General features: G+C 40.8%; 201 protein-coding genes, 2 tRNA genes and 2 pseudogenes (2 of these 205 only partly in view). 128 read left to right on the forward strand and 77 right to left on the reverse strand.

Annotated features, from left to right (window positions below):
- Nucleotides 1–1,523: the 5' portion of a serine protease gene (locus tag AC3KVK_RS07440; RefSeq protein WP_490312339.1), read on the reverse strand. 439 nt of this gene lie to the left of the window's left edge; only the first 1,523 of its 1,962 coding nucleotides appear in the window; the start codon lies at nt 1,521–1,523; its stop codon lies beyond the left edge, outside the window.
- 208 nt (nt 1,524–1,731) lie between these two features.
- On the opposite strand from AC3KVK_RS07440, the gene AC3KVK_RS07445 reads away from it, so the two are divergent.
- A complete protein-coding gene (locus AC3KVK_RS07445) occupies nt 1,732–1,869 on the forward strand; it encodes a hypothetical protein (protein WP_490312340.1) in 138 nt (45 codons plus the stop codon).
- Nucleotides 1,870–1,967: 98 nt separating this feature from the next.
- On the opposite strand, the gene AC3KVK_RS07450 is transcribed toward AC3KVK_RS07445, so the two are convergent.
- Nucleotides 1,968–5,390 carry a S8 family serine peptidase gene (locus tag AC3KVK_RS07450; RefSeq protein WP_490312341.1) on the reverse strand — a complete coding sequence of 1,141 codons (3,423 nt, stop codon included), beginning with the start codon at nt 5,388–5,390 and terminating at the stop codon, nt 1,968–1,970.
- 290 nt (nt 5,391–5,680) lie between these two features.
- Entirely contained in the window at nt 5,681–7,906 is a 2,226-nt protein-coding gene (locus AC3KVK_RS07455; RefSeq protein ID WP_490312342.1) for a TonB-dependent siderophore receptor, read from the reverse strand.
- Nucleotides 7,907–8,207: 301 nt separating this feature from the next.
- Between AC3KVK_RS07455 and AC3KVK_RS07460 the strand changes: the two genes are divergently transcribed.
- Nucleotides 8,208–8,744: a prepilin-type N-terminal cleavage/methylation domain-containing protein gene (locus tag AC3KVK_RS07460; protein WP_490312343.1), complete on the forward strand. Its 537-nt coding sequence runs from the start codon at nt 8,208–8,210 to the stop codon at nt 8,742–8,744.
- Between the two features lie 43 nt (nt 8,745–8,787).
- Here the strand turns inward: AC3KVK_RS07460 and AC3KVK_RS07465 are convergent, their stop codons facing one another.
- Nucleotides 8,788–9,867 carry an efflux RND transporter periplasmic adaptor subunit gene (locus AC3KVK_RS07465; protein WP_490312344.1) on the reverse strand — a complete coding sequence of 360 codons (1,080 nt, stop codon included), beginning with the start codon at nt 9,865–9,867 and terminating at the stop codon, nt 8,788–8,790.
- Nucleotides 9,868–9,876: 9 nt separating this feature from the next.
- Nucleotides 9,877–12,975, reverse strand: a complete 3,099-nt coding sequence (locus AC3KVK_RS07470) for an efflux RND transporter permease subunit (RefSeq protein ID WP_490312345.1) — start codon at nt 12,973–12,975, stop codon at nt 9,877–9,879.
- Between the two features lie 738 nt (nt 12,976–13,713).
- Here AC3KVK_RS07470 and AC3KVK_RS07475 point away from each other — a divergent pair.
- From AC3KVK_RS07475 to AC3KVK_RS07490, 4 genes are all read left to right on the forward strand, one after another.
- The gene (locus tag AC3KVK_RS07475) at nt 13,714–14,079 is read left to right on the forward strand and encodes a GntR family transcriptional regulator (RefSeq protein ID WP_490312346.1); all 366 of its coding nucleotides are present in this window, start codon (nt 13,714–13,716) and stop codon (nt 14,077–14,079) included.
- On the forward strand, nt 14,076–14,948 hold the full coding sequence (locus AC3KVK_RS07480) for an ABC transporter ATP-binding protein (RefSeq protein WP_490312347.1): 873 nt from the start codon (nt 14,076–14,078) through the stop codon (nt 14,946–14,948). The genes AC3KVK_RS07475 and AC3KVK_RS07480 overlap by 4 nt, the downstream gene beginning before the upstream one ends.
- Complete coding sequence (locus tag AC3KVK_RS07485) at nt 14,948–15,853, forward strand: ABC transporter permease (RefSeq protein ID WP_490312348.1); 906 nt, start codon at nt 14,948–14,950, stop codon at nt 15,851–15,853. Before AC3KVK_RS07480 ends, AC3KVK_RS07485 begins: the two co-directional genes overlap by 1 nt.
- 386 nt (nt 15,854–16,239) lie before the next feature.
- The gene (locus AC3KVK_RS07490; RefSeq protein ID WP_490312349.1) at nt 16,240–16,797 is read left to right on the forward strand and encodes a GNAT family N-acetyltransferase; all 558 of its coding nucleotides are present in this window, start codon (nt 16,240–16,242) and stop codon (nt 16,795–16,797) included.
- A 252-nt stretch (nt 16,798–17,049) separates the two neighbouring features.
- On the opposite strand, the pseudogene AC3KVK_RS07495 reads toward AC3KVK_RS07490, so the two are convergent.
- Nucleotides 17,050–17,208, reverse strand: a pseudogene (locus tag AC3KVK_RS07495) (IS110 family transposase); the annotation flags it as partial.
- 125 nt (nt 17,209–17,333) lie between these two features.
- Here AC3KVK_RS07495 and AC3KVK_RS07500 point away from each other — a divergent pair.
- The 3 genes from AC3KVK_RS07500 (at nt 17,334) to AC3KVK_RS07510 (ending at nt 21,025) form a co-directional block, all read left to right on the forward strand.
- Nucleotides 17,334–17,768: a hypothetical protein gene (locus AC3KVK_RS07500; RefSeq protein WP_490312350.1), complete on the forward strand. Its 435-nt coding sequence runs from the start codon at nt 17,334–17,336 to the stop codon at nt 17,766–17,768.
- A gap of 486 nt (nt 17,769–18,254) precedes the next feature.
- On the forward strand, nt 18,255–20,408 hold the full coding sequence (locus tag AC3KVK_RS07505; protein WP_490312351.1) for an exonuclease domain-containing protein: 2,154 nt from the start codon (nt 18,255–18,257) through the stop codon (nt 20,406–20,408).
- A gap of 197 nt (nt 20,409–20,605) precedes the next feature.
- Complete coding sequence (locus tag AC3KVK_RS07510; RefSeq protein ID WP_490312352.1) at nt 20,606–21,025, forward strand: MerC domain-containing protein; 420 nt, start codon at nt 20,606–20,608, stop codon at nt 21,023–21,025.
- Between the two features lie 261 nt (nt 21,026–21,286).
- On the opposite strand, the gene azu is transcribed toward AC3KVK_RS07510, so the two are convergent.
- Nucleotides 21,287–21,739: an azurin gene (gene azu / locus AC3KVK_RS07515; protein ID WP_490312353.1), complete on the reverse strand. Its 453-nt coding sequence runs from the start codon at nt 21,737–21,739 to the stop codon at nt 21,287–21,289.
- A 370-nt stretch (nt 21,740–22,109) separates the two neighbouring features.
- Nucleotides 22,110–22,919 (reverse strand): sulfite exporter TauE/SafE family protein, encoded by an 810-nt coding sequence (locus AC3KVK_RS07520; RefSeq protein ID WP_490312354.1) that lies wholly within the window; start codon nt 22,917–22,919, stop codon nt 22,110–22,112.
- 589 nt (nt 22,920–23,508) lie between these two features.
- Between AC3KVK_RS07520 and AC3KVK_RS07525 the strand changes: the two genes are divergently transcribed.
- Both AC3KVK_RS07525 and AC3KVK_RS07530 read left to right on the forward strand, forming a co-directional pair.
- Nucleotides 23,509–24,483 (forward strand): DUF1852 domain-containing protein, encoded by a 975-nt coding sequence (locus AC3KVK_RS07525; protein WP_490312446.1) that lies wholly within the window; start codon nt 23,509–23,511, stop codon nt 24,481–24,483.
- A gap of 42 nt (nt 24,484–24,525) precedes the next feature.
- A complete protein-coding gene (locus AC3KVK_RS07530; RefSeq protein ID WP_490312355.1) occupies nt 24,526–25,584 on the forward strand; it encodes a methionine synthase in 1,059 nt (352 codons plus the stop codon).
- Nucleotides 25,585–25,695: 111 nt separating this feature from the next.
- On the opposite strand, the gene AC3KVK_RS07535 is transcribed toward AC3KVK_RS07530, so the two are convergent.
- Entirely contained in the window at nt 25,696–26,265 is a 570-nt protein-coding gene (locus tag AC3KVK_RS07535) for a DUF7010 family protein (protein WP_490312356.1), read from the reverse strand.
- A 1,108-nt stretch (nt 26,266–27,373) separates the two neighbouring features.
- Here AC3KVK_RS07535 and AC3KVK_RS07540 point away from each other — a divergent pair.
- The 12 genes from AC3KVK_RS07540 to AC3KVK_RS07595 all read left to right on the forward strand — a co-directional run bounded on the left by AC3KVK_RS07540 (nt 27,374) and on the right by AC3KVK_RS07595 (nt 40,262).
- On the forward strand, nt 27,374–28,621 hold the full coding sequence (locus AC3KVK_RS07540) for an amino acid deaminase (RefSeq protein WP_490312357.1): 1,248 nt from the start codon (nt 27,374–27,376) through the stop codon (nt 28,619–28,621).
- A gap of 12 nt (nt 28,622–28,633) precedes the next feature.
- Nucleotides 28,634–29,485, forward strand: coding sequence for a MurR/RpiR family transcriptional regulator (locus AC3KVK_RS07545; RefSeq protein ID WP_490312358.1), 852 nt, complete (start codon nt 28,634–28,636; stop codon nt 29,483–29,485).
- A gap of 2 nt (nt 29,486–29,487) precedes the next feature.
- Nucleotides 29,488–30,954 carry an N-acyl-D-amino-acid deacylase family protein gene (locus tag AC3KVK_RS07550; protein WP_490312359.1) on the forward strand — a complete coding sequence of 489 codons (1,467 nt, stop codon included), beginning with the start codon at nt 29,488–29,490 and terminating at the stop codon, nt 30,952–30,954.
- A complete protein-coding gene (locus tag AC3KVK_RS07555; protein WP_490312360.1) occupies nt 30,947–31,330 on the forward strand; it encodes a RidA family protein in 384 nt (127 codons plus the stop codon). The genes AC3KVK_RS07550 and AC3KVK_RS07555 overlap by 8 nt, the downstream gene beginning before the upstream one ends.
- Nucleotides 31,331–31,429: 99 nt before the next feature.
- Complete coding sequence (locus AC3KVK_RS07560) at nt 31,430–32,878, forward strand: sodium:solute symporter family protein (protein ID WP_490312361.1); 1,449 nt, start codon at nt 31,430–31,432, stop codon at nt 32,876–32,878.
- Nucleotides 32,871–33,824 carry a sugar kinase gene (locus AC3KVK_RS07565; protein ID WP_490312362.1) on the forward strand — a complete coding sequence of 318 codons (954 nt, stop codon included), beginning with the start codon at nt 32,871–32,873 and terminating at the stop codon, nt 33,822–33,824. The genes AC3KVK_RS07560 and AC3KVK_RS07565 overlap by 8 nt, the downstream gene beginning before the upstream one ends.
- Nucleotides 33,817–36,132, forward strand: coding sequence for a family 20 glycosylhydrolase (locus tag AC3KVK_RS07570; RefSeq protein WP_490312363.1), 2,316 nt, complete (start codon nt 33,817–33,819; stop codon nt 36,130–36,132). The genes AC3KVK_RS07565 and AC3KVK_RS07570 overlap by 8 nt, the downstream gene beginning before the upstream one ends.
- 520 nt (nt 36,133–36,652) lie before the next feature.
- A complete protein-coding gene (locus AC3KVK_RS07575; RefSeq protein WP_490312364.1) occupies nt 36,653–37,054 on the forward strand; it encodes a L,D-transpeptidase family protein in 402 nt (133 codons plus the stop codon).
- Nucleotides 37,055–37,145: 91 nt separating this feature from the next.
- Nucleotides 37,146–37,634 (forward strand): hypothetical protein, encoded by a 489-nt coding sequence (locus tag AC3KVK_RS07580; RefSeq protein ID WP_490312365.1) that lies wholly within the window; start codon nt 37,146–37,148, stop codon nt 37,632–37,634.
- Between the two features lie 256 nt (nt 37,635–37,890).
- A complete protein-coding gene (locus AC3KVK_RS07585) occupies nt 37,891–38,298 on the forward strand; it encodes a transposase (RefSeq protein ID WP_490312366.1) in 408 nt (135 codons plus the stop codon).
- 24 nt (nt 38,299–38,322) lie between these two features.
- Complete coding sequence (locus tag AC3KVK_RS07590) at nt 38,323–39,297, forward strand: transposase (protein WP_490312367.1); 975 nt, start codon at nt 38,323–38,325, stop codon at nt 39,295–39,297.
- A gap of 473 nt (nt 39,298–39,770) precedes the next feature.
- Nucleotides 39,771–40,262: a hypothetical protein gene (locus tag AC3KVK_RS07595; RefSeq protein ID WP_490312447.1), complete on the forward strand. Its 492-nt coding sequence runs from the start codon at nt 39,771–39,773 to the stop codon at nt 40,260–40,262.
- 252 nt (nt 40,263–40,514) lie between these two features.
- On the opposite strand, the pseudogene AC3KVK_RS07600 reads toward AC3KVK_RS07595, so the two are convergent.
- A pseudogene (locus tag AC3KVK_RS07600) lies at nt 40,515–40,658 on the reverse strand (IS110 family transposase); the annotation flags it as partial.
- A gap of 244 nt (nt 40,659–40,902) precedes the next feature.
- Here AC3KVK_RS07600 and AC3KVK_RS07605 point away from each other — a divergent pair.
- The 3 genes from AC3KVK_RS07605 (at nt 40,903) to AC3KVK_RS07615 (ending at nt 43,858) form a co-directional block, all read left to right on the forward strand.
- Nucleotides 40,903–41,373 (forward strand): DUF6795 domain-containing protein, encoded by a 471-nt coding sequence (locus tag AC3KVK_RS07605; RefSeq protein ID WP_490312368.1) that lies wholly within the window; start codon nt 40,903–40,905, stop codon nt 41,371–41,373.
- Nucleotides 41,374–41,393: 20 nt separating this feature from the next.
- Nucleotides 41,394–42,545 (forward strand): lipase family protein, encoded by a 1,152-nt coding sequence (locus tag AC3KVK_RS07610; RefSeq protein ID WP_490312369.1) that lies wholly within the window; start codon nt 41,394–41,396, stop codon nt 42,543–42,545.
- 428 nt (nt 42,546–42,973) lie between these two features.
- The gene (locus AC3KVK_RS07615; protein ID WP_490312370.1) at nt 42,974–43,858 is read left to right on the forward strand and encodes a patatin-like phospholipase family protein; all 885 of its coding nucleotides are present in this window, start codon (nt 42,974–42,976) and stop codon (nt 43,856–43,858) included.
- Nucleotides 43,859–44,013: 155 nt separating this feature from the next.
- Here AC3KVK_RS07615 and AC3KVK_RS07620 read toward each other — a convergent pair whose 3' ends face one another.
- Nucleotides 44,014–46,047, reverse strand: coding sequence for a TonB-dependent receptor plug domain-containing protein (locus tag AC3KVK_RS07620; protein WP_490312371.1), 2,034 nt, complete (start codon nt 46,045–46,047; stop codon nt 44,014–44,016).
- A gap of 73 nt (nt 46,048–46,120) precedes the next feature.
- Between AC3KVK_RS07620 and AC3KVK_RS07625 the strand changes: the two genes are divergently transcribed.
- From AC3KVK_RS07625 to AC3KVK_RS07645, 5 genes are all read left to right on the forward strand, one after another.
- Nucleotides 46,121–46,510 (forward strand): MerR family transcriptional regulator, encoded by a 390-nt coding sequence (locus AC3KVK_RS07625; protein WP_490312372.1) that lies wholly within the window; start codon nt 46,121–46,123, stop codon nt 46,508–46,510.
- A 199-nt stretch (nt 46,511–46,709) separates the two neighbouring features.
- Nucleotides 46,710–47,726 (forward strand): efflux RND transporter periplasmic adaptor subunit, encoded by a 1,017-nt coding sequence (locus AC3KVK_RS07630; RefSeq protein ID WP_490312373.1) that lies wholly within the window; start codon nt 46,710–46,712, stop codon nt 47,724–47,726.
- Between the two features lie 3 nt (nt 47,727–47,729).
- Nucleotides 47,730–50,813, forward strand: coding sequence for an efflux RND transporter permease subunit (locus tag AC3KVK_RS07635; protein WP_490312374.1), 3,084 nt, complete (start codon nt 47,730–47,732; stop codon nt 50,811–50,813).
- 296 nt (nt 50,814–51,109) lie between these two features.
- The gene (locus tag AC3KVK_RS07640; protein ID WP_490312375.1) at nt 51,110–52,123 is read left to right on the forward strand and encodes a metal-dependent hydrolase; all 1,014 of its coding nucleotides are present in this window, start codon (nt 51,110–51,112) and stop codon (nt 52,121–52,123) included.
- Nucleotides 52,124–52,172: 49 nt separating this feature from the next.
- A complete protein-coding gene (locus tag AC3KVK_RS07645) occupies nt 52,173–52,958 on the forward strand; it encodes a substrate-binding periplasmic protein (protein ID WP_490312376.1) in 786 nt (261 codons plus the stop codon).
- Between the two features lie 49 nt (nt 52,959–53,007).
- Here the strand turns inward: AC3KVK_RS07645 and AC3KVK_RS07650 are convergent, their stop codons facing one another.
- Nucleotides 53,008–53,427, reverse strand: a complete 420-nt coding sequence (locus tag AC3KVK_RS07650; protein WP_490312377.1) for a VF530 family protein — start codon at nt 53,425–53,427, stop codon at nt 53,008–53,010.
- Nucleotides 53,428–53,576: 149 nt separating this feature from the next.
- Between AC3KVK_RS07650 and AC3KVK_RS07655 the strand changes: the two genes are divergently transcribed.
- Nucleotides 53,577–53,879, forward strand: a complete 303-nt coding sequence (locus tag AC3KVK_RS07655; protein WP_490312378.1) for an antibiotic biosynthesis monooxygenase family protein — start codon at nt 53,577–53,579, stop codon at nt 53,877–53,879.
- Nucleotides 53,880–53,989: 110 nt separating this feature from the next.
- Here the strand turns inward: AC3KVK_RS07655 and AC3KVK_RS07660 are convergent, their stop codons facing one another.
- Both AC3KVK_RS07660 and AC3KVK_RS07665 read right to left on the reverse strand, forming a co-directional pair.
- A complete protein-coding gene (locus AC3KVK_RS07660; protein WP_490312379.1) occupies nt 53,990–54,685 on the reverse strand; it encodes a hypothetical protein in 696 nt (231 codons plus the stop codon).
- A gap of 164 nt (nt 54,686–54,849) precedes the next feature.
- Complete coding sequence (locus AC3KVK_RS07665) at nt 54,850–55,653, reverse strand: hypothetical protein (RefSeq protein WP_490312380.1); 804 nt, start codon at nt 55,651–55,653, stop codon at nt 54,850–54,852.
- Between the two features lie 325 nt (nt 55,654–55,978).
- On the opposite strand from AC3KVK_RS07665, the gene AC3KVK_RS07670 reads away from it, so the two are divergent.
- The 5 genes from AC3KVK_RS07670 (at nt 55,979) to prpF (ending at nt 62,744) form a co-directional block, all read left to right on the forward strand.
- Nucleotides 55,979–56,656, forward strand: coding sequence for a GntR family transcriptional regulator (locus tag AC3KVK_RS07670; RefSeq protein WP_490312381.1), 678 nt, complete (start codon nt 55,979–55,981; stop codon nt 56,654–56,656).
- A gap of 48 nt (nt 56,657–56,704) precedes the next feature.
- Complete coding sequence (gene prpB / locus AC3KVK_RS07675; protein WP_490312382.1) at nt 56,705–57,583, forward strand: methylisocitrate lyase; 879 nt, start codon at nt 56,705–56,707, stop codon at nt 57,581–57,583.
- A gap of 80 nt (nt 57,584–57,663) precedes the next feature.
- A complete protein-coding gene (gene prpC / locus AC3KVK_RS07680) occupies nt 57,664–58,788 on the forward strand; it encodes a bifunctional 2-methylcitrate synthase/citrate synthase (protein ID WP_490312383.1) in 1,125 nt (374 codons plus the stop codon).
- A 139-nt stretch (nt 58,789–58,927) separates the two neighbouring features.
- Nucleotides 58,928–61,519, forward strand: a complete 2,592-nt coding sequence (gene acnD / locus AC3KVK_RS07685) for a Fe/S-dependent 2-methylisocitrate dehydratase AcnD (RefSeq protein WP_490312384.1) — start codon at nt 58,928–58,930, stop codon at nt 61,517–61,519.
- 52 nt (nt 61,520–61,571) lie between these two features.
- The gene (gene prpF / locus AC3KVK_RS07690; protein WP_490312385.1) at nt 61,572–62,744 is read left to right on the forward strand and encodes a 2-methylaconitate cis-trans isomerase PrpF; all 1,173 of its coding nucleotides are present in this window, start codon (nt 61,572–61,574) and stop codon (nt 62,742–62,744) included.
- 77 nt (nt 62,745–62,821) lie between these two features.
- Here the strand turns inward: prpF and nudB are convergent, their stop codons facing one another.
- The 6 genes from nudB to AC3KVK_RS07720 form a co-directional block, all read right to left on the reverse strand.
- On the reverse strand, nt 62,822–63,265 hold the full coding sequence (gene nudB, locus AC3KVK_RS07695; protein ID WP_490312386.1) for a dihydroneopterin triphosphate diphosphatase: 444 nt from the start codon (nt 63,263–63,265) through the stop codon (nt 62,822–62,824).
- A 99-nt stretch (nt 63,266–63,364) separates the two neighbouring features.
- Nucleotides 63,365–63,694 carry a TusE/DsrC/DsvC family sulfur relay protein gene (locus AC3KVK_RS07700; RefSeq protein WP_490312387.1) on the reverse strand — a complete coding sequence of 110 codons (330 nt, stop codon included), beginning with the start codon at nt 63,692–63,694 and terminating at the stop codon, nt 63,365–63,367.
- Nucleotides 63,695–63,696: 2 nt separating this feature from the next.
- Nucleotides 63,697–63,966 carry a DsrH/TusB family sulfur metabolism protein gene (locus AC3KVK_RS07705; RefSeq protein ID WP_490312388.1) on the reverse strand — a complete coding sequence of 90 codons (270 nt, stop codon included), beginning with the start codon at nt 63,964–63,966 and terminating at the stop codon, nt 63,697–63,699.
- Nucleotides 63,963–64,319 carry a sulfurtransferase complex subunit TusC gene (gene tusC / locus AC3KVK_RS07710; RefSeq protein ID WP_490312389.1) on the reverse strand — a complete coding sequence of 119 codons (357 nt, stop codon included), beginning with the start codon at nt 64,317–64,319 and terminating at the stop codon, nt 63,963–63,965. The genes AC3KVK_RS07705 and tusC overlap by 4 nt, the downstream gene beginning before the upstream one ends.
- Complete coding sequence (gene tusD / locus AC3KVK_RS07715; protein WP_490312390.1) at nt 64,316–64,669, reverse strand: sulfurtransferase complex subunit TusD; 354 nt, start codon at nt 64,667–64,669, stop codon at nt 64,316–64,318. Before tusD ends, tusC begins: the two co-directional genes overlap by 4 nt.
- Nucleotides 64,670–64,725: 56 nt before the next feature.
- Nucleotides 64,726–65,397 (reverse strand): Bax inhibitor-1/YccA family protein, encoded by a 672-nt coding sequence (locus tag AC3KVK_RS07720; RefSeq protein ID WP_490312391.1) that lies wholly within the window; start codon nt 65,395–65,397, stop codon nt 64,726–64,728.
- 286 nt (nt 65,398–65,683) lie between these two features.
- On the opposite strand from AC3KVK_RS07720, the gene AC3KVK_RS07725 reads away from it, so the two are divergent.
- The 21 genes from AC3KVK_RS07725 to AC3KVK_RS07825 all read left to right on the forward strand — a co-directional run bounded on the left by AC3KVK_RS07725 (nt 65,684) and on the right by AC3KVK_RS07825 (nt 94,401).
- A tRNA-Ser gene (locus AC3KVK_RS07725) sits at nt 65,684–65,774 on the forward strand.
- Nucleotides 65,775–65,837: 63 nt separating this feature from the next.
- Nucleotides 65,838–65,928 (forward strand) — tRNA-Ser (locus AC3KVK_RS07730).
- Nucleotides 65,929–66,053: 125 nt separating this feature from the next.
- Nucleotides 66,054–66,455 carry a hypothetical protein gene (locus AC3KVK_RS07735; protein ID WP_490312392.1) on the forward strand — a complete coding sequence of 134 codons (402 nt, stop codon included), beginning with the start codon at nt 66,054–66,056 and terminating at the stop codon, nt 66,453–66,455.
- A 148-nt stretch (nt 66,456–66,603) separates the two neighbouring features.
- Entirely contained in the window at nt 66,604–67,062 is a 459-nt protein-coding gene (msrC, locus tag AC3KVK_RS07740) for a free L-methionine (R)-S-oxide reductase MsrC (RefSeq protein ID WP_490312394.1), read from the forward strand.
- Complete coding sequence (locus AC3KVK_RS07745) at nt 67,062–67,340, forward strand: hypothetical protein (protein ID WP_490312395.1); 279 nt, start codon at nt 67,062–67,064, stop codon at nt 67,338–67,340. The genes msrC and AC3KVK_RS07745 overlap by 1 nt, the downstream gene beginning before the upstream one ends.
- 15 nt (nt 67,341–67,355) lie before the next feature.
- The gene (gene proQ, locus AC3KVK_RS07750; protein ID WP_490312396.1) at nt 67,356–68,009 is read left to right on the forward strand and encodes an RNA chaperone ProQ; all 654 of its coding nucleotides are present in this window, start codon (nt 67,356–67,358) and stop codon (nt 68,007–68,009) included.
- Nucleotides 68,010–68,020: 11 nt separating this feature from the next.
- Nucleotides 68,021–70,045 (forward strand): carboxy terminal-processing peptidase, encoded by a 2,025-nt coding sequence (gene prc, locus AC3KVK_RS07755; RefSeq protein WP_490312397.1) that lies wholly within the window; start codon nt 68,021–68,023, stop codon nt 70,043–70,045.
- Between the two features lie 226 nt (nt 70,046–70,271).
- On the forward strand, nt 70,272–71,693 hold the full coding sequence (gene nhaC, locus AC3KVK_RS07760) for a Na+/H+ antiporter NhaC (RefSeq protein ID WP_490312448.1): 1,422 nt from the start codon (nt 70,272–70,274) through the stop codon (nt 71,691–71,693).
- 27 nt (nt 71,694–71,720) lie between these two features.
- Nucleotides 71,721–74,321: an aminopeptidase N gene (gene pepN / locus AC3KVK_RS07765; RefSeq protein ID WP_518526935.1), complete on the forward strand. Its 2,601-nt coding sequence runs from the start codon at nt 71,721–71,723 to the stop codon at nt 74,319–74,321.
- A gap of 10 nt (nt 74,322–74,331) precedes the next feature.
- Nucleotides 74,332–74,553 carry a DUF2835 domain-containing protein gene (locus tag AC3KVK_RS07770; RefSeq protein WP_490312399.1) on the forward strand — a complete coding sequence of 74 codons (222 nt, stop codon included), beginning with the start codon at nt 74,332–74,334 and terminating at the stop codon, nt 74,551–74,553.
- A gap of 249 nt (nt 74,554–74,802) precedes the next feature.
- The gene (locus AC3KVK_RS07775) at nt 74,803–76,881 is read left to right on the forward strand and encodes a DUF1302 domain-containing protein (protein WP_490312400.1); all 2,079 of its coding nucleotides are present in this window, start codon (nt 74,803–74,805) and stop codon (nt 76,879–76,881) included.
- Nucleotides 76,882–76,891: 10 nt separating this feature from the next.
- Nucleotides 76,892–78,259 (forward strand): DUF1329 domain-containing protein, encoded by a 1,368-nt coding sequence (locus AC3KVK_RS07780; RefSeq protein WP_490312401.1) that lies wholly within the window; start codon nt 76,892–76,894, stop codon nt 78,257–78,259.
- 45 nt (nt 78,260–78,304) lie between these two features.
- The gene (locus tag AC3KVK_RS07785; protein WP_490312402.1) at nt 78,305–79,300 is read left to right on the forward strand and encodes a WD40/YVTN/BNR-like repeat-containing protein; all 996 of its coding nucleotides are present in this window, start codon (nt 78,305–78,307) and stop codon (nt 79,298–79,300) included.
- The gene (locus AC3KVK_RS07790) at nt 79,301–81,610 is read left to right on the forward strand and encodes an efflux RND transporter permease subunit (RefSeq protein ID WP_490312403.1); all 2,310 of its coding nucleotides are present in this window, start codon (nt 79,301–79,303) and stop codon (nt 81,608–81,610) included.
- A gap of 211 nt (nt 81,611–81,821) precedes the next feature.
- A complete protein-coding gene (locus AC3KVK_RS07795) occupies nt 81,822–86,657 on the forward strand; it encodes an NAD-glutamate dehydrogenase (protein WP_490312404.1) in 4,836 nt (1,611 codons plus the stop codon).
- 65 nt (nt 86,658–86,722) lie between these two features.
- Nucleotides 86,723–87,733, forward strand: a complete 1,011-nt coding sequence (gene pyrD, locus AC3KVK_RS07800) for a quinone-dependent dihydroorotate dehydrogenase (protein ID WP_490312405.1) — start codon at nt 86,723–86,725, stop codon at nt 87,731–87,733.
- A 111-nt stretch (nt 87,734–87,844) separates the two neighbouring features.
- Entirely contained in the window at nt 87,845–88,375 is a 531-nt protein-coding gene (locus tag AC3KVK_RS07805) for a cell division protein ZapC domain-containing protein (protein WP_490312406.1), read from the forward strand.
- 66 nt (nt 88,376–88,441) lie between these two features.
- Complete coding sequence (gene rlmKL, locus AC3KVK_RS07810) at nt 88,442–90,553, forward strand: bifunctional 23S rRNA (guanine(2069)-N(7))-methyltransferase RlmK/23S rRNA (guanine(2445)-N(2))-methyltransferase RlmL (protein WP_490312449.1); 2,112 nt, start codon at nt 88,442–88,444, stop codon at nt 90,551–90,553.
- Complete coding sequence (locus tag AC3KVK_RS07815; protein ID WP_490312407.1) at nt 90,546–90,776, forward strand: glutaredoxin family protein; 231 nt, start codon at nt 90,546–90,548, stop codon at nt 90,774–90,776. The genes rlmKL and AC3KVK_RS07815 overlap by 8 nt, the downstream gene beginning before the upstream one ends.
- A 1-nt stretch (nt 90,777) precedes the next feature.
- Nucleotides 90,778–92,676, forward strand: a complete 1,899-nt coding sequence (uup, locus tag AC3KVK_RS07820; RefSeq protein WP_490312408.1) for an ATP-binding cassette ATPase Uup — start codon at nt 90,778–90,780, stop codon at nt 92,674–92,676.
- Nucleotides 92,677–92,688: 12 nt separating this feature from the next.
- Complete coding sequence (locus AC3KVK_RS07825; protein WP_490312409.1) at nt 92,689–94,401, forward strand: DUF3466 family protein; 1,713 nt, start codon at nt 92,689–92,691, stop codon at nt 94,399–94,401.
- A gap of 62 nt (nt 94,402–94,463) precedes the next feature.
- On the opposite strand, the gene AC3KVK_RS07830 is transcribed toward AC3KVK_RS07825, so the two are convergent.
- Nucleotides 94,464–94,976, reverse strand: coding sequence for a DUF2062 domain-containing protein (locus AC3KVK_RS07830; protein WP_490312410.1), 513 nt, complete (start codon nt 94,974–94,976; stop codon nt 94,464–94,466).
- Between the two features lie 183 nt (nt 94,977–95,159).
- Between AC3KVK_RS07830 and AC3KVK_RS07835 the strand changes: the two genes are divergently transcribed.
- The 7 genes from AC3KVK_RS07835 to tcdA are packed head-to-tail and all read left to right on the forward strand — an operon-like array spanning nt 95,160 to nt 102,406.
- The gene (locus tag AC3KVK_RS07835) at nt 95,160–97,217 is read left to right on the forward strand and encodes a DNA internalization-related competence protein ComEC/Rec2 (RefSeq protein WP_490312411.1); all 2,058 of its coding nucleotides are present in this window, start codon (nt 95,160–95,162) and stop codon (nt 97,215–97,217) included.
- A gap of 59 nt (nt 97,218–97,276) precedes the next feature.
- Nucleotides 97,277–99,022 (forward strand): lipid A export permease/ATP-binding protein MsbA, encoded by a 1,746-nt coding sequence (msbA, locus tag AC3KVK_RS07840; protein WP_490312412.1) that lies wholly within the window; start codon nt 97,277–97,279, stop codon nt 99,020–99,022.
- Nucleotides 99,019–99,996 (forward strand): tetraacyldisaccharide 4'-kinase, encoded by a 978-nt coding sequence (gene lpxK, locus AC3KVK_RS07845; protein WP_490312413.1) that lies wholly within the window; start codon nt 99,019–99,021, stop codon nt 99,994–99,996. The genes msbA and lpxK overlap by 4 nt, the downstream gene beginning before the upstream one ends.
- Complete coding sequence (locus AC3KVK_RS07850) at nt 99,986–100,183, forward strand: Trm112 family protein (protein ID WP_490312414.1); 198 nt, start codon at nt 99,986–99,988, stop codon at nt 100,181–100,183. Before lpxK ends, AC3KVK_RS07850 begins: the two co-directional genes overlap by 11 nt.
- On the forward strand, nt 100,171–100,929 hold the full coding sequence (kdsB, locus tag AC3KVK_RS07855; RefSeq protein ID WP_490312415.1) for a 3-deoxy-manno-octulosonate cytidylyltransferase: 759 nt from the start codon (nt 100,171–100,173) through the stop codon (nt 100,927–100,929). The genes AC3KVK_RS07850 and kdsB overlap by 13 nt, the downstream gene beginning before the upstream one ends.
- Nucleotides 100,922–101,581, forward strand: a complete 660-nt coding sequence (locus AC3KVK_RS07860; protein ID WP_490312416.1) for a TIGR01621 family pseudouridine synthase — start codon at nt 100,922–100,924, stop codon at nt 101,579–101,581. The genes kdsB and AC3KVK_RS07860 overlap by 8 nt, the downstream gene beginning before the upstream one ends.
- Nucleotides 101,582–101,599: 18 nt before the next feature.
- Nucleotides 101,600–102,406: a tRNA cyclic N6-threonylcarbamoyladenosine(37) synthase TcdA gene (tcdA, locus tag AC3KVK_RS07865; RefSeq protein WP_490312417.1), complete on the forward strand. Its 807-nt coding sequence runs from the start codon at nt 101,600–101,602 to the stop codon at nt 102,404–102,406.
- Nucleotides 102,407–102,411: 5 nt separating this feature from the next.
- On the opposite strand, the gene AC3KVK_RS07870 is transcribed toward tcdA, so the two are convergent.
- The 3 genes from AC3KVK_RS07870 to AC3KVK_RS07880 all read right to left on the reverse strand — a co-directional run bounded on the left by AC3KVK_RS07870 (nt 102,412) and on the right by AC3KVK_RS07880 (nt 105,441).
- Nucleotides 102,412–102,825, reverse strand: a complete 414-nt coding sequence (locus AC3KVK_RS07870; protein WP_490312418.1) for a SufE family protein — start codon at nt 102,823–102,825, stop codon at nt 102,412–102,414.
- A gap of 4 nt (nt 102,826–102,829) precedes the next feature.
- Nucleotides 102,830–104,044 (reverse strand): SufS family cysteine desulfurase, encoded by a 1,215-nt coding sequence (locus AC3KVK_RS07875; protein WP_490312419.1) that lies wholly within the window; start codon nt 104,042–104,044, stop codon nt 102,830–102,832.
- Between the two features lie 110 nt (nt 104,045–104,154).
- Nucleotides 104,155–105,441 (reverse strand): citrate synthase, encoded by a 1,287-nt coding sequence (locus tag AC3KVK_RS07880; protein ID WP_086744963.1) that lies wholly within the window; start codon nt 105,439–105,441, stop codon nt 104,155–104,157.
- A 374-nt stretch (nt 105,442–105,815) separates the two neighbouring features.
- On the opposite strand from AC3KVK_RS07880, the gene sdhC reads away from it, so the two are divergent.
- From sdhC to glnS, 9 genes are all read left to right on the forward strand, one after another.
- Nucleotides 105,816–106,193: a succinate dehydrogenase, cytochrome b556 subunit gene (gene sdhC / locus AC3KVK_RS07885; RefSeq protein WP_490312420.1), complete on the forward strand. Its 378-nt coding sequence runs from the start codon at nt 105,816–105,818 to the stop codon at nt 106,191–106,193.
- Nucleotides 106,184–106,531, forward strand: a complete 348-nt coding sequence (gene sdhD / locus AC3KVK_RS07890; RefSeq protein WP_490312421.1) for a succinate dehydrogenase, hydrophobic membrane anchor protein — start codon at nt 106,184–106,186, stop codon at nt 106,529–106,531. Before sdhC ends, sdhD begins: the two co-directional genes overlap by 10 nt.
- Nucleotides 106,532–108,304: a succinate dehydrogenase flavoprotein subunit gene (gene sdhA, locus AC3KVK_RS07895; protein ID WP_490312422.1), complete on the forward strand. Its 1,773-nt coding sequence runs from the start codon at nt 106,532–106,534 to the stop codon at nt 108,302–108,304. It begins immediately after the preceding gene.
- A gap of 11 nt (nt 108,305–108,315) precedes the next feature.
- Complete coding sequence (locus AC3KVK_RS07900; protein WP_490312423.1) at nt 108,316–109,032, forward strand: succinate dehydrogenase iron-sulfur subunit; 717 nt, start codon at nt 108,316–108,318, stop codon at nt 109,030–109,032.
- Between the two features lie 98 nt (nt 109,033–109,130).
- Nucleotides 109,131–111,941 (forward strand): 2-oxoglutarate dehydrogenase E1 component, encoded by a 2,811-nt coding sequence (sucA, locus tag AC3KVK_RS07905; RefSeq protein WP_490312424.1) that lies wholly within the window; start codon nt 109,131–109,133, stop codon nt 111,939–111,941.
- Between the two features lie 9 nt (nt 111,942–111,950).
- Nucleotides 111,951–113,438: a 2-oxoglutarate dehydrogenase complex dihydrolipoyllysine-residue succinyltransferase gene (gene odhB / locus AC3KVK_RS07910; protein ID WP_490312425.1), complete on the forward strand. Its 1,488-nt coding sequence runs from the start codon at nt 111,951–111,953 to the stop codon at nt 113,436–113,438.
- Nucleotides 113,439–113,615: 177 nt separating this feature from the next.
- Nucleotides 113,616–114,782 (forward strand): ADP-forming succinate--CoA ligase subunit beta, encoded by a 1,167-nt coding sequence (sucC, locus tag AC3KVK_RS07915; RefSeq protein ID WP_490312426.1) that lies wholly within the window; start codon nt 113,616–113,618, stop codon nt 114,780–114,782.
- A complete protein-coding gene (sucD, locus tag AC3KVK_RS07920; protein WP_490312427.1) occupies nt 114,782–115,654 on the forward strand; it encodes a succinate--CoA ligase subunit alpha in 873 nt (290 codons plus the stop codon). The genes sucC and sucD overlap by 1 nt, the downstream gene beginning before the upstream one ends.
- 164 nt (nt 115,655–115,818) lie before the next feature.
- A complete protein-coding gene (glnS, locus tag AC3KVK_RS07925; RefSeq protein WP_490312428.1) occupies nt 115,819–117,474 on the forward strand; it encodes a glutamine--tRNA ligase in 1,656 nt (551 codons plus the stop codon).
- A gap of 34 nt (nt 117,475–117,508) precedes the next feature.
- On the opposite strand, the gene fur is transcribed toward glnS, so the two are convergent.
- From fur to AC3KVK_RS07950, 5 genes are all read right to left on the reverse strand, one after another.
- Nucleotides 117,509–117,952 (reverse strand): ferric iron uptake transcriptional regulator, encoded by a 444-nt coding sequence (gene fur, locus AC3KVK_RS07930; RefSeq protein ID WP_086744972.1) that lies wholly within the window; start codon nt 117,950–117,952, stop codon nt 117,509–117,511.
- Between the two features lie 134 nt (nt 117,953–118,086).
- The gene (gene fldA, locus AC3KVK_RS07935) at nt 118,087–118,614 is read right to left on the reverse strand and encodes a flavodoxin FldA (RefSeq protein ID WP_490312429.1); all 528 of its coding nucleotides are present in this window, start codon (nt 118,612–118,614) and stop codon (nt 118,087–118,089) included.
- 13 nt (nt 118,615–118,627) lie between these two features.
- Entirely contained in the window at nt 118,628–118,906 is a 279-nt protein-coding gene (ybfE, locus tag AC3KVK_RS07940; RefSeq protein ID WP_086744974.1) for a LexA regulated protein, read from the reverse strand.
- A 2-nt stretch (nt 118,907–118,908) separates the two neighbouring features.
- Nucleotides 118,909–119,130, reverse strand: coding sequence for a DUF2788 domain-containing protein (locus AC3KVK_RS07945; protein WP_086744975.1), 222 nt, complete (start codon nt 119,128–119,130; stop codon nt 118,909–118,911).
- A 64-nt stretch (nt 119,131–119,194) separates the two neighbouring features.
- On the reverse strand, nt 119,195–119,956 hold the full coding sequence (locus AC3KVK_RS07950) for an alpha/beta fold hydrolase (RefSeq protein WP_490312430.1): 762 nt from the start codon (nt 119,954–119,956) through the stop codon (nt 119,195–119,197).
- 139 nt (nt 119,957–120,095) lie between these two features.
- Between AC3KVK_RS07950 and seqA the strand changes: the two genes are divergently transcribed.
- From seqA to AC3KVK_RS07980, 6 genes are all read left to right on the forward strand, one after another.
- Entirely contained in the window at nt 120,096–120,668 is a 573-nt protein-coding gene (gene seqA, locus AC3KVK_RS07955) for a replication initiation negative regulator SeqA (protein WP_490312431.1), read from the forward strand.
- Between the two features lie 9 nt (nt 120,669–120,677).
- Nucleotides 120,678–122,318 (forward strand): phosphoglucomutase (alpha-D-glucose-1,6-bisphosphate-dependent), encoded by a 1,641-nt coding sequence (gene pgm, locus AC3KVK_RS07960; RefSeq protein WP_490312432.1) that lies wholly within the window; start codon nt 120,678–120,680, stop codon nt 122,316–122,318.
- Nucleotides 122,319–122,388: 70 nt separating this feature from the next.
- On the forward strand, nt 122,389–123,420 hold the full coding sequence (gene astE, locus AC3KVK_RS07965; RefSeq protein WP_490312433.1) for a succinylglutamate desuccinylase: 1,032 nt from the start codon (nt 122,389–122,391) through the stop codon (nt 123,418–123,420).
- Between the two features lie 244 nt (nt 123,421–123,664).
- Nucleotides 123,665–124,882, forward strand: coding sequence for a thiamine pyrophosphate-dependent dehydrogenase E1 component subunit alpha (locus AC3KVK_RS07970; RefSeq protein ID WP_490312434.1), 1,218 nt, complete (start codon nt 123,665–123,667; stop codon nt 124,880–124,882).
- Complete coding sequence (locus tag AC3KVK_RS07975) at nt 124,882–125,859, forward strand: alpha-ketoacid dehydrogenase subunit beta (protein ID WP_490312435.1); 978 nt, start codon at nt 124,882–124,884, stop codon at nt 125,857–125,859. The genes AC3KVK_RS07970 and AC3KVK_RS07975 overlap by 1 nt, the downstream gene beginning before the upstream one ends.
- Nucleotides 125,860–125,868: 9 nt before the next feature.
- Entirely contained in the window at nt 125,869–127,416 is a 1,548-nt protein-coding gene (locus AC3KVK_RS07980) for a dihydrolipoyllysine-residue acetyltransferase (protein ID WP_490312436.1), read from the forward strand.
- A 73-nt stretch (nt 127,417–127,489) separates the two neighbouring features.
- Here the strand turns inward: AC3KVK_RS07980 and AC3KVK_RS07985 are convergent, their stop codons facing one another.
- The 3 genes from AC3KVK_RS07985 to AC3KVK_RS07995 all read right to left on the reverse strand — a co-directional run bounded on the left by AC3KVK_RS07985 (nt 127,490) and on the right by AC3KVK_RS07995 (nt 130,691).
- Entirely contained in the window at nt 127,490–127,684 is a 195-nt protein-coding gene (locus AC3KVK_RS07985; protein ID WP_490312437.1) for a hypothetical protein, read from the reverse strand.
- Between the two features lie 142 nt (nt 127,685–127,826).
- Entirely contained in the window at nt 127,827–128,993 is a 1,167-nt protein-coding gene (locus tag AC3KVK_RS07990; RefSeq protein ID WP_490312438.1) for a putative manganese transporter, read from the reverse strand.
- Between the two features lie 69 nt (nt 128,994–129,062).
- Nucleotides 129,063–130,691: a M28 family metallopeptidase gene (locus AC3KVK_RS07995; RefSeq protein WP_490312439.1), complete on the reverse strand. Its 1,629-nt coding sequence runs from the start codon at nt 130,689–130,691 to the stop codon at nt 129,063–129,065.
- 121 nt (nt 130,692–130,812) lie between these two features.
- Here AC3KVK_RS07995 and AC3KVK_RS08000 point away from each other — a divergent pair, with 121 nt between their 5' ends.
- From AC3KVK_RS08000 to AC3KVK_RS08020, 5 genes are all read left to right on the forward strand, one after another.
- Nucleotides 130,813–131,673, forward strand: coding sequence for a DUF3025 domain-containing protein (locus tag AC3KVK_RS08000; RefSeq protein WP_490312440.1), 861 nt, complete (start codon nt 130,813–130,815; stop codon nt 131,671–131,673).
- Nucleotides 131,670–132,458, forward strand: coding sequence for an ABC transporter ATP-binding protein (locus AC3KVK_RS08005; protein WP_490312441.1), 789 nt, complete (start codon nt 131,670–131,672; stop codon nt 132,456–132,458). Before AC3KVK_RS08000 ends, AC3KVK_RS08005 begins: the two co-directional genes overlap by 4 nt.
- Complete coding sequence (locus AC3KVK_RS08010; RefSeq protein WP_490312442.1) at nt 132,451–133,653, forward strand: ABC transporter permease; 1,203 nt, start codon at nt 132,451–132,453, stop codon at nt 133,651–133,653. The genes AC3KVK_RS08005 and AC3KVK_RS08010 overlap by 8 nt, the downstream gene beginning before the upstream one ends.
- A 205-nt stretch (nt 133,654–133,858) precedes the next feature.
- Entirely contained in the window at nt 133,859–134,149 is a 291-nt protein-coding gene (locus AC3KVK_RS08015) for a hypothetical protein (RefSeq protein WP_490312443.1), read from the forward strand.
- Between the two features lie 9 nt (nt 134,150–134,158).
- Nucleotides 134,159–134,578: a hypothetical protein gene (locus AC3KVK_RS08020; protein ID WP_490312444.1), complete on the forward strand. Its 420-nt coding sequence runs from the start codon at nt 134,159–134,161 to the stop codon at nt 134,576–134,578.
- 254 nt (nt 134,579–134,832) lie between these two features.
- On the opposite strand, the gene AC3KVK_RS08025 is transcribed toward AC3KVK_RS08020, so the two are convergent.
- Nucleotides 134,833–135,183 (reverse strand): phage integrase N-terminal SAM-like domain-containing protein, encoded by a 351-nt coding sequence (locus tag AC3KVK_RS08025; protein ID WP_518526936.1) that lies wholly within the window; start codon nt 135,181–135,183, stop codon nt 134,833–134,835.
- A gap of 240 nt (nt 135,184–135,423) precedes the next feature.
- On the opposite strand from AC3KVK_RS08025, the gene AC3KVK_RS08030 reads away from it, so the two are divergent.
- Nucleotides 135,424–135,807 (forward strand): hypothetical protein, encoded by a 384-nt coding sequence (locus AC3KVK_RS08030; RefSeq protein ID WP_490313778.1) that lies wholly within the window; start codon nt 135,424–135,426, stop codon nt 135,805–135,807.
- Nucleotides 135,808–136,261: 454 nt separating this feature from the next.
- Here the strand turns inward: AC3KVK_RS08030 and AC3KVK_RS08035 are convergent, their stop codons facing one another.
- Nucleotides 136,262–137,305: an IS110 family RNA-guided transposase gene (locus AC3KVK_RS08035; protein ID WP_518526905.1), complete on the reverse strand. Its 1,044-nt coding sequence runs from the start codon at nt 137,303–137,305 to the stop codon at nt 136,262–136,264.
- A 185-nt stretch (nt 137,306–137,490) separates the two neighbouring features.
- Between AC3KVK_RS08035 and AC3KVK_RS08040 the strand changes: the two genes are divergently transcribed.
- Entirely contained in the window at nt 137,491–137,901 is a 411-nt protein-coding gene (locus AC3KVK_RS08040) for a WapI family immunity protein (RefSeq protein ID WP_490313773.1), read from the forward strand.
- A 36-nt stretch (nt 137,902–137,937) separates the two neighbouring features.
- Here the strand turns inward: AC3KVK_RS08040 and AC3KVK_RS08045 are convergent, their stop codons facing one another.
- Nucleotides 137,938–138,888: an IS110-like element ISPtu2 family transposase gene (locus tag AC3KVK_RS08045; RefSeq protein ID WP_518526937.1), complete on the reverse strand. Its 951-nt coding sequence runs from the start codon at nt 138,886–138,888 to the stop codon at nt 137,938–137,940.
- A gap of 357 nt (nt 138,889–139,245) precedes the next feature.
- Between AC3KVK_RS08045 and AC3KVK_RS08050 the strand changes: the two genes are divergently transcribed.
- Nucleotides 139,246–140,022, forward strand: coding sequence for an alpha/beta fold hydrolase (locus tag AC3KVK_RS08050; RefSeq protein WP_490313767.1), 777 nt, complete (start codon nt 139,246–139,248; stop codon nt 140,020–140,022).
- A gap of 40 nt (nt 140,023–140,062) precedes the next feature.
- On the opposite strand, the gene AC3KVK_RS08055 is transcribed toward AC3KVK_RS08050, so the two are convergent.
- The 5 genes from AC3KVK_RS08055 to AC3KVK_RS08075 all read right to left on the reverse strand — a co-directional run bounded on the left by AC3KVK_RS08055 (nt 140,063) and on the right by AC3KVK_RS08075 (nt 146,991).
- Nucleotides 140,063–141,013 carry an IS110-like element ISPtu2 family transposase gene (locus AC3KVK_RS08055; RefSeq protein ID WP_518526938.1) on the reverse strand — a complete coding sequence of 317 codons (951 nt, stop codon included), beginning with the start codon at nt 141,011–141,013 and terminating at the stop codon, nt 140,063–140,065.
- A gap of 1,086 nt (nt 141,014–142,099) precedes the next feature.
- The gene (locus tag AC3KVK_RS08060) at nt 142,100–143,824 is read right to left on the reverse strand and encodes a proline--tRNA ligase (RefSeq protein WP_490312043.1); all 1,725 of its coding nucleotides are present in this window, start codon (nt 143,822–143,824) and stop codon (nt 142,100–142,102) included.
- Between the two features lie 79 nt (nt 143,825–143,903).
- Nucleotides 143,904–144,617, reverse strand: coding sequence for a tRNA (N6-threonylcarbamoyladenosine(37)-N6)-methyltransferase TrmO (gene tsaA / locus AC3KVK_RS08065; protein ID WP_490312042.1), 714 nt, complete (start codon nt 144,615–144,617; stop codon nt 143,904–143,906).
- A gap of 84 nt (nt 144,618–144,701) precedes the next feature.
- Entirely contained in the window at nt 144,702–145,169 is a 468-nt protein-coding gene (locus tag AC3KVK_RS08070; protein ID WP_490312041.1) for an acyl-CoA thioesterase, read from the reverse strand.
- A 175-nt stretch (nt 145,170–145,344) separates the two neighbouring features.
- A complete protein-coding gene (locus AC3KVK_RS08075; protein ID WP_490312040.1) occupies nt 145,345–146,991 on the reverse strand; it encodes an electron transfer flavoprotein-ubiquinone oxidoreductase in 1,647 nt (548 codons plus the stop codon).
- A 192-nt stretch (nt 146,992–147,183) separates the two neighbouring features.
- Here AC3KVK_RS08075 and AC3KVK_RS08080 point away from each other — a divergent pair, with 192 nt between their 5' ends.
- The 4 genes from AC3KVK_RS08080 (at nt 147,184) to AC3KVK_RS08095 (ending at nt 150,666) form a co-directional block, all read left to right on the forward strand.
- Nucleotides 147,184–147,936 (forward strand): electron transfer flavoprotein subunit beta/FixA family protein, encoded by a 753-nt coding sequence (locus AC3KVK_RS08080; protein ID WP_490312039.1) that lies wholly within the window; start codon nt 147,184–147,186, stop codon nt 147,934–147,936.
- Complete coding sequence (locus AC3KVK_RS08085) at nt 147,933–148,859, forward strand: electron transfer flavoprotein subunit alpha/FixB family protein (protein WP_490312038.1); 927 nt, start codon at nt 147,933–147,935, stop codon at nt 148,857–148,859. Before AC3KVK_RS08080 ends, AC3KVK_RS08085 begins: the two co-directional genes overlap by 4 nt.
- Nucleotides 148,860–149,160: 301 nt before the next feature.
- On the forward strand, nt 149,161–150,069 hold the full coding sequence (locus AC3KVK_RS08090) for a histone deacetylase family protein (protein WP_490312037.1): 909 nt from the start codon (nt 149,161–149,163) through the stop codon (nt 150,067–150,069).
- A gap of 153 nt (nt 150,070–150,222) precedes the next feature.
- Nucleotides 150,223–150,666: a SirB2 family protein gene (locus tag AC3KVK_RS08095; RefSeq protein ID WP_490312036.1), complete on the forward strand. Its 444-nt coding sequence runs from the start codon at nt 150,223–150,225 to the stop codon at nt 150,664–150,666.
- A gap of 118 nt (nt 150,667–150,784) precedes the next feature.
- On the opposite strand, the gene AC3KVK_RS08100 is transcribed toward AC3KVK_RS08095, so the two are convergent.
- The 5 genes from AC3KVK_RS08100 to AC3KVK_RS08120 all read right to left on the reverse strand — a co-directional run bounded on the left by AC3KVK_RS08100 (nt 150,785) and on the right by AC3KVK_RS08120 (nt 154,673).
- Nucleotides 150,785–151,957, reverse strand: coding sequence for a lipase family protein (locus AC3KVK_RS08100; protein WP_490312035.1), 1,173 nt, complete (start codon nt 151,955–151,957; stop codon nt 150,785–150,787).
- Between the two features lie 29 nt (nt 151,958–151,986).
- Nucleotides 151,987–152,415, reverse strand: a complete 429-nt coding sequence (locus tag AC3KVK_RS08105; protein WP_490312034.1) for a DUF6795 domain-containing protein — start codon at nt 152,413–152,415, stop codon at nt 151,987–151,989.
- A 77-nt stretch (nt 152,416–152,492) separates the two neighbouring features.
- Complete coding sequence (locus AC3KVK_RS08110; protein ID WP_490312033.1) at nt 152,493–152,927, reverse strand: DUF6795 domain-containing protein; 435 nt, start codon at nt 152,925–152,927, stop codon at nt 152,493–152,495.
- A gap of 363 nt (nt 152,928–153,290) precedes the next feature.
- Entirely contained in the window at nt 153,291–153,944 is a 654-nt protein-coding gene (locus AC3KVK_RS08115; protein ID WP_490312032.1) for a sugar transferase, read from the reverse strand.
- A gap of 9 nt (nt 153,945–153,953) precedes the next feature.
- The gene (locus tag AC3KVK_RS08120) at nt 153,954–154,673 is read right to left on the reverse strand and encodes a PilZ domain-containing protein (RefSeq protein ID WP_490312031.1); all 720 of its coding nucleotides are present in this window, start codon (nt 154,671–154,673) and stop codon (nt 153,954–153,956) included.
- 442 nt (nt 154,674–155,115) lie between these two features.
- On the opposite strand from AC3KVK_RS08120, the gene AC3KVK_RS08125 reads away from it, so the two are divergent.
- Nucleotides 155,116–157,017, forward strand: coding sequence for a S9 family peptidase (locus AC3KVK_RS08125; RefSeq protein ID WP_490312029.1), 1,902 nt, complete (start codon nt 155,116–155,118; stop codon nt 157,015–157,017).
- 184 nt (nt 157,018–157,201) lie between these two features.
- Here AC3KVK_RS08125 and AC3KVK_RS08130 read toward each other — a convergent pair whose 3' ends face one another.
- A complete protein-coding gene (locus AC3KVK_RS08130; RefSeq protein WP_490312028.1) occupies nt 157,202–157,582 on the reverse strand; it encodes a SpoIIAA family protein in 381 nt (126 codons plus the stop codon).
- Between the two features lie 140 nt (nt 157,583–157,722).
- The gene (gene asnS, locus AC3KVK_RS08135; RefSeq protein WP_490312027.1) at nt 157,723–159,120 is read right to left on the reverse strand and encodes an asparagine--tRNA ligase; all 1,398 of its coding nucleotides are present in this window, start codon (nt 159,118–159,120) and stop codon (nt 157,723–157,725) included.
- A gap of 217 nt (nt 159,121–159,337) precedes the next feature.
- On the opposite strand from asnS, the gene AC3KVK_RS08140 reads away from it, so the two are divergent.
- Both AC3KVK_RS08140 and AC3KVK_RS08145 read left to right on the forward strand, forming a co-directional pair.
- Entirely contained in the window at nt 159,338–159,682 is a 345-nt protein-coding gene (locus tag AC3KVK_RS08140; RefSeq protein ID WP_490312026.1) for a hypothetical protein, read from the forward strand.
- Nucleotide 159,683: 1 nt separating this feature from the next.
- Entirely contained in the window at nt 159,684–160,115 is a 432-nt protein-coding gene (locus AC3KVK_RS08145; protein ID WP_490312025.1) for an AAA family ATPase, read from the forward strand.
- 42 nt (nt 160,116–160,157) lie between these two features.
- Here the strand turns inward: AC3KVK_RS08145 and bioA are convergent, their stop codons facing one another.
- Nucleotides 160,158–161,447 (reverse strand): adenosylmethionine--8-amino-7-oxononanoate transaminase, encoded by a 1,290-nt coding sequence (gene bioA / locus AC3KVK_RS08150; protein WP_490312024.1) that lies wholly within the window; start codon nt 161,445–161,447, stop codon nt 160,158–160,160.
- A 96-nt stretch (nt 161,448–161,543) separates the two neighbouring features.
- Between bioA and bioB the strand changes: the two genes are divergently transcribed.
- From bioB to htpX, 5 genes are all read left to right on the forward strand, one after another.
- On the forward strand, nt 161,544–162,587 hold the full coding sequence (gene bioB, locus AC3KVK_RS08155; protein ID WP_490312023.1) for a biotin synthase BioB: 1,044 nt from the start codon (nt 161,544–161,546) through the stop codon (nt 162,585–162,587).
- Nucleotides 162,588–163,712, forward strand: coding sequence for an aminotransferase class I/II-fold pyridoxal phosphate-dependent enzyme (locus AC3KVK_RS08160; protein ID WP_490312022.1), 1,125 nt, complete (start codon nt 162,588–162,590; stop codon nt 163,710–163,712). It abuts the gene before it with no gap.
- Nucleotides 163,709–164,485: a methyltransferase domain-containing protein gene (locus AC3KVK_RS08165; protein ID WP_490312021.1), complete on the forward strand. Its 777-nt coding sequence runs from the start codon at nt 163,709–163,711 to the stop codon at nt 164,483–164,485. Before AC3KVK_RS08160 ends, AC3KVK_RS08165 begins: the two co-directional genes overlap by 4 nt.
- Nucleotides 164,482–165,162: a dethiobiotin synthase gene (bioD, locus tag AC3KVK_RS08170; RefSeq protein ID WP_490312020.1), complete on the forward strand. Its 681-nt coding sequence runs from the start codon at nt 164,482–164,484 to the stop codon at nt 165,160–165,162. Before AC3KVK_RS08165 ends, bioD begins: the two co-directional genes overlap by 4 nt.
- A gap of 267 nt (nt 165,163–165,429) precedes the next feature.
- Nucleotides 165,430–166,293, forward strand: a complete 864-nt coding sequence (htpX, locus tag AC3KVK_RS08175; RefSeq protein WP_490312019.1) for a protease HtpX — start codon at nt 165,430–165,432, stop codon at nt 166,291–166,293.
- Nucleotides 166,294–166,439: 146 nt separating this feature from the next.
- Here the strand turns inward: htpX and AC3KVK_RS08180 are convergent, their stop codons facing one another.
- On the reverse strand, nt 166,440–166,646 hold the full coding sequence (locus tag AC3KVK_RS08180; protein WP_490312018.1) for a hypothetical protein: 207 nt from the start codon (nt 166,644–166,646) through the stop codon (nt 166,440–166,442).
- A 143-nt stretch (nt 166,647–166,789) separates the two neighbouring features.
- Here AC3KVK_RS08180 and AC3KVK_RS08185 point away from each other — a divergent pair, with 143 nt between their 5' ends.
- On the forward strand, nt 166,790–167,284 hold the full coding sequence (locus AC3KVK_RS08185; protein ID WP_490312017.1) for a GNAT family N-acetyltransferase: 495 nt from the start codon (nt 166,790–166,792) through the stop codon (nt 167,282–167,284).
- Nucleotides 167,285–167,561: 277 nt separating this feature from the next.
- Here AC3KVK_RS08185 and AC3KVK_RS08190 read toward each other — a convergent pair whose 3' ends face one another.
- Together AC3KVK_RS08190 and AC3KVK_RS08195 are read right to left on the reverse strand one after the other, a co-directional pair.
- Nucleotides 167,562–168,653: a branched-chain amino acid aminotransferase gene (locus AC3KVK_RS08190; RefSeq protein ID WP_490312052.1), complete on the reverse strand. Its 1,092-nt coding sequence runs from the start codon at nt 168,651–168,653 to the stop codon at nt 167,562–167,564.
- A 199-nt stretch (nt 168,654–168,852) separates the two neighbouring features.
- The gene (locus AC3KVK_RS08195; protein WP_490312016.1) at nt 168,853–169,944 is read right to left on the reverse strand and encodes a branched-chain amino acid aminotransferase; all 1,092 of its coding nucleotides are present in this window, start codon (nt 169,942–169,944) and stop codon (nt 168,853–168,855) included.
- A gap of 309 nt (nt 169,945–170,253) precedes the next feature.
- Here AC3KVK_RS08195 and AC3KVK_RS08200 point away from each other — a divergent pair, with 309 nt between their 5' ends.
- The 6 genes from AC3KVK_RS08200 to AC3KVK_RS08225 all read left to right on the forward strand — a co-directional run bounded on the left by AC3KVK_RS08200 (nt 170,254) and on the right by AC3KVK_RS08225 (nt 177,806).
- Nucleotides 170,254–171,840 carry an ABC-F family ATPase gene (locus AC3KVK_RS08200; RefSeq protein WP_490312051.1) on the forward strand — a complete coding sequence of 529 codons (1,587 nt, stop codon included), beginning with the start codon at nt 170,254–170,256 and terminating at the stop codon, nt 171,838–171,840.
- Nucleotides 171,841–171,979: 139 nt separating this feature from the next.
- Entirely contained in the window at nt 171,980–172,462 is a 483-nt protein-coding gene (gene purE, locus AC3KVK_RS08205) for a 5-(carboxyamino)imidazole ribonucleotide mutase (protein ID WP_490312015.1), read from the forward strand.
- Between the two features lies 1 nt (nt 172,463).
- A complete protein-coding gene (locus tag AC3KVK_RS08210; RefSeq protein ID WP_490312014.1) occupies nt 172,464–173,612 on the forward strand; it encodes a 5-(carboxyamino)imidazole ribonucleotide synthase in 1,149 nt (382 codons plus the stop codon).
- Nucleotides 173,613–173,644: 32 nt separating this feature from the next.
- Nucleotides 173,645–174,592, forward strand: a complete 948-nt coding sequence (locus tag AC3KVK_RS08215; protein WP_490312013.1) for a YeiH family protein — start codon at nt 173,645–173,647, stop codon at nt 174,590–174,592.
- Nucleotides 174,593–174,597: 5 nt separating this feature from the next.
- The gene (locus AC3KVK_RS08220; protein ID WP_490312012.1) at nt 174,598–175,104 is read left to right on the forward strand and encodes a hypothetical protein; all 507 of its coding nucleotides are present in this window, start codon (nt 174,598–174,600) and stop codon (nt 175,102–175,104) included.
- A gap of 224 nt (nt 175,105–175,328) precedes the next feature.
- On the forward strand, nt 175,329–177,806 hold the full coding sequence (locus tag AC3KVK_RS08225; RefSeq protein WP_490312011.1) for a S9 family peptidase: 2,478 nt from the start codon (nt 175,329–175,331) through the stop codon (nt 177,804–177,806).
- Nucleotides 177,807–177,825: 19 nt separating this feature from the next.
- On the opposite strand, the gene rrtA is transcribed toward AC3KVK_RS08225, so the two are convergent.
- The gene (gene rrtA / locus AC3KVK_RS08230; protein WP_490312010.1) at nt 177,826–178,410 is read right to left on the reverse strand and encodes a rhombosortase; all 585 of its coding nucleotides are present in this window, start codon (nt 178,408–178,410) and stop codon (nt 177,826–177,828) included.
- Between the two features lie 85 nt (nt 178,411–178,495).
- On the opposite strand from rrtA, the gene ggt reads away from it, so the two are divergent.
- The gene (gene ggt, locus AC3KVK_RS08235; protein ID WP_490312009.1) at nt 178,496–180,250 is read left to right on the forward strand and encodes a gamma-glutamyltransferase; all 1,755 of its coding nucleotides are present in this window, start codon (nt 178,496–178,498) and stop codon (nt 180,248–180,250) included.
- A 182-nt stretch (nt 180,251–180,432) separates the two neighbouring features.
- On the forward strand, nt 180,433–182,127 hold the full coding sequence (locus tag AC3KVK_RS08240; RefSeq protein WP_490312008.1) for an NAD-dependent malic enzyme: 1,695 nt from the start codon (nt 180,433–180,435) through the stop codon (nt 182,125–182,127).
- 54 nt (nt 182,128–182,181) lie between these two features.
- Here the strand turns inward: AC3KVK_RS08240 and AC3KVK_RS08245 are convergent, their stop codons facing one another.
- Nucleotides 182,182–182,415: a hypothetical protein gene (locus AC3KVK_RS08245; protein WP_490312007.1), complete on the reverse strand. Its 234-nt coding sequence runs from the start codon at nt 182,413–182,415 to the stop codon at nt 182,182–182,184.
- A gap of 212 nt (nt 182,416–182,627) precedes the next feature.
- On the opposite strand from AC3KVK_RS08245, the gene AC3KVK_RS08250 reads away from it, so the two are divergent.
- The 5 genes from AC3KVK_RS08250 to AC3KVK_RS08270 all read left to right on the forward strand — a co-directional run bounded on the left by AC3KVK_RS08250 (nt 182,628) and on the right by AC3KVK_RS08270 (nt 189,339).
- On the forward strand, nt 182,628–183,407 hold the full coding sequence (locus AC3KVK_RS08250) for a DUF2189 domain-containing protein (protein ID WP_490312006.1): 780 nt from the start codon (nt 182,628–182,630) through the stop codon (nt 183,405–183,407).
- Nucleotides 183,408–184,186: 779 nt separating this feature from the next.
- Nucleotides 184,187–185,092 (forward strand): AAA family ATPase, encoded by a 906-nt coding sequence (locus tag AC3KVK_RS08255; RefSeq protein ID WP_490312005.1) that lies wholly within the window; start codon nt 184,187–184,189, stop codon nt 185,090–185,092.
- Between the two features lie 197 nt (nt 185,093–185,289).
- Nucleotides 185,290–186,042 carry a DUF58 domain-containing protein gene (locus AC3KVK_RS08260; protein ID WP_490312004.1) on the forward strand — a complete coding sequence of 251 codons (753 nt, stop codon included), beginning with the start codon at nt 185,290–185,292 and terminating at the stop codon, nt 186,040–186,042.
- A gap of 1 nt (nt 186,043) precedes the next feature.
- A complete protein-coding gene (locus tag AC3KVK_RS08265; protein WP_490312003.1) occupies nt 186,044–188,020 on the forward strand; it encodes a transglutaminase TgpA family protein in 1,977 nt (658 codons plus the stop codon).
- Nucleotides 188,017–189,339 (forward strand): Na+/H+ antiporter family protein, encoded by a 1,323-nt coding sequence (locus tag AC3KVK_RS08270; protein WP_490312002.1) that lies wholly within the window; start codon nt 188,017–188,019, stop codon nt 189,337–189,339. The genes AC3KVK_RS08265 and AC3KVK_RS08270 overlap by 4 nt, the downstream gene beginning before the upstream one ends.
- A gap of 47 nt (nt 189,340–189,386) precedes the next feature.
- Here AC3KVK_RS08270 and AC3KVK_RS08275 read toward each other — a convergent pair whose 3' ends face one another.
- The 3 genes from AC3KVK_RS08275 to AC3KVK_RS08285 are packed head-to-tail and all read right to left on the reverse strand — an operon-like array spanning nt 189,387 to nt 191,496.
- A complete protein-coding gene (locus AC3KVK_RS08275) occupies nt 189,387–189,827 on the reverse strand; it encodes an acyl-CoA thioesterase (protein WP_490312001.1) in 441 nt (146 codons plus the stop codon).
- Complete coding sequence (locus tag AC3KVK_RS08280; RefSeq protein WP_490312000.1) at nt 189,828–190,646, reverse strand: M23 family metallopeptidase; 819 nt, start codon at nt 190,644–190,646, stop codon at nt 189,828–189,830.
- Nucleotides 190,639–191,496, reverse strand: coding sequence for a 6-carboxytetrahydropterin synthase (locus AC3KVK_RS08285; protein WP_490311999.1), 858 nt, complete (start codon nt 191,494–191,496; stop codon nt 190,639–190,641). The genes AC3KVK_RS08280 and AC3KVK_RS08285 overlap by 8 nt, the downstream gene beginning before the upstream one ends.
- A 182-nt stretch (nt 191,497–191,678) precedes the next feature.
- Here AC3KVK_RS08285 and fabA point away from each other — a divergent pair, with 182 nt between their 5' ends.
- Nucleotides 191,679–192,194 carry a bifunctional 3-hydroxydecanoyl-ACP dehydratase/trans-2-decenoyl-ACP isomerase gene (gene fabA, locus AC3KVK_RS08290; RefSeq protein WP_086745037.1) on the forward strand — a complete coding sequence of 172 codons (516 nt, stop codon included), beginning with the start codon at nt 191,679–191,681 and terminating at the stop codon, nt 192,192–192,194.
- A 49-nt stretch (nt 192,195–192,243) separates the two neighbouring features.
- Here the strand turns inward: fabA and rmf are convergent, their stop codons facing one another.
- The 9 genes from rmf to AC3KVK_RS08335 all read right to left on the reverse strand — a co-directional run bounded on the left by rmf (nt 192,244) and on the right by AC3KVK_RS08335 (nt 202,206).
- A complete protein-coding gene (rmf, locus tag AC3KVK_RS08295; RefSeq protein WP_086745038.1) occupies nt 192,244–192,414 on the reverse strand; it encodes a ribosome modulation factor in 171 nt (56 codons plus the stop codon).
- Between the two features lie 365 nt (nt 192,415–192,779).
- A complete protein-coding gene (locus AC3KVK_RS08300) occupies nt 192,780–194,609 on the reverse strand; it encodes a protein kinase domain-containing protein (RefSeq protein WP_490311998.1) in 1,830 nt (609 codons plus the stop codon).
- Between the two features lie 76 nt (nt 194,610–194,685).
- Nucleotides 194,686–195,447: an SDR family oxidoreductase gene (locus tag AC3KVK_RS08305; RefSeq protein ID WP_490311997.1), complete on the reverse strand. Its 762-nt coding sequence runs from the start codon at nt 195,445–195,447 to the stop codon at nt 194,686–194,688.
- Nucleotides 195,448–195,453: 6 nt separating this feature from the next.
- Complete coding sequence (gene mmsB, locus AC3KVK_RS08310) at nt 195,454–196,350, reverse strand: 3-hydroxyisobutyrate dehydrogenase (protein ID WP_490311996.1); 897 nt, start codon at nt 196,348–196,350, stop codon at nt 195,454–195,456.
- The gene (locus tag AC3KVK_RS08315; protein ID WP_518526939.1) at nt 196,350–197,465 is read right to left on the reverse strand and encodes a 3-hydroxyisobutyryl-CoA hydrolase; all 1,116 of its coding nucleotides are present in this window, start codon (nt 197,463–197,465) and stop codon (nt 196,350–196,352) included. Before AC3KVK_RS08315 ends, mmsB begins: the two co-directional genes overlap by 1 nt.
- The gene (locus AC3KVK_RS08320) at nt 197,465–198,241 is read right to left on the reverse strand and encodes an enoyl-CoA hydratase (protein WP_490312050.1); all 777 of its coding nucleotides are present in this window, start codon (nt 198,239–198,241) and stop codon (nt 197,465–197,467) included. Before AC3KVK_RS08320 ends, AC3KVK_RS08315 begins: the two co-directional genes overlap by 1 nt.
- Nucleotides 198,242–198,250: 9 nt before the next feature.
- A complete protein-coding gene (locus AC3KVK_RS08325) occupies nt 198,251–199,408 on the reverse strand; it encodes an acyl-CoA dehydrogenase family protein (protein WP_490311994.1) in 1,158 nt (385 codons plus the stop codon).
- A gap of 60 nt (nt 199,409–199,468) precedes the next feature.
- Nucleotides 199,469–200,959, reverse strand: a complete 1,491-nt coding sequence (locus tag AC3KVK_RS08330; RefSeq protein WP_490311993.1) for a CoA-acylating methylmalonate-semialdehyde dehydrogenase — start codon at nt 200,957–200,959, stop codon at nt 199,469–199,471.
- Nucleotides 200,960–201,021: 62 nt separating this feature from the next.
- Complete coding sequence (locus tag AC3KVK_RS08335) at nt 201,022–202,206, reverse strand: thiolase family protein (protein WP_490311992.1); 1,185 nt, start codon at nt 202,204–202,206, stop codon at nt 201,022–201,024.
- A gap of 272 nt (nt 202,207–202,478) precedes the next feature.
- Here AC3KVK_RS08335 and AC3KVK_RS08340 point away from each other — a divergent pair, with 272 nt between their 5' ends.
- The 8 genes from AC3KVK_RS08340 to AC3KVK_RS08375 are packed head-to-tail and all read left to right on the forward strand — an operon-like array spanning nt 202,479 to nt 210,764.
- A complete protein-coding gene (locus AC3KVK_RS08340; RefSeq protein ID WP_490311991.1) occupies nt 202,479–202,874 on the forward strand; it encodes a MerR family transcriptional regulator in 396 nt (131 codons plus the stop codon).
- 18 nt (nt 202,875–202,892) lie between these two features.
- On the forward strand, nt 202,893–204,068 hold the full coding sequence (locus AC3KVK_RS08345) for an isovaleryl-CoA dehydrogenase (RefSeq protein ID WP_490311990.1): 1,176 nt from the start codon (nt 202,893–202,895) through the stop codon (nt 204,066–204,068).
- A 9-nt stretch (nt 204,069–204,077) separates the two neighbouring features.
- Nucleotides 204,078–205,685 (forward strand): carboxyl transferase domain-containing protein, encoded by a 1,608-nt coding sequence (locus tag AC3KVK_RS08350; RefSeq protein ID WP_490311989.1) that lies wholly within the window; start codon nt 204,078–204,080, stop codon nt 205,683–205,685.
- 10 nt (nt 205,686–205,695) lie between these two features.
- Nucleotides 205,696–206,466 (forward strand): enoyl-CoA hydratase-related protein, encoded by a 771-nt coding sequence (locus tag AC3KVK_RS08355; protein ID WP_490311987.1) that lies wholly within the window; start codon nt 205,696–205,698, stop codon nt 206,464–206,466.
- Nucleotides 206,467–206,490: 24 nt separating this feature from the next.
- Entirely contained in the window at nt 206,491–208,461 is a 1,971-nt protein-coding gene (locus tag AC3KVK_RS08360; protein ID WP_490311986.1) for an acetyl/propionyl/methylcrotonyl-CoA carboxylase subunit alpha, read from the forward strand.
- Complete coding sequence (locus AC3KVK_RS08365; RefSeq protein ID WP_490311985.1) at nt 208,462–209,361, forward strand: hydroxymethylglutaryl-CoA lyase; 900 nt, start codon at nt 208,462–208,464, stop codon at nt 209,359–209,361.
- A 27-nt stretch (nt 209,362–209,388) separates the two neighbouring features.
- A complete protein-coding gene (locus AC3KVK_RS08370; protein ID WP_490311984.1) occupies nt 209,389–210,087 on the forward strand; it encodes a CoA transferase subunit A in 699 nt (232 codons plus the stop codon).
- A gap of 14 nt (nt 210,088–210,101) precedes the next feature.
- On the forward strand, nt 210,102–210,764 hold the full coding sequence (locus tag AC3KVK_RS08375; RefSeq protein ID WP_490311983.1) for a 3-oxoacid CoA-transferase subunit B: 663 nt from the start codon (nt 210,102–210,104) through the stop codon (nt 210,762–210,764).
- Nucleotides 210,765–210,850: 86 nt separating this feature from the next.
- On the opposite strand, the gene AC3KVK_RS08380 is transcribed toward AC3KVK_RS08375, so the two are convergent.
- Nucleotides 210,851–211,588 carry a dienelactone hydrolase family protein gene (locus AC3KVK_RS08380; protein WP_490311982.1) on the reverse strand — a complete coding sequence of 246 codons (738 nt, stop codon included), beginning with the start codon at nt 211,586–211,588 and terminating at the stop codon, nt 210,851–210,853.
- Nucleotides 211,589–211,762: 174 nt separating this feature from the next.
- On the opposite strand from AC3KVK_RS08380, the gene AC3KVK_RS08385 reads away from it, so the two are divergent.
- The 3 genes from AC3KVK_RS08385 (at nt 211,763) to asnB (ending at nt 217,454) form a co-directional block, all read left to right on the forward strand.
- Nucleotides 211,763–212,992, forward strand: coding sequence for an ABC transporter substrate-binding protein (locus AC3KVK_RS08385; RefSeq protein ID WP_490312049.1), 1,230 nt, complete (start codon nt 211,763–211,765; stop codon nt 212,990–212,992).
- An 8-nt stretch (nt 212,993–213,000) separates the two neighbouring features.
- Nucleotides 213,001–215,643: an ATP-binding protein gene (locus tag AC3KVK_RS08390; RefSeq protein WP_490311981.1), complete on the forward strand. Its 2,643-nt coding sequence runs from the start codon at nt 213,001–213,003 to the stop codon at nt 215,641–215,643.
- Between the two features lie 137 nt (nt 215,644–215,780).
- The gene (asnB, locus tag AC3KVK_RS08395; protein ID WP_490311980.1) at nt 215,781–217,454 is read left to right on the forward strand and encodes an asparagine synthase B; all 1,674 of its coding nucleotides are present in this window, start codon (nt 215,781–215,783) and stop codon (nt 217,452–217,454) included.
- 41 nt (nt 217,455–217,495) lie between these two features.
- On the opposite strand, the gene trhO is transcribed toward asnB, so the two are convergent.
- Nucleotides 217,496–218,509 carry an oxygen-dependent tRNA uridine(34) hydroxylase TrhO gene (trhO, locus tag AC3KVK_RS08400; RefSeq protein ID WP_490311979.1) on the reverse strand — a complete coding sequence of 338 codons (1,014 nt, stop codon included), beginning with the start codon at nt 218,507–218,509 and terminating at the stop codon, nt 217,496–217,498.
- A gap of 176 nt (nt 218,510–218,685) precedes the next feature.
- On the opposite strand from trhO, the gene AC3KVK_RS08405 reads away from it, so the two are divergent.
- Nucleotides 218,686–219,999 carry a DEAD/DEAH box helicase gene (locus AC3KVK_RS08405; protein ID WP_490311978.1) on the forward strand — a complete coding sequence of 438 codons (1,314 nt, stop codon included), beginning with the start codon at nt 218,686–218,688 and terminating at the stop codon, nt 219,997–219,999.
- A 3-nt stretch (nt 220,000–220,002) separates the two neighbouring features.
- Complete coding sequence (locus AC3KVK_RS08410; RefSeq protein WP_490311977.1) at nt 220,003–220,842, forward strand: CvfB family protein; 840 nt, start codon at nt 220,003–220,005, stop codon at nt 220,840–220,842.
- A 5-nt stretch (nt 220,843–220,847) separates the two neighbouring features.
- Here AC3KVK_RS08410 and AC3KVK_RS08415 read toward each other — a convergent pair whose 3' ends face one another.
- The 10 genes from AC3KVK_RS08415 to gyrA all read right to left on the reverse strand — a co-directional run.
- On the reverse strand, nt 220,848–221,237 hold the full coding sequence (locus AC3KVK_RS08415; protein ID WP_490311976.1) for a hypothetical protein: 390 nt from the start codon (nt 221,235–221,237) through the stop codon (nt 220,848–220,850).
- 82 nt (nt 221,238–221,319) lie between these two features.
- On the reverse strand, nt 221,320–222,024 hold the full coding sequence (gene pyrF, locus AC3KVK_RS08420) for an orotidine-5'-phosphate decarboxylase (protein WP_490311975.1): 705 nt from the start codon (nt 222,022–222,024) through the stop codon (nt 221,320–221,322).
- A 10-nt stretch (nt 222,025–222,034) separates the two neighbouring features.
- Complete coding sequence (gene lapB / locus AC3KVK_RS08425; protein ID WP_490311974.1) at nt 222,035–223,171, reverse strand: lipopolysaccharide assembly protein LapB; 1,137 nt, start codon at nt 223,169–223,171, stop codon at nt 222,035–222,037.
- A gap of 3 nt (nt 223,172–223,174) precedes the next feature.
- The gene (locus AC3KVK_RS08430; protein ID WP_518526904.1) at nt 223,175–223,435 is read right to left on the reverse strand and encodes a lipopolysaccharide assembly protein LapA domain-containing protein; all 261 of its coding nucleotides are present in this window, start codon (nt 223,433–223,435) and stop codon (nt 223,175–223,177) included.
- A gap of 22 nt (nt 223,436–223,457) precedes the next feature.
- Nucleotides 223,458–223,748: an integration host factor subunit beta gene (ihfB, locus tag AC3KVK_RS08435; protein ID WP_490311973.1), complete on the reverse strand. Its 291-nt coding sequence runs from the start codon at nt 223,746–223,748 to the stop codon at nt 223,458–223,460.
- 60 nt (nt 223,749–223,808) lie between these two features.
- Nucleotides 223,809–225,476, reverse strand: a complete 1,668-nt coding sequence (gene rpsA, locus AC3KVK_RS08440) for a 30S ribosomal protein S1 (protein WP_086745066.1) — start codon at nt 225,474–225,476, stop codon at nt 223,809–223,811.
- 93 nt (nt 225,477–225,569) lie between these two features.
- A complete protein-coding gene (cmk, locus tag AC3KVK_RS08445; protein WP_490311972.1) occupies nt 225,570–226,250 on the reverse strand; it encodes a (d)CMP kinase in 681 nt (226 codons plus the stop codon).
- 95 nt (nt 226,251–226,345) lie between these two features.
- Entirely contained in the window at nt 226,346–227,623 is a 1,278-nt protein-coding gene (gene aroA / locus AC3KVK_RS08450; protein ID WP_490311971.1) for a 3-phosphoshikimate 1-carboxyvinyltransferase, read from the reverse strand.
- Entirely contained in the window at nt 227,623–228,705 is a 1,083-nt protein-coding gene (serC, locus tag AC3KVK_RS08455; RefSeq protein WP_490311969.1) for a 3-phosphoserine/phosphohydroxythreonine transaminase, read from the reverse strand. Before serC ends, aroA begins: the two co-directional genes overlap by 1 nt.
- Before the next feature lie 171 nt (nt 228,706–228,876).
- Nucleotides 228,877–230,686 carry the 3' portion of a DNA topoisomerase (ATP-hydrolyzing) subunit A gene (gyrA, locus tag AC3KVK_RS08460; protein ID WP_490311968.1) on the reverse strand. 872 nt of this gene lie beyond the right edge of the window, so only the last 1,810 of its 2,682 coding nucleotides appear in the window; the start codon falls outside the window, past its right edge; its stop codon occupies nt 228,877–228,879.

Below are 230,686 nucleotides of genomic sequence, written 5' to 3' on the forward strand. Positions count from 1 at the left end.
CTGTAAATGAAAGCAATACGGTCAATGCCTTCTTTGAGCGTGATTTCTTGGCTGGCGAAGTCAGTTGTTTCAACCCCAGAAGCACGCAATACCAGCTCATTATTATGGCGGATCGTTAAGAAATCCCAATCGGTTTCTGATGACACTAAGTGTTTAAAGTTGAATTTTTCAATGCGGTCATTTTCAATTGTTGCCAGTAACACACTGTTTTGGAAATGAGTAATGTCGCCGCTTGCTATCGCAGAATCTCCTTGCGATGTTTTGCTTGTTTGTACGTGCCAAGCAACATCACCGCCACTCCACCAGTGCACAAAATCATTATTGCTGCCTACAATGTTATTCATGTTTTCTGATGATTGCTCGAGAGCATTGGCTGAAAAAAGCATGACAGCTTCTTTATTGATGGCATCGTTGGTCTTCACTTTTAATAGAAATTCGCCTTCAGTTTCCGTGCTTGTTTTAATCCGTACGATAATGTCGCATGTTTGATTAAAGGCCAGTGTTTGTCCTTCACATTGGTTTTGTACCACTTGTGCTAACTCTAAACCTTGGCTTTCTTCGATCATGGCACTGGTGACCATAAAGGTGTCTGCACCAACATTCTTGATTGTAAAATGCTTTTGCTGGTCGAATGTGTGTTCTACGTAACCTTGATGATTAATTTGCAGATAAGACACCCCAGATTTTTTTGCTTCAACCCAATCGTTAAATTTTGACACTCGTGCATACACGCCCGGTGCGTTGGGGGCTGCACACCCATCACCAAAACTGACAACCCCAGCCTGATACCATTCTTGTTGATGTTTAAAAATAAGCGGGCCACCACTGTCACCTTGGCACGAGTCTTTTCCACCTGCAACTAAGCCTGCACAGATCATATTATCAGTAATGCCGGTTTCGCCATCTTGGGTGTAATCGGCGATACATTGCTCGCGGTTGTAAAGCGGTACCGTCACCTCTTGTAAAATCTCAGGGTATTCAGGCGCCGCTTGGCTGTCTGGATTCATATTTCCCCAGCCCATAACAATCAATTCTGAACCGTCTGTTAAGCCCGCTTCAATTTCTGGCGTGATCAGTTTAATGGGGGTAATACCTGTTACTTCTTCGGTGAGTTCAACAATGGCGATATCATTGTTAAGACCGATATCAGCATAATTTTCATGCAGATAGATTTGCGCAACGCTAAAACGTTTACCTGACTCAGGTTTTGTTGTGTCGTGACCGCCAATCCAGACATGCATATTTTGAGCTGTCGCACCTTCAATACAATGGGAAGCTGTCAATACATAGCGCCCGCCAATATATGATGCACCACAAAATGGTGATATTTCATCTTCTTGAGCTGAAATTAGCGACGTCATAAAGGGATAATCACCTGCAACAGCAGGCTTGCCGTCAATAATGCGTGGGGTGAATTGATTTAACGACTTTGCATTGAAGCCCGCTGTTTTAGCAGCCACAGCAATGGAGGAATTAAGCATAGCAACACTTGCAAGCGTTAACGATACAACAAATTTGTTCATAACATTTCCTATATTTTTTATGGTGTCTTGACTGTATTAGAAACGTTTTTACAACATGACAATATTTAAGAATTGTAGTTTTATGTAGTAAAAAGTTGGCTTATGTAGTGCCGTTGCATCTGTAGTGGCCGATTTAACTTTATGAAATGATAAAACTGTCAGGTCAGTGTGCTGGATAGCCAGCGTTTAGTGCCTGTTATAGCCTTTGGTGATTCAACTCATTAATCGCACAATTTACTATTCGCCAAAAAATCTAGTTGCGCAGCGCTTTTTTGCTCGCCTTGGTTTTATTGAAACGGGCATGGATGAACAAGACGAAGATATGCTGGCCGTTATCAGTATTTAAGAGCGCGGTTTGTCGGTTTTTGGTTAGATAGATGAGTGCTTAATAGATGAGAGTCAACATTGCACACAGTTTGTACAATGTTGACGATTATCGTTTATTTAATGGTTGAGTAACACAGAAGGGGAGTTCATCTCGAGGTCGTCACCATCTCCACCTTTTGCCTGGGTGACATCAATGACCACTTTAGCAGGCTCAGATTCATTCCCTTTTACGTCAATAGCAATGACTTCAAGGTAAATGGTCTTCAAATTGATCTGAGAGTTAAGGTAGACACTGTTCGACAATATGACCTCTCCATGTTGATTGATTGTTATCCCCATTAACGTTTGCGAACTGAGGTAATATTCAGCGACAGCATGGTCGAAGTTCGACTCTGTGATTTTTAGCTGACCAATGAGCGTACCGCTTGGCGCATTGCTGGCAACATTAAAGTACGCATTTTCTAGCTTTGGTGCGTGAATGTCTGGAAATGTTGCGAGCCTCTCAATTGGCACAACTTGTAAAACATTGTGTGCAGCGCTTAATACAAAGCTCTGCGATGCTTCAACAACGGCTTGTTGTCCTGGCTCTAAAACAGAGATGGGTTGTTTATTTTGAGGATCAGTCAAGGAGACGCCAGTCATCGTCGCAAATTTTGCACTCCCTAATACGCTGTCGGTTGTTTCATAAATACCAAGTTGGTAACTAGGATACCCCACCGAGGCTTCGATTGTTAATTCACTTCCTAACTCAGCATCATAGAGACCAATTAAGTCACTACAGGCAGAAAGCGTAATTGTGTCAGAACCATACGAATGATACATAGGTGATAGATATGCCCAATTTGGGCTGCCATCTTTCATAGCACCAGAAACCGTTCTGACTCGGCCTTTAACCTGAGCGTATTGACCCACATCATTATAATTTGACAATGCATAGTCATAGTGATTGTCGTTATCAATATCAACATTTAACATGACGCCAATTTGACGAAGATGATTGATTTGATCTCTTAGTTTTATCGAGGCCGTAATGAGCAAGCCAGAATTACAGTTACTGGCTTCAATCGTATTAAACGTTGTGGCGAGTATATTAAATGGTTTTTCATCCTTAGATGCTTTCTTTCCTTGAGCAACAAGTTGTTCAGTAATAAGCCTGTGTGTTGTTGAGCTTGTATTGGTCACAGCCCAGTGTGTCACTTCTTCAACACTGGTGGTATCAAGAGCTAACGAAGGCTTTGCTTTAGGTAAAATGTGATACACCAAATGCAGATCGTTGTCTTGTTCTGTCGATAAGTCATTAAAAATTAGTGCGCCATCAAACTCGACATTTGTGAGTGCAGAAAAGAGTGCTTCGCCTTGTTCAGTTGAGTATGGGTTTTCTAACGTCCAGCTTGGTAATTTACTCGGGTCAATTCTAAGGCCGACATCAAAGTTAGTCATTTGCCCTGGTGAAACAGTGACGCTTTGCGGTAGGTCCCAAGTTAACGCATTACGCGCTTGGTCGTTGTCATACCGAGAAGTAACACTTAAATAATAAATCTTTTCTTCAGTCGAAAAGTTTTTAATTGTCACTGTTTTTTTAAAGGTTGAGACTTCGTCTAACACTTGTAAGCCATAAGATAACGCGGCTTGTTTTGTGTCGTATTGTTCATCATGAACCCAGGCTGCTACGGGGAGGTTTATCGCTTTTTCTACATCGACTAACCCAGCGCCGATTAAACTAATTGGGGCCAGTTCCGAGGCTGGAAGTGAATCTGAAGGTGCATTTGTGACCATAAGATTGGCTGAGTTCATTAACGTTGCTTTAATTTCAAACGCATTTCGCTCTGGTAGGGCTTCGCGTACTAAGGCAACAGCCCCAGCGACTAGTGGGGCAGAAAACGAAGTTCCCGTATTTGGTGCGAGTTGGTTTAGGCTACCTGTTTCAGCTAATAGGATATCCGTGCCCGGTGCCGTGATCTCTGGCTTTAATAAGCCATCCATAGAAGGGCCGCGAGAGGAAATAGACCCAACGGCACCATTTGTTTCTTTCATAGTGGTAACAAAGCTAAATGAGGGGCGCCTATTTTGAGATAATTGTGTTTTTAAATACTGGCTATCTTGCAAGGTGACTGAAATGACTCTGATAGTGATGTCATTTGTATGAGCCCTTGCACTCATCGTGGGGGGAGTTCCATCCCGATCATTGGCAATAATAACGAACGCAGCACCGCGTTGTTGTGCTCGAAGCACTTTATCAACAAAACTACAGGAGCCTCGATCTATTAATACTGCTTTGCCTGTAAAGTCGGTCGATTCAGCAAAATCGACACAGGCTTGTTTATTCAAGTTAGGATGAACAAGGTCGATATCGTCACTATTGAGCTCAAATTCCCCTTGCAAACCAAAGGAAGCTAAACCAATTGTTGTTTCTTCGCCGCCAATGATAGCGCTTGGGACAGCAACCATTGCTGTCGGGTGGGTCATTGCCCCAACAGAAAGCACATTGGGAGTTGAACTTGGTTCAGATACAACAAATGGATAATTACCATTATTCCCAGCCGAAGCAACGACGTTAACACCTAATTTCATCGCTCTTTGCAATAGATATTGTACACCAGAGAGCTTGAGTGATTGACCGAATTCACTACCATAGGAGAGATTGATCACATCAACGCGATCAGCAATATTTCCATCGCCATTGGGATCCATAGCGGCTTCTAAGGCCAACGCTTGAGCAGAACCTGAACACCCTGCTGCGCACACAGAATAGGCGATAAGAGAAACATCAGGCGCGACGCCACTTATTGCATGAGAGACGGCGGTGCCATGAGATGTTTTTTCGCTGTTTGGATCTGAAAGAGGCGCAGTGGGGTCATTTTCTATTGGATCATCATCATATCTAATAAAGTCAGCTCCTCCGATAACTTGACCTTGAGGCCATGCAACACTAGTCGGATCTGATTGTGCTTCATCATAAGCTGCTTGGGTACCAGCACCTCCAAAAACAGAGTGAGTGTAATCGAGCCCAGTATCGAGAACCGCTACAGTTTGTGTTGCGCCAGTCGCAATATGATTGGCCACAATCGGTGCGGCTTTAATGTATTTGACTGAAGCATCAATGTGCAACTGGTTGTCATATAAAGGCAAGATGCGCTCAACACGTGGGTTTTTTCTAAGTTCTGTCAAAGTTTGCGGCTTTGCATGGATGATTATGCTGGGCGCAAGTAATGTAGTACGACCAAAAATCGAGGCTGTAGTATCTAGCCTAATTAACTCGTTTGTTAATGATTCTTGGCTTTGTTTAATAGCCGCGAGGCGCGCAGATTTTTGCTGAGTATTCTGCCCGTCTTGCATCATTAAATCATTGGGTGACTCTGTCCTTAAAATGACCATAAAGGCAGAGGGAGAAATTTCAATTTCGTTGTGACTAAAAGGCGTCACTGGGTAATCACTAAATTTGTTGGCAGGTTCGTGTGCTAAAAGAGTATGACAGCTAACAAACAGTGCCCCTGACACGACTAAAGAGAGTCGTGATTTATTGAATATTCTTTGGTACATCCAAGCTCCAATTTTTATTTTTAGTTTGTAGTGAGTGCGGGGAAGTTTTTAGTATAAAAATAGGGGGACAAGGTACAGGATATATAAGGTGAACACAAATTATTAACATTAAATTTATGGATTATTTCGTTCTTTTTCAGTGATGTGGGTCAGTTTGCTGAAATTAATCTCTGTTTAATCAATTTTTAATTTCATGTAGTGCGCTTGTGTGGGCGTAAATTTGAAGGTAATGAAGTACAGCCAATGCATAACAGTGATATACGTTGGCTGCACTCGTTGGGTGTTAGCGATTAAAAGCGATAACGGACATTAGCGCTGACAGTGCGGCGCTGGCCATAAAAACAATCGCCACGGTACAAACAGCTGGTGATGACTGTTTTGTCAGCAAGGTTATCAATGTTAAGGCTTAAATCAAATTGATCGAATTCATAACCTAACATCAAATCAAACAAGGTGTAATCGTCGGTTGTTTTTGTACTGTTTAACGATTGGCCCATAAAGTTAATATCGCGGCTGCCATCGTAAGTTTCACCGACATACCTAAAACCAGCGCCTACTTTTAAACCAGGTAACCATTGCTCTGGGCGGTAAGTAACCCAAGTGTTGAGCATGTGCTTAGGAGTGGCAGAAAGCGGGGCGGTATTAGTCAATGCTTGGCTTAAATACTGAGTCTGACCTGTTAAGTACAAGGCGATTAATTCATTCAGCGATTTGTCCGAAGTATGCTGTTCAGAGGTGGTGTATGCATATGCCGAATACACATCGACGTGCTCAAATTCAAGTTGCGCTTCAATTTCTACCCCTGAGATATCAACACTGCCATCTTGTACTGTTACTTCAGGTGAGACGCTACGAGTACGATTTTTGTCTGTGATATCAAAATATGAGGCTGTAATTAAATGCTCAGTACCCTGTGGCTGATATTTAACACCGAACTCAATTTGTTCTCCTTGCTGGGGTTTAAAGCTACCACCTTGAGGGCGCTCGCCATAGATAGGTAGGAAAGACTCTGAATAACTGGCATAAGGGGCGATCCCATTTTCGAAGCTGTACAAGATCCCCAAGCGACCCGTTGTAGCACTTTGAGTTAATTCTTCCGCATTAGGTCGATTATTTTGGCTGGTGACTTCATCATAACGAAGCGCGGCACTTACCGTCCAATGGTTAAATTGAAGATTATCTTGTATGTAAATACCTATTTGTTGATCGTTGTTTGAAGGGGTATCAACAATGAGATCGGCGGTCGGTAAAAAGCCGGTTTGGCCATAGGTTGGGGTGTATAAGTCGAGCGCTGTATTTACTTCAATTCCAGTATGCGCTTTGATTGCACCTGGAGTGAGGTAAACACGATCTGTGTCGGTATCGACATTCTGATAATCAACCCCGACGACTAATGAGTGTTCGACGCTGCCAGTGTCAAAATGACTATAAAGGCGTAAATCAGACGTGAAGGCATCGGCTGTCGACTCTTGTAAGCTGAAATTACGTACTAGGGTGCGTTTATCGGCTTGGAATTTCGGTGGCCATGCATACATCGTGAAGTAAGATGCGTCGCTGGAGACTTTTCTTGCAGACCAACTGACTGAAAATACATCATTAATGGTGTGGTCGATCATTAGGGTGAGTGCACGTTGTTCCGTATCGTATTTATCCCAGCCGGGCTCGCTTACAAAACGTGATGAGTCGATTTGGCCATATTGAGCAGGTAAAATAGTCCCTTCATGAGGAAAGAATTGGGTACTTGAACCCGATTCATTTTTTTGAAAATTAGTCAGCACAGTCAGGCGTGTATCATCATTAATTTTCCAGACTAAACTTGGCGCAAATAATAGCGAATTATCATCGACATAGTCAGTTTGTGTCTTACTGTCGCGCGCCAAAGCCACAAAACGGGCTAACACTGTGTCGTCTTCGTTTAAGGAGGTGTTAAAGTCAGCGGCTAGTTGTTTACGGTTGAAGTTACCCAATTGGGCCCAAATCTCACCGGAGGTTTGTTCGTGCGGGCGCTTACTGACTGAGTTTATGATCCCACCTGTTGAGCCTTGACCATAGAGCATCGAAGAGGGGCCTTTGAGAATTTCAATGCGCTCCATGTTATAGGGATTGGCACGCACGTTGTTGTAGTGGCCAAACATCAATTGTAAGCCATCTAAATATTGATTGGGCGCAACGCCACGAATAGTCGACCAATCACCACGCGTATCAACACCATACGGGCCGTTATATACGCCAGCAACATAGCCAATCGCATCTTGTAACGTTTCAGCCCCTAAATCGGCGATTCGCTTTGAGGTTAATACTGAGACAGAAATCGGCGTTTCAATAATGGGCGTATCTGATTTACTTGCAGAAGCGCTGGTGTAAGAAATCAATCCTTTAGGGCTTACGGTAATGGTCTCGATTTCTTCTTGGCTTGCTTTTTTTATGGCGTCTTGAGCAAACGATTGACCCGACATCGCCAATAAAGAAGCGAGCAGGAGGTGTGGATATTTTAATTTTAATTTTAAATTATTCATGAGTCATTTTCTGGTTAGAGTAAATATTCGATGCGCATTGTAATGGTAATGATACTGATTCGCAATTGTGATTATTGCTTTTATGTGTTTGATATTATTGAGTGGTTAGTTGCATGCGACGATTTAAGGCAAAAATAGAAAAGTAAGGATTACGTGGGTGCTGATGTTGATTACGCTATTGGCTTGTTGTCAGAATGTGTTAGTGTGATTGATGTTTTGTCACAGAGACTTAATAACACGAACCGAGCATTAAAAACACATTTGTGCCCGAAACAGCTTTTTATCAATGAGTAATGACAGTATGGCTAAAATCTTATCATCCCATTCACACCCGTCAGGTTTTACCTTAATTGAGCTCATCATTGTTATTGTGATTCTGGGGGTGCTAGCTGTGACGGCCACCCCTAGATTTTTGAATCTGCAAGATGATGCAAAAACGGCCGTGATCCAAGGTGCCCAAGATGCAATGAAAACGGCTGTTGCCATTTTCAAGGCAAAAAGCCTGACAGCAGGGGATGGTTTTACCACAGTAGTGGAGTTTTCAGGAGTGAAGGGAAGTCATCATCAGCCGTATGCCGCAACAGGTACAGCTGGTGGATTTGCTATTGATTACTCTTCTGCACCTGAGATATTTGAAGCGGCAGGCCTGAATGTGGAAGATTGGCGTTATCGGATTTATCTCGACAATGGCAGCTACGCGGTGGTGGCAACGCCTAAAGGTACTTTGCCCCAAGCACAGCCTTCTGAAGCACAAGTCAAAGCGACTCAATGCTACTTTAATTATCATTGGAAAATATCCGGTCAACCGGACATCAGTGTTATAACTTCGGGCTGCTAAATCTGCAGTACTATCGACCACATCATTAGCAGCGCACCAATAATTATCGTGATACGGTCACATTATTTAATTTTGAGAGTGGGGTTTTTAAACGGACCTTTTCACCGTCGCGAAGGTTTTCAGCCCCTCGAATGACGACGTGTTGACCGACTTGTAAATCGCCAGTCACCTCAATGTAATCATAAAAACCGCTACCAGGGATCACGGTGATGTGTTTATTGTTCAGCTCAGCATCAATTACGTTCACATACATTTTATCTTGGCGCAAAATGAGGGCATCGCGATGCACGGTGATGGCTTGATGGCTATCACTGCTGGCGATGGCGACTCTGACTGCGCTGCCGATAGGGATCGCATTGTCTGTAAGTGCGACGCGAAGTTCCATGGTGCGGCTGCGTTCATCTCCGACAGGGATCAAAGCGCGAATGGTCGAGTGAATTTGCGTCGTTTTTTGTCGGATAACGACTTTATCTCCAATGGCATTAAATTGATTGTGTGCCAAAGGAGCATTGGCTTTGACTTCTAGATCTTGCAGGCTGACCAAACGAAGGGCAGTCGTGCTGGTTTGGCTAAATTCACCGACTTGTTTAAAGCGCTCGACGACCGTGCCGTTAAATGGCGCTCTTAGGGCAGTTTTAGCCAGTTGTAATTCAATCCGCTGTAAGCTGATCTTTGCTTGCAATAAGTCTTGCTTAGCCATGGCAAGATCGGCTTCTTTGGCATCGAGAGAATCTTGCGCTGCATTTTTTCCAAGTTTTTCGAGACGTTGTTGTTGGCGTTTGAGTAATGCAACGCGGGTGTCCAGCTGGCTAACCGTGGCCTCTGCTTGCTGTTGTTCAAGTTGTAAAAACGCGTCGTCTAACTTTAAAATGACATCGCCTTTGCCAACTCTATCACCTACTTCAGCCACCCATTTGATCACCCCAGAAACCTCGGTGGTTAGGCGTGAGTCAAAACGGCTCACTACCGTGCCAGGGATCCACATTTGTTCGGCAATTTGGGCTTGTTCAACATCACTGATTTCGACCAAAGTGGCGGGTGGCTCAGGGTTGTCGGTTGCATAGGCGATTGTGCTCGATAAACACAGCCCTAATATAATTGATTTAATTAATAACAGTTTCATTGTTCGCTCCTAAACATGTGATGCGTGTTGAGTTGGCTGCGTGTCACTGTTGTGTTTTTGCGCGACCGGTTGACGGTTAAATTGTGTTAATAATGCAGGTAAAAGTACTAAGGTAAAGAGTGTAGAGAACACCATGCCACCCACAATCACCGCAGCCAGTCCGCGGTAAATGACGCTGCCTTCACCCGGCATGATTAATAGTGGCAACATGCCAAAAATACTGGTAAGCGTGCTCATAAAAATTGGACGTAAACGGAGCAATAACGCTTGTTCTACCGCATTTTCACGGCTCAGACCTTCACGCTCGCCTTGGCGGGTTTGATCCACTAATAAAATGGCATTATTGACCACTAAACCAAGCAAAATGATAAAGCCAATCATGGTTAATAGATCGAGGGGTTGGAAGTTTATCAAATTCATTAATTGCAGCGCTAACACCCCTCCGACAGTCGCCAATGGAATAGATAATGTCACCATTAAGCTGTCTTTAAGTGATTTAAATAAACCCGCCATCAGAATAAACAGTAAACCCAGTGCAAGCACAAAATTTTGCCCCATGGTGCTGATTGATTGCTTGAGGCTATCGGCACTGCCGCCATAATTGATAGAGCCATCTGCGGGCATCATCGCTTTGATTTGTGGTTCGATTTCTGTTTCGATAATCGTCATGGCTTGTTGAAGTGACATATTCTCAGGCGGATTCACAAACACGGTAATCGTGCGGCGTCGGTCAATCCGTTGGATCCGAGATGGGCCGACAGTACGGGTAACATCGACTAACTCACCTAATTGCACCACATCACCGCTAGGTGTGCTGATAGGTGTTGCGGCTAATTCTTCGGGGTTTTGCCAGCCTTCGGCTTTAAAAATCATATCGAGACGTTTATTGCCATCGAAGTATTCACCAACAAACAATCCTGTGCCCATGGCGCGTGTAATTTGCGCCAAATCATTACGGGTAAAGCCCACTTCCATCATACGGCGATCGTTGGGGATTAAGCGTAGTTCTGGCTCGGCGTCTTGTGTGCCTGGATTAACATTGATGTTACTGCCAACAAAACGTTTTTCTAAAATATCGCGGGTTTTTTCGGCGACATCGGCCATGGCTCGGGTATCTTTACTTTGTAAATGAATAGCCACGCTGCGCCCTGAGCCTAGGCCACCAAACAGGTTTCCTTGTTGAGAAAATACGCGCGTATCAGGCAGGTCGATAAGTATTTCTTCTCGCATTACGCGCTCTAACTCTTTGACTTGAGATTGATCTTTGGCGCGCACACCTAAGTTAGCATTACCCGGGAAGCTTAAAATATAATAATTTTTGAGTGCCGGCTCTTTGGTGCCATCCATATATGGTTGCAAACGCTCGACGAGCGGTTTGATGTATTCTTGCTCAACAAACTGCTGGTTTGAACCTGTAGGTAAGCGTACAAAAGCATCAACGGCATCGCGTTTTACAGGGGGTAAATAATCAAGTGGTGGCAGTAACCAGATTGTCACCGCTATTGGTGCAGCCATCAGCGTAGTGATAATAATCACGCGTTTTTTAGTTGTATTTGTGCATGCCATAATTTTACGGGCAATGCTTTGCCAAAGATGAGCAAAGCGGTCAGTTTGCTCTGTGTGCTGTAACCAGCGTTTTGCAGCCACAGGCAGCACAGCAAGTGCAACTAACATAGAAATAAAAACTGCAATCGCAATAGTTAATGCTAAGTCGGCAAAAAATTGACCAGCGACATCTTTCAAAAAAATGACTGGAATAAAAATGGCGATGGTGGTGACGGTTGAGGCCATTAATGCGCCAGCAACTAGTTGCGTGCCTTGTTTGGCTGCTTTTTCTGTGCTGAGTCCTTTGCTTTTTAAACGGACAATGTTTTCAAGCACCACAATGGCGGCATCGAGCACCATTCCGGTCGCAAAGGCAAGCCCAGCGAGTGATATCACATTGAGCGAACGGCCAGTGATACTGAGCACAATAAATGTGCTCATTATCGAAATAGGGATCGCCATTGCGACAATTAATGTGGCACGGCGCTGACGTAAAAACCACCAAAGTACCCCGACGGCCAGTAAAATCCCTAAAATCAAGTTGTTAGTCACTAGGCTAATTGCACGGTAAATAAATACTGACGCATCGAATGATTGCTCCATGGTCAGTTGTTCAGGGGCTAATACTTGGCGGCGAATATCGGCGACTTCGGCCTTGACGAGCTCGAGTGTCGCCAGCACGTTGGCGCCACTTTCGCGGTCAATACGCACAGACATAGCAGGATTACCATTTTGGACGGCACTGCCATTGGCTTGATCTCGTGCAATCGAAATCGTTGCAATATCGTTGAGTTTAATAGGCTTACCATCGCGCCATTCGAGTACTAAATCACCGAGCTGAACGGGATCAAAACGCCCCGCAAACCTTAAGGTGTAACGCCTACGACCAATGTCTGCATAACCACCAGAAGCATCATTTGCAGCGCCAATTAATCGGCTGACGCCGGTTAAGCTTATACCTAGCTCAGCTGCGCGGTAGGCATCAAACTCAATTTGTAGTTGCTCAGTTGTGTTGCCTGTTTGCAGTTGAACTCGTGCTACACCCGGAATGCTTTCGATACGAGGGCGGATATTGTCATCAAAAAAACTGGCGTATTCTGAAATTGGTTTGTCATTGCCGGGCAGGGCTTGTAAGAAAAAATAAGTCAGTGCCGGCGCGCCGCCATTAAAGCCACCTAAACTGATCACGGGGGGGTTAACGTCGCGAGGTAAAGGTGGTAAGCGATTCATCCGACTGATAACTTCTATTAGGGTTTTATCCATGTCTGCTTCGAGAGAGAATTCAAGATTAATGAATGAACTACCCGCATTTGCGAATGTAATTAGGTTGGTCAAGCCGGGTAAACCTTGTAAGACTTCTTCTTGTGGCTCAAGGATTTCAGATTCCATTTCACTTGGGGATGCTTGACGCCAGTTAGTGAAAATGGTGATTTGCGGGCGTTCTATGTCAGGAAAAAGTTGAATGGGTAGTTTATTAAAACTGATCCACCCTAACACCAAACACAGCGTAACAATAATTGCGACTGTGGCGGGGTTTTTAAGTGCTGCCGTTGTTATGTTCATTTGGTTTCCTTGTTTGGTGAAGTCATATCAACACACTGACTATAGAAGTAAGTTAGTCGCAATTTGTTGGGAAATAGTTTAACCCGCAGATAAACACGATAGGCTACAAACAAGCTGTTTTGCGTAACAAAGTGTGTATTTTCACCACTTTTCGACATACCAAGTTAACATCTTGTAACTAACTGGTTGCAAAGATGTGCTTAATTACACGAGTGAGATTTTAAGCCGAGGATTTAGGATAGTTTGACAATTTTGTTTGCCTGACACGATCGTTAACATCTTTTTTAATTTACATGAAATAGCGTGAAACAAGCCTAAATTTCAAATCTAAAAGTGACTCTGCCATGATTTTTGTGAAGGATATAAGCCCTGAACAATCGTTTATCTGACTAGAACAGACCATTCAGGCGTGACAGTGCAGCAAGAAAGTAGTCAAGGCAGGCTTTATGAGCCGGGATGGGCCACTGACGATAAAATTAAGTTTATCCATTGTTGTGATCGGACATTAATTTTAAACCCACACACTTTTATTGTTTTTAAACTAGATAAAGCACTGAATATAAATAAGTTTATTGTCTTGGCCTGTTTTATAAAACGCCATTTTATTCAGCGACAACGTGAAAATTGAGCAAAAAAGTATGCACTGAAACATTTTTTAACCACTTTTTATTTGTGTTATGGTGTGCTGGTGATGTATAACACATGTATTGTTTTTAATATTCAACAAGGAAAGCGGGTATGACTCCTCAGTGGGATTCAGAAAAACCTATCTATTTACAACTTTATCAGCAAGTGATAACGCGTATTTTAGATGGCCATATCAAAGAAGGTGAAGCCTTGCCTTCGGTTCGAACCGTAGCTGCTCAGTATCAAGTTAATCCGATTACTATTTCCAAGGCATATCAAATGTTGCAAGACGAAGGCTTCGTTGAAAAGCAGCGGGGAAAAGGACTCTTTGTGATGGCAGGTGCGCAAGATCACATGTTAACGCGTGAGCGAGAAAGCTTTTTAACCCAACAATGGCCAGAGGTGGTCAAGCAAATAACCCGACTCAAGCTGTCAGTAGAACAGTTGTTACAACAAAGCAAGGAATCATCACTATGAATCCATTAATAACGATTCGTGATTTGAATAAATCATACGGTAGAAAACAGGTGTTGTCAGACATCAATTTAACTTGTCAAGCAGGGCAAATAATCGGGTTAGTTGGACCAAATGGTGCAGGTAAAACTACGTGTTTACAGGCCTTACTCGGTTTGACTGACTTTAGCGGTGAGATAGATGTACTGGGTCATCATCCGCAAAAAGATCGGGTCGCGATGCTGGAAGACGTTGCTTACATCGCCGATGTAGCGATTTTGCCCCGCTGGTTAAAAGTGTCGCAAGCGCTCAGTTACATGAATGATATCCATAAAAATTTCAACTTAGAAAAAGCGCAGGCGTTTTTAGCCAAAACTAACATCAAAACCAGCGATAAAGTCAAAGCCTTATCGAAGGGCATGATCACGCAACTGCACTTAGCACTGATTTTAGCCATCGATGCCAAAGTGTTGATATTAGATGAGCCAACCTTAGGGCTGGATATTCTCACGCGCCGACAATTTTATACCCATTTACTCGAAGATTTTTATACCGAAGAGAAGTGCATCATTATTACCACCCACCAGATTGAAGAAATCGATCATATTTTAACGGATGTGGCGTTTATTCAAGATGGCCAAATTGTGCTGTCGCAAAACACGGATGTTATTCGCGAGCGGTTTAGCCTTCTTGCGGTGAGTCAGGATCAACTCGAGCAGGCGACACAACTGAAGCCTTTATATAAAAACAGTGTACTAGGGTTGACCAGCTTATTAATTGATAAATCAAATTTAAACGATGATCAACGACGTAATTTACCTACGTTGGGTGACATTGGGGTACCGAGTTTGGCTGATATTTTTGTGGGTGTCATGAATAAGGAGGCATGCTAATGAAACATTCAATATTCAAAGCATCGATAAAAAAAGAGTTGTGGGAATTTAAAAGTATGCTCACATGGGTGCCAGTCTCGTTAATGGCATTATTATTGGCGATCCCTTTACTGGCCATCGGATTAAATGGTGGATTTGATGGTGACAAATTCTTGGTGGGTATGACGCAGCTTAACGAATTTGCCCAAGCTCCTGAGCTTCAGGGATTTTTCTTTACCTCAATTGTTTCGTTATTTGCGCCTTTTTTATTAGTTGGCTTGATTGTGCAGTGTTACTACTTTATTAATTGCTTGTTTGACGAACGCCGTGATCGTTCAGTGATTTTTTGGCGCTCTTTACCCGTGTCAGACACAATTACTGTAGGCAGTAAACTATTTACGGGTGCGGTTGTCATTCCTACTATTTTTGCCACTGCGGCCACCGTATTATTGATTGTAGGCGCGCTTTTGAGTGTCCTGTTAGCTGTGATATTAACTGTGTTTTATGATATTTCGCTGTGGTCATTTATGGCTCAGTTAAATGTGTTTTCGACACTCAGCGCAATTTGGCTCAGTATTATTGCCATTGCGGTGTGGCTGTTGCCTTTATTTAGCTGGCTACTGTTGACGTCGATTTATGCTAAAAAAGCCCCATTTTTATGGGCGGTGCTGCCGATTGTGGTGATATTGGTTGTCGAAGCGATAGTGGTACATTACTTTGGTTTATCACAATTATGGTTTGCCGAATCATTAAAAGGGTACCTCTCAATTAAGCCCGTGATTGGAACAAATAATACAGATTTTCTCCTCCCATTTGAGGCGTTAACGCTAGTGGTTAATCAAATCAGTGTCAGCACGTTTGTGGTATCGGCCGGGTTGATTTATGCCACCTATTGGTTACGGGTTAATAAAAAGGATGTTGATTAACTGACTTTCGTGAGTATTCCTTCGGTGTCGCATCAAGGATACACGCATTATTTCCAAGAGCCGCGCTAAGCGTTAGAGCGGCTTTTTTGGTTAAAACCTGAGGTGCGAAAGTGATAACCAGTGGCAACTGAATTTTTTTGTTCATAATATAGGAAAACTGAAAACAGAATATATTAAGCCGCGGAAACCATTTTACGTTAAAAACGCCGCTAAAACCCCCACAGAAACCGCAAGAGAATCCATCAAAAACCCCGATTTAAAATCTCACCTCAAAACAGCCTAAATGATTGAATCAAAATAGGAACTCAGTTATGGTTTGCTGATTAATAAAACAAATTAAAAACGAGTAAATCTACAGGCTCGTTATATTTCACGGAGGATTTAGGTTGTCATTTCCAATATTAGAGACAAATCGCTTAAGGTTAGATAAATTAACTAAAAAAGATTCAAATAGTTTATTTAATTTATTTTCTGACAACTCAGTTGTCGAATATTATGATCTTGAAGCTTTTACGGAACTGTCTCAAGCATGTAACTTAATTGATTTTTTTAATTCCCGTTTTAAAGAAAACTCTGGGATTCGTTGGGCTATTCGGTTAAAAAACACAGATCAATTAATAGGGACTTGTGGGTTTAATACTTGGAGTCCAAAAATGAAAAATGCTGTCATAGGTTACGATTTACTTCCAAAGTTTTGGGGGAAAGGTTATACAACTGAAGCTGTTAATAGAATTGTGAAATCAGCATTTTTAGACGAATTACCATGTGGCGCTCTGAATCGAATTCAAGGAGATACAGTTCCCGGAAATATAGCTTCAGAATCACTACTATTAAAAGTTGGTTTTAAAGAAGAAGGTATACGACGTCAAAGTGGTTACTGGAAAAATAAATTTCACGACCTTAAGTGTTTTGGTTTACTTAAATCTGAGTATAGTGAAATATAACACATATGAGCCGAGCTCTCGTCAATAGGCATTATTTATCTTTTTGACCGCGCAAGCGGTCAAATCCAAATCAATCAACAAATTCATCTTCTTCGTCTGTCATTTAGCTGTTCAATCGTCGTGCCGTTAAAAAAGTATGCAAACACATATAGAGGCTCTCTTAGTGCTATCTTATCGCTGTATAACGTTTTACGAATTACAACCAAATGGCCCAGCTTCATAAACGAAATGCTGGGTTGCTTCAGGGGATTAAGATGCGAGCTGACCAACAAGCTTTTTAATCGCGACTTTAACAGAAGAAAACTGCCCAAGGTGAACAGGTTGCGCGCCTCTATGTTCTTTAATATACGCCACTTCAATCAACTCATTATGAGTATCAAAGCCAATGAAAAGTATGTTATGTTGGTCCATGCTAGCGTCTGCGGTTTAGCTATTTGACAAATTAATTATGGCTGTGGCTTGAAGCTAACTCACTAAAATGCGGTAGTTAGCACCGTATGGGAGTCATTATGTTTATAAATACAAAGGATGGTTCAATGAAATTTTTAAGTGTATTAGTTCTATTTGCTACTTTTCAAGTCTCAGCATTTAGCAAAGGTGGGGTTGTTGTACATATTCTTCCTGATGAATTAGTTTTATCAAGTACTTGTGTGGCAAGGGCTGATCTACAGTCTAAAGAGTTTTCAATTATATATGCTTGTAAAGACTCGAAAAATACAAGGTATTTTTATAATTTTCGTTTAAATAATGTTGATTTGGTCGCTGACTTTAAGAAGAGTTCGACTGATGTTGTGGTCAACGAAAGCCAGTTTAAGTCTTATACTCTTTATGAGTTAACGGCTAAAAATTCAAATAATAAAACAATAAAATTTGTTTCTTATTGTACAAAAGAATTATGCCTTGATTTGGTGAGTGATGATGAATATGAAAAATCAATTCAAGACTCAATAACGTCTCAATTACGAGGCTAGTTTTTATAATAAGTGAATGATGTCGTTGGTAAACTCAATGTGACAACGACTCGCTGACCTTTGGCCGCAGCACTCATATTTGCCGCATCTTCAAAGTATTAGCGGCTTTGAGGTCAACGATTATTAAAGTGTCGTGAGTGAATATGTTGGTAACAGGCTCTACGGGTAGGGTTGGGCGTGCTATCTAGCGACTTGACGTCAATTCAAGAGCGCATTCAGCTTTATAAACTTCACTCACCTTCATAAAACATTGAACAAGTTACCTAGCAACCAAAGCAACTGATGACCTTTGGCAGTAACATAAACATTCAAACACGCACGGAGGCGCTCTTTGTGCAAACGAATCCATCCTTTTTGCTTTTTAATCCATTGAGATAGCGAAGGCAGTGCTTAGACATTTATGACTGCCATGACCTCGCTTGCACCTCAAGGTAAAGCTCGGCACAATGCGGTATTGTTTTTTGCTATTAAAGTCGTCCACACTCCATGAAAGTGTTGCCAGAAAAATATTACCTCACGCATTTTTTTGAGTTTATTGACTTTATTCACACCACGTCATCACATTTATTAAGCGCACGGGAATGGGCGTTTTTAAATGATTTTTCGCAGTTAGATGAACAAGCGCAGTGTATGTTGGTGCGAATTGTGAACCGAAAACCAGCTTTTGTGCACAAAGATACCTTGCATTACAGCGAAATCAACCAGTGTGAAGTCGCGATACAGACCTTATTTAAAGCGGGTTTTTTAGCGCCTGTTGATGAGACGAATTATCAGCAGTTGCTCCCACAACTGAATAAACAAGCGCTTATCGCGTTGGCGAAATATTGCCAAGCAGAACCCCCCATTAAAAGTGCGAATAAGCAAACATGGCTGGTGTTTATTCGGGATCATTTTACGGCTAAATGTGTGGCAAATGATCATCATGCAGTGATGGAGAATTATGTGTATTTTGCCCGCAATGAAGCATTTCAATACTTATTGTTTGTGTATTTTGCTCGGGTAGGTGGGCGGCTTAATCAATTCTCGTTACGTGATTTGGGTGTGATGCCAACACAGTCAGTGCGTGAGCAGCAGGCCAACTTTCATGATTTAGCTGAAGCGCAATCGGCCTTTTTACATGCCAATGTTTTTGAGGCGATTAAAGAGGCCGATAAAACCGACCGTACGTTAATCGACGCATTGGCCGCCAAACAGCTTAATTTGGATCAGCCCATAGGGTTTCTAGCCGCGAAAAAATACCATCATGGTTTGTATCAACTTGGCTTAGCTGTGATTGGGTATAATGCTACGCTGGGTGAGCAATTTCTGAGTCTGTCTTTGCACAGTGCAGCTAAAGAAAAATACATTCGCTTATTGTTTAAAGCGGGTAAAAAAGCGCAATGCCAAGCATTGCTGCACGCCATTATTGACGATCCTGATAGTGAAAGTTTACTGCTCTTTGCTGAAGATTTTTATGCGCAAAAGTTTGAGCGTAAGCAAACCAGCCTGTTAACGGACATTTTAAGGCGCGCTTCAGATCCTATCGCATTGGATGAAGCCTATATGGGGCAAGTCGAGTCAGGGGTAAAAAATCATTATATTCAAAGTGGTTACGACTGTTTTTTTACTGAAAACAAACTATGGCGTGCTTTGTTTGCCCTGACTTTTTGGCAAGAGTTATATTTACATCCGGATGCTGAGCGTGCGAATGAGTTTTCGTATTATCCCAAACTATTAAAAAACCAGACTTTTTACGACAAGTTTGGCCCGATCATCGTTGAAAAGCTGGCGAAGTTAACTGAACGGGCTGTATTGTCTGAGCATATCAGGCAAACAGTTAATACCCATCAAGGTGAACCCAATGGGCTGTTTTTTTGGCAGTCTCCGTTACTTGATGTATTGCTATTATTTATCGAACATGCGCCGATTGAGGGCATTACCGTACATTTACTTAATATGGCGCAGCACTTTGAGAGCTTGTCGGATGGCTACCCCGATTTAATGCTGATTAAAGATAATCAACTGTATTTTGAAGAAATCAAAGCACCGGGTGATAGTTTAAGGCGAAACCAACTGGTCACCATTCAATCGTTGAGCAAGGCGGGTTTTAATGTCTCGATTCAGCGCACTCAGTGGCAGTTTGATGCTTCGCAGCGTTACGTGGTGGTCGATATCGAAACAACTGGAGGAAAAAAAGATCACCATCGTATTACAGAAATCGGTTTAGTGTGTATTGAGCATGGGCAAGTGGTTGATACTTGGCAAACGCTGGTTAACCCAGAACGATCCATTCCCGCAATGATCACTAAACTAACTGGGATTGATAATGCGATGGTCAAAGATGCGCCAACTTTTGCCGAGATTGCCGACATCCTCGATGCTTTAACGCAGCATGCTATTTTTGTTGCTCATAATGTTAATTTTGATTATGGCTTTATCAAACAAGAGTTTGCGCGTTTAGATAAACGTTTTATGCGCGCCAAAATGTGTACAGTGCAACAAGCCCGAAAATATTTACCCGGTCATTCGTCTTACTCGCTTGGCAAGCTCTGCCGCACGCTTGATATTCCATTACACAATCATCACCGAGCCCTTGATGATGCCAAGGGTGCTGCAGCTATTTTACTAAAAATCAATGCCGTGCGAGCTGAGGAAGAATAAGTCGAAAACCTTCAAGTGCTAATAAAGTAGATTTTTTGCCTGCGTTATTAAACCTATTAACTGAAAGCGATATAATTTTAGCTTTATGGTTTTATGTTTAATTAAATAAAAAATAGAAATCAATAAGATAGTTTGTTTTTTTATGTTATAAATGCATTCAAATGAAATGATATATTATAACAATCAAAAGCAGGTTAATGACGATGTTAAATTTACCTAACTTCACTCCAACTCTAGATAAGTATGCGATCTCAATCTCTGCTATCTGCGCCATACACTGCATGTCTTTACCGCTGTTGCTCGGCGTATTTCCTGGTCTGAGCTCATTGATATTTGGTCAAGAAGTGTTTCACGTATTTTTACTCTGGTTTGTTATCCCTTTAAGCGTCATCTCACTTTCATTGGGTTACAAACAACATAACAACCGTTTAGTTGCGCTTTTTGGCATTACAGGCCTGAGCTTTATGATTATCGCAGCTGCGTTCGGTCATGATGTACTTGGGGAAGTCGGAGAACAAATTGCGACGCTTATAGGTGCATTATCAGTCGCAACTGGCCACTTTATAAACTATAAGTGCTGCACCAATCTAGATTGCGATCATGAAGTGGCTCCATGATTTTGATGGATTAAAAACCGCTCAGGTGATAGGTATATTTAAAGTCACAATGGAAAAACGGCTGCCTAATGTAAATGTAGACAGAAACAATGTATTTCAGGATCAGTTTTAGGCCAGCCAAGTGCAGAGCTGTGATTGAAACACCAACGTTGCTGACTATTAGACCAATTTCAAATGCTAAGATTGTAGTAGAAGTGCTTACATTATATGGTTTAACATGTGTTTACTGGGGGGTTAAAACGCCCAGTAAACACGTCTAACTTAGTTAAACTCGACTTTGCCTTTCATGATTGCCCAGTGGCCAGGGAACGAACAGAAAAACGAATAATCCCCCCCAGCTGTGAGTTTGTCGGTTGCAAAAGTGAGTGTTGTTGTTTCACCGCCGCCAATTAGTTTGGAAAAAGCATAGACTCGCTCATCAGCCGGCTTGACGTATTGATTATCGATACCTGCTGACATGCCATCAGTTGCAACCGCTTGTATGTTAACAGTATCAACTACCACTACGTTGTGCCCCATAGTTTGGGCGGGTAATTTACCGATGTGCTTTAACTCAATACTGACTTCTTTACACTCTTTTGAAAAGCTCAGTGTTTTTTGATTAAACTGCATCATATCGTTGGCTTCGAGTGTAGCAGAGCATGACGCTGATGCATTGGTTGAAAAGAGTGACACTGCTAAGGTAATGAGTCCGAACTTAATTACATGTTTCATGTGATTCCTTTAAATGGTATTGATAATCATTTTCATCTTATGTATTAAATGACGACTTGCAAGCGTTTATTTCAGTAAATGAATGATAAAATGCATCGGCTTGATACCTGTCAAAATATTCATTTGCTTTTACGCTTATGTAATACCAAACGATCAATCAAACACTATTGAAATGATGTAAATGAAATAATGGTTGCAAGATGAGTTCACTGTGGATGGATTGATCAGTTATGTTTTATGAAGACAAGATATAGGTGTTTTATGAGCCAGTTTTTTTTCATTTCAAGGTCAGAGAAAATGCGAGCTAACACCAGCTGAGTCAATTTATCTAAAATAACACTGCCGAGTATTAGCCCTTGTGGTGTTATTTTTATCTGAACAGCATGCTGGTTGCCATGGCCAGCAGTAATCCTGCGAATATTTTTTTGATGAGTGGAACCGGTAACATATGTGCGGCTTTGGCACCGAGCGGAGCGGTAAACCATGATGTACAGACGATACCTAATAATGCAGGTAAATAGACAAAGCCGGCAAAGCCATCGGTTAAAGCAAAATGCGCGCTACCCGAACTGATATAACCGAGTGAGCCAAATAAGGCAATCACAATGCCACAGGCCGAAGCGCAGCCGATGGCTTTTTTCATATCCAAAGAAAAATACGTTAGTAACGGTACTAACAATGCGCCACCACCAATGCCTATCATCGCCGAAATCCCACCCGTTAGCGCAGTAAAAAGCGTCATGACACCTTTATGGGGCATAGTGCGGTGAGTGGTGTCGGTGTTGTTACTGCTTAAAAACATTTTTAACGCTATCAGCGCTACGCTTACTACGAATACAATGCGCACGATTTTTTCGGGTAAAAGCGCCGCCATAAAGCCGCTGATCAGCGCTCCTAGCGCGACACCTGTCATAATCCAAGGTGCAAGTTGCCAAGGTACATTACCATTTTTATGGTGGGCCAAAGCAGAAGAAGTCGAAGTAAATAAAATGGAGGCCAGTGAAGTGGCAATGGCAACAATCACCACTTGATCAGCAGGAAAATCAGCTAAATGAACTAAGATGCTGCTCAAAATGGGCACGATAACTAAGCCACCGCCTATGCCTAGCAGGCCGGCTAAAAATCCCACTCCAGCGCCCAAAATAGCGCAGTAAATAATCAACATGATCAGTTCATTCATCTGGTTTATCTCTTTTTATTATCCGGTTTATGATTGCACCTTGAACGATTTTGAAGGTGCGATACTTCAAGTGTCGAATTGAACAAAGCGCTGATACAAGTGGCTGTAGACGGTTTACTTAACCACTTTCATTGCGACGGCTTGGTTCGTTTACGTTATCGACTGTGTCAGTCGTCTTGAGCTTGAATGTGGCAATGGTGGTTGTTTTAGCTGGTAGCACGTTAGTATCACAGCCATGTTCGTGGCCAGTATAGCAACAACTATCGTGACAAAAATGGCTTTTATTACAGATAACTGGTGAATATTCTTCATGTTTTAAATGAAATTAACGCATGTTGCAGTTTTTTATTTTAGATGGCTATCCATCCAAATGCGGTTTGGTGGCTTTTTAGGGGTTAAACCTGTTTTTTAAAACAGTTGAAGGTGAGTTTATCGAATAAAGCATGAAAGAGGTTCAAGTTGGAGGTGAAATTATACCGTTTTTAAATGTGTACCGATCCACGTATAAATCTCATAACGCTTTGAATACGACTTAAGTAATCCGTGCTCACGAGCATTATTGAATACACACAGTGGATACCAAACGATCATGACTACAGACTTTACTTTTACACTTAAACGCATGGCGCTGGATGAACATTACCAACCATCATGCAATACCCGTATTACTACCAATTTTGCGAATTTGGCCAGAGGCAGTAGCCGCCAAGAGAACTTACGAAACGCGCTTAAGATGATCAACAACCGCTTTAATGCTTTGGCTGATTGGGATAACCAACAAGCTGATCGCTATTCGGTTGAGTTGGAAATTGTCTCTGTTGATATCGATGTTGTCGGCAGTGGGGAAACGTTTCCATCTATCGAGGTATTAAAAACTAATATTGTAGATCATCTTACTAACAAGCGAATTGAAGGCATTGTGGGCAATAACTTTTCCTCTTATGTGCGTGATTACGACTTTAGTGTGTTACTGCAAAACTATAATAAAAACCAGCCGACATTCAGTGTACCCGACAATTTCGGTGAGCTGCACGGTAAGCTGTTTCAGAGTTTTGTAAACTCGAATGTCTATAAAGAGAATTTTGCCAAAGCTCCAGTCATTTGTTTAAGTGTTTCAGACAATAAAACCTATCATCGTACCGACAATCAGCACCCGGTATTGGGGGTTGAATATCAGCCAAATGACTCATCATTAACTGAGCAATACTTCAAAAAGATGGGTTTGCAGGTGCGTTATTTTATGCCGCCAAACAGTGTTGCGCCATTGGCCTTTTATTTTATTGGCGATTTACTCAATGATTACAGTAGTCTAGAGCTAATTAGTACGATCAGTACCATGGAAACGTTTCAAAAGATTTATCGCCCAGAAATTTACAATGCGAACGCAGTGGCTGGGCGTGCTTATCAACCTAACTTGAAAAACAGTGACCATTCATTGACGCAAATTGTCTACGACCGTCACGAGCGCAGTCAGCTTGCCAGCGCACAAGGAAAATTTGCCGAAGAGCACTTTATCAAGCCGTATCAAACGGTGCTTGAGCAGTGGTCGGCCAATTACCTATAAGCGAGATGCAGTTATTAACTTAAAATTATGGCAGTTTATTCTATGAAAACTTTATTACCGACTTCAACCGCGGGCAGTTTACCCAAGCCCGTTTGGTTGGCTGAGCCCGAAACGCTTTGGTCACCGTGGAAATTACACAATGAAGAGCTCGTTGCAGGCAAGCACGATGCATTACGCCTGTCCTTACAGCATCAGCAACAAGCGGGCATTGATATTGTCAGTGATGGGGAACAAACCCGCCAACACTTTGTAACGACCTTTATTGAACACCTCAATGGGGTGGATTTTGAACAGCGTAAAACGGTGAGAATTCGCGACCGTTATGAAGCCAGTGTCCCGACAGTTGTCGGCCCGGTGAGTCGTCAAAAACCGGTGTTTGTCGACGATGCGAAATTTTTACGTCAGCAAACAACACAGCCAATAAAATGGGCCTTACCCGGCCCGATGACCATGATTGATACACTGTACGATGCGCATTATAAAAGCCGTGAAAAGCTTGCTTGGGAATTTGCCAAAATTCTTAATCAAGAAGCCAAAGAGTTAGAAGCGGCAGGGGTGGACATTATTCAATTTGATGAGCCTGCGTTTAATGTTTTTTTTGATGATGTGAATGAGTGGGGCATCGCCTGTTTAGAACGCGCCATTGAAGGGTTAAAATGCGAAACTGCCGTGCATATTTGTTATGGTTATGGCATTAAAGCCAACACAGATTGGAAAAAGACCCTTGGTACTGAGTGGCGTCAATACGAACAAGCTTTTCCTAAATTACAGCAGTCAAACATCGATATTATTTCTTTAGAGTGTCACAACTCTCATGTACCCATCGAGTTACTTGCTTTGATCCGTGGTAAAAAAGTGATGGTGGGGGCAATTGATGTTGCTACACACGCCATTGAAACCCCCGAAGAGGTAGCAAATACACTGAGAACGGCACTGAAATATGTGGATGCAGACAAGCTCTACCCTTGCACCAATTGTGGCATGGCCCCCTTGCCAGGGCATATTGCACAAGCAAAACTCAATGCTTTAAGTGCAGGAGCAAAATTAGTGCGCGAAGAGTTACTGGCTGAACAAACAACACCTCAGTCACCTGTACTGTAATACCTTAATTTTAATAAATATATGCTAACACCCCTAAATAAATTAGGGGTGTATTCAAGATTACTTATATGAGCGACTGAATAACGATATCAGGTAATACTGCGTATATTCTTAACTATGTGCCAAAGATTGTTGGTGTATGTGCCAGCGTTGTTCCATCACAGGGATCGTGAAGGCGTAACAGCACACGACAATCAAAGGTTGAATATGAAAGCTGTATTGTGGCCAAAGAAAGAAAGCGGCTGTGCAACAAACTGTTCTGACAACTGCATGAAAAATTGCAATTTTATGCCCAGTGATTGCACCGTATACCAGCCACATTAACCCACTTTGAACTGCTAAGGCAAAAGGCTGCGCGAGGTGATTTTCCATTATAAATGGAATGCTAATACTAAAGACTAAAAAACTCATTGCTACAGAAGCTAAAAATAGGCTTTCAAAAAAATTACGGTTAGCTTGTTTTTTAAACGTCATGTTTTCGCCTGTCAGTCTAGAAACCCCCATAGCGACGTAAACGATAGAGCCTGTACCAATAAACAGGGTTAACACCATGTCTTTTACAGGTAGTAAAAAACTTAATATAAACAACACACTCCAAATAATCATACCTGTTAATGGCATTGCAAGCGCTCGTTGTTGGCGATAATCATTTAATTGTTGTTCTAATGATGTGTGTTGCATGATTTTTCCTCCTTGTTTAGATAAAGCAAGTATTGGCAAAAAAAGTGGTTTTTTTTAGTGTTAGTTGTCAGTAATTGAACATGACAAACGTCATGTTTAGTCGTAATTATTTGGGTGGTTACTTGATTTGATTTAGCCATGATTTTAGAGCTGAAAGATCTGCATGGTTAGAAATTAAACGGTATTGTAATAGGTTGTAATAGGATAAAAATCATCAACTTGGTAAATTATCCGCCATTGCATGAGTGCCCCCGATAATTTTATTGCAACGATAACCAAGGAAGGAATGTTATCAACGCTGCGTCGTTTGATAGCAAAGGACCCATCAACGGAGTTTTGATGTTACGGACATGCTCAAGATGAGCAAACAGGATCCTGATTCGTACTAGCCAGTTGAGTGTATTTAATTTTGGAAGCGTTAAACCATGCTTAAAAACACATAACCCGAGCTATGAAGCATCAGGAACACACAGGATGTGTGATCGTTCAGGATGAATGTAGGAGCTATGAGCCAAGGATGGCTTTTTATTCCCCCCATGGCATTGCCTCATTTCAAATTAGACAGCCTATTTTTAAATAATCCTTAGCTAGCTCACTTGCTGTGTGAGTTCTTTTAAAGTTGCTCAATTACGATGGCTCTGTTGCGGCGGTTAAGAGCGAAAGTGGTTATCCGTTTATTGTGTTTTTTGGCATGAATTAATCTCAATACACCTCTCAGCCTTGTTATAAATTAATCTTAAACAGAGAAAACCGGTGTAGCTCAATGGGCGCCACCGGTTGGGTATTTGACTATGTCGCACTCAGTGCGAGAGATTAAAACTCAACACCTTGGAGCATAAAAGTTTTACCTTCTGGGCAGAAGCGTGCCAAATTCAGCTTTAACGTAACGGGTTGTCGCCTAACAGTGGCCCCTATTTATAGAATGTTTCTTATCTGACATCTGAGTTCGAAATCAGCCAATCAGCTTTTCTACTGCGCTGAGTGTATAGCTAACACATATTTTTGTTATTTTATAACTTTTGTTGATTGTTTGTTTGTTATTAATTAACATTGACTTCATTAAAATCGAGAGCCATTCAAAAGCAAATACCAAATTGAGTTTTTTATTATGACAAACAAGGTTGCAACACAAGCAAGCCAGTGCAAAGCGGTCAATAAAGGTCTTGGTTATGTTAATTCTGAATCACCAATGCGTTTAAATGTGGCACGACAACAAGTTAGTTTGCCATGTGCATGTATATATCAAAGCCGTTTAGACAATAACATTGCTTGGATGGCTCATTTTGCAGCACAAAGCCAAGTAAAATTTTCTCCCCATGGTAAAACCACTATGGCGCCAGATATTTTTAAAAAGCAACTCGCTGCTGGTGCATATGCCATCACTGTAGCCACTGTCCATCAAGCTTGGGTGGCAGCTGAGGCTGGCGCTAATCGAATTATCATGGCCAATCAGCTGGTGGGGCGGGCTAACTGTCAGTTTTTAGCTGAGCTCTTAACCCAATATCAGGTTGAGTTTTACTGTTTAGTCGACAATGTAGACAATGCTGTTTGGTTAGATGAATTTTTTAGTGCCCAGCAATTATCAATTAATGTACTCATTGAATTAGGTGTTGCTGGCGGGCGCTGCGGCGTGGTTGAACCATCGCAGCTTATGCAGGTTGTGACGACTTTGAGCCACTGTGATTTTTTGCAATTAGCTGGAGTCGAAGTTTATGAAGGTGTATTGGTCAATGAGCAAGGGGTGCGCGAATTTTTGAATCATGCCGTCTCTGAGTGTAAGCGGCTAATGCTTTGTGGTGCATTTGATACGGAACAAATCATGATAACCGCAGGTGGGTCGGCTTGGTATGATGTGGTTTGTGAAGCATTTGCGCCGAAAAACTTGCTCGCCAATATGGTACCGGTGATCCGCCCTGGCTGTTATGTTGCTCACGATCAGGGAATATATGAAGACGCGCAACAACAAGTGCTCGCGCGAAACCCATTGGCTTGTAACATTGGGAGTGACTTGCAATCGTGCCTTGAAATTTGGGCCTATGTGCAATCAATCCCTGAACCAGGCCGAGCGATTATTGGCATGGGCAAACGAGATGTCGCGTTTGATGCTGGGTTACCGACCCCCAATTTGCACATTAATCAATATGGTGACGTGACGGCTGTCACTGCTGGCTGGCATATAGAAAAAATTATGGATCAACATGCCATGCTGCACTGCGATCCTCAAGCAAAATTAGCCGTTGGCGATATTATCGCCTTTGGTACCTCTCACCCATGCCTGACTTTTGATAAATGGCGTTACATCAATGTAATCGATGATGACTTTACAGTGATTGATGTGATTGAAACCTTTTTCTAGGAGAAAATAGAATTGGATATTGTTTCGCGTATAAAAGAGCGCTTAGGGCATTTACGACAATCAGAACAACGAGTTGCGCAGTTTATTTTAGAAAATTTACAGTATGCGGCTTCGGCAAGCATTAGTGATTTAGCGCTGAAAGCCGAAGTGAGTCATGCCTCAATCACACGCTTAGCTAAAGCCCTTGATTGTGACAACGTACGAGATATGAAACTACAGTTGGCACAATCGCTGGCCGTAGGTGAGCGATTTATTAGTGAGAAAAACACACAACGGGAAGATATTCCCGCGATTTACCAAGCGATCCACGATATTTTAGATATCAACGCCGGACTGATAGAACAAGTCAATATCGAAGCTGCAGCGCGTTGCATTGCCGAGGGTCGTCACACCTTAATTTTTGGTGTTGGTGGGGGAAGCTCTGTGGTGGCGCAAGAGTGCCATAACCGATTGTTTCGACTTGATGTGCTCAGTAATGCATACAGTGATCCGGTAATGATGCGCATGACTGCAGCCAGTGTTGATGTCAGTGATGTGGTGGTAGTGTTATCGCTGACTGGTTTACCCCAAGATTTGATTGATGCGGCCAGCATTGCCAAAGATTATGGCGCTAAAGTCATCGCAATTTGCCCCGACAGCACATTGGCAAATGTGGCCAGTATTCATTTACCGATAAAAACCAACGAATCAGATTATATTTTTACTCCAAGTACTGCACGATATGCGATGTTAGCTGCGGTGGATGTGCTTGCCAGTGAAGTGGCTATTTTGACTCAGAAAAAATCACGAGAAAAACTCCGTCGTATCAAACATGAACTCGATGAATATCGTCAAGGACCAGACAGAGCACCGTTAGGAGATTGAAGATGGAGAATGGATGCTCACCCCCTGTTGATACCCTGATCCTGCAAGCCACAGTGTTTGATGGCTCAGGGACAGAGCCTGTGCACATGGATGTGGCTTTGTTAGGTGAACGAATTGTAGCAATCGGCGAGTTAGCGCATATTCAAGCGAACGAAACCATTAACGCGAATGGCTTATGCTTAGCCCCCGGTTTTATTGATGTTCACACCCATGATGATTTAGAACTGCTGCGAAATCCAGAGATGGCCGCAAAAATTAGCCAAGGAGTGACAACGGTTATCACAGGTAATTGTGGGATCAGCGCAGCGCCTGCAAACTTAACCACACCGGCTCCCGATCCGATGAATTTATTGGGTGAACAAGCAGAATTTACATTTCCACAAATGCGCGATTATATTGCGGCGTTTAATGTGCAAAAAGCAAACGTCAATGTGGCTGCGTTAGTGGGGCACACTACGTTACGAAATAATGTAATGGATAATTTGCACCGTGCAGCTAACAGCGACGAAATAGCCGCGATGCAGGCCCAACTAGAACAAGCTTTACAAGAAGGGGCGCTAGGGCTCAGTACGGGGTTGGCTTACCATAATGCACAATGTGCACCTACAAAAGAAATCCATGCTTTTGGCGAAATTTTAAAGCAGCACGGGGCGCTCTATACCACACATTTACGAACCGAATTTGATGGCGTATTGGAGGCTATGGATGAAGCGTTTGCCATGGAAACCCATTTTGGTATCAAAGTGATTATTTCGCATTTGAAGTGTGCCGGTAAAAATAATTGGGGACGAGCACCTGAACTGTTGGCGAAATTTTCGCAGCAAGGCGCTCACTCAACCTGCAGTTGTGATGCGTATCCGTATGCCGCGAGTTCGAGCACCTTAGATCTTAACCAAGTGACTAACGACTTTGATATTTTTATCACTTGGTCTGAGCCGCATCCAGAAATGGCCGAACAATTGTTGGCTGATATTGCCGCGCAATGGCATATGAGCATCATTGATGCGGCCAAACAATTACACCCTGCAGGCGCGGTTTACCACGGTTTAAACGAAACGGATGTGCAAACAATTTTAGCCTTTGAGAAAACCATGATTGGATCCGATGGTTTGCCCTGTGATCCGCATCCTCACCCCCGATTATGGGGCTCATTTCCTCGTGTACTGGGCCATTATAGTCGCGACGAGGGGCTGTTTTCACTGGCAACCGCGATACATAAAATGACTGGGTTGAGCGCAGAAAATTATCGCTTAAAAGACCGCGGGATAATTAAAGTCGGGGCCTTTGCTGATTTGGTGCTATTTGATGCCAATACCATTATCGACAATGCCACTTTTTTGGAACCTGCGGTGGCTGCAGCAGGGATTTTGCGGGTTTGGACTAATGGTCAAGCCACTTTAATTGATAAACAGATCTTACCTGCTTACTCGGGTAAATTTTTAACGTCACAAGGAGTTACACATGATTAGACGAATAGGCATTGAAGGTGGCACAGGCACCGGTGGGCAACATTTACCTTTTGCTCGCGCAGTAGAGGCAGGTGGGTGGTTAATGGTCTCGGGGCAAACCCCAATGACAGACGGTGAAGTGGTTGAAGGTGGCATTATTGAGCAATCGCGCTTAGCCATTCAAAACTGTGTCGATATTATGACTGAATCGGGTTATGACCTAGAAGATGTAGTGCATGTCACGGTGATTTTAACAGATTCACGTTACTTTCAGTCGTTTAACAAAGTGTTTAAAGAGTTTTTTGGAGCGCACCCGCCGGCGCGAATTTGTGCTGTGGCGGATTTAGTGGTCGACTGCAAAGTTGAGGTCGATGTCACTTGTTATAAAGCACCATAACAAATCATTCCCGTTGAGCCTCCCGAACTCAGCGGGATTAATAAGTGAATACGTTGTAATTCATCAATAAGTACCACCAATAATAAGAAAGAGTACGCAATGAAATGGGATGTGTTGGTCGCCTTTATCGGCTATTTAGGTTTTATGATTTGGTTTGGCTGGTGGGTCAGCCGCCAAAATAAGAGTGGTGATGATTTTTTACTCGGTGGGCGAAACCTGCCATTTTTTCTGACATTAGGGACGACAGTCGCCACTATGGTTGGCACAGGTTCATCGATGGGGGCGGTGGGGTTTGCATATCTAAATGGTTGGGCTGGGATGATTTATGGCTTAGGTGGGGCGTGCGGCATTTTGGTACTTGCAAAGGTTTTCGCGCCAGTACGTGACTATCAATTTATGACCATGAGTGAAGAAGTGTCGTTTTATGTCGGGGCGCATCCCATAGTTAAAAATACCATCGCGGTGTTTATTTTTATCGCCAGTATTGGCTGGCTTGGCGCGCATATTTTAGGTGGTGGAATGTACTTGGCATGGCTCACTGGCTTATCACCATTTTATGCTAAGTTATTAATTGCCATTGGTTTTAGTGTATATGTCGTCATTGGTGGCTATGTGGCGGTTGTTTGGACAGACTCAATTCAGGCCGTAATTCTCTTTATTGGGTTTTTCTTAATGGCCGGAGTAGCCTTGTACGAAGTGGGCGGATTAGATGCGATGGTCAGTGCGCAACCAGTGCTTAACCAGAGCTTTTTATCCCTCGATAATCTAGGTCTATTAAAAGGGCTGTCTTTATTTTTAGCGGTGTTTGTGGGAGTGTTAGTCGCTCCTTCGTTTCGCCAGCGTATTTACTCAGGCCAACACGTTAGAAGTATTCGCCAGTCTTTTTATACCTCTGGTGGTTTATATCTCCTCTTTGCTGCAGTGCCCGCAATTATTGGTATGGCGGCGTATGCACTCAATTCTTCGCTCGACAATGCCGCGTTTGCGTTTCCCTTTATGGCATTTGAATTATTACCCTTTGGTTTGGCTGCATTAGTCATTATTGCTGGCTTGTCTGCCACTATTTCGAGTGCCAGCTCTGATGCCATTGCTGCTGTGAGTGTACTGGTGCGCGATTTACACAGCTTAGTGTTTAAACGGATGCCTCACGCCCGTGAGGTCGTCTTGTTATCGCGACTTGGCTTAGTCGGCACGATTGCCATTGCGTTGTTACTGGCTTTATTAACCGATGACGTCATTGGTTACATCACTAATATGATTTCGACCTTGATGTCGGGTTTATGTGTGTGTGTATTGTTTGGTCATTTTTGGCCTCGGTTCAATTGGCAAGGGGCGATGGCGGCACTGGGCGTCTCGGTGTTGGTCTCGCTGGCGATTATTTTAACGCCAAATTGGCTGGCCTATTGGAGTAACCCAATTATTCCAGCGACCACACTATCAGCGGCACTCGCCGCCCTCGTGACATTATTAACACCCACTCAAACGCAGAGTCCTGAGCAAGCATTAGCGGTACTAAACGCACAGCGCGAGGCAATGAACCATGATTAAAATTGCATTCTTTGGTGAGGCCATGCATGAATTATCACCTGATAACACAGTCCGTTTTGGCGGCGATACTTACAACAGTGCAGTGTATTTAAAGCGCTTATTAATGCCGTTAGCGCAAGTGTATTTTGTGTCAGCGATTGGCAGTGATGAGCTCAGCATCAACGCGCTTTCTACCTGGCAGCGTCAGCAATTAGATTTACAATATTTACTTAATTCGACGACGAGAACCTTGGGTGTGTACGGGATCAAGACCAATGAACAAGGCGAGCGTGTATTTCATTACGATCGAAAAGACAGCGCTGCCACTGCGTATTTTAGCCTCGAAGGACATCAGGCTTTTTTATCTGCGCTCACAGAAAAACAGTTTGATTACGTATATTATTCGGCCATTAGTTTGGCGATTTTATCTGAGCCTGATCGGCAGGTTTTTTTAACTTATATTGCGGCGTATAAAGCGGCGGGCGGGTGTGTGATTTTTGATAGCAATTACCGAGCTGTGCTATGGCAAAGTCAAGCACTTGCCCAGCAATGTTATCAACAAGCAATGATGTCAGCTGATTTAATTTTTGTCACCAACGATGATCATTTCGGGGTGTTTGGCCACTGTAGCGAGCAGCAATTGGTTGCGTTTTATCAAGCGTATTGCCCAGAGCTCTTAATTGTTAAACAAGGGACTGACGATACCTTAGTGTTGCACCAACAACGGTTAAATCGTTATCCCGTTTTCCCTGTTAAACAGGCCGTCGATACGACCGCAGCCGGCGATGCTTTTTCAGCCGGGTTTTTAGCCGAGTGTTTATTTAAGCAGCACATTGATCAAGCCATTAGCACTGCACATCAGCTAGCCAGCCAAGTGATTTTGGGAGCCGGAGCAATAGTTGAAACCACAGTGCAACCGCGTTCGATAATCGAGCCTATATCAGTCAAAGGATGTCAGTATGAATAAGTGTAGTAATCTAATTTTTATTGTTTTGATCGGCTGTTTTTTATCTGACGCTTTGGCAGAAAATATCCCGCCTTTGATGCCAATGCCACGCCAGATTAATGTGCAATCGGATCACATTCAGCTCAATGAAAGTTTGCAGATCTATGTGGCACAATCGCAACAAGCCGCTCTGCAGCCACTGCTGAAACAGTCATTGTTTGCTCGCCATTTTAAAACCATTAGTTGGGCAGCCAAACCACGCGCACAATTACAGTTAGTGGTGAGCGAACTGGATTCACCTTTGCCCTATTTAGGCATGGACGAAAGTTATCGTTTGGATATCAATCAACAGACCATCACTTTAAGCAGTGCTAATCAATACGGCTTGCTTCAAGGGTTATCGACTTTGTCGCAGTTGTTATTTTTTGCTGAGCAGCCTCGTCAGTTGAGCTTGCTCAGTATCAGAGATACGCCGACGTACCCGTGGCGTGGGTTATTATTTGATGGGGTGCGCCACTTTTTACCGCTTGAGGATGTAAAACGCACTTTACGTGGGTTAGCGTCGGCAAAATTTAATGTATTTCATTGGCATTTAACCGATGACCAAGGCTGGCGAATCGAATTAAATAGTTACCCTAAATTACATCAGATGGCATCGGATGGCTTGTATTACTCGCAAGCACAAATTAAAGACGTAGTGGCCTATGCTGCGCAGCTTGGAATTCGCGTTGTGCCTGAGTTTGATGTGCCCGGCCATGCGAGTGCGATTGTATTGGCATATCCATCGCTTGGTAGTGGTACTACATTAACGCAAATAGAGCGTCATTGGGGAGTGTTTAAACCGTTATTAGACCCAAGTAACCCCGCAGTTTATCAATTTATCGATGACGTGGTGGCTGAATTAGCAGGGCTGTTTCCTGATGTGTATTTACACATAGGTGGCGATGAAGTCGATGATGGAGATTGGCAGGAAAACCATAAAATTCAACAGTATATTGCTGAAAAAAATCTCAATGATTCTGCTGCGTTACATGCTTATTTTAATCAGCAAGTGGCGATCATTTTAGCTAAATACAATAAAAAAATGATAGGTTGGGATGAAGTGCTTCATCCGAGTTTACCAAAAAATACCTTAGTGCAGTCGTGGCGCGGACACCATTCATTAGCGGCCATTCGAGAGGCAGGCTTTGATGGATTGATCTCGAGCGGCTTTTATATCGATCAGCCGCAGTGGACAAGTTACCATTATCGTAATCATCCCACTCCAGTCGCTCAGCCGGAGATAAAAGCCCATCAAATAGCGGGAAGCGTCAGTTTTAATCTAACTCGTTTAAAAGGTAGCGCGGTGACGGGTCATATTGATGTGTTTTTAAATCAGCATAAGGCACTCAATGCCCGAGTCGAAATAAAGGGTAAAGGCCAATTTATTAGCGATCAAGTGAGCCAAACGGGCGATCGTTATCGCGTCATGCTCGATACGTGGATGGGCCCGACAGCGCTGCACTTCGACACTCGTAAAGACAGCCAATTTGATGCCTTTATTGGTAATACGCCGTATGCGTTTTCGGCCAAGGTGAACCATTCGAGCCCATCACTTGCCCAGCTTAATACTCAACTTAGTGCCCAGCAGCAGCGGGCGCAATCTGGTCAGGTACTTGGTGCAGAAGCAACTATTTGGTCAGAAATGGTCACCACAGATAACCTCGATACCCGAATTTGGCCGAGGCTCTATGCCATTGCCGAGCGTTTCTGGTCATCTCCAGAGTTAACTGATGAGCGGGATATGTACCAAAGATTGAGTGAAATAACTCGTTATGGCGCTGATCATGTTGGCTTGTTACACCAACAGCAATTAGCACAACGTTTGATGAAAGTGTTAGGCACCAGTTCGGCTGATCTCGATGCATTAATTAGTTTTAGCCAACTGATAGAACCTGCGCATTATTATACTTTGCATCACTTAGCCTACTTGCGAGACGAATACCACCAATTAGCGCCATTGGATAAGTTAGTTGATGTGTTGCCAGTAGAAAGTTTGCAGTTACGAGAGTTCGACTACCAAGTGGCAGAGTATCAAGCCCAATGCCAAGAAGTCTTACTCTTGGGATTACAAGCTCAACTGCAGTCATGGCAAAATATGCTTGAAAAAAATCAGCAAGTTATTATTGCAATTAATGAGTGGCAGGCGAGTTATCAAGCCATTCTACAGGCATTGAAACAACGCACTGATTTGACCATTCAGCAGTCTGTTGAGAATCACAACGGTACGGTGACGCAGCTGATTACCTCTATCAACCAATTAAAATCGGCCCAAAAGCAGTGTTTATAACATGTGCTTATGAATTGGTTGGGAATTAGCCCAGTAATTAGTTAACGCCGATATTGGGGTGATTGGTGTTTTCGTCACCCCAGCGCAACCGACATTACGCTGTACCCTGCAAATAATCAATTGATGTGAACTCAACATTAAAAACAGACATAAATTGTCTATTTTTAGGGTGTGATCACGGGGGAAGTGGCATCGGTGTGAGTTATGAGATTTTAGTTTTGAGATTTTCATTGGTGCAGTTTGCTTGCGAAGGCGAGCGACGCTCTGCAGTTTTTATCTAAAATAATACTGCGAGTGAGTACAGTGTTTAATGAAGTGTCCAATAACATTATTAGTCGCCGTTTTGTCGAATAGTAGCAAGCGTAGTCACGATTAACATTATAATTGCTTGTTTACTATAGATAAAAAAGGTGTGAATATTGTGGGTATGTTTTATCCGCCGGTTTGGGGGGTTATCACCCCATTATGGGATCTAAGTAAGCTGTTAGCTACTTTGCAATTGTTTAAAAGGAAACAAAAAATGAAACGTATTAATATTAAGTTTAATCACCTATGTGAAGGGTGGATGGAGTGTGTTGGACTGGGGAAATTTCGTTGCTTAGGTAAGAAAGGAGTGAAATACCCTAAAGACCTGACTGTTAACCCAGCCTTCCCTAATGTAAAAAAACACCCGTATTTTAGCCAAGAGTATGTATGCAATTACCCAGAAATTGGACAAATAAGTGTACCGTGTCAAATGAATTACTCTATTTTGATTTGGGGGCAAAGAGGTATTTACATACATGAATGGCCCGGACTAGCTACATATGCAGGGAATGGGGGAGCGACGGCGGGGTGTATTCATGTTGAAAAAGGAGATGCTAAAAAAATATATGACTGGCTTGATGAAAAAACTAGAATTATTATTAGCTACCCTTGGTAATTGGTAATTGGTAATTGGTAATTGGTAATTGGTAATTGGTAATTGGTAATTGGTAATTGGTAATTGGTAATTGGTTAATGTTGGAGGTGTAATGAAATTTTTTTTATATATTGTTGTCTTTTCTTCGATGGTTGCGTGTACAAATATGAAGAAAGGTGATATAGAAAGCAATATAGGGCTTTATGAAATTGTAAGTGCTGAATGTGATGTAGGAGATACTTCTTTTGATCCATGTGCCACTACTTACTTTTTTGAACTCTTAAAAGGTCAGTTTAAAGGGGTTAAGTCAGATGATTTAGCTTATGTTTTTTGGAGTGGATATCCAGAAATTGATTCTGAACTTCAATATACCTCTCACATTATGGAAAACTATAAAACAAAGAGAATAACAGATGGGAAAATTTGGCTAAATAATAATAAGGAGGTTTATGAGTACTTAGTATTTCGAAGTGGTGTATTAAGTGAATATTATGTTGAATATAACGAAAATGGCACGCTTAGAAAAATAAGGTACACTCTAAACCCGGTCAGAAGGGGGAGTAAGCCTAAGTTTCGTATGAATTATCCTGATAACAAGTAAAATCCGTAGCTAACAAGATAATTGGACTCCCAACTTCTACACTGAAGTAGAAATTATTTCCGGAGTTCGATAGTGAATAAGTTAAGAATTGGTGTCGATTTAGCTCATAAATTAATACAAGTTTGTAGTTCTACAAATAATAAAGTGCACTCAAATAATGAGATAAAAAAAATACAAGACACCCACAAAAACCTCGTTGAAAAATCACAATAGTGAGCCTAATTTTAATTAATCACTTTCTGTTTTGGTGGCTCACATGGCACAAGCAAGACGTTCGTTAATTGATTTAGATTCCACACCTTACTATCACTGCATCAGTCGCTGTGTTCGCAGGGCATTTCTAGCGGGTTTTGATAAATACTCAGGTCAAAATTTTGAACATCGACGTGTGTGGTTAGTTGAGCGATTTAAACGGCTATCGCAAGTGTTTGCCATTGATATTGCGGCCTATGCGGTGATGTCGAATCATTACCATTTGGTGCTTAGGGTCGATAGAAGTAGGGCATTAAACTGGTCAAAGGAGGAAGTGATAGAACGCTGGTATCAGTTGTATCACGGCACAATCTTGGTCGACCGCTACCGAAAAAAATACAAGAGAAAAAAATACAAGACACCCACAAAAACCTCGTTGAAAAATCACAATAGTGAGCCTAATTTTAATTAATCACTTTCTGTTTTGGTGGCTCACATGGCACAAGCAAGACGTTCGTTAATTGATTTAGATTCCACACCTTACTATCACTGCATCAGTCGCTGTGTTCGCAGGGCATTTCTAGCGGGTTTTGATAAATACTCAGGTCAAAATTTTGAACATCGACGTGTGTGGTTAGTTGAGCGATTTAAACGGCTATCGCAAGTGTTTGCCATTGATATTGCGGCCTATGCGGTGATGTCGAATCATTACCATTTGGTGCTTAGGGTCGATAGAAGTAGGGCATTAAACTGGTCAAAGGAGGAAGTGATAGAACGCTGGTATCAGTTGTATCACGGCACAATCTTGGTCGACCGCTACCGTAAAGGTGAAAAACTCGATGAAGCCTATATGTACAGCGTTGATAAAACGGTCGAAGTTTGGCGAAATCGTTTATACGACATCAGTTGGTATATGCGTAACCTTAACGAGTTTATTGCCAGAGAAGCCAATAAAGAAGATAACTGCACAGGCCGATTTTGGGAGGGGCGCTTTAAGTCGCAAGCGCTACTGGACGAGCAAGCCGTACTCAGTTGTATGATGTACGTCGATTTAAACCCAATCAGAGCCAAAATGGCGAAAAACCTGCAAGATAGCGATTTTACATCAATCCAAGAGCGCATCGTACACTACAAAAAACAGTCCACGTCAGAAAACACCAAACACACTACCCAGCAACCAAAGCAACTGATGGCCTTTGGCAGTAACCAAAACAATCAAACCACTCCTTTTAAGTTGCTGGATTACCTAGAACTTGCTGATTGGAGTGGGCGACATATTGACCCAAAAAAGCGCGGGGCTATAAGTAAAACTCAACCTAAAATTCTGGTCGAATTGGGAATAGAAACCGCTGTTTGGCTCGAAGCAGTACAAAACTTTAGACGACAATATAGTAACTTCGCAGGTCAACCCAGTGCCCTTAGGCAATGTGCCCATCAACATCAACAAAGTTGGTATCGCGGAGTCGGCTAGTCACAATCATTAATCTGTATTTAAGTAAACGAGGCATAGGCCTAGTTTTACCATGCCGGAAAATCTGATATTTCATATCAATTTATATTCACTCAATACTCATCAGCGGTTTTGCTGGTATAAAACCGCAATATATATGTCATTCAAGCAGTCGTTATTCAATCCATTACTCCCTTTGAAATAGATTTTGTATTGTTTCTTAATACAAATTATTTATAATCAATGAGATATTGATGAGTGTTAAACATTTTTTGAACATTTTACGATGCCTGAAAACCGGATATTTCATATCAATTTATATTCACTCAATACTCATCAGCGGTTTTGCTGGTATAAAACCGCAATATATATGTCATTCAAGCAGTCGTTATTCAATCCATTACTCCCTTTGAAATAGATTTTGTATTGTTTCTTAATACAAATTATTTATAATCAATGAGATATTGATGAGTGTTAAACATTTTACGCTGAGTATGCCCAACCCCTTTATTCCTGAATCTTTTGAAGCGCCTACGCTTTTTGATAGTGATTTCTTTCATTTTAGAGTGTTAGAAGAGGCAGTTGCAGAATTAGATTTTGAAGCTGTGAGGTCTAGCCAAAAAAGATTGCAAGGTATTTTTGGCCCAGAGTTTGACTGGCCTAAAATTGATATGACTCTCGAAGACAATATAAAAAGTTTGAAGGTTCATAAACAAGAGTTTGAATCACGAGAAGCATTTGCTTATTCAGTATTTACCAATTCAAAAGATAAATGCCTAGGTTCTGTTTACATAGATCCAAGCCAATCACACAATTATGATTGTGAAGTATATTTGTGGGTTAGGGATGATAGTCTCACTTTGGATGAGGCTCTTTACCAAACAGTTTTGAATTGGCTTCAGCATGATTGGCCGTTTTCTAAAGTTGCATTCCCTGGTAGGCGTGTTTTATGGAAAGATTGGGCAAACGAGTTAAAAGTTGTATAACACATATGAGCCGAGCTCTCGTCAATAGGTATTACTAATCTTTTTGACCGCGCAAGCGGTCAAATCCAAATCAATCAAAAAATTCATCTACTTCGTCAGTCAGTTAGCTGTTCAATCGTCGTGCCGTTATAAAAGTATGCAAACACATATAGAGGCTCTGTTAGAGCGATCTTATCGATGTATAACGTTTTACGAATTACAACCAAATGGCCCAGCTTCATAAACGAAATGCAGGGTTGCTTCAGGGGATTAAGATGCGAACTGACCAATAAGCTTTTTAATCGCGACTTTAGCAGAAGAAAACCACTCAAGGTGAACAGGTTGCGCGCCTCTATGGTCTTCAATATACGCCACTTCAATCAACTCTTTATGGGTATCAAAGCCAATGAAAAGTATGTTATGTTGGTTCTTGCTAGCGTCTGCGGTTTAGGTATTTGACGAACTAATTATTGCTCTGGCTTGAAGCTAACCCACGAAAATTCGGAGGTTAGTACCGTGTAGGAGTCATTATGTCTAGTTGCCTACGAATGTACTATCTACGTTCACAAATTTGATTTTTGAACATTTTCCATTCTATATGTATTTTTTTTATTAATAATTACCTATTATACGCACGCACTTTTTTTATAGGGATATATACATGTTTGGTTTTTTTAAAAAGTATGATGCGCATTTATGCTCCGCCGTATCTGGCCAAATACTTATCAACGGAAAGCCTTTAGCTGGTGTTAAGATTAAGCGTGAACTTTACTATATTGATGATAAAAGAAGGGTCGATAATGCAATAACCGATGAAAATGGTTGCTTTATGATGCCTGAAATTAATGTACGTTCAAAAGCCCCTGGATGGTTATTTGCCGAACAAAGAACCCAGCAACATATTTCTGCACACTTTTCAGGTAAAAACTATGTCCTTTGGTCAACCTCATTAAAAAAGATTGAACCAATACCAGCGTACAATAAAAAACTATCCCAATTAAATGCGGACTTATTAAGTAGTGAGATAGCATTTACTTTTAAAAATGAAGACTGCCCCAACGTACCATATAGCGCTTATAGCATTTGTCGTTGGGAGTCAGATTGTGAAATACAACATATAGTGGAAAATTAGCAATTATAAGGATATTCACCATGCGTGATTTAACACCAAAGTTAGCAGTGACACTTGCTGATGCAGCATACGAAATTAAGAAGAAAATTGATGGAAGCTATAGATCAGCAGCATTGATCACTTTATCTAACGACTTCGACTTCAACTTATCAAATAACGTGGTCCAAGGAGTCAGTGGTTCTTTTATGGAGCACCTTTTAGGGCACAAAACAGGTTTTGCTGTTATTGGCACGGGTAAGCCAAGAGGTAATTATAAAGGCCATACAGTTATTGCTCTTCGCGGTACAGATAGTAGACGTGATGCAATAACTGATGCGCATTGTGGTTTAAGTACTAGTGCGAATAACTTGCCTGTTCATGCTGGATTCAATAAAACCTTTAATTCTATTAAGCCCGCGCTAGAAACATACTTTAATAAAAACACAACAGGACCCGTACATTGTGTTGGTCATAGTTTAGGCGGTGCCTTAGCGAACTTAACCGCTAACTGGTTACACAACAAACAAAGTGGTCGACCCATTAGTTTATATACTTTTGGTGCGCCGCGTGTTGGTTATGCCAGCTTTGCTGACAAAACCAGTAACAGTTTACATAGAGTATTTCGTTGTGTACATGCGGCAGATCCTGTTCCATTATTACCTTTTTGGCCGTTTGTACACACTCAAGGTGAATACTTATTAAATGCAGGTCAGTACATTTCGGCAAGCGCTCATTCTCTGGCGGGTAATTCTCCTGGCTATATTATGACTGCAAGTGGTTTTAAAAGCTTTGCCTCCATTAATAAAAAAAGCGATTACCGACATCGAGAGCAAGTTAGGCTTGATTATGAAAAGCGCCACCAAGCCAGCTTTACTTCACAATGGGCTTATCGTCTAGGTGCGGCTTTGTTTACCTTGTTGCGAGATACTGGTTATTTGTACGAAATTCAACATATGGTGACTGGCAGCTTAACTTTTTACGATAAAGTAGCGATATTATTAACCAATATAGCAAAAATGCCAGGCCGCTTCGCAGAGCAACAAAAAGGTATGTTAGGTCATATGTTGGTATTTGCGGGTAAACACGGAACCGCTATTACAGACATGTCGTATAAATTTATACGCTGGGTTTTATCCGTTACGCTTGATAAAGTTATCCAAGTTGCAGGCATTGCAGTCAGTATGGTCAAATAAAGTTCAGAAATCGATAGGCAACTAACACATATGAGCCGATCTCTCGTCAATAGGCATTACTTATCTTTTTGACCGCGCAAGCGGTCAAATCCAAATCAATCAACAAATTCATCTACTTCGTCTGTCATTTAGCTGTCAAATCGTCGTGCCGTTAATAAAAGTATGCAAACACATACAGAGGCTCTGTTATTCCGATCTTATCGCTGCCTGACGTTTTTCATTTCTTTGAAATATCAGAGTACTAGAGATTCATCGGTTTGCTTAACAACTCTGATGTAGGTGAACCTTATAAATGATGAATGTGCTGTTAAGATTAAATATTTGAACCTAATGATAAACTCAGTTATCGTTTTTGAGTGAGTCTGCTATCGCGGTTTCTCACGGTGCTCGTAAATGCTCAGGTTTATTAAAGAAGGAGTTTAACCGTTATGCACACGCAGAAAACAGTTTCGCTTGTTTTAGGAAGTGGGGGTGCCCGAGGGTTGGCTCATATAGGTGTGATCCATTGGCTTGAAGAAAATAATTATAAAATTAAGTCTATCACGGGCTGCTCTATGGGAGCTCTTATTGGAGGGATTTATGCCGCAGGTAAATTGGATGAATTCGAAAATTGGGTACGAGCTATTACCAAAGTTGATATTGTCACGCTTTTGGATCTTTCTTGGAAGAAAAGTGGTTTTGTAAAAGGCGATAAAATTATCAATACCTTGACGGAACTTGTGGGTGATATGATGATTGAAGATCTGCCTTTAAACTACACCGCTGTTGCTGCCGATATTTTAAATGAAAAAGAAGTTTGGCTGAACTCAGGACGGCTTTTTGATGCAATTAGAGCATCCATTTCTCTGCCGCTATTTTTTACTCCATTTAATTATAAAGGGATTGAACTCATTGATGGCGGAGTGCTGAATCCAGTGCCAATCGCACCCACTTTTAGCGACTCAACAGATCTCACAATTGCTGTAAACCTTGGTGGTAAAATAATATATATCAAAACTCCTGTAATTGACACTGATCCAATCGCTGATTTCAATTCGCCATTTTCTGAAAAAGTCACTGAATTTGTTAATAGTTTTAAAGAGGTATCTTCGGTTCGAATTGAAAGGGAGTGGGGCGCGTTAGATATTGCAAACCAAGCATTCGATGCCATGCAAAGCACTATTTCTAGACAAAAATTAGCGGCATATCCTGCAGATTATTTTGTTGAGATAGCAAGAAACGCGTGTGGAACATTAGAGTTTGATCGCGCATCAGAAATGATAGCGCTTGGCTACCAAAAAGCCGAAGAAAGTCTCAAACACGCCTCTGATTGATAATAGATATAGCTGGGTTGCAATCACTACACTTAAAACAGTTTCATGATAAAGAAACTTGAAAGAGAAACAGCAAAAAAGACGGGGCTGTTAGTTAGTTAGTTACTTGACTCAGCATTGAAGAGTCGTGTTCAATGCTGAGTGTTTATACGGGCTTAGTGACCGAATTTTATTCTCACCCCAGCATTGGCAATGAAACCATCGTTTCTCGACCAAATGTCCGTAGTCCATTGACCACTGGGTGCTCTGGTTGGTAACAGCAGCGGATGCTCGTCTGTTTGCTTTACATCGAGTAGGTTTTCTAGATTAATAAACCAACTCACGCGGCCTGTTGTGATCTCTCCCATCAGACCTAAATGCCAATAAGGCTGAGATTTATATAGATAAGGGTTATTATCTAAATGTTGTGTGCCGGTGTAATAGGCTTCAAATCCTGCTCTGAATTGACCATGTTGTTCCCACATAGCTACAAAACCAGCGGAGTGTTGTGGTGTCAGAGAAACTTTTTTCTTACCTTTATTATTAATGCTTGCTTCGGTTGCATCCAAATATAAATAGCTCGCAGTGAGTTTGATATCGCGCCAATAATAACGCAGCAGCATTTCAGTCCCTCTAATCTGGGTGGTTGCTTCAGCATTGGTGAGCCTCACTCGGTCTAATACCTCATTACCGTTTGAGGAAAACGCGTCAAGTTGAGTCACATTGTCAATGTCCGATCCAAACAGTGTTAAGCTGGTTTCAACATTGTCGAAAGTGTAAGTAAAATCTAGCGATGCTGTTTCAGCGTTTTCTGAGACTAATTGATTAAGCGGCTCAAGACGAGAAAGTCCTGCAGCTTCAATTTCTTCTACAAACGGTGTTGGGGCAAAATAGCCTTGGCCGTAAGAGCCTCTAATGGTTAAATCGTTTGGTCTGTAAAGGATTGATAATCTTGGGCTAATTTGCGGATCAAACTCACTGTGTTCATCTATTCGTATACTGTAAGAGGTTGTTAATGCTGGGGTCATGGCATAATCGAGTTGTGCGAAAAGCCCGGGAACTTCAAATGTGTAATCAAATTCAGCAAACGCATCGGATTGAAAAAGATCTGACTGATACGCCAGTCCGATAACCCAATCACTTTTTTCATTATAACCCGATACGCTGCTTTCAAAGAGGTAGCTTTCGTGTTGATCATCTTCCAAAGAAAGACCAAACACGTGGTTATGTGTTTGTAACATGGCAGAAGCTCGCGTTGTAAAGGTGTAGTCGTCAGCGAATGGCATGGTAAAAATCATTCCGGCATCGCTTCGCGCTGAGTTTTGCGACTGCAAAAAGGCCTCGCCATCAGCGACAACACCGCCATGAGTCGTGCCTCCTTGGCGATTTTCAGTCATATACCCTGCAGTGACATATAAATTGCGGCCCTCTTCGTCTTGCCAAAAAAGTCTGGGTCGGACGGTATACCTTTCATACCCAGCTAGGTCAATCCAGCCATCGCTGTCTAAATCAACACTTTTTTGATGGTGAGCTCCTGCAGTCACTGATCCCTTGAGTGAATGTGATAGAGGGGATTCTAAATAGGTCGTAAAATCTTGCCCGTCACGGGTGGTTAAGTTGAGTAACGCTTCGCCGTTGGATGAATCGCTAGGTCGACGCGAGACTAAATTGATGACTCCGCCCAATGCTGAGCCCCCATACAAAGAAGAAGCAGAACCTTTAATGATTTCGACACGTCCCAAATCGGTGGGCGGAATTTGTAACAAGCCAATCGATGCAGCCTGATTACCATACAAAGGTAGGCCATCAGCAAGTAATTGGGTGTAACGACCAAACATGCCTTGAAGCCGAATATTTGCGCTGCCAAGCGCCGGTGAAGTAGTCTGTACCCGAACGCCTCCTGTCTCAGCAACTAGCATTGAAATATTGCCCGGGCGCATGGTGGCTTTTTCGGTAATTTCTTCGCGATTTATGAGTTCAACCCGCATCGGTAAATCATCAGCAATTCGACCCGAACGCGAGGCTTGAACCACGATTTTTTCGATTTCGTCTGCGTGATCATGTGATTCATGGGCGTGATGCTCATTTTCGGTGTGCGGATGTGCCGTTTTTTCAGCGCGAGCTTGAACATTGTCGGTTTGGTTGGCATAGCTAACGCTTGTACTGCCTAAAGTTAAAATGAGTAACGTGAATTGCGATAAAGGAAACATAAGTTAATTTTGTCAAATAAATAACAAGAAATGATATATTCACTATAAAGGTTACTGTTACTGGAAGGTCAAGATGAAAATAAGTGAATTGGCGACAGCCGCTAATGTTCCAAGTAAAACAATTCGCTATTACGAACAAGTGGGGCTCATTAAACCGCCTCATCGCAATGAAAATGGCTATCGTCAGTACTGCGATGATGATGTTAAAGCCTTGGTTTTTATTCGCCGCTGTCGAGAGTTGAACATTGCTATTGATGACATCAAAAAACTCGTTGATGTACAGCAAAACCCAAATGGCTCGTGCGCATTTGTTGATGATCTGATAGAAAAGCAGCTGATCCGTATTCAGCAAACACAACAAGAATTAGCTTTATTAGAAAAAACCTTATCAACCCTGGCGACCTCTTGCGCTAATCATAAAATTGGGGATTGCTCAATCTTACATCAGCTAAAGGCCACTTAATTGGCTTTGCGAAACATCGTGCTGTCTTCGCTATCTTGTTTTAGAGCAACCTTTGATTAAACCGTACAGCAACACGGTTATTTAAACACTTACGCATTTAACGCATTTAATGGCACGTTAATCGATTTGTTAATTTATCTGTTCACAGTCTTGCTACACTGTGCATCCAATGAGAATAATAATTAATTTAGGTAGTCTTTTGAAAGTGCGAACTCTATTCTATCCGGCGTCTGTGTTGTTAATGTTTTTTGTCACTCATTTGAATGCAGCGAACGTTATTGTCGAACCCGTTACGCTCGAACAAACGGAACACAGTGTCCAAGCAGTGGGTAATGCTGAAGCGGCCAAGTCGGTCGAGATTTATCCCGCTGTAGGCGACAAAGTTACCGAGATATTGTTTAAACCAGGGGATGAGGTTCAAGTCGGCCAGCGTTTGCTCGTTTTGGACTCTCGTCGGCAAGAAGCATCATTGCAAGAAGCTAAAATTCGTTTGGCGGATGCACAGCGTACGCTCACGCGACTCAAAGATAGTCATACTAAAGGTGCGGTGCCACAAAGTGATGTGGACGATGCAATGACAGCCCATGAGTTGGCAAAAGTGGCAGTGATGCAAGCAAAAACAGAACTTGAAGACCGCCAAGTTCTGGCTCCTTTTTCGGGCGTGATGGGGCTGACAGGTGTTGAAGTGGGCGATCGGATCACCACACAGACGATGATTGCCACCATTGATGATGTTGAACATCTGTTTATTAATTTTAACGCACCCGAAAATACCATCGCCATGCTCAAAGACGCGCCAACAATAGCAGTTAGCCCATGGCAAAGTGATCAACGCTTAAGCGCGAAAATTGCTCAGTTAGACTCGCGGATCGACCCACAAACACGAACTTTGCGGACGCGGATCAGGATTGATAACAGCCACGGTCACTATATGCCCGGTATGAGTTTTCGCGTTCATATTTCAGTGAAAGGTGAGCAGTTCGCAGCAGTCCCTGAAGCTGCCTTATTATGGGGGGCAACAGGCCCTTATGTTTGGAAAAGTGTTGATGATAAAGCTACGCGAGTCGATGTTAAAATCGAACAACGTTTAGCGGGTCGCTTATTGGTCGATGGTGATTTAAAACAGGGCGACATGCTTGTTGTAGAGGGGGTACAACGTTTAAGAGCCAATCAAACGCTGACGGTTACTCAACCCACAATCAGCCTGCAGGATTAAGCAATGAACCAGTTACCCATGTTGCAAGATTTACCGTCGATGGCGATTCGGCGTCCCATTTTAATTGTTGTACTTAATTTATTGATTATTATCGCGGGTATCGCTGCCATAGCGGCGATAGAAGTGCGGGAATTACCGGATGTCGATCGCCCATTTCTCACCGTCAGTGCTTCTTTTCCGGGAGGCTCACCAGAAACCGTTGACACCGAAGTCACCAGTAAACTGGAAGGTGCGGTGGCGCGAGTCAGTGGTGTTAAATCTATCCGAGCGCAAAGTGAAGAAGGCAGTGCTCGAATCGTGGTTGAGTTTCGACCAGGGGTGAATTTAGAAGATGCCGCCAATGAAACGCGGGAATCTGTTGCACGTGTGCAACGAGAGTTACCCAAAGAGGTTGAGCGTGTGTCGATTATTAAAGCCGACAATAATGCAGAGTCGGTCGTATCGCTCACGGTCTCGAGTGCGACTTTAGCGCTTGAGGCATTAACCGAGCGAGTTGAAATAGATTTAGCGCCTCAATTTTTGACTATTCCGGGTGTCGCTGATGTGCGTCTCAATGGTGATCGTCGTCGGGTACTTCGTGTCAGAATGGACCCATTAAAACTGGCCAGTTTTAATTTAACCGTACCAGATGTGGCTACGGTTTTGGCACAAGCTCCTTTTGATGTACCCGCTGGGAGCTTGAAATCGGCTGATCAGCAAGTCATTGTTCGTGCCGATGCTACTTCTATAACAGCAGAAGAAGTGGGCGATATTATTGTACGAGATGATACACGCATTAAAGATATTGCTGCAGTGTATTTTGGTCCAGCCGATCCCCGCTCGATGGTACGCTTAGATGGTCAGCCTGTGCTGGGCATGGAAGTGATCCGACAGGCTCAGTCAAATACTATAGAGATCTCGAATGAAGTGCTCGCTCTGCTTGAACAAATGCGCGTGCGATTCCCTGAACTTGAATTTACCCTCACTTCTGATGATGCGCAGTTTATTCGTAGCTCTGTCGATGAAGTCGTTTATTCTTTGATTTTAACTGTGTTATTGGTTGTGATTACTCTTTGGGTGTTTATCGGTTCTTGGCGGGCGACTTTAGTGCCTGCTTTTGCGATTCCAGTTGCGTTGATTGGTTCTTTAGCGTTGATTTGGGCTTTGGGGTTTTCGATTAATATTTTGACCTTACTGGCATTAGTTTTAGCAACAGGCTTGATTGTCGATGATGCGATTGTGGTCAGTGAAAATATACAACGCCAGCGTTCACTTGGTTTAGGGCGCCGTGCTGCAGCAGTAATTGGTACACGAGAAGTATTTTTTGCGGTGGTGGCGACGACCGCTGTTTTAGCTGCGGTATTTGTGCCGATAGCATTTTTACCTTCTACTGCCGGACGTTTATTTAGAGAATTTGGTGGGGTATTAGCCGGGGCTGTGGTGATTTCAAGCTTTGTCGCTTTATCAATAGTCCCCGCGCTAACCTCAAAATTAAAGCTCAAACAAACTAAAAAAAATCATCCATTTGCAAAAGTAGGCCATGATTTAGCAGAGTTTTATCGCCGCTCGATTACCTGGGTGCTCAATCATGCATGGCTAACGCTTTGCGCCTGTTTGTTGGTTGCTGCGGGTTCTGGTGGGTTATATTTAACCTTAGAAAACGAGCTGTTACCCAAAGAAGACCGAGGTAAAATCCGTATTTTTGCCCGCGGCCCTGATGGGGTGGGTCTTAATTTTATGGATCGCCAAGCCATTGCGATGGAAGATATTTTATTACCGTATGTACAAAGTGGCGAAATCGAATCTATTTATACTGTGGTTGGCCAATGGGATCCGAATATTGTGTTTATTACGGTGCCTTTAAAACACTGGGATGAACGTCATTTTAGCCAACAAGAAATCATCAACAAAATTCGTGAACCATTGAGTCAAATACCTGGTGCACCAGGCTATCCTTCAGGTTCAAATAGTTTAAATTTGCGTGGGCAGGGCGGCGGAATTGAACTGGCCTTGCTTGGGCAAGATTACAGTGAGATTTTTGTGGCAGCCCAAGCTTTTTCAGAGCAAATAGAGCAAGCCATAGAAGGCGTTGGAAATGTTCGTGTGTCTTATCAACCGTCGCAACCACAGCTCAGAGTGAATATTGATCGGCGTCGCGCTGATGAGTTGGGTGTGTCGCTCAACGATATTGCCGTGACTTTACGTGCAGCAATTAATGGTGACGATATTGCAGATTTAAACATTGGTGACCAATCAGTGCCGATTATGCTGCAAGCTCAAAATCAAACAATCAACGATCCTCGGGACTTAGCGAATTTATTTTTAAAAACACGTTCAGGGCAGTTAGTGCCGCTGAGCAGTGTTGCAACAATCAGCGAAGAAGGGGTGGCTGCCGAGCTTGAGCGACACGCTCAGCGCCGTGCTATTGAGCTCGATATGGAGTTGCCACCTAATATGAGCATCGCACAATTAGTGACACAAATACGTGACCTTTCTCAACAAACCTTGCCCGATGGCATTACTATGGTTTTTAAAGGGGAAGCACTGACGTTTGAAGAAACAGCGAATGAAGTGGTGTTGACTTATGTGTTAGCTTTTTTAATTGTTTTGTTGGTGCTTGCAGCTCAGTTTGAAAGTGTGAATAGTGCTGTGGTGGTCATGATTACGGTTCCGTTTGGGATGTCATCGGCGATTTTGGCCTTGTATTTGACAGGGACATCACTGAATATTTATTCACAGATCGGCTTGGTGATGTTAATTGGATTAATTGCTAAAAATGCGATTTTATTGGTGGAATTTGCTGATCAGCTTCGTGATAAAGGCTTAAGCGTTCGTGAGGCGGTCGAGCAAGCGGCTATCGTTCGTTTAAGACCTATTACTATGACACTTGTCTCGACATTGCTCGGTGCTTTGCCTTTAATTTTATCGTCTGGAGCGGGTGCTGAAGCTCGTAATGCAATTGGCTGGGTGGTATTTGGTGGGCTTTCGTTAGCGGTGATTTTTACATTGTATTTAACGCCGGTTATTTATTTAGGCTTAGCACGTTTTACCAAAGCCCGAGGTGATGAAACCAAACTCTTGGCCGCAGAGCTCGAACAAGCGGGATAAGGGGGAGGATTTTTGCAGTAAATAAAAAATGGCGATCGAGAGGTCGCCATTTTTTACACATTAAGGCGTACTGACACTCACATATCCTAAGTTACCTGTTTCAGGGATTCAATCTAGCGCAGTGGTTGCTGTCAATTTAGCCAAATTGTTCGGATTTCATCCGAGCTTGAATGCGTTTTTAGGTAAAGATCTAATTCAATAGTTTGGAAACCTTTGTGATAAAAATAACTTAGCTGATTGAGATATCGATTATTTTTACTTAGAGTGGGCTTGGGTTTTATTTTTAGAGTAAGCAAATGGATATTGTCACGCAAGGTTTATTAGGTGCCACCCTCGCACAAGCTGGCGCCAAATCTACAGAGTATAAGCAAGCAATGCTCATTGGATTTGTTGCGCCATTGCTCGCTGATGCTGATGCATTGATCCGTTCAAGTGAAGATCCTTTATTAGTATTGCAATTTCATCGTCATTTTAGCCATGCATTGGTTTTTATACCGATTGGGGCATTGATCGCAGCTAAGTTGTTGTGGCCTTTGTTTAAGCGAAGCTTAGCCTTTAAACGTATCTATTTTTATGCTTTGTTAGGGTACGCCACAGCGGGCGTCCTTGATGCGTGTACCAGCTATGGCACACATTTATTGTGGCCATTTGTTGACACGCGTATTGCTTGGAATGTCATTGCGATTGTTGATCCTGTTTTTTCTGGCGTGTTAATTGGCGCAATGCTGATGACGTGGCTTAAAAATCATTCTTTTTGGGCTCGCTGTGGCTTGGTGTTGGCATTGTGCTATTTAGGTTTAGGCGCCATTCAGCATCAGCGCGCGCTGGAGGTTGTTAATGAACTCGCACTTGAGCGGGATCATCAAGCCAGCGATATTGTCGTCAAACCGACTGTGGGTAATATACTCTTATGGCGTGCAGTCTATCGGGCAGATGAAGCATTTTATGTTGATGCAATTCGAGTTGGTTTTAATACCAATAAGCAGGTATTTGAAGGGCAATCAGTGCCTGTTTTTAATCGTGAACGAGACTTACCTGATTTAGATAAACGCAGTGTGCTTTACCAAGATCTAGTTCGGTTTGAGGCGTTTTCTGAAGGGTATTTAGTTCGGATGCCTGAAAGTGCCAATGCCGTGGGGGATATCCGTTATGCCATGCTGCCAACAAGCACACGGCCACTTTGGTTTATCACGTTTGACGAGCAACACGCGAGTCGACATGTGAGGTTCGAGGCTGATCGAGTGTTAACGCCGTTGCAAAGGCAGACTTTCTTTAACATGTTATTCAATAGTGAGTTTAGAAACGAATAAAGGGAGCGCATGATGTGGTTTTTTCAAAATATGTTCCTAAACTTACAGCATGAACAAAAATATCACCGCCTTGGTTTGTATAGGGTTAATTAATGTTGGGGGCTTTTTTACAGGCCTTCTTTATGCTGCATCTGTATTACCGACTGCTCACCTTCCTAAAATTGTGATAAGTGATCCGGATTGGCCTCCTTACTTTTTTAAAGGGGTCACTTTTCAACCGATAGGTTTTGCGAAAGAAATAATAAGCCAGTGTGTTCCCAATACTGGTTATCACAGTGATTTTGTTCATTTTCCAATTAAGCGGATGCGTTATTTTATGGAACAAGGTGAGATCGATGTCCATGTTTATTCGTATAAAAAAGAGCGCGAATCATTTTTGATGTTTGGTCAAGAAGCTATATTTACAGCTAGTTATCGGCCATTTGTGCATGTTGACAATGAAGTGGAAATTGATTCACAACATGATTTTGATGGGTTGGTGCTCGGGCATTTACAAGGGTTACGCTATTCGAGAGAGTTTTATCAATACATCGATAAACGTATTAACCAAAATGCGATTCGAGTGGTCGGATCAAATAATGCGCTATTGAAGTTACTGCTCGAAAAGAAAATCGATATTTTTGTAAATACCAGCGACACTATTTTTTGGCTCGCGCAGAGTATGGCAGAGCGGCATAATATCAAAATGCTCGATTATGATGTTCAGACTAAAGACTACTTTATTACGGTCTCAAAAAAAGGCGCGGCCATTGCGGACAAGCGCCAATTTTTAACACAGATAGATAGCTGCATTGCAGCACTCAAAAAAAAGTGGGGATTACCGGATGATTGCTAAACGTTACGGTATGAGGCCGTAAACAATCAAACTTTTGTTGATTAATGCTTTAGTAATTTCCCCAAGGGTTGTTATCACTTTGATGTTTTTTACGTTCACGAGCACGGTCTTTATTCGCTTTTTTTTCTTTAATCCGTTTGGCATCACTGAAGCTTAGCTCACAGGGAGTACCTGGCTTATGCTCTTCAGGGATAACGCGATCTCGTGGGGGTAATTGATATTGCACATCATCAGGCTTTGGTAAGTTTTTAAGGCGGTATAAGTAAAAATTTTCGACTTTTTCTTGCGCCCACTGAGTTTTACGCAAAAATTTTACTGTTGCTTCTAGACTAGGGTTATTTTTAAAGCAGTTAATTTGCAAATAAGCATGCAGCAATTCCCACCCATATTGCTCGACTAACTCACTGACGACTTGTTCAAGTTTGACACCTTGAAGCGGATTATTGCCGAACAATTCTTTATTACTCATGTTTACTCACTTAAAACGGGTATTCTGATTGCGGATTATAGGGATTGCGCTTGGTATTTAATAGTCAAGCAGTGATTAAATTTGCTAAATTGAACAAATATACTCATATCAGATTAAATAACTGCTAAAAGAAAATTAAGGAAACATTGATGTTTGCTGTCATTTTTAGAGCCAAACCAGGCATCCAAGATCAACACTACAGTGACACAGTCGCTCGAATGAGAAAGCTGGCATTTGAAAAATATGGTTGCATTGATTTTATTGCGGCCACTGAGGGCTCTCAAGAAATCGCAATTTCATATTGGCCTGATGAAGCCGCTATTTTAGCATGGAAACAAGACAGTGAACATATGCTGGCACAGTCTATTGGGCGAGAAAAGTGGTATCAGTCTTATCGGGTTGAAATACTCGAGTTAAAACGACACTATGCGTTTGAGGCAAACCAAAGTTAAAGTTAAAGTTAAACAGAGCCTAAATCCAAAATGGGCTTAGGCTTACTGAGATCAAAAATTTGTGTCAAGCGGAACGGCAATTGGCAACAGAGCGGTGCTTCTTGCAAACATTATTCTTCTAGTAACAATCTTAAGCCGTTGTGATCTGCGATGACTAAATAAGACTCGCCGATATCTGCGGTACATAAATCAATCAGGTTATCAGCAATGCTTAAACCGGTTGCACAGTTAGTGATTGAAAAAGCGTCACTGGCTTGCCCTTTGGCTGTTTTTGTATTTTGCAGTTCGCCATTTAGGCTGTAGTTTAACTCACTGTGTGTAAACAATCTGACTTTAAAAACTCCACTTTGATCGGACTTTACCCGTTTTACGGTGGTGATTGCCAAATCATCATTGTCTTGCCAAGCAATCGCCCAATAGTGTTGTTTATTAGATAATGTTTTGTTTGAATGGGCTTTATTGGTCAAGCTATATGAATCAATCACACCCACATGAATTGCGTTTTCGAGCAATCTATAATTGTAACGATAAGAAGTTGAAGTGCTGTTTGTTTCTATATCACTCACAATGCTATATTTATCATCAAACAAATTGTCGACATCACTTTTTCGTAATAGGTCGTTGCGTTTAAGATGGAAGTTCGCCATCTCATCTAAACTATTTACAAACCGGATATCTGCGTAGCTATCGTCAATATTATCGATGATCGTTTCACCCCCACAACCGCTTAATATCAGACAAAATACACCAGTGAAGACACCGATCTTTCGCGTTGTTAACCTAAAATTGGCAAGACGTTTGAGCATTTTTTCATCCTTGAGTGTTAAATAACAGGCTATATCTTACTGATGTAAGGTTACTCTTAGCTAGGGGTTAATTGTTCGATTTTGTAGGCTATTTTATTTGCAGCAACAAACCGAGATGTTTGGCACAAAAGCTAAAATAATCAGTAGATAACAGTGCAAAATACCTATTGGCAGGGTGGGTGCGAAGCCAGTGTAAAGGTGACCCATTTGCCTAGTTTTGTTTGCAGTTCGGCTGATGCGCTACTGCTCTCTATAGAAGGAAGTAACTCTGCAGGTTTGCCTGTAATTGTTTCATAAAAGACCATCGCAGTGAGTAAACTGCCGATATCGTTTGCGTGATTGCCATCATCTGCATGCAAAATGAGACTCGGTTGTTGGCTCAATACATAGTCCCAAACTAATCCTACTGGGGCAACACAGCTTGATTGTTTTGCACTAATAGAGGCATGTAAATCATGGACCCGTTGCGCTTCGGTGGCATTTCCTCTTTGTGGGTGTTCAGGAAAGAGGATAGGGGTGACTCCCTTTGCTTTCGCATTGGCAATCCATGTTTTCGCTGCGTCAGTACTGTAAGAAGTGATGCCAGACTGTGAGTATTTTTGCCCTTGTAAAATGACATGTGTCCAAGGGTTATTGGCCAGTTTGGCGACAGCTGCAGCATTATTTAGATTATCACTTAAGTATCCGCCACCAAATGATTCACTATACACAGTGATATTAGGATCGGCAGCGAGTAACAAACTTGCAATTAAGCTTTGTTGTTTTGCGATGTGGCTATTGCCAAAGAGCAATATTTTAAAGTCGTTGACTGAACTGTTATCTGGAATCGCTAAGTTTTCAGAGCTTGTCGGAATGGTTGTTTCAACTGCACTGACTTCAGAGGGCACTGAACCTGATTGACCCCCACACCCGTGTAGGAGCAAGCTAATAGCGAGCCAAAAGCAAGTAACAAAGTAACCCGTTTGCATAAATTAACCTTAATCTATCAAATTGCGTGATGGGATATAACCTGATGAACTCACAGGATTTGCTGTCAGTTCATCGTTCTTTTAATGAGTCCTACCATAACAAGTTCAGCGTTATACACAACCTAAAAAACTATCGAAAAGATATCTTTATAGTATCAACCGAGTTTGTGTGTTGATTGTCTAACGATTTTTAATGAATTACGCTTAAATAAAGCAAAAGATTCTTTTTAGCCATATTATTGTCGACAATCTGTGGTGTGCTGGCTTGACAAATACAACCGCATAACCCATAGTTCGACTCATTAATTGTCGACAATGATAACCAATGGAATCAGATAACAGCGTTAAAACAGCTTCAGATAAAGTTTTTGTCGACATTCGTCAGGCGATTGTTGAAGGTAGTATCCCGCAAGGCAGTAAAATATCAGAACCCGAATTAGCTAAGCGCTATGGCGTGAGCCGTGCGACTCTGCGTGAAGCACTCAATCGTTTAGAAAGCTGCCATTTGGTCGAACGTAAAGCCAACGTTGGCAGCCGAGTGGTCGCTTTGACCGAAACTAAACTTAAAGAAATATTTCAAGTACGCGCCTCGCTTGAAGGATTGGCTTGTCGACTTGCAGCGCAAAATATGCCTGATGGCGAAGTTGCACAAGTTAAAGCCTTACTCGATTTACATTTAGCTAATCAACGAGTCAAACAAGGTGAATCGTATTACCAAGAAGAAGGTGATTTGGATTTTCACTACCGCATTATTAAAGGCAGCAAAAATAGCCACCTTATTCACTTATTATGCAATGAACTCTATCAATTAATTCGTATGTATCGGGTGCAAATGGGCATGAATGGCCCACGAGTTAGCCGCGCGTTTGATGAACACTTGGCAATCATAAATGCGATTGCAGCAAAAGATGGCGAATTAGCCGAACTGCTGATGAAGCGTCATATCGCTTCATCGGGAGCCAATATCGAAAATAAATTTAAAGTAGCCGCAGACGCTACTTAAATACGTTAACCGTTCAAATCTGGGAACCAGACTTAGGAGAAGACGCACATGTCAGCAGGAAAAAAATTCAGACAAGCACTTGCAACCAACTCACCCTTGCAAATCGTCGGCACAGTTAATGCGTATTGTGCAATCATGGCGCAACAATTGGGCCATCAAGCGATTTATTTATCCGGTGCAGGTGTTGCAAATGCATCTTATGGTTTGCCTGATCTTGGTATGACGAGCTTAGATAATGTGCTTGAAGACATTCGTCGTATTACTGCAGCTAGTGACTTACCGTTGTTGGTGGACGCAGATACAGGCTGGGGCGGTGCATTTAATATTGCCCGGACAGTGAAAGAAATGACCAAAGCAGGGGCAGCTGGTTGTCATATTGAAGATCAAGTCGCGCAAAAGCGTTGTGGTCACCGCCCAAATAAAGCCATTGTTTCTACAGAAGAAATGGTCGACCGGATCAAAGCAGCGGTCGATGCACGAACTGATCCCGAATTTTTTATCATGGCTCGCACCGATGCGTTCGCTCAAGAAGGGTTAGAAGCCGCGATTGAACGTGCTAAAGCTTATGTAAAAGCTGGTGCGGATGGGATTTTCGCAGAAGCCGTTAAAACACAAGAACATTATCGTGCCTTTAGTGAGGCACTTGATGTGCCTATTTTGGCCAATATTACCGAGTTTGGTCAGACAGAACTTTGGAATAAACACGAGTTAGGCGAATGGGGTGTGAGCATGGTGCTTTATCCGCTTTCAGCGTTTAGAGCGATGAATAAAGCCGCAGAAATGGTGTATTCGTCTATCCTCGAGCAAGGGGATCAAAAAGCGGTCGTTGATAGCATGCAAACTCGAATGGATTTGTATAAATATTTGGGTTACCACGACTATGAGCAGAAACTCGATTCATTATTTGCTGAAGGCAAAAATAAATAACTAAACCGTAAATTATCAACAGGTCGTTTGTCATCCTTATAAACGACACTAAAAATGACAACAAAATTAGGGGCTTTAACATGACAGATAAAAAACTAAGTGGCGCAGGCTTACGCGGTCAAAGTGCAGGTGAAACAAAATTATGTACAGTGGGCAAATCTGGCTCAGGTTTAACTTACTGTGGCTATGATGTATCGGATTTGGCTGATAATGCAACTTTTGAGGAAGTGGCATATTTATTATTTAATGGTGAATTACCCAATCAAGCACAATTAACTGAATATAAAGCAGGCCTTAAAGCGCAGCGCGATTTACCGCAGGCATTAAAAGAAGTCCTGAAGCGCATCCCTGCTGATGCACATCCGATGGATGTGATGCGAACAGGTTGTTCTTTTTTAGGGAATATAGAGCCTGAAACCAGTTTTGATCAGCAACATACTGCTGCGAATCGTTTGTTGGCTGCATTTCCCGCCATCATGTGTTACTGGTATCGCTTTAGCCACGAGAATGTTGAAATTGAATGTACGTCTGATGAAGACTCAATAGGTGGTCATTTCTTAAAATTACTCAGTGGTGAGACACCGTCTGAACAACATCGCAAAGTCATGGATGTCTCGTTAATTTTATATGCAGAGCATGAATTTAATGCATCAACTTTCACCGCGCGCGTCTGTGCATCGACACTTTCAGATATGTTCTCGTGTGTGACTGGGGCGATAGGCTCATTACGTGGTCCACTTCATGGTGGTGCAAACGAAGCAGCCATGGATATGATTCAAAAATTCAGCTCACCAGAAGATGCCAAAATCCAAATGGCGGGCATGCTTGAGCGTAAAGAAAAAATAATGGGCTTTGGTCATGCGATTTATCGTGAATCAGATCCGCGTAATGTGATTATTAAAAAATGGTCAGAAAAATTGGCGCATGAATTTGGTAATACGTCACTGTACGACATTTCAGTTGCTTGTGAAGAATACATGTGGGATACGAAAAAGTTGTTCTGTAATGCGGATTTTTTCCATGCTTCGGCCTATCACTTTATGGGTATTCCAACTAAATTATTCACGCCAATTTTTGTTTGCTCACGCGTTACTGGCTGGGCAGCTCATGTAATGGAGCAGCGTGCCAACAACCGTATTATCCGCCCAAGTGCCGATTATATTGGTGCAGAGCCACGTAAAGTTACGCCTCTTAGCGCGCGTTAATTGAGTGTGTGCCCTTATGGTCAAATAAGGGCACATTTACGCTGCAAATGGGTCAACAATTTCACACCAACAATTAATATAAATAAAGTGTTTTTAAGCCTCGTTTAGCACCATACCGTCACCCATTTTGGAAAGAATTATGAATAGCCAATTTCGCAAAGCCTTACCTGGCACCTCTCTAGATTATTTTGATACCCAAGCCGCTGTAGATGCGATTGCTCCGGGTGCGTATGCCAAACTTCCTTACACTTCAAAAGTACTGGCTGAAAATTTAGTACGCCGATGTGAGCCTGAAAAACTAACTGATTCGCTTAAACAACTCATTGAGCGTAAACGCGATCTTGATTTCCCGTGGTTTCCTGCACGTGTTGTTTGCCATGATATTTTAGGTCAAACCGCGTTAGTTGATTTGGCAGGCCTTCGTGATGCGATTGCCGAAAAAGGCGGCGATCCGTCAAAAGTAAACCCGGTTGTGCCAACTCAATTAATTGTTGATCATTCATTGGCTGTTGAACATGCAGGGTTTGAAAAAGATGCGTTTGCTAAAAATCGCGCTATCGAAGATCGCCGTAACGATGACCGTTTTCATTTTATTAATTGGACCAAAACTGCTTTCAAAAATGTAGATGTGATACCACCGGGTAATGGGATCATGCATCAAATAAACTTAGAGCGAATGTCACCGGTGATCCAAAGCCGTGGAGGAGTGGCATTCCCTGATACATTAGTTGGCACCGACAGCCATACTCCGATGGTGGATGCACTGGGTGTTATTGCCATTGGTGTAGGCGGCCTTGAAGCCGAAAGCGTGATGCTTGGCCGCGCTTCGTATATGCGTTTACCTGATATCATTGGCGTTGAATTAGTTGGCAAGCCGGCCGAAGGGATCACCGCCACGGATGTGGTATTGGCACTGACAGAATATTTGCGTGCAGAAAAAGTAGTCAGTTCGTATCTTGAGTTTTACGGCGAAGGCACCAAGCATTTAACTCTTGGTGATCGTGCGACGATTTCAAATATGACCCCAGAATATGGCGCGACAGCGGCCATGTTCTATATCGATGAGCAAACCATTGACTATTTACGATTAACGGGTCGTGAAGATGAACAAGTAAAATTGGTTGAAACGTACGCAAAACAAACAGGCTTATGGGCAGACGATTGTGTAGGTGCTCAGTATGAACGTATCTTACGCTTTGATTTATCGACTATTTGTCGCAATATTGCAGGGCCATCAAATCCACATAATCGTGTGCCGACCTCAGAGCTAGCATCACGAGGGATCAGTGGTGTAGTTGAAAACGATGGCGATAAAATCCCAGATGGCGCAGTGATTATTGCAGCCATTACGAGCTGTACCAATACCAGTAACCCTCGCAATATGATAGCCGCTGGTTTATTGGCGCGTAATGCCAATGCCAAAGGTTTAACTCGTAAACCTTGGGTGAAATCTTCTTTGGCACCGGGCTCAAAAGCTGTACAGATGTACTTAGAAGAAGCAAATTTATTACCCGAGCTAGAAGACTTAGGGTTTGGAGTGGTTGCTTTTGCTTGCACTACCTGTAACGGGATGAGTGGCGCACTTGATCCGGTCATTCAACAAGAAGTGTTAGATCGTAAACTGTACACCACTGCGGTGCTTTCGGGTAATCGTAACTTTGATGGCCGCATTCATCCTCATGCTAATCAAGCGTTTTTAGCCTCTCCTCCGCTAGTCGTTGCTTACGCAATTGCGGGGACAATTCGTTTTGATATCGAAAAAGATATTTTAGGTTACGACCAAGCAGGGCAAGCGGTCACACTCAAAGATATTTGGCCGACAGATGAAGAAATCAATGCGGTTGTTGCCAACTCAGTGAAGCCCGAGCAATTTAGAAGTGTCTATAACCCTATGTTTGACTTAAAGGTTGAATATGGCGACCACATTAACCCGCAGTATGATTGGCGCCCACAAAGTACGTATATTCGTCGTCCACCGTATTGGGAAGGGGCATTAGCCGGTGAGCGTACCATGAAGGGCATGCGTCCGTTGGCGGTACTTGGCGATAATATTACGACCGATCATTTATCGCCTTCAAATGCGATTCAAATGAACAGCGCAGCAGGTGAATATTTACATAAAATGGGCTTGCCAGAAGAAGACTTTAACTCGTATGCGACGCACCGTGGCGATCACCTCACTGCGCAGCGTGCCACGTTTGCTAATCCAAAATTGTTCAATGAAATGGTGATCGAAAACGGCCAAGTCAAGCAAGGCTCACTGGCCCGAATTGAACCTGAAGGGAAGCAAGTGCGGATGTGGGAAGCAATCGAAACCTACATGGCGCGCAAACAACCACTGATTATTATTGCAGGCGCTGATTATGGCCAAGGTTCATCACGTGATTGGGCGGCAAAGGGCGTGCGCTTAGCGGGTGTTGAAGTCATCGTGGCTGAAGGTTTTGAGCGAATTCATCGTACTAACTTGGTAGGCATGGGAGTGTTACCACTTGAGTTTTTATCGGGTGAAAATCGTCATACCTATGCCATAGATGGCACTGAGACGTTTGATGTCCTTGGCGAGCCGACACCAAGCGCGATGTTGACAGTAGTGATAAATCGCAAAGATGGGTCACACACTGAGGTTACGGTGAAGTGTCGCTTAGATACCGCTGAAGAAGTCTCTATTTATGCGGCAGGTGGGGTATTACAACGCTTTGCACAAGATTTTTTAGAGTCGAACCAAGCCTAATGTTTTATGCCTCACGTGAATAACGTGGGGCAATTTTTTTGGAGGCCAGTGAATGGCATTTAAACCACAAATTAAAATTCCCGCGACTTATATGCGTGGCGGTACCAGTAAAGGGGTGTTTTTTAATCTCACCGATTTACCAGAAGCTGCGCAAGTGCCGGGTGCTGCACGAGATAACATTTTGTTACGTGTAATTGGTAGCCCTGATCCTTATGGTAAACAAACCGATGGCATGGGCGGGGCGACATCAAGCACCAGCAAAACGGTGATCTTATCAAAAAGTCATCAAGCTGATCACGATGTTGACTATCTGTTTGGCCAAGTCGCTATTGATAAAGCGTTTGTTGACTGGAGTGGCAATTGCGGCAATTTAACCGCTGCAGTTGGGTCATTTGCCATTAGTAATGGTTTGGTCGATGCAAGTCGTATCCCCGAAAATGGCATTGCCACAGTGCGTATCTGGCAGGCTAATATAAAAAAAACCATTATTGCAAATGTGCCAGTCACTAACGGTGAAGTACAAGAAACGGGTGACTTTGAATTAGACGGGGTGACGTTTCCTGCTGCTGAGGTTGAAGTGGCTTTTATGGATCCAGCTGATGGCGAAGGGGCGATGTTCCCAACAGGTAATGTCGTCGATAACCTTGAAGTGCCTGGTGTGGGGAGTTTTAATGCCACCCTGATTAATGCGGGTATTGCGACCATTTTTTTAAATGCAGCTGATTTGGGTTTTAGTGGCTGTGAATTGCAAGATGAGATTAACAACGATGACGCCATTTTAGCGCGATTTGAGACTATTCGTGCTTATGGTGCGATTAAAATGGGTTTGATTGCGAATATTGAAGAAGCAAAAACTCGCCAGCACACCCCAAAAGTGGCCATTGTTGCCCCTGCTTCAGCCTATGTTTCATCAAGTGGTAAAGCAATTAATCAAGCCGATATCGATGTCAATGTGCGCGCTTTGTCTATGGGTAAACTGCACCATGCCATGATGGGTACTGCAGCGGTGGCTATTGCTACAGCGGCGGCTGTGCCAGGCACTTTAGTGAATTTGGCAGCTGGTGGCAATGAGCGAACATCTGTTACGTTTGGTCATCCATCGGGCACCCTCAAAGTGGGCGCCGAAGCTGTGATGGTTGGTCATCAGTGGCAAGTCAAAAGTGCGATAATGAGCCGCAGTGCTCGGGTATTGATGGAAGGGTGGGTACGCATTCCACATGATTAAATGAATACCGTGTTTTTCAATATAAAAACACCACGAAGAGTGGTGTTTTTTGTAGCTGCTTGTTAAATATTCTCAGGCTATAACGCCAAAATCTCAGCGCTATTACTAGGTGACCACGCTTTATTTGCGGCTTCGTGCTGTGGGAGCCAAATCAAGTCGGTGTGTTCATTCGGATCAAGTTTAATTTCGATATCATCAGGCACACAGACTGTAAACACATGCTCAGTATTAATCCGCGCATTTGCTTGGTAGCGGTGACGCCAGCAATCACGAATTGCATACTGATTGGTTTTATGACGATCAATAACATTTAAACCGAGCGGTTGCACGTCGATGCCTGTTTCTTCTTTTAATTCACGAATGGCTGTTTGCTGTGGGCTTTCGTCTCTTTCTATCCCGCCAGTGACGGATTGCCAAAATTCAGGATCATCTGCCCGTTGGATCAATAAACAGTCTTTATTTGATTTATGAATGACCACTAAAATGGAGTAAGGTTGGCGTAAAAGTTTGGAATTTGACACATGATTTAGCCAAAGATGGATGTGTTACTAGTGTAACTGATCGGATACATGAACTCGAGGGTTTAACAGGAGCAGTTAGAATAAACATGCTCCTGAGGATTAAATACAGCGGGCAGGTTTGGGGAGTCCTGCAATTTTAGTCGCTTGCTTAGCTGGGCCTTTGGGAAACAACTTATATAGGTAAATACTGTTCCCTTTGTCTTCCCCCAGTTTTTTAGCCATCGCTTTTACGAGCATTCGAATGGCTGGGCTGGTATTGAATTCGATATAAAATTCTCTGACAAAATTCACTACTTCCCAGTGTGCATCGGTCAGTTGTATTTGTTCTAGTTCGGCAATAGTTTTAGCTAGCTCAATACTCCAGTCAGAGCTATTAAGTAAATAGCCTTCTTTATCTGTATTAATTTGATTGTTTTGATGGATTAACATAGTTACCACGAAATTGTTTGTTGATGGCTTAGGGTTAATTCGACCCAGCGCGAAAAATTGAGGGTATTAGTAGTGCTGAGTTCTTGCTCGGTTAAACGTGCGCGCGCATCTTGCTCGAGTAAAAAAAGTTGCTTGAAATTCAATTGTTGATAGCGTCGATAATCGTAACATGCATCAGCCGTCAGAAATAAAGTGTCGTCCTGAGTGATAAGCTGTTTAAGCTCATTGAAGGGGGTTTTGCTGATAGGCTGATTGACAATATGTAAAATCATAGTGTTACAACATGCTCCTGTTTAGAGAGTAATGCCTGGATCCCCGCTTGATCGAGTGGTGTCACATTAAGCGATAAATCGATTTCATTGAGGCAATAAGCATCAAGAGATTGTTGGCAAACATAGAGTTGCTCAACATCATATAAATCCAATGTTTTAAGCGTTTTAAAATAATCTTTTAAGTATGCTGAACCGGGATTTTGTTGTGCTTTTAGACAAAGTACAGCATCTCCTTGAAATAACACAGACACGTTTTGATCGATGGCAGCAAAAATTAATGCTGTATCTAGGGCTTCTCGCCCGTTTTGGTGCAAAAATGGACTACTTCGGTTGATCACTAAGATATTTTTCATTTAAATTGCACCCATTTATCGGCTTTGGCTGTTTTCATCGCAAATTCAGCAAGACCTGCGACTATAAATGGCTGCGTATTGACCAAATCTATACCGCGTTTTTCTGCAGCTGTCACACAAAGTAATAATGGGATGTTTAGCTGCGCTAAACTTTGCCAACGCAGAAAAATTTGTGTCTCATCAGTCGGGACCACAATGTGTTGGCTTGCATGCCAGACGGCATCTTGATAAAGAAAAATAGCATCTACTGAATGACCACCATCGATTGCAGCCTGCGCAAACTCAATCAAATTAATGGCACTGGTATAGTTTGATTGACTACTGTGTAACGAAAGAACAAAACTGGCCAAAATTCACCTATAAAAAAGCCCCGAAATAACGGGGCTAGTTTAGCATGTTTCAAAAATTAATCATCTCCGCCAAATGCACCTAATAAGTGCAGCATTGACGTGAATAGATTATAAACATTTAAGTAAAGTGATACCGTTGCACGGATATAGTTTGTCTCGCCACCGTTGATAATACGGCTGGTATCGAACAAAATGAGTCCTGACATGATAAAAACGACAGCGGCATTAATGGCTAAAAATGCAATGCTGCTCCCGATAAATATGTTGACTAGGCTTGCAACTATCACGACCAGTAGGCCTATCATCAGGAAACCACCTAAATAAGAAAAATCTTTTTTAGTCGTCATGGCATAGGCTGATAAACCGAAAAATACCAAGGCCGTTGAACCGAGTGCTTGCATGATGAGCATCGGGCCACTTGGCATTGCTGCATAGTGGTTTAATAATGGCCCAAGTGATGCGCCCATTAAACCTGTAAATGCAAAAATCCAAAAGATACCTGAAGCACTGTCGGCTTTCTTGTTAACTACAAACAGTAAGCCAAGAGAAATTAAACTAAACACGATACCCATAAAATAAGGTAAGTTTAGCGCCATCGATACACCAGCGGTCACTGCACTGAACGCGAGTGTCATACCGAGAAGCATGTACGTATTACGTAATACTTTATTGGTATCGAGGATTGAGCTAGCCGATTTCTCGGATGTGTAAGCGTGATTAAACCCCATAATTAGGACTCCTTGTGTGAAACTCGTTCCTGCGCCAGTTTCAAAGTTATTAAATCAGGTTAAAGATTATCAAGTCTTGTTGCCTAGAGCAATCTACAGACCAAAATACTATTAAGTTAGGTAGCTGATTATCAACAAAGTTCAAAGTAGATATGGGGGAGTCCGACGTTTTTTCAATATATTGCATGGGATTTAAGCAAACGTGACGATTTTTGAGCACTTAACACAAAAATGAAAAAAAACACTTCACAAATAGGGAGCACTTAACTAATATGCACCCCGCAGCGGAGAGATGGCAGAGTGGTCGAATGCACCGGTCTTGAAAACCGGCATAGGTTTGTAGCCTATCTAGGGTTCAAATCCCTATCTCTCCGCCACTAAATTTATAAGGTAATGCAGTGCGTTACTTGTGACCAGTTATTTTACACACGTATTATGACGGAGAGATGGCAGAGTGGTCGAATGCACCGGTCTTGAAAACCGGCATAGGTTTGTAGCCTATCTAGGGTTCAAATCCCTATCTCTCCGCCACTTCATTCCCCAGCCACTCAAAGAGTGGCTTTTTTTTGATTAAAACTCGGTATTAGACTTTTGTCTGCTAGGCAAGTTTATATCATTCAGCGATGCTAGATTTAAAATAAAAAAGAGTGTCGCTCATGAAGTCATCTATCTTAAAAAGTATTTTGTATTCTTTGTTATCGCCTATTCTCGTGGGCACAATAATTGGTTTGTATTATTGTTTGAGTATCGAACAAGCAGATACAAAGCTATTTTTCTCCATTTTGATGACCGCATTATCTAACGCGCACATCGTAGGTTTAACGATGGCAAGTTGCGTGGTTCCAGCATACCTGTTCTTACTTAAACACGACAAAGTTTCCTATTCGAGCATTTTGACTGTCGCTATGTTTGGGGGGGCGATTTTTTCGTATATCTTTAGTGCGTCAGGCGGTGAGATATTTTTAGTCAATACGGTTATGTCATTACTGGCTGGTGGGTTATTTTTATTTACACTTAGAAAAAGCTCGGCAGTCCAAGAGATTAAAGTTGCTCGCTAGCTCGGTAAGTCATCATGCTTGTTTAGTAAATAAACAAAGACACCATTTTTAGCCTTATTTTAACGATTTTTTGTTAGCTAAAGGTTTCATTTCCTTCCTTGAAAGAGTACCTTAAGCAGCTGTATTATTTTTTAATAGTTGTATCATTATGGAAAAAAATGCATTTTATCAGTCTCTCGTTCAACAAGCGCAAGGATTGATAGCAGGTGAAAGTAATGTTATAGCCAATATGGCAAACATTAGTGCATTATTATTCATGAGCTTAGAAGACATCAATTGGGCAGGCTTCTACTTAGTTGATAGTGAAGATGAGTTGGTTTTAGGTCCATTTCAGGGCAAGCCTGCTTGCATTCGCATTCCAATAGGAAAAGGAGTGTGTGGCACTGCAGCACAATTAAGTACAACGCAACGAATTGCTGATGTACATCAATTTGCTGGTCACATTGCCTGTGATGCTGCTTCTAATTCTGAAATAGTGATCCCTGTCCTTAAGGATAATAAAGTTATTGCGGTTCTCGATATCGATAGCCCGATATACAGTCGTTTTGATGCTGAAGACCAAGCGGGACTTGAGCTGTTAATTCGAACTTTTGAGCAGCAACTTTAATGAAAGATTTATTAAACGTTCAAGATTTTCTTTATTCCGATCAAGATGTTGGTGATTGGGAAGGTGATGAAGAGCAGGTAGCTGAAAATCTGAATGAGCTAATTCATGCAGCATGGCAGCTAATACCTGAAGATACATCTTGCGAATCGATTGAACAAATTATTACTGGTATTTGGGATGTTCTTCGCGGAGATACTGCTATTTTAGAAGCAGACTTTGAAGAGTTGATCGACTGGGTTAATCAATATGTCCTTTCATCGTTAGATGAAAAGATGTAAACAAAGGTTTTAAACATGGACACCACTAACAAGCTAAAAGATGTTACTGAGGTATTAGGTTACCTATATAAACAGTTTCCAAACTGTTTTTCTGAAAAAGACGCGATAAAGCCTCTTAAAGTCGGGATTTTTAAAGATGTAGCGGCGCGCATCGAAGGCGATGAAACGGTGAGTAAAACTCAAGTTCGTCAAGCTCTGCGTAAATATACATCAAACTGGCGCTATCTAGAAGCAGTAACAAAACACGAATTTCGCATAGATCTTGATGGCAACGACTGTGAAAAAGTTGAGCAAGAGCATATTGATCATGCTAATAAAGCACTGGAAGAAAGTCGTGCAAAATTTGCACAGCGTAAGAAGCAACAGCGTCCAAAACAAGATGCAGACAAAAAATCTTACAAAAAGAAACCACATTCTTCAGATACTTCTGCAAGTAAAGGAACTAAAGTAGGGTCTAGTAAGACTAAACAAGACAAAGCACCTCGCCGAACTGGGAAGATGGAAGCCTTGCCTGCTGATAAGATAAAAGTAAATGAACTAGTTAAAGTTAAACTAGGCCAAGCTTTAATCAACGGTACGATTACTGAAATCAACAAGGAAGAAATTCACGTCATCCTAGCGACCGGTATGCAGGTGAAAATTAAGGCTGATAGTCTGTATTCAATCTAAGGAGACGGTGTATGAGTAAAAAGTTTAAACTCATTCCTATTGCAGCAGCATTTTTAGCATTCAACACATTTGCTAAAGTAGAGAACTTAACACTCGCTGATTTACCTGTTTTAAAACAAGAAAGTCAACATAGTACCGCTAGCAAAAGAGTGACAAACTTTTTTACTCGTGCTCATTACAAGCTGATCCAATTAAACGATGAGCTTTCGTCTGAAATATTCGACCGTTATATCGAATCGCTCGATTATAACCGTCGAATTTTTTTGCAGTCTGATGTCGATGGTTTTGAAAAATATCGTAATGTGGTTGATAACTCACTCAGCACAGGCAAGCTTGATTTTGCCTTTGATGTGTTTAATGTCAGCCTTAAACGTCGCTTTGAGCGTTACCAATATTCTATCGCTTTACTCAATACAGAAATGACATTCGATGAAGAAGATCTGTATTACTTTGATCGTGAAGACACGCCTTGGCCGGCTACAACCGAAGAGCTTAATGAAATTTGGCGTCAAAAAGTTAAATATGATGCTTTGAGGCTCAAGTTAACTGGAAAAAATTGGGATGAAATTAAGGAAGTTCTCGAAAAGCGTTATAGTTATACACTCAAGCGTTTAGTTCAAACCAATAGCGAAGATGCTTTCCAAATTGCGATGAATTCATTTGCGCGCAGTATTGAAGCTCACACCTCATATTTATCGCCGCGACGTGCAGAACAATTTAAGATGGACATGGATCTCGAACTTGAAGGGATTGGTGCTGTGCTTGGCTATGATGAAGATTACACGGTTATCCGCAGTTTAGTCCCGGGCGGTCCAGCTGATAAATCTGAAAAAATTAAAGCTAACGATCGCATCATTGGCGTTGCGCAAGGCTCCGAAAAATATGTTGATGTGATTGGTTGGCGTTTAGATGATGTAGTAGAGCTGATCAAAGGTCCCAAAGGGACGAAAGTTCGCTTGCAATATCTAAAAGGTGTTGATGCTCATGGTACCCCTTCTGAGGTCGAAATTACGCGGGATAAAATTCGGCTAGAAGATAAAGCCGTTAAATCATCAGTGTTTGAACCAAAATATACTGAGCTCGATACTAAAATCGGGGTGATTGATATCCCTGGTTTTTACAACAATTTATCCAAAGATGTAAAAAAAGAACTAACAAAACTTAAAGAAGAACAGGTAGATGGCATTATTATCGATCTTCGCCAAAATGGCGGAGGCTCTTTATATGAAGCTACCCAACTGACCGGTTTATTTATTGACCAAGGTCCAGTGGTTCAAATACATACCCTTAATGGCCGGGTTGAGCAGCAAAAAGACACGGATGGGGTTACTTTTTATGATGGCCCTTTAACTGTGTTAGTTGACCGTTATTCAGCCTCAGCGTCTGAAATTTTTGCCGCCGCGATGCAAGATTATGGTCGAGCTGTGATAATTGGTGAACAAACGTTTGGTAAAGGCACTGTACAACAACATCGAGGTCTTGGACGTAATTACGACTTATACGATAAAGAGTTAGGCAGTGTGCAATATACAATTGCAAAATTTTATCGTATAAACGGTGGTAGTACTCAGCACAAAGGCGTTATCCCAGATATTTCGCTTCCTTCGCCAATTGACCCTGCTGAATGGGGTGAAAGCCAAGAAGACAATGCGTTACCTTGGGATCAAATAGCGAATGCTAAATATAATTCTATAGCAGATCTTAATTCCGCGATTACCTTTTTACAGCAAAAACATGATGAGCGGATAAAAGCAGAGCCTGAGTTTGGCTACGTTTTTGACGATATTGCTCGTTATCAAAAAGAAAAAGATCGTAAAACAATTTCTTTATTAGAAAAACAGCGACTCTCTGAGCGTGATGAAAATGATCAACTCGCCCTTAAACGTACTAACGAACGCTTAAAACGTTTAGGCCAAACACCGATTGAAAAATTAGAAGATGTGCCTGATGTCATTTCTGAGCTGGATCCTTTTTTAGAAGAAACAGCACAAATAACATCTGACTACATTAAGTACGGGCGGTACGCCAAAAAATAAAAAAAGCGCTTCGGCGCTTTTTTTATGCCTCTTTATTCTTTAAATGCTGAAGTTCTAAGCAGTTATCCATTTTATACTTTGATATACTGTGATGATAAATTATTTAACTCAATACATAATCACTCACTCTGATGATCGATCTCAATAACAATAAACCAGATCTTTAGGGTGCGCTAACAGAGGTTATCCAGTGCAAGCAATCAAACAAGCCAGTCTGACGGACGCCATGATCCCCGTCCTATTTCTAATAATTTCACTCGGTGGATCTGTCTATCTTTTTGGAGATAGTTCTTCGAGTGGACCCAATCAAATCGCATTATTATTCTCAACAGCTATCGCATTGATAATAGGCCTTAAAAATGGCTTTAACTGGGATATCCTTGAAGATGCCATGATCAAAGGAATTACTTTGTCTTTGGGTGCGATTTTAATCTTATTTATGGTTGGCTCATTAATTGGGACGTGGTTATTGTCTGGAACAGTTCCTACGTTAATCTACTATGGTTTACAGGTAATTAACCCGAGTTGGTTCTATGCCGCAAGCTGTATTTTATGTGCCATTGTCGCAATGAGTATTGGTAGCTCTTGGACAACTGCAGCCACGATTGGTGTTGCATTATTAGGAGTAGCAACTGGTTTAGGGCTTGACCAAGTGGTCACAGCGGGTGCGGTGATATCAGGCGCTTACTTTGGTGATAAATTAAGCCCTCTTTCGGAAACAACTAATTTAGCCCCAGCCGTTGCTGGGTCAAATTTATTTGATCACATTCATCACATGTTATGGACCACCGTCCCCAGTTTTGTTATTGCAGTGATTATTTTTGTATTTATGGGGTTTAATGCAGCCGATGTTGCCGAGGCTTCTCGTATCAACGAGATAAATCAAATATTACAAGGCAATTTTAATATTGGTCTGATAATGTTGGTTCCATTGGCTGTTTTACTCTTCTTGGCACTTAAAAAAATGCCCGCGTTTCCAGCTGTTGCGATTGGTGCGACATTAGGAGCTGTATGGGCACTGATTTTTCAACAAGATTTGATTAGTGCACAAATTAACCCGACTGATTCATATTTAGTGGGGAGTACTAAGCTTGTTTGGACTGCTTTCTTTGATGGATTTAGCATTGTCACTGGTGACGATAGTATGGATAGCTTATTAAGTGGTGGTGGGATGGCGGGAATGCTCAACACCACTTGGCTTATTATGATTGCTCTACTTTTTGGTTCTGTGATGGAAAAAGTTGGCCTTTTAGAGGTGTTTGTACAAAGTATTCTAAAAATTGCGAAAAGTACGGGCTCATTAATTACTGCGACGATAGCGACCTGTATTGGTACAAATATGATCGCCGCTGATCAATATATGGCCATTGTTATGCCTGGGCGTATGTTCAAAAAAGAATATGAAAAACGCGGATTATCGACGGTTAATTTGTCACGAACACTTGAAGATGGTGGGACAATTACCAGCCCCTTAATCCCTTGGAATACGTGCGGGGCGTATATGCAAGGTGTGCTTGCGATTAATCCTCTTGATTATGCAGTTTATGCCTTCTTTAATTTAATCAATCCGTTCTTAGCGGTGATTTACGCGTATCTTGGAATTAAGATCCTCAAGATTACTCCTAAGCATTTAGTAGACGATAAATAACAAATCGCGCCTCTGGGCGCCTTTTTAATGGCGATTTTTATGGCTGCACAAGCAAAATACCTCAAAGATTATCAACCCGTCGATTTTACTATCGAAGATATTTCACTCACATTTGACCTTTATGAGCAAGCGACACGTGTAACCGCGGTTTCAAAAGTGTCGCGCTTGAACCCCAGCGCGAACCAATTTGTTTTAGATGGTGTTGACTTGACGCTTGTTGAAGTGAAAATTAATGGTAAAAAAACAGAAAGCTATCAGTGTGATTCTGAAACAATGACGCTTAATGTTGACGAAGATTCTTTTGAACTAATAATTGTCACCGAAATAAACCCGCTACAAAATACTTCTTTAGAAGGGTTATATTTATCAGGTGGCGCTTATTGTACGCAATGTGAAGCTGAAGGTTTTCGTAAAATTACGTATTTTCCAGATAGACCTGATGTACTAGCCACCTATGAAGTGAAAATTATCGCTGATCAATCTTTTCCTTATTTATTATCCAATGGTAACAAGATCGAGGAAGGGAAGTCTGCTGATGGTCGTCATTACACTATTTGGCAAGATCCGTATAAAAAGCCGTGTTACTTATTTGCGTTAGTCGCCGGTGATTTCGATGTACTCAATGATTCCTTTATTACCCAAAGTGGCCGAACAGTTGAGTTAGCGCTGTTTGTTGATAAAGGTAACTTAGATAAGTCTGAGCATGCTATGGCATCGTTAAAGCATGCCATGAAATGGGATGAAGAGGTCTATGGCTTAGAGTACGACCTCGATATATACATGATTGTTGCTGTTGATTTTTTCAATATGGGGGCGATGGAAAACAAAGGGCTCAATATCTTTAACAGTAAATGTGTATTGGCCAATCAAGAAACTGCCACAGATAAAGATTATCACACCATCGAATCAATTATTGGCCATGAATACTTTCATAATTGGACCGGAAACCGAGTTACTTGTCGTGATTGGTTCCAGCTATCCCTCAAAGAGGGGTTAACAGTGTTTCGTGATCAAGAATTCAGTGCAGATCTCGGTTCTCGGGCGCTCAATCGTATCGCAGCCGTGAAAGTAATGCGGACACATCAGTTTGCAGAAGATGCAGGCCCCATGTCTCATTCAATTCGGCCTGATAAAGTAATAGAAATGAATAACTTTTATACAGTCACTGTATATGATAAAGGTGCTGAAGTTATACGAATGATCCACACATTACTTGGTAAACAAGGTTTTAGGGCTGGTATGGATCTTTATTTTAAACGTCATGATGGGCAAGCCGTTACTTGTGATGATTTTGTCAATGCAATGAGTGATGCCACGAATGTAGATCTCACACAATTTAAGCGTTGGTACAGTCAATCAGGTACACCTGAACTTTCTGTGAGTGATGATTATGACGCAGTTAAACAGGCTTATCATTTAACCATTAAGCAACATCATCCTGTAACAGCAGATCAAACGAATAAATATAATTTACATATTCCATTCGCAATTCAATTACTCGATGATAATGGGAAGGTGTTCTCTTTACAAAGTGCCGGTGAACCAGTCTCCAATATATTAAATTTAACGAATTCAGAACACACCTTTGTGTTCGAAGGTATTCAGTCACGACCGACCCCAGTCTTGTTAGAAGATTTTTCAGCGCCATGCCAGCTCATTTATAATTATCAAATAGCGCAGTTGATTACGATTGTTAAACATGCGGATAGTGAATTTTCGAGATGGGATGCACAACAAACATTATTTACTCAGTTGATTAAAAAAGCTGTTGAATCAAAGACAAGCTACAGGCTTGATTCGGCTATCAAGGAATTAATTCAGGGTTTAATCAACGATGGTCAAATCGAGAAAGAGTTGAAAGCAGAGTTGCTCAAACTACCAACATTTGAAACCCTTGCTGCTCAGTTTAAAACCGTTCCAATCGACGAAATATTGACGGTCGTTGACCAATTCGAATCACAGATTGCAGCTGAGTTTGCCGATGCTTTTATTAGCTTGTATCAACAACAAGACGACAGAGGTGTGATTTCTGCTGAAGCTGTTGGACAAAGAGCTATAAAAGCGGTGTGTGTGTATTATATCGCCAAAGTGGATACACCCACCGGAAATCAGCTGTTAATAACGCAGTTTAAATCAAATAATATGACAGATGTCTTGTCTGTTTTACATGCTTCGGTGTTGAGTTCGCACTCGCTATATCCTACATTTTTAACGCAATTTGAACAAAAATGGCAGAAAGATGTGTTGGTGATGGATAAATGGCTAGCAGTGAATGCTTTAATAAAGCAAGGTGATGTGATTAAACATATTCAACAGCTTTACCAACACCCTTGTTTTGATATTGCTAATCCTAATAGGGTTCGTGCACTTGTTAACAGTTTTACTTTCTTTAATACGGCTTCTTTTCATGCCAAAGATGGATCAGGGTATCAATTGTTAACAGATTTATTGATTCAACTTAATGAGATTAATCCGCAAAATGCATCGCGTATGATAACGCCTCTCATGGGCTGGAAGCGCCTAGATTCGACTCGTCAAGAATTAATAGAGTCACAGTTAAAGCGTTTACTCTCCTTGCCAAAATTGAGCCCTGATTTGTATGAAAAAGTTGTTAATGCTTTAAAGTAAAAGAGATTTTATGAACGAGTATTATTTTTCAGTATCAATAGGTTATGAAGAGTGCTTGCAGTTTTATCATGGGACGATTAAATCTGTGCAAGTGCATTCAGAGCAAGGGAAATCTATTCGGTTACCCGTAGAGCGCTTTCGACCCTTTATTTCGACGTTAGGCATTCGAGGGCGTTTTAGACTACGTTTAACATCTGAAAATCAGTTTATCAGTTTAGAAAAAATGAGTTAGAACGCATAAAATTAACAAAAAAGACTTAATTGGTTACTTATTTGTTAAAGAAGTTTTGTGTTCTGGGCTTTTCAAGTGTATATATTAGCTGGTACGATGTCAGACCAATGTGAAGTGTACATCTTGAGAACTATAAAAATTATTTGTACCTTGCAACCTTGGAAATTACCTGTAATGATTTCTATTGTTACAAGCACACTAAAAACAATAACTTGATCACTCTGTGACCCGTTACAAGGGGGAGATAAAATGATAAAAAGACCTCTTTTTGTCAAAAATAAGCTAGCGCTAGGAATTACAGCTGCGTGTTTGGCATTTTCTAGCCAGAATGCATTAGCAGCGAGTTTTCAGCTTGGTGAATTTGATGTGACTTTCGACTCAACATTTTCATACGGTACCAGTATGCGTGTTGAAGATCGTGATTTTGACCAAATTGGTAAAAGTAACCATCCACGTTTTAACTGGACAGGTTATAACGCAGCACTTAATCCGATTTATTCATCGAGTGATGTATGGGCTCATCCTGGTAGCTATTCAAATAATGGCGATTCTGGAAATTTAAATTTCGATAAAGGTGATACATTTTCTCAGTTATTGAAAGGGACGCACGAGTTAAATATACGCAAAGACAATTATGGTTTCTTCACGCGTTTCATGTATTTTTATGACATGGAATTAATGGATGGAGACCGTGCGTATAATAATCCAACTTCAGGACAACAAGTCGATCCTTGTGCTGATAAGCAAGCAAAAGAGCAAGTTTGTGCTGATTTGCGTTTATTAGATGCATTTGTTTATGCTGATTTTGATTTAAATGATGGAATGAACCCACTATCTGTACGTTTAGGTCAGCAAGTGATTAACTGGGGTGAAAGTTCGCTTATCACTCATGGTATCAGTGTCAACCCAGTTGATATTGACCGCTTAAAAGCGCCTGGCGCAGAGCTTAAAGAAGCGTATATTCCAGTGGGGATGGTGTGGGCTTCGTTAGGGATTACAGAAAATCTGACACTTGAAGCGTATTATCAATATGACTGGCATGAAACTAGATTACCTGTAACGGGCACTTATTTTTCTACCAATGATTTTGGATCTGTTAATGGTTATAAAAGTAATGTTCAACTTGGTTTCACCTCAAACCCTGATATAGATCTTGCACATTTAACCTCAAATCTTAATTCATTATATGCACAGTGGGGCTCAGTGCTTCAGGCGCAGGGGATCGATCCTCAAAGTGCGCAAGCTCAACAAATGCTGGCCAATATGTACTTAGCTTACCCGACAAAAGTAGCGCTAAGAGGTAAAGGTGATGCGGGTATTATTGAGCCGAGCGATTCGGGTCAATTTGGTATCAAGTTAGGCTTATTTGCACCTGAATTAAATGATACTGAATTTGCACTTTATTATATCAATTATCACAGTAATCGCCCGTTAATCTCTGGGCAGGCTTCTGATTTCACACAAGCGTCAATTGCACGTGATTTGGCGATGATCGCCACAAAAACTATTACTGAAGACAATGTTACTCAGCTTGGGGCATTTACAAAAGGTGTTTTAGAATACCCAGAAGATTTAAAACTGTATGGGTTCAGTTTCAACACTGCTGTAGGTGAAACCGCATTTTCGGGTGAGTTTTCTTATCGCGAAGACGAACCTTTACAAATTGATGATGTAGAGTTGCTTTATGCTGGTATGGCGGAGCAGCTAGCTGTCGCAGGTATTCGTCCTGATTTTGCTCAAATTTCACAAATTGATACGGTTGCTCCTGGTTCAATTGCACGTGGTTATGTGACATCAGATACCATGCAGTTGCAGTTTACTGCAGCACATCTATTTGGACCGTCTTTAGGTGCCGATAGCTGGGCGTTATTAGGTGAAGTGGGTGGGGTTACCATCAATGATATGCCAAGTTATGATGAAATGCGTTTGAATGTTGCAGGTACTGGTCGAAGTGGCACTATGGTTGGTGTTGAAGGTCAGGATTACACATTGTTGCATCAAGCACTTTCTAATGGCCCTGAAACAAATCCGTTTCCTTCAGCATCGGCATGGGGTTATCGCTTAGTGGCTAAAGGTGAGTACAATAATTTATTTTCGGGTGTGAACTTTGTACCCAAAGTTGTTTTCTCTCACGACGTAAATGGTATTACTCCTGACCCAATGTATTTATTTATTGAAGACCGTAAATCATTAGGTCTCAATATGAACTTCAACTACCAAAACGCTTGGTCTGTTGACTTTAGCTACAATACGTTCTGGGGCGGCGGTCAAACTAATAATTTCTCTGATCGCGATTACGTTTCTTTCAACATTAAATATTCTATCTAAGGGTATAAATATGATTAAAAAACCTACCCTAATTGCGGTGGCATTATGTGGGTTATTTGCTACTGGGTCTGCATTTGCAAAATTGTCGCCAGATGAAGTAGCACGTCTTGGCGCTGATTTAACACCGTTGGGCGCAGAAAAAGCCGGAAATGCCGATGGCTCGATTCCTGCCTGGGATGGCGGTTTAGTTAAAACGCCTGATAATTATAAACTTGGCATGCATCACCCAGATCCTTTTTCTGATGATAAAGTCGAATTTACGATCACTAAGGCGAATTTAGACCAATTTAAATCGTTACTTTCTCCAGGTCAGATTGCGATGTTTGAAACGTACCCTGATACGTTTAAGATGAATATTTATCAAACTCGCAGAAGTGCTTCTTACCCGCAGTTTATATATGATGCAACCAAGAAATATGCGGTAAATGCCGAATTGGTAGAAGAAGGTAATGGGATTAAAAATACAGCAATCGGTATTCCATTCCCAATTCCAAAAACAGGTCTAGAAGTTATTTGGAATCATATTTTACGTTACCGTGGTTTATCTATTCAGCGTTATGGTGGTCAAGCAGCTCCGACAGCATCGGGTGCTTATAACATGGTTGGATTTGATGAAAAACTGTTAGTGAAATATTCTGAACAGGATGCAACGCCTGACTCTTTACAGGCATCGAATATTTTATTTAAATTCAAACAATCAGTGACAGAGCCTGCCCGTTTAGCTGGAACTGCACTGTTAGTTCATGAAACCATGGATCAAATATTGACTCCTCGTCAGGCTTGGACATATAACACGGGTCAGCGTCGCGTTCGTCGTGCGCCAAATGTTGCCTATGATGCACCAGGTACAGCATCGGACAGCTTACGTACTACCGATGACTTTGACATGTTTAATGGCTCACCAAATCGCTATACGTGGGAATTAAAAGGTAAGCAAGAACTTTATATTCCTTACAATAGCTACAAACTTCACAGTGACTCACTTAAATACGATGATATTTTGATGGCCGGCCATGTTAATCCAGAGCATGTTCGCTATGAAAAACACCGTGTTTGGGTTGTTGAAGCTAACTTGAAAGACAGCACACGACACATTTATAAAAAACGCGTATTTTATATTGATGAAGACAGCTGGCAAATTCATATTGCAGACCTGTACGACAATCGTGATCAACTCTATCGTGTCGCGATGGCTCATGGTGTGAACTATTATGAAGTCCCAACGCACTGGAGTACATTAGATGTCTACTATGACTTAAATTCGCGTCGTTATTTGGCTATTGGCTTAGATAACGAAGAGCGTATGTATGACTTTTCACAATCATTCAACGATAATGAATTTACGTCAAACGCCCTTCGTAGAGAAGGTCTTAGATAAACTCTACGGCCCTACGGGGCCGTTTTTTTTGGATAAGTATTAATTATGAAGTTACTGTTGTGCACGCTCTTTTTATTGGGCTCCATTTCTTCGCTAGCCGCCACGATGCACCCACAGCCTGCTATTATGGCAAACAAAGCCAGTAAGACTTTATTAACAGATATCGTCAATCATGGTAATGGACTGGTCGCAGTGGGTAAATACGGCAATATTTTAACAAGTAACAATGCGTTAGATTGGCAGCAAGCTCAAGTTCCGGTTAATGTATTATTGACCTCTGTTTTTTTTATTAATGAACGATTAGGCTGGGCAACAGGGCATGACGCCACGATTGTAAACACCCAAGATGGTGGCCAAACATGGCAGCTTCAAAATTATCAACCCGAAGTGGATAAGCCATTGCTCGATGTCATATTTTTTGATGAGGAAAATGGTATTGCAATTGGCGCATATGGGCTCTTTTATCGCACAAATAATGCGGGTAAAAGCTGGGAGGCCGAATTTCAATCTACGTTACTTTTTGATGAAGATGTCGAGTTTTTAGAAGAATTAAAGCAAAGCGACCACGATGCCTACCTAAATGAAATCAAAGCTATCCTCCCTCATCTTAATCAAGTGACTTTTCACCAAGGGAAATTGTTAATGGTGGGTGAGTTGGGACTCATTGCAACAAGCGATGATCTCGGTAAATCTTGGCAACGTTTAGAGGAAATTTATCCAGGTTCGTTTTTTGACATTAAAGTGTTGAATAATGGTCATTGGCTTATTGGTGGATTACGAGGTAATGTTTTTTTAAGCGAAGATGAAGGTCAAACTTGGCAGCCTATCAATACACATAGCCAATCTACAATAAATCAAATATTAGTGACTGAAAGTGGGGCGTTATTGAGCTCGAATAATGGTGTTTACCTCAATTATAAAAATAAAACTGTCATTAAAAAACAACATGCAGATGGCAAAGCGCTCCTATCAGCAGTAAAACACAATCATACGATTGTTTTTGCAAGTGAAGTGGGTATCCAAGTTCAGGAGTCGAAGTAAATGGAAACGTTTTTAACCCGAATAGAAGCTTTGGTTTTTCGCCACCGTTTAGCGGTTTTATTGCTTTTCATTATTACAACATGCTACTTAGTGTTTCAAGCAAGCCAAATTAAGCTAGATGCCTCATTTAATAAAAATATTCCGCTAAACCATGAGTATATGAAAGTCTACACCAAGCATGAAAAACAGTTTGGTGGTGCAAATAGTATCTTAATATCTGTGTGTGACGCACGAGGTGATATTTTTAACCCTGAGTTTTTTACTCAATTAAAATCAGTTCATGATCAACTCTATTTTATTCCCGGTGTTAATCGCCCTTTGGTGCAATCTATTTTTGCTCCGAGCGCACGTTTTGTTGAGGTAGTTGAAGATGGGTTTGCCGGAGGCCCTATCATTCCGGCAAATTTTCAGCCAGACCAAAACGGTTTAGCCAAAGTAAAAGAGAATATTGAAAAAGCTAATATTGTTGGACGCATGGTAGCCAGTGATTATTCATGTGCCATGGTGTCAACACAGCTAATGGAAGTTGATCCGACTACTCAAGAGAAGCTCGATACTTTAGCTCTAGCGTCAAAACTGGAGTCAGAGATCCGAGAACAATTTTCGACAGAAAATGTGTCTATTCATATTATTGGCTTTGCGAAAATGGCAGGGGATATTGCTGATGGGGCAAAAGGGGTCGTACTCTTTTTCTTAATAGCCATAGCGTTTACTTTTGTGATGGTCTGGATTTTCTGTAAGAGCCTGACTTTAACTATTCTGCCGGTAGCATGTTCGCTTATCGCAGTGATTTGGCAACTTGGCTTACTGTCCCAATTAGGTTTTGGTCTTGATCCTATGTCGATTCTCGTACCATTTTTAGTTTTTGCTATTGGTGTGAGTCATGGCGTCCAAATGATCAATGCCATTAGCAAAAAAGTCAACGAAGGTTATTCGAGTAAAATAGCTGCAGAATCAAGCTTTAGGAGTTTGTTGATTCCAGGTGGTATAGCCTTATTGTCAGACACGGTCGGATTTTTAACACTTTTATCTATTGATATCGGTATCATCAGAGAACTCGCTATCACAGCAAGCTTAGGTGTTGCGGTGATTATTTTTACTAACTTATTATTACTACCTGTATTGGCCTCTTTCTTAAGTGACCGTCAAATTGCATCCGGTCAACCGCAGAAGGATTCATTTGCGGGCTTGAGAGATATCCTCGTTAAAGCAACAGATAAAAATGTTGCTAGGGTTATTATACTTATTAGTGCGATTTTATTTGGTTTAGGTTTTTGGCAAGCGCAAAATATGCGAATTGGTGATTTGCATGCGGGTGCACCATCTTTGCATCAAGATGCACGCTATAATCAAGATACTTTCTTAATTACTGACAGATACAGCATTTCCGTTGATATTTTAAAAGTCATTGTTGAAGCCCCACCAGAGGCATGTACCTTCCATGATATGATGAGTCGCATTGATCGATTTCAATGGAAAATGGAAAATATCCAAGGTGTGCAGTCAATTATTTCTTTAAACTCAGTTTCACAAGCGGTGAATGCTGGGTACAACGAAGGTAATTTAAAGTGGCAGTCACTGCCTCGTAATACAGCCTCTTTAGTGCAAGCTACGTCAAGAGTTGAGACGAGTACAGGTCTACTAGATGGTAATTGTAGTGTGATGCCATTAATTATCTTTATGGAAGATCACAAAGCTGAAACTATTGAGCGTGTTATTTCTGCTGTTAAACAGTTTGCTAAGGAAGCAGAAACAGAGGAACTGCAATTTCGATTAGCGTCTGGACCAGTTGGAGTCATGGCTGCAACGAACGAGTCGGTTTCTCAGGCCCAATTGCCGATGATGATTTATGTTTATGGCGCTGTAATTATTCTATGCTTATTGAGTTTTCGATCTTTACGGGCAACCATCGCAGTTGTTTTACCGCTTTATATCGTTTCTACGTTAGCCCAAGCATTGATGGTTTATTTAGAAATAGGTTTAACCGTATCTACACTACCAGTCATAGCCTTAGGAGTGGGAATAGGCGTGGATTATGGCATCTATATTTTATCTTCGATGAGCCAGCAATTGCGTGATGGAATGCCATTAAGTGAAGCATATCGCAATGCCTTAATTGAACGCGGTAGTGCCGTACTCTTTACTGGGATCACACTTGCAGTGGGAGTGAGTACCTGGGCATTCTCAGCATTAAAGTTTCAAGTCGATATGGGGATTTTGCTTACCTTCATGTTTTTAGTGAATATGTTAGGTGCAATCTTGTTGTTGCCAGCTCTTGGTACCCTGTTATGGCGTGATTCAAAAAAATAATTGTGAATAATTGTGTTTAGAAATAGCCAAAAAGGGCCATTTCTATCTATATTTTGTGAATAGTTGGCCAACTGTTTGAAATTTTAAGTCATTGGCCGAAAAAAACTATTTATATCAGTCGTAAAAGAGTTAGAATTCGTGGTGACTCCACGCTAATTAAATGGCTGTACAATAGCTACCGTTCATAGGTGGTATAGATAAGGAACACATAATGACACGAAACGAAGGTCACACCTCAGTACTGTTGGATAATGTATGTAAATTAATCCAAAAGAAAGTGCATGCTCCCAATGTGTCACTCGTAGAAAGTTTTGCCAAAACCTTGTACAGCAATATGTCGAAAGAGGATTTGGCAAGCCGCAACGATAGTGATTTATATGGTGCAGCATTAAGTTTATGGAACTCCCTTGAAGGGCATACATCAGATGACGTACTGATCCGCGTTTTTAACCCTGAACTTGCAAAAAACGGTTGGCAATCTTCTCACACAATCGTTGAAATCATCGCTAAAGATATGCCTTTTTTAGTGGATTCAGTGCGCATGGCGCTGATCAGAGAAAATATCGCTTCTCACCTCTTACTTCATTGTCCACTGAAAATTCAGCGCGATGATGATCAAAAGATTTCAGGTGTATCTTCTTTAAAAGAAGAGTCAAATTCAGCCTCTACTAAAACAGTTTTCTTTATTGAAATTGATCGCCAAACAGACAAAAGAGCCATTGAGTCTATTACTCAAGAGTTACAGTCAGTCTTGTTAGATGTTTCTGTAGCAGTTGAAGATTGGCATGCAATTAAAGATAAACTTGTTGAAGTAACTAAAGATATTCCAAACAGAAAAAGTAAAGATAACGTCGCAGAAATCAACGAAACGGTTGAATTTTTAGATTGGTTGGCCCGCGATAATTTTACCTTTATGGGTTACCGTCAATATGATTTATCACCTATTCAAGGCGATTATCAACTTAAAGGCGTAACAGGCTCAAGCTTAGGCATGATGAAGAACTCGATGGAAGATAAAATCCGTCTGATGTCTGATATGCCTGAAATAGCCCGTAAAGAAGCGCATAGCGATAACTTATTGATCTTAACAAAAACGAATTCTATTTCTCGAGTGCATAGACCTGCTTATATCGATTATATTGGCATTAAACGTTTTGATAAAAAAGGCAATGTCATCGGTGAAGACCGCTTTATCGGTTTATTTTCGTCTAATTTCTATAATAACAGCGCAGGTGACGTGCCAGTATTGAAGAGTAAAATCAACCGTATCATGGATATGTCTGATTTTGCCAAAGGAACGCATGCTTATAAAGCCGTTCTGAATATCTTAGAAACCTACCCACGTGATGAGTTATTACAAGCAAAAGAAGCTGAATTACTTGATGTTGCTATGGGCGTGTTACAAGTGCAAGAGCGTGATATGTGCCGTATTTTTGTCCGCAAAGACATGTATGGACGTTTCTTATCTTGTATGGTGTATGTACCAAGAGAGCGATATAACACAGCACTTAGACGTGAAACTCAGGAAATTTTAGCTAATGCGTTTAATACATCGCAAAAAGTCGAATTTACCACTTTCTTTTCTGAATCCATTTTAGCCCGGACTCATTACACAGTGAGACTGGACGACAACAATATTGAATACAACGTGAAAGACATCGAACGCAATTTAATTGAAGCAGCCCGTACGTGGGAAGATAAATTACAATCAACATTATTAGAACTTGCGGGTGAATCACGCGGTAAAGAGTTAAATAGAAAATATGCGAATGCTTTTTCGAGCTCTTATAAAGAACAAGTTCTGCCAAGTGCAGCGGTAGTGGACATTGAAAAATTAGAATCTTTAGCAGACGATAATAAACTCGAAATGTTATTTTACCGTCCACAAGAAGAATCAGATAAAAGTATGGTTCGTTTAAGTCTCTTCCATAAAGACGTGCCGATTCACTTATCTGATGTGATGCCAATGCTTGAAAACTTTGGCTTACGTGTTATCGGTGAGACTCCTTATGCGGTTAAAACAACAGATGGACAAGTCAATTGGGTGATGGATTTCACCATGTTACTGACCAAAAATGTCTCTGATTTTGATAAAAGCTCAGTCCGTTTTCAAAAAGCACTGTCAAACGTTTGGCATAACCGTTTAGAGAACGATGGCTTTAACCGGTTGGTTTTAGCGTCAGGACTAACTGGCCGTGAAGCATCTATCTTGCGTGCTTATGCTAAATATATGCGCCAAATTGGTGTGACCTTTTCTCAATCATATATAGAAAGCACTTTTGAGCATTATCCAAATATTGCTATTCAATTAGTTAAATTGTTTAACAAGAAGTTCTCGCCGAAAACTAAATTCTCAGAAAAAGCGGTTGATAAACTGACTAACGAGATCTACGCCGAATTAGATAATGTAAGCAATCTAGATGATGACCGAATTATTCGTAGTTATATCGATTTAATAACGGCAACAATTCGTACCAACTATTACCAACTTGATTCTTTGGGTAATAATAAGTCGTATATTTCATTCAAGGTTAAGCCAAAACTTATTCCTGATATGCCTTTACCACTGCCAGCCTTCGAAATTTTTGTGTATTCACCAAGAGTTGAGGGTGTCCATCTACGTGGTGGTAAAGTCGCACGTGGTGGATTACGTTGGTCTGATCGTCGTGAGGATTTCCGTACGGAAGTTCTGGGTCTTGTGAAAGCGCAACAAGTTAAGAATACAGTGATTGTCCCTGTTGGCTCTAAAGGTGGATTTGTCTGTAAACAAGCACCTAGTCCAAGCGATCGTGACGCATTTTTTAAAGAAGGCCAAGAGTGTTATAAGATTTTCATTCGTGGATTACTCGATATTACAGATAATATTGACCGTGGTGAAATCGTCCCACCGGTTAATGTGGTGCGTCATGATGAAGATGATCCGTATCTTGTTGTTGCAGCTGACAAAGGAACCGCCACTTTTTCTGATATTGCCAATGGTATATCCGAAGAATATGGTTTTTGGTTAGGTGATGCGTTTGCGTCGGGTGGTTCAGTAGGTTATGACCATAAGAAAATGGGTATCACAGCGAAAGGTGGCTGGGAATCTGTTAAACGCCATTTCCGTGAGATGGGAATCGATTGTCAAACCACAGATTTCACATGTGTTGCAATTGGTGATATGGCTGGGGATGTATTCGGTAACGGTATGCTGTTATCTAAACACACTCGCTTGCAAGTCGCTTTTAATCATATGCACATTTTTATCGACCCAACTCCTGATGCTGCACGTTCATATACTGAGCGTCAACGTTTGTTTGATTTACCTCGTTCAAGTTGGGAAGATTACGATGCATCACTCATTTCGCAAGGTGGTGGAATCTTTAACCGTTCGGCAAAATCGATTACTTTAACGCCAGAAATTAAGAAAATGCTCGGCACCAAAAAAGTTGCCATGGCACCCAATGAATTAATTAGAGCAGTCTTGATGATGCCAGTTGATTTGATTTGGAATGGCGGGATTGGTACGTATGTAAAAGCGAAGCATGAAACAGATGTCGGCGACCGAGCAAATGATTCGTTACGTGTTAATGGTTCAGAACTGAATGCTAAAATCTTTGGTGAAGGTGGTAACTTAGGTTGTACGCAGTTAGGCAGAATAGAATTTGCAACAAAAGGCGGGCGCATTAATACTGACTTTATCGATAATGTGGGTGGTGTTGCGTGTTCTGATAACGAAGTAAACATTAAAATTTTGCTTAACAGCTTAGTTGCCCAAGGTGATATGACGAAAAAGCAACGTGATGAATTGCTTTATTCAATGACTGATGAAGTCTCTCGTTTAGTGCTTCGTGATTGTTATCGTCAAACGCACACTATTTCAGTAACGCAACTAAAAGGTGCCTCTACATTAAAAGAGCAAATTCGTTTTATTCATGCGCTTGAGAAAGAAGGTAAATTAGACCGTGCAATTGAGTTTTTACCGACAGACGAAGAGTTAGCTGATCGCCTTGCTGCGGGTAAAGGATTGACTAGACCTGAACTTTCAGTTCTTGTTTCCTATGCCAAAATGGTCCTTAAGGAATGGCTTGTTACTCCAGAAATTACGGATAATCCATATTATCGTCAGTTATTAGTAAATGCTTTCCCTGTACCACTGCGTGAAAAGTTCAATGCAGCGATGGATAATCACCCATTACGCTCTGAAATTATTGCTACAAAACTTGCTAATAACATCATCAACGACATGGGATTAAATTTTGTCATCAGAATGATGGAAGAAACCGGAGCTCCGGCTTCGGAAGTCGTTATTTGCTACTCGATGGCCAGTGCCGTGTTTGAAATGTCAAAAACATGGTCTGAAATTGAAGCTCTTGATAATAAGATCCCTGCGATTGTTCAGACAGAAATGCTATACCAATTACGCCGCACAGTTCGTCGTGCGACTCGTTGGTTCTTACGTCACCGTAACAAAGCATTTTCAATTGAGCATAAACTCGAGTTTTATGGTCCTGCTTTTGCTGACTTAAATGAAAACCTAACTTCATATATGGTTCATGAAGAGTCAGCCAAGCTAAGTACAGAAGCAAAAGCTTTAGAACAAGAGGGCGTACCAGCTTCACTTGCTAAGCGAATTGCTCAGTTATCTAGCCTATTCTCGGTTATGGATTTGGCGCAAGTTGCTAAACAATCAAGCCGTCCAATTTCAGTCACGGCTGATACTTACTTTAAGCTTGGTGCACGTATGGGGTTACATTGGTTCTTAGATCAAATTACTTTACAACCCGTGGCCAACCATTGGCAAGCGCTTGCTCGTGCTTCTTATCGTGAGGAACTGGACTGGCAACAACGTTCTTTGGCTGCAGTTGTAATGAACAGCTGTGATAAAGAAGTTTGTGATGTTGACGGTATCATTGACTCGTGGATGAAAGAAAACGAAATCTTGTTAAGTCGTTGGCAAATGATGTTAGCTGAGTTCAAAACAACAAAAGTTCATGACTTTGCTAAGTTTTCGGTGGCATTGCGTGAATTAATGTTGCTCAGCCATAACTGCGATACTTCCAAATAATTTAAAACGCTATAAAATACCCCGGTCTAACCGGGGTTTTTTTTATTTTTAGTTAAGGGGTTTACATGTTTTATGATTTGGCTCGTCGTTTTATGTTTTCTTGTGATGCGGAATGGTCACACAACTTTGCATTAAATAATTTGAAGCGATTTGCACATAGCCCAATGAATGCCCTATGGTCACAACAGCTTGCTAACAAGCCTGTTGATTTTCTAGGCTTGGAATTTAAAAACCCTGTTGGTTTGGCTGCTGGTTTAGATAAAAATGCAGAATGCATTGATGCATTCTCTCAAATGGGTTTTGGTTTTATTGAAGTTGGCACTGTCACTCCCCGGCCACAAGTAGGTAATGACAAACCTCGTATTTTTCGTCTTCCTCAGTCTCATGCCATAATCAACCGGATGGGTTTTAATAATAAAGGCGTTGACTATTTAATCGAAAACGTGAAAGCCGCTCAATATAAAGGGATCTTGGGGATCAATATCGGCAAGAATAAAGATACACCAAATGAACAAGGTAAAGATGATTACATTCATTGTATGAGAAAAGTGTTTACTCATGCGTCATACATTACAGTGAATATTTCATCGCCAAACACTCCAGGCCTCAGGGATTTACAGTATGGAGAAGCGCTTGATGATTTGTTGTCTAGTTTAAAAAATGAACAGCTAAATCTATCTTCGCATCATAATAAACACGTACCAATGTTAGTTAAAATTGCGCCGGATCTTGATGAAATTCAAATCGCTCAAGTTGCTGATTCATTGGTTAAAAATCACATTGATGGGGTGATTGCAACCAACACTACGCTCGAAAGAGCGGCAGTGGAAGGACAGCAATATGCAGATGAAATGGGAGGACTATCTGGCCGCCCCGTACGTGAAAAATCCACACATGTTGTCAAAGAACTTAAACGTTTAACGGGTAATGCTTTACCAATTATTGGTGTTGGGGGGATTGATAGTGCCCAGTCAGCTCAAGAAAAACTGTCGGCAGGAGCTGATCTTATTCAAGTTTATACTGGCTTTATTTATCAAGGCCCTCCTTTGATCAAGTCGATCGTCAATAGCATATAAGGATCAGTTATTTAAAAGAATGATCCTTTTCTAATTATTCTAAAAAAATAGCTTAACTTCTGGCGTAGAGCCCCTATAATCCCTGTGATCTTGATAATCACGGGGATTTGTATGTTACAAGCGTCAGCACAATGGAATTGGTATGCTTGTTCTGAGAATAAAACACTCAGGCTCGATATGGGACCTGATATGGTTTTTTGTACCCCTTTTAGGTCGCGTCAATTAACCGATCTCGCTTTTGATAACCCTCATTTTAACTTACGTGATGCTGAATTTTATCAGCAGGTCACTCATTATTTGACAAACTTAGCTTGTTGGACTGGATCTGAAGTCTGCCAAATAGCGCTCAATGCTACGGCTGCTAAATTTTACTTAAAGCCTGTTTTGGCTAAAAGTTGGTTTTTCGAGCAATACACAGGCAGTCAACCTAGTACAGAAGCGATTGTGATATTAAATTCATTGACAGACACTGGGCAGTTTTTGATTGTTGATCACAGTGAGCATGCTTCGTTATGTTTATGCTTAGAAAATTTATTTTCGTTAGATGAGAACCTATCTTTAAAACAGTTTGAAGTCATCCGCGTTTTAAATGATCGTATCCACCCAATAAATATCGATTATTCTCAACAAAAACGCGCTTAGACATAGGCTAATTATTCGATTGTCTATGTTATACTCTGCATCAATTACGTATACAGGGTTATGACATTGCAATTTATCGCACTTACTTCGATTGGTATCGAACAACTTCTCTCAGATGAACTCAATCAATTTGGCGCCAAAATACTCAAATTAACAGTTGGTTCTGTCACTTTTGATACAGATACACTTACAGCTCAAAAAATTTGTTTGTTAACACGTTTTGCAACCCGTGTGATGATGCTGATTGATTCGAAAGAGGCGATAAAAGACAAAGAGTCCCTTTATAATTTTGTACGATTTCAAGCTTGGCAAGAGTACTTTGGGCCGAATCAAACATTTTTAGTTGATTTCTCAGGCACTAATGACGAGCTGAAGAATACGCAGTTTTCAGGTCTTGTCATTAAAGATGCCGTGGTAGATTATTTCCAAGATTTATATGAGCAGCGCCCAAATGTTGATAAACAAGATCCATCGGTCAGGATTATTGGCCGTCTTCATCGTGAAACGGTGAATTTATATATTGATTATTCGGGTCCATCACTATCACAGCGTGGTTACCGTTCGGCACAAGGTAAAGCCCCGATCAAAGAGCATTTAGCGGCGGCACTGATTAAACGAAGTGGTTGGTTGAATGATATTTCGCAACCTTTGTACGACCCATGTTGTGGATCTGGCACGTTACTGATTGAAGCTGCGAGTATGGCGCGGAATGAGGCGCCAGGTTTACATAAAACTTTCGCATTTGAACGTTTGCCAAGTTTTCGAGAAGTGAAATATCTCGAGGTTAAAGAGCAAGTTTTACAACAGGCAACAGCACCTAATTTATATCTAATCGGCCACGATCTAGACCGCCATGTCATCGGTAAAGCCAAAGAGAATAGCCGAAAAGCAGGCCTTGCCAACATTATTACATTTAATTTAGGGGATGCTGCCAGCCTGAAGCCTGTTGCAAAACGTGCCGGTGTTGTGATTTCAAACCTCCCATATGGTGAACGTTTAGGTGGGACAGCAGAATTAATTAGTTTGTATCGTCATTTAGGGCAAGGTCTGAAAAAACATTTTGCCGACTGGCATGTCTCAATGCTGAGTTCGGATGAGAGTTTATTAAAATTACTTAAATTAGTTCGCCACAAGCAATATAAATTTAAAAATGGTCCAATAGATTGTGTACTGAACAATTATATTTTAAATGAAAAACAGGTACAGCAATCTGATCAGCAAACAGGCCTCAATTATCCTGCGTCAGAAGCCTACGGCAACCGCATTAAGAAAAATAAAAATGGTCTTAAGAAGTGGCTTAAAAAAGAATCGATTGAAGCATATCGACTCTATGACGCTGATATCCCTGAATACAACGTTGCGGTAGATGTTTACTTGGATCAAGTCGTTATTTATGAATATGCGGCGCCAAAAGAAATTAATGAAGACGTTGCGCATAAACGTTTACAGGATGTCATCTATTTAACGGGGATGCAGCTTGATATACAACCGGATAAAGTGATTGTAAAACAGCGCCGTAAACAAAAAGGTGATGCGCAATATACCAGTTTTGCAAAACGAAATGAGTCACTCGTTGTGACTGAGTTTGGTGCGAAATTTAAAGTAAATTTACATGATTACCTCGATACAGGATTGTTTCTGGATCACCGATTAGCTCGACGTTTTATCCAAGAAAACAGTCAAGACAAACGCTTTTTAAATTTATTTGCGTATACGGGGTCGGCTTCGGTTCATGCCGCTATCGGTGGGGCTAAGTCGATTACAACAGTCGACATGTCAAAAACATACCTTGATTGGGCGCAAGAGAACTTTGTGTTAAATAACCTTAAAAATAGCCGCTTTCGTTTTGAAAAAGCGGATTGTTTGAAATGGCTTGAACATGCCCAAGGCCAGTATGACCTAATTTTCCTAGATCCCCCGACATTTTCAAACTCAAAACGCATGGAAGATGCGTTTGATGTGCAGCGAGATCATATAAAGTTATTCACTTGGGTTAAAAATATTTTAAGTTCGGATGGGACTCTGTTATTTTCGAACAACAAGCGAGGCTTTAAAATTGATCAAGATGCATTGACATCACTTGGACTTAAAGCAGTAAATATCACGGATAAAACGCTATCGCCTGATTTTAATCGCAATAAAAATATACACAATGCGTGGTTAATTACCTATGCCTAACGTGGTGTTGTATCACACCGAAGGGTGTCATTTATGTGAACAAGCGCATGAGTTAATACAAGCGGTTTTGAAACCCGGGATGTTTGAATTAATTGATATTCTCGACTCGGAGCTATTAATGACCCAATACCAAACAAGTATTCCGGTGCTGGTTAATTTACAAACTGATGTCAAACTATTCTGGCCTTTTGACCTTACAGATATTCAAGAAGTACTGAAATAACATGGATTTAATTAGAATTACCGGGGCAAAATTAGCCTTTGGAACACACCCGTTATTAGATAATGCAGATGCATTAATTGAAACCAATGAACGAGTCTGTATTGTCGGGCGTAATGGAGCTGGGAAGTCGACTTTTTTAAAAGTACTTGATAAACAAGTTCAACTTGATGAAGGGGATATCAACCAGCTAACGGGGTTGAAAATATCCCGTTTAGAGCAAGATCCGCCAAAAGGGGCGTCAGGCAGTGTGTTTGATTATGTTGCTGCGGGTTTACCCAATGTTGCTCAACTCTTGATTGATTATCACCAGTTAAGTACTCAGCTACAAACCGACAGCAGTGATAAATTACTTAACCGACTAGAGCGCTTAACTGCAGAACTCGAAACCCATGATGGTTGGCGTTTTGAAACCCAGATTAATTTAATTCTAACAAAGCTGCAGCTTACTCCAGATACTCGCTTAGAGTCTTTATCGGGTGGGTGGTTGCGTAAAGTCGCCCTCGCTAGAGCACTCGTCAGTGAGCCGGATCTATTACTACTTGATGAACCGACTAACCACCTCGATATGGCAAGTATTTTATGGCTTGAACAGTTTTTAAAAGAATATAAAGGTTCGATCATCTTTATTTCCCATGATCGTGCGTTTATTCGTTCTATGGCGACGCGGATCATTGATTTAGATCGAGGCAAGTTAGTTTCTTACCCTGGCAATTATGAGTTGTATTTAGAGCAAAAAGCTCACGCACTTAAAGTTGAAGAAACGCAAAATGCTTTGTTCGATAAACGTCTCGCTGAAGAAGAAACTTGGATCCGCCAAGGGATCAAAGCCCGTCGAACCCGCAACGAAGGGCGAGTACGAGCATTGAAAGATTTACGTAATGAGCGTAAGCAACGTATCGAAAAAGTAGGTAAAGCTGACTTCAACATCGAAGTCGCACAGCGTTCTGGTAAGTTAGTGTTTGAATCGGATAACTTATGCCATCAGTATGGTGATAAAGTTACCGTTAAAAACTTTTCGACTTTGGCCATCAGAGGCGATCGTATTGGGTTAGTGGGCCCAAATGGTATTGGTAAAACAACGTTATTGAAACTTCTATTTGGGCAAGTTGAGCCGACCTCAGGTACGGTTAAACAAGGTGTAAACCTAGAAGTGGCTTATTTTGATCAATACCGAGCTTTACTCGATGAAGAAGCGACAGTGCAAGATAATGTCGCTGAAGGCAAGCAAGAGGTGTTAATTGGTGGACGTCATCGCCATGTACTTGGTTACTTACAAGACTTTTTATTTCCGCCTGCTCGCGCACGTTCCCCTGTAAAAGCGTTGTCAGGAGGTGAGAAAAATCGCCTTCTATTAGCAAAACTATTTTTAAAACCTTCAAATATTTTGGTCTTGGATGAACCAACCAATGATCTTGATGTCGAAACCCTTGAATTACTTGAAGAGATTCTAGGTCAATATCAGGGCACTGTGTTAGTTGTGAGTCATGACCGTGAATTTATTGATAATACCTGCAGTAGTGTTTGGGGGTTTAAAGGAAACGGTGAAATAATTGAAATCGTCGGTGGTTATTCTGACTATGTAGCTTATTTGCAACAGCAATCGGCTAAACAGATTGAGGAAGTTGTTAAACAGAGTCAAAAGCCTCAAGCCAAACCCGTTGAGAAAAAAAGTAACAAATTATCTTACAAGCTTAAATTAGAACTTGAACAATTACCGGCTTTGTTAGAATCATTGGAAAACCAAATTACAGAATTACAGGAAGTGGTAAACGGTGCTGATTTCTTTAAACAGAGCAGTGAATTTACCCAATCAACATTGAACCAACTATCTCAAGCTGAGTCGAAGCTCGAAGCTGCGTTTGAGCGCTGGGAAGAATTAGAAGAACTACAAAATAAGTAGTAGGAATTAGCAATGAAATATACTTTACTTGCGGCCACTATTGGTATGATTTATAGCCAATCAGCTCATGCTGCAACATACCAATTAGAAGAGCTTGCGACTTCAACTAACGCAAAATTGCACTATGTTACCGCATTTAATAACAATGGTGATGCAATTGGTGTGACGCGCGGTCAATATAATATGCCGATTGATACCGCAGCCATTGACTACGACGATTCAGGGCTTAAAAGTGCCTATGATAATCAAAAAGTGTACGAAGAATCGATCGATAAAACAATTACCTTTACCTTAGAAGATATTGAAAATAATATAATTAATGCAGATGCATTAACCTTCTTAATTGGTTTTTTACAACAACGAAATCGTGACCCAAAATGGCAGAAGATTTCTGATCAAGTCGCTGTAAATTATACAACTGAAGCTGAAGAAGTTCTTTTATTTGACCAACAGTCACCTGATTATGATGATTTGACGCGCTCTGTGATTAACCAATACACCGCAGTTAGTGAGGATAATAGTAAAACAGCATGGGGAAGCGCCCCTTATCGTAAAGTTCAGTTTACGCCAGAAGGCCGTGATGAAGACACATATTTTGTGCGAGATTTTGAATCTCGTGCGGTTGTCGTGTCTCCTTTTGGTGATAAGACGACTTTGTCACCTGTATATGATACCCATGGTGGTATTTCAATGGCATCAGGCATAACGCTACTTGCTGATGGCACCTATTTAGTGGTCGGTGATAGTTCAACAGGTATTCCTGAAGATCGTCAAAAAAATCTCGATGATAATTGTGATGGCAAAGATGAACCAGTTGAAGTCTGTATTTGGAGTTACAAAACTTCAGAAACCCCGCTGTTTGACCGCCGCGCGATGCAATGGCATTTAGACAGTGAATTTAATGTATTATCAGCCACTGAGCTCGGTTTGGGCTTGACGCCTAAAGAGAATGAAGGCATGGCCTTTCGCAGTACTGCTGTTAATGTGAATTCACAAGGACTCGTTGTAGGCTATTCGGATATTCGTTGGAAAGACACAGATAATAGGGTGTCTATGCCTGTTTATTTCAAAGACAATAATGTCGTCCCTTTTGTTGACCAAGAAGACGATTATTATCGGGGCAAGTCTGTGGCGGTCAATGATAATAATGTGATTACAGGTTATGCGACTCGTATGATCAGCGGTGTTGATCGTTCTAAATTTTTCTTTCATGATGTCACGACGGGTAAAACAGAGTTCCCAGAAGATTTTTTCTCAAGTGCGAGCTCTATTGGTCGAGACATTAACAATAATGGTTTGATTGTTGGCGATGGTGAAATTGAAACAAGTACCTCTACGAATCGACGTCGCGAAGGATTCCTTTATGATATCAATACAGAGAAGTTTACCAATATCAATGATTTACTCCCTTGTTATGATACGGATGGTAAAACGAAATTTCCATATATTTTAGCAGAAGCAATTGCGATTAATGATCATAATGAAATTGTTGGTGCAGCAACTAAAACAGTCAAAAAAACGGATTCACAGGGAAACTTAGTTCTTGATGTTAATGGAGAGCAAGAATTTGAAAGTGTCATAGTTCCTGTTAAGTTGACGCCAATTAATGGAGAAATAGAGTCATGTCCTCCTTCGGTACAAGAGCCCCATGAGCGCAATGGCGCCAGTTTGGCTTGGTTAGTTTTACTGACCTTACCATTCGCAGCTTGGCGTCGACGTCGCTAAGACATTGTATAAACATAAAAAAAGCCACAGATTTGTGGCTTTTTTTATGTTTAAAAAAGAAACTATGATTTTTTATGCCTATTCAACCACGCTTTTCTTACTGTTCTGCGCCATAAAATATCCACCACAAAAAAACCTAAGATAGATGCAATTGTGGCACAAATCAAAGAGCCAATTATAAAAGCAGGTCCTATACTAGAAATACTGGCTTCTAGCCATTGCCAAGTTGGCTCAAAGGCAAACTCTTGTTTTTTGTGACCGAGCACGGCGACACCAACCAGATAACTCCCATAAAAAATAGGTGGCATGGTGAATGGGTTGGTTATCCAAACTAACGCGACCGACAAAGGCAAATTGACACGCAAAGGAATGGCAAGGGCTGCGGCGAGTAACATTTGAAAAGGAACAGGGATGAAGGCAAAAAATAACCCTACAGCGAAGGCTCCTCTGGCTGAGCGACGATTTAAATGCCATAAGTTTGCATCGTGTAATACATCACCAAAAATTCGCAATGATTTATTTTCTTTGATCTTATTGTGATCTGGAAGAAAGCGTTGAATGGTTTTTTTTGGCATCGTTTAAAAATGTTCCCTTTTCGTCAAATCAGTTTAGGATTTGTCTTTGGTTGTGTATTGTCGCTATTTTTTTACAATACACCAGTGTTTTTTGGCTTGATTGTCATTTTCGCCTTAATCAGCTTCTATTTTAAGCAAATTCGAGTTTTACTGTTCGCTGCATGTTTCGGGCTTGTTTATATAATGACCTACTATCACTTCGTTTACTCATGGAATCTTCCTATTTACACACGAGGAGCACAATACGATATCGAAGCCGTTGTGCTTGCACAGTATGATGAAAGTGAACCTCGCTACCTTAAAGTCCGTTTGTCGCGGATCGACAACCGTCTAATCAAACCTTGGCAAAAAGTATTGGGTTATGTCTCTATTTATAACAATACCGAACAGCTGCCACCAGGAACAATATTTTCAGCAAGTGCACGGCTGAAACCGTACCGTCATGTACGAAATCGTGGTGTCACAAATAAAGAATTGTTTGCGTTTTATCAGGGCGTAAAAGTCAAAGGGTACATCAAAGGCCAATCTCTTGAAATTATAACTCAAGCCAATAAAAACCGCTTTATAAACATTTTGCCAACATCAGAATATACAGGACTATACCGTAGTCTGTTGTTTGCAGATAAATCCACTATTACTAAGCAAACTTATAGCGACTTCCAATTAAGTGGTTTGGCACATTTATTAGCGATTTCAGGTCTGCATATAGCAGTGGTATTTTCATTTGGAATTCTAATTTCAAAAGGTATTTTGTATTTGTGGCTATTGCCGTTGTCCCAACACCTTAATTTAAAAGTTTTTCAGCTCTTATTTTCATTGTTTCTTTGTTTAGTTTATGTGTACTTAAGCAATTTTAGTTTGTCGGCGACACGCGCATTTGTCATGTTGAGCGTGTTTGTACTACTTTATCTGCAGGGAAAATCTTATTTATCATATCAAGCATTATTATATGCGTTGGTGATCACACTTTTAATTAACCCATTTCAACTACTTAATCCAGGTCTTTACTTTTCATTTATAGCTGTCGCGACAATTTTGTATTTCATTCACCACCCTTTATATAAAATAACGAGTCGTTTTTTATGGTTGCGTTGGTTATACCGACTGATCGCTTTACAGATAATGCTATTTGTTTTCTTAATACCATTGACTTGGTATTTTTTTGGCGGCATACCAATGCTCAGTATTTTAATTAATCTGATAGTTGTACCGTTGTTTGTGTTGTACTTGCCACTTTTGATGGTTTCTGTATTAGTGGGTGCGTTATTCAATCACTTTTGGTTATTGTCATTGGTGGACGTGATAACAGAATGTGGGCTGATGGCATTAGGCAGCATTGATTTAGTGAGTTTTTGGCTCGCTTTACCTGAACTTAGCTGGCAAACGACTACATTGGTTTATCTATGCATTATTTTAGCGAGCTACCGATTGTTTTGGCGTTTTACCGTTTTGCCTTTGTTGGCGATGTTGATTGATTTATTGAATGTTGAACGGCCGAGTTGGGAAATCAATATTCTTGATGTTGGGCATGGACTGAGTGTCTTAATCTCACAGAAAAATCAGGTATTGGTCTATGACTTGGCGGCTCAATTTAAAAATGGTTTTTCCTATGCCGAGCAGCAAATTAAACCCTTTATTGATGCGCAAGCTGAACGTGTAACCCACACGATAATAAGTCATCGTGATAATGATCATGCAGGCGGCCTCAGTTATTGGAATAAAATAGGGTTATCTCAGACGGTTCTATTTTCAAACGATACTCAAGATCAGGCTGGCTATTGCCACCCAGGGAGTTTTGTTTTTGAACAACTCAATGTATCGATACTCGCACCATATCAGCTTTCTTCTCGCAGCAATAATAATTCATGTGTAGCCTTAATTTCAGACGGTGAATTGAGTGTATTATTAGTCGGGGATATCCATCAAAAAGCTGAGTACGAACTGATAAAGCGTTTTAGTCATTTGAATGCAGACATTTTGATTGCGCCTCATCATGGTAGCAAGAGCTCATCATCAGATTCCTTTGTGAAGGCTGTTTCACCGAAATGGGTCATTTATTCAAATGGCGCGTATCATCGTTGGAACATGCCAGATGTCACCGTTATGCAGCGCTATCATACTTTAGGCGCTATGCAACTAGAAACAAGAGTACATGGTCAGATCAGGATCCAAGTTTTTGAAGATGATTATTCAATCGATTCAGCAAGAGCAACACAAAGATATTGGTTTTTATCCAATTAGTTTGGGTTTTATGGTCGGCGGAGATACAATAGCCTCGTTTTTAATTAAAGATATGAGTTATGAGCAAGACAGCGACGCAAGTTTACAAACGGCTATTCCGTTATGTGGGTGACTACAAGTTTGTAGCAGCTATGGCTATTGTCGGGATGTTAGGGTATTCGGCAATGGACGCTTTATTCGTCAGATTAATGAAGCCTTTTATCGACCACGGGCTTAATGAACAAAATGCCGATGTATTAGCTGCAGCTCCATTTGTTGTAATTGCGCTTGTTATTGCACGCGGTATTTTCAATTTTATGTCTAGCTATTGTCTCAGTTATGTAGGCTCACAAGTAGTGAGCAATCTACGACAACAATTATTTCAACATATCCTAAACTTACCGGTGTCGTTTCATGATAATCAGTCAAGTGGTAATTTAATTTCAAAAATAACTTTTGACACTGAGCAAGTTCAACAAGCAATCACCAAAGCCTTACTTGTACTGATCCGTGAAGGGGCGTATGTCGTTTTTTTATTGTACGTCATGTTCGAAGTCAATTGGCAATTATCGCTTATTTTTTTATTAGTCACCCCTTTTGTCGCTATTGTAGTGAGTGTTGTCTCTAAGCGATTTAGGAAAATTTCTAAGAACATTCAATCAGCGATGGGGGATGTAACAAGAAGCTCTGAACAAATGCTTAAAGGGCATAAAGTGATTCATGGTTTTGGTGGTCAAGATCAAGAGATCCACCGTTTTTCAGAAATCAATAATCATAATCGACGTCAGCGCGTTAAAATGGACTCAACTAAAGCCTTGAGTGTCTCAGTGATTCAAATTTTAGCGGCTTCATCGATGTCTGTCATTTTAGCTGTGATAGCGATGCCTAATATGATTAATACCATCAGCTCTGGCACTTTTGTGACATTGATCTCGTCGATGATGCTCATGTTACGCCCACTGAAACAAATTGCAAATGTAAACAGTGATTTGCAACGAGGTGTTTCTGCGGCGCAAAGTGTCTTTGAAATTTTAGATACTGAATTAGAAAAAGATACAGGCACACGACCTCTCACAAAGGCCGTAGGGCGTATAGAAGTAGCGCACTTAACGTTTGCATACCCTAATAAAGACGAAGCTGTGCTGCATGATTTATCACTCACAATCGAAGCGGGACAAAGTATTGCTTTAGTTGGGCGCTCTGGCTCAGGTAAATCGACATTATCCAACTTACTACCCCGATATTATGATGTGGCCAATCCAGAAACAATTCGTCTTGATGGCTTTCCACTAACAGAATATGGTCTTGGCGATTTACGTAGCCAATTTGCATTAGTTTCGCAGCAAGTGATCTTATTTAACGACACGATCCGCAACAATATTTGTTATGGACATGAATCAGCGTTATCAGATGAACAATTAATTGAAATTGCGAAAAAAGCGCATATTTGGGAATTTGTTAAAGAGTTACCTGAAGGCTTAGATACCATGGTGGGCGAGAATGGTGTAATGATGTCGGGTGGACAACGTCAGCGAATTGCCATTGCGCGTGCCATTGTTAAAGACGCGCCTATTTTGATTCTTGATGAAGCCACCTCAGCACTTGATACAGAGTCAGAAAAGCTAATTCAAATTGCATTAGAAGACTTAATGAAAAACAAAACATCAATAGTGATCGCACATCGTTTGTCGACGATTGAATCGGTCGATCAGATTTATGTGATTGATAATGGACAAGTTATAGAGCAAGGCAATCATGAGCAACTATTAAACCAAGATGGGCATTATGCTGCGTTAGTCAAAATGCAATTTGGTGATATGTCGTGAATTTTTTAGAAAAAAGCTGGTATCGTCCATTTGGGTTCAGTTGGCTTTTATTCCCTTTATCGTTGTTATTTTGGTTAATTAGTTCACTTCGAAAATATGCGTATCGCTTTGGCGGGCTGGATCAACCAAAAATGACAACACCAGTGATTGTGATTGGAAACCTAAGTGTTGGGGGGACAGGTAAAACCCCAATGGTTATTTGGTTAAGTAACTTTTTAAAATCACAAGGTAAAAAGGTCGTAGTGATTAGCCGAGGCTATGGTGGCCATTCTGAACTCTATCCTATTGTTGTTGATAAAGATACATCACCTTCGCAGGCCGGTGATGAGCCTGTGTTAATTTACAAACGGTGTGCTATCCCAGTGATTGTTGGACCAGATAGAATCAAAAGCATCCATTTAGCGAATGAAAGATTTACACCTGATGTCATTATTTCTGATGACGGAATGCAACACTATCAGATGCAACGGGCTGTCGAGATTTGTATCGTTGATGCGAAACGTCAGTTTGGAAATGGTTTTTTATTACCGATGGGACCACTGAGAGAAAGGAAGTCTCGGTTAAAAACAGTTGATATTGTCATCGAAAATGGCGGGCAGTCAGAGTTTAGTTATCAATTAGCGAGTGTCGGTTTTTATCGAGTCTGTGATTTTTCTGCTGCACTTGAAGTGTCAAAATACGGTGTTGCTGTATCGGCCATTGGTAATCCAGCACGATTTGAAGAAAGCTTAAGTAAATTAAGTGTAGAGATTACCGATAAAGTTCATTTTAGAGATCATCATAAATACACTGAAGTTGACTTTTTACCGTACTCAACACAGCCAATTTTTATGACAGAAAAAGACGCGGTAAAATGCCATACATTTGCTCCAGATAACTGGTATTTTCTGAAAGTCGATGCTGAGCCAAATAGCGCAGCTAAACAAAAAATAGAATCAATTTTAATTACAAAAGGGATCCTTCATGGCCTTTGATACTAAACTACTCGAAATTATCGCTTGCCCAGTTACAAAAGGTAAGCTTCGTTATGACAAAGACAATGCAGAGTTAATCAGCACACAAGCTAAGCTGGCTTATCCTATTCGTGAAGATATTCCGGTGCTATTAGAAAATGAAGCCCGAGAATTAACTATGGAAGAGGTTGAGCAGTGGAATTCATAGTCGTTATTCCGGCCCGATTTGCATCGAGCCGATTACCAGGTAAACCACTTGCTGATATTTGTGGTAAGCCAATGATTCAACATGTGTACGAAAAAGCAATGCGGTCAGGTGCTTCGAAAGTTGTAATTGCAACCGATCATCCGAAAGTACAAGCAGTGTGTTTGGAATTTACCCAAAATGTATTAATGACAAAAGTTTCTCATGAGTCAGGCACTGAGCGTTTAGCTGAAGTGGTCGATTTACTCAATCTTCCCGATGACACAATTGTAGTGAACGTTCAAGGTGATGAGCCTCTGCTTGCACCTGAAAATGTTAAGCAAGTAGCTGGTTTATTGAATGACGGACAAGCTCCAATGGCAACTTTGAGTGTGGCAATCAAAGACGCAGCAGAAGTGTTTAATCCTAATGCGGTGAAAGTTGTGAGCGATCACAGTGGCTTTGCTCTTTACTTCTCGCGTGCGAGTATCCCTTATGATCGCGATAGATTTGTAGCGACACAACAAACTGACATTGGCGATTTCTACCAACGTCACATTGGCATTTATGCTTATAAAGCAGGTTTTATAAAGCAGTATATTGAAATGGTACCTTCTCCACTTGAAAAAATTGAAGCTTTGGAGCAACTGCGAGTATTATTTCACGGCGAAAAAATTAAGATTGAGCAAGCACATATTGAACCGGAGGCTGGAGTTGATACTCCTGAGGATCTGGCGCGTGTGATTGAGATTATGACGAAAAATGCTTGAAATTGTATTTGAGCATACCGATTTTTATGTATTTAACAAACCCTCTGGCATGAGTTTTCATAGTGAAACTGGTCCTGGGTTTGTTGTAATAGCCGAAAAGCAAGTTAGCGAAAAATTATTTCCAGTCCATCGCCTAGACAAAGTGACTTCTGGGCTCATTATTTTAGCGCGACATTCTGAAGCTGCTGCGCATTTTACTCAACTGTTTTCGACGCATTTAATAAATAAATTTTATCTTGCTTTATCTGATAAAAAGCCGAAGAAAAAACAAGGCTGGGTAAAAGGGGATATGACTAAGTCACGGCGGAGCACTTATAAATTATTGAAAACACAGCAAAACCCTGCGGTTACCCGGTTCTATTCTTTGCTTTGTAAAGAAGGGTTACGCGGTTTTATATTAAAACCTTATAGCGGGAAAACGCATCAACTAAGGGTTGCACTTAAAAGTTTATCAGCGCCTATTTTAGGGGACACCTTATACGCTGGTACGCTCAGTGATCGCACGTATCTCCATGCGTTTGCACTTGACTTTACATGGTATGCGGAGCATATCCAGTTAATCTGTAAACCCGACTTTGGTGATAAATACACAACCCTTGATTGGCATAATACATTGCTGCCATGGGAAAAACCATGGTTGCTAGATTGGTAGTGAGATAGATAGAAAACTATGACGACAACAGATTATCAAACTCGTTTTGGTGGAATAGCCCGTGTTTATGGCACAGACCAAAGTGAATGGTTGGCTGATGCACACTTTTGTGTGGTTGGGATTGGGGGGGTAGGAAGCTGGGTTGCAGAAGCATTTGCACGCTCAGGCATAGGACAACTCACCTTAATCGATTTAGATGATATTTGTACGACAAATATCAATCGTCAGATCCATGCACTTACGGGCACGGTGGGGGAAGAAAAAACTCATGCGATGGCGGCGCGGATTAAAGAGATTAACCCTTCATGTAATGTAACTATCATCGATGACTTCTTAACACTCAACAATATTTCAGAGCATATTCAGGGATATGATTATGTCATTGATTGTATCGATCAAGTGCCTGTAAAAGCCGCATTAATCGCACATTGTAAACGTAATAAACTTGCAGTATTTACAACGGGCGGAGCAGGTGGCCAGTCAGATCCAAGTAAAATTCAATATGGTGATGTGGCGAAAACTACGCAAGATCCCTTGTTGGCAAAGGTGCGTTATTTATTACGTAAGCAGTACAATTTTTCGAATAATCCTAAACGTAAATTTGGCGTTGATTGTGTATTTTCTACTGAGCAACTTAGTTACCCAACAGTAGATGGAACTGTTTGCCAAGCAAAGCAGTTAGCAGATGGTTCGATGAACATGGATTGTGCCACAGGCTTTGGCTCGTTAACTATGGTGACTGGCACATTTGGTTTTTTTGCTGCCTCAAAAGCGATAAAAAAATATTTAGAAAAACAGCAACGCCTGCAATCTCCAGTGAATTAAATTATTTATTGATAACGTGCAATAAAAAGAGCAACTTCGTTGGCAATGGCTCTGATCCCATTGCCTCGAGATGGACTTAAATGCTTAATTAATCCCATTTCACTAAATTCAGCTTCTATCTCAATTTTTTCTGCTTCGATGGGTGTCAAGCCGTTGAAACAATGTAAGATTATTGCAACTAATCCTTTGACAATACGTGTATCAGAGTCAGCCACCACAACGATAGTATTTTCAGTTTCATCTAACTCTAAATATAACCACACATTGCTTTCACAGCCCGTTACTTTCGCTGAGTCGACTTTGAGTGCATCGGGTAAAACAGGTAATTTTTTACCAAAGAGCATAATGTGGCGATATTTTTCTTGCCAAGTTGATGAAGTGATGATGGTCTGTTTTAAGTCTATATATTCTTGATTCATAACGTTAATCTAATAATGAAATGGCTGATTTAAGTGCTGTAATGAACAGATCGATATCGTGGTGATTATTGTAAAATGCTAAGCTTACCCGAACGGTTCCAGAAATACTTAACTCAGCCATCAAAGGTTGTGTGCAGTGATGACCAGATCGCACAGCGATACCATGCTGATCGAGAATATGAGCGATATCATAAGGGTGTTCATCTTTATAATTAAAACTGACTGTCCCGATATTGTTGTTTAAGTCGCCATAAATTTTGATATTGTCAATTGATTGCATTGATTTCACTAAATAATCGAAAAGGTCGCGCTCATAAGCTCGGACTACCGAATGATCAAGTGATTCTAGATATTCAAGCGTTGTTTTAAATGCAATAACAGCAGAGATATTAGGCGTGCCAGCTTCGAATTTTGCAGGGGGAGTTGCAAAACTAGTGTGCTCAAAACTGACCGTTTCTATCATTTCTCCACCCGTTTGGTAAACATCAAGGGCACATAATGCTGCGTATTTTCCAAATAAGGCACCTAAACCGGTTGGCCCTAGTGCTTTATGGGCCGATAAAACATAAAAATCACAGTCCAGCTCTGAAAGGTTAGGACGAAGATGAAGAAAAGCTTGTGCACCGTCAATCACTGTTATTGTATTAAATTGTTTACTAAATTGAATTAATGCTTCGATTGGCTGAATGTTACCTAGAGCATTAGATGCGTGTGAAATAGCCAGTACAGCCGGTTTAGATTGTTCGATTATTTTATATGCGTTATCGATCTGTAGCACACCGTGCTTGTCCAATGGTAAGACAACTAATTGAGCGCCTGTTCTTTTGCATAACTGCTGCCAAGGCACAATATTGGCATGATGTTCTAATGCACTGATCACTATCGTATCAGTCGAATTGATAGTGTCAGTTAAACCATGTGCAATGAGATTAATGCTTTCAGTGGCTCCTTTCGTCCATACTATTTCTGAAGGATTAACAGATAAGTAGTGAGCCAAATGAGTCCGTGTCGCTTCGTAACTTGTGGTTGCTTGCTCACTAAGGCGATGAATGCCTCGATGCACATTTGCATTTTGTTTGGTGTAATAACGACTTATGCTATCTATTACACACTCAGGTTTTTGCGAGGTCGCTCCTGAATCTAGATAAACCAGTGGTGTGTGGTCGAATTGAGTCTTTAATAAGGGGAAGTCATCGCGCAGGGATGCAGGGGATCTCATAATCTTTTCAAGCAAGGGTATCTGCTAGGTATTTTAAGGAATTCTCAAGGCGAATCAAGGAAGAATTAAAAAAGGCCACGAATGTGGCCTGAATTATTAATTATTTGAGATTAACGTTTGTCAGTGGCGACAAAATCACGTTTTGTATAACCTGTATATAACTGACGAGGGCGACCAATTTTGTGACCTGCTTGAGATAACATTTCATCCCAATGTGAAATCCAACCAACAGTACGTGACATTGCAAATATTACAGTGAACATATTTGTTGGGATCCCGATTGCTTTTAAGATGATACCTGAGTAGAAATCGACATTAGGGTACAGTTTTTTCTCTACAAAGTATGGGTCTTCTAAAGCGATTTGTTCAAGGCGCATTGCCACATCAAGAAGAGGATCTTGAATATTCAATTCAGCAAGTACTTCGTGACAGGTTTGACGCATTACTGTCGCACGAGGATCGAAGTTTTTATAAACACGATGACCAAAACCCATTAAACGGAATGGGTCATTTTTGTCTTTTGCTTTAGCAACATACTCATCGATACGGTCTACAGAACCAATTTCTTCAAGCATGGTTAAGCAAGCTTCATTGGCTCCACCATGTGCAGGACCCCATAGTGAGGCAATACCAGCAGCGATACATGCGTAAGGATTAGCACCTGATGAACCAGCTAAGCGAACTGTTGATGTCGATGCATTTTGTTCGTGGTCAGCATGAAGCATAAAAATACGATCCATTGCTTTTGCAAGAACAGGGCTTACTTTGTATTCTTCAGCTGGTACTGAGAACATCATGTGTAAGAAGTTTTCAGCGTAGGTTAAATCATTACGTGGATAAACAAATGGTTGCCCAATCGTGTATTTGTAAGCCATGGCAGCAATTGTTGGCAGTTTAGCAACAAGTTTGATTGCACTAGTTTTACGTTGTTCAGCATTGGTGATATCAATGTCATCGTGGTAGAAAGACGACAATGCACCTACAACACCACATAACATGGCCATTGGGTGAGCATCAACGCGGAAGCCTTGGAAAAATGATGCAATTTTTTCATGCAACATAGTGTTGGTCGTGATATCAGTCACAAACTCAGCCATTTGAGCTTCGTTTGGTAACTCACCTTCAAGCAATAAATAACAAAGCTCTAGGTAATTTGAGTTTTCAGCTAGATCGTCGATTGCATAACCACGGTGTAGTAACACACCTTTTGCACCATCGATAAAGGTGATTGCTGATTCACATGAGCCCGTTGACATAAAACCTGGGTCATAAGTGAAGTAGCCGTGGGCACCTAAAGTGCGAACATCAATAACATCTTGACCAGCGGTTCCAGAATAAATCGGTAATTCAATTGGGTCTAGACCATCGATATGAACTGTGGCTTTGTTGTCGGCCATCTAATACTCTCCTATGATAACAATTCTGATTGTTAGTTTTTATACTGATTATAAGCACGTTAAGTTCATTTTAACGTAAAAACCACTATGAAAGTCAATTTTAATGCACAAACGTATAATAAATATTCTGTAGAGATTAAATATTATACCAATGGCTAATTCGCAAGCCGCTCTAATTAAACAAGAATTGTAATATGGTCAGTGGCTATATATACTGTGGTAGGTTTAACACCGCTACGTCTTCAGTGATTTTTAGCATTCTACTTAGGTTCGTCCCCTGAGTAAGCAAATCACTTTGATGGTTCCACTTAAAATTTAAGTGGGTTGACAACAACAATAGTTGGACTCTTTATGAGTCAGATGGGCAAGTAACTGTGAAAAAGCAACGACCTGTAAATCTAGATTTATCGACTATATCAATGCCGGCGACAGCAAAGGCATCAATTTTACACCGTGTGACTGGTGTAGCTTTGTTCTTTGCACTTACATTCGTCATCTGGGCTTGGTCTGAATCTCTCTCTTCTGCTCAAGGTTTTGAGTTTGTAAAGAGCCTCTTCACCGGCTTTATCGCTAAATTCATCGCATGGGGCACAATCACTGTGTTGATATACCATTTAATTGGCGGCTTCCGTCATTTAATTATGGAAATGGGCCACTGGGAAGAATTAGAGTCAGGCAATAACAGTGCTAAAGCTGCAATCGCACTTTGGATTGTTTTAGCTGTAGCAGCAGGAGCATGGATATGGTTTTAAATCAAGCATCTCTTAAGCGTGATGGTGTACAAGATTTTGTATCATTACGTGCAACGGCGCTAGTTCTAGCGGCATACGCATTATTTATCTTAGGCTATTTTATAGCAACTCCGGAAGTCACTTTTGAAGCTTGGCAAGGTTTATTTTCTAACCTTGCAGTTAAAGTTTTTACCCTTGCTGCACTCATTTGTATGATGATTCATACCCGGATTGGTTTGTGGCAAGTACTGACTGATTACATTAAAAATGCAAAACTTCGTGCTGTACTAAGCTTTGTATTGAATTTAATGGCTTTCGCATATGTAGCGGTTGGCCTGTTTGTTCTGTGGGGTGTTTAAGTGAATTATACTGTCCGAGAATTCGATGCTGTCGTAATCGGTGCCGGTGGTGCTGGGATGCGCGCTGCACTTTCTATTACTGAATCTGGCAAAACATGTGCCCTGATTTCTAAAGTATTCCCGACACGTTCACACACTGTGTCTGCACAGGGTGGTATCACTGTTGCGTTAGGTAATGCACATGAAGATAACTGGGAATTCCACATGTACGATACCGTTAAAGGTTCTGATTTTATCGGTGACCAAGACGCAATCGAATATATGTGTAAAACGGGTCCAGAAGCGATCACAGAATTAGAGAATATGGGCTTACCATTTTCTCGTTTTGAAAATGGCCGTGTTTATCAACGTCCATTTGGTGGTCAATCAAAGAATTTTGGTGGTGAACAAGCGGCTCGTACTGCAGCAGCAGCTGATAGAACAGGCCATGCTTTACTACACTGTTTATATCAACAGAATGTTAAAAATAAAACCAATGTATATTCTGAGTGGTACGCACTTGATTTAGTTAAGAATCAAGATGGCGCAGTTGTTGGTTGTACGGCAATCGACATTGAAACGGGTGAAGTTGTTTACTTTAAGTCAAAAGCAGTTGTGCTGGCTACCGGCGGTGCTGGTCGTATTTATGCTTCGACGACTAATGCTCATATTAATACTGGTGACGGTGTTGGTATGGCAACACGTGCAGGCATCACATTACAAGATATGGAAATGTGGCAGTTCCACCCGACAGGTATTGCAGGTGCAGGTGTACTTGTAACTGAAGGTTGTCGTGGTGAAGGTGGTTATCTTTTGAATAAAGATGGCGAGCGATTTATGGAACGTTATGCACCAAACGCGAAAGACCTTGCTGGTCGTGATGTGGTTGCTCGTTCAATGATGACTGAAATCCGTGAAGGTCGTGGTTGTGATGGTCCTTGGGGTCCTCATATTAAACTTAAGCTGGATCACCTTGGTGAAGAAACGCTTAACTTACGTCTTCCTGGTGTATGTGATTTGTCAAAAACTTTTGCTCACGTTGATCCTGCTAAAGAACCTATACCTGTTATTCCTACTTGCCACTATCAGATGGGTGGTATTCCAACGAATGTAAATGGCCAAGCATTAAACATCGATGCGGCTGGTAACTCTTCAGTTGTTGAAGGTTTATTTGCAGTTGGTGAGATTGCATGTGTGTCTGTGCATGGTGCGAACCGCTTAGGTGGTAACTCATTACTCGACTTAGTTGTATTTGGTCGCGCAGCTGGTTTATACCTTGGTAAATACCTTGCCGGCAAAGATTTTGGTCGCGAAGCATCTGAATCTGATCTCGAGCAGTCTTTGGCTCGTTTCAATCGTTGGGAAAGCTCTAAAGCTGGACAAGGTGAAGATCCGGTACAAATCAAGAAAGACTTACAAATGTGTATGCAATTAAACTTCTCGGTGTTCCGTGAAGGTGAAGCGATGGCACAAGGTCTGGCTGAACTAAAAGAGATCCGTGAACGTCTGAAATTTGCGCGTTTAGATGATAAGTCATCTGAGTTTAATACAGCTCGAATTGAATGTTTAGAACTTGATAACTTAATGGAAACAGCTTATTCAACGGCTGTTGCTGCTAACTTCCGTACAGAGTCGCGTGGTGCGCATGCACGTCAAGATTTCACTGAACGTGATGATGAAAACTGGTTATGTCACTCGATTTATAATCCTGTCACAGAATCTATGAGTAAGCGTGATGTGAATTTTGCTCCAACTTTACGTGAAGCATTCCCACCTAAGACACGTACATACTAGGAGATCAGCAAGTGGCTACGTTAAAATTTTCAGTTTATCGTTACAACCCAGACGTTGACAACGCACCAAGAATGCAAGACTACACACTCGAGGCTGAAGAAGGCCGAGATATGATGGTGTTAGATGCGCTTTTACAATTAAAAGAGCAAGATCCAACATTGTCTTTCCGTCGTTCTTGCCGAGAAGGTGTATGTGGTTCAGATGGACTTAACATGAATGGTAAAAATGGTCTTGCGTGTATTACGCCTTTGTCTGAGCTGACAAAAGGTGGCAACAAGGCTATTGTAATCCGTCCATTACCAGGTTTACCTGTAATCCGCGATTTAATTATCGATATGACTCAATTTTTCACTCAATATGAAAAAGTTAAGCCATACCTGATTAATGAAACGCCAGCAGCGGGTGAACGTTATCAATCTCTAGAAGATCGTGATAAGTTAGATGGCTTATATGAATGTATATTATGTGCATGTTGTTCAACATCATGTCCATCGTTCTGGTGGAACCCAGATAAATTCATCGGTCCAGCTGGCTTATTAGCGGCATATCGTTTCTTAATTGATAGTCGCGATACAGCAACTGAAGAGCGCTTAGGCGATCTTGATGATGCATTTAGTGTGTTCCGTTGTCACGGAATCATGAACTGTGTCAATGTGTGTCCAAAAGGTTTAAATCCAACTAAAGCGATTGGACACATTAAATCTATGCTTTTAAACCGTTCGGTTTAATTAAATAGTTTGGGTATCGCAATAGTTAAATATTGATTTATTTAGCTATTGCGCTTTAATTTTATTTTGATTTCTGCGCTAGAGAAAAGGGCATATAAATGCACGAAGGTGTAATGAAGGCATGGCTAGAGTCTTCTCACTTAAACGGCGGCAACGTTGCTTATGTAGAAGATCTGTACGAAGCGTACTTAGACGATGCAACTTCTGTAACAGAAGAATGGCGTCAAATATTCGACCAGTTACCTAAAGTTGACGGAGTCGATGTCGAAAGTAAACACTCTGAAATTCGGGCTCAATTCGCTGAGCTGGCTAAAAACAAACACAGAGAAGTAACGGTAGTTGGCGGTGGTGCCGATGATGCTAAACAAGTTAAAGTTTTACAACTTATTAATGCATTCAGGTTTCGAGGTCATCAAAACGCGAACTTAGATCCGCTGAGTTTATGGCAAAGAGAGCGAGTCCGTGATTTAGAGTTATCTTACCATGACCTATCTGAATCAGATTTTGATCGCCAGTTTAATGTGGGATCATTTGCATCTGCGACTGATACTATGCCTCTTGGTGAACTCTATAGCGCGCTTAAAAAAACTTACTGTGGTTCAATTGGTGCAGAATATATGCACATAACTTCAACAGAAGAAAAACGTTGGTTACAACAACGTCTTGAATCTGTTCAATCGAAACCGCAGTTTGATAAAGAAACAAAACTCCGTATTTTACATGGCCTGACAGCTGCTGATGGTCTAGAAAAATACTTAGGTGCAAAATTCCCTGGTGCTAAGCGTTTCTCTTTAGAAGGTGGTGACTCTCTTGTTCCTATGCTTAAGGAACTGATCCATCGTGCAGGTGAAAGTGGCCAGCAAGAAGTTGTTATTGGTATGGCTCACCGTGGACGTTTGAATGTTTTAGTCAACGTCATGGGTAAAAATCCATCTGAATTGTTCGATGAATTTGCGGGAAAAATCAAGTCTGACAGTTCAGGCGATGTAAAATATCACATGGGATATTCATCAGACTTCTCCACTAAAGGTGGTGATGTTCATATGGCTTTATCCTTCAATCCATCGCATTTAGAAATTGTAAATCCAGTAGTTATGGGTTCAGTTCGTGCGCGATTAGACCGTTTAGACCGCAATACTGGTTCTAAAGCCTTACCAATCACTATTCATGGTGACTCTGCGATTGCAGGTCAAGGTGTTGTTCAAGAAACGTTTAACTTATCGCAAACACGTGCATTTAGTGTCGGTGGAACTGTTCGAATTGTTGTTAATAATCAAGTTGGCTTTACAACATCTAAACAAGAAGATGTGCGTTCAACAGATTATTGTACAGATATTGCAAAAATGGTTCAGGCTCCAATCTTCCATGTGAATGCGGATGATCCTGAAGCAGTGGCTTTAGTTACACATATTGCGCTTGATTTTAGAAATCAATTCAAACGCGATGTGGTTATTGACTTAGTTTGTTATCGTCGTCATGGCCATAACGAAGCGGATGAGCCTAATGCGACACAACCGCTCATGTATCAAAAAATCAAAAAGCATCCGGTTCCACGTGACCTTTATGCTAAACAATTAGCGAGTGAGGGAATTCTTTCTGAAGATGATTCTAAAGTCCTTGCTAATGCATACCGTGAAAGTTTAGACGGTGGGCAATGTGTGGTTTCTGAAATTTTACCTAATACGAAGCACTCTTCTGATTGGGCTAAATTTGTTGGCCACGATTGGGATACACCTTATGACGCGACTGTTTCAATCGATAAGTTAAAAGAATTAGCTGCAAAAGTCTCTTCATACCCGCAAGGACATAAAGCGCAATCACGTGTGAAAAAGATTTACGATGATCGTAAATTGATGGCTACGGGTGAAAAGCCTCTTGATTGGGGCATGGCTGAAACACTTGCTTATGCCACTATTGTTGAAAATGGCACTGAAATTCGCATGACTGGTCAGGATTCAGGTCGAGGTACTTTCTTCCATCGTCACGCTGTTGTTCATAACCAAGTTGATGGCTCTACCTATTTACCGCTGCAGAATATCAGTGAAAACCAAGGTGTATTTGAAGTCTACGATTCAGTGCTTTCAGAAGAAGCCGTCCTTGCGTTTGAATATGGTTATGCGACCGCTGAACCCACTACATTAGTTCTTTGGGAAGCTCAGTTTGGTGACTTTGCCAACGGTGCACAAGTTGTATTCGACCAATTTTTAAGCTCAGGTGAACAAAAGTGGGGTCGCTTATGTGGTCTTACAGTGATGCTTCCTCATGGCTATGAAGGCCAAGGTCCAGAGCATAGCTCGGCACGTCTTGAGCGTTTTTTACAGTTGTGTGCTGATCACAATATGCAGGTCTGTGTACCGTCAACGCCTGCGCAAGTTTATGCGATGCTTAGACGCCAACAAGTTCGCCCATTACGTAGACCTTTAATTGTGATGACGCCTAAATCATTGCTACGTCATCCCTTAGCGGTATCGTCGCTCGAAGAATTAGCTGATGGTACATTCCATAATATCATTGGTGAAATTGATGATATTGATGCGAAAAATGTTGAACGTGTCGTTTTCTGTAGTGGTAAAGTTTACTACGAGCTATTACAAGAGCGCCGTGCACAAGAACTTAATAATGTCGCTATCGTTCGTGTTGAACAGTTGTATCCATTCCCACATAAAGAGATGGAAGAATTGATGAGCAATTATCAACATGTTAATGATTTTGTATGGTGTCAAGAAGAGCCACAAAACCAAGGTGCTTGGTATTGCTCGCAACATCATTTTGTTGATGCGATTCCACAAGGTGCAAAACTTGCTTACGCCGGCCGAAAAGCTTCAGCTTCACCTGCATGTGGATATATGTCTGTTCATACAGCCGAACAACAAGCGTTAATTGCTGACGCACTGACAATTAAAAAATAAGGGATAGTCATGACAGTTGAAATTAAAGTTCCTGTTCTTCCAGAGTCTGTCGCAGATGCAACCATTGCCACTTGGCACGTTAGCGTAGGTGACAAAGTTAGCCGAGATCAGAACTTGGTTGATATTGAAACAGATAAAGTAGTTTTAGAAGTAGTTGCGCCAGAAGATGGCGTTGTTACAGAAATTTCGCAACAAGAAGGTGCGACAGTATTAGGTCAACAAGTTATTGCACTTATCGGTGCAGGTGATGCGACCGCTGTTGTGCAAGAACAATCAGTAGCGCCAGCTGCAAAGGCGCCAGTATCAGAAGGTAAAGCAGTGGATATTTTAGTTCCAGTTCTTCCAGAATCAGTAGCAGACGCTACAATCGCCACTTGGCACGTTCAACCTGGTGAAGCCGTTAGCCGAGACCAAAATTTAGTTGATATCGAGACAGATAAAGTTGTGTTAGAAGTTGTTGCACCTGCTGATGGTGTAATGGGTGAACACATTCATGCTGAAGGTGATACTGTTTTAGGTCAACAATTGATTGGAAAACTAATAGAAGGTGCTACTTCGGCCCCTGCTACCACCGCTGCGCCAGCTGCAGAAGCTCCAGTCTCTTCAGACGACAGCGCTTCAGACGTTTTAACTCCGTCTGTACGTCGTTTAATTGCTGAGAAAGGCTTAGATGCTTCAAAGATTAAAGGCACAGGTAAGGGTGGACGAGTAACGAAAGAAGATGTAGATACTTTCCTTAAAGCTCCAGCTGTTTCGACTTCTTCAGCAACAACTGCACCAGTTGCAGCGTTAGGTGATCGCACTCAGAAACGTGTTCCTATGACACGTCTTCGTAAAACGATTGCGAATCGTTTACTCGAAGCTAAAAACTCGACAGCGATGCTAACTACGTTTAATGAAGTGAACATGAAGCCAATTATGGATCTTCGTAAACAGTATCAAGACGTGTTCGAAAAACGTCACGGTATTCGTTTAGGTTTCATGTCTTTCTACGTGAAAGCGGTCACTGAAGCATTAAAACGCTTCCCAGAAGTTAACGCTTCAATTGATGGCGATGACATTGTGTATCATAACTATTTTGATATCAGTATTGCTGTCTCTACACCACGTGGTTTGGTGACACCTGTTTTACGTGATTGTGATAAACTTTCAGTGGCTGAAATTGAAAAAGGTATTCGTGAGTTAGCGCTTAAAGGCCGTGATGGTAAATTATCTATGGATGATATGACCGGAGGTAACTTCACGATTACAAATGGTGGTGTATTCGGTTCATTATTATCAACGCCAATTATCAATTTACCGCAGTCATCGATTTTAGGTATGCACAAAATCCAAGATCGTCCTATGGCTGTCAATGGTAAAGTTGAAATTCTACCTATGATGTACTTAGCACTATCATATGATCACCGTCAAATCGATGGTAAAGAATCAGTGGGTTTCTTAGTAACAATTAAAGAGTTATTAGAAGATCCAACACGTCTGTTACTAGATGTGTAATAAAACCTGATTATAAAATAAGCTGTGAAACCGTTTCACGGCTTTTTTTATGACTGTTTGTGGGTAAGGGTGTTTCATTGTAACACTTGCAGATCTATACTACCTGCGCAATTTGGGATGGTTGATTATTCTGAGTAATAATTAGCCCTTTTAGTAAAAAACATTGGATAAAACATCATGAATTTGCATGAGTATCAGGCAAAACAACTGTTTGCCGAATATGGTTTACCAGTTTCAGAAGGTTTCGCATGCGATACCCCTCAAGAAGCTGTAGAAGCTGCTGCTAAAATTGGCGGTAATATGTGGGTTGTTAAGTGTCAAGTACACGCAGGCGGCCGTGGTAAAGCAGGTGGCGTTAAGCTGGTTAAATCGAAAGAAGAAATCAGAGAGTTCGCTGAAAGCTGGTTAGGTAAAAACTTAGTTACTTATCAAACAGACGAAAATGGCCAGCCAGTTGCTAAGATTTTAGTCGAAAGCTGTACTGATATCGCAAACGAACTATACCTAGGTGCAGTTGTTGATCGTGCTTCACGTAAAGTTGTTTTCATGGCGTCTACTGAAGGCGGTGTTGAGATTGAAACTGTTGCTGAAGAAACACCTGAGCTTATTCATAAAGCTGAGATCGATCCATTAGTGGGTCCTCAAGCATATCAAGCTCGTGAGTTAGGTTTCAAACTTGGTTTAAACCCAACTCAAATGAAACAGTTTGTTAAGATCTTCATGGGTCTTGGCCAAATGTTTAACGATTTTGACTTTGCTCTTTTAGAAATCAACCCGTTAGTTATCACTGATGAAGGTAATCTTCACTGTTTAGATGGCAAAATTGGTATCGATGGTAATGCACTTTATCGTCAACCAAAAATCCGTGAATTCCACGATCCATCACAAGAAGATGCACGTGAAGCTCACGCTGCAAGCTTTGAGCTTAACTATGTTGCATTAGACGGTAACGTAGGTTGTATGGTTAACGGTGCTGGCCTAGCAATGGGTACTATGGACATCGTAAACTTACATGGCGGCAAGCCAGCTAACTTCTTAGATGTTGGTGGCGGCGCAACAAAAGAGCGTGTTTCTGAAGCATTCAAAATCATTCTTTCTGACGACAATGTTAAAGCTGTTTTAGTGAACATCTTTGGTGGTATCGTTCGTTGTGACATGATCGCTGAAGGTATTATCGGAGCAGTTAAAGAAGTAGGTGTAAACGTTCCTGTTGTTGTTCGTTTAGAAGGGACTAATGCTGAATTAGGTCGTGAAGTCCTAGCTAAGTCAGATCTTAACATCATCGCTGCTGAATCATTAACAGATGCTGCTGAGAAAGTTGTAGCTGCTGCGGAGGGCAAATAATGTCTGTATTAATCAATAAAGATACAAAAGTTATCTGTCAGGGTTTCACTGGTGGTCAAGGTACTTTCCACTCTGAGCAAGCGCTTGAGTATGGTACACAAATGGTTGGTGGTGTAAGCCCAGGTAAAGGCGGTCAAACGCACCTTGGTCTTCCAGTATTTAATACTGTACGTGATGCCGTAGAAGCAACTGGTGCAACGGCATCAGTTATCTACGTACCAGCACCTTTCTGTAAAGATGCAATTTTAGAAGCAATCGATGCTGGTATCGAGCTGATTGTTTGTATCACTGAAGGTATCCCTACACTTGATATGGTTGACGTTAAAGTGAAGCTCGATCAAACAGGTGTTCGTATGATCGGTCCTAACTGTCCAGGTGTTATCACTCCAGGTGAAACGAAGATTGGTATCATGCCAGGTCATATCCACAAGCCAGGTAAAGTAGGTATTGTTTCTCGCTCTGGTACTTTAACGTACGAAGCAGTTAAACAAACTACTGATGCAGGCTTCGGTCAATCTACTTGCGTAGGTATCGGTGGTGATCCAATTCCAGGTACTAACTTTATCGACGTTTTAGAAATGTTCGAAAAAGATCCACAAACCGAAGCAATCGTAATGATTGGTGAGATTGGTGGAACAGCTGAAGAAGAAGCCGCTGAGTACATTAAAGCTAACGTGACTAAACCTGTTGTTTCTTACATTGCTGGTGTTACTGCACCAGAAGGTAAGCGTATGGGTCACGCTGGTGCTATCATCGCAGGTGGTAAAGGTACTGCTGATGAGAAATTTGCTGCATTAGAAGCTGCGGGCGTTAAAACTGTTCGTTCATTGGCTGATATCGGTAAAGCACTTAAAGAGAAAACAGGCTGGTAATATCAGTTTTGTTCTAAAAAGGCTGCCTTGTTGCAGCCTTTTTTGTTGGCGATATTTATCGAAAATTTCACTGAGATAGTGAGATTAGCGCTGTTCGAGAGCAAGGATATTTGCAATAATGCCACAGTATTTATTTAGTCAAAAACACAGAGGATATTTATTCCATGGCGGAAATTGAAAATCGCCCAAGTAACTTTATTCGTACCATTATCGATAAAGATCTTGCGTCAGGAAAACATAGTTCAACACATACACGTTTTCCACCTGAACCAAATGGCTATCTGCACATTGGTCATGCTAAATCTATCTGTTTAAATTTTGGTATTGCGCAAGACTATCAAGGCCAGTGTAATTTACGTTTTGATGATACAAATCCAGAAAAAGAAGACATCGATTTTGTTAATTCAATTCAAGAAGATGTAAAGTGGTTAGGTTTTCAGTGGGACGGTGAAATTCAATACTCCTCTAGCTACTTCGATCAGTTATATGGTTTTGCCGTGGAACTAATTGAAAAAGGCCTAGCCTATGTGTGCTTTTTATCACCAGAACAAGCAAGAGAATACCGTGGCACGTTGACTGAAGCAGGTAAAAATAGTCCATACCGTGATACATCAGTTGAAGACAATCTAGCATTATTCGAAAAAATGAAAGCCGGCGAGTTCAAAGAAGGCGAGTGTGTACTGCGCGCTAAAATTGACATGGCTAGCTCATTTATGGTGCTGCGCGATCCGATTATTTACCGTATACGATTTGCACATCACCATCAGACTGCTGATAAATGGTGCATTTACCCAATGTACGATTTTACTCATTGTATTTCTGATGCACTTGAAGGGATCACTCATTCATTGTGTACACTAGAGTTCCAAGATAACCGTCGTCTCTATGACTGGGTACTCGATAATATTTCGATTGAATGCCATCCACAACAAATTGAGTTTTCGCGTTTGAATCTAGAATATACCTTGATGTCAAAGCGCAAATTACAATCGCTCGTTGAAGATAAGCATGTTGATGGTTGGGATGATCCGCGTATGCCAACGATTGCAGGTCTTCGCCGTCGAGGTTATCCGGCATCTTCTTTACGTGAGTTTAGTAAGCGCATTGGTGTAACTAAACAAGAAAACATGGTTGAAATGGGCATGTTAGAAGCCTGTGTTCGCGAAGAATTAAATGAATCAGCTGGCCGTGCAATGGCAGTTTTAAACCCTGTTAAAGTTGTGATCGAAAATTATCCGGCTGATAGCGTTGAAATGTTATCTGCGCCATGTCATCCCAATAAAGAAGAAATGGGGACTCGAGAGCTTCCTTTTTCGCAGACATTACTGATTGAAGCAGATGATTTTAAAGTTGAGGCAAATAAACACTTTAAGCGTTTAGTTCTTGGTAAAGAAGTACGCTTACGCAATGCATATGTGATTAAAGCAGAACGTGTAGAAGAAGATGACAATGGTCAGATCACCACTATTTATTGTACGTATGATCCACAAACATTAGGTAAAAACCCTGAAGATGGTCGTAAAGTTAAAGGAGTCATCCACTGGGTCAGCGCTGAACATGCAGTCAAAGCGCAAGTTCGTTTATATGACCGCTTATTTAATGTTCCTAACCCAGCTTCAGCTGATGATTATGCGACAGTATTGAACCCTGAATCGTTAGTTATCATTGAAGAAGCGGCTCTAGAGCCTTCGTTAGCTTCTGCTCAAAAAGAACAGTCGTTCCAATTTGAGCGTACAGGTTATTTCTGTCGTGATAATAAGTCAGATTCATTAGTTTTTAATCAGACTGTTGGATTACGCGATACTTGGGAAAATAAGTAAGATAGAAAATAAAAAAGCGCCTAAGGCGCTTTTTTTAATTATTGTTCTCTGAAAATTCTTTGCAGGCTTGTGCATCTTCACATTCGCCATATAAATAAAGCGAGTGATTCGTCAGTTTTATGCCATTTGTTGACGCTATTTCAACTTGACGCGTTTCAATAAGCTCATCTTCAAATTCAACGACTTTTCCACACTTTAAGCAGACTAAATGGTCGTGATGGGTGATACCGCTTAATTCGAATACAGATTTACCGCCTTCAAAGTGATGGCGAGAAACAATCCCTGCATCGTCAAATTGATTTAACACTCGGTAGACGGTTGCTAAGCCAATTTCTTCACCTTTATCTAACAAAATTTTATAGACATCTTCTGCACTAATGTGCTGATTATCTGGAGACTGTAAAATTTCTAAAATTTTGATTCGCGGTAAGGTGACCTTTAGACCGGCTTTTTTTAACTCTAAATTATGATCTGTCATTAATTCCGTTCTCGATTTTTTGTTAAATCAATTAATCAGATATCTAAAAGTTTAGCACGACTATCAGATAATCCTATTGATTATATTTATAAGCTCATAAAATTGAAGTCGATTATCTCGACTTCAATTTACTGTTAATCTGCTAACTCTGCAAGGCACATTTCATCATAGATTTGTGTGCACCAAGCTTTTATTCGTTGCTCTGTTAATTCAGGCTGGCGGTCTTCATCGATACCTAGACCAACAAAATGTGTATCGTTTATCAATGCTTTTGAGGCTTCAAATTGGTAGCCTTCAGTTGGCCAGTGGCCAACAACAACAGCACCTCGAGGCTCAACAATATCATTCACCATTCCCATAGCATCCAAGAAGTATTCAGCGTAATCTTCTTGATCGCCACAGCCAAAAATGGCCACTAATTTTCCATCGAAATCGATCTCTTCCAATTCAGGGAAAAAATCATCCCAATCACACTGTGCTTCGCCGTAATACCAGGTTGGAATGCCGAATAAAATTAAATCAAAATCAGCAATTTCTTCTTTGCTGCTTTTTGCGATATCTTTAACATCGACTAATTTTTTGCCCAATTCTTTTTGGATCAGTTTAGCAACGTGTTCAGTGTTACCAGTATCACTTCCAAAAAATATGCCTACAGATGCCATATTTAATAACCTTTTATCTATCTAAAGCTAATTTTTCTTGCAAAATTGTTTCAATCAAAGCACTCCGACTCATATTTTGAGCCTCCGCCATATCATTTAAGGCTTGGTAGAGTTCGGATGAAATTTTAAATTCCACCCGTTTTAATCCTCGTGCTTTGTCGCGTTTTAGTTGATTACGCTTATTTACTTTCAGTTGTAATTCGCGAGGAAGGGGATTAGTTTTTGGTCGCCCAGGTCGCTTATCATCTTCAAATAAATCAATCGTAATTCTATCTGTTTCAGACTTGGCCATTGTTAACCAACTCCAGCGCCTTGCCAAAATACTTGAATCAGCCCTTTGGCTATAAAGCCTGAGCATCCTAAAAATAAAACTAACCAAACGATATAGCGACCAAATTTGGGCACATCGCCTTTTTTTAGTACATCTTGGATAGCCATTCCGATGAAAAAGAAAATTCCAGCTAATCCAAAGTATAACCCTAAGGTTTCAAATTCATTGATGAGTGTACTGAGCACAATATTCGACCTATCAAATAAACGGCGGGCACTATAGCATAAAAATTATGAATTATTTAGTGCACTAACTTAATAAAAAGCCAGTAATTGCAATATTTACTGCACTGGGTTTTTCTGCGTGCAACCAATGGCCAGCACCTTGGATGATCTTTGCTTGGCAATTAGGAAATAGCGCTAAAAAAGCAGGACGATGGCTCGAGTCGATATAAGGGGAGTGACTCCCTTTTAAGACTAAAGTCGGCCCAGAAAATGGTCTCCCCGTCGGTGCAGCCAATATGTTAGCATATTCTTGTTGCAAAACAGTATGATTAAACTTCCATTGCATGCCATGTTCTGTTTTTTTTAAGCTTTTCAGTAAGAATTGCCTTACACCAACTTCAGCGATGTACTCTGCTAATATTTGGTCAGCTTCTTTTCGATCATTAATCACTTGATTGTTTAACGAATTCAACGCGGTAAAAATTTCATCATGGCGGCGTTCGTGATACGTGACGGGGGCAATATCTAACACGGCTAACTTTCTCACTCGTTGCGCGTAGTTTAGTGCACATTGCATCGCGACTTTACCGCCCATCGAGTGGCCAATAAAATGTGCGTCATCAATACCCAATTCATCCATCAAATTAATGATATCTAGCGCCATCAGTGGGTAACTCAGTTCAAGTGAATGCTCTGATAGACCGTGGTTGCGAAGATCTATAGCAGTCACGGTATAGTCAGTACTTAAATGCTTACTGATCACATTTAAGTTTTCCAGTGAACCAAATAAGCCATGAATCACTACAACGTGAGGACCCTGACCGATTTGTTGGTAATGTAATTTCATGAATGGATCCACGGTGTTAAAAAACGCCCTCATTCTGCCGATCCAAAATAGAAAATGCAAACCATAGAGTAATAATTAAAATCAGGATATAATCGCGGACGATTGAGCTAATTGAAATAGCATCTCAAATAGGAAAAACATGAAAAAAATAGAAATAGATGACGAGCTATATCAGTACATTGCAAGCAACACTCAAAGTATTGGTGAAAGCGCTTCGCAAATTTTGCGTCGTTTATTAAATTTATCTCACTCTCAGGTTTCACCAACAGCCACTCAAACTGAATCTCCTGTTGTTGTAAGTGCACAAGCAAACGATGATAGTCAAAAACAGAGTGTTACGCCGGCTGAACCTGCTCCTTCTGCAGTACCTTATAAAGGGAATGTGTTTAACATTCTTAATAAAGAAGAACTCGCCATGCAAAAAGGGGCGGTTGGTCGATTTCTATTCCTCTTAGCTGCTTTTCATCGCACACATAAGGCTGATTTTAATGCTGTATTAGATATCAAAGGTCGAGATAGAATCTACTTCGCAACTACGAAAGAAGAGTTGTTGGAAGGAGGCAATAGCATGAATCCTAAAAAAATCCCAGATAGTACATTTTGGGTCATGACTAATTCAAATACTACTCGTAAAAAAATGATGTTACACGAAGTTGCAATATCACTCGGGTACAGTAATGAACAAGCTGAAAAAATACGCGATTATTTATAAGGAAAGAAAATGGCAATTCACCCACGAGCAGGACAACGAGCGCAACAAGACGATTTAGTTAATATCCCTAAACTGATTTCTGCCTATTACCTAAATGAACCTGATGTCGAAGAATTCCCAGAACATAAAGTTGCTTTCGGTACATCAGGTCATCGTGGATGTTCCTTTAATACTCAATTTAACGAATCACATATTTTAGCGATCACACAAGCAATTTGTGACTATCGCCGCCAAAATGGCATTTTTGGCCCTTTGTATTTAGGCAAAGATACTCACGCATTATCTGAAGCGGCGTTTAATTCAGCGATTGAAGTGTTGGTTGCCAATGAAGTACAAGTTATCGTTCAAGAAAATGATGATTACACACCGACACCCGTCATAAGCCATGCGGTAGTTTGCCACAATAAAACACACCCCAATGAATTAGCTGATGGGATTGTTGTCACTCCTTCACATAATCCACCGCAAGATGGCGGCTTTAAATATAACCCACCTAATGGCGGGCCTGCAGATACAAGTATCACTAAGTGGGTAGAAGATCGTGCTAATCAGCTGTTATTAGAAGATTTAGTCGAAGTCGAACTTTTTCCATTTGTTAAAGCTGCTCGTTCAGGGTTTGTTCGTTATGAAGATTTGATCACACCTTATGTCAACGACTTAGCAAATGTATTGAATTTAGAAGCTATCGCAAATGCTGGGATTACAATCGGTGTTGATCCACTCGGTGGTTCAGGGATTAACTTCTGGCCTGTGATTGCCAAACAATATAATTTAAATCTAACTGTTGTGAATAAAGTTGTCGATCCTGCGTTTGGTTTTATGACTTTAGACAAAGACGGAAAAATCCGCATGGATTGTTCGTCACCGTACGCAATGACAAATCTCATTGCGATAAAAGATGACTTTGACATTGGTATTGGTAACGATCCTGACTATGACCGTCATGGGATTGTCACCAAAGATGGCTTAATGAATCCTAATCACTTTTTGGCTGTGGCGATTGATTATTTAATTAAACACCGTCCGCAATGGCCTGTCTCTGGAAAAGTAGGGAAAACATTAGTTTCTAGCGCGATGATTGATAAAGTTGTTTCGCGTAATGAACGGCAAGTTGAAGAAGTCCCAGTCGGTTTTAAATGGTTTGTAGATGGCTTAAACCAATCAGAACTGTTGTTTGGCGGCGAAGAAAGTGCTGGCGCGTCATTTTTACGAATTGATGGCTCCGTTTGGAATACAGATAAAGATGGCTTTATTATGGGGTTACTCGCAGCGGAAATTTTAGCTGTGACGGGTAAAACACCAAGCCAATTATATAAAGAGCTTGAGACCGAGTTTGGTGCGCCTATCTACCGACGCCTTGATGCCCCAGCTGATCGTGCACAAAAAGATAAATTATCCAAATTACAAGCCAGTGATCTTACTGCAACAACTTTAGCTGGAGACGAAATTTTAGCTAAATTGACCCATGCTCCTGGGAATAATGCCCCAATTGGAGGCCTTAAAGTCGTAACTGAAAATGGTTGGTTTGCGGCTCGTCCATCGGGAACGGAGGATATTTATAAAATCTACCTTGAGTCATTTAAAGGTGAAGCGCATTTAGCGTTATTAGAAAAAGAAGCCAAAGCATTAGTTGATTCTGTGATCAGATAAGCGCGGCAAAGCTTAAAAAGGCGGTCTAGACCGCCTTTTTGTTATCTAAAATTCGTTCAAAGGGTTTGTTATGTATTTAGAACAATTAAAAAAGAGCGGTGATTTCCTATCAGTCAGTCGCGAAAATGAATGGCACTTAGAGCCTGCAACGTTTCAGCTAGACAACGGGACACATGTGCGAGTTATCGACAGCGGTGTAATTATATTTGAACCCAGTAATGCCGGTCATAAAGATATTGTCTTATCCAGTGCAATTCATGGTAATGAAACCGCGCCGATTGAGATCTGTGATGAATTGATTAAAAAAATCATAAAAGAAGAATTAACACTTGCGCATCGAGTGTTGTTTATTTTTGGTAATCCTGCATCGATTAACATTGAAAAACGTTTTGTAGAAGAAAATCTTAACCGACTATTCAGCGGAGCACATACAGGTGCACCGGCTAATAATGAGCGGATCCGTGCTGCAAAATTAGAACAATATGTGAGTGATTTCTTTAGCTCTGTCGCTGGGGAGCGCACACGCGCGCATTATGATTTACATACAGCCATAAGAGGCTCAAAAAATGAGAAGTTTGCTGTTTATCCATTTATCGGCCAAGCCCCTTGGAAAAAAGAACAGCTTAGTTTTCTATTAGCTTGTGGTGTCAATACTGTATTAATGATGAAAAGCGCTGCAACAACTTTCAGCTATTTTTCATCAAATCAATTTGGTGCAGATGCCTTCACGATAGAATTAGGTCAAGTCAAACCGTTTGGACAAAACGATATGAGTCGTTTTGCAAAAACAAAACAGACTTTGATCAACCTGATTACTCAACGAGATGTAAATTACCCTGATTTTAATCTCAATGACTTTGAGCTTTTTGAAGTTAATCGGGCAATTAATCGCACCAATACAGATTTTAGCTTCAGTTTTGGCGATGATGTCGAAAACTTTACAGGCTTTGCTAAAGGCGCTTTATTAGCAAAAGATGGTGAGCATGAATATTTTGCTGAAACAGAAGGAGAAGCCGTGATTTTCCCTAATGCAGATGTTGCCCTTGGTCAGCGTGCAGTCTTAACCGTAATTCCGCTTAAAAACACTCATCATCTCGTATAAAAATCTTTCCACAGTCTGCGGATGTTCATCTAAAATTAGTTGAATATCCGTTTACGTTAACGTAAAGTCACTGCAGCTTTAAATTAACTTCAGCGTACTAATTAACAGAATAAAAACTTTATAAACTTATCATTAACTAAATTAATCATTCTTTCTTGATTCTAAGATTGATTAATTCAGTCAATATAAGGATGTAAAAGTCACAACAGATTAGTAATAGCCAGACAACAAGGGTAGGAAAGTTATGACGAACCCCAATAACGTGTCCTTGAATGTTCACCATGAGTTATCGTTTATCGATGGGCATGCACTGAATATTCCAACACTTAAAATCTTAAGTGAAACAGGTGACGTTTATCCTGGTGCGACCGTACCAAATATTTCAAAAGACACTGCTTTACGTTTATATCGTACTATGCGCTTTATTCGTATGTTGGACGAACGAATGCAGGCCGCGCAACGTCAAGGCCGAATCAGTTTCTACATGCAATGTTTAGGTGAAGAAGCCGCGGTGACGGCCAGTGCTGCCGCCCTTGATGACAATGATATGATCATGGCGCAATACAGGGAACAAGCAGCATTACATTACCGTGGGTTTCGATTAGATCAATTCATGAATCAAATGTTTTCTAATGAGCTCGATTTAGGTAAAGGTCGACAAATGCCAATCCATTATGGTTCAAATGAATTGAATTATATGACCATTTCTTCTCCTCTTGGTACACAAATTCCACAGGCTAGTGGCCACGCATATGGTCAAAAACTTAAGCATATTGATGCAGCGACTGGCGAGCTGAATTCTGAAATTGACAGTGTGACCATCTGTTATTTTGGTGAAGGCGCCGCATCTGAAGGTGACTTTCATGCTGGTTTAAATATGGCTGCAGTATTAAAAGCTCCTGTGATCTTTTTTGCACGTAATAATGGCTATGCAATTTCAACGCCCGCTGATGAACAATTTGCTGGTGATGGTATTGCCAGTCGGGGCGTTGGTTATGGGATTAAAACAATCCGTGTAGATGGCGCTGATGCATTGGCTGTTTTTGCTGCAACTCAAGCCGCACGTGATATTTGTAGGAAAACAGGCGAACCCGTTCTCATTGAATCAATCGCCTATCGTTTAGGCGCACATTCTACATCTGATGATCCTTCTGGGTATCGTTCAAAAGAAGAAGAAGCTGATCATCATCTCAATTGCCCGATAGTACGCTTTAAAAAGTGGTTGGTTGCTCAAAATTGGCTGGACGAAACTCAAGACGATGCTGAAAAAGAAACAATCCGAGAGCAAATTCTTGAAGCCGTAAAAGTGGCTGAAAAAATTGAAAAACCAGCATTAGAGTCATTAATTTCTGATGTGTATGATATGCCTATTCCTGCTTTGTCTGAGCAATATGAACAATTAAAAGCGCATATATTGGCACACCCAGAGGCTTATCCAACGACTGCGGGGAGAATTAAATAATGGCACAAATGAATATGCTACAAGCGATTAATGCCGCATTGGATATTTCTATGTCCGAACATCCTAATGCGTGTATTTTCGGTGAAGATGTCGGCCATTTTGGTGGCGTTTTTCGAGCGACTTCGGGCTTGCAGGAGCGTTATGGAAAACACCGAGTGTTTAATACGCCGCTCACAGAGCAAGGTATTTTAGGTTTTGCGAATGGTTTGGCCGCATTTGGTGCGCCAACGATCGCAGAAATACAGTTTGCTGATTATATTTTCCCGGCATTTGATCAAATTGTGAATGAAACCGCTAAATTCCGTTATCGCAGCGGCAATGAGTTTAATGTTGGTAAGCTGACTATCCGCACACCTTATGGTGGTGGGATCGCTGGAGGTTTATACCATTCGCAATCACCAGAAGCGTATTTTGCTCATACTCCAGGGATCAAAATCGTTGTGCCTCGTAACCCTCACCAAGCAAAGGGCCTATTACGTTCATGTATCGAAGATGACAACCCTGTGTTGTTCTTCGAGCCAAAACGCCTGTATCGAGCATCAATAGGTGAAGTTCCTGATGGCGATTACCGCATTGAGATAGGCACAGCGGAAGTGGTCAAAGAAGGTAAAGATGTCACCTTATTAGCTTGGGGGGCACAAATGGAAATTATTGAACAAGCAGCTCAACTAGCTGAAAAAGAAGGGATAAGCTGTGAAATCATTGATTTACGCAGTATTTTGCCATGGGATCGTGATACGTTAGTCACTTCAGTGAATAAAACTGGCCGCCTAGTGATTAGCCATGAAGCGCCAATAACTAATGGATTTGGAGCTGAAATTGCAGCCACAATCCAGCAGCATTGTTTTTTGCATTTAGAATCACCCATTTTGCGAGTGTGTGGCATGGATACTCCTTATCCATTGGCATTAGAAAAAGAATATGTACCTGATGCACTCAAAGTGTTTGCTGCCATTAAGCAATCTGTGACGTTTTAAGGATTTATCATGAGCCAAGATTTTATTTTACCTGATATCGGTGAAGGCATTGTTGAATGTGAAGTGGTTGAATGGTTGGTCGCTGAAGGCGATGCAGTCAAAGAAGATCAGCCGATCTGTGATGTGATGACCGACAAAGCGTTAGTGCAGATCCCAGCAGTTCATACCGGCATTATTGCTAAGTTATACTACCAAAAAGGCGACATCGCCAAAGTCCATGCACCGTTATTTGCAATGACACTAGAAGGCGAAGTTTCAGCTTCTAGTGAGCAACACGCCCAGCCAGATACAGCGCAATCCACAGATACACAGCTTGAAGATTTTATCTTACCTGATATTGGGGAAGGGATTGTAGAATGTGAAATTGTAGAATGGTTAGTCGAAGAAGGGCAAACGATTGCCGAAGATCAGGCTGTGTGTGATGTGATGACAGACAAAGCTTTGGTTCAAATTCCGGCTAAACACCATGGTGTGGTTGAACGCCTTTATTATCAAAAAGGTGACATTGCTAAAGTACATAGCCCATTATTTCAAATGAAGATCGCTGGTAAAGGGCCAATTACCGAGGTCAAAGTCGATATTACCCCAGTTGTCGTAGCGGGTAACCCAAATACAATGGCGAATGCTTTGGGGGCATCGCAGGTATCTTCAGGTAAAGCGGTGGCATCTCCGGCTGTGCGTCGACGAGCAAGAGAGTTAGATGTCAATCTTAGTGAAGTGCCCGGTACTGGTAAAAATGGTCGTATTTATAAAGAAGATGTCGAACGCTATCTGCAAGGCGGACATAATCAAGCTTCGGTAAATGCTAGTTGTGAAATAAATCAGGCTATAGAGCAGGTTAAACCCGTTTCGCAAAGTCGTGTTGAGCCGATCCGCGGAATTAAAGCTGCGATGGCAAAACAAATGGTCGCGTCTGTGACAACCATTCCTCACTTTACTTTTAGTGATGAAATTGATTTAACAGACATTATTGCTTTACGCCAAAGTTTAAAAGCTCAATATCAGGAGCAAGACATTAAGCTCACCATGATGCCATTTTTTGTCAAAGCATTGTCCTTAGCAATTAATGAGTTTCCTGTGCTCAATAGCCAAGTTAACGATGACTGCACCGAGCTGACTTATTTTAGTGATCATAATATTGGTATGGCGGTAGATTCAAAAATCGGTCTGCTGGTGCCTAATATTAAACAGTGTCAGGCTAAGAGTATTATTGATGTTGCTAAAGAAATTACACGATTAACCACCGCGGCCAGAGAAGGGCGTGTCGCACCTGAAGATTTAAAAGGTGGCACAATCTCTATCTCTAATATTGGTGCGATTGGAGGCACTACAGCAACGCCAATTATCAATAAACCAGAAGTGGCTATAGTGGCGCTGGGTAAAGTTCAGCATTTACCGCGTTTTGATGAAAACGGCCAGGTGGTTTCACGGGCAATTATGCAAGTAAGTTGGTCAGGGGATCACCGAGTGATTGACGGTGGCACTATTGCTCGCTTTAACAATCTTTGGAAAGCGTATCTTGAGCAACCATCAAAAATGTTAATGGCAATGTGTTAGAGCCCATAATAGATTGTCAATTATGATATAAAAATGGCGCTAAATTAGCGCCATTTTTTAATAATACTTAGAACTAGGGAGCCAGTCGCGTAAGACGCGATTTATTCCATCTAGAAATACTTTCTACTGCATTATCCGTTTCAATTCGAGCATGCTGCAGCATGTTTTTACACAGACTGTAGTATTCATCAAGTTGATCAGGGGACGCCTGCTGATTGATCAGTCGCAGCGTAATGTCGTTAATACTACTAAATTCTAAGTTCTCCATGTTTACATCCTTTTAATGGTTGATAAAAGCATTGCTATTGTAAAGACTATGCAATGCCGTAAGTAATTATGGCTCAGACTTGTTTGATTGCACTGCAAGCGTTGTATTTTTCATCGGTGCCTTTAACGAAATTCAGGCAGTATTAAAATAAAAAGTACACTAAATATCCCATGATCAATGCTGGAATAGCAGAGTATATCGTTGCAATTAAGGCTGCTCGTGGTGCTAAAGCAATCGCAGGAAATAAAGCATCACCATCATTTGCCACCGCATTTGACACCAATGCACCCAGCGGCAAGGCTCCCTGTAAATACAAGCTCGTGACTAATATTTGTGGTCCACAACCAGGTAGCAACCCAACAATCATGGCAATTAAGGGGGCAAAAACAACATAACCCTGAAATAAGCTATGAAAATTGATATCGAACAGGCTAACTGATAACTCATAACTTAGAAACGCAACCACTACCCATGCAGTCACAAAGTGCGTGTCATTAATGATTTTTTGCCAAACATTAAATGGTTTTTCAGGCTTGGGCTCTGCTGCAACATCTTGATAAGAACTGCCCTGTTGTGATAATGCCCAACCGAATAAGATAACTAAAATGGCAACCACCGAAATCCCTTGCAGCCAAGTTGTTAAATTAGGGGTAATACTGGCGAAATCAAATTGAAATGCGATCAGTAAAGCGATGCAAATACCGGGTGCTAGAGTCCATTGCCAAAATACTCGGGTGGCTTTGGAAAACAGACTATCATTTGCTGGTTGTGATGGGTCAGGTGTGTGCTGCTCTTGAGGCGCCAAATAATTATAGTCATGAAATTTATTGACAAGGTAGCCGGCAATTAAACCGGATATAGAACAAGCGCAAATCACAAATAGGGCGGTTAATGGTTTGGTTGCTAAAAGCAAAAATGCAGCATCACCCATTGTCGCTGTTAACACTGCGACAACAGACCCAAAGCTTGCTTGACGCTTGGTATATTGGGTAACAATCAAAATAGCCCCACCACAACCCGGTAATGCACCTAACAGTGTCGCGAAGGGCACTTCTAAATGAGGTTGCTTAGTGCGGATTGCGTTGAAATCTAAGAATGAGTATTTATCGCATAAAAAATAGTACAGATATAAGGTCGCCGCGACAAATAAAGTGACTTGGAGATAAGCGTCTGTTAATGCTTGTAATGTGGTACTGGATGTACTGGGGTGAAGCAAACAAAACACAATGAAAAAAGGAAGTAACAAACGCTTTTGTTTAAAAGCAAAGTGTTTAAAAGACAGCCGTTGATCAGCAAGAGTTAAATTCATAAATGTGCACCTATATTTCAATAGGTACACATTAGCCTTGATTCAAATGATAATCAATATCATTATCATTTATTTATTGCGTTGGAACTCTGATTGGCTATACCACTTTGGCCAATCTTTTTGCTCAGTGATTGTATAACCGACTTGATAAAACAGTTGAAGGTCTTGAACAGCACCACTTAAATCCCATTCGTCACGATAACGGTCACAAGGCTGGTGATAACAGCCACGAACCACTAAGCTCATTTTTTTACGGTACGACTCGGTATCTTCGTCAAAAGCAATGGTACCGCCACCAGCATACATTGCAGGTACACCCATATTGGCGAATGCGAAGTGATCAGAGCGGTAATATCCACCTGATGAAGGCTTAGGATCGCCAGAAACTGAACGGTTTTGTGCTTGAGCAGCCACAGTTAACAAATCATCTAGTTCAGATTTTCCAATACCAACCACACTGATATCTTTCACTTTCCCTAGAATGTTTAAGCTGTCCATATTGATATTTGCGACTGTCTTATCTGCTGCAATCACAGGGTTAGCTGCATAAAATTTAGAACCTAACAGCCCTTGCTCTTCAGCCGTTACAGCTAAGAATGTGACAGAGCGTTTTGGTTTGCTTGGTAACATTGCAAACGCTTCAGCCACTTCAATCATCCCACCTGTTCCGGTTGCGTTATCGTGTGCACCGTTATAAATTTGGTCGCCAGTACGGTTTTTATCTGTACCTAAGTGATCCCAATGAGCAGAATAAATTAAATGCTCATCTGGTTTTTCGCTGCCAGGTAACGTGGCGATAAAATTGTAAGAGACAGATTTTTTTATCGTGTTACTGACACTCACTGACGCAGTTAAATCACCCATGTCAATGTTGTATGCGCCTTGGGCAGCTTTAACCTTTGCAGTGTTGAAATCTAAACCTGCTCGTTCAAACAACTCGTTTGCCACGTCGCTGGTCACCCAACCCTCAACAGTGACTCGATCCATATTGTTATTTTCTTTTTGGAAGCCAAATTGTTCACCACTCCATGAGTTTTCAACCACTGACCAAGGGTAGGAGGCTGGAGCGGTTTCGTGCACTATGATGGCACCAGCGGCACCTTGACGGCTAGCTTCTTCAAACTTATAAGTCCAGCGACCGTAATAAGTCATCGCATCACCCGTAAATAAAGCAGGATCTTTAGTTGCAAAACCGGGATCGTTAACTAGCATGACTACCGTTTTACCTTTGACATCTATACCAGCATAGTCATTCCAGTTGTACTCAGGTGCATTAACGCCATAACCAACAAACACTAACTGAGAATCGCTGATACTTTGCTTTTCACTGATGCGGCTAGAGCCCATCACCATGTCTTTTTTGTATTGGTAGTCTTTACCGCCAATCGTTAGCACCATATTTGGATCAGCTTCAAGTGACACTAATGGGACTTCTTGTAAAAAGCTATCACCATTACCCGGTTGATAACCAAGGGCTTGAAATTGCTTTGTGAGATATTCTAAAGTTAGTTTTTCACCTTCACTGGAAGGTGCGCGACCACCAAACTCATCGGAAGCCAACACTTTGATATGTGAGGCTAATTGTTCAGCGTTAATGCTGTCGTAGGCTATTTGTTGTTCCTCAGGTGTGATTTGTGTGCTCATACAGCCCACTAAAACCGCCGCGCTGAGTAATGAGAGGGTAAATTTCGTTTTCATTTTTATCTCTTTGCTCACTAATTTGCGCCTAGTATATGAAGTTCACTTAAAACACTCCAGTATTTGCGGTAAAGTAGCGTCGATTAAGGTTTAACAACACATTTAGCCAAGGTTACTTTTAATGACCCAACAACAACACAGTGATAGCACCAATAAGCGTTTTATTGCAGATAACCACTGGCATCACGACTTTTTAGCCCATCCATTATTTAATGACTTAGAAACATTTTTTAAGCTCTCATCACAAACTAAATGGCCGTCAGTCGCATGGCTCAATAGCCAAATAACACCAGCTCATACAATGGGTGGTCAATCGTTCCGGTTTGTTGCTGATCCTGAACTTGCAAACGATGAGCGCTACTATGAGCAAATTATTTTTGAAACCGGGCAAATTCCAACCAGACTAGAAAATTGGCATGACTTATTTGGCGCATTTATTTGGCTGCTTTTTCCGAAAACTAAACGACTGCTAAATCAATTACACATTGCAGAGATCCAGCAATATGGCTTAGTTAAGCGTTCAAAGGCGCGTAATGCCATTACCTTATTTGACGAATGTGGCATTGTGGTTACCCTCAATTCAGAACAATCAGCCGCGTTAGAATTTGAAGCGGCGTTAAAAAATCATCAATGGCAATATGTATTTGTTGAACAACGGTCTTTGTGGCAAGACAGTGTGCAGAGCTTTATGTTTGGTCACGCAAACTACGAAATGGCGACAAAACCCTACCTTGGCTTGACCGGTAAAGTACTGATTTTACCGCTTAACATTGATTTTAACCGTTTATCACTAAAGGAGCGCTACGAGCAATTAGATGATGCGCTTTGTCAGCAAATCCGAGATAATCAATTACTTAAAAATAATGAAAACTTGTCACCCATGCCATTTTTAGGGATCCCGAATTGGTATGGTGATAACAACAACGCGAAATTTTACGAAAATACCGATTATTTTCGTCCAAAACGAAGGAAAGCCGAATGATAGAAGTGCTCGAGCTGAATAAAAAATTTAAGCTCACCAAAGATCATAAAATCAATAAGCAAGAATTTAAAGATCCCCGCGAAGACGACCAATATTTTCACTCAGTTCGTGATGTGAGCTTTTCATGTGGGTCAGGTGAGGTGTTAGGGTTATTAGGCCCAAACGGAGCAGGCAAAACAACCACATTGCGGATGTTGTCGACCGCATTACAACCTGATGGGGGCTCAATCGTGATCAATGGTGTTGATGTGATTAAAAACCCATTGCAGGCGCGAAAAAAAATTGGCTTTTTATCTGGTACGACAGGTTTGTATGGCCGTTTAACTGCGAAGGAGAATATCGAGTATTTTGCACGTCTTCACGGCATGAGTAAAAAGGATGTAAAAGCACGCTGCGCCGAGCTGTTTGATATGCTTGATATGCACAGTTTTATCGATAAACGCGCTGAGCACCTTTCAACAGGCATGAAACAAAAAACTAATATCGCCCGTGCCGTTGTTCACTTTCCAGAAGTCGTGGTTCTGGATGAACCAACAACAGGTCTGGATATCATGACGACACAAACTGTGATTAAGTTTATCCAAGGGCTAAAAGAGCAAGGAACACCTGTTATTTTTTCAACCCATCATCTTGATGAAGTCGCACTGTTATGTGAACGTGTCACCGTGATTAATCAAGGGATCAGTTGTTTTAGTGGTTCACTCGATGAATTTAAACAACAAGGGCAAAGTGACACTCTTAATCAAGCGTTTTTAAATATTCTGCAGGAGCCAAAGCATGTTTGAAGTCTTTTTGAAGGAACTGCGTGAATTATTACGCGATAAAAAAACACTTTTATTTGTGGTTGCTTTACCCGTGTTGGTCTTTCCAATCATTTTTGGCTTAATGGGTTTTTTGATGAGCCAGGCAACCTTAGAGGCCGAACAAAAAGTTCATACCTATGCCATTGCTAACGAAGCTTTTGCACCTGAGTTTGCCAAAGAGCTGTTTTACCACAAAAGCTTTGAGCAAAGTAAAGAAACATTCGAAACCGTTGAACAAATGAAACAAGCGGTGCGCGATGGTAAAATTGATGTTGGCATTATGATCCCCCTCGAGCCGCGAGAAAAACTAGCCAGTGGCGAGCAAAGTCAATGGCAAGTCATTTACAATGACGCGTCCTCTATTAATTTCATTTTTTCTCGCATCAAAGAAGCGATTGAAAACTTCTCAGGTACCTTGCAGGCAGAGCGCTTTTCACTCTTAGGGGTAGAAGAGCAAGCACAAGTGGCGTTACTTAAACCGATTGAAATCGAGAAAGTCGATACTGCCAATAAACGTGAAAACTTAGGTGAGAAACTGGGGGCTCTCATCCCGTACCTACTCATTCCTTTAGTTTTAGCTGGAGCAAGCTACCCAGCCATTGATTTAGGAGCAGGGGAAAAAGAGCGAGGTACGCTCGAGACCTTATTGCTCACACCTGTGACTCGTACAGAATTAGTACTCGGCAAGTTTTTCACCGTTTTAACCAGCTCGCTTGCCACCGCATCCATCACGGTGATTAGCATGGGTGTCTGGATGAGTGTTATCAGCCACTTTGTGGAGCTTAAAGCGCTTAAAGAGGCGGTGGGTAATATAGGTATTATGGATTTAAGTTTGATTTTATTATTACTTATTCCATTAGCCGCGGTGTTTTCTTCGATTGTTCTGGCTATTTCAATTTATGCACGAACCTTTAAAGAAGCGCAAAATTACATGGGGCCTTTGTCAATGCTTGCATTTATGCCATTGATTGTTGCGATGATGCCAAATATGGAATTGACCGTTAAAACAGCGATGATCCCGGTCACAAATGTTGCGCTAGCGATAAAAGAATTGCTAAAAGGGACTGTTGACTACTCACTAGTGGCTATGATTTTTTTAGCGACTGTCGTCCTTGCCGGCGCGTTAATGGCATTTTGTGTTCATTGGTTTAAGAAAGAATCAGTGTTGTTTAGATAAACCAGATTTTTTATTAAAAGGCTGTGATCATCACAGCCTTTTTTGTTTCTAAAATGCTTGCAGTTAAGTGACGAAATGATAGTTTAAAGTGCCCAATATGGGTTTTAAACTAACTAAAGTTCATCATAAGCTGGTTTTTTTAAATTTTTTAATCTGACCGTTTCAAAAATGATAAAGTATCACTAATTAAATAAGGTGAGACTTGATGACTAAAACCGAAAAAAAACGCGATAGCCAAATTGTAAAACAATTAACATTAGTTTGTAATGAATTCAAACATTCTCTCAGCGGGTTTGAGTTTATCAGTCATACCGCAAACTTTAAGCAATTGAATCAATCGCTCAGTATTGATATATATTTCAGCGATAAGGCGACACTAGAAGCGCTAGACGAATCACAACGACATAAAGCGCTAACACTGATTGAGTCTTTGCTAAAGGAAATTGAGATAACGTTAACCCATCCAGCAAAACACATTCACTGGCGTGTCAAATAGAGAGGGAATATGAAGCAATTGAAAACACCAATATCGACGAGTGGACTGGCTTTGCTGTTATGTTTGACTATTTCAGGTTGTCAGATGTTGTTGACTAAGCCTATGCCAATTTCTGTGACTGGCTTAACGTTTCAAAATACAGCTAATAATGATGCAGAAAATGTCAGGTTACGGTCATTAGCCACTAATGGGCAGGTCTCGTGCAATAAAATTGAAATTAACTCCACCTGCGGCACTGGGTTTCCTGCCAAATATTATCAAGCGGGCGAACTAGAGTTAAGCTGGCAAATGGCTGGGCGCAGTTACGCCGAACACTTTGTGATCCCAATCCCAACTGATGCAGAGAAAAACCAAAAATATACTGCTGTGGTGCTATTCACCAATAATGGTCAATATGATGTACGTTTAACAAAAAATAACACTCTTTAATCGCTTAATCACAAAAAAGCCGAGTGAGTAACACTCGGCTTTTTTATCTCAATAAGTGTGATCAACCGCGGATTTTTGCGATTAAACCCGTAATCATACTCTCTAAATCAAACAATTTTACAAAAGTAAAAGCAAAAGCAGAAACAAATAAAGTGTCAGCGTTCATCTACAGATCACAGTTTTGCGATGCCTGAAGTCCGAAATTTTATGTCACTTTATGATCACTAGCGGTTTTGATACTAACAAGCCGTAACTTAACTTTCTATCGTGCTATTACTCACTTTGATATCGAGTTTGTATTGTTTTTGAAACAAACCATTTAAAATCAGTGAGATACTTATGAGTGTCTGGTGTTTGTTCTTATATAAAAATGACAATGAATTGAGAGCCGTTGCTTGCGTTCTTGGTGCAACGTTTTGCCTTAATACTAAGTGTTCTAGATAGCGTTCGACTTCATTGTCTCCCATCGAAGCGGGGTGGCGCTTATCATGAAAATGGATATAAGATGCAATCCATCTAAGGTACGTGTCCACAGTACGTAATGAATACTGACGTACCAACATATAATCTGCGATATAGTTTAAAAATGGGGAGCGCGTTCGCATGTTATCACCAGTAATTTAACTGTATAAATATACAGCTTAGCTGTTATGCTCCCATATTCAAGAAAATGAGCCAAGAGCGCATTTTCTCTTGTCTGAGTATCTTTAGTACCGATAAAAAAATTATAGCTGGCAATGAGTTAAGTTATTTGTTAAAAATGAAGTTATGAATTATGAGCGTGTCATCGGCAGAAAGATGCGCGAAGCGCGCACTATAAAATTGTTATATTCTCGGAGAGTACGGTGCATTCAAAAGGATTTTATATTTGCGGAATAATTGTGACTTTGCTTTCTTTTTTAATTATCTTTTTTGAGAAAATTCCGTACATAAAATATCAAGATGAATATATATCAGTAAGCTACGTTAAAAATGTTCACAACGACACTTTAGAGCTTGAGAAGAAAGCTTATGAGTTAGCAATTGAAAAACAAGACTTAGATATTTTGAAAGCCATTTATTATCAGCGCTTAGCTGCAGAGCAAGAGTCAATTGAGTTATCAATTAAAAGGTTAGATGTTGCAAAAGCTATAGCTCAACTGATTATCATTATTATGGTTAGTTTTATGGTAATAAGCCTTGCGAAGCACAGAGAATATAACACATATGAGCCGATCTCTCGTCAATAGGCATTACTTATCTTTTTGACCGCGCAAGCGGTCAAATCCAAATCAATCAACAAACTCATCTACTTCGTCTGTCGGTTAGCTGTTAAATCGTCGTTTACAGCAAACACATATAGAGGCTCTCTTAGTGCGATCTTATCGCTGCCTAACGCTTTTCAATCCATTGAAATGTTAGGGGCACTAGACATTTATCGGTTAACCCTAAGATGGCACTATTCAAGTCAGAGGTGCTTTTTGCACAGTTAGTTTCAGGCTCATTTAAGGTGTAAACGACTTTGTTGATTGTATTAGTGCGCGCCAATAAGGTGTCTAATCAAGGCGATGTAGCTTAAATAGCATTTGGCATAGTGATGATGGTGAGAAGTCATTGCTTCATTAGCCACCTCATTCACGGTCATGCTCGTTTCTCTTTTTCAAGAGTATCTAGTTAGACTTTCAGCTCACCTTATTGCGCGACTTATCCCTTTAAGAATCGTTGCTCATCAAACACCGTTTTGTTTTTTAACATGAAATAGACACAGCGCCCTAACTTATGGGCCAGTGCAGATAATGCTTTCGCTTTACTCATTCGTTTTTGTAATCGATTGAGGTAGTTACGTGCTTTGTCATTGCCCCGAAGATAAAGTACAGCGGCTTCAGAGAAAGCCCATTTTAAATGTGCATTGCCGATTTTATTGCCTTGAGTACCGTAGGTTTTACCGGCCGACTCTGCTTTGCATTTGACCAACCGTGAGTAAGAAGCAAATTTTTGTACTGATTCAAAACGACGGATTTCGCCAATTTCATACAAGATTGTCAGCGATAAAATCTTGCCAATACCAGGCACGGTTTTCAGTAATTCTAAATAAACAGGGTTGTGGTTTTTAGCTTGTTTTTCGATGAACCATTCAACCTGTGCGAGTTCTTTTGCATAACAATCAAGGAGTGCCATGTCTAAATCGATATTGCGCTGCACGATTGGGTCGTGATATTGCTCGCGAAGCTTTTGTCTTGCTGAAATATTTTTAAGATTTAACTCAGTTGCAGGCAGGTTGTATTGACTGTTGGTGTTTACAACATGACCTTTGAGCATGGCCCCGTGGCGGACAATCTTCATTCGTCGACGTAATAAATCACGAGTAGCGCGCATTTCACTTGGGTAATCATAAGCTACAGGAAAGTTACCACCGCGCAATAAAGTGGCAATTTTAAATGAGTCGACTTTATCGTTTTTGGTTTTACCACCGTGAATGGCTTTCATGTACAAGGCATGGCCTAAAACAAAATCAATCCCGAGTTCAGCGCACCAGTCTGACACCCAATACCAACAATGCATGCACTCAACGCCGACAATCACATTGCAGATGTAAGGTTCGAGTAGGCGTAATAAATCATTTTTATCAGCGCCAATCTTTTTATGGACAACTACTTCGCCATGAGAATCAATGATGCAGACATAAAGTAAGCGTGCATGTAAATCGATACCGCAGTAGTATGGATGTGCGTTATTATAAAATCTCATTGAGCTTTCTCCTGTAGGTTTGGTTGCCTTAAGCATACCGCTGATGCGGCTTGCTAGGGAGGAGGCTCAATGATTATCAAGTCGTTAAAGCAGGACAAATAACAGTTGGCTTTTGCTCCTGCGTCGCTTATTTTAGCCAACATATTATTTGCCTCTTAACGAGGCGTTAGCTGTTCAAGGATAGTATGAAGCTCAAATCAATGAACCCCGAAATTATCAGCCTTTTAACTAATGAAGATGATAAAACTTTCGAATTAACTAATTTCGAATTATTTGAAAAGGGTTCATTTAAATCAGATATCAGTATCTTTTCTAATGGCTTCGGCTATAAAGGAACTCTGTTTTTTGACAATGCCGTTGAGTTTGTTGAAAAGTTATCTTCGATGAATGAAAGTCTATCTGGAATTGCCGAACTAAAAGAGGATTACTACGATCATGGTGTTAAATTCGCAATGACAGATTGTGGTCATGTAATTGTAAGTGGCAGTATAGAAAAACATTCAGAGTGTTCACAATGCTTAAACTTCGAATTCAAAACAGATCAAACTTGTCTAGAGCCTTTTATAAGTGACCTCAAGAGGGTTTTATTGCTGTAAACAGCTAACAAGAGACTATGGCGTCAATAGCTAATTTTAAACTTTTGGCGCTTCCCACATTACTCCGTCTCTGAGCATCGAATTTAAGATCACAATCATCTTCCTGACACACGCAATAAGCGCTACTTTTTTCGGTTTCCCAGCAGCAACTAATCGCTGATAAGTTGATTTAAAAACAGGGTTTGATTGGATGGCTGACATCATCGCCATGTATAAAACGGTGCGTACTTGATGCCGCCCACCTTGAATTTTTCGAAGCCCTTTATAGCGGCCACTTTCGCGATTCATAGGCGCAACGCCAACCAATGCACCGGCTTCTTTATTCGACAGATAGCCAAGCTCAGGTAAGTTACTGATGATGGAGGCTGCGGCAATTTTACCAATGCCTTTCATGCTTTGCAGAATCGTATTTTTGGCTGAATATTCAGGGCATGATTCAATGAGTTTTAGAATTTTATTTTCAATTTTTTCAATCTGATTTTTAAAGGCCGTTAAAATAGGTTTGATGGTTGAAATCAGCTCTTTTGGTAAAATTTGTAGGCGGTTTTTTTCCATCGTTTGCATGACTAACAGCTGATTTCTTCTGGCAACCAAATCACTCATAGTCTGCATGATGTCAGGCTTTAGGGTGGAGAGTGTGGGTTTAATTGCCTCGCCATAATGTGCAATTAACTGTGCATCTAGCTTGTCGGTTTTAGCGCGTTGACCAATGGCACCAGCAAAGCGTTTTATGTGTATTGGGTTGGCAATGACAAAAGGTAAATTGGCCTTTGCACATGCAATAATAAAGGGCATTTCAAGGCGGCCAGTGGCTTCAATAATGATACGTTTTGGAGAGTGAATTTTGATTTTTTTAATTGCCTCAGCAATCCCTTTTTCATCGTTCTTAACGGTGAAATAGATATCAAGAGGGCGAATATAAATATCGAGTTGAAATTTTCCGGTATCGACACCGACATTAATGTTTTGATTAGTATTTGTTTTCATAATAAGCTAACTCTTGCTAGCATAATGCGGGTTCGAGACCCAGTAGACTATTCGAGTGTGATGCTTGGAGTCTTTTGTGGCGTTCATTCTTGTTATCGGTCTCTCAACAGAGGAGCCATCGCTCAATCGAACTACCACAAAAGAGAGCTTTAGTTGCAGCTAAAGCCTGGGTCTCACCTTACCCTAACCCGGTTTAAAAGAATAATTAGATGTGTTTATTATCCATACAAGGCACTCAAGTCGGATTCGTAACAGTTTGCTCGGTTCCACTTCGTTTCACATTTTGGCCAACAATTATCAGCCCCTTAGTTGGGCGTTGGTATTTTTTAGTTTTCTCACATCAATAGGAGTTGAGATTTGTTAGCTTTTACACATAAAAATGGACATTATTTAAGCCTTGATGATGCTGAACTTTACTATGAAATTATGGGTAACCCACATGGAAAGCCTCTTGTTTTATTACATGGGGGCTTTGGGTGCATGCTCGACTTTAACAGCCTTCTCGGGAGTATACCGTCTGACTATCAGATCATTGGTATTGACCTTAGGGGCCATGGGAAATCTACTGTGGGCGCTAAAGAGCTAAGCTACGCTCAATACCAAAGCGATATCGAAGCTATTGTAAACCATCTGGATATTTATTCTTATTCTTTATTAGGTTTCAGTGATGGTGGTATTGTAGGTTATCGCTTAGCAGCATCAGAAAACTCAAAGGTAAAACAGTTAATCACGTTAGGTTCACAGTGGCGTTTAGAAAAGAATGACCCATCTGTCGGCTTCTTAGGTGGAGTCACACCTGGTGACTGGGAAGAGATGTTTCCTGATGCGGTTACATCTTATAACCAATCAAATCCAAAACCAGATTTTGATTTGTTAGTAAATAAAGTAAAAAACGTCTGGCTGGATATGACTTCGACAGGTTATCCAAATAATGTTGTAGGTGACATTAAGTGTCCGGTGCTTGTAATGCGCGGTGATGATGATTTCTTGTTTTCTCTCGGTGAGGCAGTTGCGCTAGTAGAAAAAATAGAAAATTCAAAATTTATGAACATTCCATTTGCTGAACATGAGGCTCACAAAGAATATCCAGAAGTTTGTTGCTCTGTAATAAGCAAGTTTCTATCAGCATCTTAGCCCAAAACCTAACAAGAGACTATGGCGTCAATAGCTAATTTTAAACTTTTGGCGCTTCCCACATTACTCCGTCTCTGAGCATCGAATTTAAGATCGCAATCATCTTCCTGACACACGCAATAAGCGCTACTTTTTTCGGTTTCCCAGCAGCAACTAATCGCTGATAAGTTGATTTAAAAACAGGGTTAGATTGGATGGCTGACATCATCGCCATGTATAAAACGGTGCGTACTTGATGCCGCCCACCTTGAATTTTTCGAAGCCCTTTATAGCGGCCTCTTTCGCGATTCATAGGCGCAACGCCAACCAATGCACCGGCTTCTTTATTCGACATATAGCCAAGCTCAGGTAAGTTACTGATGATGGAGGCAGCGGCAATTTTACCAATGCCTTTCATGCTTTGTAGAATCGTGTTTTTGGCTGAATATTCAGGGCATGATTCAATGAGTTTTAGAGTTTTATTTTCAATTTTTTCAATCTGATTTTTAAAGGCCGTTAAAATAGGTTTGATGGTTGAAATCAGCTCTTTTGGTAAAATTTGTAGGCGGTTTTTTTCCATCGTTTGCATGACTAACAGCTGATTTCTTCTGGCAACCAAATCACTCATAGTCTGCATGATGTCAGGCTTTAGGGTGGAAATAGTGGGTTTAATTGCCTCGCCATAATGTGCAATTAACTGTGCATCTAGCTTGTCGGTTTTGGCGCGTTGACCAATGGCACCAGCAAAGCGTTTTATGTGTATTGGGTTGGCAATGACAAAAGGTAAATTGGCCTTTGCACATGCAATAATAAAGGGCATTTCAAGGCGGCCAGTGGCTTCAATAATGATACGTTTTGGAGAGTGAATTTTGATTTTTTTAATTGCCTCAGCAATCCCTTTTTCATCGTTCTTAACGGTGAAATAGATATCAAGAGGGCGAATATAAATATCGAGTTGAAATTTTCCGGTATCGACACCGACATTAATGTTTTGATTAGTATTTGTTTTCATAATAAGCTAACTCTTGCTTGCATAATGCGGGTTCGAGACCCAGTAGACTATTCGAGTGTGATGCTTGGAGTCTTTTGTGGCGTTCATTCTTGTTATCGGTCTCTCAACAGAGGAGCCATCGCTCAATCGAACTACCACAAAAGAGAGCTTTAGTTGCAGCTAAAGCCTGGGTCTCACATTACCCTAACCCGGCTTAAAAGAATAATTAGATGGGTTTATTATCCATACAAGTCATTTAAACGGACGCAAAAACGCTGGCTTTGCTCCTCCGTCGCTAAGTGTAGCCAGCAATTTTGCGCCGCTTAATGAGGCGTTTTGAGGCTGTAGAATTACTCTTTTTTAAGGAAAACAGGCTGTTTTCTGGGTTCCAAATGCATTAGCTAATGCCTTAAATGCGCTTAGAATTGATTACAGGAGCTCGTTTTTTAGTTAAATTTGGCTGTTGGGGTTTTTCTACAGTCTCGTTAGATAACAGGAGAAAAATTTGGATTCAGTGTCCGCTATTGGATTGCTTTTATTTATGTTTCTAGCTGGTGCTGGTCAAAGTAAGGAATAACAAGAACTTTCGTTTAAGGACAACTTTTCCTCCTATAAATACCTAAAGGTCTTGTTTTTGTTAATCGCTTTGGGGTATTGCATGATTATTTATCACATAGGTGCTAACGAATTGGCTTTAGATGATGAAGATCCATTACTCTTTGATGTATTCAATTGGTTGTTTTACTTCGTTGCATTTGGTCTTGGTATTAATTGTATAGTTTTCTCAATAAATTCAGCTTTTACAGAGCACCTAAGAGTTGACGCTTATAAACAATGGGAAGGCATAATAATTTTTTGTTGGGGTTGTTGATGTTTCAACTATCTTAGGTTTTGTAGTCTGGGAAAATTTTATCTAACAAATTGATTAGGCTTTACTAGATAGTTAGCAATTTTGGGGACAGCTGTTATAGCTAGCCGATGTCTTTGGCAGTGCGTTGAGTAACTCTATTGTTGGGAAGCACCTGACAAAAAATAACACTCTTTAATCGCTTAATCACAAAAAAGCCGAGTGAATAACACTCGGCTTATTTATCTCAAGAAGTGTGATCAACCGCGGATTTTTGCGATTAATTCAGCGACCACATTCTCTACATCAAATAACTCAGCTGTTTGACCATCACGGCTTTTATATTCAACCTGATCGTTATCTAAGTTACGCTCACCAATGACAAGAGTATGCGGAATACCAATGAGTTCCATATCATTAAACATCACACCTGGGCGCTCTTTACGATCGTCAAACAAGACTTCGATACCAGCGGCTGTCAGCTCTTGATAAATGCGCTCAGCAATATCTGGAATGCGATGCGATTTATGCATGTTCATTGGTACAATCGCTAGTTGGAATGGCGCGATGCTTTGCGGCCACATAATGCCATTTTTGTCATTATGTTGTTCAATGGCGGCTGCGACGATACGCGAAACACCAATCCCATAACATCCCATGGTCATGATTTGGTTTTTGCCTTCTTCGTTGAGTACACCTGCTTTCATTGCTTCAGAATACTTAGTTCCAAGTTGGAAAATATGACCTACTTCAATGCCACGCTTAATTGATAACGTACCTTGACCACATGGGCTAAGATCGCCTTCAACCACATTACGTAAATCAGCAATATCATACTGAGCCACATCACGATCAAAGTTAATCCCAGAGTAATGTTCACCGTCTTTATTTGCACCGGCAACAAAGTCAGCCAAAATACTGGCAGAGCGATCGACAATGACAGGGATAGATAAGCCAACAGGGCCTAATGAACCCGGTGCTGCACTAAGGTTGGCAATGATGTCTTCGTCTTTTGCAAATTCGAGAGGGCTATCACACAGTGGGTGCTTTTCGGCTTTAAGCTCGTTTAACTCATGGTCGCCACGCACCACTAATGCCACTAAACCGCGCACACCATCTTCATTTGCTGTGCCATAGACTATTAATGTTTTAACACAGCGATGTGGTTTGACACCGTGTTTCTTTTTAAGGTCGTCAATTGTTTTTGCTTCTGGTGTGGCAAAAGTATTGAGCTCTTTACTTGGCTCTGGGCGCGCTTCAGTGGGCATCACCGCTTCTGCTTTTTCAATATTCGCCGCATAATCGCTGCCAGAGCTAAACGCGATGGCATCTTCACCTGATTCAGCCAATACATGGAATTCGTGAGATACGCTACCACCAATTGAACCGGTGTCAGCAATCACAGGGCGGTATTCTAAACCAATACGCTCAAAAATATTACAATAAGCTTGGTGCATAACACGATAGGTTGCATCCAAACACTCATCACTTAAATGGAAAGAGTAGGCATCTTTCATGGTAAATTCACGAGCGCGCATGACACCAAAACGAGGACGTACTTCGTCGCGCACTTTGGTTTGAACTTGGAATAAATTTAATGGTAATTGTTTGTAGCTACTGATTTCTTTACGAACAAACTCAGTGATGACTTCTTCATGAGTTGGACCTAGAGCAAATTCGCGGTTATGACGATCTTTGATGCGCAGTAATTCTGGACCAAATTGTTCCCAACGACCTGATTCAACCCATAAATCAGCAGGTTGGATGACCGGCATAAGCATTTCAATCGCACCGGCTTTTTCCATTTCGTCACGAACAATGGCTTCGACCTTACGTAAAACACGTAAACCAGAGGGTAGCCATGTATAAAGACCTGACGCTAAACGACGGATCATTCCCGCACGTAACATAAGTTGATGACTGATAATTTCCGCATCAGATGGCGTTTCTTTTAAAGTTGCGAGTATATATTGGCTAGTACGCATTGTTGTTCCGTATTGTTATTGCTGGACAATGTTTAATTTAATGGCGCTAGTGTAGCAGCGCTTTTGCTTGCAAAAAAGCTTAACTATCGCTTTGCAGACTAATTTCTACCACAGTGTTCAGATCGTCTTCAATTTCCCATTTGATATTGAAGCAATGAAGGCTCATTCCATATTGTTGTAAGCCGTCTTTCGATTTTTTATAGGCAGGGCGCGGATCTTGTTTTAGCACGCTGCTGATAAACGCTTTGAGTTCAGGGAACTTACTTTGGCGTTCACAAAATTGTTCGGCTTGCTCACTAAACTGCACCCTTAATTCTGTTTCTGGTCTGTCATCGGCAAATCCGCCTTTTGCATCGGGCAGGCTGTCAGAGTAGGGTAGATAGGGCTTAATATCGATAATCGGCGTGCCATCGAGTAAATCAATCCCTGATAAGTGTAAGCACAGTTGGCCTTGTTTATATTCAATCCCTTCGAGTTTTACGGCACTCATGCCAATGGCATTGGGTCGAAACGTGGCACGGGTGGCAAAGACCCCTTTTTTTTCGTTGCCACCTAGGCGCGGCGGACGCACAAGAGGTGACCAGCCTTTATCGGCTGTTTCATGAAATCGGAATAATAACCATATATGGCTAAATTCATCCAGCCCACGGACAAATTCTTCACGATTAAAATTAGCGGCAAACATAAGCGTTGCTTTTGCTTGTGGGATCAGACGCGGTTGACGAGGAATGGCAAATTTTTGTTTATAGGGAGATTGGATATAGCCAATCGGTTCAATTTGATAATGCGACATTGCTCGGCCTTGTGACAAAATTAGCCGAGCATTTTAAACCCACTAAGGTGCAAACACCATCCTTTAGCGCACCTTAACGTGAAATTACTCTGGATGCTGTAATAAAGACTCAGCTTGAATCGAAATTTCTTTCATTTTTATTGCATAGGCTTCAAGTCGTTTTTCTTCCTCTGTTTTTGCGACAAAAGAAGGCACTTCGACTGGATACCCAGCTTGGTCGGTGGCCACAAAGTTAATAATACAATGATTGGTTTCATTCATACTTTGCGTTTTTGGATCGCCACATTTAACGCTTATAAATATTTGCATACTGGTTTTACCGGTATGGGCTATTTTCGCCGATACTTCGACAATTTGTCCGACCAAGATAGGGCGGTGAAAGCGAATAGTGCCAGTAGAAATAGTGACGCAGTAATGACCGCTCCAACCTGCTGCACAGGCATAACCCGCTTGGTCAATCCACTTCATTACAACGCCACCGTGGACTTTGCCGCCAAAGTTGACATCGGTCGGCTCAGCTAAAAATCGAAATACCATCGAAGACTGTTTCATATACATTGCTCATTGTTGGTTTTGTCAGCCCAAATTATCACAGAAAGCGAAAAAGAGAATGACATAAATTAGTTAGAGTATTGAACACATTAGTAAAAAAGTAAAAAGGGGCTTTCGCCCCCTGCAATTTAGGATTCAATAACACCGCTTAGCAACGAATAAAGTGCAAAACAGTTTACATATTTGGGTAGTTTGGCCCACCAGCACCTTCTGGCGTGACCCAGGTGATGTTTTGGCTTGGATCTTTGATATCACACGTTTTACAGTGAATACAGTTTTGGCTGTTGATCACAAATTGAGACTGGCCTGCTACTTCTTGAATCTCATACACGCCCGCAGGGCAATAACGCTGGGCTGGTTCATTAAATTTAGCCAAATTCACCGTGACTGGGATGTCTGAATCGGCAAGCTTAAGGTGACACGGTTGCGATTCTTCGTGATTGGTATTTGATAAAAAAACCGAGGATAATTTATCAAAACTCAACGCACTATCAGGTTTAGGGTAGCTGATAGGACGTGCACTTGCGGCGCTGTGTAAAGTTTCATGATCGGCTATGTTGTCTTTAAAGTTAAAGGGCAGTTTTCCACCAAAAACATTTTGATCCAGACTGTTGTAGGCACCGCCAACAAATTTACCTAATTTATGCATCGCTGGGCCAAAATTACGCGAGCTGTATAACTCGTCATATAACCAAGATGCTTTAAAGGCGTGAGAAAACTCTGTTAAGTCTGTATTTGCTTGGTTATTTTCCAGTGCTTCGAATATAACGTCCGCAGCGATGATGCCAGATTTCATTGCTGTATGATTTCCCTTAATTTTGGCAAAATTAAGGGTGCCAGCGTCACAACCGATGAGTAAGCCACCAGGGAAGTGCATTTTAGGCAATGAGTTCAGGCCACCTTTGGCAATCGCACGGGCACCGTAGGCAATGCGTTTGCCATTTTCGAGCACAGACTTAAACACTGGGTGATGTTTCATACGTTGAAACTCATCAAATGGGCTTAAGTGTGGGTTACTGTAGTTTAGGTCAACAATGAGCCCAATCACGACTTGATTGTCTTCAGCGTGATACATAAACGCACCACCATTGGTCTCGTTGTCAAGCGGCCAACCTGTGCCATGAACAACATGGCCTTCTTGATGTTGTTCACTCGGTACTTGCCAAATTTCTTTAAAGCCTAAGCCATAATGCTGAGGTGATTGTCCTGCATCAAGGTTGAATTCGTTGATGAGTTGCTTACCTAAATGTCCACGGCAGCCTTCGGCGAATAAAGTATATTTAGCACGTAATTCCATGCCGGGCATATAGCCGTCTTTTTCATTGCCATCTTTATCAAGACCCATATCACCAGTAATAATGCCTTTGACTGTTTCTTCTTCAATAATCAGTGAATGGGCTGAAAAGCCAGGGAAAATTTCAACGCCTAAACTTTCAGCTTGCTCAGCTAACCAGCGGCACACATTCCCCATAGAGACAATATAGTTACCCTGGTTATGGAAGGTTTTTGGTACCGCAAAGTGAGGCAGACTGGTGGCTTTATGATCGTTATTAAACCAGTAAATTTCATCTTCTTTAACTTTGGTTGTTACTGGCGCACCGAGCTCTTGCCAATTTGGGATCAGTTCATCCAGTGCGCGTGTTTCAAATACAGCCCCCGATAAAATGTGGGCACCCACCTCTGATCCTTTTTCGACCACACAGATCATTAATTCTTGTTGATTGTCTTTTGCTTGTTGCGCTAATCGAATAGCAGAACTCAGACCAGCAGGGCCAGCCCCAACAATCACTACATCAAATTCCATGGTTTCGCGCTCAACCATAACTACCTCTTATTATTCTGTGACGGTGACGTAAATAACTATGAACAGCTATTACTATGTAAATATAGCAGTAAGACTATTTTAGGTTGACGTTTACGTCAACAGGAAGTACGCTAATCCCATAAAAAATGTTAATAACTTTATAACTGATTGTTGATTTCACACGTCATTTCAGTCAGTAACGGAGCGAATATGAAAATTCTCGTGCCAATTAAGCGAGTCATCGATTACAACGTCAAGGCCAGAGTTAAAGCCGATAAAACAGATATTGATTTAGCCAATGTTAAAATGGCTATGAATCCTTTTTGTGAAATCGCAGTTGAAGAGGCTATTCGCATTAAAGAAGCCGGCAAGGCAACAGAAGTTATTGTTGTCTCGATTGGTGACAAAACTTGTCATGAACAATTACGAACAGCCTTAGCGCTTGGAGCCGATCGTGCAATTCATATCGATACCGATCAAAAACTCGACTCTCTGCATATTGCTAAATTACTCAATAAACTGGTTGAACAAGAAAATCCAGAGTTAGTTATTCTTGGTAAGCAATCAATTGATTCGGATAATAACCAAACGGGTCAGATGCTCGCAGCTTTAAGCAAGCGCCCTCAAGGTACTTTTGCTTCAGAGGTCGTCATCAATGAAGGCAAAGTGGCTGTCACACGCGAAGTTGACGGTGGATTACAGACAGTCTCTTTAACCTTGCCAGCTATCATCACAACTGATTTACGTTTAAATGAGCCGCGTTATGCGTCATTACCAAATATTATGAAAGCAAAGCGTAAACCGCTAGAAACAGTGGCTGCGGATAGTTTTGGTGTTGATCTAAGCCCACGTTTTGAGTTACTTCAAGTTGAAGAGCCTGCACAACGCCAAGCTGGCATTATTGTTGACGATGTTGCACAGTTAGTAGAAAAATTAAAAAATGAGGCGAAGGTAATCTCATGAAATCATTAGTGATCGCAGAGCATGAAAATGCCATTTTAAAACCTGAAACGTCTAAAACAATAAATGCAGCGTTAAAAGTAGGCCACAGTGTCGATGTGCTAGTTGTCGGTGACTCAGTCACGCCTATTGCTGAGCAAGTCGCAACAATTGCAGGCGTAAATCGTGTGCTACTTGCCGATAATGCCGCTTATGCTCACCATTTAGCTGAAAATACCGCCGATTTAATCGTGTCCATCGCTGCTGAGTACAGTCATATTTTTGCATCGGCGACCACGACAGGTAAAAATACGTTACCACGTGTGGCTGCGTTACTTGATAAAGGCCAAATTTCTGAAATTATCGAAGTGGTAAATGCTGATACATTTAAGCGACCAATTTATGCCGGTAATGGTATTGCAACGGTTAAATCACTGGAAGACGTAAAAGTGATTACTGTACGAGCCAGTGCGTTTGAGTTACAAGCAGATCAACCTGCTTGTGAAGTTCAGTCACTGGATGCTGTGATTGAGTCGAGTAACAGTGTGTTTGTTTCAGTGAGTCAAACAGAATCTGTGCGCCCTGAGCTGACCGCTGCACCTGTGATTATTTCGGGTGGTCGTGGTATGCAAAATGGTGAAAATTTTGCCTTACTTGATGGCATCGCCGACAAGTTGGGGGCGGCTATTGGCGCTTCGCGTGCAGCGGTTGATGCGGGCTTTGTGCCCAATGATATGCAAGTCGGTCAAACGGGCAAAATTGTCGCGCCTGATCTGTATATTGCTGTTGGCATTAGCGGTGCAATTCAACACTTAGCGGGCATGAAAGACTCAAAGGTGATAGTTGCAATCAATAAAGATCCAGACGCACCGATTTTCCAAGTTGCGGATTACGGCTTAGTGGCTGATTTATTTGATGTCCTGCCAGCGTTAGAACAAGCTTTATAACAATAACAACAATTTCTGGTTGTAAAGCCGCGCTTCAGTGATGATCGCGGCTTTTTTTATTAACTCTTCACGCTTTATTCTATAAAATCCACACGGTTAGCTTAACTCAGACAATGTATCGGGTATCGACCACCAATTTTTTAGAACGGTTGTTTTGCTATTGCCCTGCAAATAGAAACTGCTTGAGAGAAATAAGCGTTTAGCCGTTGAGATTAATCGATTATTACTGATAGGCTCGAGTGCTAGTCGTGTGATCACATGCAAATTAAATAGCTAGTTATCAGTACAAAGGTGCCGTTTCATGACCATTAATCCACATTTACCTTTGGTGTATCATCAAGATTACTCGTTTGATTTTGATATTAATCACCGCTTTGTGATGAGCAAATTTGCTGATGTGTATCAGCACCTACATCGAGATGGCTATATCCAACAAAACGTCTTTACGCCGCACCGCGCAGCTATCTGCTGTCTTGAATCGATCCATTGCGCGAATTATTTGAATGATTTAGTGCATAATCGGCTAGACGAAAAAGCGCAGCGTCGCATTGGCTTACCTTGGTCACACAAGCTCATGGCGCGAACATTTACCGAAGCGCAAGGCACGTTGTTGACAGCACAATTAGCTATAAAACATGGCATAGCTTGCCACTTAGCGGGTGGGACGCATCATGCGCATAGCGATTTTGGTGCTGGATACTGTATGGTTAACGATTTAGCCTTTACCGCTACCGCACTGATTGAGCAAGGGTTAGCAACCAATGTGTTGATTTTTGATCTTGATGTTCATCAAGGGGATGGTACAGCCGCAATTTTGCAGCATAATCCGTATGTGTTTACTTGCTCAATTCATTGTGAAAAGAATTTTCCGTTTCGTAAAAGCAACAGTGACTGCGATATAGGCTTGCCAGTAGGAATGCAAGATGGGCAATACCTTGACGTGATAGAGCAAAGCTTATTTAGCTTAATTCGCGATATAAACCCGAGTATTGTATTGTACGATGCCGGCGTAGATATTTGGCAACATGATGGTTTAGGGAAGCTCGATATTTCTTGGCAGGGCATAGAAAGGCGCGATCGCACTGTACTGAGTATTTGCCAACAATTAGGAGTGCCCGTCGCAACAGTGATAGGTGGAGGTTATGACAAAGATCATGCACGATTGGCTGCACGTCATAGCATCGTGATTAAACAAGCTGCCAGATTTTAAGCAAACTAAAAGATAAAAAGTTACAGCTATTCATTCGCTTAATAACATTATCTGATTATTTTGATTTTTTAAGTGCGTAACTCTCTATATACTCCCAGAGCAATAGTGGTGCTGCATCACCGTTAGCAAGTAGCTTATAAATGGAAACTTAATATGTACATGATTGTAAAACATACCCATCTCACACTCATAGCCTTAACGTTTGTCTTTTTTCTGATTAATTTTGTATTGACCTTAAAAGGCTCAGATAAGGTCAATAATAAACTTCTCAAAATTGGCCCGCACATTTTATATACCTTATTTGTGTGCACTTTTATTTATTTAGTGGTGGTTAATCCATTGAATTTATACCCACTCACCAACGGCTGGGCTAGCTCTAAACTAGCCGGCTTTGTTTTTTACGTGCTTTCAATCACATTGGCATTAAAATGGGCGAAAAAGACCATTTGGCGCGTAGTTGGATTTATAAGTGCAGTATTTTGGTTAGCAATGACAGGCCGCTTAGCGTTTGCGCATCATTTAAAAGTTAAAGGGTCGAACGAGACAACAGCCAGTTTAATTCAATACAGCCAAACGATGTTTAGCGCAATGTGTTAGTAGCAAGGCTGTGGTCAGGTTATTGATTGCAAAGTCAAAACTTGTGCTTCACTTATTTAAAGGCCCATAAAAGATTGCGGGCCTTTCTTCCATACTCCTATAAAAATGTTTTCATTTTTTAAACTAAAGCTGAAAGTGCTTTCTGAGCTACTTTATTAACCATCTGCAGTGTTTTTTCAAACACCCATTTTATAAATTCAGCTGATAGCTCTTTTATTTTGGCTCGACTATATCCTGCAAAAGCTAGCATGCATGCAAGTAAACCATTAATTGGGCCGGTTAAATCTACAGTGTGAAAATTGTTGTTTGCTAAAATCATCGCAATTTTGTCGTATAAGCTTAAGCCGTTTGAAACCCCAGACTGCAGCGCATTCAGCGCTCCAAGCTTTGCTTGGCGTAATAGAGTCATTAAAGCCTCACTTAAACGGTTCATCCAATAAATGGAAGTTTGGACTTGGCTTGCGTGGGTAATGTCTAAGGTAACACGTTTAAACGGATTAAATGTTACCCTCTTATTGATGCTATCCCAAGACTGCTTTTGTGAGTTTCGGGTGTAGTACTTCATCAAGTGGTGCCAAGGCACAATTATTTGGTTGTTGTCCATCTTGTATTCAGGAGCGTTGTAAGGAGCTTGCATGAATGGCCAAAAAGGCACCATAGGAATTACATCGCCCCCATTTACACAGCGGAATATATTCTTTGGGTCAAGAGCATTAGTCGTACTTAATGCGAAATTAGTTAAGCCTACCTTTGGAGCTCCAAAAGTATATAACTTAACGTTTACATCGAAGCGTCGTTTAGCCCAATCTGCGACTAGTGATGCGACTGCACCACCAAGGCTGTGACCAACACAATGCACAGTAGCATGCGACTTGAGCGAGCTTAACAATGGGGCTAATTCTGACTTTAAAGTTTCAAATAAAGTATTGAAGCCGGCATGAACACTATGGCCACCATCGCAAACACTTATGTTCGCTCTGCAGTCAGTTGATGCGTCATATAATGAGGCGGTACCTCGAATAGCCAATACCAAATCATTTTTAAATGGATTCATGCGCCCAGCTGGGGATGATCCTTTTCCAACAAGAACAAAACCTGTTTGATGACCTTTAGCATGAGCCATTGCTCCGCCAGAAGTTCCTTTTATTGGACCGTTTGATAGATCGAAAGAGAAGAAGCTTCTCAATGTTGCGGATGTTTCAAGTAAATAGCGTCCTCGCTTCGTAGGTTTATGAATATCATAGGCGATAGTGGCCAATTCGGCACAAATTGCTGGAGATAAAGTGCTCATATTAATTCCCTTTAAAAATAAAATTTATATTACCAACGACAAATGCTAGTTATATTATGTTCTTCCTGAAAAGGAGAGTCAGTGTTTATAAAGTGATGTACTTGTTCACTAGAAGTTAAATCTGCTTTCAAATTAATCAAATGTTTTTTAAACTCAGACGTATTTTTTAATCCTCTCTGATTACCAAACCAGAGTAAGTACACTTCGCCATTCTTTTCTAGGTCAATAATTACTCGTACCACAGGCTCATGAAAAATACTGCCGGGTTTGCGAGACTTGAGAGATTTGGCAGGAAACGAGAAGTAACCATTTTCATCAGTGTAAACACTGTCTAGCTCTTCTTCTTCGTAGGTTAAGCTTCGCTCAATGAGTTGATTGGCTAATGGGGTTCCATTTTCAAAAACCTGACCTTTCACTTCGGGGCATAATTCTACGGTATAGCGTATTAATCCGAGCATATATCGTTCCTTGTTAATAATCCATGTTTCTATAATTATCCATAAACAGAAGAGAACATCAATGTATTGTTATTATGTTACTTGTTTTTCAACCGAACAATACTTTTAATTAAGTGTTCGTCTAATGGATCCTCAGAGTTAATTAGGTGATGTTTTACTTCTTCATCCGTTAAGTCAGCTTTTAAGTTTTTCAAAAATTTTTTAAACTCTTTCGGATTTTTCAGTCCATGCTGAAAACCTAACCAGAGATTGTAAACCTCACCATCTTTTTCTAAATCTATGATAATTCTGACCACAGGTTCATGAAAGATACTGCTAGGTTTGCGAGACTTTAAAGACTTAGCTGGAAAGGCGAAGCAACCATTGTCGTCAGTATAAACACTATCTAGTTCTTCATCGTTATAGGTTAAGCTTCGCTCAATGAGTTGATTGGCTAATGGGGTTCCATTTTCAAAAACTTGACCTTTTACTTCTGGACATAATTCTACGGTATGGCGAATTAATCCGAGCATTATCGTTCCTTGTTAATGATGAATGTTCCTACAATTATCCATAAATAGAGTGAACCAACAATATATTTGCTATGTAATTTAACTTTTCCAACGACAAATACTTGAAATATTGTGTTCGCCGCTTGGTGCTTCAGAGTCCTACCGAGCTATACTTTTACTAACGTGCTCAATAAACTTGAAGGCTATAATACTGATTTAGAAATAAAGCGGTAAACCAACATCAGCTAGTGTGAAAAGTTACGGAGATAAATCACCAATCAATCTTAACTAAATAGGTAATATTGTGTCTGAAACGGTGCAATAAAAATAAAAGCCTCGAATATAATTAAACAATTATTTAGACGGCAAAATACAGTGTAAAAATTACATGGCACCTCGGCCAAATAATACCGCAGGAATGGTTTTTAGCAGTATTTTGATGTCGAGCCATAAAGAAAGGTTATTAATATAAAACAAGTCGAGTCGTATCCAATGATCGAAGTTAGCATCGTCTCGAGCGCTGATCTGCCAAAGACCAGTGATCCCAGGTTTCAATTCTCGGCGGATCACGTGCCATTGACTCATATTTTTATCTTCATAGACTGGCAAAGGGCGTGGGCCAACTAAACTCATATCGCCAATCAGCACATTTATTAATTGAGGTAATTCATCCAAACTGGTTTTACGAATAAAATGGCCAAAATGGGTGATCCTTGGGTCATCATTCATTTTAAAAGCAGGGCCATCTCGCTCATTTTGAATCAATAGATCGGCTTTTAATTGCTCAGCATCAATTACCATAGAGCGAAATTTATACATTTTGAAAGGCACGCCACCTTTACCAGCTCTAATTTGCGTAAACACAACAGGACCTGGCATAAACAACTTGATGCCAATAGCAGTTAACAGAAACAAGGGGGCGAATAGGATTAATAAAACACTGGCACCGACGCCATCCATAAATTTTTTCCACCAAGGGGATTTAATTGTAAAATGGGGTTGTAAATCTTGTACTGAAAAGTGTTTGTTGTCGTTCATAAATTGTCTTTATTGAGGCTCAAATGTGACTGCAAAGCCTTGTCCCATACTGCGGATAACATGGCCTTTGGCTAAAATTTTTATATCCAAACTCGAACCTGAGTCAAGTTCCGTTAATGGCAGCGAAAACTCAAATTCAATTTCTGTGTCGTCATCTATTTGTCGATCGCTAATAATAAAAGCGCCAGAAGAAGAGATGTTTAATGTTTGGGCGCTGAGAGTGTGCATTTTATTGGCTTGTTTGATACATAGCTGCGCATTCAATAACAAGGGGAGTCTTTCTTGCACACGTTTATTGGCCATTTTGTTTATTGAAGGGGGGCGGGGCAAGCTATCTGGGTATACGTTAATGCTATGCTCAAACTCGGATAATTGACTAAATGTATGCTCAATACGGTTTAAAAAAGACTTTGCGCCTTCAAGGGGTGTATTAAATAAATAAATGGCTAAGTGAGTCTCGTCAAAAAAACCTATTTCATCAATGACACGATTTAGCGCCGTTAGGTTTTTGACCAGTGCCTCACATAATGGGCAAAAGGCTCCTGTTGGCATGGCAAATAATACTAAGGAAAATGGGTTACTAAGTCGATCGGCTCTGATTTTTTCTTTGTTCAACATGTGCTGAAATTCAGCAACCGATAACACGCTCGGTATATTTTTTCGAAAACGCTCTTTTTTAGTGGCAAAAAACTGTTGCAGCAATAATCCTAATGAACCACTTGTTTGCATTGAAGCTCGCCTTTGTCTATGTGGAATTACACTGCTAGTATAGCCAAAAATTGGCTAATAGATGTTCAATGACGCGTTTGTTGGCTCAACTGGTTCGATAGTAATTAAGCTTCACCTCTTCTTTAGATTCGTAAATAGCGGTGGCTTGAGTCGCTGCTTTTTGTACGTTTTGCATTACGGTTAAAGCAGACTCTGAGCCGGGTTTTGCTGATAGGTCGATACTTTTTAAACTCTGCGCATGTGATCCTGAGATATTCATCCCATTTAGTTAGCTGAAGTTGGTGTTCGGCTAAAGTGTGAGCCTAATAAAGTTTTTTAGCATCAACTTTTAAAATTACCCCGCTATTTTGATACATTTTTCAGTTGTTAATCGCATCCCGCTTTCCAATTTATAGATTAATTCTGTACTCTTATGCTGATTAATTTTTGGAGGAATGTCGCGATGTTGCGAACTGTATTATCTGTAAGCTTAGGACTAGCGGTCAGTATGGGGGCTTATGCCAATGAGGTGATGACCCCAGAAAAACTTTGGCAAGTAAAGCGTGTGAGTGCGCTGGGTTTAAATCAAAATAAAACCCATGTGATTTATAAGGTGACGACACCGAGTGTTGATAACAACGACTTTAGCAGCAAGGTTTATCAAGTGCCGCTAAAAGGGGGAGAATCTCAATTATTAGAATCTTACCAAGGTGTGGTGATCGATAACAACATCTCGCCAGATGGCACGAAAAAGTTGTATCACGAGAAAGTGCAATTAGACGCTATCTTAGCGACAGATCGTTATAAAGATATGGTGCAAGCCAATGCCTATGTATTTGACGATTTAAATTATCGTCATTGGGATACATGGAAAGACGGCACATTTAAACACGTATTTTACCAAGACTTAAAAACCGAACAAACAGTCGACATAATGCAAGGACTGCCATTTGATAGTCCAACCTCGCCATTTGGTGGCGCAGCGGATTACACCTGGGGGCCAAAAGGCGAAAATATTTATTATGTGAGCAAAAAACTCACCGGTACAGATTATGTAAAAAGTACCAATACCGATATTTATCGTTACAACCTTAAAAGTCAGCAAACCACTAATATCACCGAAAGTAATTTAGGTTACGACAAGTATCCTGCATTTTCAGCGGCAGGCCACTTAGCTTGGCTACAAATGGATGAAGCGGGCAACGAAGCTGATAAAAACGATATTATTGTTCGAGTTGATAACCGTGATCATAACTTGACCGCGCATTGGGATGGCACGGTTAATAGTTTTAAATGGAGCCTCGATGGTAAGCAAATCTATTTTATTGCGCCTGTTGATGGAACTATCCAGTTATTCCAAGTAGCGGTGAATCTAAAAACAAAAGCCAAGCCAAAAATTAAGCAGCTAACGAAAGGTATGTTTGATGTTAATGGCATTGTCGCAGTACTCAATGATTCGCTAGTGGTCACACGAAACAGTATGAATGCTGCACGTGAAATATATCGTTTTGATATTGGCAGTAACAAGCTGACAGCACTGACAAACGAAAACGATACCTTTTATGCAAAGCTTAATTTACCTACTGTTGAAAAACGTATGGTTAAAACAACCGATGGCAGCGATATGTTGACGTGGGTTATTTATCCACCTAATTTTGATAAAAATAAAAAATACCCAACACTGCTTTATTTACAAGGCGGCCCACAGTCTGCGTTGTCACAATTTTATTCTTTCCGTTGGAACTTCCAAGTAATGGCTTCACAAGGGTATATAGTTGTGGCGCCTAACCGCCGTGGTATGCCGGGTCACGGTGTGAAATGGAACGACGATATCAGCCAAGATTGGGGTGGGCAAGTGATGCAAGATTACCTGGCCGCAATTGACGATATGGCTAAAGAGTCGTATGTGGATAATTCACGTATTGGTGCCGTTGGGGCGAGTTATGGTGGTTATTCGGCGTTTTATTTAGCAGGCAACCATGATGGTCGTTTTAAAACCTTTATTGCTCATTGTGGTATTTTTGATTTACGCAGCATGTACGGTACAACTGAAGAGCTGTTTTTTGTCAATAACGAGCTCGGCGGTGCGTACTGGGAAAATAACCCGGCAACGAAAAAAGCATACGGGCAATTTAACCCTGTTAACCACATTGAAAAATGGGATGCACCGATGTTTGTGATTCATGGTGCAAAGGATTATCGAGTGCCACTGGAACAAGGTATTGCAGCATTCCAAGCAGCAAAATTACGAGGCTTGAAAAGCCGTTTTATGCTATTCCCTGAAGAAAATCATTGGGTACTGACGCCTCAAAACGGTATTGTGTGGCAACGTGAGTTTTTCAAATGGCTAGATGATACATTATAACGAATTAACCTTGTTGCGGGTTGATTTACCTTTTATCTACAGCAAGTTAATTCGGTTGATGATAATAAAATGCCAGCGTTCACCCGCTGGCATTTTTGTGTGTAAACATTGCTTACTCTGTTTTTTTGTCGAGGTATAAAGAAATTTCATTGAATTAAATGAAGTCCGCATTGACACGCTAGTTTTAATCAAATAGCCAATTCATTGCACTTGTTTTATCTTCAAAATATTTCACCTCACCACTGATAAACCAGTTGGCCAGCTTTGCCATGATTTCTTGCCAAGATTTATGTCCATAAATGGCAATTTTTCCGAAGTCGTTGTTGTGCTTAAGGCCTAGTTTTAGGTCTTCCCAAGCGGCTCGCAGTTCCCAGCCGGTTAGTTCATCTGCGTCAATCAGTACATTCACTTTTGGGTGTGCAAGCCCACAAAGGGCACTTTCAAGGATTGGGGTGATCCTCTGGTAATCTTGATGAGTCAAGGTGCCAATTATTTTGAGAGATAAAAAAATATCAGCTCCATGACGTGCTAAGCCTATATTTAATCCATGTGTAACTTTTGACATTTTAAACACCTAAAAACAAATTTGTAATGGCACTAGCTTAACAGCACTGAAAAGTAAGGGGTTGATCTACGACAGGTTTGTGAATTTCAGGCAAAAAAAATCGGCTACTTTAGCCGATTTTTTAAATAAAACCATACTGATTAGTACGTTGCATTACCTTTGGTACGTGGGAAGGCAATCACATCACGAACATTACCCATACCGGTAACATACGCCACTAAACGTTCAAACCCAAGGCCGAAACCTGAATGAGGCACGGTGCCATATTTACGTAAATCACGGTACCACGAGTAATCTTCTTTTTCTAAGCCCATTTCTTCAAGGCGGGCATCGAGTACATCAAGGCGCTCTTCACGTTGTGAACCACCAATGATTTCACCAATGCCGGGTGCAACCACATCCATTGCAGCCACTGTTTTGCCATCTTCATTTTGACGCATGTAAAACGCTTTAATGTCTTTAGGGTAGTTTTTGATAACTACAGGGGCTTCAAAGTGAACTTCAGCTAAATAACGTTCGTGCTCTGATTGTAAATCGACGCCCCATTCAACAGGGAACTCGAATTTTTTGCCGCAGTTTTTAAGAATCTCGATAGCGTCGGTATAGTCAACTTGTGCGAAATCTTTTTCGACAAAGCTTTCTAAACGTGAAATTGCGGTTTTTTCAACACGAAGAGCAAAAAACTCCATGTCATCGCGACGCTCCGTTAACACTGCGTTGAACACGTATTTAAGCATGTCTTCGGCTAATTTAGCGATGTCATTTAAGTCAGCGAAGGCGACTTCAGGCTCAACCATCCAAAATTCAGCTAAGTGACGTGATGTATTTGAGTTTTCAGCACGGAACGTCGGGCCAAAGGTGTAAATATTTGACATGGCAGAACAATATGTTTCACCATTGAGTTGACCTGATACCGTTAGGAATGCTTCTTTACCAAAGAAATCTTCGCTGTAATCAACGTTTCCTTTGTCATCGCGAGGTAAGTTTTGCATATCGAGTGTGGATACGCGGAACATTTCACCGGCACCTTCACAATCACTCGCTGTAATAATTGGCGTGCTGATCCAGAAAAAACCACGCTCGTGATAAAAGCGATGGATAGCCTGCGATAAACAGTTACGAACGCGAGTCACTGCACCAATCATATTCGTGCGCGGACGCAAATGAGCATGCTCTCGTAAATATTCAATACTGTGGCGTTTTGCAGCCATTGGGTACGTGTCTGGGTTTTCAACCATGCCGACAATTTTTACTTCGTCTGCTTGAATTTCGAAAGATTGACCCTGACCTTCAGAAGGCACTAATTTACCCGTTACTTCAACAGAGCAGCCCGCTGTTAGCGTTGTTACTTCATTGTAATTATTGAGCGAATTAGGCACGACAGCTTGAATAGGATCAAAACAAGAACCGTCATGAACGGCTAAGAAAGAAATACCTGCTTTTGAGTCGCGACGAGTTCGGATCCAGCCTTTAACTGTAACCTGACTATCGACTGCAACTGCGCCTTTTAATAGCTGTGCTATTGCTGAATGGCTCATTTTCACTCCAATGATTAACGTTGCCTGTAAAATATTGCAAATTGAACAAAAATGACATGCCAAAGACATGTCAATAAAAAGCTATCTTACCCTCGAACGGGGGAGAAAAAAACATTTAAAGTACATTTTCACTATTAATGCTTGTATTTTAAACAGTTCTAAGCTGAGATAAGCAAACGAACGACTAAGGGGCACGTTCATAATCAAAGAGGGTAATTTGCAAGAGCGACGTAAAATTAAACATGACACACTTAAAATCATCATTAGGTGGCTGACTTTAACCTGTTGGTTGGTATTTGTGGCGGCTTTAATTGCCTTTCACTATGCGCGACCTGAGATTGAATATGGCATTATTCGTTACTTTGATTTGAGTGTGCGAAGTACTTGGCTTGCAAGCCCAAAAGACGTCCTAATTTTACTTTTGTATGTGTGCAGTGGCTTGAGTATCTTCACGATTTTCTTGAATCGCTTTCGTGCTCGCCGACAAAGTGATAATCTGCGCATTAATTTGATCAGTTTATTGATCATTTCACTTTCATTTCTATTAGTTGTCATTTTATAACATGAAACAAGTTTTTATTTTACGTGGGCTACCCGGTAGCGGCAAAAGCTTTTACGCAGAGCAATTAACAGGTGAATTGGTTAAGGGTGATGAAAATCAATTCTTGATATGTTCAACAGATGATTATTTTTATCAAGACGGTGCTTATCAGTTCGATAAGTTTAAACTCCCTGAATTTCACAGCCTCAATTTAGCGCGGTTTATCCGTGGTTTAGCGCAAGACATCCCGTTAGTTATTTTGGATAACACTAACATTAAAAAGTGGGAATTTTTACCTTATCTCGAAGTTGCTCATGCGATGGGGTATCAGGTAAAAGAGGTCATTGTCGGTGATATAAAAGATAAATCTTTGCAGCATTTGTACAGCCAGCGCAATAGCCATGGTGTGGCACTTAAAACCATCAGTAAAATGGCGTATATGTTTGAATGGTAAATTACGATGCATCAACAACATGTGATGCATCGAGATACTTTACTATTTGCGATTTGCCAACACAGTGAAAATGGCGCGGCCAAGCGTTTCTATCTGCGGTTGTTCACTGATATACGGTGGCATTAAGTAAATTAGCTTTCCAAATGGACGGATCCAGACGCCTAGTTCGATAAATTCTTTTTGGATCTGTGCGACATCCACTACATGGTTTACTTCGACCACACCAATCGCGCCCAATACCCGCACATTTTCAACACATTGTAACTGTCTGCACGGTGCTAATGCGTCATTAAGCCAAGAGTTAAGTTGGCTAACTTGTTCTAAGCACGCAGTTTGTTCTAGTAAATCGATACTCGCACATGCTACCGCACAAGCTAGGGGATTCGCCATAAAGGTTGGACCGTGCATTAACACACCGGCTTCACCTTCACTGATACCGATTGCAATTTTATCCGTGGTTAACGTAGCCGATAACGTCATGTACCCACCTGTTAACGCTTTGCCTATACATAAAATATCAGGTTCAATCTGTGCATGCTCGACGGCAAACCACTTACCTGTGCGGCCAAAACCGGTTGCGATTTCGTCACAAATCAATAGCACATTGTATTGGTAACACAAGCGGCGTACGGCTCTTAAATAGTCAGGATGATAGAAGTTCATCCCGCCAGCATTTTGCACAATGGGCTCAATAATAAAGGCTGCAATTTCGTGATGATGTTTGGCAAAGTAATCTGCAAGCATTGTTGCTTCATGCTCATCAAAATCGTGATCAAATTGACTAACTGGTGCAGGCACAAAGATGTGCTGGGGTAAAAACCCTTGATAGAGTGAGTGCATTGAATTGATTGGATCGCAGACACTCATGGCGGCAAAAGTATCGCCATGATAACCCTTGTGTGGGGTCATGAGTTTATTTTTACCTGTGATGCCCTGACTTAGCCAATATTGCAGTGCCATTTTGATTGCCACTTCTACGCTTACCGAACCACTATCAGCAAGAAATACTTTGTTTAATGACGAAGGAGTAATTGCGATTAATTTTTTACACAATTCAACAGCAGGAGTATGGGTGAGGCCTCCAAACATAATATGGCTCATGGCACTAAGTTGACTTGTAACAGCCTCATTCAAAACAGGGTGGTTATAACCGTGAACGGCACTCCACCATGACGCCATGCCATCGATGAGCTTTTCACCCGTTTCTAGGTAAATGAAATTTTGTTCAGCATGAGTGACCGGGTATACAGGTAAAGGCGCGGTCATTGAAGTATAAGGGTGCCAAATATGGTTTTTATCAAAATCAAGGTCGATTGGGTGTTTTTTACTCATATGTAAACTTGGTTTGCTTTTCAAATGTTGACAATCAAAGGTTGCTCCGTAGACTAACCCATTAAGTGCGATAGAGACAAACTAAAAGAGAACACTATGCAATCTGCCGTTATCCGTCATGACTGGACTGTCAGCGAAGTAAAAGAATTATTTGAACAACCCTTTAACGATTTATTGTTTCAAGCAGCATCAATTCACCGTCAGAATTTCAAGCCAAACGAAGTACAAATTTCAACCTTGTTATCGATTAAGACAGGCGCATGCCCAGAAGATTGTAAATATTGCCCGCAGTCAGGTCATTATAAAACCGATCTTGAGCGCGAACGTTTAATGGAAGTCGAAAAGGTAATTGAACAAGCTAAACTAGCGAAAAATAAGGGCGCGACCCGTTTTTGTATGGGGGCTGCATGGTCAGATCCGAAAGATCGCGATATGCCGTACATTGAGCAAATGGTTAAAGGCGTCAAAGAGCTTGGGCTCGAAACCTGTATGACTTTAGGCATGTTAGATAACCAAAAAGCGCATAATCTTAAACAGGCTGGTTTGGATTATTATAATCATAACCTTGATACTTCCGCTGAGTATTACGAGCAAATTATCACGACTCGTACGTATCAAGATCGTCTTGATACGATAGACCATGTAAGGGATGCAGGAATGAAGGTCTGTTCGGGTGGGATTGTTGGCATGGGTGAAGAAGCCAAAGATCGGTTTGGTTTATTGATGAGTTTGGCGAATTTACCCCAGCAACCTGAAAGTGTGCCGATTAATATGCTTGTAAAGGTTAAAGGAACGCCGCTTGAAAATGTCGAAGATTTAGAACATTTTGATTTTATTCGTACCATTGCTGTCGCGCGTATTATGATGCCCAAGAGCTACGTACGCTTATCGGCAGGGCGCACAGCGATGAATGAACAAATGCAGTCAATGTGTTTCTTTGCTGGCGCAAACTCAATTTTCTATGGTGATAAACTGCTTACTACAGAAAACCCAGAAGCTGATGCGGACATGCTGCTGCTTAAAAAACTCGGGATGAAGCCAGAAGAACGCCAAGATTATTCAGATGAAGCATATGAAGCTTCGTTATCTTCTGCGATTGCTGATAAAGAAACAGCTGGTCTTTTTTACGAAGCACAGTAAATGGCGTTTAATTACATTGCAGAGCAATTGCTCGAACGCAAAACTCAAGCGCTCTTTCGTGAGCGCTTTTTAATCAGTTCCTCACAAAGTGCTCGAATTACCGTTGATGGCCAAAGCTATATCAATTTTGCCAGTAATAATTATTTAGGTTTAAGTGAAGCGTATACCGATCTTGGTCAAGTGGGCAGTCACAGCTCGCCTTTGGTCACCGGTTATGTTCAGGCCCATGCAGATCTAGAGAATTACCTTGCTAACGAGATGGGCTATCAGGCGTGTTTATTATTTAACTCGGGGTTTAGCGCCAATAGCAGCGTGCTAAAAACCTTGATGTCTCATACCGAGAGCGAAATTTTTCAAGATAAACTTAACCATGCAAGTTTGATTGATGGTGGTTTAGCGGCGAAAGCAGCGATGACACGCTTTAATCATAATGATTTAGAACATTTAAAACGGCGTTTGCATAAATCAAAAGCAAAGCATAAGTTAATTGTCTCTGAAGGGGTCTTTTCGATGGATGGTGATACTGCGCCTATTGAAGAGTTACTCACCCTCGCTAAACAGCATGATGCCTGGTTAATGATTGATGATGCTCATGGATTTGGCGTACTAGGTGAGCAGGGTAAGGGCAGTTGTTACCTTAGTAATAACATGAAACCTGATTTATTGATTTTAACATTTGGTAAAGCGGTAGCGAGCAGTGGTGCCTGTGTATTGTGTACTCAAGAAGTACGCGATTATTTAGTGCAATTTAATCGTGATTATATTTATTCGACAGCAGTCTCGCCAATGATAGCCAAAGCGACATTACAACAAATCCAGCAACTCTTTCAGGCAGATGACTTACGCAGTGCATTGGCAAAAAACATTCGTTATTTTAAGCAAGCATGCCATGAACAGAGTATTGCTTTAATGGCTTCTTCAACGGCAATTCAGCCTGTGGTTATAGGCGATGCTGATACGACTTTAGCGGTTGCCAATGCATTAAAAAACAGGGGCTTTTGGGTGGGAGCGATTCGTCCGCCGACTGTTGCGCACAACACCGCACGGTTGCGCATTACGTTATCTGCTGCACATAGCCAAGCAGATATTTTGTCGTTAGTTAATCATATGAAGCCGTTATTATGAGTGCATTAGCCATCGACACTCAGAAGAACAAACAACAAACCCAACAAAAGTTTTCTAAAGCGGCGGCTAATTATGCGCAAAATGCACATGTTCAGCAGATCAGTTCACGAAAACTCTTTGAATTTGTGCAGCCACATAAATCAGGTATTTGTTTAGATTTAGGTTCTGGACCGGGTGTAAACTGTGAGTTCTTACAAGCGCATTTTTCACATGTTATTGCAATGGATCTTAGTTTAGACATGCTCAACACTATAGAGCCAAGCATTGACTTGACCCGTTGCTGTGCAGATATGGATCAGTTATCGATTCAGTCATCTTCAGTTGATGCGGTATTTAGTAATTTTGCCAGTCAGTGGTCGTGTGATTTTACTGTGTTAGTGAATGAGTTGTATCGGATTTTAAAACCTGGAGGTCGACTCTATTTAACCAATGTGCTTGCAGGCTCGTTAGTTGAAATTAGATCTGCGTGGCAAGCTATTGATTCGGCTTCCCATGTAAATCAGTTTGTATCGCTCGAGCAATTTTCTGCTATTGCTAAACAATCAGCGTTTAAAATCATCCACATTGATCACCTGCTCCATCATCAATATTTTGAATTTCCTGCTGATGCGTTACGGTCAATCAAAGCCATTGGGGCAAATACGAAATTAACCCAGTCGTCATTAGGGTTAATGGGCAAACAACAATATCAAAAATTATTAAATGCGTATCCATCTACTAATAGTGGCTATGCGGTGAGTTATCATGTCGGATATATGGTGTTAGAGAAATGAAGCAATTTTTTATAACAGGCACAGATACAGAAGTCGGGAAAACACACACCACGTGTTTGCTACTTAAATTTATACAAAACTATGGCCATCGATCTCTTGGGTTTAAGCCTATAGCCGCAGGGGCTGAAGAAGCGTTTGGACAATTAGTCAATGATGATGCCTTATCCTTACTTGAAAGTAGTAATGTCAATGTACCGTATAATACTGTGAATCCATTTGTGTTTGCTGAACCAATCGCGCCTCATATTGCCGCAAGTAATGTGGGTAAAACAATTTCACTTCCGAGTTTATCAGCCAGTTATCGGGCGATAAAAGCCAGTGGAGCCGATTATTTATTAACAGAAGGTGCTGGTGGCTGGGCGTTACCAATTAATGACACGGATTATTTATTTGATTGGGTTAAGGCTGAAAATCTGCCTGTAATCCTCGTGGTTGGCTTGAAGTTAGGATGTTTAAATCATGCATTATTAACTCAAGCTCATATGGCACAGCTAGGTGTTGATTGTGTCGGTTGGATTGCCAATCATGTAGATAATAATATGCTTGAGCAACAAGCCAATATCGAAGCGTTGAAACAACGTTTATCTATGCCTTTATTGGCAATTTCGCCTTACAGCGAAGGTCAAGCTAAGCTGCAAGTTCACGATGTATTATTGGATGCCTTAAACCTTCGCTAACCCCTCAAAACAAGCATTTATTTACCTAAGTTTTATCTTAAATTTATTTATTTAAATGCTTTCAATAGTGCTTGAGTCTCCAGAAATACTGAGGCACACTCACGCAAAATATTCTTGGGTATTTCACGCGCGGCAGTGACATTTTGTAACAATAGTCTGTGCAAAATGTCTTGGATTTTGTGTTTATACCCCAATATTAGATTTAGTTGCTGTTATGTAAATGTTCATAACACGACACTGAGTTTGTTGCTTAACTATGAGGTTACTATGAAGCGCGTTGTTCTGTTTTTAATTACTAACTTAGCTGTCATGCTAGTGTTAGGGATTGTTTTATCGATATTAATGAGCGTCTTTGGTATCGATAATCGCAGTCTAGGTGGGATCTTAATGATTGCGACTGTGTTTGGCTTTGGTGGGTCGTTTATTTCTCTGTTTATGTCAAAATGGATGGCTAAAAAATCGACAGGCGCGTTTGTTATTGAACAACCACGTAATGAAACAGAAAAATGGTTAATTGATACAGTCGCAGCACAAGCTAAAAAAGCGAATATCGCGATGCCTGAAGTCGCCATTTATGACAGCCCTGAAATGAATGCGTTTGCCACTGGCCCAAGTAAAAATAATTCGCTTGTTGCCGTGAGTACGGGTTTATTGCATAGCATGAATGCAGATGAAGCTGAAGCCGTGTTAGCACATGAAGTTTCACACATCGCCAATGGCGATATGGTGACATTGACTCTCATTCAAGGCGTTGTGAATACTTTTGTAATCTTCATTTCAAAAGTATTAGCTGGGATTGTTGATAATTTCTTAAATAGCTCTGATGAAGAAAATTCAGGGCCATCTTGGACCTATTTTATTTTTGATATGATTTTCCAAATTGTGTTTGGAATTTTAGCTTCTGTGGTCGTTGCTTACTTTAGTCGCAAACGTGAGTTTTCTGCTGACAAAGGGGCTGCTGATCTAGTTGGTGCGCATAAAATGCGTGCAGCGCTAGAGCGTTTACAAGCTAACCATCCATCACAGTTGCAAGGTTCAATGATGGCTTTTGGTATCGCATCGGGTAAGGGATTGTCAGATTTCTTCTCATCACATCCGCCACTTGAAGAACGTATTAACGCATTACGCTAATCTTTTTGGATGTAAAAATGAAAAGCGCTGTATAAACAGCGCTTTTTTTGTTTCAGAAACTGATCCATTTGGTTATAGGTGATCACCTATCATCTAGTTATAGTGGATAATTACATTTGTTCCAGTAAATTCTACAATTAATCCAATTATTTCTTTTCAGTTGGTGTTCGTGAAAGCGCATTTGGCAAGAGTACTTCGACAACTTCACGTGCCTCTAGGGTATAGCGTTTGCCGTCAAACATTACCGATGTTTTTTCGTTGATGTTGGTAATGCCTGTTAAGGTCCAGCCTTCGCCTCTTTGCGGGCAGTAAACGGTGGTGGTTGGTTGAATTACTTTAAAAGTATCAGTCATTTAACACTCCAAAAACACTATGTTTATATAGGATTAGTCCGGTATATCACTACTCAGTGACAGAATAAAATGTTAGTCTTTAGATCTAACTTATACGTGTTCATACGTTGTAACATCTAGTTTGGATAGGGAGGATTGCACTGATGGCTAAACAGCCTAATTTAGTGACACAACGCTTAAAATTATTGCCTATCTCACATCGCTTTGCAGCTAGTTTGTGGCCGATATTATCACATCCTATGGTTCGCCAATACAATGATATTCCCGAGTTTGTGGATAAAACCGATTTTCGTGAATATTTACAAACAGATATTGAGCTTTGGCTAAAGGGTCTGGGAGGACGTTGGGTGATAGAATACCAGCAGCAAATTATTGGTTCGTGTGGCTTTTATCCTTTTGACGGTAAAGCTGGCGAAATGCAATTGGGTTTTGAATTAGCTCCAGAATTTTGGTCACAAGGAATGATGTATGAAGCATGTTTGGCATTATTTCAAGTTAAACCACATGAGTTTGGATTTAGCCTAAACAATATTTATGCTCGGTGTCATGAAAACAATCGTTCGTGTATCACTTTACTGAGTAAACTTGGCTTTAAGCAGTGGTTAAATAGTGGCAGTCTGCTTGTTTTTCGAAGGTAACACATAGAGAACACATCATACTTATTGATATATAGTAGTATCTCTTAACTTCTGCGTTAAAAATATATAACTAATCAAACAAAGGGAAGGGAGTATCATAATTGTATTTAAAACATTACTTTTCAGGTTTGTTATAACAGACTTAACTTTTGCTAAGGCGCAAATGTTCGCGCTTTAATTGCTCAGCTTTACTCTTGCTTTTAATCCTGCTGGTGTGAGAAGAAATTTACCTATATTTTTAACTCGACTCGTTGGTCAATATTTTATAATAAGTTCTTTAAACATTAGTTCGTGGGATTTTTTGTAGCCAATTAAAGTGGTCTTCATTCTCACCGTGTTGGATGCCATTATAGAGTTGGTACAAGTTTTTTGTGATAGAACCAGGCATGCCATCAGCTATCGTCAGTTGTGAGTGATCTTCAAAGAGATAGCTGCCCACCGCAGATACCACTGCTGCCGTTCCAAAGCCGCCAGCTTCAATAATGTTGCCGTTTTTTATGTCATCTACAAAGGTTTGTAATGAAATTGTTTGTTGTTCTACCTGACACCCCACATATTCTCCTAACGCCATTACAGACTGTGAGGTAATTGATTTTAAAATTGTATCGGTAAAATGGGGGATGATAATTTGATGATCTTTTGTAACGTGAAAATGATTCATCATTCCCGCTTCTTCAATATATTGATTTGTGCTGTCGAGGTAGAGGACTTGATCTGCGCCAAATTTTTTTGCTTGTTGCATCGCTCTAAGTGATGCTCCGTAGTTACCTGCGGCCTTAGCTGAGCCAGTACCACCTGTAACAGCTCGATGAAACTGTTTAGAAATTAATAAGCGCAATGCTGTATGTTTTTTATTTTGGTAATAACAACTACTCGGGCTTAACATCACACAATAAGTGAATTGATTGGCACTGCGAATGGTCAAATGATCTTCACTTGCAATCATAAAAGGGCGGATATAGATACATGCTCCATCTTGTTTAGGAAACCATAACCTTTCAACATCGAGTAAGCTTTCAATAGCAGTGAGTTGCATAGCTATGGGCATAGTCGGCATAGATAAAATTTCTGCGGACTGATTAAGTCTTTCGACATGCTTACCTAGGCGAAAGCTATAGAGTTCGCCATCGTTATGTAAAAATGCCTTGGCGCCTTCAAAAATACATTGGCCATAATGCAACCCCATAGAACCCGCTGCCAACGTTAACGCACCATAAGGCACGATACGTGGGTTTAGCCAGTTGCCATCGATGTAATTACACAAAAACATATGGTCGGTTCTGATTTCGCCAAAGCCGATTGACGCTGTTGGGCAATATTGACTATTTCTGCGGTGGTTTTTTGCGAGTAACTGAAAATCAATGATCATTTTCATCATCCTGATTCACTTTATAGAACAATAAAGTTAGTCCTAGATGCGAGGTTAGATATTACAGATTATTACACATGATACAGAGTGGTTTTTTAACGCTCTATTAAATTTATCAAGAAAAGAGTCAGCTTGTTACAAGCAAAAAAGGCAATTTATCGATTACCTTTTTTGCTTAGTTAATCCGTTGTATTTTGTATTACTTATAAAAGCGTGGAATGAGTTTTAGCCAGTTAAATGGATCTGCGTGGCGGCCATTTTGAATATCTGAATAAAGTTGATAGAGCTTTGTCGTGATAGGACCAACTTGGCCATCCGCCACCTGAATTATCGTATTATCTTCAAAAATATATTCACCTACGGCAGAGACAACAGCCGCAGTACCAAAGCCGCCTGCTTCGACTATTTCACCAGAACGTACATCTGCAATAAAATCATCAATCAAGATAGTTTCTTGTTTGATTTCACAGCCTAAGTATTCACCTAATGCAAGAACAGACTGTGAGGTGATTGATTTTAATATGGTATCTGTAAAGGTCGGGATGATGAGCGTGCCATCTTTTCGAACATGAAAGTGATTCATGGCACCCGCTTCTTCAATTTGCTTGTTGTTAGCGTCTAAATATAATACTTGTGCGGCGCCAAATGCCTTGGCGGCTGTTGCGGCACGCAATGATGCTGCATAGTTACCTGATGCCTTGGCAGCACCTGTGCCGCCACTTACTGCGCGATGGTAAGTGTTCGATACTAATAAGCGAATCGCATTATTATTGCCGTTAGGGTAGTACGCGCCACTTGGGCTTAATACAACACAAAATGTGTAGGCATTGGCGCTTCGGACCGATAAATTATCTTCGGTTGCAAACATAAAAGGTCGAATATAAAAGCATGCTCCGTCTTGACGAGGAAACCACAGGCGCTCGACATCAATTAATGCTTCAATCGCTTGTTGTTGCATGCTTTCGGGTACATGCGGCATACATAATATGTCAGCAGAATTGTTGAGTCGCTCGATATTTTTATCTAAACGAAATGTATAAATCTCATCATTGGCATGTAAAAATGCTTTAGCTCCTTCAAAGATTGACTGTCCATAATGAAGTGCCATCGCTCCAGGCGAAATTGGTAACGGACCAAAGGGTATAATACGCGGGTTAACCCATTGTCCATCAGTGTAATCCATCAAAAACATGTGATCGGTTCTGACTCGACCAAAACCAATATTTTCAGTTGGTTGGTATGGGGTTGAACGTCGTTGAGAGGCTGATTTTAGTTGATATTTTATTTCCACGGGAACTACCTAGACTGTCTGCTGATGATGCTTTTATAATTGACGATAAATATATCGCTTATGAGAAAAATGACACAAAAAGCATGCTGTAATTGTAAATATGCACGCATAATGTATTTGTTTTATACAAAATGCAAACCTTCTATGCGATATCCGGTGTACAATGGCTTTTCCCCTCCGGCTTTCTAAAGTCAGGCCCGTTTAATCACTGATTAACATTCGCAAATGCCCCCTAGTTACGTTAAAATCTGACCCAATTTAAATATAAAGTTATAAGTCCACATAGTTTATGCGGCGGGGGATACACCTATTTTAAGTACAGCAAATATCACCATGCAATTTGGTGCTAAGCCTTTATTCGAAAATATTTCAGTTAAATTTGGTGAAGGTAATCGCTATGGTTTAATCGGCGCCAATGGCTGTGGTAAATCAACGTTTATGAAAATTTTAAGCGGCGAACTCGAGCCATCAGCGGGTAATGTCAGTGCAGATCCTAATGAACGTGTCGCAAAACTAAATCAGGATCAATTTGCTTATGAGCAGTTCTCGGTGATTGATACTGTGATCATGGGCCATAAAGAGTTATGGGAAGTCAAACAGGAACGTGACCGTATTTATGCACTTCCGGAAATGACAGAAGAAGACGGAATGCGCGTGGCGGACCTCGAAACTGAATTTGCTGAAATGGACGGCTACTCAGCAGAAGCTAAAGCCGGCGAGTTATTACTCGGCGTAGGCATAGATGTGGCTCAGCATTATGGTTTGATGTCTGAGATTGCACCAGGTTGGAAACTACGTGTGTTATTGGCACAAGTCCTGTTTGCAGAGCCTGACATTATGCTCCTTGACGAACCAACCAATAACTTAGATATTTATGCAATCAAATGGTTAGAAGATATTTTAAACCAGCGTAATTGCACCATGATCATTATTTCCCATGACCGCCATTTCTTAAACTCGGTTTGTACGCATATGGCTGATATCGATTACGGTGAATTACGTTTGTATCCTGGCAATTATGATGAATACATGTTTGCTGCGACTCAAGCACGTGAACGTTTATTATCTGACAATGCAAAAAAGAAAGCGCAAATTTCTGAGCTTCAACAGTTTGTATCACGTTTCTCTGCCAATGCTTCAAAAGCGAAGCAAGCTACATCACGAGCTAAACAAATCGATAAAATTCAATTAGAAGAAGTCAAAGCGTCAAGTCGTCAAAACCCATTTATTCGTTTTGTTCAAGAAAAGCAACTGTTCAGAAATGCACTTGAATTAGACAATGTCACACAAGGTTTTGATTCCACGTTATTTGATGGTTTGAATGGCTTAGTTGAAGTGGGTGAACGCATTGCGATTATCGGCGAAAATGGTGCGGGTAAAACAACATTATTAAACACGTTAGCGGGTGTACTAGCGCCAAAAGCGGGCGCGTTTAAATGGTCTGAAAATGCTAATATTGGTTATTACGCGCAAGATCATGCCCATGATTTTGAAAAAGACCAAACATTATTCCAATGGATGGAACAATGGCAACAACCTGGCGACGACGAGCAAGTTGTGCGTAGTTACTTAGGACGTTTGTTGTTTTCACAAAATGACATTACCAAATCAGTCAAAGTCATATCAGGGGGAGAGCAAGGTCGGATGCTGTTCGGTAAACTGATGATGCATAAACCAAACATATTATTGATGGATGAGCCGACTAACCACATGGATATGGAATCAATTGAATCACTGAATACTGCGCTTGAAAATTATGAAGGCACGTTATTGTTTGTCTCTCATGACCGTCAATTTGTATCTTCATTGGCGACCCGTATTTGGGAAATTAAAGACGGTAAAATAATTGACTTCCAAGGTACTTACGACGAGTACCTTGCTACAAAAGAAGCATAACTTCACTGATATTTTAAAAAAGCCATGCAATTTGCATGGCTTTTTTGTTGCAGAGTCTTCGCCTTCCCAAAGGGGGTGTGTATAATGCCCGCTTACCCTTTACAGTATCGTTTTAAAAATTTTTTCATGAGGAGTCGTTATGAAAGTTGGCATTATTATGGGTTCAAAATCGGATTGGCCGACCATGCAGCATGCTGCAGATATGTTAGACCGTTTTGGCATCGATTATGAGACTAAAGTCGTTTCTGCTCATCGTACTCCTCAATTATTAGCTGACTACGCTTCAGCTGCTGCGGACCGCGGAATTAAAGTGATTATCGCCGGTGCAGGTGGCGCAGCACATTTACCAGGTATGGCTGCCGCATTTACCAGCTTGCCCGTATTAGGTGTTCCCGTTAAATCAAAAGCTCTAAACGGGGTTGATTCGCTGCTATCAATTTGTCAAATGCCAAAAGGTGTGGCAGTGGGTACATTAGCAATTGGCGACCCAGGTGCAGCAAACGCAGGCTTACTTGCAGCACAAATTTTAGGTTGTCAGCAACCAGAAATTTTCGCCAAAATTGAAGCGTTCCGTAAAGAACAAACCGATACCGTATTAGCCAACCCTGATCCTGCGATTTAATATGAATGTTTTAATTTTAGGAGCCGGTCAACTGGCTCGTATGATGAGTCTTGAAGGCGCGCCTCTCGGCCTCAATGTACGTGCTTTTGATGTAGGTTCAAACCAAATTATTCACCCAGTTACACTCGGTGATTATGATATGACGCTAGAACAAGCAATTGTGGATGCTGATGTTATCACTGCAGAGTTTGAGCACATTCCCGATGCTGTTTTGGCCTTATGTTGCCAAAGTGGTAAATTTTACCCAGGAAAAGCGGCGATTAAAGCCGGTGGCGACCGTGCTATTGAAAAAGCCTTACTCGATAAAGGTCTTGTTCCCTGTGCGCCTTATCAGCTGATCACTGAAAAACAACATTTAATTGATGCTGTGGCAAAGCTTGGTAAGCCGTTAGTTATCAAAACCTGTCAAGCAGGTTACGATGGAAAAGGACAATGGCGCTTAAAATCGGATGATCAAATTGATCAAATTTGGTCTGAGATGGCGGACTTTATCGCATTAGGTACAGATGCATTTCCACACACGATTATCGCTGAAAAAATGATCCCGTTCGATCGTGAAGTGTCTGTGATAGGCGCTCGTGATAAAGACGGTCGGTTTGCTATTTATCCTGTCACTGAAAACCAACATACAGATGGTGTATTGACACTTTCTCTAGCCGGATTTGTCGACACGGCAATTCAGCAGCAAGCGGTCAGTGCGTTTAAAAACTTAACCACAGAAATGGATTATGTGGGGGTGATGGCGATTGAATTTTTTGATGTTGACGGTACGTTGATGGTTAATGAAATAGCACCTCGTGTTCACAACTCGGGTCATTGGACACAGCAAGGCACTGTTTGTAGTCAGTTTGAAAATCATATGCGAGCAGTTGCGGGGTTACCTTTAGGTGATGTCACTTTGCAAAAGCCAAGTGTAATGATCAATGTACTTGGTCAGGCGAGTATTCCGCATCAAATTTTGGCAATTGCAGATGTGAAAAGCCATTGGTACGGTAAAAGTCAAAAACCGGGCCGTAAAATGGGCCATATTAATATTTCAGCTCAAAATGCCACTCAACTTGCAGATAAACTTCTTGAGTTAACCGAGTTCTTACCCGAGGAGGATTATCCTGGAGTGAAAGCTACCGCAGAGCGGTTAAAAACCTTTTAATATTGAGCCGGACAAGATTGTTCGGCTTTTTTATGAGTAAATTAATGGCTATCAATCGTATTACTTTTCTAAGAGCAAGTTATGTTGTATTACTCGCACTGTGTTTGACGCCGGCCATTGGTGCAGGCACTGCGCTGATAATGGGGTTCTTTTTCACGGCCTGTTTTGGTAATCCATTTCATGTCAGCGCAGCAAAACTGAGTAAATGGTCTTTGAAATGTGCAGTCATCGGTTTAGGGTTTTCTGTGGATGTGAACCAAGTGCTGCAAGTTGGTCGCGACTCTATAGTATTAACGTTAGTGAGTATTACAGCCATTATTGGCTTAGGTGAAATACTGGCGCAATGGCTTAAAGTTGCGCGTAATACAGGGTTATTAATTTCTTTTGGAACGGCAATTTGTGGCGGTTCTGCGATAGCAGCGATGGCCCCAGTGATTAAAGCAAAAGACGATGAAATAGCCGTTGCATTAGCAATTGTTTTTGCACTCAATGCCTTAGCGTTATTTATTTTTCCTGCTGTTGGTCACTATTTTAATTTAACCGAAGAGCAATTTTCGTACTGGGCAGCACTTGCGATACATGACACGAGCTCAGTTGTTGCAACGTCAGCTTCTTTTGGAGCAGGTGCCGTTGCACTTGCCACCACCATTAAGCTGACGCGGGCGATGTGGATCATTCCTTATACTGCAATAGCCGGTGTATTTTGGAAATCTGAAGAGCGCGCGAGTCTTCCACTTTTTATTGTCGGTTTTGTGCTTGCAGCATTAATTAATAGTCAATTCCCTGAGTATCAGCCTGTATGGGAGGCTCTTAGCTCTATCGCAAAACAAATTTTGATCATGACGTTATTTTTAATTGGCTCAGGTATGTCATTAAAAACATTGAAAGAAGTAGGGCCCAAACCCTTTTTGATGGCGATCATCTTGTGGATGATAGTCAGCAGTATAATGTTACTAATGATTATTGATGGTGTAATTTAATTACAATGAAAAATAATAAAAGCGAATTTGAGAAAGTAACGTTAGAGCACCAAGCGGCCAAGCTTTTTATGACGCTGTACGAGAATCAATTTGCCATACCCATGCGTCATATTTGGCATAATCAACCAGCAAAGCCCGATGTGAGTTGTTATCGAAATGGCCAACAATTGGATTTAGAAATTGCACACTTATATGGCTCAGAAACTGAAGCTATGGCAGTACTCGGGCGGCCACTTTCATTAGAAATGGAGCAAGCAATTGCACAAATGGCCGAATCTGATTTAACTCTTCGCTTGAAAAACGCATTAGAGAGATTGCTCAATAATAAGGCTAAGAAGCATTATGACAGCCAGCAAGTGTGGCTGGTGATACGTAATGCCAGTAGTTGTTGGACACAGCATGATTTAAACAGGGTCTTAGCTGATATCCCACTTGCAGAGCGTCACCCTTTTACTGAGATTTGGTTAATCGCAGATTTTTATGGTGAGAGTGGTTTGATAAAAATATTTTGAATAAAAATTGAACTAATCAATAATAAATGACTCTACATATATGAAGCAATCATCCCCGATTGTTTTACCCTAAATTGCTAGCGCAGAGTATTCGGTCAGCCTTGAGCTGACCTTTTTTTATCTTAAAGTCGACCAATTGACAGTTTTGCTTGTCCAATTCAATTGCTATTTACTGTTTATATTTGTTTAATAAAGACAATTTTAGCTGAGTATGAAGAAGCATTATGAAAAACAAAACTTTGGTCGCATTGGCCATCACCGCAAGTTTAACACTTACGGCCTGCCAAACGACACAAGTCACCCAATCGACTATGGCAAGTGGTGCCCAAAGCATTGAACAAGCGAATCCTAATCTAACAGCTGAACACACCATGAGTTTAGAACAAGCTATGGCACATCCTGATTGGATAGCCCGCTCTGCTGAACGAAGCTACTGGGCCGCAGATTCTGCCTCGATTTTTTATTCACAAAAACAGGTTGGTAATGAGCTTCGAGATATTTTTCACCAGCCAATCTCAGGTGAAAAGGCACATTTAGTCTCGGATGAAAAACGCCATCAAATTGGCAGTCACAATGCGATATTTAATTATGACAACTCACTTCAAGCTTATGTCTTTAAAGGTAATATTTTTGTAAAAAATATTAAAGACTCATCGCTGAAACAAATAACCCGCAGCAATGATCGTGCATCTAACTTACAGTTTTTAAACAATGGGCATTTAGCTTATCGTCAAGGAAATGGATTTTATTCGGTCGATTTAACAACTGGATTTACTCAACAGTTAGCGCAATTAAATTTAACCGATGAGCCCAAAGGGATCACTGAGCCTACATCGTATATTGCAAAAGAGCAGCATAAGCTGATTGATTTTGTGGCGTTAACTCATAAAAATAAGAAAGATCGCGCAGAGCGCGATAAGCTACTGTCGGAAGCTAATTCGTCAGTTTTTTCGAACCAATTTTATTTAGGCAAAGGACAAACACTTGTCTCTGCAAGTTTATCACCCAATGGCAAGCGTATGATTGTGGTGATTAAACCAGAAAGTAAATGGCGTGATGACTCGGATATTATGCCCAATTACATCACTCAAGATGCTGGTATTGAATCAGTGCCAGCGCGTCGTCGAGTCGCCGATGAAAAATCTTCGGGCTCGACAGTGATAATGCTTGAGCTCGATAAAAAAACACAGACTACACTCGCGTTTGAGACATTACCTGGGTTTGATGAAGATGTCTTAGCCAGTGTCAAAACTGAAAACTATGCCCGTGATGGAAAAACATATAAAAGTCAGACCGAACCTCGCGACATTAATTTAATGATGGATTGGGGCTGGGATCAGTCGGCGATTCAATGGAATGCCGCAGGTGATCAAGTTGCTGTCATGCTCGAAGCGTGGGATAACAAAGATCGTTGGATAGCCACCGTTGATTTTGAAAACAGCCAGTTTGTGACACAACACCGTTTACATGATGCGGCATGGGTTAACTATACCTATAACGATTTTGGTTGGTTAGCAGATAACACTACCTTGTATTATTTATCTGAAGAGTCTGGTTATAGTCATATTTACACTCGCTCGCTAGCAGGTCAGGTACAACAGCACACCCAAGGTCAATTTGTTGTCTCGAATCTTACTTTAGATACCAAGAATAACCGCCTAATTTATAAAGCTAATAAAAAGCATCCTGGTATTTATGAAGTGTACCAATTAGATTTAGCGAGCAAGACAAACACGGCTTTAACTGATTTAAATGGGATGACAGATTACCAGTTAAGTCCTGATGGTCAAAAGCTCTTGTTAACTCACTCAAAACTAGTCTCACCGCCTGAGTTATTCGTTGCAAATGCATTACCTAAAGCTGAGTTGACACAACTCACTGACACAGTGACTGAACAGTTTAAACAAACGCAACTAATTACCCCTAAAATAGTAGCGGTACCTTCAAGTAATACTGAGCAGCCGATTTATGCAAAAGTATATTATCCTGCAGACTATGTGCCTGGTGAACAAGGAAAAAATCGTAAAGCTGTTATTTTCAATCATGGTGCGGGCTACCTACAAAATTCACACTTAGGTTGGTCAGGGTATTTTAGAGAATTTATGTTCCACTCTTTACTTGCGAGCGAAGGCTATGTTGTGATGGACATGGATTATCGGGCTTCTAAAGGTTATGGGCGTGATTGGCGCACTGCGATTTATCGTCATATGGGCAAACCGGAAATTGAAGATTTAGCCGATGGTATCACTTGGATGGTTGAAAATGTGAATGTTAATAAAGACGCTGTCGGAACTTACGGGGGATCATACGGTGGATTTATGACCTTTATGGCGCTTATGACACGCCCTGAGCTTTTCCAAGCAGGGGCTGCACTTCGACCAGTGAGTGATTGGGCACATTATAATGCACCCTATACATCAAATATTTTGAATCATCCAGATGTCGATCCCATCGCGTATGAGCGAAGCTCACCTATTTATTTTGCTGAAGGCTTACAAGAACCCTTACTAATTAACGCGCCGATGGTTGATGACAACGTCTTCTTTCAAGATGTGGTACGTTTAGTACAACGGTTTATTGAACTTGAAAAAGAGGATTTCGAAACAGCAATTTATCCAGTAGAACCCCATGGATTCCGTCAACCTTCAGGTTGGTTAGATGAATACCGTCGTATCTATAAATTGTTTAAAGAAAACTTATAAGAGAATAAAAAACGCCACACTAATTGTGGCGTTTTTGTTTTTCCAAGAATGCATAAAACCAATAACAACTACCAGCAGCAGCACCTAATAAATGAGATTCAATGGCTACACGTGCGTTAATTAAATCACTGAGTTCTAAATTTGGGCCTTGGAAATGTTCGAAGATAATCTTTGCCCATACCCCAAAAAAAAGTAAATAACCCGAACGATGTCCTTTTTGGGTATCTATAATCGCTCCTATTAAAATTAAGCCATGTAACACGCCACTTAATCCCACATAAATTGCTGTTTGTGGATAGAAAACAAACAAACCTAAACTGATAAATAGAGCTAAAATAAACAACAAAAAGGCATAAAAAGCGGGTCGATAATATTCACCGTGCAGTGCCCAAATTAATACGATACCCACACTATTAAGTAGCAGATGATTCAAATTGGAATGGACAAAATGACCGCTCCACAGACGCCATAATTGGCCTTGTTCAATCAAGGATGTGTCGTATTGTAATACTGAACTGAGATCAGCAAAGTGTAAAAGCCCCGCAATAAAAAGTAATGTTAAAGGGCTAATTATGTAGTGGCGCTGGATAGGGAAGTTCGACATTTAACTTATATACTTATAATTATTTTGCTTATTGTGCCAAGTTAGTTTTAATATGCCAACAAGATAAAAAACAGACAGATACTAAATGCTTAGATTTTCATCCTTAATTATTGCCGCTTTCATTCCTTTTATCGCTATGTCGGCCTCTAATTTGCCAAGAGAAGACCGCGAGCCTGAAGCCAAAACAGGCTTTGAACTAAAAAAAGCGGTGCTAGGTCATAAATATATGGTCGTCGCAGCGAACCCATATGCAGCAAAAGCGGGGCAAGAAATATTAGCGAAAGGCGGTAGTGCGATTGATGCGGCAATTGCGATTCAAGCCGTATTGACGTTAGTCGAACCCCAGTCTTCAGGGATCGGTGGCGGAGCATTCTTAATGCACTTCGATAAGGCCAAAAATCAACTTATCACGTATGATGGTAGAGAAACAGCCCCCAGAGCTGCAACGTCCTCATTGTTTCTTGATGAGACAACTGGGCAACCTGTTTCGTGGATTAAAGCGGTGGTCGGTGGGCGCTCAGTCGGAGTCCCTGGAGTCGTGGCTGCAATGAGTAAAGCGCATCAACAACATGGTCATTTACCTTGGGCTGACTTATTTACACCGGCTATAACGCTTTCACAACAAGGGTTTATTGTTTCACCCCGATTAGAAAAACTGCTTAGCAAAAAATTTAACCCAGGAGTACATCAAATACCCGGGACAAAAGATTATTTTTTCCCCAATGGTCAAGCACTCGAAGCTGGTACAGTAAAGAAAAACCCACAACTCGCTCACTTTTATCAGCGTTTAGCAAAAGAAGGCGCGAAAGCCTTTTATTACGGTGATAATGCAGAAAAAATTGCAACTACAGTTCAAAACTCTGCGATTGCGCCAGGTGTATTAACGGTTCAAGATATAAATAGCTATCAAGCTAAAACCCGCCCTGCAGTCTGCTCACCGTATCACCAGTACAAAATTTGCTCTATGGGGCCGCCAAGTTCTGGAGGGGTTGCAGTATTACAGATATTAAAGCTACTTGAGCATAAGAATATCGGTCAATTTAGCGCAAACGATAAACAGGCTTTGCATTACTTTACCCAAGCTTCACGACTTGCTTTTGCTGATCGCGATGTCTATTTAGCTGATCCTGATTTTAATGACATTGATGTAAGCCAATTATTAACGCCTGACTATATTGCAAACAGAGCAAAACTAATCAGTGATCATGATATGGGCCATGCATCGGCAGGGGAACCGGCAATAAAATTAGCAAAAGTCTCTGATGATGCTTATGAACTTCCTTCGACCAGCCATTTTTCAGTTATTGACAGCAATGGGAATGCTGTGTCAATGACAACCTCTATTGAGATGGCTTTTGGTTCAACACTCATGGTAAATGGCTATTTATTAAACAATCAGTTAACCGATTTTGCACTTAGCCCAGAAAAGAATGGCCAGCCATTAATTAACCGTGTTGAGCCTAACAAACGCCCCAGAAGTTCGATGTCGCCAGTGATTGTATTCAATCAAGATGGTACTATTCGCTTAATTATAGGCTCACCCGGCGGGAGTCGAATTATCAATTATGTTGCTCAGACAATGATCGCAGTTCTCGATTGGCAATTACCTATTCAAGATGCCATTAATTTAGCCAAAATAACTAATCGTAATAAAGTTACCACTCTAGAAAAAGATTCTGAAATTGCTTCATTAAGCCACTGGTTTAAACAAAGGGGGCATTCGGTACGCATAGCGGACTTAAATTCTGGTTTACATGGTATCGAAATTATAAAGGGTCAATTATTTGGGGGGGCAGATCCCCGTCGAGAAGGGGTTGCTCTGTCTGAGTTAAACCATTAATTTTTAGAGCGGCATTGGCCGCTTTTTTAATGTGCTGTTATGGCTGTAATGAGAATGTTAAAAAGCAGATTAAATTAATTTTCAGTGGTCAGCTTAGACGCTTTTTGCTTGTAATTTTATGATTAACAGCAATAATTAGCGGTTATACTTTATAGTCGCAAATTTAACTTGCTTGAGATCAAATGAATAATAAAGATACCAATAATTTTCTATATATCCCGCATTCAGGTCCTAAACTGATCGAAACCCCTTTATTGAATAAAGGTAGTGCATTTACTAAACGCGAACGAGAGAGTTTTAATTTAGCTGGTTTGTTGCCACCAAGATTTGAAACCATTGAAGAACAAGTCAAACGTTGTTACCAACAGTACTCGAGTTTTACTGACAACCTTAATAAACATATTTATTTACGTGCAATTCAAGATAACAATGAAACCTTGTATTACCGCTTAGTTCGTGATCATCTAGAAGAAATGATGCCGATTATTTATACGCCAACCGTTGGTGATGCGTGTGAGCAATTTTCAGATATCTATCGTAGTGCGCGTGGACTCTTCATTTCTTATGAAGATCGTCATAATATTGATGATATTTTACGAAATGCTACTAAAGGCAAAGTAAAAGTCATCGTTGTGACTGACGGCGAACGCATTTTAGGCCTAGGAGATCAAGGGATTGGCGGAATGGGGATCCCAATCGGTAAATTAGCTCTTTATACTGTGTGTGGCGGGATAAGTCCTGCTTACACATTACCTATGATGTTAGATGTAGGCACTAATAATGAAAAGCTTCTTAATGATCAAATGTATATGGGTGCGCGTCATAAACGTATCAGCCAAGAAGAGTATGATGAATTTTTAGACCTTTTCATTAATGCAGTCAAACGTCGATGGCCTAATGTTCTACTACAATTTGAAGACTTTGCACAACCCAATGCAATGCCTTTATTAAAACGTTACCGCAATGATATTTGTAGTTTTAATGATGATATTCAAGGTACTGCAGCAATCACCGTAGGCTCTTTACTTGCGGCCTGTCGTGTTAAAGGACAAAAGCTGTCTGATCAAAAAGTAGTCTTTGTTGGAGCAGGCTCAGCAGGATGTGGTATTGCAGAGCAAATCATTAGCCAAATGGTTTTTGAAGGCGCAACTGATGAACAAGCGCGAAGTCAAATTTTTATGGTCGACCGTTTTGGTTTATTAACTGATGGGATGGCAGGACTGCGTGATTTCCAGCAGGCATTAACACATAAACCCGAGCAACTCGAAGATTGGACCTACAGTGGCGAGTATGCTTCATTATTAGATGTGATGCATTGTGCCAAGCCACAGATTTTAATTGGCGTATCAGGGCAACCTGGTTTATTTACTGAGCAAGTTATTCGTGCAATGCACCAAGGTTGTGAAAAGCCAATTATTTTTCCATTGAGCAATCCTTCAAAACAAGTAGAAGCAGTGCCTCAGGATGTGATTAATTGGACACAAGGTCAGGCAATAGTTGCAACGGGGAGTCCATTTGAGCCTGCAGTGTTTGAAGGTCAAACGTTCCCAATCCCACAGTGTAATAATAGTTATATTTTCCCTGGAATTGGGTTAGGTGTGATTGCGTCAAAAGCGAAAATCATAACTGACGAAATGTTAATGGTCTCAAGTGAAACGTTAGCTGCTTCATCACCTCTTGCAAATACAGGAAAAGGAAGTCTCTTACCAGCTTTGACTAAAATAGAAGAATTAAGTAAAGAGATTGCTTTTGCCGTGGCTAAAAAAGCAATCGAGCAGGGGGTTGCACTAGAAATATCTGATGAGGCAATTTGGGCTGCGATTAATCGTAATTACTGGATGCCAACTTATCGCGATTATAAGCGTGTCAGTATTTAATAATTGAAAACGCCGCTAGAAGCGGCGTTTTTTTTGACTCTTTAAAATCTGATTTTAAATTTTAACTTCAGTTACTTTCTTATAGCCTTCTGAAGTTAGTTCGTCATTTACGCAATTAAGTACGTATGTTTTTAATTCTTCAGTTGCAATGTCGTCTTCTTTTGCCCAGTTTAAACACATTTCAGTAAAATCTTTAACTAGCTCTTTTGGTGCTTCTGGTAACGTATCTTCAGCGAAAACAGACGATGAAGACAAAGCAAGTAAGATGGCTAAAATAGAGTGTTTCATTCTTTTTCCTAAAAAAATTAATTGAGCAAACACACTGTGTGTTTGTAAGGTATTTTTAAAATAAAACTTGTTCGAATAACAGTGAATTAAATTTATCGTCAAGGTGAAAAAACTGAACGTCAATGTGAATCTCAACGTATAGCTCGTGTCTTGTTTGTAAATGACAGCTCTATGTTCTAAACCTAAAGAGTGACTTTAAAAAGGAGCACATTATGCCAACAACCAATGCGTTAGATAAAAACACCGAGTTTGCACGTTGTTTAGCGTGTAATAAAGTAAGTACTTTTTCTGCCTTCCATTGGCTTGCACTTGCGTTTAAAGATATGACGCAAGCGCCAATTTTGAGTCTTGTATACGGATTGATTTTTACCGTCATTCCCGTTGCAATCGTCTACTCAGTTGTTTTTTCAGGAACCTACCTCGTTATTTTACCAGCAACAGTTGCATTTGCTTTGATAGGACCGGCTTTTGCCGTTGGCCTCTATGATGTTGCTTGGGAGCTTGAAAAAGGACACACGCCAACTTTATCTCACTCGCTCAAGTCAATGTTTCGTAATCCAGTAGGAGAGTGGGGTTTTGCTATTTTATTGATGGTTATAATGATTGTTTGGATGCGCTTGGCTGCATTAGTTCATGCGCTTTATCCAAGTTATGCAAACCCAACTTTTGAAGAGTTATCCGCATTTTTAACCTTAGGATCGATAATTGGTGGAATTTTATTAGTATCAGTGTTTTCTATTTCTGCCTTTACACCACAAATCATGATGGAACGTCGCGTTGATATTATGACAGCTGTGGTATCGTCAATTCATGCAGTGAAAGTCAATTTTTCTGCAATGTTAGTTTGGTCTATCTGTATATTTGTTTTTATCGCTTTGGGATTTGCAACAGGCGCAGCTGGTTTCATAGTTATTATGCCTTTACTAAGTTACGCCAGCTGGCATGCATATATAGCAATAATAAAAACTAAAAAACCACGTGGTTATGAATAAAGTGTCATTAAACAAAAGGCTAATTGATATTACGTTAGTTAGCCTTTTTTCAATAATACAGAAGTAGTGTCAGGCTCATCTTCATCATTGTGTTCTTGAGCGATGATATAGGATTGAGATATTTAACAGGATACAGAAAAGACTCAAATTAACTTATTACGAAGTTCTGATTAGCTGTGCTTAAAACTGTAAAGTTTCGAAATGTTAAAAGAGCGCAATGGCAATGAACGTATGTGATGTTTTGTTAAGTAAAATACAACGCCAAAGCATGAGCTATGCGATTTTAAACTCAGTACTTTATAGATTTCCAAGGCGTTATATGGGTCATCAATTTATTTTATCCTATTGTGGGATAGGAATTAGTTGAGGTGCTCGTTTCTAATGAGTAAAACGCTGTTAATTGGGTTAAAGTTTTTTATTTGTTTAATCGTAGTATTAGAAAGTTAGTTCTAGAAAAGAGAATAAATATTAGTTTAGGTAGGTATTAATTGCTTAAACAAACAGTCAATTTAACATAACATTAATTATAGGTTATTATGTGTGTTTTTGATACTGATGGTTAGGCTTTTTAATTTTTAAATAATCCGACAGCCTCTAATGTCCAATACTAGACGGTATCGGACATTTTAGGGTTTTTAGACCATACAAAATTATACCCAGCCAGAAAGATTTCTTTGCTAAATATTATTAAAAATAAATTAAACCAATTTGGTGATTGGCAAACACGGATTAACTCTTTATTCTAATTTACAAACAGTATGATTGTATTTAGGAAATTCATGAGTTCATTAATTGATGACGTGATTATTAACCTATCCAAAGTGATAATTGGTAAAGAAAAACAAATAAAATTAGCGTTAACGTGCTTATTAGCCCGTGGTCATCTATTAATTGAAGACTTACCTGGGATGGGAAAAACAACACTTTCGCATGCGTTAGCCTCATCATTAAATTTAAGTTATCAGCGCATTCAATTTACGAGCGATTTATTACCAGCAGATATTATTGGTTCTTCTATTTTTGATTTGACCGATAAAACATTCAGCTTTCATCCTGGGCCGTTATTCAACCAAGTTATTTTAGCTGATGAGATAAATCGAGCCGGTCCAAAAACACAAAGTGCATTACTTGAAGCTATGGAAGAACGTCAAGTGAGTATTGATGGCCATAGTTATTCGTTACCCAGCCCATTTTTTGTCATTGCGACACAAAACCCTATCTATCAAGCTGGTACATTTCCACTTCCAGAGTCTCAATTAGATCGTTTTTTAATGAAAATATCTCTTGGATATCCAGATATCGCTGCAGAAAGGCAAATTTTATTAGGCCAAAATGTTGCCATAGAAAATCTGGCACATAACCTAGAAAAAGATCAGTTTGAACAAATACAATCAGAAGTATCTGAAATTACTGTTGCGAGTCCTGTAATCGATTATATTCTTGCGATTGTTAATTACACCCGTGAACCTGGCCGATTTGCAATGCCACTTTCTCCTCGAGCCAGTCTTGCGCTAGTCAATGCGGGTAAAGCTTGGGCGTATATTCATCACCGTGATTATGTCACTCCAGATGATATCCAAGCCATATTGCCCAGTGTGGTTCAACATCGATTGAGTTTAAATAGTCACCAACATGATTTGCAGCTAATAGATCAAATCTTGGCTGACGTTTCTGTGCCTTTATAAAGATGATTCAGCGCGTCAAGAGCGTGATTGAAGCTCGAATCAATCAGCAGTTAGTTAAAAGACAGCATCACCTAAAAAAACTCATCCTTAAGCATAAAAATGTCTACGTGCTCCCTTCCCGCTTGGGTTTGGCATTTTTATGTTTTGCTGTTTTAGTTTTTTTATTAGGTAGTAATTATCAAAATAACATGATCATTATGACAAGTTATTTATTACTCTCTTTGTTATTAGTGTCAGTGATACAAGGGTATTTGAATTTATCAAACACCGAAATTGAGTATATAAAGTGTCAACCGGGTGATGTTCAGGCAGGCTTTGAATTATTTATTTCAATTAAAAACATTCGCTCAGCGCAACGAATTCAGTTCGATGGCCAGTGGTTAAAGCAACGAGAGCCCATTGATTGCTCTCGTATTGCACAAACAGTCCACTTGTCATTTTCGCCCTCTAAACGAGGTCTGTACGCCCTACCAAGAATTAAAATAAGCAGTAGTTATCCATTTGGTTTAATAACTATTTGGAGTTATCTCGTCTATCAAGATACGACTTTTATTCATCCTAATCAACGAACGTTAATGAACTACTCTCCTGCTTACGACCTTCCTGATGAGGGGGAGCACATGAGCCAATTGAAAGGGACAGATGATTTTGATGGGATCAAAACATATCAAAAAGGGGATAGTTTTTCACGTATCTCTTGGAAGCATTATGCGAAACAGCATGAACTGGTGAGTAAGCAGTTTAATCAATTGAGTAATGGCCAAATTATGTTTGATTTTTCTACCTTACCAGATGAGTTTGAAACACGCTTAGAATACCTAGCGTATTTGTTACAACAAGCCCATCATGATGAATTGACCTATGGCTTAAAACTGCCTAAGGTTCAGATCGCCCCAAACACTGGTTTAGCACATTTATCCGTATGTCTAAAAGCATTGAGTGAGGCCTGAGGTGAAATTCAATACCGCGGTTTTACAATCAATTATTGTTTTTGCGATCAGCCTAATATTGGCAAAATTCTTATCTACAATGTTAATTGCACTCATTTTACTGATTGCATTATGGGGATTGGCTTCAGCACTTGAACAAATACCTCGACCGAGTACGACTGCCGGTAACCTTTTGGCCATTGCAACTAGTTTTGTCTTATTTGTTGATGTTGGCCTAAAAGATACTGTTAATTTATTTGTGTCGATGCTTTTGGTATCGGTTGCTTTAAAGCAACTCATAGCAACCAGTAATAAACACCTTAAAATTATTGCTTTAGTACACACTTTTTTGATCGCCAGTGTATTTTTATACCAGCAAAATTTAATGTTTTCGTTAGTCAGTCTATTACTCATTATATTAGAGTTAGCGGCGCTGAATATGCTTGGCAGAACAGATGTTAAACTGGTCAAATCTCTAAGATTGGCTTTTATCAGTGTTGTTTCCTGTTTACCTATAACTTTATTATGCTTTTTATTAATTCCAAAACTCCCTTCTTTTTGGGCACTTCCAGGACCAAACACAGCGACAACGGGTTTAAATGAAACGGTCAACCCATTTGATATTGCAAAATTATCTCAATCAGCGGATTTAGTTTTTCGGGTGACTTTTGGTGATGCTGTACCCGCGAATCCCATGTATTGGCGTGCCATGATCCACGAAAAATATTCAGATCGCGGATGGACGCTAATGGAGCATACGTTTAAAAAGCAATCTCAGACATCCCCTATCGAAACTGATACTTTACGCTATGAGATTATTGCCGAAAAATCATCGTTACCTTGGTTGTTTGCCCTAGATTACGGTTATTCAACTTCTGCAGGTATTGTTAATCGTTACGATGGTCTGTTGGCCAGATCAAGTAATTTATCGCAAACCATCAAATATCAAGCGAATAGTCGCCCTTTAATAGATGGTTTACCCTCACTCAATTCATGGAGTCGCACGATTAATTTAAGCATTAATCGACTCGATAATAATAAAAGTCAGTTACTTGCAAAACAACTGAAACAACAAGCAAGAGACGATGCACATTTTTATCAATTGTTGATGAACCATTTCTCATCTGAAGGATTTGTATATACGTTAAGCCCTCCAGCATTAAGAGGATTAGATACCATTGACCAGTTTATGAATGATTCGAAACAGGGGTTTTGCGGCCATTATGCAAGCAGCGCAGCTTTTATTTTTAGAAGCGCGGGGATCCCTGCTCGCGTAGTTTCTGGTTATTTAGGCGCAGAGCAAGTAGAAGGTGGTTATTATAATATTTATCAGTACGATGCGCATGCGTGGACAGAAGTGTGGTTAGCTGGAAAAGGCTGGACGATTTTTGATGCTACAGCGGTTATCGCTCCGGATAGAATGTTAGGCTCTTTGTCTCAAAGTGAAAGCCAACGTGACGCTTTTATTACTAATCTTGAAATGAGCTGGCTCAGCATACAACATTACCCAATGATTAATTGGCTTAGAACTAATATCGACCAATTGGATTTCATGTGGACTACATGGGTACTTGGTTATGATAACTCAACACAAGCATCTTTTTTAAAGCAAACCTTGGGAGATGTGTCTGCGTTGACAATTGCATTGAGTGTTTTAGGTGTGATTGCTTTAGTATTTGCCGCATATTTTGGCTTAATACTTTGGCAAAACCGGCCAACGTATTCGAGTCCGCTTGCAAAAGAGTACCATCAGTTACAGCAGTGGGCCCACCTGAATGCGACGCCTATTGAAGTTGAAGACTTATCAGTAAATGGTACTACGCCATTAAAAAAAATGTCTTTAATTAGTGAGCAACACCCAGACAAGCAAGTATATATTAAAGAGTTTGCAGCCCTTTACTCAACAGTACGCTACCAAAAGCAGTGTATGAGTAAAGCAGAGCAAAACAGAGTAACTAAATTAATAAAAATGATAACTAGAAATAAGAGATCTATATGAATGCTGTAATTATTGGCGTTATTTTAATGCTAGCCTTAAGCCTATTTAGGATTAATGTAATTGTTGCGATGACCCTTAGCGCGCTAACTGCCGGGCTTATCTCAGGAATGAGTTTAGTCGAGACATTAAACGCTTTTAATAGCGGGTTGTCGGGTGGTGCTGAAATTGCGCTGAGCTATGCAATGCTCGGTGCATTTGCGGTTGCAATATCGAAATCAGGATTAACCCAAATATTGGCAGAAAAACTATTAGCGAATGTAAACAAGCACGATAATGCCCATGAAAAACGTAGCTTAAGTTATGTCATTTTGGCGGTGATATTATTCTGCTCGGTAGCGTCACAAAACATCATCCCCGTTCATATTGCTTTTATTCCAATCTTGATCCCCCCTATTTTAGTCATTTTAAATAAATTAGCGTTAGACCGACGAGCCATAGCCTGTGTGCTGACGTTTGGTTTAGCGACTTCTTATATGGTATTGCCATATGGTTTTGGTGGTATTTACCTATACAGTATTTTACATAAAAACTTAACAGATAACGGCTTGGAAATTGTCAATACGGCGGTGCCTCAGGCGATGATTATTCCTGCCATCGGTATGGTTATTGGCTTATTAATCGCTTTATTTTTTACTTATCGCCATAAAAGACAGTATGAAAAAAGCCCTATTAAAGAAGCTACGCACAAAAAAGTCGAGAACAAACAGAAAGTTTTATCTATCGGCTTACTAGCTGTAAGCCTTTCATTGCTAGCTCAAAACTTAAGTGGTTCAATGATTTTAGGTGGGTTAACGGGTGTAGTTGTGTTTACTTTATTTGGTGCCGTTAAATGGCAAGAAAGTAATGATTTATTTAGTAAAGGTGTCGCTATGATGGCGCTCATTGGCTTTATCATGATTTCAGCACAGGGATTCTCGGAAGTAATCAAACAAACAGGCGATGTTGCTGTATTAGTTGATGGTGCTGTCGCTATTATTGGCGATAACAAACCACTCGCAGCAGCCTTGATTCTAATGGTTGGTTTATTGATCACTATGGGAATTGGTAGTTCGTTCTCAACCGTGCCGATCATTGCTACGCTGTTCGTGCCATTATGTATTGAATTAAATTTCTCAGTAATGGCGACGGCTGCACTCGTTGGCACAGCTGGCGCTCTTGGAGATGCGGGCTCTCCTGCATCAGATTCGACCTTAGGGCCAACATCAGGCTTAAATGCTGATGGCCAGCATGATCATATTTGGGACTCAGTTGTTCCCACTTTTATACACTTTAATATTCCACTGATCATCTTTGGCTGGATAGCTGCGATGGTGCTTTGAATAGCATGGTGCTTCATATTAAAAAACCGCCCAATTGGGCGGTTTCTTTATTTAAATCCGTTAAACATTCGTTCGCAAACAACTGGGGTTGGTTTATGATCATCATCGACCGCAACAAAGGTAAAGCTTCCTGATATCGCTTGGTGTTTATCATCTTTGTGCATGGTTTCAAGGTAAATATCAACTTGGATGCGCAGACTTGTGTTTCCGACATGGACAACTTTGGCAATTAACTCAGCAAAGGTCCCAGCAGGAATTGCTTCTTTAAAATCGACGCGATCTGATGAAATTGTCACTAATGGTTTACGACAAAATCGCGTCGCTGCAATAAAGGCCGCTTCATCCATCCAGGCTAATGCATCACCACCGAACAAGGTATTATGATGATTAGTCCGACTAGGAAAAACTGTTTTGGTAATTTTAGTCAACGACTCTTCAATCCGTTGGGCGATTATTTGATCTCTATTTTCTTGTGTTTGAACTGTCATTTATGGTTTATTCGCTAAGGTATCAATCATTAAAAGTTGTGGATCTAGGCGCTCTTGTCGCCAGTTAAAACGCCAATCTAAATGCGGGCCAGTCACCCTGCCGGTTGCACCAATTTCAGCAATTTTGCTACCCTGATCCACCTCTTGGCCCTTTTGTACATCGAGTTTATGTAGGTGGATATAAGTTGAGGTAATGCCGTGGCCATGATCGAGGATTAACGTTCCGCCTGAATAGTATAAATCAGCTTCGGCAAAAACAACCTTGCCTGGTAACGGGGCATAAACGGGAGTGCCCGTTTTATTCGCAATGTCTAAGCCAAAATGAGGTCGTCTAGGCTCACCATTAAAGTATCGTTGACTGCCATACACACCCGATATTCGACCTTGTGCTGGTCTCAGTACCGGACTTAAAAAGTCAGTGCGACTCGACAGAATATTACGAGCTTCACGCACTGCGCGAGCTTCTTGTGAAATACGCTTAGATACAGATTCAGGAGGCGAGACATACTTTTTTGCCACTCCTGTTATTTTATCGATATTATACGTTCTGGCAGTAATCAAAAATGATTCGCTGTGAGACTTCCCTGCTTTGTCTTGCCATTGTAAAGTGTGTTTGAGCTGGCTATCTCGGCCAAAACCAAATACAAAGGTACCATTTTGTGTCAGTTTGAGCGCACTGCCATTTAATTTAACCTGTTTAGCATCAGGTAATTGGCCTGTTACTAACCCACCTTGTGTCAGTTGTCCTTTTAGCTCAAGTGCGTTACTCGAGAACGCCCAGCAAAGTAAACTGACAAGCAACATTCCTTGTTTAAGCATAAGCAATTGATCCTTTTGCAACCCCTTCATATGCGACGACCTTGAAGTCACTGTTTGGGTTGTTGCTCTTGAGCGTATTGGCAAGATAATCAGCGATGCATTCAACCGTGGTATCACATGGCAAAGTATGGGTGACAGATTGCTCGATTGAAAGCTCAAAGTATCCTTGTGGCGCCGTATAAGCACAGCAGAGGTGCGAAGGAGAAGACTCGATAAACTTGAGTTCACTAGGCTGTATAATATCTTCTTGGCTGACTAAATAAATATCTTCAAATGCTTCTGCCCACTGTTTTTGTAAGCGCGGGCTCTTCATACCGTTTTCAAAAATTTCAATTTTAGAGCGGTGCCCGTGCACAATGCGTTGACAGTTACCATCATGTTTTTTCAAACCATGACTGTAATGGTAATAAAAGCTATCTATATTTTCAGGTCGGAGATTGATTTCGATTTTGTCGATATTATTCGGTAGCAATGGGAGTATTGTATTGATCAAAAAGTCAGTTACACTTTGCTGATTGATTTCATCAGTCTCAATCGGGCAATAGGCTTGTGCGGGGCAACTCATGGCCAAGCGTTTATTATCAGCATAAATAAAAGTGACGTTTGTTTGTTCACCTTGATTTTCAAGCACCACGTTTTTGGTCATCGGTAACGCTAATTTATGATCGATATGATCATCAATAATTCTCTTAACTTGTTTTTTCACTAACGCAAAATCTAACACCATCGATTCTTCGTTTAGGCTGCCATGTAAGGTTAAATCAACAATCCAACTTTCACCTACCGCGCCTCGTTGATGACAAAGATAAGAAAAATCAATTACCGTGAGATCGTTCACAAAAAGGATCATATTTATGCGTTATCCTATAAAAAAATACTCGGACATTATAAAGATTTATTCTTAAAAAAGCACAGTATGCCTACATGTTTGTGATTTTTTACTAAAAAAGAATGATTAATTAACTGTTCGGAGTTGTTTAGCTTACATCTGTTCGCTAAAGTAACGGCAATTTTTACGCAAAGTAGAAGAATATGACTCAAAAAAATAGTTTTACAAAAGAAGAATTAGTTGCGTGCGGACGCGGTGAAATGTTCGGTGAAGGCAATTGTCGTTTACCAAGTGATAATATGTTGATGATGGATCGCATCATTTCAATTACTGAAGACGGCGGCGAACACGGCAAAGGCCAAATTGTTGCTGAGCTTGATATCAATCCAGATTTATGGTTTTTTGATTGCCATTTTAAAGGTGATCCTGTGATGCCTGGGTGTTTAGGATTAGATGCTATGTGGCAATTAGTTGGGTTTTTCCTTGGTTGGTCAGGTGGCCCAGGCTTAGGCCGCGCGCTTGGTGTAGGTGAAGTGAAGTTTACTGGCCAAATTTTGCCAACAGCAAAAAAGGTAACGTATCGTCTTGATATGAAACGCGTTATCAAACGTAAATTATTCATGGGAATGGCTGATGGCACTGTTGAAGTTGACGGGCGCGTGATTTACGAAGCTAAAGATTTAAAAGTGGGTTTATTTCAAGATACAAGTAGCTTCTAAACGACGCAAAACAGACCCACTAAAAAACGCCCTTTTGGGCGTTTTTGTTTTAAATTTTGTACATGTTACGATTTTCGATGGCCTCTCGCCATCCTCCGAGCCAATGAGATCTAGGATCTAAATTTTCGTATGGACACATTTCTTTTGAGCGTCCAGCTAATCCCGCTTTAAAACCTTGAGCATGAGCTCTTTCAAGACGATCTCTCTTTTGTCTCTTCATAGGTAACGTCCTCACCTTATTATTAATTTTGAACTGTGTGACTAAATCACGTTTTAACAAATAATTAATTGAATCGTTATATTACTGTCAGAAAACAGGGTTAAAATATAATGATAAATAAATAAGAAATACGTTTAAGCAAATGTAGCCATCGCTACAAAATAATTAGAGTTCCATTTTGTGTAAAAGTTCAGAGGAAGGGTAAGTGCCTTCCTCCACTCAAAGATAACGAGAGCCTTATCAGAGATCAATAGCCTTTTTTGCGTTATTTTTGGGCAAAATCTATCTTCTATTCAATTTCAGTCAATTAGAAAAATTCAAAACTAAAATATTCTAAAAACAAATTTATCATGCCTATTTAGTCTTTAAAGCTGGCTAAGTACTTGCTTTGGATTACGCGGATAAAAATGGTCAGTTTGTTTACTGACCAAATCAAATTGTCGTGTATTTTTGTAAGGTAATTTCATAAAGCCAGCGACCCCAAAATCTGTAATAGTGGCGATACTGGCCATGATTTTTTGCAAAATTGAATTAAATAATTGCTCTTTACTGGGATCTAACAAGCGATAGTAATGATGCACTTTGAGCCGGTCAGGTAATGATTCTACAATGATACAACCGGTATGATGGATTTGGTTCAAAGCAAAAACCCCCTTTAAGACCTCTTTAGGTAATGTGAGTTGTTCATCAGGATCTTTGCCATCTTCAAAATAAGAATGCGGTCGAGTGAGTTCTGTAGCGGTAACGTTCATTACTTGATATTGAATTTTTGGTAAGACGTCAAACTCAAGTTTACCGAGATTATTGCGAGGCAGTTGAATGGTGGTTCGTGCGTCAAATAAACAACATTTGAATAAGCCTTTTTGCACAATGCCCTGCGCCAGTTTGACACAGTTATTCACCGCATCAGTAAAGGCTTTTTTTAAGCTGATGTCATGTAAAATTAAACTCGATTCAATAAATAATTGCGCTTCTTTCCAGTGAAAACTTAAGCCACCTACTACAGGGTATTTAGCTAAACGGCTTATTGAAGCCAAAAATGCTTTTTCTGTATCGCCCATATCAATTAAAAACTCTCGGTAGTAGCGATCGAGTTGTGCATCATTGACATCTTGCAGCACTAAACTGGCATCTGCTTGGCGAAGAAAAGACTTTCTTGAACTGTAAACAACTGTGTCGGGTTTGTTTGCTGTCTCAGAATGCCAAAATGGGATAGCGTTTTTCGTTTCTTTTTGAGGCAAAACTGGCAGGTATGCTTTGGCCATCGTGGGCATATTTCGGATAAAATAATCGCCCGCGCCAGCGCGTATCGCCTTATCTTTTGACAACATACCATCAATGACCTTAGCCAACTCTTGTGGTAAGCCTAAACTAGAAGCAGGTATAACGATATTACCAAAACGGCAAGATTGCGCAGAAGCCAATGCATACAAGGTCGATGCCACGCCTTGCTCATCGAAACGGGGAGAAGACTTTAAACCAGCCATTTGTTCATCTCCGATAAAATACACATCGCCCATTCTGGCATTACTGTGCTGAAGATCATGAGACATTAAGTCCATGATGTTCGAGGCTATTGGATTTCCATGGCCGTCCTCTTGCGCGTAGACTGATGAACCCCAATCGACTAACGAGAGTTGTTTTGTCTCATCATCCCAAACTAAGTTTGATGGTTTGATATCACCGTGCACCATGGGCGATAATGACATCCCCACTTTATGATTGCGCAAATCGAGTAACATACTGTGTAGTTTTAGTGCTAATGCCGTTATAAACTGGGGTGTCAATCGACCATGTTTGAGCGAAAACTTTTCAAGATCTTCACCGGGAGCACGGGCCATCATTAAGATCCCTTGCTTTTTTATCCGTTCAAAAGCATAAAAGCGTGGTACAAGTGGGTTGTCGATTTGTGACAACATATAAGCTTCATCTTCGAGGCGATCACGAACCGCTTGCGCAAGGGTGATCCGTGAAAACTTAAATACCCATTGTTCGCCTTTGTGGTCGGTACCTGAAAATACAAAACCAAATGCCCCAGAGCCTATCATTTCAACATGATCATAACCCAGTAGGCTAAGCTGTTTTTGACAAATTTTAAGCCATTGTTTGTGCTTTTTGGCATCATGGTGAGATAACAAATAAATAGATTGTTCTTCATTAATATAAAAATTATGAATAGTTTTGTTATCTGGCATGGTTTACTCGTTACAAATCAATAAAAAAGGCAGCTAAGCTGCCTGATTGTATAACACTTTTTATCACAAATTCATTTTATAAACGAATGCCGCCGTCGATTTCGACCACACGACCCGTGAAAAAGTCGTTTTCAAAAATATATTGTGCTGTATGAGCTATTTCATCAGCTTCGCCAAATCGACCAACCGGTTTCATGGCAATCATACGCTCTTTTGCTTCAGGTTTCATGGCATCTGTCATTGCCGTGCGAATAACACCAGGAGCGATAGCCCCGACACGAATTCCAAATCGGCCTAATTCTCGAGCCCAAGTAGTGGTCATAGCGACCACTCCAGCTTTTGAAGCTGAATAATTGGTTTGCCCCATATTGCCAGAACGAGCAACACTCGACATATTGATAATCACGCCACCACTGCCATTTTCAATCATGTGGTGCGCGGCTTCACGTCCACATAAAAAGACGCCCGTTAAATTGACATCAATGACGGATTGAAATTGTTCCAGCGACATTTTACTGACGACTTTGCCTTCTTTAGCCTTGATGAACATGCCATCACGTAAAATACCTGCATTATTAATTAATCCATCTAGGCCATTAAAGTCAGCATTAATTTTGGCAAAGGTTGTTTCCACATCAGTTTCTTGACTTACGTTAGCTACATAGGTTTCAACGCGTGTATTAAACTGCTGGAGTAACTGCTTAGCCTGAGTTAATGCCGTTTGCTGCATATCCACTAACGCTAAGTTTGCTCCAAGGCGCGCTAATCGTTCAGCCATGGCTAAACCTAATCCTTGAGCGCCACCTGTGATCACGATGGTTTTGTTCGTTAATTCCATGGTGAATTACCCTTGTTTAGAAAATAATTTAAAAATAGATGAAAAGTCTTGGTCGCCCATCCCCTGATTTTGCATCAGGTTATACATATTTTTAGCCAAAGAACCCATAGGTGTGGCTGATTGACTTTGGCCAGCAGCCTCCATGGCTAAACCTAAATCCTTCGCCATTAAATCAACCATAAAGCCACCTTGGTAATTATTCGATGAAGGAACATTGGGCAGGACATCCGGGCATGGATTATACAATTCTAATGTCCAGTTACGGCCAGAACTCTGTAACATGATTTCTGATAATACTGCCGGATCTAGCCCATTATCAATGCCCATTTGTAACGCTTCACTGGTGCCTGCCATCAAAATACTGAGCAACATGTTATTACAAATTTTAGCGACTTGGCCTGCTCCCGTGTCTCCGGCATGGAAAATATTCTTCCCCATGTCTACAAGAATTGATTTGGCGCGATTAAAGTTTGTTTCAGATCCTCCGACAATAAAAGTTAAAGTCCCATTCGTCGCCCCTGCGACACCACCTGATACAGGGGCATCAACAAACCCGATACCTGCAGCTGATAAATGCGCACCAACTGTTTTGGCTGATTCTGCATCTATGGTACTACAATCAATCACTAAACTGTCTTTAGACAAATGGTTAATCAAACCTGTTTCACCAAGGTATACACCTTTAACATGCTTACCAGCCGGTAACATGCTGATAGTCATATCTTGGTCGATAGCACATTGACTAATATCTGTGGCGACTTGGGCACCTAATTCTCGCAGTGTATTTAATGCCGATTCAGATAAATCAAACACGGTGACTTGGTGACCCGCTTTAATCAAATTAGCAGCCATTGGGCTGCCCATATTACCTAAACCAATAAAACCAATATTTGCCATTGTCATTATTCCTTTCCAAGTGACGATAAAGGGTGAGAGTCAGGTGTCCAAGGAGATTGGAAAAATTCCTCAATAACCTGAAGTGGAACAGCACAAATATCGTGATAACGCCAATTTGGCTTCCCATCTTTATCAATTAGTAGTGCCCGAACGCCTTCTTCGAATTCACCAAATTGACCACATTTGACTGATAATCCCAACTCCATTTTAAAACAGTCAACCAAAGACATATTTTTGGCCCGTTCGAGCTGTTGTTCGATAAGACAAATACTGAGTGGGCTGCCGTGCTTTAGACCTTTGATTGCTTTTGTTAGCCAAGCATTCGGCGTTTCTAAATTGTGCAAATATGCTATTTTCTCATCCAGTGTAGAATGCTCAAACACACGTTTTATGTCACTCAGATTGGCTTTGATATTTGATGCTGGCGGCTTGCCTGATTGTTTTTGAAGACCGAGCAGAACAGCGTCGAGCTTTTGGTGATTGAGCGCAACCGTTTGCCCCCATTTAGTAATTATTAACTCTTCTAAAAGAGTCTGCTTAAGATCAGATTTGACGTAATAGTCCGCAAGTTTGACATATTTTGCATCTTCAGCATTGATAGAAGCACCCGTTAACCCTAAAAATAAACCCAGATTATCAGGCATTTTATTAAGGAAATAACTACCGCCGACATCAGGGTATAAGCCGATGGTAATTTCTGGCATCGCTATGCGTGATGATTCGGTGACAACGCGATGACTTGCTCCTGCCATCAATCCCAATCCCCCACCCATAATAATGCCATGGCCCCATAATAAAATGGGTTTTTCAAAACGATGAATCAAATAATCAAGTTGATACTCAGCGGTAAAGAAATCTTCGATGTATTGAGGGTTATGTTGATCTTTCATCGCATTGTACAAGCTAACCACATCGCCCCCCGCACAAAATGCTTTTTCGCCGGCCCCTTGAAGAATGACCATAGAAATGGATTTATCATCTTGCCAGGCTTGAAGCTGCGGAGTAAGTAACGTGACCATATCTTTATTTAAGGCATTGAGTGCTTTTTCACAATTAAGTGTGGCGATCCCAATTTTTTGATCCGTTACAGTATCGAGCTCTCTAAATAATACCGCACTCATTAGCCGTTTACCCATTTTGGCGCACGCTTTTCTAAAAAGGCATTCACGCCTTCTTTTTGATCTTGGCTATCGAATAATGTGACAAATAACTCTCGCTCTAATGGTAAGGCACTGTTAATTGTTCCAACCCGGCCTTTTTGGATTAATGCTTTACAAGCAGTGACCGCAACAGGACTTTGTTGTTCTACATTTGTGGCAAGTTCAAGCGCTTTTTCTAAAGCTTGTCCCTGTTCTACGACTTCTTCGACCAAACCTATGGCATGTGCTTTGTCTGCTTTCAATCGTTCGCCACACAAGATCATCCGTTTTGCCCAACCTTCACCCACAAGCCAAGCGAGATTTTGTGTGCCACCTGCACAGGGTAATAAACCTACTTTTGCTTCAGGCAATGCCATCTGCGCTTGCTGTTCAGCGATGCGAATATCACATGCCAGTGCGACCTCTAGGCCACCACCCATTGCAAAACCATTAATGGCAGCAATCGAGACTCCCCGAAAATCAGACAAAGTTTCAAATGCTTCACCAAACACGCGTGACATATCAGCAGCGATACCTTTATCACCCGAAGCAAACACATTTAAATCCGCCCCTGCAGAGAAAAATTTTTCGCCCTCTCCAGTGATGATCAATGAATAAATTGATTTATCTGCGTTTAATTCAAGCACAATATTTTTAAGGCTAGCTAACGTGTCACGAGTCCAAGTATTAGCTGGCGGGTTTGACATGGTTAACAAAGCAATCGAACCACGTTTTTCAACTTTAATTTGAGCTGTCATCATCTTTCCTTATAGTATGTCGCCTGCGCCTTGCGCGAGTAATCTTCTGCCGACAATCAAACGCATAATTTCGTTTGTGCCTTCTAATATTTGGTGAACACGAACATCACGCAAATGTCTTTCTAATGGATACTCTTTGATATAACCATATCCGCCGTGGATTTGCAGCGCATCATCACAGACTTTAAAGCCAACATCGGTGGCAAAACGTTTTGCCATTGCACAATAAGCTGTTTTTTCTGGGTCATTATTATCGAGTTTGAACGCCGCTAGTCTTACCATTTGGCGGGCGGCAACTAATTCAGTGTTCATGTCAGCGAGTTTAAATTGCAGAGCCTGAAATGCAGCCAGTGGTTTACCAAATTGTTCGCGCTCTTGCATGTAAGCTTTTGCTGTGTTGAGTGCTTGTTGAGCCGTTCCAATCGAACAAGTGGCGATATTAATTCGCCCACCATCTAGGCCTTGCATGGCAAATTTAAAGCCTTCACCTTCTTGGCCTAATAAGTTTTCTTTACTGACTTTAACATCTTCAAAAGTGATTAAACGCGTCGGCTGAGCATTCCAACCCATTTTTTCTTCAGCTTTTCCGTAGATGACGCCTGGTGCATCAGCTGGCACTACAAATGCCGATATTCCAGATGCCCCGTCACCGCCCGTTCTCGCCATAACAACCAGCACCTCAGTCTCACCAGCACCAGAAATAAACATTTTTGAGCCATTAAGAATGTAGTGATCATCAGTCAGTTGTGCTTTGGTTTTTAATGAAGCGGCATCAGAGCCTGCACCAGGTTCAGTTAAACAATATGATGCTAATAGCTGACCCATGACAAGTTGCTCAACATATTGCTCTTTAACCGCATCGGTACCGAAACTGGCGATCATCCAAGTCGCCATATTATGAATCGTTAGCATTGCTGTTGTGGCTGTACAGCCCATGGCAAGCTGTTCAAATATAATACTAGAGTCTAGGCGAGATAATCCTAGGCCACCGGCTTCTTCTGGCGTATATAGGCCGCAAAAACCAAGTTCGCCTGCTGCTTGAATGACCGATTTAGGAAAAATATGCTCTTTGTCCCAAAGTGCAGCATTAGGTGCGAGCTCTGTTTCGGCAAATTGGCGGGCTGTTTCAGCAAAAGCTTGTTGATCATCTGTAAGGTTAAAGTCCATAACGACCTCTTTTTTATTCGGGTAATACAAAGGAGCAGGTACCTGCTCCTAATTTTATTATTATTTTAAATTGATACTCATGTTTGGACCGGTTGCAATATCGTCTTCAAACCAACGTGCAGTAACGGTTTTTGTTTCGGTATAAAAACGGATCCCTTGTTTGCCGTAAGTATGTTGGTCGCCGTAAAACGACCCTTTCCAGCCAGTGAAAGAGAAAAACGGTAAAGGGACCGGGATCGGCACATTAATTCCAACTTGCCCCACTTCGATTTCATGCTGGAATTTACGCGCAGCAGCACCACATGCGGTAAATAATGACGTGCCATTACCATATGGGCTGTTATTAATTAACGCAATTGCTTCATCTAATGTGTCAACACAAATACAGGCTAATACTGGGCCAAAGATTTCTTCTTTGTATAAGTCCATGTCAGTGGTGACGTCAGTAAACAAAGTAGGGCCTACCCAATTACCTTGTTCAAAACCTTCTACTGTAAAATCTGACCCATCAAGCAAACATGTCGCGCCTTGGTCCTTTCCTTTAGCAATTAAAGATAAAATACGGGCCTTAGCTTGTGGCGTTGTTTGTGGACCATAAGCTGCTTGTGGGTCATCCCAAACACCTGGGCGCACTTGGGTGAATGCTTCTTTTAAATCGTTGATCCATTCTTTTGTCTGACCGACAAATACCGCAACTGAAATACCCATACAGCGTTGACCAGCAGCGCCCACTGACGCCCCGACTAAGTTACTTATCAAACGCTCTTTTTTAGCATCGGGCATAATAACCATGTGATTTTTTGCGCCCACACACGCTTGCACACGTTTAAGATGCTCAGTCCCTTTTGAGTAAATATAGGCGCCGACACCGCACGATCCGACAAACGAAATTGCGCGAATAGCGGGGTGTTCTAGAATTTTATCCACTTGTGGTTTTGTACCGTGAACCACCTGCAATACACCTTTTGGCGCACCGGCTTCTTCGAATAATTCGACTAAGCGCATTGGAGTAAGTGGATCTTGTTCAGAAGGTTTTAGAATAAAGGTATTACCACACACAATTGCTAGCGGAAACATCCAAAGTGGGATCATCGCAGGGAAATTAAACGGAGTGATCCCTGCGCACACACCAAGTGGCTGGGTGTATGAATAGGTATCGATACCACGGGCCACATTTTCAACCGTTTCACCCATCATCATAGACGGTGCATTAGCGGCTTGTTCAACCACTTCTATACCACGCCACACATCGCCTTTCGCATCTTCAAATGTTTTACCTAATTCATGGCAAATGATGGTCGCAATTTCATCGTGATGCTCTTTGAGTAATGCGGCGTAGCGCATCATAATTCGAGCTCGTTCAGAGACAGGTACATCCTTCCACGTTTTAAATGTTTCTTGAGCGGAAGCGATTGCACGCTCCATTTCGGCGTCTGTGGTTGATGGCACTTGTGCGATAACATCTTGTGTGGCTGGGTTTACGACATCAATCCACTGATCAGTAGTTGATTGAATCATTTGCCCTTCAATAAATAATGGAACTTTATGCATAGTAATCTTCTCCCCAAATAAAAAAGGCGCTTATCGTTATAAATTGTCGCGCCTTAGATTTGTTAAATTGTTTCAATGGCCATAGCAACGGCTTCACCACCACCGATACACAGCGAGGCAATGCCCGTTTTCAAACCTCTGTTTTTCAAGGCATGGATCAGTGTCACTAGAATACGTGCACCACTGGCACCAATTGGGTGTCCAAGTGCACATGCTCCGCCATTCACATTGACTTTAGTGCTATCTAAGCCCATTTCATTAATGGCTAACATAGTGACCATGGCGAATGCTTCGTTGATTTCCCAAAGATCCACATTGTCTTTAGACCAACCTGCTTTATCGAGTACAGAATTCATAGCGCCAACTGGTGCAATCGTAAACTCCGCTGGTTTTTGTGAGTGAGTTGCATGTGCAACAATTCGACAAAGAGGTGCAAGACCTTTCGCGAGTGCTTCTGATTCTTTCATAAGGGTCAGTGCCGCAGCACCATCAGAAATCGATGACGAATTGGCCGCGGTGATTGTACCATCTTTGGCAAATGCAGGACGCAGAGCTGGAATTTTATCTATTTTGGCATTGCCTGGCTGTTCATCGACCGAAAACTCTACATCACCTTTGCGAGTTTTAACGGTCACAGTTGCAACTTCAGACTTAAATGCGCCGGTTTCAATCGCTGCTTGCGCCTTTTGCAATGAATTAATAGCAAAAGCATCCATCTGTTCACGTGTAATGCCATATTCATCAGCCGTCGCTTGTGCAAAACAACCCATAGCTTTATTTTCATAGGCATCTTCTAAGCCATCAGCCATCATATGATCTTTTATTTCACCGTGACCCATGCGAAAGCCGCTGCGTGCTTTCGGTAAAAAGTACGGGGCCGCAGACATATTTTCCATGCCACCGGCAATGGCGACATTAATTGAACCTGATTTGATTAAGTCATGGGCAAACATCGCCGCTTTCAATCCTGAACCGCATACTTTGTTAATCGTCGTTGCACCAGTACTCAAATTTAGGCCCGCTTTTAACATTGCTTGACGTGCAGGCGCTTGCCCTAAACCAGCTGGTAATACACAACCCATGATTACTTCATCGATTGAATCAATTTTTAAACCTGACTTTGCGACAGCATCAGCGATGGCTGTTGCACCAAGTTCAGTCGCATGAGTTTCACTGAACATCCCCATAAAACCACCCATTGGGGTGCGAGATGCGCTAACAATTACAATTGGATCTTGTACAGACATGAAAATATTCTCCTCGGCATTAATGACATGAGAATACATAAAATTTACGTTTACGCCAACGTAAATGTAAAAAAGCAGTGAATTGGATGTAATGGATTACAGACTAAAGTGCCAATAATTGTTGCCAGTTAAGGCTCGCCAGCATGAGCAAGACATTGGTCTTAGCTGACTAAACAGGGCTAAAAAGTGCACTTGTTAATACGGTTTTAACGTGCGCACTTTACCTTTACGTAAACTTCACATATATTAGTTTCGTAATTTGAGGTGAAGACATGAATCAAGATAACATAGAACAAACATTTAGCATCAGTGACTTGGCAAAAGAATTTGATATTACAACCCGTAGTATCCGTTTTTATGAAGACCAAGGCTTAATTACGCCACAACGTAATGGCCAAACACGCATCTATAGTAAACGCGATAAAGTGAGATTAAAACTGATTTTACGCGGTAAACGATTAGGGTTTACTCTGGCCGAAACAGGCCGCCTGTTTGAATTGTATGATGCAGACAAATCCAGCGCCAAGCAGCTCGTCACTATGCTTGCTCTCATCGAAGATAAAAAAGCCCACTTAAGCCAACAAATGGACGACATAAAAGTTGTTTTAATGGAGTTGGTTACTGCTGAGCGTCGCTGCCACGACACGCTTAAAAGTTTAGAAGATTAATAAAAAGAGGTTCCCCTAATGAGCACTATCTCACTGTATAAAGAAATGAATTTTGGCCTTGGTGAAACAGCCGATATGATCCGCGATCACGTAAATGGTTTTGCGACAGCAGAAATTGCACCATTGGCTGAAAAAACCGATTTAGAAAATAGTTTCCCTAACCAATTATGGCCAAAGCTAGGTGAGATGGGTTTATTAGGCCTAACTGTTAGTGAAGAGTTTGGTGGTTCAGGACTAGGTTACCTCGAACACGTACTTGCCATGGAAGAGATTAGCCGCGCGAGTGCCTCTATTGGTTTAAGTTATGGCGCGCATTCTAATCTTTGCGTCAATCAGATTTACCGTAATGGTAACCAAGCGCAAAAAGAAAAATATTTGCCAAAACTGATTTCTGGTGAACACATCGGTGCATTAGCGATGAGTGAACCTAATGCGGGATCTGACGTTGTATCAATGAAATTAAAAGCCGAAAAACGCGGTGATAAGTATATTTTAAATGGCAATAAAATGTGGATCACCAATGGTCCAGATGCCCATACCTATGTTATTTATGCCAAAACTGATTTAGACGCTGGAGCCAAAGGCATTACTGCTTTCATTGTTGAACGTGATTTCCCTGGTTTTACCCAAGCACAAAAGCTCGACAAATTAGGTATGCGTGGTTCAAATACTTGTGAATTAGTCTTTATTGATTGTGAAGTCCCTGAAGAGAATATTTTAGGTGGACTCAACAATGGCGTGAAAGTGTTAATGAGTGGCTTGGATTATGAACGTGTTGTGTTATCGGGTGGTTCGCTCGGTATTATGCAAGCTTGTATGGATATTGTTGTTCCCTATGTGCACGAGCGTAAACAATTTGACACGCCAATCGGTCAATTTCAATTAATCCAAGGTAAAATTGCTGATATGTACACGCAAATGAATGCTGCACGTTCCTATGTTTACGCAGTGGCAAAATCTTGTGATCGTGGAGAAACGACCCGTAAAGATGCCGCTGGTGCAATTTTATATGCCGCAGAGCTTGCAACAAAAATGGCCCTTGATGCCATTCAAATTTTAGGCGGTAATGGTTACATCAACGAATATGCAACTGGGCGTTTACTCCGAGATGCTAAATTATACGAAATTGGTGCGGGTACGTCTGAAATTCGCAGAATGTTAATTGGTCGTGAGCTTTTCAACGAAAGCCGTTAAGGAATAGCCATGACAATTTTAACCTCAAAAGTGAACCCGCTCGATCCGCAGTTTTTGCAAAATAAAACCAATATGCAGAAGTTGGTCGATGATCTTAGTGAAAAAACACAGATGCTAATCCAAGGCGGTGGCGAAGCTTTAATCGCGCGCCACGAAAGCCGTGGAAAAATGTTTGTTCGCGACCGTATTGATACCCTACTCGACTCAGGCTCTCCCTTTCTAGAAATCTCTCAATTTGCCGCTTACGGCGTATATGAGCAAGATATTCCTTGTGCTGGAGTGGTTGCAGGCATTGGCCGTGTTAAAGGCATTGAGTGCATGATCATTGCTAATGATGCGACTGTTAAGGGGGGAACGTATTTTCCATTGACCGTCAAAAAGCATCTTCGCGCACAAGAGATCGCTGAACGCTGCCACTTACCGTGTATTTACTTGGTTGATTCTGGCGGTGCCAATTTACCAGAACAAGATGAAGTCTTCCCTGATAAATTGCATTTTGGCCGGATTTTTTATAACCAAGCAAGAATGTCTGCCAAAGGGATCCCACAAATTGCGGTTGTCATGGGGCTTTGTACTGCAGGCGGAGCGTATGTCCCCGCCATGGCCGATGAAAGTATCATTGTCAAAGAGCAAGGGACTATCTTTTTAGCTGGACCGCCATTGGTAAAAGCAGCCACAGGTGAAGAAGTCTCTGCTGAAGAATTAGGGGGCGCAGATGTGCATTGTAAAATCTCAGGCGTTGCTGATCATTATGCAGATAATGACGCTCATGCTTTGTCAATTGCGCGTCAATGTATTGCGCGAATCAACCACCAACCACCAATCCGTCCTTTGCTGAGCGATATCAAAGAACCTAGATTCTCAGCCCAAGAAATTTATGGCATCGTTGGGACGGATTTAAAAAAACCATTTGATGTACGAGAAATTATTGCTCGTGTAGTTGATGACTCTTCATTTGATGAATTCAAACGCTACTTTGGTGACACGCTGGTTACTGGATTTGCGTCTATTTACGGTCACCCAGTGGGTATTGTTGCTAATAATGGGATCTTATTTTCTGAATCTGCCCAAAAAGGGGCCCATTTTATTCAACTTTGTTGCCAACGAAATATTCCACTAGTGTTTTTACAAAATATCACGGGGTTTATGGTTGGCCAAAAATACGAAGCTGAGGGGATTGCTAAACACGGCGCAAAAATGGTGACAGCTGTTTCGTGCGCACAAGTGCCTAAATTTACAGTATTGATTGGTGGTTCTTACGGTGCTGGCAATTATGGAATGTGTGGCCGAGCATTTGAGCCAACGATGATGTGGATGTGGCCTAATGCACGAATTTCAGTTATGGGGGGTGAGCAAGCTGCGGGTGTGTTGACTCAAGTTAAGCAAGATGGTCTTGCCCGAAAAGGCCTTAGCCTCACAGAGCAAGAAATTGCTGACTTTAAGAAACCAATAATTGAACAATATGAGCTCCAAGGTCATCCCTATTATGCCAGTGCTCGTTTATGGGATGATGGCATAATTGACCCAGCTCACACACGCCATGTATTAGGGTTAGCGCTGAGCGCAGCCAACAATGCACCAAAACAAGACACGCAGTTTGGCGTATTTAGAATGTAAGGAACGCACTATGTCAGTGACACTCTCTATAACAAAATCAAATGTGGCCACTATCGAACTAGATCGCCAAGCAGTACATAATGCCTTTGACGACACAACCATCGGTCAACTCATTGAAAGTATTGAATATGCAGATACACTTGATATTCGTGCGTTAGTGGTGAAAAGTGCCGGTCGACACTTCTCTGCAGGTGCCGATTTAGCGTGGATGAAATCAATGGCTGATAATAGTTTTGATGACAACTTGGCGGATTCAAAGCAATTGGCCAAGCTGATGTCAACGCTAAAAGCGGTCGAAGTCCCAACCTTATGTTTAGTACAAGGCGCTGCTTTTGGCGGCGCTCTAGGGTTAATCGCGTGTTGTGATATGGCCATTTGTACCGAAGATGCCAAATTTTGCCTAAGCGAAGTTAAACTTGGCTTGATCCCCGCTGTGATTAGCCCTTATGTCATTCAAGCAATAGGTGAGCGCCAAGCAAGGCGATACTTTTTAACCGCAGAAGTATTCAAAGCGCCGCAGGCTCTTGAAATAGGATTGATCCATCTGATTGATAACGACTTAGAACAAGCTGCGAATACCTTATTACAAGCTATAGTCGATAACGGTCCACTCGCTGTGCGTGCGGCCAAACAACTTATTACATCAGTTGCGGGTAAAACAATCGATAAGACATTGACTGATTATACAGCAGAGCAGATTGCGGCCATCCGTGTATCAGATGAAGGCCAAGAAGGGCTAAGTGCCTTTTTTGCTAAACGTGCCCCGAGTTGGCAACAATAATTACAGTGAGTACAGGTAGCTACTATGTTAAATAAAATTTTGATTGCTAATCGTGGTGAAATAGCGTGTCGCATCATAAAAACAGCTAAGCGATTAGGCCTAAAAACTGTTGCTGTTTACTCAGACGCCGATGCGCAGGCTCTTCATGTCAAGCAAGCGGACGAAGCGTATCACATTGGTCCTTCGCCCAGTAAGGATTCGTATTTAGTTGCAGAGAAAATCCTCGACGTTGCAAAACGTGCCGGAGCGGATTGTGTGCACCCAGGTTATGGTTTTTTGTCTGAAAACGATGAATTTGCAAATGCCTGCTTAGCGAACAATATTGCGTTTATCGGCCCACCCGCCGATGCGATTACGGCAATGGGTTCGAAGTCGCGTTCAAAAGAAATTATGGCCGAGGCTAATGTGCCGCTAGTGCCTGGCTACTACGGAAAAAATCAAGATATTGATTTTCTAAAGCAGGAAGCCGTTAAAATTGGCTTCCCTGTTTTAATTAAAGCGGCCTACGGCGGCGGTGGTAAAGGCATGCGTGTAGTCGAACATAGTGAGCAGTTCGAAACAGCGCTTGCAGGTGCGCAACGCGAAGCCAAAGCTGGATTTGGAAATGATCTGGTTTTACTCGAGCGATATGTTAATCAGCCCCGCCATGTTGAAGTACAAGTGTTTGCGGATCAACATGGTAATTGCATCTACTTGGGCGACCGGGATTGCTCTTTACAACGACGTCATCAAAAAGTCATCGAAGAAGCCCCTGCTCCTCAACTTTCTGACTCGTTGCGAAAAGCGATGGGTGAAGCGGCCGTCCGTTGTGCTAAAGCAATCAATTATGTTGGCGCAGGCACTGTTGAATTCTTGCTGTGTGGGGACGAATTCTTTTTCATGGAAATGAACACGCGCCTTCAAGTTGAGCACCCTGTTACAGAAATGGTGACTGGTGTTGATTTAGTCGAATGGCAAATTCGAGTCGCATCTGGACAGCCATTGGCATTGAGTCAAGAGCACGTTTCGCTTTCTGGACACGCTCTTGAGGCTAGGATCTACGCAGAAGATCCTAATCAGGACTTTATTCCCTGCTCAGGCACGATTAAAGCGATGTTAACTCCTCAAATATCAAAACATGTCCGAATTGATACCGGTGTTGAAACTGGGGCCGAAATAAGCAGTTTTTATGACCCAATGATTGCAAAGTTAATTGTTTGGGATGAAAGCCGGGACTTGGCTATTACTCGATTACAAGCTGCACTCGAGCAATTTCATTTGGCAGGCTTTCACTGTAATGTCAGTTTTTTACATCAGTTAGCATCCCATAAAGGCTTTACAGAGAGTCAACCTGACACTCATTTTATTGCTAATCATATCGCCGATTTAATCAATGAACATCCTCAGAACTGTACGATTAGTACTGTAATGGCAAGTTTGGTGTATTTAAATCAAATAAAAGATCAACAATCAGGTGACGCTTGGGATACGCAAGCGGGCTTTCGTTTAAATCAGCAGAAAAAAATTGTTATTCCTATTCAATCTGATGATGTTATTTTTGCAACGCCCACGTTCGAGGGCTTTGTTATTCATATAAATAATGACAAACTTGAGGCAAGTGCATGTATCGAGTCACAGCAAATTACAGCGTCGATTAATGGTCAGAAATACACGGCTGATTTTTACTTTGATGAGTCGGCACAAGCACTCGATTTAATGTATTTAGCCTCGAATCACCTTTATCAATTTAAGCAAAAACATTATATCAGTGAGACGAATAACCACGCTGCATCTCTGGCAGCCCCATTAAATGGTACTGTCGTAAAACACTTAGTTGAATTAGGTCAAGCAGTAAAAGAAGGTGAAGGTGTCGTCATTATCGAGGCAATGAAGATGGAATATACCTTAACCGCGCCCTTTGATGGGACACTGACTAGCTATTGTTTCGCTGAAGGTGAGTTAGTCAAACATGGTGCGATGCTGGCCGTGGTTGAGCCTTTCGATGGGGTTGAATAAATGCTGCCTACTAAAGTAAAAATTATTGAAGTAGGAGCCAGAGATGGTCTTCAAAATGAGCAAACAGTATCAACCCAAGACAAGATAACGCTCATTAACCAGTTAGCACAATCAGGTGTGAGGTATATCGAAGCCGGTGCATTTGTCTCACCTAAATGGGTGCCGCAAATGGCCGACTCTGCACAAGTAATCAACGCACTAAACTTAGACGCTGTTGAATTGTCTGCTTTGACGCCGAATTTAAAAGGTGCACAAGCAGCCCTTGACTCGGGCATTAAAGAGTTTGCAATTTTTACCGCAGCCAGTGAAGCTTTCTGCCAGAAAAATATAAACTGTACAATAGAAGAAAGCATTGAGCGATTTAAGCCTGTTATGCTGTTAGCCAAAAAGCACAACATCAAAGTACGCGGTTATGTAAGTTGCGTACTTGGTTGCCCGTATCAGGGCAATGTTGATACTCAGGATGTACTTCGAGTGAGTCAAGCATTGCTTGAGCTTGGATGTTATGAAATCAGTTTAGGCGATACCATTGGCGTGGGCACCCCTGGTCAAGTAAGCAAGCTTATTACTTCGCTCAAGCAACATATTCCTGTGACACAGCTGGCAGTCCATTTTCATGATACATACGGCCAAGCGTTAGCAAATATTTACGCAGCTTTGATGCAAGGCATAGCAACGGTTGATAGTGCAGTTGCAGGCCTTGGTGGTTGCCCATATGCGCAAGGTGCGTCAGGAAATGTTGCCACTGAAGATGTAGTATACTTGTTGCAAGGGCTTGGCATTGAGTGTGGAATTGATTTAGAAAGACTAGCGCGCGCAGGATGGACTATTTGTGATGCTTTAAATAAAGCCCCTCTAAGTCGAGTCTCAAATGCCCTGCGTAGCAAATTAGATGCTTAATAATTATGTGTTTTAAGGGAGTTGGCCATGGCCGGTTTTGATAAAGTAGTAACAAGCTACGAGCAAGCAATGCACGGGCTTAAAGACGGCGATACAGTTATTGCCGGTGGTTTTGGTCTCTGTGGTATTCCAGAAGGGTTAATTGCAGAAATTAAGCGTAAACAAACCAAAAATCTCACTGTAGTTTCTAATAACTGTGGTGTGGATGATTTTGGTTTAGGGGTTTTGTTACAAGATAAACAAATAAAAAAAATGATTGCTTCTTATGTCGGTGAAAATGCTTTGTTTGAACAACAACTTCTTAGTGGCGAACTTGAAGTCGAACTCACACCTCAAGGCACATTGGCTGAAAAAATGCGTGCCGGTGGTGCGGGTATTCCAGCATTTTATACGGCAACAGGCTATGGGACACCCGTAGCTGAAGGTAAAGAAGTTAAAGAGTTTAATGGCCGCCCGTATATTCTTGAAGAATCTATCACGGGTGAATTTGCGATTGTAAAAGCCTGGAAAGCGGATCGTTACGGTAACCTTGTATTTAGACACACAGCGATGAACTTTAATCCAATGGCGGCTACCGCTGGAAAAATAACGGTTGTTGAAGTAGAAGAAATTGTTGAGCCTGGTGAACTTTCACCTTCAGAAATTCACACCCCTGGTATTTATGTAAATCGCATAATCAAAGGAACCTTTGAAAAACGTATTGAACGCGTTACAACGCGTGGCTAACTTGGAGAATTAAAATGGCATTAACTCGTGAACAAGTCGCCATGCGAGTGGCGCAAGAACTTCAAGATGGCTTTTATGTTAATCTGGGTATTGGTATCCCGACATTAGTAGCAAACTATGTGCCTGAAGGTATTGAAGTAATGTTGCAATCAGAAAACGGCTTACTGGGTATGGGGCCTTACCCTACCGAGCAAGACGTTGATGCTGATATGATCAATGCGGGTAAAGAAACCGTTACAGCGGCAATTGGCGCTGCCATATTTAACAGTGCCGAAAGCTTTGCTATGATCAGAGGTGGTCATGTTGACTTAACTGTTTTAGGTGCCTTTGAAGTCGACCAAAATGGTTCGATTGCATCTTGGATGATACCTAAAAAGTTAATTAAAGGCATGGGTGGAGCAATGGATTTAGTCGCTGGTGCCCAAAATATCATTGTAACTATGATGCATGCCAATAAACATGGCGAATCAAAATTATTAGAAAACTGCGAGTTACCCCTTACCGGTGTGAATTGTGTGAAAAAAATTGTCACAGATTTAGCTGTACTCGAAGTTAAAAATGGTGCGTTTCATCTCTTAGAACGTGCTCCTGGTGTGACTGTTGATGAAATAATCAGCAAAACAGCAGGTAAGTTAATTGTTGCAGGCGATATTCCAGAAATGGTTTTCGAGCATTAATTAGCAGTACCGACCTCATTCCCAGTGTCTAAGATACTGAGAAACCCTCAAAATCCCTCGCAAGAGGGATTTTTTTTGCTTGATAGTTACGCAAGAACACGTTGAAACAATGCCACGGCCTGTTGATACATACTAAGTGCTAGGGCTGGATCGTAACGATCCCCTTCATCGCGCATGAAGGCATGCTCTGCGTTGACTTCGTGCCATTGAAAGTTCAGTTCATGTTGTTGTAGCGCCTGATAAATTTTAATTCGCCCTTCTTTAGGAACATGCGGATCTTGTTTACCCCAAACAAAATGAATTTCGCCTTTTATTTCTGGTAAACGCTGGAATGTTTGTTGTGCTTCAGAGGCTGGTAAAGTATCACTATGAAGATCCGTCGCGTATAAACAAAAGCTTGCTTTTATGCGTGGATTTATTGCTGCCCGGCAAGCTAGGTGCCCGCCGATGCAAACCCCTATTGCTCCGATTTGATTATTGGTGTGTGGTAACGAGTCGGTGTACTTTATGATAGCAGCTAGATCTGAATCATAACTGGTTAAATTCTTGCGCCATTTATCCTGATTTCCTTTATTTTTCCCCTCATCGTCGTAGCTGAGTACAGTACCAATTGGGTTTAGTTCATGGAAGACTTCAGGGACTATGACCACAAAACCATAACTTGCAAGCACTGATGCACTGCGAGAAATTGGGGCTGTTAGTTGGAATATTTCAGAATAAAAAATTACGCTTGGGTAAGTGCCTAATATTTTAGGTTCATAGATATAACAGCGCATCGAGCCTGTCGCTGTCATTAAATCGATCTGAGATGTTTTTACTTGCATAAATTCGCCCTCTTTGAATAATTTTTGCTAATTTTATACTGTATTTTCGACTGACAAAATAACATAACTAATTGAACATCCGTTTTTTTTAGACTAATTTTAAAGTGATATTCTTAACTTGGACAAGAAATGGTTAGTGAAACCAAGGTCAGTCGCCGCGATGCCTTAAAAAAAATGCTATCAGCTTCTATTGCAGTCACGACTGCATTTAAAGCACCTTATGTTTTTGCTAAACAAAAAACGTCATTACGGATCTTAGGCACACACGTCACTTTGCAAGAACCTATCAGGCGCCAAGCGATGGAAGACTTAGGTATTGAGCTTATTTTTGAACCTAAAGGAAGTGCTCAGGTTTTACAAAAAGCGTCGATGAATCCCGCTTCATTCGATTTATACGAGCAATGGTCAAACAGTATTCAAATACTCTGGCAAAGTGGTGCAATTCAACCTATAGAGAAAAAAAGAATCCACTATTGGGATGAGATTAATTCGTTGACTAAAACAGGAAAAATCACCTCAATGGCCAATGAAGGTGCGGGAGACGCACCTTATAAAATTTTGCATATTCAGCCTGATGGAACATTGGGCATTCCTCATACTGACCTGATTAGCTTTTTGCCCTACGTACACAATGTTGACTCATTTGGCTACAATACGAACGCAATCCCAGCTGGCATTGCGTATGAAACAGAAAGCTGGGGATGGCTATTGGATGAGAGTAATAAAGGTAAAGTAGGGATTATCAATGCCCCTACCATTGGCCTTTTTGATTTAGCGCTTGCCGCCCAAGCTAAAGGGCTGGTGAAATTTAACAATCTTGGTGCAATGAGTAAAAATGAGCTTGACCAATTATTTACCGTACTGATTGATTTAAAAAAACAACATCACTTCAGTGGTTTTTGGACGTCCGTTCCCGAATCTGTGCAGTTTATGCAAACAGGTCGAGTCAACATTGAAAGCATGTTTTCCCCTGCTGTATCGGCACTTAATGGCCAAAACATCCCGGTTATATTTGCCGCTCCAAAAGAAGGTTATCGTGGCTGGCATGGTGTGATGTGTTTATCATCAAAAACAGACGGTCGCGTCAAAGATGTCGCTTATGAGTATATGAATTGGTGGTTATCTGGTTGGCCAGGCGCTTTTATAGCTCGCCAAGGTTATTATATTTCTAATCCACAGCGTTCTCGTAGTTTACTTTCAACAAATGAATGGGATTATTGGTATAAAGGATTGGTTGCAAACGAGCACTTAAAAGGCCCGGATGGCTTGATTTCTGTCAAAAAAGGCAGTATCCGAACGGGGGGAAGCTATGAAACTCGATTAAGTAATGTTGCGGTTTGGAATACTGTCATGCCTAGCTATGAATATAGCCTGCAAAAATGGTATGAATTTATCAGCTCGTAAGGATAGTTGTGTTTACCTCAATTAAAATTCAAATTTATTCAATATTGAGTGTGTTAGTCTTTGCTCTATTAATACAAGTTTATTTGTCTTACTCGAATCAAGACTCATTCATTGTTGGTATTGATTTAACAGAACAAGCAGTCCAAAAAGTAAGTTTAGTGAGAGAGGTCGAACTCGGTGTTCTCGACTTGCAACGTAATGTTCTCATTTATAAAGAAACGGCTAGTGATACAATTATTAGCCGTTTCTCAACCATTTTAGATGAAATAAAACAAGGGCTAACACAATTAGAAGAGCTATCAAAAAACGATATTGATTCTGTTAAATATCGCGATTACTTATTCAGAATGAAGCAACACCTCGATGACTATAACGAAAATTTTAAAGCTGTTATTGATGGTCGGCGACAACGAGAGGAAATTTTTAGTACCGGCTTACTGTCTGAAATGCAGGAATTAAAAACCCTCATTGATTTTCACTTTTTTGAACAACCAGAGTTAAGGACGCAACTCAATAACCACATAGCTCAAAGTCAGAACATTGCTTTACTCTACCTTTTATCTCAAGATTATCAAAATATTACCGCTTTTAATGAGCACATTACAGAATCGATAGTGTTAATTAATAATCAAAATTTAGTCGATGTTGAACAACAACTTAACTTAATAAAAGAGAATTTTGCTAAATTGAGTCAAGTCACTCGGGGGTATGTATTTTTAACCAATGTGGTCATGACTGGATCTGCTAACGAGTTTTTGTATCTAAGTCAGCAGCTTAATAAATATGTGGCCACGCAACTTAACGAGACAAACGCGCAAGTAAAACTCACGCTTTATAGGGCCCGTCTACGTAACAATGTTATTGCGATACTTGGAATTGTTGTCGCACTGTGTTGTGCAGTCTTTCTGGTTTATAGAATTATCAAACCCATTAATTCAATTACGAAAATATTTAAAAAACTTTCCCTTGCAGAAGATATCGATCGGATCCCAGGTCTTAAACGACATGATGAGATTGGTTCCTTAGCTAAAGCAGCCGATGTCTTTAAAAACAACAATAAAAATACAGTAAAATTACTAGAGCAAGCTAATGAGCTAAATACTGAATTACAAGCAGCTCGTTTAAAAGCTGAAAAGGCGACTGAGTTTAAGAGTATCTTTTTAGCAAACATGAGTCATGAAATCCGTACACCTATAAACGGAATTTCTGGATTGATTGAGCTTTGTATGGATACAGATCTCAAACCGCAACAAAGAGATTATTTAGAAAAAGCCGTGTACTCCACTCAATTATTAATGAACCTTGTCAACGATATTCTGGATTTTTCAAAAGTAGAAGCCGGCAAATTAACCCTTGAGTCTATTGAGTTCTCAATCGAATCAACCCTTGAAAACCTTGTTGCTAATATTTCACCTAAAACATATGAAAAGAACTTGCATATTGATTGTGAAATTGACCCTCGGTTACCAAAAGTCATGCTGGGTGACTCTTTAAGAATTAATCAAATTTTATTTAACTTGTGTACGAATGCAGTGAAATTTACTGCGCATGGGAGTGTTAAAATCACAGCTAAATGGTTAGGAAAGACCGCTGATCAGCGCACACATTTTTTATTAACAGTGAGCGATACTGGGGTGGGTCTAACTAAACAGCAATGCAGCGATATCTTCAATTCATTTACTCAAGCCGATGGTTCAATCAGTCGTAAATATGGCGGCACAGGATTAGGGCTAAGTATTGTTAAGCAGTTAGTCGAATTGATGGGGGGCACTATTTTTGTTGAATCGCAGATAGATGTTGGAAGCCATTTTAATGTTGAACTGACGCTACACACCCCTATTACAAGTGAACCTATCTTTAGATTAGAGCAAATAGAAGCACAAAATATTTATTACGTACAATCTAAAGAGCCCCTTTTACCAGCTTATTTAAGACAAATCCTGGCACCAAAACTATTAATTTCTGATTTAACGGCTTTAACTTCAGGACAATTAATTGAGCATGTTATTTTATTTGAGATAGATGATGAAGTCGATTTAGCTTCTTTATTTGAGCAGCTCAATATTATTCGTGGCCCTAATTTTTACATCATCTTCTTATGTGAAAATAATCAATCGAGTTATATCAGACAACAAACAATTACGTTTGATCATGCATGTTTAACTGTCCCACTTTTTCCAAGCAAACTTGGTAAAGCAATTAATCGAAAATTATCTAACCATCCTTTACCTTTCTCAATCGAGAAAAATTTATCCATAAGAAAATCGCTGCACATTTTATTAGTGGACGATAATAAAATTAATCTTATTGTCGCCGGCGAAATGCTCAAACAGTTTGGCGCATCTGTCACTACAGCAGAAAATGGGCAAGTTGCCGTCGAAATGATTCAAGCAAGTAGCCAGTTTGATTTAGTATTAATGGATATTCAAATGCCGATAATGGATGGGTACAGCGCGACAGAAAAGTTAAGAGATCTCGGTTTTAGTAAAGATAAGTTATTTATTTGTGGGTTATCCGCAAACGCGATGAAAGTAGATCATGACAAAGCATTCAATGCAGGCATGAACGAGTATTTAACAAAACCCATAGTCAAAGAAAAGCTCTTTGACATGCTGCTTACTCATTTCCCTGAGCGACCCTGCGACTCTTAATAGTATGTTTTTCATTCTGATATGGCATTGTGCATAAGTTATTCGAAGATTTTTGTAAAACAGGTGTGACTTGAGTTTACATATCTGTTAAAAACTTAAATTGAGAATATTTATTGTCGTAGGAATGAGGAATTCATATGTGTTCAATTTTTGGGGTATTAGATATAAAATCTGACCCAATACAACTTCGTACTCAAGCGATTGAAATGAGTAAGTTATTACGCCATCGTGGACCGGATTGGTCAGGGGTTTATTCATCAGATAAAGCTATTTTAGTACACGAACGGCTTGCTATCGTTGGAGTCTCTAGCGGTGCTCAACCACTTTATAATCCACAAAGAACGCATGTATTAGCCGTCAATGGTGAAATTTATAATCACAAAGAATTAGCAAAGTCTTTAGAGGTCGATTTTGAGTTTCAGACAGAATCGGATTGTGAAGTTATTTTAGCGTTATATAAACAAAAAGGTGCACACTTTTTAGATGATCTCAATGGTATATTTGCTTTTTGTCTCTATGACGAGGAAACAGACTCGTATTTAATAGGTCGTGATCATATAGGGATTATTCCGCTTTATACTGGCACAGATGAACATGGTAATTTTTATGTCGCGTCAGAGTTAAAAGCGTTATCACCCATTTGTAATCAAATCCAAGAATTCCCTCCTGGACATTACCTCTCAAGCCAAGATGGTAAGCTTACGCCTTATTACCAGCGTGACTGGCAATCGTATTCAGCTGTTGAAAATAACGACGCAAAGCCAGAGACTGTAAAAATGGCTCTTGAAGCTGCTGTAAAGCGTCAATTGATGTGTGATGTTCCATACGGTGTATTACTGTCTGGAGGCTTAGATTCATCTGTTATATCGGCAATCACTCAACGGTTTGCAGCAAAACGAATAGAAGATGACGATAACTCCAATGCGTGGTGGCCACAATTGCACTCATTCTCTGTAGGTTTAGAGGGGTCACCGGATTTAGCCGCAGCACAAAAAGTTGCGGACATGATTGGTACAGTCCATCACCCGATTCATTTCACTGTTCAGCAAGGCATCGATGCACTGAAAGAGGTTGTTTATCACTTAGAAACATATGATGTAACAACTATCAGAGCATCTACACCTATGTATCTAATGGCGCGGCAAATAAAGGCCATGGGCATTAAAATGGTGCTTTCTGGTGAGGGAGCTGACGAGTTATTTGGTGGTTATCTATATTTCCACAAAGCCCCAAATGCTAAAGAATTCCATGAAGAACTCAACCGGAAAGTTTCGAAACTGCATATGTTTGATTGCCTTAGAGCCAACAAATCGATGGCAGCTTGGGGTGTTGAAGCACGAGTACCATTTTTAGATAAAGAGTTTGTCGATGCTGCAATGAGGATCAACCCAGAAGCTAAACTTTGTGGCTCAAATGGTAAAATTGAAAAGCATATTTTACGTGAAGCATTTGATGGATATTTACCTGATGAAGTATTATGGCGCCAAAAGGAGCAGTTTTCTGATGGTGTGGGTTACAACTGGATTGATTCATTAAAAGAGTTTGTAGCCGATCAAGTTACAGATCAAATGCTAGCAAATGCAGCATTTAAATTCCCTATCAATACCCCAGAAAATAAAGAAGCTTATTTTTATAGATGTATTTTTGCTGAACACTTTCCAGGTGACGCATCTTCGCATTGTGTGCCACATGGTAAATCTGTGGCATGTTCTACTCCTGAAGCATTGGCTTGGGATGCATCGTTTGCAAACAATGCAGATCCGTCAGGTCGCGCTGCAGGTGTCCATAACGACGCTTATCATAAAAACTAACTATACGAAAAAGGCTAGATTTTGAATCTAGCCTTTTTAACTCAGTTTGTTTTTTTTCGTTGTAATTCTTTTTGTATTTGTTTAGCTTGTTTTCGCTGTTTTAAAACTTCCTGAGCTTCATGCCCAATATGGCCTTCGCCGCGAGCTTGAGCAAGCTCTATTTGTTTTTGTCGCTCAGCAAAACGCGCACGTTGTTCATCTGTCACTTCCCCATGACAATGATGACATGATACCCCTTCCATATATTCAGCTCTAAGCTTTTCATCTTCCGTTATTGGCATCCGACATGCGTGACATTGATCGTATGAGCCTTTTTGAAGATCGTGATCAACAGCAACCCGATTATCAAACACAAAACACTCACCTTGCCACATAGTGTCTTCTTTTGGTACTTCTTCCAGATATTTTAGAATACCACCTTCTAGGTGATACACTTCGTCAAACCCCTGCTCTTTCATGTAGGCTGTCGACTTTTCGCAACGAATACCGCCAGTACAAAACATAGCCACTTTTTTGTGTTTAGACGGGTCTAAGTTTTCTTCAGCCCACTTAGGAAACTCGCGAAATGTTTTTGTCTTTGGGTCTACTGCATTTTGGAAAGTACCAATTTCGATTTCATAATCATTACGGGTATCAATTAAAATGACATCGGGATCAGAAATAAGTGCATTCCAATCTTGTGGTTTTACATAACTACCAACCACTTTAAGGGGATCCACGCCATCAACCCCCATCGTAACAATTTCTTTTTTGAGTTTTACTTTAGTTCGATAAAACGGGCATTCATCATCAAAAGACTCTTTGCTGACGATATTATCTAAATTTGGTTGGTCATCAAGCCAAGTTAATAACGCATCGATACCTGCGCGTTTAGCTGAAACTGTGCCATTAATTCCTTCAGCAGCAAGTAGTAAAGTTCCACGCACTTCATTTTTTTCCATAACATCTAAGAGCGGTTTTCGCAATGATTCAAAATTTGGCAATGTTACAAATTTATACAGAGCACAAACAACAAAGTGCTCTGCAGTCGCATTATCTTTGTGGATAGCAGTCATCTTTTTTCCTATTTTGCTTTTTAAGTGCCTAAAAGGCGTTTACCGAAACGTAAATCCGGCGCATTTGGGTGGCGTATTCTGCCTAAAAAGATAAAATAAATCAAATTGGCTGTGAGTACTTTAGATGTTGGTATATAATACCGCGCTTTTTTAATTTAGGTTTTGGAGTTTTTATTTTGTTATTTGAAGAGTTTGGTATTGATAAACGTTTGCTAACTCAATTAGCGCATCAAGGGATTAAACACCCGACTGATGTACAACAACAAGCAATCCCGATTGCCATCTCTGGACAAGATTTATTCGTACAATCTAAAACAGGCTCAGGTAAAACGTTAGCGTTTTTAATCCCATTACTACAACGACTGATGAAACAACGCCCTTTAAGTAAACGTGATACACGAGCCCTCATTATTACGCCCACACGAGAGCTTGCAAATCAGGTTTTCTCTCAGCTTCGATTGCTAATTGCTGGTTCAAATCTAAGCGCGACTAAAGTACTAGGTGGCGATAATTTTAATGATCAAATAAAGTCATTAAAAAAAGATCCACATATCATTGTTGGTACTCCGGGTCGTCTCGCTGACCACCTAAAACAAAAATCATTTTTCTTAAGTGGCCTGGAATTATTAATTATCGATGAAGCTGATCGGATTATGGATTTAGGTTTTAAGAATGAGATTGACCTAATAAATCAGCAAGCAGATCATCGATTACGTCAAACACTCTTATTTTCTGCCACGCTCGAGCACAGCCAAATTGATGCGATTAGCCGAAACTTACTAAAATCACCAAAAAAAGTGACCCTGAGTGAATCAAATGAACAGCATAACGATATTACGCAAAACATGTTTTTTGCTGATCATTTATCTCATAAAGAAGCGCTTTTGAAACATTTTTTAGCTAAACAAAATGTTGGTCAGTGCATTGTGTTTACCGCGACACGTCAAGATACCTATCGTATCAGTCAACTACTTGAAGAGTCATCTTTAAAAGCTCAGCCATTGGCGGGTGATATGACCCAAGCTAAACGACTTAATATTATGGATGCATTTTCTCGTGGACAATTTCAAGTCTTAGTTACCACTGATATTGCATCGCGTGGACTTGATTTATTAAATGTAACTCATGTTATAAATTTCGATCTTCCTAAACAGGCTGAAGAATATGTTCATCGTATTGGCCGAACAGGCCGTGCTGGCTTTAAAGGCTTTGCTTATTCTCTTGTTGGCCCAAAAGATTGGGAAAGTTATCTTGCCATAAAATCGTTTTTACAGCATGAAATCACTTTTTTAACCGTCGATGGTTTAAGTGCTAAATTCAAAGGGTTAAAGCCAAAATCTAACAACGTCACACCAAAAACAAAAGTAAGCAAAACTAAAAACATAAAGTCATCACCAGCACCTAAGAAAAAGTCCGTAAAAAAAGTGATTGTTCAGCCTATAGACATCGATGGCCATGCCCCTCTTCGTCGTAAACCAAAATCGGAGTAAGTTATGCCTTCTTTAGGAAAATTCAACCAATTAAAGATTGAAGAGATTTGTCATGAAGGCGCCTACCTAAATGGTGCCGAATTAGGTGAGGTTTTCATCCCTACTCATGAAATAACCCCCAACGATCAAGAAGGCCAATACATTGATGTGTTTGTGTATCTTGATTCGCAAGGGGTTGCGACTGCAACCAGAAAAAAACCTTACGCACAATTAGGTGATTTCACTTTGCTACGCGTGAAAGAAATAAATAGTACAGGTGCTTTTGTAGATATCGGTTTAGAAAAAGATTTACTCGTACCTTTTAATGAGCAGAGTCCAAAAATGGAAGAAGGGAGATCTTACGTAATACATTTTTACCTGGATAACGCTAGCGGCAGAATGTGTGGGTCAAGTAAACTAAATAAATTTTTAGATAAAACTCCCGCCATTTATGAACCATTACAAGAAGTTGATTTGACTATAGCTGGAAAAACTGACTTAGGATATAAGGCTATAGTTAATCAAGCTCATTGGGGAATTATTTATCATGATCAGGTTTTTAAACCGTTATTTCCTGGACAAGTATTCAAAGGATTTGTTCAAAAAGTTCGTGATGATAATAAATTAGATCTTTTATTTGAAAAACCTGGAATGGCAAAGATAGATACGCTAAGTAATCGAATTCTATCTGAGCTAGAAAAGCACAATGGCTTTTTACCTCTTGGTGATAAATCAGATCCAATTCAAATTAAAAAAATGTTTTCGACCAGTAAGGCTAATTATAAAAAAGCCATTGGTGGACTCTACAAGCAAGGTTTGATAGATATAGAAGCCACCAGTATCAAATTAAAAAAGGCTCATTAGAGCCTTTATAGGAAATTAGTTTCAATACCAGCTATATCGAGAGGTAACACACAACGTTGATACCTCTTAGCATACCTTTCAAATTCATCACTGCTATTAAATTCTAATGGGGCCAAGCGAAATACTTTCTCTTTGCACTCATCATGAAAAGTTGAAATATATGTTTTGCACTCTTCTAATGATGAGCCATTTTTTACTAACTGTTGCTCTGTTGTTTCACAATTGATGAGTAGCTTTGCTTTTGCTGCATTGATCGCTTCGAAAGAAGTAACTTTTGTACTGTTTAATTTGTTAAGAAATGAAGTGTAATTTTCATATTTTGCTGAAGCTGAATATTCATTATATCCATATACAGCAAAAACTAAAATTAAGATAAAACCGAATAAAAATTTCATAAATATGGCACTTAAAAAGATGATTGTTGTTATATAAGAAACAATTATTGTGCCATATTTTAATTATAAATAAAGGCTAACTTTACAAAAGAGAGAGATTTATTTCTTTTAATGTTCTTGCTGGATCATTAGATTGAGTGATCGGGCGACCAATCACGAGGTAGTCACTACCACTTTCTATTGCTTGTTTAGGTGTCATTATTCTCTTTTGATCTCCAGCGTCCGTACCAGCAGGTCTGATACCTGGCGTAATTAATTTAAATTCATGACCAAACTGTGCTTTGAGTGATTTAGCTTCTTGTGCAGAGCACACAACCCCATCAAGTCCTGATTCTTTCGCTAAATTAGCTAAGTAAATAACTTGCTCTGCAGGTGACTTGCTCACACCTAAACGCTTTAACTCAGTTTCATCCATGCTAGTTAATACAGTGACAGCGATTAATAATGGTGCTTTGTCTCCAAACTCGTCCAAAGCAGCTTTGGCTTTTTTCATCATTTCAGGGCCACCACTTGCATGTACATTCACCATCCAAACGCCCATTTTAGCTGCAGCAGACACTGCCTTTGCAACGGTATTAGGTATATCATGAAATTTTAAATCCAGAAAAACATCAAAACCTAAATCAATTAATTGCTGAACAAATTGAGGACCAAAGTAAGTGAACATTTCTTTGCCAACTTTTAAACGGCATTCACTCGGTGATAATTGCTTTACAAATTCAATTGCAGCATTTTGATCATCATAATCCAATGCGATGAGTACTTTTGGGTCGAGTATATCTGTCATATTTTACCTATTAAAATCCATCTAGCCCACGGCTAGGAATGATTGACTCCCAATGTTTACAGGATGGACAAGACCAGTAGAGTGTCTGACTTGTAAAACCACAATGTTTACATTGAAATTCTGATTTGGTTGCAATATAGCTTTTAACTAAAGCGTTTACATCTTCGATTAAAGATGCTACATCGCGATTTTTTAATGCAAGCAAATCGAGTAATGAACTGAAGCCTCGAATATTCGGTTGTTTTTCAAGGCTTGCTGTAAGAAATGAAATAGCTTTATCTGTTTGTTCTATACTGACTAAATACTTGCAGTATTTTAATTTAATCAATATTCCACCTCGATTAACTTCTTGCTCAATTAATTTATTGAAATCATTAATTAAATTGAGTTTTAAATAGCACGTTTCTAAATCATCAATAAAAACGGGAGTATATTGTGGTGACTGAACTAATAGATCTCGCCAATATGAGATCGCTTTGAGATAATCATCTTTGATAAATGAGGCTTTGCCTAATTCGTAGAGGGGACGAACAACATGACTATCTATGCCAATAACTTTTTTAATTAGTTTTAATTGTTGTTTTTCAATAGCAAGCTCACAATAAAAATTAGCAATACCTAACTTTGACTGTTGTTTAGTAAACAAAGTAGGAAATTGCTCAAATAAAGTAATACCTTTTTGCCACTCACTTGTTTGTTGATAAATGCTAAATAAAATTTCAAGTGCCTGTTGGTTTTTCTGTTTAACAGGTATTAATAATTGCTCTTCTGCACAATCATACATTCCAGCCATTACATAGTCTTCAGCGAGCGCTATTTGTATTAATTCTTTCGTCGGATTATCTAAGGAAGGTTGCTTTAATAGTAATTCGTGAATCTTAATGGCACGATCTAGTTCACCTCGTCGTCGAAACATAGCTGCAAGTGTCAAATAATGTTCGACTGAATCTGCTGAGACTTCAAGTAAATTAATTAGATATTCGAGACCTTGATCTTCCTCTCTATCCAGAAGAAATTTCAATCCTTTGTTATATTGAGAAGTAATTTCGCGGCTTTGTACGTCAGCTTGGTTTTTTGCACTGTTACGGCCCATAATCCAGCCGTAAGCAGCAGCAACAGGCAGTAATAAAAATAACAGTTCAATCATTTATTAACTGTCTTTTAAAACGGAGAGCTTATTTTTTCTTTTAAGGCGATAGTTATGCCATTTAAGTGAAGTAAACACTTTAAAGCTGATTAATATCCCTACGATTATTCCAATCGAAAAAGCGATGCTGATGACAACAGCTAATGGAATATTAGCGCTAGCAACAATATAGTTTAGCGTGACAACTTGTGGGTTTTGAGTCCCCAATAAAAATGCTAATACTAATATAGTTGCTATAAATAGTACTTTAGTAATTCTGAACAACAGACAACTCCAGTACCTACAATTAATTATTTAAACTTTCGTTAACACGATCACGAAGTTCTTTACCAGGCTTAAAATGAGGCACATACTTTCCTTGTAACTCAACAGTGTCACCTGTTTTAGGATTACGACCTACTCTAGGTGCTCGATAGTGTAAAGAAAAGCTACCAAAACCACGTATTTCAATACGCTGCGATTCAGACAACGAATCAGCCATTTGCTCTAGAATTTCTTTTACTGCATTTTCAACATCTTTAGCTGGTAAATTTGTATGTTGTTCTGCTAATTGTTCTATCAGTTCTGACTTAGTCATGAAATGTCCTCTATTATCATAATAAGAAGGGCTTTCGCCCTTCTTAAATATTAGACTAAATTAGTCTTTTTGTGCATTTTTAAATGCAGCAGCCATCGCGTTTTCGAACTCAGGCTCTTCTTTCTTAAGCTTTTCTAAAACTTCTTTTTCTTCAGCTTCAAATAGTGCTTTAACAGATAGGCTTAATGTACGATTCTTACGATCAACACCTACATATTTAGCTTCTAATTCGTCACCAACAGAAACTACAGAAGTTGCATCTTCTACACGCTCTTGAGCGATATCAGATACACGGATGTAGCCTTCAACACCTTCAGCGATTTCAATTGTTGCACCTTTAGCATCAACTTCAGTCACTTTACCTTTAACGATAGCACCTTTTTTGTTGCCGTCTAGGTAGTTATTGAATGGGTCACTTTCGATTTGCTTAACGCCTAAAGAAATACGCTCACGCTCAGGATCTACTTGTAGAACGATTGCTGTAATTTCGTCGCCTTTCTTGTACTCACGTACAGCTTCTTCGCCAGGAGCATTCCAAGAGATGTCTGAAAGGTGTACTAGACCATCAATACCACCGTCTAAACCAATGAAGATACCGAAGTCAGTGATAGACTTGATCTTACCAGTAACTTGATCGCCTTTGTTTTGAAGACGAGCAAATTCTTGCCAAGGGTTAGCAATACATTGCTTAAGACCTAGAGAAATACGACGACGTTCTTCGTCAATTTCTAATACCATTACTTCAACTGTATCGCCTAAGCTAACAACTTTAGATGGGTGGATGTTTTTGTTTGTCCAATCCATTTCAGAAACGTGAACTAAACCTTCAACACCTTCTTCAATTTCAACGAAACAACCATAGTCAGTAAGGTTTGTTACACGACCAGTAAGCTTAGAGCTCTCTGGGTAACGGCCAGCGATAGCAGCCCATGGATCTTCGCCTAACTGCTTAAGACCTAAAGAAACACGAGTTTTCTCTTTGTCAAATTTTAAAACTTTAACAGCGATTTCATCGCCTACGTTTACGATTTCAGATGGGTGCTTAACACGCTTCCAAGCCATATCTGTGATATGTAAAAGACCATCTACGCCACCTAAATCTACGAACGCACCGTAATCTGTAAGGTTCTTAACGATACCTTTAACTTCTTGACCTTCAACAAGGTTAGCAAGTAATTCATCACGCTCTTGTGAGTTTTCTGATTCGATAACTGCACGACGAGATACAACAACGTTATTACGTTTTTGATCAAGCTTGATTACTTTAAACTCTAACTCTTTGCCTTCAAGGTGAGTTGTGTCACGTACTGGACGAACATCAACAAGTGAACCAGGTAAGAACGCACGGATAGTATCAACTTCAACAGTGAAACCACCTTTAACTTTACCGTTGATAACACCAGTAACAGTTTCTTGCTCTTCACAAGCTTTCTCTAGGCGGATCCAAGCCTCGTGACGCTTCGCTTTCTCACGAGAAAGGATAGTTTCACCAAAGCCATCTTCAATTGCGTCAAGCGCTACATCTACTTCATCGCCTACAGCAACTTCTAGTTCACCAGCAGCATTTTTGAATTGCTCGGCAGGAATTGCACTTTCAGACTTAAGACCAGCGTCTACTAATACAATGTTATTTTCGATTGAAATAACAGTACCTTTAACGATTGATCCTTGTTGAGCTTCAAAACCTTTTAAGCTTTCTTCAAATAACTGCGCAAAATTTTCTGACATACGAGATACGTCTCTAAATATAATTCCAATTAGCAACCTTGCCGCATGGGGTTGTTTATTTAGCGGTTACCATCCATAGCATTCGCTGTAAAATTAAATTGATTTAGTATATAAATCAAATATTTGTGTAAATACTTCTTCTGCATTCATTTCAGTTGTATCGACTACAATTGCATCCTCTGCAGGTACAAGAGGCGCGACACTTCTGTGCATATCGCGATCATCACGCGCTTGAATATCGTGCAGCAAGTCTTCGATTTTAACATCAAGACCTGATTCCTTCAACTCATGAAAGCGTCGATTTGCACGCTCTTGGGCTGAAGCAGTTAAATAAATCTTTAGCATGGCATCTGGAAACACAACGGTGCCCATATCACGACCATCTGCAATCAACCCATTTTCACTTCTAAAGGCACGTTGTCGCCGAAGTAATGCTTCTCTTACACGTGGAAGTGCTGCAACCTTTGACGCGACGCCTCCAACTTTTTCATTTCGGATTCGTTTAGTAACATCCTCACCCTCAAGTACTATTTTGCTCATTCCTTTTTCTGAATCAATCAAAAACTGAACATCTAAATTAGCAGCTAGTGGGACCAATGCACTTTCGTCACTGTCGGTAATATTATGATGAATAGCGGCAAGGGCAAGTACACGATAAATTGCACCACTGTCTAAGACGTCCCAGCCTAACTTTTCGGCTAACAAACGACAAACAGTCCCTTTTCCTGAGCCACTTGGACCATCAACTGTGATCACCGGTTCAATTGCCTGCATTTAAACCTCCATCAATGCATACAAAAATTGTCGCGCGCATTATAAGCGATAAACAAAAATTTATCGCTTATATTCCAATGTTTTTATAAATAAAATTAATTACTAATTGTTTCTAGCGTATCAAAATAGGTTGGGAATGTTTTATGCGTACATTTAGGATCATTGATAATAATGTCGTGTCCCCCAACTGCAACCATTGAAAAGCACATCGCAATTCGGTGATCATTATAAGTATCAATTTCAGCAAGTTGAATTTTTTCAGGAGGGGTAATTTCGATGAAATCATGACCTTCTACTACATCAGCTCCGACTTTTCGCAGCTCAGTAGCCATTGCAGACAAGCGATCTGTTTCTTTCACGCGCCAATTATAGATATTTCTAATTGCCGTTTTCCCAGTGGCAAATAATGCCACTGTGGCCAATGTCATTGCTGCATCAGGGATCGCGTTGGCATCAATATCAACGCCACGTAACAAGCCTTTTTTTACAACTAATTTATCAGGATACCAAGTCACGGTAGCACCAACCTGCTCCATCACTTTCGCAAAGTCAATATCACCTTGCATACTATTAGTGCCAACTCCATTAATTTCTATCTCACCACCATTAATAGCCGCTGCAGCAACAAAGTAGGAAGCTGACGACGCATCGCCTTCAACCATAATTTGTGTTGGTGACTGATAAGTTTGCCCAGCTTTTACATAAAAATATTGGTAATCGTTGTTAATAACCTCTATACCAAAACGTTTCATTATATTAATTGTAATATCAATGTATGGTTTGGAAACTAACTCACCTTTTATTTCTATACGAGTATCTTCACTGAACAAAGGCGCAGCCATAAGTAGAGCTGTTAAGAATTGACTTGAGATACTACCATCAATTTCTACTTCTCCACCTTTGATTTGCTTACCGTTAATTCTCAGCGGTGGGTAATCAGGCTCAGCTAGATAATCAATTTTAGCGCCTAAATGGACTAACGAATCAACTAAATGGCCAATCGGGCGTTCGTTCATACGAGGCTCACCTGTAAGCTCAGTACAGATAGGACTTGCGGCTAAAACCGCCGTTAACGGGCGAAATGCTGTTCCAGCATTGCCAAGGAATAAAGGTTGTTTTGGCTGTGTAAACACACCAGAAACACCTTTAACCCATGCTGTTGTTCTGTCTTTATTAAGCTTTACTTCAACTCCTAAAGCGTCTAATGCTTCGAGCATACGGCGGATATCGTCGCTATCAAGAAGGTTGTCAACCTGAGTCTCACCTTCACACAAAGCTGCTAGTAATAAGATTCGATTAGATAAACTTTTCGAACCAGGCAAAGTGACTTGCCCAGATACACGATTAATCGCTTTTAAATATAATTGCTCCATTAGCCATTCTCCTGCTCAAAACGTGACATAAACTCCACTAATGCGACTACCCCTTCATAGGGCATGGCATTGTAGATACTGGCACGCATTCCACCTACTGAGCGATGTCCTTCGAGTGCTAATAGGCCTGACTCTGTAGCTTGCGCTAAAAATAAACTGTTCAATGACTCATCTTTAAGCCAAAAAGGAACATTCATTAATGACCGAGATTCTTTGGCCACTTTATTAGAATAAAAATGACTGCTGTCGATGAAATCATAGAGTAATTGGGCTTTCTTTTTATTCAATGCTTCAACAACTTTCACCCCTCCCTGCTCTTCAATCCAAGCAAATACTTCATTAGCTAAATACCAAGCGAATGTTGGCGGCGTATTAAACATACTGCCTTGTTTAGCTTCTAAGGTATAATCTAAAACTCCTGGGCGCGGGAGGCCTTTTCTATCAAGTAATGCTTGCTTTACAATGACGATACACAGCCCTGAGGGCCCGATATTTTTCTGAGCACCTGCATAAATCAAGTCGAAATCAGCTACGTTTATTTCTCGAGACAAAATATTTGAAGACATATCAGCAATTATTGGGGCTGTTGGATGTGTTGGCACATCAAATAATTCAATGCCATCTATGGTCTCATTTGGACAATAATGGATATAAGAAGCGGTCTTCGGTAATTCCCACTCAGAAACAGGTGTAACAGAAAACTCACTCTCACTATCATTTCGAATATCAATTGATATAGCATGAGTGAATTTGAGCGCTTCATCAAATGCGCCCTGTGACCAAATACCAGTGTGGCAATAAACTGCAGGTGCGTCATCTTGATGTAAATTGAGCGGTACGGCAGAAAACTGACCACGCCCACCGCCATGCATAAATAACACTGCATAATCGTCCGGAATCGCCATTAAACGTCGCAGTCGCTCTTCACTTTGCTTGGCAAGAGCCAAAAAAGGATCACTACGGTGGCTGATTTCCATCACAGAGACACCTAGCCCCTGCCAATCTAAAAACTCTTTTTGTGCTTTCTGCATGACACCTGGTGGTAAAGTTGCAGGCCCTGCACAAAAATTATAAACACTCATTCCCATTCCCCTCACTGTTTATAAAATTAATATGGTTCAAACTTGCTTATCACTATGATTTAACGGTATTAAACCACAACTTCACTTTTGAAATTAACAAGCTTGAATGATATCAACCCTATTTAAGTATGAAAAAAGCGGCTTACGCCGCTTTTTTATCTAAACAACAACTTATTCGTCAGTTGTTGGTGTTTCTGTAGTGGACTCTACACTCTGTGTCTCATCTACTACTTCCTCGATATCTTCGACTTCAATTTCGTCAATACGTTGTAAACCAACTACCTGTTCTTCGTCAATAGTTCGAATTAAAATAACTCCTTGAGTATTTCGTCCGACTGTCGATACTTCTTGAACTCGGGTTCTAACTAACGTACCACGATTTGAAATCAGCATGATTTCATCGTTTTCGTTTACTTGAACAGCACCGACAACTTTACCATTACGTTCACTGACCTTTATCGATACTACCCCTTGGGTTGCACGAGATTTAGATGGGTAATCGTCAAGTAACGTGCGTTTACCATAGCCATTTTCAGTCACTGTTAATATCGCACCATCAGATTTTGGTACAATTAATGACACAACGCGTTGACCATCAATGAGTTTAATACCGCGTACACCCGTCGCGGTACGACCCATAGGACGTACGCCTTTAAACTTAATTTCAGGCTGACCATTTTCATCAAGTACAGGCTGACCGTTTTCATCAAGTACCGCGCTTTCTTCAGACTCTTTAAAGCGAACCACTTTACCAGCATCAGAGAACAACATGATTTCGTTGCTACCATCTGTGATATCAACACCGATTAAGCTGTCACCTTCGTTTAAGTTGACGGCAATAATACCACTTGAACGCTGACGGCTATACGCAGTTAATGGTGTTTTCTTCACTGTACCAAACGCTGTTGCCATGAAGATATATTTATCTTCTTCATATTCACGCACTGGTAAAATGGCAGTGATACGCTCGTCCGCTTCAAGCGGAAGTAAATTGATAATCGGTTTACCACGCGCAGCACGGCTTGCTAACGGTAATTGGTACACTTTTAGCCAATATAAACGACCTGTGGTCGAGAAGCATAAAATAGTGTCGTGAGTATTGGCTACAAGTAAACGTTCAATGAAATCTTCATCTTTCATTTTCGTCGCTGACTTGCCTTTACCACCACGACGCTGCGCTTCATAATCACTTAAAGGTTGGTATTTGACATAACCTTCATGCGATAAAGTCACAACAACATCTTCTTCATTAATCAGGTCTTCTAAACTGATGTCATGCGCAGCAGCAGTAATTACAGTACGGCGTTCATCCCCGTATTGCTCTTTTGCAAGCTCAAGTTCTTCGCGAATAACTTCTAATAATCGCTCAGGTGATGAGAGAATATGCAATAACTCAGCAATAAGTTCTAGTAGCTCTTGGTATTCAGCTAATATTTTTTCGTGCTCAAGACCCGTTAAACGGTGTAAACGAAGCTCTAAGATCGCTTGAGCTTGTTGAGCCGATAAATAGTATTGTCCACCACGAATGCCCAGCTCTGCATCTAACCATTCAGGGCGAGCCACATTTTCTTCGCCTGTGCGCTCAAGCATTGCTTGAACATTACCCATCTCCCAAGGACGTGAAATTAACGCTTCTTTAGCTTCAGCTGGGGTAGGTGAACGACGGATCAGCTCAATAATGGGGTCGATATTGGCCAGCGCGATGGCCAAGCCTTCAAGTATGTGAGCGCGATCGCGTGCTTTACGTAAATCAAATACAGTTCTTCGCGTTACGACTTCACGGCGATGCACGACAAACGCATGCAACATTTCTTTCAGGTTTAATAACTTTGGTTGGCCGTTATCTAAGGCAACCATATTAATACCAAACACCGTTTGCATAGACGTTTGTGCATAAAGATTATTTAATACAACTTCACCCACTTCGCCGCGTTTAATTTCTACGACAATACGCATCCCATCTTTATCAGATTCGTCACGT

The organism is Pseudoalteromonas sp. J2K-J979 (genome assembly GCF_058169715.2).

Excerpts from the sequence above, each read along its gene's own strand:
- AC3KVK_RS07450 (WP_490312341.1), bottom strand. The coding sequence starts at position 5,390 with ATGTACCAAAGAATATTCAATAAATCACGACTCTCTTTAGTCGTGTCA.
- AC3KVK_RS07455 (WP_490312342.1), bottom strand. The coding sequence starts at position 7,906 with ATGAATAATTTAAAATTAAAATTAAAATATCCACACCTCCTGCTCGCT.
- AC3KVK_RS07460 (WP_490312343.1), top strand. The coding sequence starts at position 8,208 with ATGGCTAAAATCTTATCATCCCATTCACACCCGTCAGGTTTTACCTTA.
- AC3KVK_RS07465 (WP_490312344.1), bottom strand. The coding sequence starts at position 9,867 with ATGAAACTGTTATTAATTAAATCAATTATATTAGGGCTGTGTTTATCG.
- AC3KVK_RS07470 (WP_490312345.1), bottom strand. The coding sequence starts at position 12,975 with ATGAACATAACAACGGCAGCACTTAAAAACCCCGCCACAGTCGCAATT.
- AC3KVK_RS07475 (WP_490312346.1), top strand. The coding sequence starts at position 13,714 with ATGACTCCTCAGTGGGATTCAGAAAAACCTATCTATTTACAACTTTAT.
- AC3KVK_RS07480 (WP_490312347.1), top strand. The coding sequence starts at position 14,076 with ATGAATCCATTAATAACGATTCGTGATTTGAATAAATCATACGGTAGA.
- AC3KVK_RS07485 (WP_490312348.1), top strand. The coding sequence starts at position 14,948 with ATGAAACATTCAATATTCAAAGCATCGATAAAAAAAGAGTTGTGGGAA.
- AC3KVK_RS07500 (WP_490312350.1), top strand. The coding sequence starts at position 17,334 with ATGAAATTTTTAAGTGTATTAGTTCTATTTGCTACTTTTCAAGTCTCA.
- AC3KVK_RS07505 (WP_490312351.1), top strand. The coding sequence starts at position 18,255 with ATGAAAGTGTTGCCAGAAAAATATTACCTCACGCATTTTTTTGAGTTT.
- AC3KVK_RS07510 (WP_490312352.1), top strand. The coding sequence starts at position 20,606 with ATGACGATGTTAAATTTACCTAACTTCACTCCAACTCTAGATAAGTAT.
- azu (WP_490312353.1), bottom strand. The coding sequence starts at position 21,739 with ATGAAACATGTAATTAAGTTCGGACTCATTACCTTAGCAGTGTCACTC.
- AC3KVK_RS07520 (WP_490312354.1), bottom strand. The coding sequence starts at position 22,919 with ATGAATGAACTGATCATGTTGATTATTTACTGCGCTATTTTGGGCGCT.
- AC3KVK_RS07525 (WP_490312446.1), top strand. The coding sequence starts at position 23,509 with ATGACTACAGACTTTACTTTTACACTTAAACGCATGGCGCTGGATGAA.
- AC3KVK_RS07530 (WP_490312355.1), top strand. The coding sequence starts at position 24,526 with ATGAAAACTTTATTACCGACTTCAACCGCGGGCAGTTTACCCAAGCCC.
- AC3KVK_RS07535 (WP_490312356.1), bottom strand. The coding sequence starts at position 26,265 with ATGCAACACACATCATTAGAACAACAATTAAATGATTATCGCCAACAA.
- AC3KVK_RS07540 (WP_490312357.1), top strand. The coding sequence starts at position 27,374 with ATGACAAACAAGGTTGCAACACAAGCAAGCCAGTGCAAAGCGGTCAAT.
- AC3KVK_RS07550 (WP_490312359.1), top strand. The coding sequence starts at position 29,488 with ATGGAGAATGGATGCTCACCCCCTGTTGATACCCTGATCCTGCAAGCC.
- AC3KVK_RS07555 (WP_490312360.1), top strand. The coding sequence starts at position 30,947 with ATGATTAGACGAATAGGCATTGAAGGTGGCACAGGCACCGGTGGGCAA.
- AC3KVK_RS07560 (WP_490312361.1), top strand. The coding sequence starts at position 31,430 with ATGAAATGGGATGTGTTGGTCGCCTTTATCGGCTATTTAGGTTTTATG.
- AC3KVK_RS07565 (WP_490312362.1), top strand. The coding sequence starts at position 32,871 with ATGATTAAAATTGCATTCTTTGGTGAGGCCATGCATGAATTATCACCT.
- AC3KVK_RS07570 (WP_490312363.1), top strand. The coding sequence starts at position 33,817 with ATGAATAAGTGTAGTAATCTAATTTTTATTGTTTTGATCGGCTGTTTT.
- AC3KVK_RS07575 (WP_490312364.1), top strand. The coding sequence starts at position 36,653 with ATGAAACGTATTAATATTAAGTTTAATCACCTATGTGAAGGGTGGATG.
- AC3KVK_RS07580 (WP_490312365.1), top strand. The coding sequence starts at position 37,146 with ATGAAATTTTTTTTATATATTGTTGTCTTTTCTTCGATGGTTGCGTGT.
- AC3KVK_RS07585 (WP_490312366.1), top strand. The coding sequence starts at position 37,891 with ATGGCACAAGCAAGACGTTCGTTAATTGATTTAGATTCCACACCTTAC.
- AC3KVK_RS07590 (WP_490312367.1), top strand. The coding sequence starts at position 38,323 with ATGGCACAAGCAAGACGTTCGTTAATTGATTTAGATTCCACACCTTAC.
- AC3KVK_RS07595 (WP_490312447.1), top strand. The coding sequence starts at position 39,771 with ATGCCCAACCCCTTTATTCCTGAATCTTTTGAAGCGCCTACGCTTTTT.
- AC3KVK_RS07605 (WP_490312368.1), top strand. The coding sequence starts at position 40,903 with ATGTTTGGTTTTTTTAAAAAGTATGATGCGCATTTATGCTCCGCCGTA.
- AC3KVK_RS07610 (WP_490312369.1), top strand. The coding sequence starts at position 41,394 with ATGCGTGATTTAACACCAAAGTTAGCAGTGACACTTGCTGATGCAGCA.
- AC3KVK_RS07615 (WP_490312370.1), top strand. The coding sequence starts at position 42,974 with ATGCACACGCAGAAAACAGTTTCGCTTGTTTTAGGAAGTGGGGGTGCC.
- AC3KVK_RS07620 (WP_490312371.1), bottom strand. The coding sequence starts at position 46,047 with ATGTTTCCTTTATCGCAATTCACGTTACTCATTTTAACTTTAGGCAGT.
- AC3KVK_RS07625 (WP_490312372.1), top strand. The coding sequence starts at position 46,121 with ATGAAAATAAGTGAATTGGCGACAGCCGCTAATGTTCCAAGTAAAACA.
- AC3KVK_RS07635 (WP_490312374.1), top strand. The coding sequence starts at position 47,730 with ATGAACCAGTTACCCATGTTGCAAGATTTACCGTCGATGGCGATTCGG.
- AC3KVK_RS07640 (WP_490312375.1), top strand. The coding sequence starts at position 51,110 with ATGGATATTGTCACGCAAGGTTTATTAGGTGCCACCCTCGCACAAGCT.
- AC3KVK_RS07645 (WP_490312376.1), top strand. The coding sequence starts at position 52,173 with ATGAACAAAAATATCACCGCCTTGGTTTGTATAGGGTTAATTAATGTT.
- AC3KVK_RS07650 (WP_490312377.1), bottom strand. The coding sequence starts at position 53,427 with ATGAGTAATAAAGAATTGTTCGGCAATAATCCGCTTCAAGGTGTCAAA.
- AC3KVK_RS07655 (WP_490312378.1), top strand. The coding sequence starts at position 53,577 with ATGTTTGCTGTCATTTTTAGAGCCAAACCAGGCATCCAAGATCAACAC.
- AC3KVK_RS07660 (WP_490312379.1), bottom strand. The coding sequence starts at position 54,685 with ATGCTCAAACGTCTTGCCAATTTTAGGTTAACAACGCGAAAGATCGGT.
- AC3KVK_RS07665 (WP_490312380.1), bottom strand. The coding sequence starts at position 55,653 with ATGCAAACGGGTTACTTTGTTACTTGCTTTTGGCTCGCTATTAGCTTG.
- AC3KVK_RS07670 (WP_490312381.1), top strand. The coding sequence starts at position 55,979 with ATGGAATCAGATAACAGCGTTAAAACAGCTTCAGATAAAGTTTTTGTC.
- prpB (WP_490312382.1), top strand. The coding sequence starts at position 56,705 with ATGTCAGCAGGAAAAAAATTCAGACAAGCACTTGCAACCAACTCACCC.
- prpC (WP_490312383.1), top strand. The coding sequence starts at position 57,664 with ATGACAGATAAAAAACTAAGTGGCGCAGGCTTACGCGGTCAAAGTGCA.
- acnD (WP_490312384.1), top strand. The coding sequence starts at position 58,928 with ATGAATAGCCAATTTCGCAAAGCCTTACCTGGCACCTCTCTAGATTAT.
- prpF (WP_490312385.1), top strand. The coding sequence starts at position 61,572 with ATGGCATTTAAACCACAAATTAAAATTCCCGCGACTTATATGCGTGGC.
- AC3KVK_RS07700 (WP_490312387.1), bottom strand. The coding sequence starts at position 63,694 with ATGTTAATCCATCAAAACAATCAAATTAATACAGATAAAGAAGGCTAT.
- AC3KVK_RS07705 (WP_490312388.1), bottom strand. The coding sequence starts at position 63,966 with ATGATTTTACATATTGTCAATCAGCCTATCAGCAAAACCCCCTTCAAT.
- tusC (WP_490312389.1), bottom strand. The coding sequence starts at position 64,319 with ATGAAAAATATCTTAGTGATCAACCGAAGTAGTCCATTTTTGCACCAA.
- AC3KVK_RS07720 (WP_490312391.1), bottom strand. The coding sequence starts at position 65,397 with ATGGGGTTTAATCACGCTTACACATCCGAGAAATCGGCTAGCTCAATC.
- AC3KVK_RS07735 (WP_490312392.1), top strand. The coding sequence starts at position 66,054 with ATGAAGTCATCTATCTTAAAAAGTATTTTGTATTCTTTGTTATCGCCT.
- msrC (WP_490312394.1), top strand. The coding sequence starts at position 66,604 with ATGGAAAAAAATGCATTTTATCAGTCTCTCGTTCAACAAGCGCAAGGA.
- AC3KVK_RS07745 (WP_490312395.1), top strand. The coding sequence starts at position 67,062 with ATGAAAGATTTATTAAACGTTCAAGATTTTCTTTATTCCGATCAAGAT.
- proQ (WP_490312396.1), top strand. The coding sequence starts at position 67,356 with ATGGACACCACTAACAAGCTAAAAGATGTTACTGAGGTATTAGGTTAC.
- prc (WP_490312397.1), top strand. The coding sequence starts at position 68,021 with ATGAGTAAAAAGTTTAAACTCATTCCTATTGCAGCAGCATTTTTAGCA.
- nhaC (WP_490312448.1), top strand. The coding sequence starts at position 70,272 with ATGATCCCCGTCCTATTTCTAATAATTTCACTCGGTGGATCTGTCTAT.
- pepN (WP_518526935.1), top strand. The coding sequence starts at position 71,721 with ATGGCGATTTTTATGGCTGCACAAGCAAAATACCTCAAAGATTATCAA.
- AC3KVK_RS07770 (WP_490312399.1), top strand. The coding sequence starts at position 74,332 with ATGAACGAGTATTATTTTTCAGTATCAATAGGTTATGAAGAGTGCTTG.
- AC3KVK_RS07775 (WP_490312400.1), top strand. The coding sequence starts at position 74,803 with ATGATAAAAAGACCTCTTTTTGTCAAAAATAAGCTAGCGCTAGGAATT.
- AC3KVK_RS07780 (WP_490312401.1), top strand. The coding sequence starts at position 76,892 with ATGATTAAAAAACCTACCCTAATTGCGGTGGCATTATGTGGGTTATTT.
- AC3KVK_RS07785 (WP_490312402.1), top strand. The coding sequence starts at position 78,305 with ATGAAGTTACTGTTGTGCACGCTCTTTTTATTGGGCTCCATTTCTTCG.
- AC3KVK_RS07790 (WP_490312403.1), top strand. The coding sequence starts at position 79,301 with ATGGAAACGTTTTTAACCCGAATAGAAGCTTTGGTTTTTCGCCACCGT.
- AC3KVK_RS07795 (WP_490312404.1), top strand. The coding sequence starts at position 81,822 with ATGACACGAAACGAAGGTCACACCTCAGTACTGTTGGATAATGTATGT.
- pyrD (WP_490312405.1), top strand. The coding sequence starts at position 86,723 with ATGTTTTATGATTTGGCTCGTCGTTTTATGTTTTCTTGTGATGCGGAA.
- AC3KVK_RS07805 (WP_490312406.1), top strand. The coding sequence starts at position 87,845 with ATGTTACAAGCGTCAGCACAATGGAATTGGTATGCTTGTTCTGAGAAT.
- AC3KVK_RS07815 (WP_490312407.1), top strand. The coding sequence starts at position 90,546 with ATGCCTAACGTGGTGTTGTATCACACCGAAGGGTGTCATTTATGTGAA.
- uup (WP_490312408.1), top strand. The coding sequence starts at position 90,778 with ATGGATTTAATTAGAATTACCGGGGCAAAATTAGCCTTTGGAACACAC.
- AC3KVK_RS07825 (WP_490312409.1), top strand. The coding sequence starts at position 92,689 with ATGAAATATACTTTACTTGCGGCCACTATTGGTATGATTTATAGCCAA.
- AC3KVK_RS07830 (WP_490312410.1), bottom strand. The coding sequence starts at position 94,976 with ATGCCAAAAAAAACCATTCAACGCTTTCTTCCAGATCACAATAAGATC.
- AC3KVK_RS07835 (WP_490312411.1), top strand. The coding sequence starts at position 95,160 with ATGACCTACTATCACTTCGTTTACTCATGGAATCTTCCTATTTACACA.
- msbA (WP_490312412.1), top strand. The coding sequence starts at position 97,277 with ATGAGCAAGACAGCGACGCAAGTTTACAAACGGCTATTCCGTTATGTG.
- AC3KVK_RS07850 (WP_490312414.1), top strand. The coding sequence starts at position 99,986 with ATGGCCTTTGATACTAAACTACTCGAAATTATCGCTTGCCCAGTTACA.
- AC3KVK_RS07860 (WP_490312416.1), top strand. The coding sequence starts at position 100,922 with ATGCTTGAAATTGTATTTGAGCATACCGATTTTTATGTATTTAACAAA.
- tcdA (WP_490312417.1), top strand. The coding sequence starts at position 101,600 with ATGACGACAACAGATTATCAAACTCGTTTTGGTGGAATAGCCCGTGTT.
- AC3KVK_RS07870 (WP_490312418.1), bottom strand. The coding sequence starts at position 102,825 with ATGAATCAAGAATATATAGACTTAAAACAGACCATCATCACTTCATCA.
- AC3KVK_RS07875 (WP_490312419.1), bottom strand. The coding sequence starts at position 104,044 with ATGAGATCCCCTGCATCCCTGCGCGATGACTTCCCCTTATTAAAGACT.
- AC3KVK_RS07880 (WP_086744963.1), bottom strand. The coding sequence starts at position 105,441 with ATGGCCGACAACAAAGCCACAGTTCATATCGATGGTCTAGACCCAATT.
- sdhD (WP_490312421.1), top strand. The coding sequence starts at position 106,184 with ATGGTTTTAAATCAAGCATCTCTTAAGCGTGATGGTGTACAAGATTTT.
- sucA (WP_490312424.1), top strand. The coding sequence starts at position 109,131 with ATGCACGAAGGTGTAATGAAGGCATGGCTAGAGTCTTCTCACTTAAAC.
- odhB (WP_490312425.1), top strand. The coding sequence starts at position 111,951 with ATGACAGTTGAAATTAAAGTTCCTGTTCTTCCAGAGTCTGTCGCAGAT.
- sucC (WP_490312426.1), top strand. The coding sequence starts at position 113,616 with ATGAATTTGCATGAGTATCAGGCAAAACAACTGTTTGCCGAATATGGT.
- sucD (WP_490312427.1), top strand. The coding sequence starts at position 114,782 with ATGTCTGTATTAATCAATAAAGATACAAAAGTTATCTGTCAGGGTTTC.
- glnS (WP_490312428.1), top strand. The coding sequence starts at position 115,819 with ATGGCGGAAATTGAAAATCGCCCAAGTAACTTTATTCGTACCATTATC.
- fur (WP_086744972.1), bottom strand. The coding sequence starts at position 117,952 with ATGACAGATCATAATTTAGAGTTAAAAAAAGCCGGTCTAAAGGTCACC.
- fldA (WP_490312429.1), bottom strand. The coding sequence starts at position 118,614 with ATGGCATCTGTAGGCATATTTTTTGGAAGTGATACTGGTAACACTGAA.
- ybfE (WP_086744974.1), bottom strand. The coding sequence starts at position 118,906 with ATGGCCAAGTCTGAAACAGATAGAATTACGATTGATTTATTTGAAGAT.
- AC3KVK_RS07950 (WP_490312430.1), bottom strand. The coding sequence starts at position 119,956 with ATGAAATTACATTACCAACAAATCGGTCAGGGTCCTCACGTTGTAGTG.
- seqA (WP_490312431.1), top strand. The coding sequence starts at position 120,096 with ATGAAAAAAATAGAAATAGATGACGAGCTATATCAGTACATTGCAAGC.
- pgm (WP_490312432.1), top strand. The coding sequence starts at position 120,678 with ATGGCAATTCACCCACGAGCAGGACAACGAGCGCAACAAGACGATTTA.
- astE (WP_490312433.1), top strand. The coding sequence starts at position 122,389 with ATGTATTTAGAACAATTAAAAAAGAGCGGTGATTTCCTATCAGTCAGT.
- AC3KVK_RS07970 (WP_490312434.1), top strand. The coding sequence starts at position 123,665 with ATGACGAACCCCAATAACGTGTCCTTGAATGTTCACCATGAGTTATCG.
- AC3KVK_RS07975 (WP_490312435.1), top strand. The coding sequence starts at position 124,882 with ATGGCACAAATGAATATGCTACAAGCGATTAATGCCGCATTGGATATT.
- AC3KVK_RS07980 (WP_490312436.1), top strand. The coding sequence starts at position 125,869 with ATGAGCCAAGATTTTATTTTACCTGATATCGGTGAAGGCATTGTTGAA.
- AC3KVK_RS07985 (WP_490312437.1), bottom strand. The coding sequence starts at position 127,684 with ATGGAGAACTTAGAATTTAGTAGTATTAACGACATTACGCTGCGACTG.
- AC3KVK_RS07990 (WP_490312438.1), bottom strand. The coding sequence starts at position 128,993 with ATGAATTTAACTCTTGCTGATCAACGGCTGTCTTTTAAACACTTTGCT.
- AC3KVK_RS07995 (WP_490312439.1), bottom strand. The coding sequence starts at position 130,691 with ATGAAAACGAAATTTACCCTCTCATTACTCAGCGCGGCGGTTTTAGTG.
- AC3KVK_RS08000 (WP_490312440.1), top strand. The coding sequence starts at position 130,813 with ATGACCCAACAACAACACAGTGATAGCACCAATAAGCGTTTTATTGCA.
- AC3KVK_RS08005 (WP_490312441.1), top strand. The coding sequence starts at position 131,670 with ATGATAGAAGTGCTCGAGCTGAATAAAAAATTTAAGCTCACCAAAGAT.
- AC3KVK_RS08010 (WP_490312442.1), top strand. The coding sequence starts at position 132,451 with ATGTTTGAAGTCTTTTTGAAGGAACTGCGTGAATTATTACGCGATAAA.
- AC3KVK_RS08015 (WP_490312443.1), top strand. The coding sequence starts at position 133,859 with ATGACTAAAACCGAAAAAAAACGCGATAGCCAAATTGTAAAACAATTA.
- AC3KVK_RS08020 (WP_490312444.1), top strand. The coding sequence starts at position 134,159 with ATGAAGCAATTGAAAACACCAATATCGACGAGTGGACTGGCTTTGCTG.
- AC3KVK_RS08025 (WP_518526936.1), bottom strand. The coding sequence starts at position 135,183 with ATGCGAACGCGCTCCCCATTTTTAAACTATATCGCAGATTATATGTTG.
- AC3KVK_RS08035 (WP_518526905.1), bottom strand. The coding sequence starts at position 137,305 with ATGAGATTTTATAATAACGCACATCCATACTACTGCGGTATCGATTTA.
- AC3KVK_RS08040 (WP_490313773.1), top strand. The coding sequence starts at position 137,491 with ATGAAGCTCAAATCAATGAACCCCGAAATTATCAGCCTTTTAACTAAT.
- AC3KVK_RS08045 (WP_518526937.1), bottom strand. The coding sequence starts at position 138,888 with ATGAAAACAAATACTAATCAAAACATTAATGTCGGTGTCGATACCGGA.
- AC3KVK_RS08055 (WP_518526938.1), bottom strand. The coding sequence starts at position 141,013 with ATGAAAACAAATACTAATCAAAACATTAATGTCGGTGTCGATACCGGA.
- AC3KVK_RS08060 (WP_490312043.1), bottom strand. The coding sequence starts at position 143,824 with ATGCGTACTAGCCAATATATACTCGCAACTTTAAAAGAAACGCCATCT.
- tsaA (WP_490312042.1), bottom strand. The coding sequence starts at position 144,617 with ATGTCGCATTATCAAATTGAACCGATTGGCTATATCCAATCTCCCTAT.
- AC3KVK_RS08070 (WP_490312041.1), bottom strand. The coding sequence starts at position 145,169 with ATGAAACAGTCTTCGATGGTATTTCGATTTTTAGCTGAGCCGACCGAT.
- AC3KVK_RS08075 (WP_490312040.1), bottom strand. The coding sequence starts at position 146,991 with ATGGTTGAGCGCGAAACCATGGAATTTGATGTAGTGATTGTTGGGGCT.
- AC3KVK_RS08080 (WP_490312039.1), top strand. The coding sequence starts at position 147,184 with ATGAAAATTCTCGTGCCAATTAAGCGAGTCATCGATTACAACGTCAAG.
- AC3KVK_RS08085 (WP_490312038.1), top strand. The coding sequence starts at position 147,933 with ATGAAATCATTAGTGATCGCAGAGCATGAAAATGCCATTTTAAAACCT.
- AC3KVK_RS08090 (WP_490312037.1), top strand. The coding sequence starts at position 149,161 with ATGACCATTAATCCACATTTACCTTTGGTGTATCATCAAGATTACTCG.
- AC3KVK_RS08095 (WP_490312036.1), top strand. The coding sequence starts at position 150,223 with ATGTACATGATTGTAAAACATACCCATCTCACACTCATAGCCTTAACG.
- AC3KVK_RS08100 (WP_490312035.1), bottom strand. The coding sequence starts at position 151,957 with ATGAGCACTTTATCTCCAGCAATTTGTGCCGAATTGGCCACTATCGCC.
- AC3KVK_RS08105 (WP_490312034.1), bottom strand. The coding sequence starts at position 152,415 with ATGCTCGGATTAATACGCTATACCGTAGAATTATGCCCCGAAGTGAAA.
- AC3KVK_RS08110 (WP_490312033.1), bottom strand. The coding sequence starts at position 152,927 with ATGCTCGGATTAATTCGCCATACCGTAGAATTATGTCCAGAAGTAAAA.
- AC3KVK_RS08115 (WP_490312032.1), bottom strand. The coding sequence starts at position 153,944 with ATGAACGACAACAAACACTTTTCAGTACAAGATTTACAACCCCATTTT.
- AC3KVK_RS08120 (WP_490312031.1), bottom strand. The coding sequence starts at position 154,673 with ATGCAAACAAGTGGTTCATTAGGATTATTGCTGCAACAGTTTTTTGCC.
- AC3KVK_RS08125 (WP_490312029.1), top strand. The coding sequence starts at position 155,116 with ATGTTGCGAACTGTATTATCTGTAAGCTTAGGACTAGCGGTCAGTATG.
- AC3KVK_RS08130 (WP_490312028.1), bottom strand. The coding sequence starts at position 157,582 with ATGTCAAAAGTTACACATGGATTAAATATAGGCTTAGCACGTCATGGA.
- asnS (WP_490312027.1), bottom strand. The coding sequence starts at position 159,120 with ATGAGCCATTCAGCAATAGCACAGCTATTAAAAGGCGCAGTTGCAGTC.
- AC3KVK_RS08145 (WP_490312025.1), top strand. The coding sequence starts at position 159,684 with ATGAAACAAGTTTTTATTTTACGTGGGCTACCCGGTAGCGGCAAAAGC.
- bioA (WP_490312024.1), bottom strand. The coding sequence starts at position 161,447 with ATGAGTAAAAAACACCCAATCGACCTTGATTTTGATAAAAACCATATT.
- bioB (WP_490312023.1), top strand. The coding sequence starts at position 161,544 with ATGCAATCTGCCGTTATCCGTCATGACTGGACTGTCAGCGAAGTAAAA.
- AC3KVK_RS08160 (WP_490312022.1), top strand. The coding sequence starts at position 162,588 with ATGGCGTTTAATTACATTGCAGAGCAATTGCTCGAACGCAAAACTCAA.
- AC3KVK_RS08165 (WP_490312021.1), top strand. The coding sequence starts at position 163,709 with ATGAGTGCATTAGCCATCGACACTCAGAAGAACAAACAACAAACCCAA.
- bioD (WP_490312020.1), top strand. The coding sequence starts at position 164,482 with ATGAAGCAATTTTTTATAACAGGCACAGATACAGAAGTCGGGAAAACA.
- htpX (WP_490312019.1), top strand. The coding sequence starts at position 165,430 with ATGAAGCGCGTTGTTCTGTTTTTAATTACTAACTTAGCTGTCATGCTA.
- AC3KVK_RS08180 (WP_490312018.1), bottom strand. The coding sequence starts at position 166,646 with ATGACTGATACTTTTAAAGTAATTCAACCAACCACCACCGTTTACTGC.
- AC3KVK_RS08185 (WP_490312017.1), top strand. The coding sequence starts at position 166,790 with ATGGCTAAACAGCCTAATTTAGTGACACAACGCTTAAAATTATTGCCT.
- AC3KVK_RS08190 (WP_490312052.1), bottom strand. The coding sequence starts at position 168,653 with ATGATCATTGATTTTCAGTTACTCGCAAAAAACCACCGCAGAAATAGT.
- purE (WP_490312015.1), top strand. The coding sequence starts at position 171,980 with ATGAAAGTTGGCATTATTATGGGTTCAAAATCGGATTGGCCGACCATG.
- AC3KVK_RS08210 (WP_490312014.1), top strand. The coding sequence starts at position 172,464 with ATGAATGTTTTAATTTTAGGAGCCGGTCAACTGGCTCGTATGATGAGT.
- AC3KVK_RS08215 (WP_490312013.1), top strand. The coding sequence starts at position 173,645 with ATGAGTAAATTAATGGCTATCAATCGTATTACTTTTCTAAGAGCAAGT.
- AC3KVK_RS08220 (WP_490312012.1), top strand. The coding sequence starts at position 174,598 with ATGAAAAATAATAAAAGCGAATTTGAGAAAGTAACGTTAGAGCACCAA.
- AC3KVK_RS08225 (WP_490312011.1), top strand. The coding sequence starts at position 175,329 with ATGAAAAACAAAACTTTGGTCGCATTGGCCATCACCGCAAGTTTAACA.
- rrtA (WP_490312010.1), bottom strand. The coding sequence starts at position 178,410 with ATGTCGAACTTCCCTATCCAGCGCCACTACATAATTAGCCCTTTAACA.
- ggt (WP_490312009.1), top strand. The coding sequence starts at position 178,496 with ATGCTTAGATTTTCATCCTTAATTATTGCCGCTTTCATTCCTTTTATC.
- AC3KVK_RS08240 (WP_490312008.1), top strand. The coding sequence starts at position 180,433 with ATGAATAATAAAGATACCAATAATTTTCTATATATCCCGCATTCAGGT.
- AC3KVK_RS08245 (WP_490312007.1), bottom strand. The coding sequence starts at position 182,415 with ATGAAACACTCTATTTTAGCCATCTTACTTGCTTTGTCTTCATCGTCT.
- AC3KVK_RS08250 (WP_490312006.1), top strand. The coding sequence starts at position 182,628 with ATGCCAACAACCAATGCGTTAGATAAAAACACCGAGTTTGCACGTTGT.
- AC3KVK_RS08255 (WP_490312005.1), top strand. The coding sequence starts at position 184,187 with ATGAGTTCATTAATTGATGACGTGATTATTAACCTATCCAAAGTGATA.
- AC3KVK_RS08260 (WP_490312004.1), top strand. The coding sequence starts at position 185,290 with ATGACAAGTTATTTATTACTCTCTTTGTTATTAGTGTCAGTGATACAA.
- AC3KVK_RS08270 (WP_490312002.1), top strand. The coding sequence starts at position 188,017 with ATGAATGCTGTAATTATTGGCGTTATTTTAATGCTAGCCTTAAGCCTA.
- AC3KVK_RS08275 (WP_490312001.1), bottom strand. The coding sequence starts at position 189,827 with ATGACAGTTCAAACACAAGAAAATAGAGATCAAATAATCGCCCAACGG.
- AC3KVK_RS08280 (WP_490312000.1), bottom strand. The coding sequence starts at position 190,646 with ATGCTTAAACAAGGAATGTTGCTTGTCAGTTTACTTTGCTGGGCGTTC.
- AC3KVK_RS08285 (WP_490311999.1), bottom strand. The coding sequence starts at position 191,496 with ATGATCCTTTTTGTGAACGATCTCACGGTAATTGATTTTTCTTATCTT.
- fabA (WP_086745037.1), top strand. The coding sequence starts at position 191,679 with ATGACTCAAAAAAATAGTTTTACAAAAGAAGAATTAGTTGCGTGCGGA.
- rmf (WP_086745038.1), bottom strand. The coding sequence starts at position 192,414 with ATGAAGAGACAAAAGAGAGATCGTCTTGAAAGAGCTCATGCTCAAGGT.
- AC3KVK_RS08300 (WP_490311998.1), bottom strand. The coding sequence starts at position 194,609 with ATGCCAGATAACAAAACTATTCATAATTTTTATATTAATGAAGAACAA.
- AC3KVK_RS08305 (WP_490311997.1), bottom strand. The coding sequence starts at position 195,447 with ATGGAATTAACGAACAAAACCATCGTGATCACAGGTGGCGCTCAAGGA.
- mmsB (WP_490311996.1), bottom strand. The coding sequence starts at position 196,350 with ATGACAATGGCAAATATTGGTTTTATTGGTTTAGGTAATATGGGCAGC.
- AC3KVK_RS08315 (WP_518526939.1), bottom strand. The coding sequence starts at position 197,465 with ATGAGTGCGGTATTATTTAGAGAGCTCGATACTGTAACGGATCAAAAA.
- AC3KVK_RS08320 (WP_490312050.1), bottom strand. The coding sequence starts at position 198,241 with ATGACAGCTCAAATTAAAGTTGAAAAACGTGGTTCGATTGCTTTGTTA.
- AC3KVK_RS08325 (WP_490311994.1), bottom strand. The coding sequence starts at position 199,408 with ATGGACTTTAACCTTACAGATGATCAACAAGCTTTTGCTGAAACAGCC.
- AC3KVK_RS08330 (WP_490311993.1), bottom strand. The coding sequence starts at position 200,959 with ATGCATAAAGTTCCATTATTTATTGAAGGGCAAATGATTCAATCAACT.
- AC3KVK_RS08335 (WP_490311992.1), bottom strand. The coding sequence starts at position 202,206 with ATGTCTGTACAAGATCCAATTGTAATTGTTAGCGCATCTCGCACCCCA.
- AC3KVK_RS08340 (WP_490311991.1), top strand. The coding sequence starts at position 202,479 with ATGAATCAAGATAACATAGAACAAACATTTAGCATCAGTGACTTGGCA.
- AC3KVK_RS08345 (WP_490311990.1), top strand. The coding sequence starts at position 202,893 with ATGAGCACTATCTCACTGTATAAAGAAATGAATTTTGGCCTTGGTGAA.
- AC3KVK_RS08350 (WP_490311989.1), top strand. The coding sequence starts at position 204,078 with ATGACAATTTTAACCTCAAAAGTGAACCCGCTCGATCCGCAGTTTTTG.
- AC3KVK_RS08355 (WP_490311987.1), top strand. The coding sequence starts at position 205,696 with ATGTCAGTGACACTCTCTATAACAAAATCAAATGTGGCCACTATCGAA.
- AC3KVK_RS08360 (WP_490311986.1), top strand. The coding sequence starts at position 206,491 with ATGTTAAATAAAATTTTGATTGCTAATCGTGGTGAAATAGCGTGTCGC.
- AC3KVK_RS08365 (WP_490311985.1), top strand. The coding sequence starts at position 208,462 with ATGCTGCCTACTAAAGTAAAAATTATTGAAGTAGGAGCCAGAGATGGT.
- AC3KVK_RS08370 (WP_490311984.1), top strand. The coding sequence starts at position 209,389 with ATGGCCGGTTTTGATAAAGTAGTAACAAGCTACGAGCAAGCAATGCAC.
- AC3KVK_RS08375 (WP_490311983.1), top strand. The coding sequence starts at position 210,102 with ATGGCATTAACTCGTGAACAAGTCGCCATGCGAGTGGCGCAAGAACTT.
- AC3KVK_RS08380 (WP_490311982.1), bottom strand. The coding sequence starts at position 211,588 with ATGCAAGTAAAAACATCTCAGATCGATTTAATGACAGCGACAGGCTCG.
- AC3KVK_RS08385 (WP_490312049.1), top strand. The coding sequence starts at position 211,763 with ATGCTATCAGCTTCTATTGCAGTCACGACTGCATTTAAAGCACCTTAT.
- asnB (WP_490311980.1), top strand. The coding sequence starts at position 215,781 with ATGTGTTCAATTTTTGGGGTATTAGATATAAAATCTGACCCAATACAA.
- trhO (WP_490311979.1), bottom strand. The coding sequence starts at position 218,509 with ATGACTGCTATCCACAAAGATAATGCGACTGCAGAGCACTTTGTTGTT.
- AC3KVK_RS08410 (WP_490311977.1), top strand. The coding sequence starts at position 220,003 with ATGCCTTCTTTAGGAAAATTCAACCAATTAAAGATTGAAGAGATTTGT.
- AC3KVK_RS08415 (WP_490311976.1), bottom strand. The coding sequence starts at position 221,237 with ATGAAATTTTTATTCGGTTTTATCTTAATTTTAGTTTTTGCTGTATAT.
- pyrF (WP_490311975.1), bottom strand. The coding sequence starts at position 222,024 with ATGACAGATATACTCGACCCAAAAGTACTCATCGCATTGGATTATGAT.
- lapB (WP_490311974.1), bottom strand. The coding sequence starts at position 223,171 with ATGATTGAACTGTTATTTTTATTACTGCCTGTTGCTGCTGCTTACGGC.
- ihfB (WP_490311973.1), bottom strand. The coding sequence starts at position 223,748 with ATGACTAAGTCAGAACTGATAGAACAATTAGCAGAACAACATACAAAT.
- rpsA (WP_086745066.1), bottom strand. The coding sequence starts at position 225,476 with ATGTCAGAAAATTTTGCGCAGTTATTTGAAGAAAGCTTAAAAGGTTTT.
- cmk (WP_490311972.1), bottom strand. The coding sequence starts at position 226,250 with ATGCAGGCAATTGAACCGGTGATCACAGTTGATGGTCCAAGTGGCTCA.
- aroA (WP_490311971.1), bottom strand. The coding sequence starts at position 227,623 with ATGGAGCAATTATATTTAAAAGCGATTAATCGTGTATCTGGGCAAGTC.
- serC (WP_490311969.1), bottom strand. The coding sequence starts at position 228,705 with ATGAGTGTTTATAATTTTTGTGCAGGGCCTGCAACTTTACCACCAGGT.